The sequence below is a fragment of the Janthinobacterium sp. C22 genome (assembly GCF_057919405.1).
Window position 1 is genome coordinate 5,599,226 of sequence record NZ_CP193659.1, and the last position, 228,205, is coordinate 5,827,430.

General features: G+C 62.8%; 211 protein-coding genes, 1 tRNA gene, 2 other RNA genes and 15 pseudogenes (2 of these 229 cut by a window edge). 101 read left to right on the forward strand and 128 right to left on the reverse strand.

The genetic code is table 11. The features are described 5' to 3' along the window. The 6 genes in view from ACRHIG_RS26225 to cobA are tightly spaced (at most 33 nt apart) and all read left to right on the forward strand, a layout consistent with a single transcriptional unit that may run on beyond the window. A protein-coding gene (locus ACRHIG_RS26225; protein WP_475415210.1) for a nitrite/sulfite reductase crosses the window boundary here: on the forward strand, positions 1-831 show its 3' portion. The gene continues 858 nt to the left of window position 1, outside the view; 831 of the gene's 1,689 nt are visible here — the last part of the coding sequence; the start codon falls outside the window, past its left edge; the stop codon is at positions 829-831. Further along, complete coding sequence (locus tag ACRHIG_RS26230) at positions 824-1,384, forward strand: DUF934 domain-containing protein (RefSeq protein WP_475415209.1); 561 nt, start codon at positions 824-826, stop codon at positions 1,382-1,384. Before ACRHIG_RS26225 ends, ACRHIG_RS26230 begins: the two co-directional genes overlap by 8 nt. Positions 1,385-1,393: 9 nt before the next feature. Continuing rightward, positions 1,394-2,110 carry a phosphoadenylyl-sulfate reductase gene (locus tag ACRHIG_RS26235; protein ID WP_489628408.1) on the forward strand — a complete coding sequence of 239 codons (717 nt, stop codon included), beginning with the start codon at positions 1,394-1,396 and terminating at the stop codon, positions 2,108-2,110. A gap of 33 nt (positions 2,111-2,143) precedes the next feature. Then, complete coding sequence (gene cysD, locus ACRHIG_RS26240; RefSeq protein ID WP_475415217.1) at positions 2,144-3,061, forward strand: sulfate adenylyltransferase subunit CysD; 918 nt, start codon at positions 2,144-2,146, stop codon at positions 3,059-3,061. Beyond that, complete coding sequence (locus ACRHIG_RS26245) at positions 3,061-4,377, forward strand: sulfate adenylyltransferase subunit 1 (protein ID WP_489628409.1); 1,317 nt, start codon at positions 3,061-3,063, stop codon at positions 4,375-4,377. The genes cysD and ACRHIG_RS26245 overlap by 1 nt, the downstream gene beginning before the upstream one ends. Positions 4,378-4,404: 27 nt before the next feature. After that, the gene (cobA, locus tag ACRHIG_RS26250) at positions 4,405-5,169 is read left to right on the forward strand and encodes a uroporphyrinogen-III C-methyltransferase (RefSeq protein WP_489628410.1); all 765 of its coding nucleotides are present in this window, start codon (positions 4,405-4,407) and stop codon (positions 5,167-5,169) included. A 47-nt stretch (positions 5,170-5,216) separates the two neighbouring features. On the opposite strand, the gene ACRHIG_RS26255 is transcribed toward cobA, so the two are convergent. Beyond that, a complete protein-coding gene (locus ACRHIG_RS26255) occupies positions 5,217-5,432 on the reverse strand; it encodes a hypothetical protein (protein WP_489628411.1) in 216 nt (71 codons plus the stop codon). Here ACRHIG_RS26255 and ACRHIG_RS26260 point away from each other — a divergent pair. Continuing rightward, complete coding sequence (locus ACRHIG_RS26260; RefSeq protein ID WP_489628412.1) at positions 5,431-6,063, forward strand: hypothetical protein; 633 nt, start codon at positions 5,431-5,433, stop codon at positions 6,061-6,063. The two genes, ACRHIG_RS26255 and ACRHIG_RS26260, sit on opposite strands and share 2 nt — an antisense overlap. Here ACRHIG_RS26260 and ACRHIG_RS26265 read toward each other — a convergent pair. Genes ACRHIG_RS26265 through lptF form a run of 4 tightly spaced genes read right to left on the reverse strand, consistent with a single transcriptional unit; the run spans position 6,060 to position 9,743 of the window. After that, positions 6,060-7,028, reverse strand: coding sequence for a Stealth CR1 domain-containing protein (locus tag ACRHIG_RS26265; protein WP_489628413.1), 969 nt, complete (start codon positions 7,026-7,028; stop codon positions 6,060-6,062). The genes ACRHIG_RS26260 and ACRHIG_RS26265 overlap by 4 nt on opposite strands. Next, positions 7,025-7,432, reverse strand: a complete 408-nt coding sequence (locus ACRHIG_RS26270; RefSeq protein ID WP_489628414.1) for a sirohydrochlorin chelatase — start codon at positions 7,430-7,432, stop codon at positions 7,025-7,027. Before ACRHIG_RS26270 ends, ACRHIG_RS26265 begins: the two co-directional genes overlap by 4 nt. Then, positions 7,432-8,601: an LPS export ABC transporter permease LptG gene (gene lptG / locus ACRHIG_RS26275; RefSeq protein ID WP_475415202.1), complete on the reverse strand. Its 1,170-nt coding sequence runs from the start codon at positions 8,599-8,601 to the stop codon at positions 7,432-7,434. Before lptG ends, ACRHIG_RS26270 begins: the two co-directional genes overlap by 1 nt. Next, on the reverse strand, positions 8,598-9,743 hold the full coding sequence (gene lptF / locus ACRHIG_RS26280) for an LPS export ABC transporter permease LptF (protein WP_475415201.1): 1,146 nt from the start codon (positions 9,741-9,743) through the stop codon (positions 8,598-8,600). Before lptF ends, lptG begins: the two co-directional genes overlap by 4 nt. A gap of 67 nt (positions 9,744-9,810) precedes the next feature. On the opposite strand from lptF, the pseudogene ACRHIG_RS26285 reads away from it, so the two are divergent. Next, a pseudogene (locus ACRHIG_RS26285) lies at positions 9,811-11,301 on the forward strand (leucyl aminopeptidase). 189 nt (positions 11,302-11,490) lie between these two features. Here ACRHIG_RS26285 and ACRHIG_RS26290 read toward each other — a convergent pair. From ACRHIG_RS26290 to ACRHIG_RS26305, 4 genes are read right to left on the reverse strand one after another with little or no spacing between them, the layout of a single operon-like run. Further along, positions 11,491-12,018, reverse strand: a complete 528-nt coding sequence (locus ACRHIG_RS26290) for a hypothetical protein (RefSeq protein WP_489628415.1) — start codon at positions 12,016-12,018, stop codon at positions 11,491-11,493. Between the two features lie 11 nt (positions 12,019-12,029). Beyond that, positions 12,030-12,500 carry a CreA family protein gene (locus ACRHIG_RS26295; protein WP_230538379.1) on the reverse strand — a complete coding sequence of 157 codons (471 nt, stop codon included), beginning with the start codon at positions 12,498-12,500 and terminating at the stop codon, positions 12,030-12,032. Between the two features lie 32 nt (positions 12,501-12,532). After that, positions 12,533-12,721 (reverse strand): DUF1653 domain-containing protein, encoded by a 189-nt coding sequence (locus tag ACRHIG_RS26300; RefSeq protein WP_034782199.1) that lies wholly within the window; start codon positions 12,719-12,721, stop codon positions 12,533-12,535. Positions 12,722-12,731: 10 nt separating this feature from the next. Continuing rightward, on the reverse strand, positions 12,732-13,118 hold the full coding sequence (locus ACRHIG_RS26305; protein ID WP_489628416.1) for a phiTE_015 family protein: 387 nt from the start codon (positions 13,116-13,118) through the stop codon (positions 12,732-12,734). A 566-nt stretch (positions 13,119-13,684) separates the two neighbouring features. On the opposite strand from ACRHIG_RS26305, the gene xth reads away from it, so the two are divergent. Continuing rightward, complete coding sequence (gene xth / locus ACRHIG_RS26310) at positions 13,685-14,449, forward strand: exodeoxyribonuclease III (RefSeq protein ID WP_475415197.1); 765 nt, start codon at positions 13,685-13,687, stop codon at positions 14,447-14,449. On the opposite strand, the gene ACRHIG_RS26315 is transcribed toward xth, so the two are convergent. Then, positions 14,450-17,626: a sensor domain-containing protein gene (locus ACRHIG_RS26315; RefSeq protein WP_489628417.1), complete on the reverse strand. Its 3,177-nt coding sequence runs from the start codon at positions 17,624-17,626 to the stop codon at positions 14,450-14,452. 693 nt (positions 17,627-18,319) lie between these two features. Between ACRHIG_RS26315 and prpR the strand changes: the two genes are divergently transcribed. The 7 genes from prpR to ACRHIG_RS26350 all read left to right on the forward strand — a co-directional run bounded on the left by prpR (position 18,320) and on the right by ACRHIG_RS26350 (position 22,535). Continuing rightward, positions 18,320-19,936, forward strand: coding sequence for a propionate catabolism operon regulatory protein PrpR (gene prpR / locus ACRHIG_RS26320; RefSeq protein WP_489628418.1), 1,617 nt, complete (start codon positions 18,320-18,322; stop codon positions 19,934-19,936). 25 nt (positions 19,937-19,961) lie between these two features. Next, entirely contained in the window at positions 19,962-20,888 is a 927-nt protein-coding gene (locus ACRHIG_RS26325; protein ID WP_489628419.1) for a phytanoyl-CoA dioxygenase family protein, read from the forward strand. Between the two features lie 90 nt (positions 20,889-20,978). Beyond that, positions 20,979-21,332 carry a hypothetical protein gene (locus tag ACRHIG_RS26330; RefSeq protein ID WP_489628420.1) on the forward strand — a complete coding sequence of 118 codons (354 nt, stop codon included), beginning with the start codon at positions 20,979-20,981 and terminating at the stop codon, positions 21,330-21,332. After that, positions 21,296-21,847 (forward strand): alpha/beta fold hydrolase, encoded by a 552-nt coding sequence (locus ACRHIG_RS26335; protein ID WP_489630878.1) that lies wholly within the window; start codon positions 21,296-21,298, stop codon positions 21,845-21,847. Before ACRHIG_RS26330 ends, ACRHIG_RS26335 begins: the two co-directional genes overlap by 37 nt. A gap of 15 nt (positions 21,848-21,862) precedes the next feature. After that, a complete protein-coding gene (locus tag ACRHIG_RS26340) occupies positions 21,863-21,985 on the forward strand; it encodes a hypothetical protein (RefSeq protein ID WP_489628421.1) in 123 nt (40 codons plus the stop codon). Then, positions 21,982-22,311: a hypothetical protein gene (locus ACRHIG_RS26345; RefSeq protein WP_489628422.1), complete on the forward strand. Its 330-nt coding sequence runs from the start codon at positions 21,982-21,984 to the stop codon at positions 22,309-22,311. The genes ACRHIG_RS26340 and ACRHIG_RS26345 overlap by 4 nt, the downstream gene beginning before the upstream one ends. A 65-nt stretch (positions 22,312-22,376) precedes the next feature. Then, positions 22,377-22,535 (forward strand): LytTR family transcriptional regulator DNA-binding domain-containing protein, encoded by a 159-nt coding sequence (locus tag ACRHIG_RS26350; RefSeq protein ID WP_489628423.1) that lies wholly within the window; start codon positions 22,377-22,379, stop codon positions 22,533-22,535. Here the strand turns inward: ACRHIG_RS26350 and ACRHIG_RS26355 are convergent. The 3 genes and pseudogenes from ACRHIG_RS26355 to clpS all read right to left on the reverse strand — a co-directional run bounded on the left by ACRHIG_RS26355 (position 22,513) and on the right by clpS (position 28,661). Continuing rightward, on the reverse strand, positions 22,513-25,890 hold the full coding sequence (locus ACRHIG_RS26355) for a S41 family peptidase (RefSeq protein ID WP_489628424.1): 3,378 nt from the start codon (positions 25,888-25,890) through the stop codon (positions 22,513-22,515). The two genes, ACRHIG_RS26350 and ACRHIG_RS26355, sit on opposite strands and share 23 nt — an antisense overlap. A 172-nt stretch (positions 25,891-26,062) precedes the next feature. Then, entirely contained in the window at positions 26,063-28,363 is a 2,301-nt protein-coding gene (gene clpA, locus ACRHIG_RS26360) for an ATP-dependent Clp protease ATP-binding subunit ClpA (protein WP_475415190.1), read from the reverse strand. Then, positions 28,360-28,661, reverse strand: a pseudogene (gene clpS / locus ACRHIG_RS26365) (ATP-dependent Clp protease adapter ClpS). The gene clpA and the pseudogene clpS overlap by 4 nt, the downstream one beginning before the upstream one ends. A 321-nt stretch (positions 28,662-28,982) precedes the next feature. Between clpS and cspE the strand changes: the two are divergent. Beyond that, positions 28,983-29,186 (forward strand): transcription antiterminator/RNA stability regulator CspE, encoded by a 204-nt coding sequence (gene cspE / locus ACRHIG_RS26370; protein ID WP_010395943.1) that lies wholly within the window; start codon positions 28,983-28,985, stop codon positions 29,184-29,186. A gap of 92 nt (positions 29,187-29,278) precedes the next feature. Here cspE and icd read toward each other — a convergent pair whose 3' ends face one another. Continuing rightward, on the reverse strand, positions 29,279-30,532 hold the full coding sequence (icd, locus tag ACRHIG_RS26375) for an NADP-dependent isocitrate dehydrogenase (protein WP_070253571.1): 1,254 nt from the start codon (positions 30,530-30,532) through the stop codon (positions 29,279-29,281). Positions 30,533-30,822: 290 nt separating this feature from the next. Between icd and ACRHIG_RS26380 the strand changes: the two genes are divergently transcribed. From ACRHIG_RS26380 to ACRHIG_RS26390, 3 genes are all read left to right on the forward strand, one after another. Next, entirely contained in the window at positions 30,823-31,386 is a 564-nt protein-coding gene (locus ACRHIG_RS26380; RefSeq protein WP_096234386.1) for a pseudouridine synthase, read from the forward strand. A gap of 110 nt (positions 31,387-31,496) precedes the next feature. After that, positions 31,497-31,820: a hypothetical protein gene (locus ACRHIG_RS26385; protein WP_475415189.1), complete on the forward strand. Its 324-nt coding sequence runs from the start codon at positions 31,497-31,499 to the stop codon at positions 31,818-31,820. A gap of 132 nt (positions 31,821-31,952) precedes the next feature. Continuing rightward, positions 31,953-32,396, forward strand: a complete 444-nt coding sequence (locus ACRHIG_RS26390; protein WP_475415188.1) for a DUF192 domain-containing protein — start codon at positions 31,953-31,955, stop codon at positions 32,394-32,396. Positions 32,397-32,561: 165 nt separating this feature from the next. On the opposite strand, the gene rpsT is transcribed toward ACRHIG_RS26390, so the two are convergent. Continuing rightward, positions 32,562-32,828 carry a 30S ribosomal protein S20 gene (rpsT, locus tag ACRHIG_RS26395; RefSeq protein WP_010395935.1) on the reverse strand — a complete coding sequence of 89 codons (267 nt, stop codon included), beginning with the start codon at positions 32,826-32,828 and terminating at the stop codon, positions 32,562-32,564. Positions 32,829-33,125: 297 nt separating this feature from the next. Here rpsT and murJ point away from each other — a divergent pair, with 297 nt between their 5' ends. Continuing rightward, a complete protein-coding gene (murJ, locus tag ACRHIG_RS26400) occupies positions 33,126-34,673 on the forward strand; it encodes a murein biosynthesis integral membrane protein MurJ (protein WP_489628425.1) in 1,548 nt (515 codons plus the stop codon). Positions 34,674-35,107: 434 nt separating this feature from the next. On the opposite strand, the gene ACRHIG_RS26405 is transcribed toward murJ, so the two are convergent. The 9 genes from ACRHIG_RS26405 to ACRHIG_RS26445 all read right to left on the reverse strand — a co-directional run bounded on the left by ACRHIG_RS26405 (position 35,108) and on the right by ACRHIG_RS26445 (position 41,043). Beyond that, positions 35,108-35,605 (reverse strand): FxDxF family PEP-CTERM protein, encoded by a 498-nt coding sequence (locus ACRHIG_RS26405; protein ID WP_475415186.1) that lies wholly within the window; start codon positions 35,603-35,605, stop codon positions 35,108-35,110. A 225-nt stretch (positions 35,606-35,830) separates the two neighbouring features. Beyond that, positions 35,831-36,496, reverse strand: a complete 666-nt coding sequence (locus tag ACRHIG_RS26410) for a type II secretion system protein (RefSeq protein WP_489628426.1) — start codon at positions 36,494-36,496, stop codon at positions 35,831-35,833. 5 nt (positions 36,497-36,501) lie between these two features. Then, positions 36,502-36,894, reverse strand: a complete 393-nt coding sequence (locus ACRHIG_RS26415; protein WP_326457288.1) for a type II secretion system protein — start codon at positions 36,892-36,894, stop codon at positions 36,502-36,504. A gap of 3 nt (positions 36,895-36,897) precedes the next feature. Beyond that, a complete protein-coding gene (locus ACRHIG_RS26420) occupies positions 36,898-37,380 on the reverse strand; it encodes a type II secretion system protein (protein ID WP_489628427.1) in 483 nt (160 codons plus the stop codon). Further along, positions 37,377-38,822 (reverse strand): secretin N-terminal domain-containing protein, encoded by a 1,446-nt coding sequence (locus ACRHIG_RS26425; RefSeq protein WP_489628428.1) that lies wholly within the window; start codon positions 38,820-38,822, stop codon positions 37,377-37,379. The genes ACRHIG_RS26420 and ACRHIG_RS26425 overlap by 4 nt, the downstream gene beginning before the upstream one ends. A gap of 91 nt (positions 38,823-38,913) precedes the next feature. After that, positions 38,914-39,405, reverse strand: coding sequence for a hypothetical protein (locus ACRHIG_RS26430; protein ID WP_489628429.1), 492 nt, complete (start codon positions 39,403-39,405; stop codon positions 38,914-38,916). Next, positions 39,402-39,929: a hypothetical protein gene (locus tag ACRHIG_RS26435; protein ID WP_475415183.1), complete on the reverse strand. Its 528-nt coding sequence runs from the start codon at positions 39,927-39,929 to the stop codon at positions 39,402-39,404. Before ACRHIG_RS26435 ends, ACRHIG_RS26430 begins: the two co-directional genes overlap by 4 nt. Further along, positions 39,926-40,498 carry a hypothetical protein gene (locus tag ACRHIG_RS26440; RefSeq protein WP_475415182.1) on the reverse strand — a complete coding sequence of 191 codons (573 nt, stop codon included), beginning with the start codon at positions 40,496-40,498 and terminating at the stop codon, positions 39,926-39,928. Before ACRHIG_RS26440 ends, ACRHIG_RS26435 begins: the two co-directional genes overlap by 4 nt. Then, a complete protein-coding gene (locus tag ACRHIG_RS26445) occupies positions 40,495-41,043 on the reverse strand; it encodes a ubiquitin family protein (protein WP_475415181.1) in 549 nt (182 codons plus the stop codon). Before ACRHIG_RS26445 ends, ACRHIG_RS26440 begins: the two co-directional genes overlap by 4 nt. Between ACRHIG_RS26445 and ACRHIG_RS26450 the strand changes: the two genes are divergently transcribed. Further along, positions 41,042-41,878: a hypothetical protein gene (locus tag ACRHIG_RS26450; RefSeq protein ID WP_489628430.1), complete on the forward strand. Its 837-nt coding sequence runs from the start codon at positions 41,042-41,044 to the stop codon at positions 41,876-41,878. The two genes, ACRHIG_RS26445 and ACRHIG_RS26450, sit on opposite strands and share 2 nt — an antisense overlap. On the opposite strand, the gene ACRHIG_RS26455 is transcribed toward ACRHIG_RS26450, so the two are convergent. From ACRHIG_RS26455 to gspG, 3 genes and pseudogenes are all read right to left on the reverse strand, one after another. Next, on the reverse strand, positions 41,862-43,568 hold the full coding sequence (locus ACRHIG_RS26455) for a GspE/PulE family protein (RefSeq protein ID WP_489628431.1): 1,707 nt from the start codon (positions 43,566-43,568) through the stop codon (positions 41,862-41,864). The genes ACRHIG_RS26450 and ACRHIG_RS26455 overlap by 17 nt on opposite strands. Continuing rightward, positions 43,565-44,769 (reverse strand): annotated as a pseudogene (locus ACRHIG_RS26460) (type II secretion system F family protein). The gene ACRHIG_RS26455 and the pseudogene ACRHIG_RS26460 overlap by 4 nt, the downstream one beginning before the upstream one ends. A gap of 36 nt (positions 44,770-44,805) precedes the next feature. Beyond that, positions 44,806-45,249, reverse strand: coding sequence for a type II secretion system major pseudopilin GspG (gene gspG / locus ACRHIG_RS26465; protein WP_489628432.1), 444 nt, complete (start codon positions 45,247-45,249; stop codon positions 44,806-44,808). Positions 45,250-45,712: 463 nt separating this feature from the next. Here gspG and ACRHIG_RS26470 point away from each other — a divergent pair, with 463 nt between their 5' ends. The 3 genes from ACRHIG_RS26470 (at position 45,713) to ACRHIG_RS26480 (ending at position 50,182) form a co-directional block, all read left to right on the forward strand. Continuing rightward, positions 45,713-46,471, forward strand: a complete 759-nt coding sequence (locus ACRHIG_RS26470; RefSeq protein WP_489628433.1) for an NF038120 family PEP-CTERM protein — start codon at positions 45,713-45,715, stop codon at positions 46,469-46,471. A 42-nt stretch (positions 46,472-46,513) separates the two neighbouring features. Next, a complete protein-coding gene (locus ACRHIG_RS26475; RefSeq protein WP_489628434.1) occupies positions 46,514-49,666 on the forward strand; it encodes a S8 family peptidase in 3,153 nt (1,050 codons plus the stop codon). Positions 49,667-49,768: 102 nt separating this feature from the next. Continuing rightward, positions 49,769-50,182, forward strand: a complete 414-nt coding sequence (locus ACRHIG_RS26480; RefSeq protein ID WP_489628435.1) for a protease inhibitor I9 family protein — start codon at positions 49,769-49,771, stop codon at positions 50,180-50,182. On the opposite strand, the gene ACRHIG_RS26485 is transcribed toward ACRHIG_RS26480, so the two are convergent. From ACRHIG_RS26485 to ACRHIG_RS26505, 5 genes are all read right to left on the reverse strand, one after another. Continuing rightward, positions 50,179-50,397, reverse strand: coding sequence for a response regulator transcription factor (locus ACRHIG_RS26485; RefSeq protein WP_489628436.1), 219 nt, complete (start codon positions 50,395-50,397; stop codon positions 50,179-50,181). The two genes, ACRHIG_RS26480 and ACRHIG_RS26485, sit on opposite strands and share 4 nt — an antisense overlap. After that, a complete protein-coding gene (locus ACRHIG_RS26490; protein WP_489628437.1) occupies positions 50,394-50,849 on the reverse strand; it encodes a hypothetical protein in 456 nt (151 codons plus the stop codon). The genes ACRHIG_RS26485 and ACRHIG_RS26490 overlap by 4 nt, the downstream gene beginning before the upstream one ends. Beyond that, positions 50,846-51,568: a winged helix-turn-helix domain-containing protein gene (locus ACRHIG_RS26495; RefSeq protein ID WP_489628438.1), complete on the reverse strand. Its 723-nt coding sequence runs from the start codon at positions 51,566-51,568 to the stop codon at positions 50,846-50,848. The genes ACRHIG_RS26490 and ACRHIG_RS26495 overlap by 4 nt, the downstream gene beginning before the upstream one ends. A 192-nt stretch (positions 51,569-51,760) precedes the next feature. Beyond that, positions 51,761-52,399: an NF038129 family PEP-CTERM protein gene (locus tag ACRHIG_RS26500; RefSeq protein WP_489628439.1), complete on the reverse strand. Its 639-nt coding sequence runs from the start codon at positions 52,397-52,399 to the stop codon at positions 51,761-51,763. A 10-nt stretch (positions 52,400-52,409) separates the two neighbouring features. Then, entirely contained in the window at positions 52,410-55,382 is a 2,973-nt protein-coding gene (locus ACRHIG_RS26505; protein ID WP_489628440.1) for an ExeM/NucH family extracellular endonuclease, read from the reverse strand. Positions 55,383-55,857: 475 nt separating this feature from the next. Here ACRHIG_RS26505 and ACRHIG_RS26510 point away from each other — a divergent pair, with 475 nt between their 5' ends. After that, positions 55,858-56,577 carry a PEP-CTERM sorting domain-containing protein gene (locus ACRHIG_RS26510; protein ID WP_489628441.1) on the forward strand — a complete coding sequence of 240 codons (720 nt, stop codon included), beginning with the start codon at positions 55,858-55,860 and terminating at the stop codon, positions 56,575-56,577. A 53-nt stretch (positions 56,578-56,630) separates the two neighbouring features. Here ACRHIG_RS26510 and ACRHIG_RS26515 read toward each other — a convergent pair whose 3' ends face one another. The 11 genes and pseudogenes from ACRHIG_RS26515 to ACRHIG_RS26565 form a co-directional block, all read right to left on the reverse strand. Beyond that, positions 56,631-57,041: a TIGR03790 family protein gene (locus ACRHIG_RS26515; protein ID WP_489628442.1), complete on the reverse strand. Its 411-nt coding sequence runs from the start codon at positions 57,039-57,041 to the stop codon at positions 56,631-56,633. Then, a complete protein-coding gene (locus tag ACRHIG_RS26520) occupies positions 57,023-57,655 on the reverse strand; it encodes a TIGR03790 family protein (RefSeq protein WP_489628443.1) in 633 nt (210 codons plus the stop codon). The genes ACRHIG_RS26515 and ACRHIG_RS26520 overlap by 19 nt, the downstream gene beginning before the upstream one ends. 138 nt (positions 57,656-57,793) lie before the next feature. Next, positions 57,794-58,372, reverse strand: a complete 579-nt coding sequence (locus tag ACRHIG_RS26525) for an FxDxF family PEP-CTERM protein (RefSeq protein ID WP_475415853.1) — start codon at positions 58,370-58,372, stop codon at positions 57,794-57,796. Positions 58,373-58,456: 84 nt separating this feature from the next. Continuing rightward, positions 58,457-59,014: an FxDxF family PEP-CTERM protein gene (locus ACRHIG_RS26530; RefSeq protein WP_475415852.1), complete on the reverse strand. Its 558-nt coding sequence runs from the start codon at positions 59,012-59,014 to the stop codon at positions 58,457-58,459. A 181-nt stretch (positions 59,015-59,195) separates the two neighbouring features. Further along, positions 59,196-60,650, reverse strand: coding sequence for a mannose-1-phosphate guanylyltransferase/mannose-6-phosphate isomerase (locus ACRHIG_RS26535; protein ID WP_489628444.1), 1,455 nt, complete (start codon positions 60,648-60,650; stop codon positions 59,196-59,198). Between the two features lie 20 nt (positions 60,651-60,670). Continuing rightward, positions 60,671-61,825 carry a nucleotidyltransferase family protein gene (locus ACRHIG_RS26540; protein WP_489628445.1) on the reverse strand — a complete coding sequence of 385 codons (1,155 nt, stop codon included), beginning with the start codon at positions 61,823-61,825 and terminating at the stop codon, positions 60,671-60,673. 50 nt (positions 61,826-61,875) lie between these two features. After that, the gene (locus tag ACRHIG_RS26545) at positions 61,876-63,138 is read right to left on the reverse strand and encodes a glycosyltransferase family 4 protein (protein ID WP_475415849.1); all 1,263 of its coding nucleotides are present in this window, start codon (positions 63,136-63,138) and stop codon (positions 61,876-61,878) included. After that, positions 63,119-64,429, reverse strand: a complete 1,311-nt coding sequence (locus tag ACRHIG_RS26550; RefSeq protein ID WP_475415848.1) for a nucleotide sugar dehydrogenase — start codon at positions 64,427-64,429, stop codon at positions 63,119-63,121. The genes ACRHIG_RS26545 and ACRHIG_RS26550 overlap by 20 nt, the downstream gene beginning before the upstream one ends. An 11-nt stretch (positions 64,430-64,440) precedes the next feature. Further along, complete coding sequence (locus tag ACRHIG_RS26555) at positions 64,441-65,052, reverse strand: heparinase II/III family protein (RefSeq protein WP_489630879.1); 612 nt, start codon at positions 65,050-65,052, stop codon at positions 64,441-64,443. Between the two features lie 20 nt (positions 65,053-65,072). Continuing rightward, a pseudogene (locus ACRHIG_RS26560) lies at positions 65,073-66,326 on the reverse strand (heparinase II/III family protein); the annotation flags it as partial. Beyond that, complete coding sequence (locus ACRHIG_RS26565) at positions 66,277-66,447, reverse strand: hypothetical protein (protein WP_489628446.1); 171 nt, start codon at positions 66,445-66,447, stop codon at positions 66,277-66,279. The gene ACRHIG_RS26565 and the pseudogene ACRHIG_RS26560, both read right to left, overlap by 50 nt. A gap of 890 nt (positions 66,448-67,337) precedes the next feature. On the opposite strand from ACRHIG_RS26565, the gene ACRHIG_RS26570 reads away from it, so the two are divergent. Genes ACRHIG_RS26570 through ACRHIG_RS26580 form a run of 3 tightly spaced genes read left to right on the forward strand, consistent with a single transcriptional unit; the run spans position 67,338 to position 70,305 of the window. Beyond that, positions 67,338-68,135 (forward strand): phenylacetate--CoA ligase family protein, encoded by a 798-nt coding sequence (locus ACRHIG_RS26570; protein ID WP_489628447.1) that lies wholly within the window; start codon positions 67,338-67,340, stop codon positions 68,133-68,135. After that, positions 68,132-69,229: a glycosyltransferase family 4 protein gene (locus ACRHIG_RS26575; RefSeq protein ID WP_489628448.1), complete on the forward strand. Its 1,098-nt coding sequence runs from the start codon at positions 68,132-68,134 to the stop codon at positions 69,227-69,229. The genes ACRHIG_RS26570 and ACRHIG_RS26575 overlap by 4 nt, the downstream gene beginning before the upstream one ends. Beyond that, positions 69,226-70,305 carry a CapA family protein gene (locus ACRHIG_RS26580; RefSeq protein ID WP_489628449.1) on the forward strand — a complete coding sequence of 360 codons (1,080 nt, stop codon included), beginning with the start codon at positions 69,226-69,228 and terminating at the stop codon, positions 70,303-70,305. The genes ACRHIG_RS26575 and ACRHIG_RS26580 overlap by 4 nt, the downstream gene beginning before the upstream one ends. 14 nt (positions 70,306-70,319) lie before the next feature. Here the strand turns inward: ACRHIG_RS26580 and ACRHIG_RS26585 are convergent, their stop codons facing one another. The 34 genes and pseudogenes from ACRHIG_RS26585 to ACRHIG_RS26750 form a co-directional block, all read right to left on the reverse strand. After that, on the reverse strand, positions 70,320-71,609 hold the full coding sequence (locus tag ACRHIG_RS26585; protein ID WP_489628450.1) for a glycosyltransferase: 1,290 nt from the start codon (positions 71,607-71,609) through the stop codon (positions 70,320-70,322). 240 nt (positions 71,610-71,849) lie between these two features. Next, positions 71,850-74,153 carry a DUF4962 domain-containing protein gene (locus tag ACRHIG_RS26590; RefSeq protein WP_489628451.1) on the reverse strand — a complete coding sequence of 768 codons (2,304 nt, stop codon included), beginning with the start codon at positions 74,151-74,153 and terminating at the stop codon, positions 71,850-71,852. Between the two features lie 497 nt (positions 74,154-74,650). Further along, positions 74,651-75,394 carry a glycosyltransferase family 32 protein gene (locus tag ACRHIG_RS26595; RefSeq protein WP_489628452.1) on the reverse strand — a complete coding sequence of 248 codons (744 nt, stop codon included), beginning with the start codon at positions 75,392-75,394 and terminating at the stop codon, positions 74,651-74,653. Then, the gene (locus ACRHIG_RS26600; protein ID WP_489628453.1) at positions 75,391-76,611 is read right to left on the reverse strand and encodes a lipopolysaccharide biosynthesis protein; all 1,221 of its coding nucleotides are present in this window, start codon (positions 76,609-76,611) and stop codon (positions 75,391-75,393) included. Before ACRHIG_RS26600 ends, ACRHIG_RS26595 begins: the two co-directional genes overlap by 4 nt. Positions 76,612-76,661: 50 nt before the next feature. Beyond that, the gene (locus ACRHIG_RS26605; RefSeq protein ID WP_489628454.1) at positions 76,662-77,942 is read right to left on the reverse strand and encodes a hypothetical protein; all 1,281 of its coding nucleotides are present in this window, start codon (positions 77,940-77,942) and stop codon (positions 76,662-76,664) included. Further along, complete coding sequence (locus tag ACRHIG_RS26610; RefSeq protein ID WP_489628455.1) at positions 77,888-78,259, reverse strand: hypothetical protein; 372 nt, start codon at positions 78,257-78,259, stop codon at positions 77,888-77,890. Before ACRHIG_RS26610 ends, ACRHIG_RS26605 begins: the two co-directional genes overlap by 55 nt. A gap of 62 nt (positions 78,260-78,321) precedes the next feature. After that, entirely contained in the window at positions 78,322-79,023 is a 702-nt protein-coding gene (epsI, locus tag ACRHIG_RS26615; RefSeq protein ID WP_489628456.1) for an exosortase-associated protein EpsI, B-type, read from the reverse strand. Continuing rightward, positions 79,001-79,879, reverse strand: a complete 879-nt coding sequence (gene xrtB, locus ACRHIG_RS26620) for an exosortase B (RefSeq protein WP_489628457.1) — start codon at positions 79,877-79,879, stop codon at positions 79,001-79,003. The genes epsI and xrtB overlap by 23 nt, the downstream gene beginning before the upstream one ends. A 17-nt stretch (positions 79,880-79,896) precedes the next feature. Continuing rightward, a complete protein-coding gene (epsG, locus tag ACRHIG_RS26625) occupies positions 79,897-80,769 on the reverse strand; it encodes a chain length determinant protein tyrosine kinase EpsG (RefSeq protein ID WP_099389372.1) in 873 nt (290 codons plus the stop codon). 14 nt (positions 80,770-80,783) lie between these two features. Then, positions 80,784-82,193, reverse strand: coding sequence for a chain length determinant protein EpsF (gene epsF / locus ACRHIG_RS26630; RefSeq protein ID WP_099389373.1), 1,410 nt, complete (start codon positions 82,191-82,193; stop codon positions 80,784-80,786). Between the two features lie 64 nt (positions 82,194-82,257). Continuing rightward, positions 82,258-83,046 carry a polysaccharide export protein EpsE gene (gene epsE, locus ACRHIG_RS26635; RefSeq protein WP_475418429.1) on the reverse strand — a complete coding sequence of 263 codons (789 nt, stop codon included), beginning with the start codon at positions 83,044-83,046 and terminating at the stop codon, positions 82,258-82,260. Positions 83,047-83,103: 57 nt separating this feature from the next. Further along, a complete protein-coding gene (locus ACRHIG_RS26640) occupies positions 83,104-84,078 on the reverse strand; it encodes an EpsD family peptidyl-prolyl cis-trans isomerase (protein WP_489628458.1) in 975 nt (324 codons plus the stop codon). Between the two features lie 657 nt (positions 84,079-84,735). Further along, positions 84,736-86,117: pseudogene (locus ACRHIG_RS26645) on the reverse strand (undecaprenyl-phosphate glucose phosphotransferase). Positions 86,118-86,125: 8 nt separating this feature from the next. Further along, complete coding sequence (gene epsL, locus ACRHIG_RS26650) at positions 86,126-87,397, reverse strand: XrtB/PEP-CTERM-associated polysaccharide biosynthesis outer membrane protein EpsL (protein WP_489628459.1); 1,272 nt, start codon at positions 87,395-87,397, stop codon at positions 86,126-86,128. 40 nt (positions 87,398-87,437) lie between these two features. Continuing rightward, positions 87,438-88,100: a CAAX prenyl protease-related protein gene (locus ACRHIG_RS26655; protein WP_489628460.1), complete on the reverse strand. Its 663-nt coding sequence runs from the start codon at positions 88,098-88,100 to the stop codon at positions 87,438-87,440. A 177-nt stretch (positions 88,101-88,277) separates the two neighbouring features. Beyond that, positions 88,278-90,170, reverse strand: coding sequence for an ATP-binding cassette domain-containing protein (locus ACRHIG_RS26660; RefSeq protein WP_475417362.1), 1,893 nt, complete (start codon positions 90,168-90,170; stop codon positions 88,278-88,280). A gap of 160 nt (positions 90,171-90,330) precedes the next feature. Next, positions 90,331-90,405, reverse strand: a tRNA-Arg gene (locus tag ACRHIG_RS26665). Between the two features lie 89 nt (positions 90,406-90,494). Then, on the reverse strand, positions 90,495-91,499 hold the full coding sequence (locus tag ACRHIG_RS26670; RefSeq protein WP_489628461.1) for a hypothetical protein: 1,005 nt from the start codon (positions 91,497-91,499) through the stop codon (positions 90,495-90,497). A gap of 35 nt (positions 91,500-91,534) precedes the next feature. Beyond that, positions 91,535-92,050 carry a hypothetical protein gene (locus tag ACRHIG_RS26675; RefSeq protein ID WP_489628462.1) on the reverse strand — a complete coding sequence of 172 codons (516 nt, stop codon included), beginning with the start codon at positions 92,048-92,050 and terminating at the stop codon, positions 91,535-91,537. 2 nt (positions 92,051-92,052) lie between these two features. Beyond that, positions 92,053-93,006 carry an MBOAT family O-acyltransferase gene (locus ACRHIG_RS26680; protein ID WP_489628463.1) on the reverse strand — a complete coding sequence of 318 codons (954 nt, stop codon included), beginning with the start codon at positions 93,004-93,006 and terminating at the stop codon, positions 92,053-92,055. A 241-nt stretch (positions 93,007-93,247) separates the two neighbouring features. Next, a complete protein-coding gene (locus tag ACRHIG_RS26685; RefSeq protein WP_489628464.1) occupies positions 93,248-93,994 on the reverse strand; it encodes a PEP_CTERM-anchored TLD domain-containing protein in 747 nt (248 codons plus the stop codon). 122 nt (positions 93,995-94,116) lie between these two features. Further along, positions 94,117-94,509 (reverse strand): RidA family protein, encoded by a 393-nt coding sequence (locus ACRHIG_RS26690; protein ID WP_489628465.1) that lies wholly within the window; start codon positions 94,507-94,509, stop codon positions 94,117-94,119. A 26-nt stretch (positions 94,510-94,535) separates the two neighbouring features. Continuing rightward, a pseudogene (locus ACRHIG_RS26695) lies at positions 94,536-95,695 on the reverse strand (acyl-CoA dehydrogenase family protein). A gap of 1 nt (position 95,696) precedes the next feature. Then, positions 95,697-96,551 carry an enoyl-CoA hydratase family protein gene (locus ACRHIG_RS26700; RefSeq protein ID WP_489628466.1) on the reverse strand — a complete coding sequence of 285 codons (855 nt, stop codon included), beginning with the start codon at positions 96,549-96,551 and terminating at the stop codon, positions 95,697-95,699. Positions 96,552-96,553: 2 nt separating this feature from the next. Continuing rightward, positions 96,554-97,066 carry a MarR family winged helix-turn-helix transcriptional regulator gene (locus ACRHIG_RS26705; RefSeq protein WP_475415646.1) on the reverse strand — a complete coding sequence of 171 codons (513 nt, stop codon included), beginning with the start codon at positions 97,064-97,066 and terminating at the stop codon, positions 96,554-96,556. A gap of 12 nt (positions 97,067-97,078) precedes the next feature. Beyond that, positions 97,079-97,861, reverse strand: coding sequence for an SDR family NAD(P)-dependent oxidoreductase (locus tag ACRHIG_RS26710; protein ID WP_489628467.1), 783 nt, complete (start codon positions 97,859-97,861; stop codon positions 97,079-97,081). Between the two features lie 19 nt (positions 97,862-97,880). Further along, the gene (locus tag ACRHIG_RS26715; protein WP_489628468.1) at positions 97,881-100,283 is read right to left on the reverse strand and encodes a bifunctional salicylyl-CoA 5-hydroxylase/oxidoreductase; all 2,403 of its coding nucleotides are present in this window, start codon (positions 100,281-100,283) and stop codon (positions 97,881-97,883) included. Then, complete coding sequence (locus ACRHIG_RS26720; RefSeq protein WP_489628469.1) at positions 100,280-101,899, reverse strand: AMP-binding protein; 1,620 nt, start codon at positions 101,897-101,899, stop codon at positions 100,280-100,282. The genes ACRHIG_RS26715 and ACRHIG_RS26720 overlap by 4 nt, the downstream gene beginning before the upstream one ends. Before the next feature lie 93 nt (positions 101,900-101,992). Further along, entirely contained in the window at positions 101,993-102,700 is a 708-nt protein-coding gene (locus ACRHIG_RS26725) for a response regulator (protein WP_475415650.1), read from the reverse strand. 85 nt (positions 102,701-102,785) lie between these two features. Further along, positions 102,786-106,949 (reverse strand): hybrid sensor histidine kinase/response regulator, encoded by a 4,164-nt coding sequence (locus ACRHIG_RS26730; protein ID WP_489628470.1) that lies wholly within the window; start codon positions 106,947-106,949, stop codon positions 102,786-102,788. A gap of 119 nt (positions 106,950-107,068) precedes the next feature. Next, positions 107,069-108,238, reverse strand: a complete 1,170-nt coding sequence (locus ACRHIG_RS26735) for a patatin-like phospholipase family protein (RefSeq protein WP_034751717.1) — start codon at positions 108,236-108,238, stop codon at positions 107,069-107,071. A 40-nt stretch (positions 108,239-108,278) separates the two neighbouring features. Beyond that, positions 108,279-110,051: pseudogene (ggt, locus tag ACRHIG_RS26740) on the reverse strand (gamma-glutamyltransferase). Positions 110,052-110,134: 83 nt separating this feature from the next. Continuing rightward, on the reverse strand, positions 110,135-110,893 hold the full coding sequence (locus tag ACRHIG_RS26745; protein WP_489628471.1) for a 3-hydroxyacyl-CoA dehydrogenase: 759 nt from the start codon (positions 110,891-110,893) through the stop codon (positions 110,135-110,137). A gap of 160 nt (positions 110,894-111,053) precedes the next feature. Continuing rightward, entirely contained in the window at positions 111,054-111,476 is a 423-nt protein-coding gene (locus ACRHIG_RS26750; RefSeq protein ID WP_489628472.1) for a hypothetical protein, read from the reverse strand. Between the two features lie 275 nt (positions 111,477-111,751). Here ACRHIG_RS26750 and ACRHIG_RS26755 point away from each other — a divergent pair, with 275 nt between their 5' ends. Further along, positions 111,752-113,239, forward strand: a complete 1,488-nt coding sequence (locus ACRHIG_RS26755; protein WP_489628473.1) for a TonB-dependent receptor domain-containing protein — start codon at positions 111,752-111,754, stop codon at positions 113,237-113,239. After that, complete coding sequence (locus ACRHIG_RS26760; protein WP_489628474.1) at positions 113,173-113,808, forward strand: TonB-dependent receptor domain-containing protein; 636 nt, start codon at positions 113,173-113,175, stop codon at positions 113,806-113,808. The genes ACRHIG_RS26755 and ACRHIG_RS26760 overlap by 67 nt, the downstream gene beginning before the upstream one ends. On the opposite strand, the gene ACRHIG_RS26765 is transcribed toward ACRHIG_RS26760, so the two are convergent. The 8 genes and pseudogenes from ACRHIG_RS26765 to ACRHIG_RS26800 all read right to left on the reverse strand — a co-directional run bounded on the left by ACRHIG_RS26765 (position 113,805) and on the right by ACRHIG_RS26800 (position 120,609). Continuing rightward, complete coding sequence (locus ACRHIG_RS26765) at positions 113,805-113,966, reverse strand: hypothetical protein (protein ID WP_489628475.1); 162 nt, start codon at positions 113,964-113,966, stop codon at positions 113,805-113,807. The two genes, ACRHIG_RS26760 and ACRHIG_RS26765, sit on opposite strands and share 4 nt — an antisense overlap. A gap of 276 nt (positions 113,967-114,242) precedes the next feature. Beyond that, positions 114,243-116,366, reverse strand: a complete 2,124-nt coding sequence (locus ACRHIG_RS26770; protein ID WP_489628476.1) for a sodium-translocating pyrophosphatase — start codon at positions 116,364-116,366, stop codon at positions 114,243-114,245. Positions 116,367-116,544: 178 nt separating this feature from the next. Next, positions 116,545-117,201: an adenylate kinase gene (gene adk, locus ACRHIG_RS26775; protein ID WP_034782090.1), complete on the reverse strand. Its 657-nt coding sequence runs from the start codon at positions 117,199-117,201 to the stop codon at positions 116,545-116,547. Between the two features lie 275 nt (positions 117,202-117,476). Next, a complete protein-coding gene (gene kdsB, locus ACRHIG_RS26780; protein ID WP_489628477.1) occupies positions 117,477-118,235 on the reverse strand; it encodes a 3-deoxy-manno-octulosonate cytidylyltransferase in 759 nt (252 codons plus the stop codon). 2 nt (positions 118,236-118,237) lie between these two features. Next, complete coding sequence (locus ACRHIG_RS26785) at positions 118,238-118,414, reverse strand: Trm112 family protein (protein ID WP_010395789.1); 177 nt, start codon at positions 118,412-118,414, stop codon at positions 118,238-118,240. Continuing rightward, positions 118,395-119,450, reverse strand: a complete 1,056-nt coding sequence (lpxK, locus tag ACRHIG_RS26790; RefSeq protein WP_489628478.1) for a tetraacyldisaccharide 4'-kinase — start codon at positions 119,448-119,450, stop codon at positions 118,395-118,397. The genes ACRHIG_RS26785 and lpxK overlap by 20 nt, the downstream gene beginning before the upstream one ends. Positions 119,451-119,565: 115 nt before the next feature. After that, a pseudogene (locus ACRHIG_RS26795) lies at positions 119,566-120,007 on the reverse strand (ExbD/TolR family protein). Continuing rightward, complete coding sequence (locus ACRHIG_RS26800) at positions 120,004-120,609, reverse strand: MotA/TolQ/ExbB proton channel family protein (protein WP_070224614.1); 606 nt, start codon at positions 120,607-120,609, stop codon at positions 120,004-120,006. The pseudogene ACRHIG_RS26795 and the gene ACRHIG_RS26800 overlap by 4 nt, the downstream one beginning before the upstream one ends. Positions 120,610-121,477: 868 nt before the next feature. On the opposite strand from ACRHIG_RS26800, the gene ACRHIG_RS26805 reads away from it, so the two are divergent. After that, a complete protein-coding gene (locus ACRHIG_RS26805) occupies positions 121,478-121,609 on the forward strand; it encodes a hypothetical protein (RefSeq protein WP_489628479.1) in 132 nt (43 codons plus the stop codon). Positions 121,610-121,925: 316 nt separating this feature from the next. Then, positions 121,926-123,287, forward strand: coding sequence for an exodeoxyribonuclease VII large subunit (gene xseA, locus ACRHIG_RS26810; RefSeq protein WP_489628480.1), 1,362 nt, complete (start codon positions 121,926-121,928; stop codon positions 123,285-123,287). 95 nt (positions 123,288-123,382) lie between these two features. Here xseA and ACRHIG_RS26815 read toward each other — a convergent pair whose 3' ends face one another. The 6 genes from ACRHIG_RS26815 to ACRHIG_RS26840 all read right to left on the reverse strand — a co-directional run bounded on the left by ACRHIG_RS26815 (position 123,383) and on the right by ACRHIG_RS26840 (position 131,422). After that, positions 123,383-125,833 carry a TonB-dependent receptor gene (locus tag ACRHIG_RS26815; RefSeq protein WP_475415663.1) on the reverse strand — a complete coding sequence of 817 codons (2,451 nt, stop codon included), beginning with the start codon at positions 125,831-125,833 and terminating at the stop codon, positions 123,383-123,385. 86 nt (positions 125,834-125,919) lie between these two features. Beyond that, positions 125,920-127,203 carry an ABC transporter ATP-binding protein gene (locus tag ACRHIG_RS26820; protein ID WP_489628481.1) on the reverse strand — a complete coding sequence of 428 codons (1,284 nt, stop codon included), beginning with the start codon at positions 127,201-127,203 and terminating at the stop codon, positions 125,920-125,922. Beyond that, positions 127,191-128,348: a GH1 family beta-glucosidase gene (locus ACRHIG_RS26825; RefSeq protein WP_489628482.1), complete on the reverse strand. Its 1,158-nt coding sequence runs from the start codon at positions 128,346-128,348 to the stop codon at positions 127,191-127,193. Before ACRHIG_RS26825 ends, ACRHIG_RS26820 begins: the two co-directional genes overlap by 13 nt. Positions 128,349-128,380: 32 nt before the next feature. Further along, positions 128,381-129,199: a carbohydrate ABC transporter permease gene (locus ACRHIG_RS26830; protein WP_034751746.1), complete on the reverse strand. Its 819-nt coding sequence runs from the start codon at positions 129,197-129,199 to the stop codon at positions 128,381-128,383. Beyond that, a complete protein-coding gene (locus ACRHIG_RS26835) occupies positions 129,196-130,188 on the reverse strand; it encodes a carbohydrate ABC transporter permease (RefSeq protein ID WP_489628483.1) in 993 nt (330 codons plus the stop codon). Before ACRHIG_RS26835 ends, ACRHIG_RS26830 begins: the two co-directional genes overlap by 4 nt. Positions 130,189-130,195: 7 nt before the next feature. Then, positions 130,196-131,422, reverse strand: a complete 1,227-nt coding sequence (locus ACRHIG_RS26840) for an extracellular solute-binding protein (RefSeq protein ID WP_489628484.1) — start codon at positions 131,420-131,422, stop codon at positions 130,196-130,198. Positions 131,423-131,912: 490 nt separating this feature from the next. Here ACRHIG_RS26840 and ACRHIG_RS26845 point away from each other — a divergent pair, with 490 nt between their 5' ends. The 5 genes from ACRHIG_RS26845 (at position 131,913) to kdoO (ending at position 138,263) form a co-directional block, all read left to right on the forward strand. Continuing rightward, the gene (locus tag ACRHIG_RS26845; RefSeq protein ID WP_475415669.1) at positions 131,913-132,932 is read left to right on the forward strand and encodes a LacI family DNA-binding transcriptional regulator; all 1,020 of its coding nucleotides are present in this window, start codon (positions 131,913-131,915) and stop codon (positions 132,930-132,932) included. Positions 132,933-133,144: 212 nt separating this feature from the next. Then, the gene (locus ACRHIG_RS26850; protein WP_070224622.1) at positions 133,145-133,723 is read left to right on the forward strand and encodes a superoxide dismutase; all 579 of its coding nucleotides are present in this window, start codon (positions 133,145-133,147) and stop codon (positions 133,721-133,723) included. A 123-nt stretch (positions 133,724-133,846) separates the two neighbouring features. Beyond that, positions 133,847-136,813 carry a sensor histidine kinase gene (locus ACRHIG_RS26855; protein WP_489628485.1) on the forward strand — a complete coding sequence of 989 codons (2,967 nt, stop codon included), beginning with the start codon at positions 133,847-133,849 and terminating at the stop codon, positions 136,811-136,813. Between the two features lie 124 nt (positions 136,814-136,937). After that, positions 136,938-137,309 carry a lysozyme inhibitor LprI family protein gene (locus ACRHIG_RS26860; RefSeq protein WP_489628486.1) on the forward strand — a complete coding sequence of 124 codons (372 nt, stop codon included), beginning with the start codon at positions 136,938-136,940 and terminating at the stop codon, positions 137,307-137,309. A gap of 78 nt (positions 137,310-137,387) precedes the next feature. Then, a complete protein-coding gene (kdoO, locus tag ACRHIG_RS26865) occupies positions 137,388-138,263 on the forward strand; it encodes a Kdo hydroxylase KdoO (RefSeq protein WP_489628487.1) in 876 nt (291 codons plus the stop codon). Between the two features lie 43 nt (positions 138,264-138,306). On the opposite strand, the gene ACRHIG_RS26870 is transcribed toward kdoO, so the two are convergent. After that, the gene (locus tag ACRHIG_RS26870) at positions 138,307-139,905 is read right to left on the reverse strand and encodes a CYTH and CHAD domain-containing protein (RefSeq protein ID WP_489628488.1); all 1,599 of its coding nucleotides are present in this window, start codon (positions 139,903-139,905) and stop codon (positions 138,307-138,309) included. A 120-nt stretch (positions 139,906-140,025) separates the two neighbouring features. Here ACRHIG_RS26870 and mgrA point away from each other — a divergent pair, with 120 nt between their 5' ends. Next, positions 140,026-141,066 carry an L-glyceraldehyde 3-phosphate reductase gene (gene mgrA / locus ACRHIG_RS26875; RefSeq protein WP_489628489.1) on the forward strand — a complete coding sequence of 347 codons (1,041 nt, stop codon included), beginning with the start codon at positions 140,026-140,028 and terminating at the stop codon, positions 141,064-141,066. A gap of 5 nt (positions 141,067-141,071) precedes the next feature. Here the strand turns inward: mgrA and ACRHIG_RS26880 are convergent, their stop codons facing one another. The 3 genes from ACRHIG_RS26880 to ACRHIG_RS26890 all read right to left on the reverse strand — a co-directional run bounded on the left by ACRHIG_RS26880 (position 141,072) and on the right by ACRHIG_RS26890 (position 142,376). Further along, complete coding sequence (locus tag ACRHIG_RS26880) at positions 141,072-141,560, reverse strand: DUF2244 domain-containing protein (protein WP_475415675.1); 489 nt, start codon at positions 141,558-141,560, stop codon at positions 141,072-141,074. Between the two features lie 96 nt (positions 141,561-141,656). After that, positions 141,657-141,974: a hypothetical protein gene (locus ACRHIG_RS26885; RefSeq protein ID WP_475415676.1), complete on the reverse strand. Its 318-nt coding sequence runs from the start codon at positions 141,972-141,974 to the stop codon at positions 141,657-141,659. 66 nt (positions 141,975-142,040) lie between these two features. After that, entirely contained in the window at positions 142,041-142,376 is a 336-nt protein-coding gene (locus ACRHIG_RS26890) for a hypothetical protein (protein WP_475415677.1), read from the reverse strand. A gap of 286 nt (positions 142,377-142,662) precedes the next feature. On the opposite strand from ACRHIG_RS26890, the gene ACRHIG_RS26895 reads away from it, so the two are divergent. The 7 genes and pseudogenes from ACRHIG_RS26895 (at position 142,663) to ACRHIG_RS26925 (ending at position 149,306) form a co-directional block, all read left to right on the forward strand. After that, on the forward strand, positions 142,663-142,980 hold the full coding sequence (locus ACRHIG_RS26895; RefSeq protein ID WP_071650291.1) for a DUF4148 domain-containing protein: 318 nt from the start codon (positions 142,663-142,665) through the stop codon (positions 142,978-142,980). Between the two features lie 131 nt (positions 142,981-143,111). Then, positions 143,112-144,524, forward strand: a complete 1,413-nt coding sequence (locus ACRHIG_RS26900; RefSeq protein WP_489628490.1) for an efflux transporter outer membrane subunit — start codon at positions 143,112-143,114, stop codon at positions 144,522-144,524. Positions 144,525-144,597: 73 nt separating this feature from the next. Beyond that, a complete protein-coding gene (locus ACRHIG_RS26905) occupies positions 144,598-145,104 on the forward strand; it encodes a MarR family winged helix-turn-helix transcriptional regulator (RefSeq protein WP_070224646.1) in 507 nt (168 codons plus the stop codon). Between the two features lie 10 nt (positions 145,105-145,114). Beyond that, a pseudogene (locus ACRHIG_RS26910) lies at positions 145,115-147,258 on the forward strand (FUSC family protein). Beyond that, positions 147,248-147,448 (forward strand): DUF1656 domain-containing protein, encoded by a 201-nt coding sequence (locus ACRHIG_RS26915; RefSeq protein ID WP_070224633.1) that lies wholly within the window; start codon positions 147,248-147,250, stop codon positions 147,446-147,448. The pseudogene ACRHIG_RS26910 and the gene ACRHIG_RS26915 overlap by 11 nt, the downstream one beginning before the upstream one ends. 35 nt (positions 147,449-147,483) lie before the next feature. After that, positions 147,484-148,392 (forward strand): efflux RND transporter periplasmic adaptor subunit, encoded by a 909-nt coding sequence (locus ACRHIG_RS26920; protein WP_489628491.1) that lies wholly within the window; start codon positions 147,484-147,486, stop codon positions 148,390-148,392. Beyond that, on the forward strand, positions 148,389-149,306 hold the full coding sequence (locus ACRHIG_RS26925) for a LysR family transcriptional regulator (protein ID WP_489628492.1): 918 nt from the start codon (positions 148,389-148,391) through the stop codon (positions 149,304-149,306). The genes ACRHIG_RS26920 and ACRHIG_RS26925 overlap by 4 nt, the downstream gene beginning before the upstream one ends. Before the next feature lie 9 nt (positions 149,307-149,315). Here ACRHIG_RS26925 and ACRHIG_RS26930 read toward each other — a convergent pair whose 3' ends face one another. The 5 genes from ACRHIG_RS26930 to ACRHIG_RS26950 all read right to left on the reverse strand — a co-directional run bounded on the left by ACRHIG_RS26930 (position 149,316) and on the right by ACRHIG_RS26950 (position 153,407). Continuing rightward, a complete protein-coding gene (locus ACRHIG_RS26930) occupies positions 149,316-149,846 on the reverse strand; it encodes an ester cyclase (protein WP_489628493.1) in 531 nt (176 codons plus the stop codon). Positions 149,847-149,982: 136 nt separating this feature from the next. Next, a complete protein-coding gene (locus ACRHIG_RS26935) occupies positions 149,983-150,729 on the reverse strand; it encodes an SDR family oxidoreductase (RefSeq protein WP_489628494.1) in 747 nt (248 codons plus the stop codon). Between the two features lie 80 nt (positions 150,730-150,809). Further along, positions 150,810-151,034 carry a hypothetical protein gene (locus tag ACRHIG_RS26940; protein WP_489628495.1) on the reverse strand — a complete coding sequence of 75 codons (225 nt, stop codon included), beginning with the start codon at positions 151,032-151,034 and terminating at the stop codon, positions 150,810-150,812. 14 nt (positions 151,035-151,048) lie between these two features. Next, positions 151,049-151,720, reverse strand: coding sequence for a thiol:disulfide interchange protein DsbA/DsbL (locus ACRHIG_RS26945; protein WP_070219418.1), 672 nt, complete (start codon positions 151,718-151,720; stop codon positions 151,049-151,051). Between the two features lie 145 nt (positions 151,721-151,865). Next, positions 151,866-153,407, reverse strand: coding sequence for a TonB-dependent receptor domain-containing protein (locus ACRHIG_RS26950; RefSeq protein ID WP_489628496.1), 1,542 nt, complete (start codon positions 153,405-153,407; stop codon positions 151,866-151,868). A 224-nt stretch (positions 153,408-153,631) separates the two neighbouring features. Here ACRHIG_RS26950 and ACRHIG_RS26955 point away from each other — a divergent pair, with 224 nt between their 5' ends. The 3 genes from ACRHIG_RS26955 to ACRHIG_RS26965 all read left to right on the forward strand — a co-directional run bounded on the left by ACRHIG_RS26955 (position 153,632) and on the right by ACRHIG_RS26965 (position 156,763). Then, complete coding sequence (locus tag ACRHIG_RS26955) at positions 153,632-154,441, forward strand: hypothetical protein (RefSeq protein ID WP_489628497.1); 810 nt, start codon at positions 153,632-153,634, stop codon at positions 154,439-154,441. A 64-nt stretch (positions 154,442-154,505) separates the two neighbouring features. Beyond that, the gene (locus ACRHIG_RS26960) at positions 154,506-155,882 is read left to right on the forward strand and encodes a M1 family aminopeptidase (RefSeq protein ID WP_489628498.1); all 1,377 of its coding nucleotides are present in this window, start codon (positions 154,506-154,508) and stop codon (positions 155,880-155,882) included. Further along, on the forward strand, positions 155,879-156,763 hold the full coding sequence (locus tag ACRHIG_RS26965) for a hypothetical protein (RefSeq protein ID WP_489628499.1): 885 nt from the start codon (positions 155,879-155,881) through the stop codon (positions 156,761-156,763). The genes ACRHIG_RS26960 and ACRHIG_RS26965 overlap by 4 nt, the downstream gene beginning before the upstream one ends. On the opposite strand, the gene ACRHIG_RS26970 is transcribed toward ACRHIG_RS26965, so the two are convergent. Continuing rightward, entirely contained in the window at positions 156,764-157,654 is an 891-nt protein-coding gene (locus tag ACRHIG_RS26970; protein ID WP_489628500.1) for a LysR family transcriptional regulator, read from the reverse strand. Positions 157,655-157,766: 112 nt separating this feature from the next. Here ACRHIG_RS26970 and ACRHIG_RS26975 point away from each other — a divergent pair, with 112 nt between their 5' ends. Further along, entirely contained in the window at positions 157,767-158,570 is an 804-nt protein-coding gene (locus ACRHIG_RS26975; protein WP_489628501.1) for a DODA-type extradiol aromatic ring-opening family dioxygenase, read from the forward strand. Positions 158,571-158,726: 156 nt separating this feature from the next. On the opposite strand, the gene ylqF is transcribed toward ACRHIG_RS26975, so the two are convergent. Beyond that, on the reverse strand, positions 158,727-159,674 hold the full coding sequence (gene ylqF, locus ACRHIG_RS26980; RefSeq protein WP_489628502.1) for a ribosome biogenesis GTPase YlqF: 948 nt from the start codon (positions 159,672-159,674) through the stop codon (positions 158,727-158,729). Positions 159,675-159,931: 257 nt separating this feature from the next. On the opposite strand from ylqF, the gene ACRHIG_RS26985 reads away from it, so the two are divergent. Together ACRHIG_RS26985 and ACRHIG_RS26990 are read left to right on the forward strand one after the other, a co-directional pair. Continuing rightward, entirely contained in the window at positions 159,932-160,672 is a 741-nt protein-coding gene (locus tag ACRHIG_RS26985; RefSeq protein WP_489628503.1) for a hypothetical protein, read from the forward strand. 164 nt (positions 160,673-160,836) lie between these two features. Further along, the gene (locus ACRHIG_RS26990) at positions 160,837-161,160 is read left to right on the forward strand and encodes a hypothetical protein (protein WP_489628504.1); all 324 of its coding nucleotides are present in this window, start codon (positions 160,837-160,839) and stop codon (positions 161,158-161,160) included. Positions 161,161-161,172: 12 nt separating this feature from the next. Here ACRHIG_RS26990 and ACRHIG_RS26995 read toward each other — a convergent pair. After that, a pseudogene (locus ACRHIG_RS26995) lies at positions 161,173-162,098 on the reverse strand (histone deacetylase family protein). A 226-nt stretch (positions 162,099-162,324) separates the two neighbouring features. Here ACRHIG_RS26995 and ACRHIG_RS27000 point away from each other — a divergent pair. The 6 genes and pseudogenes from ACRHIG_RS27000 to ACRHIG_RS27025 all read left to right on the forward strand — a co-directional run bounded on the left by ACRHIG_RS27000 (position 162,325) and on the right by ACRHIG_RS27025 (position 168,164). Then, positions 162,325-163,233 (forward strand): AAA family ATPase, encoded by a 909-nt coding sequence (locus ACRHIG_RS27000; RefSeq protein ID WP_489628505.1) that lies wholly within the window; start codon positions 162,325-162,327, stop codon positions 163,231-163,233. Between the two features lie 25 nt (positions 163,234-163,258). After that, on the forward strand, positions 163,259-164,224 hold the full coding sequence (locus ACRHIG_RS27005; RefSeq protein WP_489628506.1) for a DUF58 domain-containing protein: 966 nt from the start codon (positions 163,259-163,261) through the stop codon (positions 164,222-164,224). Between the two features lie 17 nt (positions 164,225-164,241). Further along, the gene (locus tag ACRHIG_RS27010) at positions 164,242-165,741 is read left to right on the forward strand and encodes a transglutaminase TgpA family protein (RefSeq protein WP_489628507.1); all 1,500 of its coding nucleotides are present in this window, start codon (positions 164,242-164,244) and stop codon (positions 165,739-165,741) included. Between the two features lie 4 nt (positions 165,742-165,745). After that, positions 165,746-166,240, forward strand: coding sequence for a DUF4129 domain-containing protein (locus tag ACRHIG_RS27015; RefSeq protein WP_489628508.1), 495 nt, complete (start codon positions 165,746-165,748; stop codon positions 166,238-166,240). Then, positions 166,237-167,393, forward strand: a pseudogene (mltB, locus tag ACRHIG_RS27020) (lytic murein transglycosylase B). Before ACRHIG_RS27015 ends, mltB begins: the two are co-directional and overlap by 4 nt. A 438-nt stretch (positions 167,394-167,831) precedes the next feature. Beyond that, positions 167,832-168,164, forward strand: a complete 333-nt coding sequence (locus ACRHIG_RS27025; protein WP_034751784.1) for a hypothetical protein — start codon at positions 167,832-167,834, stop codon at positions 168,162-168,164. A 100-nt stretch (positions 168,165-168,264) separates the two neighbouring features. Here the strand turns inward: ACRHIG_RS27025 and cysM are convergent, their stop codons facing one another. Then, the gene (gene cysM, locus ACRHIG_RS27030; RefSeq protein WP_475415698.1) at positions 168,265-169,167 is read right to left on the reverse strand and encodes a cysteine synthase CysM; all 903 of its coding nucleotides are present in this window, start codon (positions 169,165-169,167) and stop codon (positions 168,265-168,267) included. Positions 169,168-169,419: 252 nt separating this feature from the next. On the opposite strand from cysM, the gene ACRHIG_RS27035 reads away from it, so the two are divergent. Continuing rightward, positions 169,420-171,186 carry an FAD-dependent oxidoreductase gene (locus ACRHIG_RS27035; RefSeq protein ID WP_489628509.1) on the forward strand — a complete coding sequence of 589 codons (1,767 nt, stop codon included), beginning with the start codon at positions 169,420-169,422 and terminating at the stop codon, positions 171,184-171,186. On the opposite strand, the gene ACRHIG_RS27040 is transcribed toward ACRHIG_RS27035, so the two are convergent. Beyond that, positions 171,187-172,509 carry a M20/M25/M40 family metallo-hydrolase gene (locus ACRHIG_RS27040; protein WP_489628510.1) on the reverse strand — a complete coding sequence of 441 codons (1,323 nt, stop codon included), beginning with the start codon at positions 172,507-172,509 and terminating at the stop codon, positions 171,187-171,189. It lies immediately after the preceding gene. 233 nt (positions 172,510-172,742) lie between these two features. Between ACRHIG_RS27040 and ACRHIG_RS27045 the strand changes: the two genes are divergently transcribed. The 3 genes from ACRHIG_RS27045 to ACRHIG_RS27055 all read left to right on the forward strand — a co-directional run bounded on the left by ACRHIG_RS27045 (position 172,743) and on the right by ACRHIG_RS27055 (position 176,172). Continuing rightward, positions 172,743-174,308, forward strand: coding sequence for a phospholipase D family protein (locus ACRHIG_RS27045; protein ID WP_489628511.1), 1,566 nt, complete (start codon positions 172,743-172,745; stop codon positions 174,306-174,308). A gap of 239 nt (positions 174,309-174,547) precedes the next feature. Next, positions 174,548-175,303: a PEP-CTERM sorting domain-containing protein gene (locus ACRHIG_RS27050; protein WP_475415702.1), complete on the forward strand. Its 756-nt coding sequence runs from the start codon at positions 174,548-174,550 to the stop codon at positions 175,301-175,303. Between the two features lie 35 nt (positions 175,304-175,338). Continuing rightward, positions 175,339-176,172, forward strand: a complete 834-nt coding sequence (locus ACRHIG_RS27055; RefSeq protein WP_475415703.1) for a sterol desaturase family protein — start codon at positions 175,339-175,341, stop codon at positions 176,170-176,172. An 84-nt stretch (positions 176,173-176,256) separates the two neighbouring features. Here the strand turns inward: ACRHIG_RS27055 and ACRHIG_RS27060 are convergent, their stop codons facing one another. The 16 genes and pseudogenes from ACRHIG_RS27060 to gyrA all read right to left on the reverse strand — a co-directional run bounded on the left by ACRHIG_RS27060 (position 176,257) and on the right by gyrA (position 193,375). Beyond that, on the reverse strand, positions 176,257-176,391 hold the full coding sequence (locus ACRHIG_RS27060; RefSeq protein WP_489628512.1) for a hypothetical protein: 135 nt from the start codon (positions 176,389-176,391) through the stop codon (positions 176,257-176,259). Beyond that, on the reverse strand, positions 176,388-176,954 hold the full coding sequence (locus ACRHIG_RS27065) for a ComEA family DNA-binding protein (RefSeq protein ID WP_489628513.1): 567 nt from the start codon (positions 176,952-176,954) through the stop codon (positions 176,388-176,390). Before ACRHIG_RS27065 ends, ACRHIG_RS27060 begins: the two co-directional genes overlap by 4 nt. A gap of 165 nt (positions 176,955-177,119) precedes the next feature. Next, a pseudogene (rfaE1, locus tag ACRHIG_RS27070) lies at positions 177,120-178,072 on the reverse strand (D-glycero-beta-D-manno-heptose-7-phosphate kinase). Continuing rightward, positions 178,069-179,436, reverse strand: a complete 1,368-nt coding sequence (locus ACRHIG_RS27075; RefSeq protein WP_475415706.1) for a UDP-glucose dehydrogenase family protein — start codon at positions 179,434-179,436, stop codon at positions 178,069-178,071. Before ACRHIG_RS27075 ends, rfaE1 begins: the two are co-directional and overlap by 4 nt. A 79-nt stretch (positions 179,437-179,515) precedes the next feature. After that, a pseudogene (lapB, locus tag ACRHIG_RS27080) lies at positions 179,516-180,690 on the reverse strand (lipopolysaccharide assembly protein LapB). 46 nt (positions 180,691-180,736) lie between these two features. Beyond that, positions 180,737-181,038: pseudogene (locus tag ACRHIG_RS27085) on the reverse strand (LapA family protein). Between the two features lie 238 nt (positions 181,039-181,276). Beyond that, positions 181,277-181,582, reverse strand: a complete 306-nt coding sequence (locus tag ACRHIG_RS27090; RefSeq protein WP_008446215.1) for an integration host factor subunit beta — start codon at positions 181,580-181,582, stop codon at positions 181,277-181,279. Between the two features lie 20 nt (positions 181,583-181,602). Next, positions 181,603-183,315 (reverse strand): 30S ribosomal protein S1, encoded by a 1,713-nt coding sequence (gene rpsA, locus ACRHIG_RS27095; RefSeq protein WP_071650172.1) that lies wholly within the window; start codon positions 183,313-183,315, stop codon positions 181,603-181,605. 118 nt (positions 183,316-183,433) lie between these two features. Further along, complete coding sequence (gene cmk / locus ACRHIG_RS27100; RefSeq protein ID WP_475415707.1) at positions 183,434-184,102, reverse strand: (d)CMP kinase; 669 nt, start codon at positions 184,100-184,102, stop codon at positions 183,434-183,436. Between the two features lie 15 nt (positions 184,103-184,117). Beyond that, positions 184,118-185,473, reverse strand: a complete 1,356-nt coding sequence (gene aroA / locus ACRHIG_RS27105) for a 3-phosphoshikimate 1-carboxyvinyltransferase (RefSeq protein ID WP_034751802.1) — start codon at positions 185,471-185,473, stop codon at positions 184,118-184,120. Between the two features lie 18 nt (positions 185,474-185,491). Continuing rightward, a complete protein-coding gene (locus tag ACRHIG_RS27110; RefSeq protein WP_489628514.1) occupies positions 185,492-186,400 on the reverse strand; it encodes a prephenate dehydrogenase in 909 nt (302 codons plus the stop codon). 4 nt (positions 186,401-186,404) lie between these two features. Beyond that, a complete protein-coding gene (gene hisC / locus ACRHIG_RS27115; protein WP_489628515.1) occupies positions 186,405-187,511 on the reverse strand; it encodes a histidinol-phosphate transaminase in 1,107 nt (368 codons plus the stop codon). Positions 187,512-187,683: 172 nt separating this feature from the next. Continuing rightward, positions 187,684-188,754 carry a prephenate dehydratase gene (gene pheA / locus ACRHIG_RS27120; RefSeq protein ID WP_475415711.1) on the reverse strand — a complete coding sequence of 357 codons (1,071 nt, stop codon included), beginning with the start codon at positions 188,752-188,754 and terminating at the stop codon, positions 187,684-187,686. An 82-nt stretch (positions 188,755-188,836) separates the two neighbouring features. Continuing rightward, complete coding sequence (gene serC / locus ACRHIG_RS27125) at positions 188,837-189,928, reverse strand: 3-phosphoserine/phosphohydroxythreonine transaminase (RefSeq protein WP_489628516.1); 1,092 nt, start codon at positions 189,926-189,928, stop codon at positions 188,837-188,839. A gap of 27 nt (positions 189,929-189,955) precedes the next feature. Then, complete coding sequence (locus tag ACRHIG_RS27130; protein WP_475415713.1) at positions 189,956-190,540, reverse strand: DUF2059 domain-containing protein; 585 nt, start codon at positions 190,538-190,540, stop codon at positions 189,956-189,958. Positions 190,541-190,696: 156 nt separating this feature from the next. Further along, positions 190,697-193,375: a DNA gyrase subunit A gene (gyrA, locus tag ACRHIG_RS27135; protein ID WP_475415714.1), complete on the reverse strand. Its 2,679-nt coding sequence runs from the start codon at positions 193,373-193,375 to the stop codon at positions 190,697-190,699. A gap of 195 nt (positions 193,376-193,570) precedes the next feature. Here gyrA and ACRHIG_RS27140 point away from each other — a divergent pair, with 195 nt between their 5' ends. From ACRHIG_RS27140 to ACRHIG_RS27175, 8 genes are all read left to right on the forward strand, one after another. Then, positions 193,571-193,843, forward strand: coding sequence for a hypothetical protein (locus ACRHIG_RS27140; RefSeq protein WP_489628517.1), 273 nt, complete (start codon positions 193,571-193,573; stop codon positions 193,841-193,843). Between the two features lie 185 nt (positions 193,844-194,028). Continuing rightward, positions 194,029-194,739, forward strand: coding sequence for an outer membrane protein OmpA (gene ompA / locus ACRHIG_RS27145; protein WP_436542644.1), 711 nt, complete (start codon positions 194,029-194,031; stop codon positions 194,737-194,739). 126 nt (positions 194,740-194,865) lie between these two features. Beyond that, a complete protein-coding gene (gene ubiG, locus ACRHIG_RS27150; protein WP_230538500.1) occupies positions 194,866-195,561 on the forward strand; it encodes a bifunctional 2-polyprenyl-6-hydroxyphenol methylase/3-demethylubiquinol 3-O-methyltransferase UbiG in 696 nt (231 codons plus the stop codon). Positions 195,562-195,629: 68 nt separating this feature from the next. Then, positions 195,630-196,334 carry an HAD family hydrolase gene (locus ACRHIG_RS27155; protein ID WP_489628518.1) on the forward strand — a complete coding sequence of 235 codons (705 nt, stop codon included), beginning with the start codon at positions 195,630-195,632 and terminating at the stop codon, positions 196,332-196,334. Between the two features lie 82 nt (positions 196,335-196,416). After that, positions 196,417-196,743, forward strand: a transfer-messenger RNA (tmRNA) gene (ssrA, locus tag ACRHIG_RS27160). Between the two features lie 169 nt (positions 196,744-196,912). Beyond that, positions 196,913-197,273, forward strand: a transfer-messenger RNA (tmRNA) gene (gene ssrA, locus ACRHIG_RS27165). Positions 197,274-197,613: 340 nt separating this feature from the next. Further along, a complete protein-coding gene (locus ACRHIG_RS27170) occupies positions 197,614-197,895 on the forward strand; it encodes a hypothetical protein (RefSeq protein WP_139143786.1) in 282 nt (93 codons plus the stop codon). A 226-nt stretch (positions 197,896-198,121) separates the two neighbouring features. After that, positions 198,122-198,691 carry a hypothetical protein gene (locus tag ACRHIG_RS27175; RefSeq protein WP_175444810.1) on the forward strand — a complete coding sequence of 190 codons (570 nt, stop codon included), beginning with the start codon at positions 198,122-198,124 and terminating at the stop codon, positions 198,689-198,691. 164 nt (positions 198,692-198,855) lie between these two features. Here the strand turns inward: ACRHIG_RS27175 and ACRHIG_RS27180 are convergent, their stop codons facing one another. From ACRHIG_RS27180 to ACRHIG_RS27195, 4 genes and pseudogenes are all read right to left on the reverse strand, one after another. Continuing rightward, positions 198,856-199,191, reverse strand: a complete 336-nt coding sequence (locus ACRHIG_RS27180; protein ID WP_489628519.1) for a hypothetical protein — start codon at positions 199,189-199,191, stop codon at positions 198,856-198,858. A gap of 554 nt (positions 199,192-199,745) precedes the next feature. Next, positions 199,746-199,961 (reverse strand): hypothetical protein, encoded by a 216-nt coding sequence (locus tag ACRHIG_RS27185; protein WP_489628520.1) that lies wholly within the window; start codon positions 199,959-199,961, stop codon positions 199,746-199,748. Beyond that, positions 199,958-201,020, reverse strand: a pseudogene (locus tag ACRHIG_RS27190) (phage portal protein). Before ACRHIG_RS27190 ends, ACRHIG_RS27185 begins: the two are co-directional and overlap by 4 nt. Then, positions 201,017-202,816, reverse strand: coding sequence for a terminase ATPase subunit family protein (locus tag ACRHIG_RS27195; protein ID WP_489628521.1), 1,800 nt, complete (start codon positions 202,814-202,816; stop codon positions 201,017-201,019). Before ACRHIG_RS27195 ends, ACRHIG_RS27190 begins: the two are co-directional and overlap by 4 nt. A 136-nt stretch (positions 202,817-202,952) precedes the next feature. On the opposite strand from ACRHIG_RS27195, the gene ACRHIG_RS27200 reads away from it, so the two are divergent. The 27 genes from ACRHIG_RS27200 (at position 202,953) to ACRHIG_RS27330 (ending at position 225,376) form a co-directional block, all read left to right on the forward strand. Further along, positions 202,953-203,621 (forward strand): GPO family capsid scaffolding protein, encoded by a 669-nt coding sequence (locus ACRHIG_RS27200; RefSeq protein WP_489628522.1) that lies wholly within the window; start codon positions 202,953-202,955, stop codon positions 203,619-203,621. A 163-nt stretch (positions 203,622-203,784) separates the two neighbouring features. Beyond that, entirely contained in the window at positions 203,785-204,804 is a 1,020-nt protein-coding gene (locus ACRHIG_RS27205; protein WP_489628523.1) for a phage major capsid protein, P2 family, read from the forward strand. Continuing rightward, the gene (gene gpM / locus ACRHIG_RS27210; RefSeq protein ID WP_489628524.1) at positions 204,804-205,520 is read left to right on the forward strand and encodes a phage terminase small subunit; all 717 of its coding nucleotides are present in this window, start codon (positions 204,804-204,806) and stop codon (positions 205,518-205,520) included. Before ACRHIG_RS27205 ends, gpM begins: the two co-directional genes overlap by 1 nt. Before the next feature lie 105 nt (positions 205,521-205,625). Then, entirely contained in the window at positions 205,626-206,129 is a 504-nt protein-coding gene (locus ACRHIG_RS27215; protein ID WP_489628525.1) for a head completion/stabilization protein, read from the forward strand. Further along, positions 206,129-206,344 carry a tail protein X gene (locus ACRHIG_RS27220; RefSeq protein WP_046682368.1) on the forward strand — a complete coding sequence of 72 codons (216 nt, stop codon included), beginning with the start codon at positions 206,129-206,131 and terminating at the stop codon, positions 206,342-206,344. Before ACRHIG_RS27215 ends, ACRHIG_RS27220 begins: the two co-directional genes overlap by 1 nt. A gap of 64 nt (positions 206,345-206,408) precedes the next feature. Further along, positions 206,409-206,780: a hypothetical protein gene (locus ACRHIG_RS27225; RefSeq protein ID WP_489628526.1), complete on the forward strand. Its 372-nt coding sequence runs from the start codon at positions 206,409-206,411 to the stop codon at positions 206,778-206,780. Then, a complete protein-coding gene (locus tag ACRHIG_RS27230) occupies positions 206,780-207,340 on the forward strand; it encodes a glycoside hydrolase family 108 protein (RefSeq protein ID WP_489628527.1) in 561 nt (186 codons plus the stop codon). Before ACRHIG_RS27225 ends, ACRHIG_RS27230 begins: the two co-directional genes overlap by 1 nt. After that, a complete protein-coding gene (locus ACRHIG_RS27235; protein WP_489628528.1) occupies positions 207,337-207,849 on the forward strand; it encodes a lysis system i-spanin subunit Rz in 513 nt (170 codons plus the stop codon). Before ACRHIG_RS27230 ends, ACRHIG_RS27235 begins: the two co-directional genes overlap by 4 nt. Next, positions 207,833-208,321: a phage tail protein gene (locus ACRHIG_RS27240; RefSeq protein ID WP_489628529.1), complete on the forward strand. Its 489-nt coding sequence runs from the start codon at positions 207,833-207,835 to the stop codon at positions 208,319-208,321. The genes ACRHIG_RS27235 and ACRHIG_RS27240 overlap by 17 nt, the downstream gene beginning before the upstream one ends. Beyond that, positions 208,318-208,785: a phage virion morphogenesis protein gene (locus ACRHIG_RS27245; RefSeq protein WP_489628530.1), complete on the forward strand. Its 468-nt coding sequence runs from the start codon at positions 208,318-208,320 to the stop codon at positions 208,783-208,785. Before ACRHIG_RS27240 ends, ACRHIG_RS27245 begins: the two co-directional genes overlap by 4 nt. Positions 208,786-209,207: 422 nt before the next feature. Further along, complete coding sequence (locus ACRHIG_RS27250) at positions 209,208-209,771, forward strand: hypothetical protein (protein WP_489628531.1); 564 nt, start codon at positions 209,208-209,210, stop codon at positions 209,769-209,771. An 84-nt stretch (positions 209,772-209,855) separates the two neighbouring features. Then, on the forward strand, positions 209,856-210,554 hold the full coding sequence (locus ACRHIG_RS27255) for a phage baseplate assembly protein V (protein WP_489628532.1): 699 nt from the start codon (positions 209,856-209,858) through the stop codon (positions 210,552-210,554). Next, positions 210,551-210,895 (forward strand): GPW/gp25 family protein, encoded by a 345-nt coding sequence (locus ACRHIG_RS27260; RefSeq protein ID WP_489628533.1) that lies wholly within the window; start codon positions 210,551-210,553, stop codon positions 210,893-210,895. The genes ACRHIG_RS27255 and ACRHIG_RS27260 overlap by 4 nt, the downstream gene beginning before the upstream one ends. Continuing rightward, positions 210,892-211,509 (forward strand): baseplate assembly protein, encoded by a 618-nt coding sequence (locus tag ACRHIG_RS27265; RefSeq protein ID WP_489628534.1) that lies wholly within the window; start codon positions 210,892-210,894, stop codon positions 211,507-211,509. Before ACRHIG_RS27260 ends, ACRHIG_RS27265 begins: the two co-directional genes overlap by 4 nt. Positions 211,510-211,511: 2 nt before the next feature. Continuing rightward, positions 211,512-211,802, forward strand: a complete 291-nt coding sequence (locus ACRHIG_RS27270; RefSeq protein ID WP_489630880.1) for a hypothetical protein — start codon at positions 211,512-211,514, stop codon at positions 211,800-211,802. After that, a complete protein-coding gene (locus ACRHIG_RS27275) occupies positions 211,795-212,415 on the forward strand; it encodes a phage tail protein I (protein WP_489628535.1) in 621 nt (206 codons plus the stop codon). The genes ACRHIG_RS27270 and ACRHIG_RS27275 overlap by 8 nt, the downstream gene beginning before the upstream one ends. Beyond that, positions 212,412-214,535 carry a phage tail protein gene (locus ACRHIG_RS27280; protein ID WP_489628536.1) on the forward strand — a complete coding sequence of 708 codons (2,124 nt, stop codon included), beginning with the start codon at positions 212,412-212,414 and terminating at the stop codon, positions 214,533-214,535. Before ACRHIG_RS27275 ends, ACRHIG_RS27280 begins: the two co-directional genes overlap by 4 nt. A 1-nt stretch (position 214,536) precedes the next feature. After that, a complete protein-coding gene (locus ACRHIG_RS27285; RefSeq protein ID WP_489628537.1) occupies positions 214,537-215,016 on the forward strand; it encodes a hypothetical protein in 480 nt (159 codons plus the stop codon). A gap of 34 nt (positions 215,017-215,050) precedes the next feature. Further along, complete coding sequence (locus ACRHIG_RS27290) at positions 215,051-216,226, forward strand: phage tail sheath protein (RefSeq protein ID WP_489628538.1); 1,176 nt, start codon at positions 215,051-215,053, stop codon at positions 216,224-216,226. A 56-nt stretch (positions 216,227-216,282) separates the two neighbouring features. After that, positions 216,283-216,792: a phage major tail tube protein gene (locus ACRHIG_RS27295; protein WP_489628539.1), complete on the forward strand. Its 510-nt coding sequence runs from the start codon at positions 216,283-216,285 to the stop codon at positions 216,790-216,792. A gap of 36 nt (positions 216,793-216,828) precedes the next feature. Next, the gene (locus ACRHIG_RS27300; protein WP_489628540.1) at positions 216,829-217,206 is read left to right on the forward strand and encodes a phage tail assembly protein; all 378 of its coding nucleotides are present in this window, start codon (positions 216,829-216,831) and stop codon (positions 217,204-217,206) included. Continuing rightward, the gene (locus tag ACRHIG_RS27305; protein ID WP_436505455.1) at positions 217,187-217,258 is read left to right on the forward strand and encodes a GpE family phage tail protein; all 72 of its coding nucleotides are present in this window, start codon (positions 217,187-217,189) and stop codon (positions 217,256-217,258) included. The genes ACRHIG_RS27300 and ACRHIG_RS27305 overlap by 20 nt, the downstream gene beginning before the upstream one ends. Positions 217,259-217,332: 74 nt before the next feature. Then, the gene (locus ACRHIG_RS27310) at positions 217,333-220,128 is read left to right on the forward strand and encodes a phage tail tape measure protein (RefSeq protein WP_489628541.1); all 2,796 of its coding nucleotides are present in this window, start codon (positions 217,333-217,335) and stop codon (positions 220,126-220,128) included. Positions 220,129-220,143: 15 nt separating this feature from the next. Continuing rightward, positions 220,144-220,752 carry a phage tail protein gene (locus tag ACRHIG_RS27315; protein ID WP_489628542.1) on the forward strand — a complete coding sequence of 203 codons (609 nt, stop codon included), beginning with the start codon at positions 220,144-220,146 and terminating at the stop codon, positions 220,750-220,752. After that, positions 220,749-221,975 carry a phage late control D family protein gene (locus ACRHIG_RS27320; protein WP_489628543.1) on the forward strand — a complete coding sequence of 409 codons (1,227 nt, stop codon included), beginning with the start codon at positions 220,749-220,751 and terminating at the stop codon, positions 221,973-221,975. The genes ACRHIG_RS27315 and ACRHIG_RS27320 overlap by 4 nt, the downstream gene beginning before the upstream one ends. Positions 221,976-222,077: 102 nt before the next feature. Beyond that, on the forward strand, positions 222,078-223,556 hold the full coding sequence (locus ACRHIG_RS27325) for a PIN-like domain-containing protein (protein ID WP_489628544.1): 1,479 nt from the start codon (positions 222,078-222,080) through the stop codon (positions 223,554-223,556). 347 nt (positions 223,557-223,903) lie between these two features. Next, positions 223,904-225,376, forward strand: coding sequence for a hypothetical protein (locus tag ACRHIG_RS27330; RefSeq protein ID WP_489628545.1), 1,473 nt, complete (start codon positions 223,904-223,906; stop codon positions 225,374-225,376). 74 nt (positions 225,377-225,450) lie between these two features. Here the strand turns inward: ACRHIG_RS27330 and ACRHIG_RS27335 are convergent, their stop codons facing one another. The 3 genes from ACRHIG_RS27335 to ACRHIG_RS27345 all read right to left on the reverse strand — a co-directional run bounded on the left by ACRHIG_RS27335 (position 225,451) and on the right by ACRHIG_RS27345 (position 226,778). Next, entirely contained in the window at positions 225,451-225,726 is a 276-nt protein-coding gene (locus ACRHIG_RS27335; protein ID WP_489628546.1) for a BRCT domain-containing protein, read from the reverse strand. A gap of 55 nt (positions 225,727-225,781) precedes the next feature. Further along, positions 225,782-225,916, reverse strand: coding sequence for a hypothetical protein (locus tag ACRHIG_RS27340; protein ID WP_489628547.1), 135 nt, complete (start codon positions 225,914-225,916; stop codon positions 225,782-225,784). Between the two features lie 418 nt (positions 225,917-226,334). Then, positions 226,335-226,778, reverse strand: coding sequence for a helix-turn-helix domain-containing protein (locus ACRHIG_RS27345; RefSeq protein WP_489628548.1), 444 nt, complete (start codon positions 226,776-226,778; stop codon positions 226,335-226,337). A gap of 293 nt (positions 226,779-227,071) precedes the next feature. Here ACRHIG_RS27345 and ACRHIG_RS27350 point away from each other — a divergent pair, with 293 nt between their 5' ends. The 4 genes from ACRHIG_RS27350 to ACRHIG_RS27365 form a co-directional block, all read left to right on the forward strand. Further along, a complete protein-coding gene (locus ACRHIG_RS27350; RefSeq protein ID WP_035820909.1) occupies positions 227,072-227,275 on the forward strand; it encodes a hypothetical protein in 204 nt (67 codons plus the stop codon). A gap of 37 nt (positions 227,276-227,312) precedes the next feature. After that, on the forward strand, positions 227,313-227,501 hold the full coding sequence (locus tag ACRHIG_RS27355) for a hypothetical protein (protein ID WP_489628549.1): 189 nt from the start codon (positions 227,313-227,315) through the stop codon (positions 227,499-227,501). Further along, positions 227,498-227,761, forward strand: coding sequence for an Ogr/Delta-like zinc finger protein (locus ACRHIG_RS27360; protein ID WP_100428409.1), 264 nt, complete (start codon positions 227,498-227,500; stop codon positions 227,759-227,761). Before ACRHIG_RS27355 ends, ACRHIG_RS27360 begins: the two co-directional genes overlap by 4 nt. 128 nt (positions 227,762-227,889) lie before the next feature. Further along, positions 227,890-228,205: the 5' portion of a hypothetical protein gene (locus tag ACRHIG_RS27365; protein WP_489628550.1), read on the forward strand. It continues 86 nt past the right edge of the window; only the first 316 of its 402 coding nucleotides appear in the window; the start codon lies at positions 227,890-227,892; its stop codon lies beyond the right edge, outside the window.

Here is a 228,205-nt window from a genome sequence, read left to right on the forward strand (position 1 = left end):
CAGCGCGTGGCGGACTTCTTCAATCCGCCCGCCTACCTTGCCCTGCCAGAACTCGATTACCAGGCCGAACACGCGGACAACAAGGCCTATGTAAATTGGCTGGCGCGCAACGTCAAGCCGCACCAGCGCCCCGGCTACGTGGCCGTGGTACTGTCCCTGAAGAAAACCGGCGTGCCGCCGGGCGACGCGACGGCCGAGCAGATCGACTTCGTGGCCGACCTGGCCGACCGCTACAGCTTTGGCGAACTGCGCGTGACGCACGAGCAAAACCTGGTGCTGGCCGACGTGGAACAGTCGAAACTGTTCGCACTGTGGCAGGAAGCCAAGGCGCACGGCCTGGCCACGCCGAACATCGGTTTGCTGACGGACATGATCTGCTGCCCGGGCGGCGATTTCTGCTCGCTGGCCAACGCCAAGTCGCTGCCGATCGCGGCCGCCATCGCGGAACGCTTCGACAGCATCGACTTCCAGCACGACATCGGCGAGATCGAACTGAATATTTCCGGCTGCATCAATGCCTGCGGCCACCATCACGTGGGCAGCATCGGCATCCTCGGCGTCGACAAGGATGGCAGCGAATGGTATCAAGTGTCGATTGGCGGCGCGCAAGGCAACAACGCGGCCATCGGCAAGATCATCGGACCATCGTTCTCTTCCCTGCAGATGCCTGAAGTCATCGGCCGCCTGCTGCACGTCTACGTGCGCGACCGCCACGAAGGCGAGCGCTTCGTCGATACGGCCCAGCGCCTGGGCCTGGCGCCGTTCAAGGAACACGTATATGCAACGCCGATCACGGTCGGCAACCTGGTGGGAGAAGACGAATATGTTTGAAGTACGCGAAGAAATCATCAAGAACGCCGCCGTGGTGCCGAATACCTGGGGCTTGCTGCGCCTCGATGAGACGGACACGCCGGAAACGGTGGTCGTGCCTGCAGGCAAGGTCATCGTGCCGCTGCCCGTGTGGCAAGCCCAGCGCGAAACCCTGGCGGCCCGCCTGCCCGACATCGGCGTCTGGCTGGCCAGCGACGAGCGGCCGGAAGAGCTGGCGGCCGATGTGGCGCAACTGCCCGTCATCGGCGTGGACTTCCCGAAATTCACGGACGGCCGCGGCTATTCCATCGCCTTCAACCTGCGCGCCCGCCTGGGTTTCCAGGGTGAATTGCGCGCCATCGGCGACGTGCTGCGCGACCAGCTGTTTTCCATGCACAGGGTCGGCTTCGATGCGTATGCGACACGTCCGGACCGCAGCATCCATGACGCGCTGAAAGGATTATCCGTGTTTTCGGAAACCTACCAGGCGTCGTGGGACCAGAAATCGCCGCTGTTCCGCCGCCACCACCGCGAAGGCCAGAATCCTGACCTCGACAACGCGGCCGGCATCTGAGGACCCATCATGAGCGATCTGACTTCTTTGATTGACGCCACCGAGCAAACGCTGACACGCATCGCCGCGGATTTTTCGCCGGCCGTGTTCGCGTCCAGCCTGGCAGCCGAAGACATGGTGCTGACCGACATGATTCTCAAGGCAAAGCTGCCCATCGGCATCTTTTCCCTGGAAACGGGCCGGCTGCACCAGGAAACCCTGGCCGTGCTCGACAAGGTGAAAACCCGCTACGACCACGACATCACCCTGTACCGCCCGAGGCCGGAAGCGGTGGCCGCCTACGTGGAACAGAATGGCCTGAATGCCTTTTACAACAGCGTCGAGATGCGCCGCGAATGCTGCCGCATCCGCAAGGTCGAGCCGCTGGGCCGCGCCCTGGCGGGCAACAAGGCCTGGGTCACGGGCCAGCGCCGCGCCCAGTCCACCACGCGCGCCGAATTGCACGTGCAGGAAGACGACGCGGCGCACGCGATGACGAAATTCAACCCGCTGGCCGACTGGTCCGAGCAGGATGTGTGGGACTATATCCGTGCCAACGACGTGCCCTACAACGCGCTGCACGACCAGGGCTACCCGTCCATCGGCTGCGAACCGTGCACGCGGGCCGTGCAGCCGGGCGAAGACGTGCGCGCCGGACGCTGGTGGTGGGAAAATCCGGATTCCAAGGAATGCGGCCTGCACATGGTGGACGGCAAGTTGATCCGCATCAAATCCGTGGCAGCCTGAACAGACACAACAGACTCAGCAGAACAAGAAAGCATCCATATGAGCAATATTTTGAACCAGCGTCACCTCGACAGTCTTGAATCGGAAGCCATCCACATCATGCGCGAAGTGGCGGCCGAATCGGCCAATCCCGCCCTGTTGTTTTCCGGCGGCAAGGATTCCGTCGTCCTGCTGCGCCTGGCCGAGAAGGCCTTCCGCCCGGGCAAGTTCCCGTTTCCCCTCGTGCATATCGACACGGGCCATAACTTCCCGGAAGTCATTACTTTCCGTGATAAAAAGGTGGCGCAGCTGGGCGAGCGCCTGATCGTCGGCTCCGTGGAAGACTCGATCAAGCGCGGCACCGTGCGCCTGCGCAATCCGGCCACGGATTCGCGCAACGCGGCGCAAGCCGTGACCTTGCTGGAAACCATCGCCGAACACGGTTTTGACGCCTGCATCGGCGGCGCGCGCCGCGATGAAGAGAAGGCCCGCGCCAAGGAACGCATCTTTTCCTTCCGCGACGAATTTGGCGCCTGGGACCCGAAAGCCCAGCGCCCCGAGCTGTGGGACCTGTATAACACGCGCGTGCATCCGGGTGAAAACATGCGCGTCTTCCCCATCTCGAACTGGACGGAACTGGACGTGTGGCAATACATCGCCCGCGAGCAACTGGAATTGCCGCCGATTTACTTCGCGCACGAGCGCCAGGTGATCCCGCGCAACGGTTTATTGGTGCCGCTGACGGATCTGACGCCGCCGCGCGACGGCGAAACGGTGGAAACGCAAGTCGTGCGCTTCCGCACCGTGGGCGATATCTCGTGCACCTGCCCCGTGTCGTCCGACGCGGCGACGGTGGACGCCATCATCGCCGAGACGGCAATCACGCAAATCACGGAACGGGGCGCCACCCGCATGGATGACCAGACTTCCGAAGCCTCGATGGAAAAACGCAAGAAAGCAGGGTATTTCTAATGAACGCAGCAATCCAGAACACCACTCTCACCGACAGCCTGGAGCGCGGCATGTTGCGCTTCATCACGGCCGGTTCCGTCGATGACGGCAAGAGCACCCTGATCGGCCGTTTGCTGTTCGACAGCAAGGGCATCTTCGCCGACCAGCTCGACGCCATGTCGCGCTCCAAGCACAAGCGCACGGTGGGCGACACGGTCGACCTGTCGCTGCTGACGGACGGCCTGGAAGCGGAACGCGAGCAAGGCATCACCATCGACGTGGCCTACCGTTACTTTGCCACGCCGAAACGCAAGTTCATCATCGCCGACACGCCGGGCCACGAGCAGTACACGCGCAACATGGTCACGGGCGCTTCCACGGCCGACGCCGTCATCATCCTGATCGACGTGTCGAAGGTGAAACTGGGTGACGACGGCAGCGTGGAACTGTTGATCCAGACCAAGCGCCATTCGACGATTGCCCATCTGCTGCAGATCGAGCACGTGGTCGTGGCCGTCAACAAGATGGACCTGGTCGACTACGATGAAACGGTCTATAACCGCATCGTCGCGGCCTACCGCACATTCGCCCAGTCGCTGGGTCTGAAGGACATCACGCCGATTCCGCTGTCCGCCTTGACGGGCGACAACGTCGTCGAACGCGGCGACAAGCTGGGCTGGTACACGGGTCCCACCCTGATCGAGCTGCTCGAATCGCTGTCCGTCTACGACGAGTCGCACGACACGCCGTTCCGCTTCCCGGTGCAGCTGGTGGCGCGCCACAACGGCCACGAAGCGAACGACTTCCGCGGCTACATGGGCCGCATCGAGGCGGGCAAGGTCAGCATCGGCGACACCCTGGTGGTGCAGCCGTCGGGCCAGACGGCGACAGTGAAAGATATCGTCACCCTGGACGGCTCGCTGCCGACGGCCGTGGTGGGCCAGTCCGTGACCCTGCTGCTGAATGAATACCTCGATATCTCGCGCGGCGACCTGCTGGCCAGCAGCGAGCGCCCTGCCACCCTGCTGAAACAGGTGGTGGCCGACGTATGCTGGCTGTCGGAAGACGCGCTGGACCTGCGCCGCAAGTACTGGATCAAGCACGGCACCAAGCAGACGGCGGCCAAGGTGACGGCGATCGAATCGATCCTCGACATCAACACGCAGCAGCGCCATCCGGCCGAAGGCTTGAAGCTCAACGACATCGCCCGCATCAGTCTGAACGTGCAGCAGGCGCTGGCGGCCGATGCGTATGCCGATATCCGCGCCACCGGGGCATTCATCCTGATCGATGAAGTCACCCACCAGACCGTCGCGGCCGGCATGGTCCGACTCTAACCCGCTTCGTCCAGGAAAGGCAGCCATATGCACAGCTCCCCATCACTCCCCGGCAAGGTCTACCTGATCGGTGCCGGCCCCGGCGCGCAAGATCTGATGACCTTGCGCGGCGCCCGCCTGCTGGCGCAGGCCGACGTCGTGCTGCACGACGCGCTGGTGACAAGCGAGATGCTGGAGCTGTGCCCGCAGGCGCACAAGATCCTGGTCGGCAAGCGCTGCGGCCAGTTATCGACGGCGCAGGCGTTTATCAACAAGCAGCTGGTCGACAATGCCCGCAAGCACGCCGTCGTGGTGCGCCTGAAAGGGGGCGACCCCATGCTGTTCGGCCGTGCCGACGAGGAATTGCGTACGCTGGAAGAGGCGGGCATCGCCGTCGAAGTGGTGCCCGGCATTACCACGGCGCTGGCGGCGGCGGCCGCCACACAGCAGCCGCTGACCAAGCGGGGCGTGTCGCGCAGCGTGGCCTTTTTCACGTCCAGCACGGCGCCGGGCGAACCGGAGCAGACGCGCATTCCCGACTGCGACACCCTGGTGCAATACATGGGCGGACGCGAAGCCATCGCCACGGCGCAGCGCCTGCTGGCTCTGGGCCGCCGGGCCGATACCCCCGTGGTGGTGATTGAAAACTGCAGCCGCCCGGACCAGCGCATCGTGCGCCTGACGCTGAGCGCCCTGGCGCATGGCCTGGGCGACACCCACGGCCCCGTGCTGGTGATGCTGGGCGACGCCATGGCCGCGCGCGCGCACCAGCCCATCGCAGAAACGGCGGCCATGCTGGCGCGCCATGCTTGAATAAACACAGCGTATTTTACCGACTTTAAAGTCAGTAACCGACGTCTTCAGAAGAAACATGATACGATGCTCACGCATCTTTTCTCGAGAAGTTGTTGCGTGATAGCAATAAAATCACGCTTCGCCCCGCCATAGCGCTTGCCGCGCGGTCTTCCGGCTGACGGAAACCGCCATGCAATCTCCCCGAAAAAGCTGCGCCCGCAGGCTGCAATACCGCGCCGCGCAACTTTAGCCTTACGACCACACATGAATTTCACTTCCATGCGCGAAGCCCTGACTTCGCTCAGCCGCAGCAATGCCGGCGTCGCCAGCGCTGTGCTGCTAAGCATGCTCACCTCCATCGCCCTGTGGACGGTGTTTCCGAATATCGACGATGAAAACCATTTGCTGGAATGGCTGCAGGCGCTGTTCCTGGCCCTGGCCTGCACGGTGCACGGCGTGCGGGCATGGCAAGAGCCTGACCGCCAGTCCTTGCGCTTCCTCATGCATGCCGGCTTGTCGGCCCTGCTGTTCGGCTTCCTGCTGCGCGAACTCGATATCGACCAGTTCGGCACGGCGCCCGCCTGGGCGCAGCTGGAAAAAGCCCTGCGCGTGGTGGAATTGCTGATCCTGATACGCGTGCTGATCTTTTTCGCGCCGCGCGCGCGCAAGGTGTTTGCCCATGCGGGCCTGATTTTCAGCATGCGCATCACCATCCTGACGGCCATCGGCGGCTTGCTGATGGTGGCCGGCTGGCCGTTCGACAAGAAGGTCTTCCATGGCATGCCGGACGCCTACGCGCTGCTGGGTGAGGAAGTCTTCGAACTGGGCGCCTATTTGCTGCTGTTCCTCGCTTCGCTGTCCGACAGCACGGCCGCCGCCCGCATCAGCCTGGCGCCCAAGGGCAAGCGCTAAGCCATTTCAAATGAAGACGGCAGCGGCAGCAGCCGCTGCAAGGTGGCGGCCACGCGCAGCAGGCGCGGGTCGTCGTCCCCGGCCTCGTCGCAGGTATCGTTGATGCAGAAAAACGGCAAGCTGCCGAAACGCGCCGCCAGCTCCTCAAGCTGCCGCGGCGCCTGGGCATCGCCGCTGGCGATATGCAGCGGGTCGAGCATGCGCGAGCGCGCAATCCCCTGATGCACCATCCAGCGCGGCACCAGGTCGGGCAGCAAGGCCGGCACCTGCCACGAGCGGAACACCGTCGCGCGCACGCTGGCAAACATGGCCGGCGCCAGCGCTTCCAATTCATGCAGGGCGCTTTTCAGCATGGGCCGCGGCGCATGCGCATACAGGCGCGGTTCATGCCGGTAAGCAGGATACTGCGCCGACAGCCATTGCCGCGACAACGTGGCGCAATTGACGGGCGCCGCCACGTCGGCGCGCAAGCCCGGCACCGCATCGTGCAGCGCACTTTCCGTGAAAACGCTCAAACGCCTGTCCCCGTCCCCGCCAAACCAGAATGCAGGCTCGAACGGCGCGCCGAAAAATACGTCGTCGTTCAAATACAGGAAGCGTTCGGACAGGCCCGGAATATGGTGCAGGTACGATTCGATATGGCCGGAATCGAACACGGGCAGGGACGCACCGGGCATCAGGCTCGCGTGATCGATCACCGTCAGGCGCGGCGAGGCGCGCAGCCAGGCGGGCACTTGCCGGTCCGTCAGCAGGTAGACGTGGCCGTGGCCGGGGAAGAAGCGCTCGAGCGCGCGCAGGTTGTAGCGCAGTTCGCCGTTGTCCCGGTAGCGCCCCGCCACGTTGCCGTGCAAGGCCAGCTGGCCGGGATGCGCCTGCGCCCAGGCGGCATATGCGTGCCGCCGGCGCGCGCGCCAGGCGGGATCGGCGCCGTCTACCCACAGGTAGACGATGTCGATGCCGCTCAAGGCAGAGGGCTGGAACCTGGCGCCGCCACGCAGTAATCGGCGATGGCGGCGAGCACGCTGGCGTTCTCGCCCACCGCCTCGACCACCTTCAGGCGCAGTGCCGGATGCTGCTGGCGCAGTTCTTCCAGCAGCAGCGGCAAGTCGCGCAGCACATGCCCGCCCTGCCCCAGGAACACGGGCACCACGGTGACGTCGAGGATGGCGCCGGCGGGCAGCTCGGCCAGCAGGCTCGCCACCAGCTCGGGCAGGCGCGGCGTCATCAGTTCCGGGAAGGCCAGGTGCACGCTGGTGCCGGGCATGCGCGCCTGGGTCAGGTCGCGCAGGCGCTCGAATGGGGCGGCCCACGATGCGGCGCGCGCGCCATGGGCAAACAAGATCAGCGCCTGTTTCACGTTCGTCTCCATCAGTGCCGCTCCACCCACCACAGGGCGCCCAGCGCCAGCAGCAGATACAGGGCGCTCGGCGCCACCGCCGTCAGGAAGGCCGGCCAGGTGCTGAGCAAGCCAAGATGCGAGAACAGCGTGTTGACCAGCATGAAGCTCACGCCGATCATGATGCCGATGAAAATCTTCAAGCTGATGCCGCCGCTGCGCGTATGCATGTAGGCGAACGGCAGCGCCAGCGCCATGAGCACGAAAATGGCCAGCGGATCGATCAGTTTTTTCCAGAAAGCGATGCGGAAACGCTCCGTTTCCTGCTTGTTCTCGGCCAGGTGACGCGTGTACACGGCCAGCTCGCTGGCCGACATGCGCTCGGGATCGGACGCCGACACCGTCAGGATCTTCGGCGTCACTTCCGACGTCATGTCCTTGCTGGCGCTTTGCACCGTACGCACCAGGCTCGTTTCCTGCGCATAGTAGTTTTCCAGCTTCGGCTCGAAGCCGGGCGAGGTCGCCGCGCTGTTCGAGAACGAGGTTTCCGTCACGTCGGTCAGGCGCCAGATATTATTGCCCTGATACGTCGCGCCCTTGGCGACGGTGAGGGTGCGCAAGCGCATATCGGTGTCGAATTCATACAGCTTGACGTTTTTCAGCTGGCCGTCGGGACGCGCTTCGCCCACGTTGAAGAAGCGCGAACCGGTGACGGTGCCCGTCAGGCCGTCGCTCTTGACCATGTCCTTGGTCCACAGGCCCGAGCGAAACTCGCTCGACACGGCCGCGCCGCGCGAAGTCAGCTTCAGGCGTTCGGCCAGCGGCTCCGTGCGCGGCGTGATCAACTCGCCGAAGATGAAGGTGATGACGACGAAGACGATACCGATGCGGAACAGGAAACCGGCAGCCATCGCCGTCGACATGCTCGATGCGCGCATGATGGTGAATTCGGAACTGGCGGCAAATTGCGCCATCGTGTAGATGGTGCCGATCAGCGCCGCGATCGGCATCACCTCGTACACGTGGCCCGGCACCAGCACCAGTACGTACAGGAAGGCGTACTGGATGGTATAGCCGTTGCGGCCCACCTTGGGCAGCTCGCCCGTCAGGTCGATGAAGGCTTGCAGTGCCAGGAAGGCCAGCAGCACGAACAGCACCGCCTGGAATATCGAGACCGCAAAATAGCGCTGTAAGATCTTCATTTCGATGCCGCTTTACTTGGTTTGCCGGCGCGGCGCGCGCGCTTGAAGGCCGCCAGCAGGACCAGCGGATGGTAGCGGTGGTTCACATTCAGGCGCCAGGCAAACAGCGCCACCACGGCCAGCGCCGCCAGCAGATGCAGCGGCCACCAGGCCAGGCCGAAGGTCAGGCGGCCCTGCTTGACGCTCGCTTCGATGACCTTGATCAGGTTACTGTAGGTGAAGAAAATCAGCAGGGCGATGATCAGGTTGGCCGAACTGCCGGCGCGCGGATTGACAAAGCCCAGCGGAATGGCCAGCAGGATCAGCATCAGGCCGATCAGCGGCGCGCTGACCCGCCACAGCAACTCGGCCATGGTGTAGGGATTCGGATCGGCGACCAGCGCCATGGTGCTCATGGCGCGCACGCCCAGTTCCGCGCCCAGTTCCTGCTGCTTGCTCTCGATGCGCATGATGTACTGCTCGAATTCCATGGTCTGGAAGTCCGCCTGTGTCGGCACGCCCTGGTAGCGGCGGCCGCTCTTGAGCACCAGGAAGCGTTCGCCCTTGGCGTCGGTATTGATCACGCCTTCTCTGGCGACGACGACGACGGCGCTGCCTTTTTCATCGACGGTATTGACGAAGACGTTCTGCACCACGTTCTTCTCGCCGCTGACGCCCTCGACGAAAAAGATGCGGTTGCTGCCGGCCGATTCGCGGAACTGGCCTGGCGTGACTTTCTGCAGGTCTTCGCGCTTTTCAAAGCGCGCCACATATTCATCGCTTTTCTTTTGCGCCCACGGCGTGGCGTACAAACTCAGGATACCGGTGGCCAGCACCAGCGGCAGGCCGAAACTGAGCACGGGCCAGATCCAGCGCGACAGGCTCAGGCCCGAGGCGAACCACACCACCATCTCCGACTCCTTGTAGCTGCGCGTGACGACCATCAGCACCGAAATGAAACCGGTGAGGATGATGATGGTGGGCAGCTGCATCAGGGCGGAAAAGACCATCAGGGACATGACGTCGGACGATGCAATCTTGCCGCCCGCCGCCTTGCCGAGAATACCGATCAGCATCCAGGTGAGCAGGATGCTGAACAAAACAGTGAAGGTGGCCCCGGCGGCACTAGCCAATTCACGTCGAAGGGCGCGTTGAAAGATCATTCGGAGTTTATAATTCGGATCAGTTAGTTGAGTAACACGTTACTAGTAAATGAAAACGGAGAACCAAATGGACTTTAGCATAAAAGCATTCGATACCAAGAGCACCCTCGGCACGGCCAAAAGCGGATGCATCGCGGTTGCGGTATTCGAAAACAAAAAACTGTCGCCAGCGGCAAAATCGCTGGACAGCAAGGGTGCGATTTCGGCTGCGCTGAAGTCCGGCGACATCAGCGGCAAGCCTGGCAGCACCTTGCTGCTGCGCGCAGTCGATGGCGTCGCCGCCGAACGTGTTCTGCTGGTAGGCATGGGCAGCGATGACACTGTCAGCGAAAAAGCTTCACGACCGGCGTACAAGCCGCACTGAAGGCCTTCGGCTCGCTGGGCGCTGCGGACGCCATTATCGCATTACCGCTGGCGGAAGTGAAAGAGCGCGACGTAAATTGGGCAATCCGTTGCGTGGTGCAAGCCGCCCACGACAGCGAATACCGCTGCGACTCGCAAAAAAGCAAAAGATCCGGCGCCGGCAGGCGTGCGCAAGATCGTCCTGGCCGCGCCAGCAACGGCGGCCACGCGCGGCGCGCTGGCGCAAGCCATCGCCATCGCCAATGGCTCCGACCTGACGCGCAACCTGGGCGACCTGCCGGCGAACATCGCCAATCCGACCTACCTGGCCAGCACGGCCAAGCAGCTGGCCAAGGATTACAAGTTCGAAGTCGAAGTACTGGACCGCAAACAGCTCGAAGCGCTGAAAATGGGCAGCTTCCTGTCCGTCACCAACGGCAGCGAACAGCCGCCGAAATTCATCGTCCTGAAGCACATGGGCGGCAAGGCCAAGGATGCGCCAGTGGTCCTGGTCGGCAAGGGCATCACCTTCGACACGGGCGGCATTTCGATCAAGGCCGGCCCCGGCATGGATGAAATGAAGTACGACATGTGCGGCGCCGCCTCGGTACTGGGCACCTTCCGCGCCATCGGCGAAATGAACCTGAAGCTGAACGTCATCGGCATCATCGCCGCGTGCGAAAACATGCCATCGGGCCGCGCCACCAAGCCGGGCGACATCGTCACCTCCATGAACGGCCTGACCATCGAAGTGCTGAATACGGACGCCGAAGGCCGCCTGGTGCTGTGCGACGCGCTGACCTACGCCGAACGCTTCAAGCCGGCAGCCGTGGTCGACATCGCCACGCTGACGGGCGCCTGCGTCGTCGCCCTGGGCCACCACAACAGCGGCCTGTTTACACGCAGCGATGCGGCGCATGACCAGCTGGCCAATGAATTGCTGGCAGCGGGCAAGCAGTCGAGCGACACGGCATGGCGCATGCCGATCGAAGAGGCGTACAACGAACAGCTGAAGTCGAACTTCGCCGACCTGGCCAACATCGGCACGCCAGGCGGCGGTTCGGTGACGGCAGCGGCATTCCTGGAAAACTTCACCAAGAAGTACACCTGGGCGCATCTGGACATCGCCGGCACGGCATGGAAATCGGGCGGATCGAAGGGCGCGACCGGCCGTCCAGTGCCACTGCTGACGACGTTCCTGATCAACCGCGTCTAAGAGAACGCCAGACCAAACCTGCTGCGCGGGGCTATTGGCGGCCGGCGATGCTCGCTGTACATAAAGTACAGCTGCGCTTCTCGGCCACCACTAGCTCCCGCTCGCTACGGTTTTGTCAGGCGTCGTTACGCAAGAAGACAGCCGCCACGGTCACTGACCCTGGCGGTTTTTTCATGCGTGGGATATTAATCAGTAGACGACGGGATTGGGCAAAGGCGACGGTGCCACCTTCGGCTGCACCACCGTTTCGGGCACGGCGGGTGCGGGCGGTGGCGCGGAAATCGGCGCGGGCGGCGGCGCCAGGCGGGCCGGGTCCTGCATGACGATGGTCAGGATCGACGGGTAGTCGAAGCCGGCGCCCGTGTTGCGGTCGACGAAATAGCCGACGCCCAGGGTCAGGATGACATTGCCCCAGACGCTGCCATTGAGCTTGGGGGCGATGTGGTCGTCCGTCGCGACGGCGGGCGAACCGTGCTTGCGGCAATCGACCTTCAACGGCTCCTGGCTCTTGCGGATGGTGATGCGTCCGGGCGTGGTGACGAACCACTTGCCCACGTCGTTGCTGAGGATGCAGCCGGCGCCCGTCAGCTCGCGGTTGTCCTGGATGGTTTGCACCAGCACCATCTGCTCCGTATTGCCCGTCAGGGTGGCGCAGCCGCCCAGGCCGAGCAGCAGCAGCGTCCTGACGGCAAGGGGAGCAGACAGCGGCAGGCGCATGGGAAGCTCGCTTAACGGACGGGGATAGGCTGGTCGCCGGGCACGGCGACGGCGGTGACGCTGTTTTTCGGGCTGCCCTCGATCAGGCGGTCGGAATACACGAGGTAGACGAGCGCATTGCGCTTGCTGTCGACCATGCGCACGACGCGCACGTGCTTGAAGAAGATCGAGGCACGCTCGGTAAACACTTCTTCCTGGCGCGGCAGCTTGCCCTTGAATTGCAGCGGCCCGACCTGGCGGCAAGCCACGGCCGCATCGGCCTTGTCCTCGGCCAGGCCGACGGCGCCCTTGATGCCGCCCGTCTTGGCGCGCGACAGATAGCAGCTGACGCCAGCGACGCGGGGATCGTCATACGCTTCGACGACGATCTTATGGTCAGGGCCGATCAGCTTGAACACCGTGTCGACCGAACCGATGGTTTCGGCATGCGCCGCGGCGCAGGCAAAGGCCAGCACCAAGGCGGCAGGCAGCAATTTACGCATGAAAGAATCCCGGGCACGCACGCAGGCGGCCATCAGTTGATGGGAGCGAAACGCTGGACCATGACGCCTTCGACTTCGATCAGTTGAAAGAACACGTCCTTCGGCCGGGTCCAGATGGAACCATCCGCGGCGCGATACACGATCATTGGCGTCAGATCCGCTTCCAGCGTGGCTTCGCACACCAGCTCATAAATGCCGCCCTTGTAGTGCCGATAACGCATCGCCGTCCCCTCAAGCCGTTGAATCTTCGCTCTTGTCGTCGGCCAGTGCCTTCTGCTTCATCTTCAGGCCCTGGATCACTTTCAGTATGCCTTCCATACCGGCCGCGCCATCGGCGCCGCTGAAGGCATCGAGCACCTCATTGAGCACCTTGTTGCGCACGGTCGCTTCATCGGAGGACATTTCCAGCGCGCGCTGGGCTTTCGCCGCCTTTTCGGCCGCGCTCACACGCGGCTTGGTCGCCGTCTTGCCATGCGTCAGAGCTGCCTGCCAGATAACCCAGCGGCGCTGGGTCTCGAAAATCAGGTACTCATCCGGTTTGTCTTCTCTTCGCCGCACAATGTGGCCGTCACGCTGCGCCCACGCTTCAAATGCAGTTCGCATTTTCTTCCTTTGCAAATGCTACGCGCAAGTCTCACTATTAAAACTGCAACATTTCAAAATAGTACCATCTATTGATGTCGCAAAACAGTCTCATAGATATAGTACTGCAATTTATATAACAAGTTTGGCGGCGCCAAGGGCGGAATTAACGTTCCGTCCCCGGCACAGTGGTCATGTAATCGGAATAGCAATTACAACGAATTACAACTGCTTCCTGTTCGGTTCTTAACTTGGCTGTAACAAAGCCGTATGACACAGTTGTTACATTGTGCCATTTTAGTAGTTTTTATCGCGTTTTAGCCAGAAACTTTACACCTTTGTCGCGTCAAGCGGCGAGACGCAGCCTGCCACGCCAGCCACTTATGCCAAATCAAGCAGAGTGGTTGATCAATGATACACAAAAACATAATATTCATGCGTCACGATTGGTTAAATGAAAATACTTTATTGCTACCGCTTTTGCGCTGTCAGGCGATACAGCCCGTGCCCGGCAGGCGGGGCAGGACGCCATCGGCACGCATGCGGTAAGATTCGCGCCTATCGCCACCCAATCGTCACCTACTCAAGCAAGGATTTTTCCCATGAAACTCGCCACCTGGAACGTCAACTCGCTCAAAGTGCGCCTGCCGCAAGTGCTGCAGTGGCTGACCGACAACCCGGTCGACATACTGTGCCTGCAAGAGACCAAGCTCACGGATGACAAGTTCCCTGTCGCCGACATCGAGGCGGCCGGCTACCAGGTGGTCTTCAGCGGCCAGAAGACCTACAACGGCGTGGCCATCCTGTCGAAGCTGCCGATCACCGACGTGGTGAAGAACAACCCGCGCTATGACGATGCGCAGCAGCGCATCCTGGCCGCCACCATCGCCGGCGTGCGCGTCGTCTGCGCCTATGTGCCGAACGGCCAGAGCGTCGACTCGGACAAATACGAATACAAGCTGGGCTGGCTGTCCGCCCTGCACGACTGGCTGGCCGAAGAAGCGCAGCAGCACCCGCAACTGGCCGTCGTCGGCGACTACAATATCGCCCCCGACGACCGCGACGTGCACGACCCCGTCGCCTGGGCAGGCCAGGTGCTGGTCTCGGACAAGGAACGCGCCGCCCTGCAACGCCTGTTCGACATCGGCCTGACGGATGCCTTCCGCCTGTTCGAGCAGGCGGAAAAATCGTTCAGCTGGTGGGATTACCGCCAGCTGGGCTTCCGCCTGAACAAGGGTCTGCGCATCGATCACATCCTCCTCTCGCCCGCCCTGGCAGGCCGCTGCACGGCCTGCGTGATCGACCGCGTGCCGCGCAAGTGGGAACAGCCGTCCGATCATGCGCCCGTCGTGGCGACGATTGATTAACTAGACGGCTATCCGCTCCAGCAGCGACTGCGCATTCGCTGCTGGCACGGGCGCGGAAAACAGATAGCCCTGCGCATAGCGGCAGCCGTGCGCCTGCAGCAGGGCGAACTGTTCCTCCGTTTCCACGCCCTCGGCCACGGCCGACAATTGCAGGCTGTCGGCCAGCGCGATGATGGCCGCCACGATGGCGCGGTCTTCCGCGCTGTGCTCGAGGTCCTTGATGAAGGCGCGGTCGATCTTGACCTTCTTCACGGGGAAGCGCTTCAGGTAGGCCAGGCTGGAATAGCCGGTGCCGAAATCGTCGATCGACAGGCGCAAGCCCATGCCATTGATCTGGCGCAAAATCTCCAGGGTATGCTCGCCGTGCTGCATCAGCGCCGTCTCGGTGATCTCGAATTCCAGCAGCGCCGGATCGATGCCCGTTTCCCGCACGACGGCGCCGATGGCCGCCACCAGGCCCTTGTGCATGAACTGCCGCGGCGACAGATTCACCGCCAGGGGCACCGGCTGCAAGCCCTGGCGCTGCCAGGCCATGCTTTGCTCGCACGCCTGGCGCATGACCCACTCGCCCACCGGCACGATCAGGCCGTTCTCCTCCATGATGGGAATGAAGCGGTCCGGCAGCACCAGGCCGTGGCCCGGGCGGCGCCAGCGCAGCAGCACTTCCATGCCGTGCAGGCGGCGCGTGGCGATATCGATGACGGGCTGGTAAAACAGTTCGAACTGCTGCAGCGCCAGCGCCGTGCGCAAGCTGCTTTCCAGGTCGAAGTGCAGGGCCGCCGCCTGGTTCATCGTCTGCGTGAAGAACTGGTAGTTGTTGCGGCCGTTGCCCTTGGCGTGGTACATGGCGGCATCGGCATGGCGCATCAGGGCGTCGACATCGCCGCCATCGTCCGGATACAGGCAGATGCCGATCGACGGCGTCACGTGCAGCACGTGGCCATCGAGCGGAAAGGCGGGCGTCAGCGCCTCGATGATCTTCTCGGCCACGCGCGCCGCTTCATCGGCGCCACGGATGCCCGGCACCAGCACGACGAATTCATCGCCGCCCAGGCGCGCCACCGTGTCGCTGGCGCGCACGGCGCCGCACAGCCGGGCGGCCACTTCCTTGAGCAGCAGGTCGCCCGTCATGTGGCCCAGCGAATCGTTGATGGTCTTGAAACGATCGAGGTCGATGAACATCACGGCCAGCTTGCGTTCCGAGCGCTGCGAAGCCAGCATGGCCCGCTCCAGCCGGTCCGACAGCAGCGCGCGGTTCGGCAAGCCCGTCAGGTTGTCGTGGTAGGCCATGTGGTGCACCCGCGCCTCGGCCTGGCGCCGCTCGACGATCTCGCCCTGCAGCAGCAGGTTGGCGCCGGCCAGTTCGGCCGTGCGTTCCTGCACCCGCAATTCCAGCTCGTCGCGCGCGCGGCGCACCGCCTCGGCCGCCTCGCGGCGCGCCGTCACGTCGTCGACCAGCCACACGGAACGGCCATGCGCATGCGCCAGGTCGAACGGCCGGCCGGACAGGCGCGCCCAGAAGCGGCTGCCATCCTTGCGCACCAGCTGGTACTCCGACATGTGCACCCTGCCCGCCTCGAAATCGCGCGCCGTCTCGCCGCGCGCCGCCTTCCACGCGGCCACGTCCGGGTACAGGGATTGCACCGACAGGCCGTTGATCTCGCCGGGTCCATAGCCGAACAGCTCTTCCATCTTGCTGTTGGCGCGCAAATTGTGGCCGCCCTCCACCACCGAGATGCCCAGCACGGCGCTGTCGAGGATGGCCTGGTTTTCCAGCAGCGCGTTGCGCAGGGATTCTTCGGCGCGCTTCGCTTCCGTGCGGTCCTCGATGATCCAGATGGTGCCGGCGGCGGGATCGTCCGGATTGACGACATAGGCGATCAGCTGCGCCCACAAGGTGCTGCCGTCGCGGCGCATCATCTCCACTTCCGTCTGGAAGGGCTTGGCCACCGACAGGAAGGGAAAGGCCGCCGCGCCCAGCAGGTCGTAGGACTGCTGCGACACGTACAGCGCGCGCCCGGGCAGGCCCAGCGCCTCGTCGCCGCTGTAGCCGAACATCGCCGCAAAGCCCAGGTTGTAGCGCGTGATCTGGCGGTTCTTGGTGTACAGGATGCTCACCGAGGCGTTCGTCATGATGGCCGCCACCTCCATCTGCGCCTGGCGGCTGGCCGTGATGTCTTCGAGGATCCAGATGGCGCCCTGCTCGCTGTGCGTCTGGTCGACGGCCTTGGCGCGGATGCGGCACCAGAACAGGCTGCCGTCGCGGCGGCGGAACAGCGACTCGTCCTGCTCGTACGGCAAGCCCTGCCCCAGCAGCGGCGTCGCTTGCACGCCAAACGCCTCGTAGGCGGCGGGCGAGGGAAACAGTTCGGCGGCGGGCAGTCCCTTCATCTCCTCCTGCGCGTAGCCGAACATTTCGGCGAAGCGGGGATTGCAGCGCAGGATCAGGCGCGAACGCGAAAACAGGATGCCGACGGAGGCGTTGTCGAGGATGGCCTGCTGCTCCAGCATCAGCTGGCGCGTGGCCTCCTCGGCCGCCTTCTGCGCGCTGCGGTCGTCGAACAGCCAGATCGTGTCGCGCAGCGCGCGGTCGGCCTGGCTCTCGGGATTCAGCACATAGCCATACGCCAGCGCCCAGAACGTCGAGCCGTCGCGGCGGCGCATCTCCATCTCGCCCTGGAACGGCAAGCCGCGCCGCAGCAGGGGCGCGGCCTGCCGCACCACGTTCTCGTAGGCCGCGCGCGACGGATACAGGTCGGCGACGGCCAGGCCCACGCCGCTGTCGCCATCGAAGCCGAAGCATTCCGCGAAGCGCCGGTTGTAGCGCAGCACGCCCTTGTCGCGCTGAAAACCGATGGCCAGCGGCGCGTTGTCCATTACGGCCTGCATTTCCAGCATGGCGCGGCGCAGCTGGTCTTCATCGCGCCGATGGTCGCTGATATCCTCGATGATCCACACCGTGCCGTCATGCGTATTGAGGGGATCGACGGCGCGCCCGTGCAGGCGGCTCCAGAACAAGGTGCCGTCCTGGCGCCGCAATTCCAGCTCCGTGCGGTATGGCTTGCCCTTCGAGAGCAGCGGCGCCGCTTCCAGCCCCAGCGCGCGGCAATGCTCGGCGGAGCGGTACAGCACCGCGCCCGGCATGCCCGTCAGCTGGTGGCGCGCATAGCCGAGCATCTCGGCGGCGCGGATATTGCACTCCTCGATGAAGCCCCCTTGGAAAACACGATGCCGACGGCGGCGCTTTCCAGATCGCCTGCTGTTCCAGCAAGGTCTTGCGCAAGGCTTGCTGGTCGCGCTGCTGCACGCGGATGTCGGCAAACACGAGGGTCGCGCCCGGCAAGCCATCGTCCACCAGCAGGGGCCTGGACCAGACCTGCACGGCGATGGCGCCCGCCTCCCCTTGCAGGCTGCTGTCCCAGTGCCGCTCGCGCCCGGCCGCGCCGAGCGCGCCGCGCAGCATGCTCGTGCTCGACGCGCGGTAGGCGTCCGTAAAACAGTCGGCCAGCAGGCGGCCCGTCACATCCCTGCCCAGCAAGGCGTTCAAGGCGCCATTCGCCGCCACCACCATGCCGCAGGCATCGCAGGCGCACGCGGGCAAGGCGATCAGCTGCAAGGCATCGGCGATGAAATCGGGACTGGTCGGTACGCGCTTCATGGACACCATGGATGGTTAAAGACAAAGTGAACATGTGCCTGGGGAAACACATTCTTCCAAGCATCATGGTGCTGCTAGATCATAAACCAGTTTCCCGCCGTTTTTTCATATTCCTTATTGGCAATATCTGAAACGCCACAGAGCATGTGCAACACGCCCGTTGCAACGGCGTTGCATGGCAAAAAATTGAAACAAATCGTTTAGAATAAAGCATGCGCCGCCCTCCCCAACCTCCGCTCGACCACCGCGACAAACCCGTCATCTGGACCGTTTCCGTCTCGCGGCTGTTCGACCTGTTCCGCGACATCACGCTCGAATACGACGACCTGGCGACGATCGAACCGATCAACCTGGGCTTCGACGACGCCGTGCGCCACATCCGCGAACGCATGGCCACGGAGCGCTGCGACGCCGTCATCGCGGCCGGTTCCAACGGCGCCTACCTGAAAGGCCGGCTGTCGGTGCCCGTCATCATCGCCAAGGCCAGCGGCTACGACGTGATGCAGGCGCTGGCGCGCGCGCGGCGCATTTCGCCGCACATCGGCGTCGTCACCTACCAGGACCCGATGCCGGAACTGGCCGAATTTGCCGCCACTTTCGGCTTCCGGATCGCGCAGCGCACCTACGCCACCGAGGAAGACGCGCGCGCGCAGATCAATGAACTGAAGGCCGAGGGCGTCAAGGCCATCGTCGGCGCGGGCCTCGTCACCGACCTGGCCGAGGAAGCGGGACTGGCCGCCGTCTTCGTGTATTCGGCCACGGCCATCCGGCGCGCCTTCGACGATGCGCTGGAACTGGCGCGCCTGACCCAGATCGAATCGAACCGGGGGCGGCGCGCGGTGGTGACCGACACCCTGCGCGCGCGCCATGGCCTGCACGATTTGCGCGGCGAATCGGAGGCGATGGAAGGGCTGCGCCAGTCGGTGGTGCTGTACGCCCGCTCGCCGGCGACGGTGCTGATCCAGGGCGAGACGGGCAGCGGCAAGGAACTGGTGGCGCAGGCGATCCACTGCGAAAGCCCGCGCAACCTGGGCGCGAACCGGCCCTTCATCGCCATCAATTGCGGTGCCATCGCCGAATCTTTGCTGGAATCGGAACTGTTCGGCCACGAGGACGGGGCCTTCACGGGCGCGCGCCGGGGCGGCCATGCGGGCCTGTTCGAGGCGGCCAACCACGGCACCCTGTTCCTCGACGAAATCGGCGAAATGCCGCTGGCCCTGCAAACGCGGCTGCTGCGCGTGCTGGAAGAGCGTGAAGTGGTGCGCGTGGGCGGCACGCGGCCCATCGCCATCAATGTGCGCATCATCAGCGCCACGCATTGCGACCTGGAGCAACGCATCCGCGAAGGACGCTTCCGCGCCGACCTGTTCTACCGCCTGGCCGTGCTGCGACTGCATTTGCCCGCCTTGCGCGAACGCGCCGGCGACATTCCCGGCCTGGCCGAATGGTCGCTGAAAAACGCGCTGGCCGCGCTGGGCGCCCGTCCGCACCCCAACCTGCACGCGGAAATCCAGGCTTGCGCGCCGCTGCTGCGCCGCTACGGCTGGCCCGGCAACGTGCGCGAACTGCGCAACCTGGCCGAGCGCCTGGCCCTGTTCCTGGCCGCCGAACCGCTGCAGGCGCTCACTCCCGCCTTCGTGCTCGGCGTGGCGCCGGAACTGGGCAACGCAGGCGGCACGGCGGCACCGGCGCCGGCGACCGCCGCGCCGCGCCTGGAGGACGAAAGCGCCAGCACCGTGCTGGCGCGCTTCGGCGGGCGCCGCGACGCCGCCGCCCATTACCTCGGCATCAGCCGCACCACCTTGTGGCGCCGCCTGCGCGCCGGCTGATTTTTTCACCCAGACGAACAACATCATGAAAGACTGGCCTCACCTGCACGATTTATGGCAGCGCTGCACGGGACACGCCGGCGCGACAGGCAAGCAGGGGCTGGCCCGCGACCAGCGGGACATCCAGGCCCTGTACGCGCGCGGCATTTCCATGGAAGACGCGCTGCACTTCCTGTATCAGCAACGCCCGACGCTGGAAGCCTTCCAGGCGTGGCTGGCTGGCCGCACGCGCGTCCGTCCGGCGCACGCCGCCAGTCCCCACCAGGACGTGCTGTCCGCCGCCGAGCTGCGCCATTTCGACGAGCACGGCTATCTGGTGCTGCGCGGCGCCGTGCCGCGCGCGCAGTGCCTCGCCGCACAAACGGCCATCTGGGACTACCTGGGCGCCTCCCCCGACGAGCCGGCATCGTGGTACCGGCCGCACCCGGGAAAACGGGGCCTGATGCTGCAGTTTTCCGACCATCCGGCCCTCGAGGAAAACCGCCACGGCGCGCACATACGCCACGCCTACCAACAATTGTACGGCGTCGGCACCGGTATCTACGCCAGCATCGACAAGGTGAGCTTCAATCCGCCGGAAACGCCGCAGCACCGCTTCCTTGGCAGCGCCCTGCACTGGGACGTCAGCCTGCAACAGCCGATTCCGTTCAAGCTGCAAGGCATGCTGTACCTGAGCGACTGTCCGGCGCAGCACGGCGCCCTTCACTGCGTGCCCGGCTTCCAGCGGCACGTGGCCGACTGGCTGCGGCAAGTGCCGCCCGGGCGCCAGCCGCGCGAATGGGCCGTCGAAGACCTGCGGCCCGTGCCCGTCGAAGGCATGGCCGGCGATTTCATCATCTGGCACCAGGCCCTGCCCCATTGCGCCACGCCCAACCGCGGCCCGGCGCCGCGCATGGTGCAATACCTGACCTACCATCCCGAACACTGCCAGGACCAGGATGCGTGGATCTGAGCCACGCATCCCGCCCTGCCGCCGCTCATCCCGCGGCGCTGGCGGCCGAACGCCCGCGCCGCTAGCATGGTCGTCAAGGAGGAGTACCCCATGAAACGTACACTGCAAACATTGATCTTGCTCAGTACCCTGCTGGCGGCTGGCGCCAGCCTGGCCGCCGCGCCCACGGTATTCACGGTCGACGTCACGGGCCAGGGGCGCCCGCTGATCCTGATTCCCGGCCTGGCCTCGTCGGGCGACGTCTGGCAAGGCACGGTGGCGCGCCTGTGCGGGCCGCACACCGCGCGTCAATGCCACGTGCTGACCCTGGCCGGCTTTGCCGGCGTGGCGCCCATCGAAGGCGACTTGCTGGCGCAGGCGGAGCAGCAGCTGGCCGCCTACATCGTGGCGGAAAAACTGGGCCAGCCATCCTCGGGCATAGCCTTGGCGGCTTCCTGGCCCTGAAAATGGCCATCGACCACCCGGCCCGGACGGGCAAGCTGCTGATCGTCGACTCGCTGCCGGCACTGGGCGCGGCGCAAATGCCAGACGCCACGCCGCCGCAGCTGCAAGCCTTGGCAACGCAGATGCAAGCAGCCATGCGCGCACAGGATGACGCCACCTACGCCGCCAGCCAGCGCCGCACCATCGCCGGCATGGCGACGGCGACGGCCGACGTGGAACGCATCATCGGCTGGGGCCAGCGCTCGGACCGCGAAAGCGTCATCAGCGCCATGGGCACGCTGATGGCCAGCGACCTGCGCCAGGACCTGGTGAAAGTGCAATCGCCCACGCTGGTGCTGGGCACCTGGATCGCCTACAAGGACTATGCGCCGCGCGCCGCCATCGAAGCGACCTTCCAGCAGCAGTACCGCCAGTTGCCGGGCGTGCAGATCGCGCTGGCCGACACGGCGCGCCACTTCATCATGTACGACCAGCCGGACTGGATGTATGCGCGCATCGAACAGTTCCTGGACTAAGCGGTGAGCGCGCCCGTGCAACGTCCGCCGCTGCTGGCCAGGATCAACTGGTACTGGACCTTCCAGCTGGCCGGCTGGGGCGCGCTCGCCCTGTTCAACAGCGTGTATGGCGGCTCCTCGCAGCTGCGCATCTCGTGACGATTGCCTGCTGGGGATCGCTGGACGGGCTGCTGCTGTCGCACCTGTGGCACGGCGTCCTGCGCCGGCGCGGCTGGGCGGCGAACGGTTTGCGCTGGAAACGCATCGTGCCGGCGCTGGCCCTGCTGGCCCTCATCCAGACGGCCAGCGTGACGGCCGCCTTCCACGTCATGTATCCGCCCGATGTCTTGCGCGGCCTGGCCTGGCTGCCCGGCGCGCTGCTGTTCTGGTTCGGGGTCTTCCTGACCTGGACGGTGTTTTACTTCACCGCGCTGTCGCAAGGTCTTCATCAAGGATGGGGAACGCTGCTGGTTTGTCGCGTTTGACGATATCCGCCTGCTGGAATCGGAAGGCACACACACGCGTGCATTTCGGCGCGCAGCAGCCGCTGATGCTGCGCACCAACCGGCGCCAGATCGTCAACCTGGCGCAGGTGGCGCAAGTGGCGCCGAACGCCGCCGACGGCCTCGACCTGCGCCTGCTGGACGGCAGCGTGATCGAGGTGCCGCGCCGCCGCGCGCAGCAGTTCAAGGCCGCCTGCGGCCTGTAGCCGGACTACTTGAGCGCGGGGATCGGCTGCGCCTGGAACGCGGGGCGCGGCTGCTCCTTGAGCTTTTTGCCAGCATGTCGAGCGCCACTTCCAACTGGCGGTCGGCGCCATTGAAGGTGGCGTGCGGCGGATTTTCCACCTCAACGTCCGGCACCACACCCACGCCTTCGATCAGCCACTGGCCGTCGATGCCGAACTGGCCGTTTTCCGCCACGCGCGCCATGCCATTGTCGGCCAGGCGCGTATTGTCGCTCAGCCAGACGCCGGCGCCGGCCGTGCGCTTGCCCACCAGCGGCGCCAGTTTCAATGCCTTGATGCCGGCGGCGAAGGTCTCGCCGTCGGAATACGTGAGTTCATCGACCAGCACCACCAGATGGCCGCGGAAGGTGTTCTGCATGTTCGACGACGGCTGCACACCCGGCGGCGCCCAGTAGGCCCAGGCCTTGCGCAGCAGTTTTTCGATGATCCAGCTGTCGATATTGCCGCCGTTATTGCGCCGCACGTCGATGATCAGGCCTTCGCGGTTGATGTTGGCGTAAAAATCACGCGCGAACGAGGCGATGTCATTGGCCCCCATGGCGCGCAGGTGCAGGTAGCCGATGCGTCCCTGCGAGACGGTGGCCACCTGCTCGGCGCGGCTCAATTCCCAGTCGCCATAGCGCAGCGCCGTCTGTTTAGCCATGTTGACGGGCGTGACGATGACGGCGCGCGGCGCGCCCTTGCCATTACCCCGCTTGACCTGCAACAAGACCTGCTTGTCGGCCTGGTTCAGCAGCAGGTCGCTGATGTCGCGCACGCCCAAGACGTCCTTGCCGTTGACGGCCGTGATCACGTCGCCTTCGCGCACGTCGACTTCGGGCCGCGACAGCGGTGCGCGCGCCGATGGCAGTTCCGCCTCGCTGCGGTAGACATGCTCGACCCGGTAGCCCTCGTTTGTCCGCGCCAGCACGGCGCCCAGGCCCGCCGGCGCGCCTTCCTGCTCCGTGCGGCGCAATTCGCCGGGACGGATCTGCGAATGCAGGGCGCCCACTTCGGCCACCATCATGCCCAGCACGTCATTGAGCTCGGCCCGGTCCGTGACCCGCTCGACCAGCGGCGCATACTTGTCGCGCGCCGCCTTCCAGTCCACGCCCCGCATCTTCGCGTCGTACAGGAAATCGCGGTGCAAGCGCCAGGCATCGTTGAACATCTGCTTCCATTCCAGGCGCGGGTTCGACACAAACGTCCAGTCGTCGACTTTTACCTTCGCCTTTGACAGGTCGGACGGCAGCTTGGCGCCCGCCTCGATCACCAGCATCTCGCCCGGGCCCGTAGCTGCCGCCGTGCGGTAATACAAATGCTTTTTATCCTGCGCCAGATCGAATTCACGCACGTTGGCCACCAGCAGTTCCGGCTTGGAGCCGGTATTGCCAATCGCCAAAGTCTTCAGGCTGGACTTGTTCTCGCCGCTTTCCCGTTCGAGGAAATACAGGCGCTTGTCATCCATGGCCAGCGCGCTGTAATTGCCCGCCGCCAGCGGTACTTCGTACAGGCGCCCGGCCAGCCCCTTGAAGACGACGTCCGGCAGGGCGGCCGGCGCTTTTTTCACGGCCGTCTTGCCGCCCGCCTTTTCCAATGCCTTTTCCGCCGCCGATTCGGCCGCCTTTTCATCATCCGTCTCGGCCGGTTTTACACCCGGACGGCTCAGCTCATCGTCGGGCTGGAAGGGGAAACGGTTGCCCGGCTGCAGCGCCAGCGCATACACGCCGATGCGCTTGTCGAACACGGGGCCCATGTTGCGGTCGCCCCACGGTGAACCGTTGGCCAGCTGGAAATTGCGCGCCGACATGAAATACAGCCAGCGCCCGTCCGGCGAAAACACGGGCGAAGCGGAGGTATAGCGGTCGCTGGTGACGAACTGCAACTGCTTCGATGCGAGGTTATACAGGCCGATCTGCTCGCGCTGCTCGTTGCTGGCCACGCGTACGATGGCCAGGTGACGGCTGTCGGGCGACCATTGCACTTCGTCGTGCTTGTCCACGCCCGCCTTGCCCGCATCATCGATCAACTGGTTGCCCCTGGTGGCCAGGTCCAGCAGCCAGAAACGGCCCTTCTTGTCCGTGTGCGCCAGCCAGCGCCCGTCCGGCGACGGGTACAGCTTCCAGCGGTGATTGTCTCCCTGCGTCGTCAGTTGCTCGCCCTTGCCCGAGCCATCGGCGGCGTACTTCCAGATTTCGTTCTCTCCGCTCGTGTCGACGATGGCGAACACGGATTTCTCGTCGCTGGAAAAGACGGCGTCGCGCGCCCGCGCCCCTTCGGGAATGGCGATGTCGACGCGGCGCTGACTGCCCGTGCCGGCGATGCTGACGCGCCCGCGAGCGGTGAGGATGATGCGCTCATCCTTGCCGGACAGCTGGACATTGCTCAGGGTATCGAGCGGCGAGCGGATCTGGCGCGCGCGCTGCTGGTCGAAATCGGACACGAGGCTGATCGGCAATGGCGATGAGTCCATCCCTGCGGCCAGGTCCAGTACCCGCAGGTCTGCGCCCAATTGATACACAATCTTGCCGTCGCCCAGCTGCGCGTTGCGCACGTCCCACTGCGTGTGGCCGGTCAAGGCGCGGCGGTCGGAGCCGTCGGGCAGCATGCTCCACAGATTGTCGCTGCCGCCCGCGTCGCTGATGTAATAGACGCGGCCCTGCCACCACATGGGGCGCTTGTTGTTGCCCGCCAACACGGCAGGCTCCGTATGCATGGGCACAGCCTCGCCCTTGCCGTCGAGCTCATAGCGCCACAGCGTGGCATGCGCGCCGCCCCGGTAGTTGCGTACATTGTCGTTGGTCATGGCCAGGCCGAAACGCGTGAAGAACAGCGTCTTGCCGGCATCGTCGAGCACGGCGTCGTTGGCGTCGGCCACGGGAAACACGCGCCGCGTCTGTTTCACGGGATCGATGGCGGCGACGATGCGGCGCGAGGCGGGACCGTCCGTATTTTGCGTGCTGACCAGCACTTCGCCCTGCGCCGTCCAGCCCAGCACCAGCACGCCGCCATTGTCAAAGGAAATACGGCGCGGCAAGCCGCCGGCCAGCGGCATCACATACGCTTCCTGCGCCCCTTCATAGGCGGCGGAAAACGCCAGCCACTGGCCGTCGCGCGAAATCGCCGCGTTCGTTTCATAGCCGGGATGCGTGGTCAAACGCTGCGCCGCGCCGCCGCGTAGATTGCTTTTCCACAAGTCGCCTTCGGCCGTGAAGACGACGGTATCGCCGCGCACGGCGGGAAAACGGAAATAACTGCCGGCGGACGCGGCAGCGGCGGCGTTGCCCAGCAAGCCGGCGGAAAACAACAGGAAGGCAAGAGTACGGGAAATTTTCATGTGAGCATCCAGATAGCGGTCAGGTGGCATGGACATCATGTCGATACCGGACAGCAATTCTGGCATAACTACGGCCAAAGAAAACCTTCTTAAAACCTTCTTTATTGCCCATAAAAACGTAAAAAAACCCGCATCACTTGCGTGCGCGGGTTTTTTGTTGACAGCAGGAAGTTTATTCCACTTCCACCGTTTCCGGTGCCGCCGTCGGCGCCGCGTCTGGCGGTTCCGGGAATTCCAGCAAGACCTGCTCCTTGTCGTCGAGGTCGACGGTGACCCGTCCGCCCGTGACCAGGCGGCCGAACAGCAGTTCGTCGGCCAGCGCCTTGCGGATCATGTCCTGGATCAAACGCGCCATCGGCCGCGCGCCCATCAGCGGATCGAAGCCCTTCTTGCCGAGGAAAGCACGCAGCTTCTCGGTAAACACGGCTTCGACCTTTTTCTCGTGCAACTGCTCTTCCAGCTGCATGAGGAACTTGTCGACCACGCGCAGGATGATTTCCTGGTCCAGCGCGCGGAAGCTGATGGTCGCGTCGATGCGGTTGCGGAATTCCGGCGTGAACATACGCTTGATGTCGGCCATCTCGTCGCCGGCCTGCTTCGAATTGGTGAAGCCGATCGACGTCTTTTGCAGGCTTTCCGCACCCGCATTGGTCGTCATGATGATGATCACGTTGCGGAAATCGGCTTTGCGGCCATTGTTGTCCGTCAAGGTGCCATGGTCCATGACTTGCAGCAGGATATTGAAAATGTCCGGATGGGCTTTTTCAATTTCATCGAGCAGCAAGACCGCATGCGGCTTCTTGGTGATCGCTTCCGTCAGCAAGCCGCCCTGGTCGAAACCGACGTAGCCCGGCGGCGCGCCGATCAGGCGGCTGACGGCGTGGCGCTCCATGTATTCGGACATGTCGAAACGGATCAGCTCGATACCGAGGATGAAGGCCAATTGCTTGGCCACTTCGGTCTTGCCGACGCCGGTCGGACCGGAGAACAGGAAGGAGCCGATCGGCTTGTCCGTCTTGCCCAGGCCGGCACGGGCCATCTTGATGGCCGAGGCCAGCGCGTCGATGGCTGGATCTTGCCCGAACACGACATTGCGCAAGTCGCGGTCGATCGTCTGCAGCTTGCTGCGGTCGTCCTGGTTGACCGTTTGCGGCGGAATGCGCGCGATCTTGGCGATGATGTCCTCGATCTCGGCCTTGCCGATGGTTTTCTTTTGCTTCGACTTCGGCAGGATGCGCTGCGCCGCGCCCGCTTCATCGATGACGTCGATCGCCTTGTCCGGCAGATGGCGGTCGTTGATGAAGCGCGCCGCCAGTTCGGCCGCCGTCGACAGGGCCGAGGCCGAGTATTTCACGCCATGGTGCTCTTCGAAGCGCGATTTGAGGCCGCGCAGGATTTGCACGGTTTGCTCGACGGTCGGCTCGTTGACGTCCACTTTCTGGAAGCGGCGGGAGAGCGCATGGTCTTTCTCGAACACGCCGCGGAATTCCGTGTACGTGGTCGCGCCGATGCACTTCAATTGACCGTTGGCCAGCGCCGGTTTCAGCAGGTTGGATGCGTCCAGCGTGCCGCCCGACGCCGAGCCCGCACCGATGATGGTGTGGATCTCGTCGATGAACAGGATGCCGTTCGGATTATCCTTCAACTGCTTGAGCACGGCTTTCAGGCGCTGCTCGAAGTCGCCGCGGTACTTGGTACCGGCCAGCAAGGCGCCCATGTCCAGCGAATACACGACGGCATTCTGCAGGATTTCCGGCACATCGCTTTGCGTGATGCGGTAGGCCAGGCCTTCGGCGATGGCCGTCTTGCCCACGCCCGCCTCGCCCACCAGCAGCGGATTGTTCTTGCGGCGGCGGCACAGGATCTGGATCACGCGGTCGACTTCTTCCTCGCGGCCGATCAGCGGGTCGATCTTGCCTTCGGCGGCGGCCTTGTTCAGGTTTTGCGTGAACTGGTCGAGCGGACTTTCCTTCGGCTGGCCGTCGACGGGCGCTTCTTCCACGCCTTCGGAGGCTTTCGCGCTTTCCGTCGACTGGTCCTTGCGCACGCCGTGCGAAATGAAATTGACCACGTCCAGGCGCGTCACGCCCTGCTGGTGCAGGTAGTAGACCGCATGCGAATCCTTTTCGCCGAAGATGGCCACCAGCACATTGGCGCCCGTGACTTCCTTCTTGCCGTTCGAGGCGGACTGGACGTGCATGATGGCGCGCTGTATCACGCGCTGGAAACCAAGCGTCGGCTGGGTGTCGACTTCGCCCGTGCCAGGCACGGTCGGCGTGTTATCGCCGATGAAATTGGTGAGGGTCTTGCGCAGGTCCTCTATATTGACCGCGCAGGCACGCAATACCTCGGCAGCGGAGGGATTGTCCAGCAGTGCCAGCAGTAAATGCTCAACCGTGATGAATTCGTGCCGTGCCTGCCGAGCTTCGACAAACGCCATGTGCAAACTTACTTCTAATTCCTGCGCAATCATACTTCCTCCATCACGCACTGCAGGGGTGCCCCGCCTTGCGCGCATGCGTTAAAACGAACTCCACTTTGGTACACGCTATATCTTTAGAGAACACGCCGCACACTCCTTTGCCGTAGCGATGAACACTGAGCATGATTTGCGTCGCCGTTTCACGGTCCTTGTTGAAATACTCCTGAATGATGGCCACCACAAATTCCATCGGGGTGTAGTCGTCATTGAGCAAGGCCACCTGGTAGAGCGGTGGCGGCTTCAGCACTTGCCGCTCCAGCAGGGTTTCTGTGTCGTGCTTGGTTGCCATACGCTTATTCTAATGCTTTCACAGTGGTTGTCATGCGCAATATCTACGCCTTTCCAATTGTTTTCAATCTTACGCGTTTTCTTAATATTGCGCAGATGGCGACCTTGCTGTCAAAATCAAGAGTTGCTTTTTTGGTTCTCGTGAAGAATTTGGCAATATCGATGGAAAAGCGCTTGACTTCATTATTTATTCCGCCAACAATGCTGTATCGACTGTTGCAGTAATGTACAGCTTGATAAGAAGTGAGACGTCGAGGAGGGGGCAAGAAGCTTCTTGCTTTTATGGCTCGTGTGATTTGTTTTAATTTTGAAAGTTCTTTTTATGGCAACAGGTACAGTTAAGTGGTTCAATGATTCCAAAGGTTTTGGCTTCATCACTCCAGATGATGGCGGCGAAGATTTGTTTGCTCATTTCTCCGCGATCAACATGAACGGTTTCAAGACCCTCAAAGAAGGTCAAAAAGTTCAATTCGAAGTCACGCAAGGCCCTAAAGGCAAGCAAGCTTCCAACATCCAGGCAGCCTAAGCATCGCCGGCCCTCAGATGTGAAAAACCCCGTTTCCTTGAAGCGGGGTTTTTTTCGTCCGCAGGGTGCGCTGCACCCTGCCCGCCCCTCTTTTACATGTGCTCGATCATCACCTCGCCGAAACCGGAGCACGACACTTGTGTCGCGCCTTCCATCAGGCGGGCGAAATCGTAGGTGACGCGCTTCGAGGCGATCGACTTTTGCATCGAAGAAATGACCAGGTCGGCCGCTTCCAGCCAGCCCATGTGGCGCAGCATCATTTCCGCCGACAGGATCAGGGAACCGGGATTCACGTAATCCTTGCCCGCGTACTTCGGCGCCGTGCCGTGCGTCGCCTCGAACATGGCGACGGAATCGGACAGGTTGGCGCCCGGCGCGATGCCGATGCCGCCCACTTGCGCCGCCAGCGCGTCGGAAATGTAATCGCCGTTCAGATTCAGGGTGGCGATGACGCTGTATTCGGCCGGACGCAGCAAGATCTGTTGCAGGAACGCGTCAGCAATCGAGTCCTTGACGATGATGTCGCGGCCCGTCTTCGGATTCTTGAACTTGCACCATGGACCGCCATCGATCAGCTCGGCGCCGAATTCCTTTTGCGCCAGCGCATACGCCCAGTCGCGGAAGCCGCCTTCCGTGTACTTCATGATGTTGCCTTTGTGCACGATCGTCACGGAGGGCTTGTCATTGTCGATCGCGTACTGGATGGCCTTGCGCACCAGGCGCTGCGTGCCTTCGATGGACACGGGCTTGATGCCCAGGCCCGACGTGGCCGGGAAGCGGATTTTCGTCACGCCCATTTCATTGACGAGGAAATCCATCAATTTCTTCGCTTCGGGCGAGCCTTGCTGGTATTCGATGCCGGCGTAGATATCTTCCGAGTTTTCGCGGAAAATCACCATGTCCGTCTTTTCCGGCTCTTTCACGGGCGACGGCACGCCCGTGAAGTAGCGCACGGGACGCAGGCAGACATACAGATCGAGCTGCTGGCGCAGGGCCACGTTCAGCGAGCGGATGCCGCCGCCGACGGGCGTGGTCAGCGGGCCCTTGATGGAAACCACGTAATCCTTCAGCACCTGCAAGGTTTCTTCCGGCAGCCACACATCGGGGCCGTACACATTCGTCGATTTCTCGCCCGCGTAGATTTCCATCCAGCTGATCTTGCGCGCGCCGCCGTAGGCCTTGGCCACGGCCGCGTCGATCACCTTGATCATGACCGGGCTGATATCGATGCCCGTGCCATCGCCTTCGATGAAGGGAACGATGGGATTATCTGGTACATTCAGCGAAAAATCGGCGTTGACGGTGATTTTTTGGCCGTCAGCAGGTACAGTGATATGTTGATACATCGTGATCTCCGAAGTGGGACACGCCGCAGGCGGATAACACTGGCCGGCGACGCGCTCTGCGGTTGCAGAGTTTACAAAAACAAGTCCGAACAGGGCGGCAACAACGCACTTTAGCAGGAAAGAACAGCCGGGCCATCCGCGGCGCCAAAGAACCTCGCTGCCATACGGCCCATGTCTTCTATAAGACATAAGACTTATATTTCACATTATGCACCACTATCTTACAGGGCGCCACGCTTTTGCGGCGCCAACCAGCAGCCACCCTCGCCTACATCAATTCCTCTACCAGCATGCCACTCATCCTCTTCAATAAACCATTCCAGGTCCTGTGCCAGTTTTCGCCGCAGGACGGCCGCGCCACCCTGGCCGACCACCTCACCATTCCCGGCATCTACCCGGCCGGCCGGCTCGACGCCGACAGCGAAGGCTTGTTACTGCTGACGGACGACGGCCGCCTGCAGCACGAGATCAGCCACCCGGACCGCAAGGAAGCGAAAACCTATCTGGTGCAGGTCGACGGCGTGCCCGATGCGGCCAGCCTGGCGCGCCTGCAGGCGCCGCTGGACCTGGGCGACTTCATCACCAAGCCATGCAAGGCCGTGCGCATCGCCGAGCCGGACTGGCTGTGGCCCCGCAATCCGCCCATCCGCGCGCGCGCCGACAAGCCCACTTCATGGCTGGCGATCACCTTAAAAGAAGGAAAGAACCGGCAAGTGCGGCGCATGACGGCCGCCGTCGGCCTGCCCACCCTGCGCCTGGTGCGCAGCGCCATCGGCCCGTTCTCGCTGGCCAGCCATCCGCTGTTGCCCGGCGAATGGTGCGAGGTGCCGGCCGAGAACATTGGCAAGGCGTGAACAGGACAAGAAAAACGGTTTCGGTACCGAAATTTTTCCAATAAGCATTATTTATTTTTAGATAATGCATTAAAATCATCCGACCTTAACATGACGGAAAAGGAAAGATGATGACAAAAGTAATATTCACCCTGGCCGCTTCCCTGCTTGCCGGCGCCGCACTGGCCCAGTCGGGCGCCCAGGTGCACGCTTCCGCCGCGACCGATGCCGTCAAGCCGCCACCCGCATCGGCAGCCAGCCACGCATCGGCAGCCACCGATGCCAGCAAGCCCGTGCCGCCGGCGTCGGCCTCCGTCAACGCATCGGCCGCGACGGACGCGGCCCGCTCCGGCGCATCCGCCAAGGCCTCGGCCGCAACCGACGCGCCGCGCCTGATTCCCCAGGCGCGCAAGACGAAGCAGCCGGCCGCTGAAGCGGGCAAACCAGTGAAATAAACGCCGTTCCCGGGGTGACGGCAGCGACCATGTTGCTGTAACCCCACGTTTTCGATGCGGCCAAGCAACACGCTTGACCAGGCGGCCGCCAGCATGGCTTAATCGCCGCTTCGCAGCCGCCCATCCCGCCCCATGAAAAATCCCCTTCGCCGCCTCAGCCTGTCCATCGCCCTGCTGTCTTGCGCCGGCATGGCCCAGGCGCAAACAAAGAGCTTGCAGCTGTCGGCCGGCATGCATCTGATCCAGGCGGAAGTGGCGGCGACAGAAGAGCAACGCGAACAGGGGTTGATGTACCGTGAAAAGATGCCGGCGAATGCGGGCATGCTGTTTGTCTTTGGCAACCCATCGACGCAATGCATGTGGATGAAGAACACGCCGCTGCCCCTGTCGGTGGCCTTTATCGATGCCGGCGGCAAGATCGTCAACATCGAAGACATGCAGCCGCACACGCTCGACAGCCATTGCTCCACGAAGACCGTGCCCGTGCGCTATGCGCTGGAAATGCACCTGGGCTGGTTCAAGCAAAAGAACATCAAGCCGGGCATGAGCATCGGCAACCTGCCGGCGGCACGCTAGGTCGCGCCCCGTCCGATAGCGGACGGGAGCACAAAAAACCCGCAAGAAAACGGTGAAAAACGCGAAAAAACCCGCCAGAACGAATCTGCGGGTTTTTGCTTTTCAACCAGTGCCAGCGTACCGGCACAGGCAAGGCCGCCGTGGCGGCTTGCCTGCTGGCGAATATTAAGCGGACAGTGCTTTCAAAGCGGCTGCCAGACGGCTCTTATGGCGAGCTGCCTTGTTTTTGTGGATGATCTTCTTGTCAGCGATACGGTCGATGGTCGACACGGATGCCTGGAAGATTGCAGCAGCAGCTGCCTTGTCGCCGCCCTGGATCGCTTTGCGAGCAGCTTTGATAGCCGTGCGCAAGGTCGAACGTTGGGACGAATTGTGTGCGTTTTGCTTAACTGCTTGACGAGCGCGTTTGCGCGCTTGTGCGGTATTTGCCATGGAATTTCCTAAAACAGGGTCAAAGTGCGTTTGCAAACATTAGTGTTTGCCAACCGGTGCGTTCTGTGCGTCTGCCGAACCATGTGTGCCAAACCAGTGCCTGTCAAACATTAGTGTCTGCGTAACAGAATTCTGTACAGCCTTCGATTATAGCGATATTTTCAAGCGGGGGCAAATCAAAAAACCGGGTATCGCGTCAAAAACACGTGAAAATGGGCCTGGCAAGGGCGAATCGGCGGCAATTGTTACCATATTTTAACCGTTTGCCAGTACCGCGCCCGGCTATAATCTGGCCCCATGAACTTGCTTAAAACCCTCGCCGCCATTTCCAGCATGACCATGCTGTCCCGTGTAACCGGATTATTGCGCGAAAGCCTGTTCGCGCGCGCCTTTGGCGCCGGCGCCTACACGGATGCCTTCATTGTTGCCTTCCGCATTCCCAACCTGTTGCGCCGCCTGTTTGCCGAGGGCGCGTTCTCGCAAGCCTTCGTGCCGATCTTGTCAGAATACAAGAACCAGCATGGACAGGAAGCGAGCAAGCAATTGGCCGACCATGTGGCCACCACGCTCGTCTGGGCCACCCTGCTCGTCTCCGCCATCGGCATCGCCGGCGCGCCGTGGTTCGTCTACGTGATCGCCACGGGCCTGTCCAAGGACCCGGGCGCCTTCGACGCGGCCGTGTGGATGACGCGGCTGATGTTCCCTTATATTACCTGCATGTCCTTCGTGGCCCTGGCCGGCGGCATCTTGAACACCTGGCGCGAATTCAAGATTCCCGCGTTTACGCCGGTGCTGCTGAATTTATCATTCATCGCCGCCTCGCTGTTCCTCGCGCCATATTTAAAACAGCCGATCTACGCCATGGCCATCGCCGTGTTCGCCGGCGGCTTGCTGCAGGTGGCCATCCAGATTCCCGCGCTGATCAAGATCGGCATGCTGCCGCGTCTGTCGATCAATCCCGCCATCGGCCTGTCCGACGGCGGCGTGCGCCGCGTGCTGAAAAAGATGGGACCGGCCGTGTTCGCCGTCTCGGCCGCCCAGATCAGCCTGATGATCAACACGAGCATCGCCTCGCGTCTGGCCGAAGGCAGCATTTCCTGGCTGTCGTATGCGGACCGCCTGATGGAGTTCCCCACCGCCATGCTGGGCGTGGCCCTGGGCACCATCTTGCTGCCCAGCCTGTCGAAAGCGAACGTGGATGGTGACAAGGCGGAATACTCGGCCCTGCTGGACTGGGGCTTGCGCCTGACCTTTTTGCTGGCCCTGCCCGCCGCCGTCGGCATGGCGACCCTGGCCACGCCGCTGATCGCCACCCTCTTCCATTATGGCAAATTTACGGCCGAATCCGTGACCATGTCGACGCAGCCGCTGGTGGCCTACAGCCTGGGTTTGATCGGCATCATCCTCGTGAAAACCCTGGCGCCCGCCTTCTATGCACGCCAGGACATCCGCACGCCCGTGAAAATCGCCATCGGCGTGCTGATCGCCACGCAGCTGATGAATCTGCTATTCGTGCCCTACATCGCCGTGGCCGGTCTGGCCCTGTCGATCGGACTGGGCGCCTGCCTGAACGCCAGCTTCCTGTACTGGGGCTTGCGCAAGCGCGGCATCTACCAGCCGAAACCGGGCTGGGCCAAGTTTTTCCTGCGCCTGCTCCCGGCGCTCTGCGTCATGGGCGGCGTGGCAGTCCTGGGCGCCACGCGCGTCGACTGGATCGCCATGCAAGCCCATCCGCTGCTGCGGGCAGGCACGCTGGCCCTGGTGGTGGCCCTGTGCGGCGTGGCGTACTTTGCCACCTTGTTCCTCGTTGGCTTCCGCTTCCGCGACTTCAAACGCCACGCGTGACAAGCTGCGCAGGACGTTGTTGCCGGCGTCTCGCCGTACTGGCGTACTGTCTTCGACTTGGCGCCTGGTCCTGCGCAGCCTGTCCAGATTGCGCAGGATGTTGTTGCCGGCGTCTCGCCATACTCGCGTACTGTCTTCGACTTGGCGCCTGGTCCTGCACAGCTTGTCCAGATTGCGCAGGACATTCTTGCCGGAGCTTTGCCGTACTGGCGTACTGTCTTCGACTTGGCGCCTGGTCCTGCACAGCTTGTCCAGATTGCGCAGGATGTTGTTGCCGGAGCTTTACCGTACTGGCGTACTGTCTTCGACTTGGCGCCTGGTCCTGCACAGCTTGTCCAGATTGCGGCAGGATGTTGATGCCGGCGTACTGCCTTGCACAAATGATCCAGACGAAAAAAACCCGCCGAAGCGGGTTTTTTCATTACAGCGTAAGCTTAAGCAGCTTTCTTGGCGCGGCGGCGTGCCACGGCGCCAACCAGCGCCAGGCCGCCGAGCAGCATGCCATAGGTTTCTGGTTCCGGTACTGGCAGGGCCGAAACCGTGCCTACGTACTGAACATTTTTCACCAGGGTCAGGCCCGTGACTTGCACCGTGTAAGTGCCTGCGGCCAATTGACCTGCCCAGCTCAGATTCTGGATACCGCTAGCTGTGCTCTTGGCCAGGTCGCCATAGCCGACCAGGGTAGCGGCGAAATCCTTGATCGCGCCGTTAGCAACAGAGAACGTTTGCAGTGCACCGAACGAGGTCGACGATGGGGCCAGCAACTGGAAGGTCCACGAATCATTGATCTCCGAATTGATAGCGAACTTCGTCGTGAAAGCCGACAGGGTGTCCGAACCGGTTGGGTCCAGGATGCCCAGGTCGTAGGTTGCCGCCGACGCGCTGAACGATGCTGCTGCCATGATGCCTGCAGCGATAAATTTCAATTTCATAGCTTATCCCTTAAAAAGTAATTTATGGCTGCAATGCGCAGGCCACCAATAGTTTTAGTACCGGAAGTACTGAACAGGATGGTAGCATAATTGCATCAAATTACTTATAAATATTTTATCGAAGTTTCGTTTGAGATAACTATTTTCATAATGAAATATTTGCCACTATCCATGAATTTCTGGAGAAAAATAGTTGCCAGTGCATACATCTATTTTTCCCATGTTTTACGGTGAAAGTGCCTGCTCGGCCGTGTTTTCATCGACATTTTGCGCGTCAGGCTGCTCAACTGGCTCTGGCGGTGGCTGTTCTTGCGGTGGGGTAACAGGGCGGGAAAACAACGGTGCTGCCGGCAAAGCGGGAGCGATGCCAGGCGCCTCGGCCGCCGGCATGCCCGACACCGCCGCAGCCGGGGTGGTTTGCCCTCGGGCCTCCAGCATAAAGTGCCACTCCGAAAAATGGGCCTTGCCTTCGAAGCCGGCAAACCTGGCCTCGAAATTGCCAACCTTTAATGGCGCTGCCTTCGACAGGCTGTGCACGCCAATGATGCCGTTGCTGCCGGGTTGGTACAGCAAGCCCCACTCGGCACGCCCCGTGATGGGGTCGACGAACAACTTGCGCAGATGCCGGCGCAATTGGGGCGTACGGGGATCGCGCAGCAAGGCGGCCAAGGTCGGCGGCTGTTGCGGCTGGCCCGGCGGCGTGGCGGCCGCATAGCTGTAGAGGGCATCCGCAAACTGCGCGCCGATGTCGAGCAATTCCTGCTCGGCCGCCTGGCGCTGCAGCAAGGAACCCATCTTCAGGCCAGCCGCCCCTGTCAGGCCCAGGACGGCCACCAGGATGATTAGCCCCAGGTAGGTAAAACCGCGCTGGCGGCGCGCAGAACGGTACATGGCCGCTACCAGTCGGCGAACGGCGTGCCGCTGCGATCCTTGCCGGGCGCGCCGCTTTTCACGTCATACACCTGGCCCGGCGTGTCGTCGGGCGGCGGCACGATCAGCCAGCTGCTGTCGCTGTCCGTGATGGGATCGATGGGCATGGCGCGCAGGTATTTCTTTTCCACCAGTTGCTCCAGCGAATCGGGGTAGCGCCCCGTATCGCCGTGGAACTGGTCGATGGTCGTGCGCAGGTTGCGCAAGTTGTCGGCCAATACGGTTTCCTTCGCCTTGTCGAGGCTGGGAAAGTAGCGCGGCACGGCCAGGGTCAGCAGCAGCGCCACGATACCGAGCACGACCAGCAGTTCGATCAGGGTAAAGCCGCGCGCGCGGCGCGGGGCGTTTTCAGCGGGCATGGTTCACCATAGACGGTAAGGCACGTCGTTCAAGCCGGTCTTGCCGGAGGTGGAATACACATCGTACACATCGTCGCCCTCGCGCGGCTCGGTCGCTTCGCTGGCGTAGCTGCGCTTGCCCCAGGTTTGCGCATCGCTCAAGCCCGCGTCCCCATTGAACGGGTCGCGCGGCACGCGGCGCAGGAAAAACAGCTTGCTGCGCTTCGGATTGCGCTGGTCCGGCACGCCCTCGACCAGCAGTTCCAGGCTTTTCGGATAGCCGCTGGCATCGGCCGCGCGCAGGATGCGGCCCTCGTCGCCGGCCCGCTTATAGGCGTCGAGCCCCTGGCGGATCTCGCGCAGCGCGCGCCGCAATTCCTGCTCCTGGCGCCGCTGCACCGTCACTTGCGTGACGGGGATCACCAGGGTGGCCAGCACGCCCAGGATGGCCAGGGTCACCAGCAGTTCGATCAGGGTGAAGCCGCCCTGCGCGCGCACCACGCTCATTTGGCGGGCGGCGGCACCACGGGCACCGGCTGGCTCGACGACAGGGGCAAGGGCGCCGCCTGCAGCGGCACGGGCTGGCCGGACGATATCGGCAAGGGCGATGCGGCCGGCTCGGGCGACGGCGCCACTTCCGGCGCGGGCACCGTCTGCGGCTGCGCCGGCAGCTGTCCGGGCGTCATCAGTGGCTGCGGCGGCGCCGGCTGCATGCCGACGGCGGACGGGCCGGAACGCACGATGACCGTACCCGGCATCTGCGTGGGCGCCTTGGCCGCCATGTCGGGACGGCGGCGGAAGCTGCCTTCCGTGCCGGCCGAGAATTCCGATTCCTTCGCTTCCGGACGCTGCACCGTGCGCACCAGGTGCGGCGTGATCGACAGCACGATTTCCGTCTTCTGGCTGTCGTCCTTGCTGCTGCCGAACAAACGCCCCAGCACGGGGATGTCGCCCAGGCCCGGCACCTTGTTGCCCGAGCTGCGCTCCTCATTGTTGATCAGGCCCGCCAGCACCTGGTTTTCGCCATCCTTCAATTGCAGCATGGTCGAGGCCTGGCGCGTGCCGATCTGGTACAGGGTCGAGCCGCTGCGGGTGGTGGTGGCCGCGCCCAGGTTGCTCACTTCGAGCGAAATGCGGATGCCCACTTCATTGTTCAAATAGATGGTCGGCTCGGCATTCACCGTCAAGCCCACGTCCAGGTAGCTGATCGACTCGGAAGCGAAGCCGCCCGTGCCCGGCGAAATGGTGGTGGTCACCACGGGCACCCTGTCGCCGATGACGAACTTCGCCTTTTCCCGGTTGCGCACGCGGATGCGCGGATTGGCCAGGATATTCGCGTCGCCATCCGTCTTCTTGGCATTCGCCGTCACGGACAGGTCGCTCACGCCGATGGTGCGCTGGTTCAGGTTATTCAAATCGTTGATGGTCAGCCCCGCGCCGCCCGAAGTGGAAAGTGGCGTCAGGGTCAGGCTCGTCGGCCAGGCCACGCCCAGTTCCAGCAGGCGGCTGCGCTTGACTTCGAGGATTTCCAGCTCCAGCACCACTTCCGCTTCGGGCACGTCCTGCAGCGCGATCAGGCGCTCGGCCAGGCGGATCGCCTCGGGCGTGTCGCGCACGATGACGAGGTTGAGCTTTTCATCGGCCACCACGTCGCGCGTCTTCAAGATGGTCTTGAGCGTGTTGGCCACCTGCTTGGCATCCGCATTCGCCAGGAAGAAGGTTTTCACCAGCACTTCCTGGTATTCCTTCAATTTCGCCGCCACGTTCGGGTAGATCAAGATCGTGTTCGCATCCATCACCTGCTGCTCCAGCTGGTTCGTCACCAGCAGGAAGTAGACGGCCGATTCCACCGTGCTGTTTTTCAGGAAGATCGAGGTCTTCGCATCCGCCTTGACGTCCTTGTCGAAGACAAAATTGAGGCCCGAGCGGCGCGCGATCAGCTCGAACACCTGTTTTAACGGCGCGTCGCGGAACTCGATCGTGATCGGCTGCTTGTACGATTTGGCCAGACCCGATTCGACGATGGGCGGCGCCGTTTTTTCATCGACCTCGCGCAGCAGCGCGCGCGCCGGCGTGGCTCGGCTGCTCGGTGAGGATGGCGTTCAGGCGCTGGCGCGCCGGATCGTATTGTTTTGCCTCAAACGCCGTGCGCGCCTCAGACAGCAATTTCCCCTGGCGCTGCTCGCGTTCGAGCGCGCGCAAGCCGCTGTTGGCGCGCTCGTTCTGCGCATCGATTTCCAGCACGCTCAGGAAAGAGGCGCGCGCCAGCTCGCCCTGGCCCGCCTGCGCCTGGCGCTCGGCCTGTTGCAAGCGGCTGCTGGTCGCCCGTTCGCGCGCCTGCAGCCAGGCGCTGCGGTACTGCGCGTTGCCGGGGTCCTGCTGCAGCGCTTCCTGCAGCTTTTGCAGGCCGGCCGGGATTTGATCTTGCGCAATCAGCTCACGCCCGTCGCGGTAGGCTTGCTGCCCTGCGCAGCCGGACAGCAGCACCAGCAGCGCCAGCAACGGCGCCGATGAAAAGGAACGAGGCATCACTCGAGTACTCCAATGTTGAGCTGCTGAACCTGGTTCAACGGCAAATAGGTGAGCGTCATGACGGGCGGCGCGATCGTCACGACCTTGTAGGCGCCATCGATGACGGTATTGGCGCGCACGATATATGTCTTGTCGGCGCGCGACAAAAACACTTCCCATGCGCCGTCGGCGGCCGCCTTGCCCAGGTAGACGAAGGGCAGCGGCGGCGCCATCGGCGGCGGTGGCGGCGGCGGGGCGACGGCCACCACCTTCGGCGGCGGCGGATTCCAGTTCTGGCTCTGGAAGACAGCGCCGGCGCCGCCGAAGGTGTCGCCATCCTCGCCCGCCACTTCGCTGCGCGGCAGCAGGGCCAGGATGGCCGGTTGCGCGGCTGGCGGCCTGGCGGCCGCATGGCGCGCGGGCGCAGGCGCGACGGCCCGCTCCACGGCTTCCGCCACGCTGGACACGGGCTGGCGCTCGCCGAACAGCAGCAAGGCGCCCGCGCCCAGCAAGCCGGCCAGCATGAGCCAATGGCGCGGGGTCATGGTGTTTCTCCCGCAACGCCAGGCGTATCGGTCAGATAAAAGGTCAGGCGCAGGCGCGCTTCGAGTTGCGTATCGGCGATCTGCTCGCGGCGAAAACTCAGTTCGTCGAGCGAGGCGAAGGGGACAGCGCGCAGCGCCTGCAGCGCGAACTGCGATACGGCCGCGTAACTGCCCTTCAGCGGCAAGGTCACCTGCCAGGTGGCGACCCTGCTGGCCTTGTCGTAGCCGCTCTTGTATTCGCCTTGCGCCAGCAACAAGCCGTTTTTCGCGGCCAGGTCGAACAGCTGCTTGACCTGCTGCTCCGCGTGGCGCTGCTGTCCCAGGGCGGCATAAAAGCGCGCCAGGTTCTCGCTGGCCGTCGCCGGCGGCGCCAAGACCGCCACGGCCAGCGATGGCTGCGGCAAGGGCCGCGCTTCCAGCCGCGCCGCCACGGCGCGCTGCTGCCACGCCCACGCCCAGGCGGCGATCCCCAGCGCGAGCAGAAGCACGGCCAGGCAGGCGGGCACGCCCAGGCGGCGCAGCAGCAATTGCGCGCGCAGGCGCAAGATGTTGATGTCGATGGCCGTCATGGCGTACCCCAGCGCGCTTCGAGCTGGAAGCGCAAGGGCTTGTTCGGATCGAGCGCGTTGATTTCATGGCGCAGCAGCTGCACGCGGGAGCCGAACAGCTCCTGCTGCTTCAATTGCGCGATGTAGGCCACCATGGCGTCGCTGCCGGTCGTTTCCGCCGTGATCTTCAGCACGCGCTTGCGCGCGTCCGGCTCCAGCGCCAGCAGCGCGATGGCGGGCGGCGTGGCGCTGGCCAGCGCATCCTGCAGGTCGCGCCACGGCAGGTTCAATTGCAGGATGGCCGCATTCACGGCCGCCGCCTGCGCGGGCGCGATCGGCACTTGCGGCGCAGGCGCCGGCCCCTGCATGGCGGCCGTCACGCGCTGCTGCGCCAGCAGCCAGCGTGCCTCGCTTGCCTGCTGGTGCTGCAGCGCGGCGCTGCCGGCCCACGCTGCCGTGGCGATCAAAGCCAGGCCCAGCGCCGCCGTGCCCCATGCCCAGGCGGGCACGCGGTGCAGGCTGCGGCGCCAGCCGGGCGGCGCGAAATCGATATCGAGGCGCGTCATGCCACGCCTCCGCTGCGCGCCAGCCGGGCGGCCGGCGACAAGGCGCCATCCCCGTCCGGCGTGGAAAAACCTGGCAGTGGGACGCTTTCGCCGGCGCCAGCCATGCGGGCGGGGGCGCGCCGCACAGCTGCAGCAGCGCCGGCGCGGGCACGCCTTGCAGCAGCGCTTCGCGCGCCAGCGTGTGTTCCAGCCAATCCTGGCCCGCGCCGGGCGGCACGGGCAGCGCGCGCACGGCGCGCAGGCGGCCATCGTGCCGCACGCCCAGGGTCAAGGCGTTTTCCTGCAACTGGCCAAACCAGGCGCCCGGTTTCAGCGCGCCGTGCCAGCGGTTCCAGTGGCGCGCAAATTGCGGTGTAATAAAGATCAGGGCCAGCTTGCGTTCGGCCGCCACGCGCGTCAGCTGCGCCAGCAGCGCACGCGGCACGGCGCAGAAAAACGGCGCGCGCGCATCCCAGGCAAGGCTGCTGTGCCACAAGCCGGGCGCATCGCCATACAGCGACTGGAAGCGCAGCGCGGCGGCGGCCTCGATGTCTGCCAGGCGCGCGGCGCCCTGCGGCAGGTCCACCCGCCACAGGCGCGCCAGCCCATCGTCGAGCACCACGGACAATGGCCAGCCCGCGTATTGACCCGCCGGCAGCAATCGCTCCAGCAACTGCGCCAGCGCCTGGCCCAGGGCGGCAAAGTCGCCATGCAGCGACTCGTCCGGCACATACGCGGCTTCGCCCAGCGGCGTCCAGGCGGGCGCGCGCCAGCGGCTGCTGCGCCACAGGCTCACCTTGCCCGCCGCCACGCCCAGACGCAGCGCTTGTCCAAGTCCTCTACGCATGCAGGGTGACCCTCTTGATTTCCGTGATGGTGGTGGCGCCCCGCTTGACCAGCTCCAGCGCCGCCAGGCGCAGGCTGCGCGTGCCGTTCGCATACGCGGCCGCCTTGATCTGGCGGATCGGCTTCTTGTCGACGATCAGTTCGCGGATTTCATCGGTCAGCACGAGGATTTCGGCGATCGAGCGGCGCCCCTTGTAGCCGGTGCCGCGGCAGTCGCCGCAGCCCTTGCCCTGCTTGAATTCATAGCCCGCCACGTCGGCGCGCGCCAGGCCCACGCTGGCCAGTTCCGCGTCGTCGGGCGTGTACTCCACCGCGCAATGGGGGCAGTTGGTGCGGATCAGCCGCTGCGCCCAGATGCCGTTCAGGGCCGAGACGAAGGCATACGGGTCGATGCCCATGTGCGTAAAACGGCCGAACACGTCGAACACATTATTCGCATGCACGGTCGTGAGCACCAAATGGCCCGTGAGGGCCGATTGCACGGCGATTTCCGCCGTCTCGCGGTCGCGGATCTCGCCCACCATGATTTTATCGGGGTCGTGGCGCAGGATCGAGCGCAGGCCCTTGGCAAAGGTCAGTCCCTTCTTTTCATTGACGGGTATCTGCAAGATGCCGGGCAGCTGGTACTCGACGGGGTCTTCGATGGTGATGATCTTTTCGCGCCCGTTGTGGATTTCCGTCAGCGCCGCATACAGGGTCGTCGTCTTGCCCGAGCCCGTGGGGCCGGTGACGAGCAGCATGCCGTAGGCTTCCTGCGCCAGCGCGCGCAGGGCTTCGAGCGACGGCGCGTCAAAGCCCAGCGCTTCCAGGGTCAGGGCGCCGTACGCCTCGATCATGGCGCGCTTGTCGAGGATGCGGATGACGGCGTCCTCGCCATGGATGCTGGGCATGATGGAGACGCGCAAATCGATTTCGCGCCCGCCCGACTCGACGCGGAAGCTGCCGTCCTGCGGCACGCGGCGCTCGGCGATATCGAGTTCGGCCAGCACTTTCAGGCGCGAGATGATGTGCTCGGCCACCTCGATGCCGTTGACGGCCGTGGCGTGATCGAGCACGCCGTCGACGCGGTACTTGACGGCCAGGCCACCGGCCGTGCTTTCCAGGTGGATGTCCGAGGCGCCCGCCTTCAGCGCGTCATATAAAGTCGAGTTGACCAGCTTGACGGCGGGGCTGGCCGCTTCCGAGACGCTGGCGAACGACAGCACGGCCGCCGTCTTGCCGTCGCGCCGCGCGTCGTTCGCCGCGCCGGGCAGCAGGTTGTCGACGGCGCGCGCCGATTCTTCCTGCTTCGACAGGTAGGCACCGATGTCGGCCTGCAGCGCCAGGCGCACGTCCAACACGCCCTGCCCCGCGCGCGCGCTCAGCCAGGTTTGCAGGTCGAGATCGAAGGGGTCGGCGATCACGCCCACCAGCTGGCCGTCGGCACCGCGCAGCAGCACACTGTGGCGCGCCAGCGCCTGCGACAGGGGCAGCACATCGAAGGCGGGAGACAAGGCCAGCATGTCGGCCGTTTCCAGCACGTCCAGGCCGAACGGGCGCGCCAGTGCGCGCACCACGGCGCGCGCCTCGATGCCGCTCAGCTCATGCAATTCCTCGACCAGGCTGCGCTTCGATTGCCGGCTCAGGATGCGCGCGCGCTGCAGCAGCGCAGGGTCGATGGCCGCGATGGCCACGGTGGATTCGGCTGCGGAGGGCATCATGAGATATCGCCGGCAAGGTCAAAGATGGGCATGTACAGCAGGATCACGATGGCGCCCACCACCAGGCCGATGGCGGCCATCAGCAAGGGTTCGAAGGTGCGCGTAAACCGGTCGATCCAGCGGCTGATTTCGCCGTCGTAAAAGGCCGCCGACTGCGTCAGCATGGGGCCCATGTCACCCGTGCGCTCACCCACGCGCAGCATGCGCAGCGAAATCGGCGTCGTCAGTTGATGCTGCTCGAAGGCGGACGACAGGGGCTGGCCCGCCTCGATGGCCGCGCGCGCGCCCTGCAAGGATGCCTGCATGCCCGGCGAGACCATCGCTTGCACGGTGGAAATGGCCTGCACGATGGTGATGCCCCCTTCGGACAGCATGCCCAGGGTCAGGTACAGGCGCGACAGTTCATAGATGCGCACGCGCTCGCCGATGCCGGGCAGCTTCGCCAGCAGGCGCGCCACGCCGCCATGGCGCAGCACGCGCCGCACGGCGGTCAATAGTACGCTGCCGGTGATAAGCAGCCCCAGCAACAGCAGCAGGCCATGTTCGGTGACGAACTGGCCCCAGCTGAGCATGACTTGCGACATCCACGGCAGATTGCGCCCGGCGCCCTGGTACACCTCGGCGAAACGGGGCACCACGTAGCTGATCAGGAAGGCGCTGACGCCGCCGCCCACGGCCAGCAAAATGGCGGGATAGATGGCGGCGCTGACGATCTTGGCGCGCACCGTATCGATGCGCTGCTGGTAGTCGATGTAGCGCGACAGCGCGCGCGGCAAGTCGCTCGTGCCTTCCGCCGCCTTGACGATGCCGATATACAAGGGGGAAACAGTTCCGCCTGCTCTGCCAGCACGGCGGAAAACCGCTTGCCTTCACGCAAGCCTTCCAGCAGACGCGTGAGCACGCTGCGCGTGGCCGGCGACGCTTCCTTTTCCAGCAAGGCTTCCAGCGCTTCGACGATGCCCAGGCCCGCCTGCAGCAGCGCCAGCAATTCCTGGCTGAACAGCAGCAGGGGCAAGGCCCGCGCGCGCTGGCGCCCGGCGGCGCTGAACGGCGTAGCGTGCAGGGGCCGGATGGCGCTGACGAACAGGCCGCGCGCCTCGGCCTGGCGGCGCGCGTCCGCCTCGTCGCGGCCATCGATCACGCACGTCGTCAAGGTAGCAACGGCCTGGTCCGTGGAAAGCGCGCGTACTTCAAACTGCATGATGGCTTGTCCGTAGGAAAAAGAATGGCGCTGGCGCTATTGCGAGCTGATGTCGGCGTTTTCGCCGCTGCCGCCGGGCTGGCCATCCTTGCCCATCGAGACGATGTCGTACTCGCCCTTGCTGCCGGGCGCGCGGTATTGATAGGCATGGCCCCACGGATCGAGCGGCACGGCCTTTTTCAGGTAGGGACCATTCCAGCGCGTGCCGGCGGTGGGCGGCGCGGCCAGCAGCGCGGCCAGGCCCTCTTCCGTGGTCGGATAGCGCCCCACGTCGAGGCGGTAGGTGTCGAGCGACTTTTCAAATGCCTCGATCTGCGCCTTGGCCACCGTCACTTCGGATTTGCCCAGTTGGGCGAAATACTTGGGGCCCACATAGGCCGCCAGCAAGCCGATGATCACGATGACCACCAGCAGTTCGAGCAAGGTAAAGCCACGCGCCTGGCGTGCCGCCGTCAAATTCTGCCTATGTGTTGCATGCATCCGGTCACTCCTTATTGCCAACCTTCAATACATTGCGCCGTTGTGCACCGCTGATGGCCACGCACACACGGCGCGCGCTTGCCCGATGCTTATCAGCCTACCATGCCGATTATGGTTGCGACAACCTTTTATTTGTATGCTGAACAACAAATTCCGTAGGAAACCATCCCGTGTGCGGGGCAGCGCCACGGCGCTGCACGCCTGGGCAGCTGGCGCATGACTCAACTATTTTCACTGCGGAAACTCACTACTATTGGTCACTACACCATAGTAATCGATGAATTTTATTCATTCATTATTTGTAACTTTCAAATTAAATTTGAAAGAATTTCAAACAATGCAATTGCCTATTTTGCTATAGTAAAAGTCAATTTTCTGCGCATTGGTCTTATCCGGCCGCGCAGAAGAGAGCATCCCAGACGCAAAACATATTGCATCCTACATAATCACCAAGGGAAAATTCATGACTCGTATTGTGCATTCGAAGGCAACTGCCGCAGCAAGTCCTTTCTCGGCCAAGCAGTGGACTGGCGCCGCCATCCTGGCCCTGTCCGCTGCCTGGGCTCCCGCCGCCATCGCGGACGTGATCAACTTTGACAACCTCGACAGCCAGTTCGTCGGCCACGGCGACTCGCTGGAATTCGGCAAATTCCTGCTGACGGGTGCCTCGAATGCCGCCGGTGCCAGTTATGGCGACCTGGTCGGCGCCGTGTTCGACGGCACGGACCCGGCCGCCTGCGGCATGGCGTGCCCGAGCAACAATACGAGCAATTACTATGCATCCCTCAACGACGGCATCGTCTACCTGGATCCGCTGAAGACGGGCGGCAGCATCAGCCTGCAGGGCTTCGACGCCAGCTTCATCGGCTACGCCCAGGGCGTCACCTATCCGGCCGTCGCCGGTCTGCTGCGCGTGCAAGGCTTCTATGCGGACGGCTCTTCCCTGTATGAAACGTACCAGCTGGGCGGCCCGCTGGGCGGCAACTTCCAGTTCCAGCGCTACAACACCAGCGCCAACTTCGGCAGCCAGCAATTCGCCTCGCTGGCCTTCTTCGGTTTCACTTGCAACACGGCCGGCAGTTGCAACGCCTTCAGCACCAACAAGGGTCAGTTTGCGCTCGACAATATCGTCGCCTCGGTACCGGAGCCATCGACCTACGCGATGATGCTGCTGGGCCTGGCAAGCATCGGTTTCGTGGCGCGCCGCCGCCGTCAAGCCTGATCCGCCCCTTCGATTCCCGCTACCGTTACCAGGAAAACCCACATGACATTCCGTCCCGCTTTACGCCCCATTTCGCTCGCCGTACTGAGCCTGTTTGCCAGCCTGAGCTTCCAGGCCCACGCCGACGACCTGCGCCGTCCCTACATCGTGCAGCTGACCGATAAACCGATCGCTTCCTACGCCGGCTCGGTGGAAGGACTGGGCGCCACCCAGCCGGCCGCCGGCGGCCGCCTCAACCTGGCCAGCGCGGAAGTGCAGCTGTACGGCGATTACCTCGAACAGAAACAGGCGCGGGTACAAGCTCTGGTCGCCGCCGCCCCCGTGCAATACCAGTACAAGATCGTCCTCAACGGCTTTTCCGCGCTGCTGACGGACGCCGAAGTGCGCCAGCTGCAGGCCAGCGGCGAGGTGGCCAGCATCGCCCCCGACGAGCCGCGCGCCCTGCAGACGAACTACACGCCCACCTTCCTGGGCCTGGACCAGCCGGGCGGCCTGTGGAGCCAGCTGGGCGGCAAGCAGCATGCGGGCGAAGACATCATCATCGGCATCGTCGATGGCGGCGTGTGGCCGGAAAACCTGTCGTATGCGGACAAGGTCGACGCCAACGGCACGCCCACCTTCGATCCGAACGCCACCCTGGCATATGGCGTGCCGCCGGCCGCCTGGAAAGGTAGCTGCCAGACGGGCGAAGGCTTTACGCAAGACCACTGCAACAACAAGCTGCTCGGCGCGCAGTATTTCAACGCCGTGCGCCTGACCGAGACGGACAAGATCCAGCACTGGAGCGAATACACCTCGCCGCGCGACTCCATCGGCGACCCGAATGGCGAAGGCGGCCACGGCACGCACACCTCGTCCACGGCGGGCGGCAATGCGGGCGTGCCCGTCACCGTCAGCGGTTCGCCGCTGGGCGCCATTTCCGGCGTGGCGCCGCGCGCCCGCCTGTCCGTCTACAAGGTCTGCTGGTCGTACAACCTGGCCACCCAGCCGACCGGCGCGAAAAACGGCTGCTACGGCGGCGACAGCGTGGCGGCGATCGAAAAAGCCGTGCAGGACGGCGTGCACGTGATCAATTACTCGATCAGCGGCGGCAGCAGCGTCAACGACCCCGTCGAACAAGCCTTCCTGCACGCGTCGAACGCGGGCGTCTTCGTTGCCGCCTCCGCCGGCAATGCGGGGCCGGCCAATACCGTGGCCCACGTCAGCCCCTGGATCACCACCGTGGCCGCCTCGACGCACAACCGCGCCAACCAGGCCACCGTAACCTTGGGCAATGGCGCCAAGTACACGGGCGCCTCGCTCAACTACAATCCGCTGCCGGCCACCACCCTGATCCGCGCACAGGATGCGGGCTTGCCCGGCGCCGATGCGCAAAAACTGGCGCTGTGCTACCGCGCCGGCGACAACGGCGGCGTGGCCCTGCTGGACCCGGCCAAGGTGGCCGGCAAGGTCGTCAGCTGCCTGCGCGGCACCACGGCGCGTACCGACAAGGGCGTCGCCGTGCTGGAAGCGGGCGGCGCCGGCATGGTGCTGGTCGACACGGGCGTAGGCCTGGTGTCCGACCCGCACGTGCTGCCGGCCGTGCACGTGAGCGCCGCCGATGGCGCGCTGATCAACGCCCAGGCGCAAACGGGCGCGGCCACGGCGGCCATCTCGCGCTTCGTCACCAATGGCAACGGCCCCGCCGCGCCTGTGGTGGCCGACTTCTCGTCGCGCGGCCCGAACCTGTACGACGCCAACCTGCTCAAGCCGGACGTCACGGCGCCCGGCGTGGACATCCTGGCCGGCGGCACGCCTGCCCTGTCGCGCGCCCAGCGCGACGCCGTGCAGGATGGCAGCCTGGTGCCGCCGCAAGCCTACATCTTCCTGCAAGGCACCTCGATGGCCAGCCCGCACGTGGCCGGCCTGGCTGCCCTGCTGCGCCAGCAGCATCCGGACTGGAGCCCTGCCGCCATCAAATCAGCCCTGATGACGACCGGCAGCACCACCCTGCCCGACATCCAGGCGGGCGACGCGCGCGGCATCCTGCCATGGGGCCAGGGCGCCGGCCACGTGACGCCGAACAAGGCGACCGATCCCGGCCTCGTGTATGACGCCAGCCTGGCCGACTACAAGAAATACATGTGCGGCGTCGGCATGTCGGCCGAATGCGCGGGCGGCACCATCGCCGGCTACAACCTGAACGTGCCGTCCATCACCATCGGCAACGTGCTGGGCACGCAAACGGTGACGCGCCGCGTCACCAACGTGGGCAGCGGCAGCGCCACCTACACGGCCAGCGCCTCGGTCAGCGGCTACAGCGTGGTGGTAGCACCGTCCAGCCTGGTGCTCGCGCCGGGCGAAACCAAGTCCTTCACCGTGACACTGACGCGCACCACGGCGCCGGACAACGCCTGGCAGTATGGCGCCCTCGTGTGGAGCGATGGCGTGCACACGGTGCGCAGCCCCGTGACGGCCCGCTCGGGCCGCGCGGTGCAGTCGCCGGCATTGCTGCAGGCCGACAAGGTCAGCGGCCTGCGTTCGCTGACCCTGTCCACCGGCTTTGCCGGCAAGGTGGGCGCGGCGACGGGCGGGCTGAAGGAAGTGGCGCGCAGCGCGCAAACCATCAGCCAGGCCGCGACGGGCAGTGTCGACACGCTGGAGCAGATGGCTGCCGCGTGCAAGGCGGGCGGCAGCGGCGTGCGCGTGGTCAATGTCAGCATTCCCGCCAGCACTGTGGTGGCGCGCTTCGAAATCTTCGACCGCGACACGACCGAAGGCACGGGCAACGACCTCGACCTGCTGCTGCTCAACGGCGCCGGCGCGACCGTCGCCACCTCGGCCACGGCCGGCTCGAACGAAGCGATCACCGTGACCACCCCGGCGGCAGGCAGCTACAAGGTGTGCGTGATCGGCTATGAACTGGCAAATGGCGTATCGACCGGCTTCGGTCTGTCGTCGGCCGTCGTCACGATAGCCGACAAGGGCGGCAACCTGAAAGCCACCCTGCCCAGCAAGGTGTACGTGGGCGGCAGCGCCACGGCCGGCGTCAGCTGGTCGGGCCTGGAAACGGGCAAGCGCTACCTGGGCGGCGTAGTCTTCCTTGATGGCAACAACGCGGCCGCGTCCACCACCGTGCTGTCGGTGGAGACCAACAACCCGCTGCCGCTGGCCGTCCCCAGCCAGCGCAACGTGAGAACGGACGCCAAGCTGTAACGGCAGCGTTACGAAGCAACACAACGCGCCCTGCGGGGCGCGTTTTTTATGCGCGACGCGCGTACAATCGGCGCATAGGCGCCATGCGCCAAGGGAGCTAGCATGTCCGCATTTCGCCTCAGTATTGCCATTCTGGCCGGCATGGCCAGCATCCATGCGCTGCCTGTCGCGGCGCAGGCCGCCACGGTGCGGCTGTCGTATCTGGTGCAGTTGCGCGCCCCGCCGCTGGCCTCGCAGGCGGACGGCGTGCATGGGCTCGATACGAACAGCGACGCCGCGCGGCGCTACACGGCCCAGCTCGAAGCGCAGCAGCGCGCCGTGCTGGCGCTGGTGCCCGATGCTCCAGTGCAATATCGCTACACCGTGGCCTTCAATGGCTTTGCCGCCATGCTGACGACGGACGAAGTGGCGCGCCTGCAAGCGAGCCCGGAGGTGGCACGGGTGTCGCCCGGCAGCATCGAACACACGCAGGATGGCGGCGGCAATGGCAAGAATAAAATACAGGACCAGCGCTAATGGCTGAGCAGGCGCAGCGCGATGCCGCGCGAGACGGCTTGCGTACGGTTGCTCACGCCCAATAATTTATAGATGCGCTGCAAATGGCTTTTCACGGTGGTGCCGCTGATGCCGAGGATTTGCCCCACCTCGTCATTGCTCTTCCCCTCGCGCACCCAGTGCAGCACTTCCAGTTCGCGCGCACTGGCTGCGCGCGTGGCGCACGGACCGGTCAAGGGCGCCCGCCGGCTGCCTGGCAGCGCCAGCCAGTGCAGGTGCAGGTAGGGCAGCAGCAATTCCAGCGCATACGCCTGGCGTGCCGCGTCCACGATTCCCATGGCGAACAGGGCAAAGAAGCTGCCGCCCCCTCGCCCACGCTGCCGTGCACCAGCACGCCATCGATGACGCCCGCCCTCTGGCCGCCCGCGCGCCAGGCCAGCGCCAGGCGCGCCAGCTGGCCCTGGCGCTCGCGCAACTGCGCGTGATCGGGCACGATGCTGTGCCAGGCTTCGCTGCGCAGCACGGCCCCGTCGGCGCCCAGCTGGGCGCAGATTAATATGTCGTGCGGCAACAGCGCTTGCAGCGGCCCCTGGCTCCAGAGAAAGAAATCGCCGGACTCGGCGATGCCATGCGCGCGGAGGATGGCGTGCAGCAGGTATTCCTGTTCCCGCCCCGTCAGCAGCATCATGCGCACACGGCCGCGCTGGCGACATCGGCGGCCAGGTAACGGTAGCCGCTGCCGCGCACGGTTTCGATGCGGTGGCCGCAGCCGCCCGGCTGCAGCGCCTGCCGCAGGCGTCCCACGTGGGCATCGACCGTGCGTTCGTCCAGATACACGGCATGGCCCCACACCTGGTCGAGCAGGTGCGCGCGGCTATGCACGCGTCCGGGATGATCCATGAGGAAATGCAGCAATTTGAATTCCACGCGGCCCAGGCTGACGTGCACGCTGCCGGCCGTCACGCGCAGGGTATGCGGATCGAGCCGCAAGACGCTGGCGCCGGCCGTGTTTGCACCTGCACGCAAGGCCGATGGCGTGCGCCGGCGCAGCAGCGCGTGCACGCGGGCCAACATTTCACGGGGACCGAAAGGCTTGCACAGATAGTCGTCGGCACCGCTTTCCAGCGCCAGCACCTTGTCCTGTTCGCTGTCGCGCGCGCTGACCATGATGATGGGCAAGTCGCACAGTGCGTCGTCCTGACGCAGCTGGCGCAGCAGCGTGATGCCGGACGCGTCAGGCAATTCCCATTCCAGCAGCAGCAAGTCGGGCGCATCCACGGCCATCAGCGCCTGCGCGCCGCGCCCATCCAGGGCGCAACTGACCCGGTAGCCGGCCCCTTCAAGGTTATGCAGCAGCAAGGCTTGCATGGCGGGCGCGGGATCGAGCAGCAGAATATGACGGCGCATGATGCATCCTTCCGAAAAAGTTGGCGGCCCTCCATGAAAAACTAGACGGCCCGACAAGTTTTTGACTATGCATCAAGCGTAAAACGCTGACTAATACAATTTAGTTTCCTGATTTATAGCTATTCCAAATAAATAGGCGAAAAAAACACAGCGCACCAGGGGCACGCTGTGTTCAGGCGGGACAACTGTACCTTATGCCGGCAAGACGGGCTGGCGGCGGCGCAGGGCAAAACCGATCAGCGCCAGGCCGCCCGTCAGCATCATCCATTCCGACGCTTCCGGCACGGCCGAGATCGAAGCGATGCTCGCATACGTGCTGCCGGCGATGCTGGCGGGCAAGCCGCCATTGAGCGGGGTCAGTTCGAATTGCACGAGATTGCCGTTCGCATTGCCCAGGTAAGCCATGCCCGTGTAGTCGAGCAAGCCCACGCCGAACGTCGTGCCTGCGTTGCCGGCCGTGTTCAGGAAGTCGCCGTCAAAGACGATGTTGAAACCGAACTTGCCGCCCAGGGTCACGTTGTGAAACCAGTCGTTGTAGGCGCCGCTGTTGCCGAAGGTCAAAGTGCCGGGCAAGCTGCCGCTGACATTGCCTTCCAGCGATTCCAGTGCGCCAAAGGCGCCCGAGAAGTTGCTGAGCACGGCGCTGGCGCCCGGTGCGGGACTGTTGCCGGCGATAAAGGCGAAGTCGAGGAAACCGGCGCCGGAAAAGGCGCTCGTATCGATTTCCACGCGGTAGGCGAGCGGGTCCGCCAGCGCCAGGCTGCTGCTGCCAGCGAGCAGGGCGGCCAGCACGGCACGGCGCAGGGTGAGATTGAATTTTGCTGTCAACATGGTCAAGTCCTTAGAAGTTGCCGGCGAAGATGCTGGCCGAGTAATTGATCGTCACTTTCGACGGATTGGTGAAGCTGACGGCGAACGAGGCCGTCGCGCCCGGCGCCAGGCTGGCCGCATTGACGGTGACATAGGCGGCGCCCGCATGGCTGCCCGTGGCGTTCGCCAGGGTCACGCCGGCCGGCAAGCCGCCGAACACCACCTGGAACGGGCCGCTGATGGCCGCCGTGCCCGTGTTGGTGAACGAGAACGTGCCCGTGTACTTTTGCGTCGCGCGGTTGAACGTCAGGCCTGAGCTAGACGTCGAGACGGCGGCCGTGATGTCGCGGTAGGCGGGCTGCAAGTCCAGGCTGATGACGACGGGGTCGTGGTCCGAGGCGCGGTAGGGCAAGGCGTTGTACAGGTCTTGCGGCTTGGCCGCATCGATGTTGTAGTCGATCACTTCCGGCTCGTCCGCATTCACATGCCATTCGGCCACGCCGGCCACTTGCGGGCTCAGCGAGGCGCTGGCCAGCGCATGGTCGAGGTAGCCGCTCTGGCCGCCGAACACGTACGAATACGGCATGCCGGACGGGCGCACGAAACGTTCGAGTTCATTGACGAAGCCGGCGCCCGTGATGACCTGTATCGGGTCTTCCGCGCCATACGAATTCAAGTCGCCGATGACGAGCACGTCCGCGTCGCCGGCAGCGGCCGCCACCTGCGGCACGAAGCTGCCCACCAGGCGCTGGGCCTGCTGCACGCGGGTGGCGTTCCAGCAGCTCTGGCTATCGTTCTGGTCCGCGTCCAGCCCGCTCGACGGGCAGCTGCCCTTCGATTTCAGGTGGTTGACGACCAGCGAGAATTTCTCGCCGTTGGCGGCGCGGAAGGTCTGTGCCATCGGCGGACGGTTGTTGATGGCGTTGGCGTCCGACAGGGCGCCGCCCACCAGGCCCAGCTTGGCAGGCTTGTAGATCATGGCCACGCGGATGGCGTCCGTGCCCGTGGCAGCCGGCTTCGGCACCACGGCGTAGGTGACGCCGCCGATGGCCGCGTTGAGCTGCTCGACTAGGTAGGTGACGGCCGTTTCGCCATTGTTCTGGATTTCCATCAAACCCACCACGTCCGCATCGATGGCTTTCAGTTCGGCCACGATCTTGTCGCGCTGGCGCACGAACTCGGCCAGGTTGTCGGCGCCGCGGCAGTTCGATTTGGTGGTCGACGAACCCACGGTGCAGCCCTGCCCCGTCTGGCCAAACACGTTATTGCCATTGGTAAAGGTCGTAAAGAAATTGAGCACATTGGCGCTGGCCACCTTGACGTTGCCTGACGGCAGTTCCGGACTGCCCGTGCGCGGGTTGTCGCGCGAAAATTGCGGCGTCTGCGTCGGCTGCAATTTATACGCGGCGCCGCCACCGCCGATGGCACCGAAATCCACCACGCCCGTCAGGTCGGCCACCGTGTCGCCGCTGCGCACGGTGTTGTCCTGGCCAATATACGGTATCGTCGGCGGCGCCACGAAAATGCCGTCATCGAGCACGATCAGGTTGTTCGCATTGGCGGCGATCAAGGCTTGCGCTTCGGCGGAGCCTGCCGGATAGCGGTTGGTCGGCACTTCGCGCCGTCCCGCCGACAGGCTCAGTTCGCCGCGCGCGCCCAGGTAGGCGTTTTGCGAGACGGTCAACGGCTGCGTGAAGCGCACCAGCATGCCTTCCACGGCCGCCAGGTTCTCGTTCGGCAAGGTCACATTCGCCGGCACGATGCCGTGGCCCGCGCTTTGCGTGAGGATGGCCGTCACGTCCTTGAATTCCGTATAGGAATTTTTCGCACCCGACGGCGTGTATTCGAACACCGTGCCCGTCACGCGCACCAGTTCGCCCGGCTGCACGGTGGTGACGGCCGCGCCCGTGTACACAAAGATGCCGTCCGAGGTCGACGGGTCGCCGTCGCCGGCCGCGTCCTGCATGAAGAAACCGGTACCCACTTTCAGCGTGACCACGCCCTCGGTCGTCTGCACGGAATTGGCGTAGGGGCTGCTTGCACCGCTGCCCTGGATTTGCGGAATCGTGTGGCTGATGGCGGCCAGGCCCTGCACGGCCACGTCGACCTTGCATGACGCCGTTTGCTGCTGGTCGTTGCCGAACTGGACGACGACGGGATAATTGCCCACCGGCACGCCAGCGGCCACCACCAAATTGACGCTGGCGCTCTCGCCCGCCACGCCGGCCGCGCTGAAATTGGCCAGACTGATGCCGGCCACGGCCGGCGACGCCAGGCTGGCCGCATTCACCACGCCATCCACGTCGGACGCGCGCAGTCTGGCGCTGCCGCCATTGCCCAGCGCCAGCGCCAGGCTGGCCGGGCAGCTGGTGATGATCTGGTGCACGACGGGGCCGCCGCAGACATTCAGCGGCGAAGCCGTATTGCGCGGCGTCACGCTGCCGGCGGCGAAGTCGGCGCTGTTATCGTCCGTGTCGCCGCAGCCGCCATTCGCCCGCGCGATCGACAGGGTATTCGATGGGGCAGGCGCGACGGCGCCCTCAAAACCGTTGGCCGTGCCGAAACCGACCAGGTCGACGACGGCGGCGCCCGTGGGGCTGGTGCCCGTCTGGGCCGTCTTGTTATTACTCAGCAGCACCTTGCCGGCCGTGCCGGACATGGCCAGGCTGCCCGACGCATCCGGCGCGGGCAAATCCTGCGTGCCGCCCGTGCCCTTGGCTTGCTGGACCAGCAAATACTGGCCCGGTTGCAAATCGATAGCCGGCAAGGCCGTCACGGCCCAGCTCGAACCGGCAGCCGACGCATATTGCACGCTCCAGTTGCTCAGGTTCACGGGGCTGGCGCCGCGGTTGAACAGTTCGATGAAATCGTTGCGGTACAGCGCCCCCGTATTGCCGCCACCGCCATACACCTGGCTGATGACGATATCGGAAGCCGCCAGGGCTGGCACGGACAGGCTGGCCAGCAGGGTAGCCATGACGGTCAGGCGCAGCGGCGTGCGCAAGGGGAAAACGAGGTGTGCATGAGGATCCCGGTCGGTAAATAGATGACGCAGGTCCCGCATGATGGGCCGGCGCGCCACAATTAACAAAAGTATTTGAGACTTGTTATTTGCATATTAAAGGCCCGGGATGACGACTTGATGACATTTGATTAAGCCGAACGGAGTAAAAGCCACATGTGTTTATTTTTTCAGCAAGTATCAAACCCGCAACAGACGGGACCTGGGCGCAAGCTGGAACTGCATGTTTAGCCAAAACATGATATATTTCTATTAAATAAGTTTTATTCCTTGCAAGTTTTAAAAGCTTGCCTATTAGAAAATATGCAGTTAGCACGATGGGGAAGGCCCAGTCCACGCCTGACTCCTCGGAATGCGGTCCATCCGAGTCGATGAACGGCCTTGAATCTGTTGCAGGACATAACGGATCAAGCGGCATGCAGGCATTGCCAGCATGAACACCTAGCGAGAACACACCATGAAAAAATTCAGCACCACCATCCAGCTATCCCTGATCACCGCCGCATTGGCATTGAGTGCGGGCTACGCGCGCGCGCAAGCGGCGGCACCGGCGGCAACCGACGACAAGCGCTGCGAAGCAAGCAGCACCGGAACCAATGGCAGTGCCAATGAAGCCGACATGAACAGCACTTACAGTGCCTGCCGCTTGGCCAATGGCGCCGTCGGCATGGGCTGGCGCACCAATGACGGCAAGGGCTCGCTACCCGAATTCGGCGACACGGAATCGTCGCAAGTGCTGCGCAAGCCGCATTTCGACAGTCGCGGCCATGATTTGAGCCAGTTCGATACGAACGGCCGTGCCAGCCGCAACGGCCTGGGGACAGGCATCAAGCAAGATGGCTTTGACTACAGTGCAGGCACGCGCGACTTTGTTGCGCAAGAAACCAGTGAAGCGATTACCGGCAGCGAAGGCTATCGCGGAGTGGGCCGCGCAGCCTCCGCCATGTATGAACCGCTGATGGTATCGTCGGACGGCGGCCGGCCTGCACCTGCAGGCAATGGCGGAGTCGGCTCCGGTGGCTCCGGTGGCGGCATTGACGGACGCAACGCTCCCAACCCCATCTTGCCGCCAGTAGTCGCCGTGCCTGAACCAGAAACCTACGCCATGCTGCTCGTTGGTCTGGGCATGGCCGCCTTGGCCGCGCGCCGCAAGCGCCGCAGCCGCATGCAGGCATAGACAAAGGGCTCGCAAGAGCCTTTTTTATGTCTGCGGCGGAACGCGTTGGGGGCCTAGCGGCGCCGGAACGCGGCATACGGCGCCGCCAGGGGATCTCCGATAAACAGGCCTTGCGCTGGCCACGCCACGCTGCCCCAGTACGCTTCCAGCGCCGTCATCCCTGTCAGGTAGCGCCGCAGCAAGACAGTCGAATTCGGGAATTTCTGCCAATAGTTACACGGCTCACTGACGGTCCCGTAGCTGGCCGTCGCGCCTGCCTCCAGCCAGCGCTGGCTGCTCATTTGCGCCGTCCCCTGCAGATCGCCGCCGAACGAAGTCAGGTGATCCGCCAGGGCGCCGGGCAGGAAACGCAGGGTATCGAGCTTGGCGACCTTGGCCATGCCCGTCTGGTACACCATGATGTCCTGCGCGCCATCGAGCACATCGGCCTTCAGGTTCTTGACCGTCAGCTTGCGCTGGCGCACGATCCCGGCAGGCGGAAAAAGGCGGCACGGCTGTTGCGCGCATTTTCGCTGGTGGTCAGATAATACGCGCTGGCGGCGGGCACGGAAAAACCGCTGACCGTCCCGCGGTCCACCACGGCCTTGGCCTCTTCCACATAGTCGACGGGCAGCAGCATGGAAAGGCGCATGCCCATCTGCGTAAACGGATGCGGCACATTGCTGTTGAAATACGTGCTGGGCTTGCCGGCGTCACACGTCTTCGCGCACTGCCCCGCATCGTAGCCCAGGGTATAGGCGGAAGTGATGGAATTGCATTCGACCGCGTAGGGCGCGCTCCACACCATCAGCACGGCCTGGATATGGGGCTTCAATTGGGCATCGATACGCTCCTTCAACTGCGCAAACTGCTCCGCACTGAGCTTGCGCGGGCGATTCGGGATATTCACGTGCACCACGTTTGCAGGAGGAATGCCATGCGCCTGGCGGTAATATTCGCCCACCGCGATGCTGTTCGGCTCGGCGTCATTGATTACGACAGCCAATTGCGCGGCATGCAATCCCAGGGGCATGGACGGCGCATCGGCACGTGCGATGCCGGCGGCCAGCGCCAGCGAAAGGAAGAGAGATTTATGCAAGGTCAATATCGTCGTTGAGGAAGATCGAAGCAGCCATGCCGCAGCCACCCACTGTGCGTGACGATTATAGCTCCACATCAGCCTGCGGAAAAAAACGGAGGCCTCAGCCTCCGTTTTTTACATGCAAAATTAAATCTTTCAGACTTGCAACTTGCGGCGGCGCGCCATGAAGCCGACCAAAGCCAAGCCCGCCAGCAACATGCCGTAGGTTTCCGGTTCCGGTACCGGCGTGACGGCCAGGATGCCGCTATAGCTGCCGCCAGTTGGCGAAGCGACATAACCGTCAATTTGCAGGAAGTAATTGCCAGCAGCCAAAGGCGTGGAGCCGGACTGCAGCGACCACGCCTGGTCCTGCGCCGTGAAATTGATCAGGTCTAGCGCGCCATGAAACAGAATGCCGCTGGCGTTGCCCAGGCTGAAACCGGTCAGCGTCAGGCCGGAGTTGGCGCTCGGCTTGAGCGACGTCGCCAGCGCGCTCAGGTCATTCAAACCGGTCACGCTGAACGTGAATTTGTCGCTGAAAAAGTTATTGCCCGCGCCGGCCAACTGACCGGATGCCAGCGAAAACGAGCCCAGCAGGTCACTGCTGGAATAATCGAGCAAGTCTTGCGTCAGATCCACCGTGGCGTGGCTGATGTCAACCGGCGCCGCATGGGCGGCCAGGCTGCTGCCGGCAAACATGGCGGCCACAAACAGGGATTTCAGGAATTTTTTCATACTTTTCACCAAGATGACTGCAACCGGCTCATGCCAGTTGCGGGATGGAAACGCAAACGAGGATGCCAATCAGCCAGGCAGGGCTCAAGCCGCCTTCTGGCGACGGCGTGCCATGAAGCCCAGCAGACCCAGGCCCGCCAGCAACATCGCATACGTGCCAGGTTCCGGTACGGCCGATATCAGGCTGCCATTCGCGCTGAAAGCCGCGCCCGTGTTCGAGACCACGTTGCCGCTGACTTTCAGATAGTAGGAACCGGCAGCCAGATTGGCATACGACAGGGTCCACTTGTCATTAATGCCGGTCAACAACTGATCGCCGCCCAGCAGCAAGGTATTGCCAACACTGCTGTACAAGCCGAAACCCGTCAGGTTCAGGCCATTCGCAGCGCTGCTGCTGCGCGAGTTCAGTACCACGCTCAGGTCGCTGGCCTGTGCCACGTTGAACGTGAACAGGTCATTGAAAAAATTGCTCTTTTGATTGTTTTTGAACTTGTCGCCAAAGGTCAGCGAACCGCCCGCTGCCAGATTGACGGCGCCAGGCGTGGAGCTGATGTCGACGGGCGCGGCACAGGCTGCCTGCGCGAATAAAGCTGAACCGGCAAAGGCCAGCGCGGCCAGCACCGAATACGTATTTTTCTTCATGCGATTCCACTCAACGTGAATGCGGAAGCGCCAGCGCTTCCGCATGAGTTATCTGATCAAACCAGGCAGAATCATAGCATAAAGCAATTTTTTATGTTAACTATTGTTTAATGAAAAGTTACTTTATAGCATCATTCCTTAAGCCAATAGTTTCGCTGCGCGGATATCGTCAACAAGGTAATCAGACGCGCCGGTAGACATCCTCCAGCCGCACGATGTCGTCCTCGCCCAGATAACTGCCCGACTGCACTTCGATCAGGTGCAAGGGCAGCTTGCCCGGGTTTTCCAGCCGGTGCGTCATGCCGATGGGGATGTACGTTGATTCGTTTTCCGTCAGCAAGGTCACCTTGTCGCCGCACGTGACTTGCGCCGTGCCGCTGACGACGACCCAATGCTCGGCACGGTGGTGGTGCATCTGCAGCGACAGCTTGCCGCCCGGATTGACGGTGATGCGCTTGACCTGGAAGCGTTCGCCGATATCGATGCCTTCATAACTGCCCCATGGGCGGTACACCTTACGGTGCTGCACGTGTTCGCTGCGTCCCGCCTGCTTCAAGTGGTCGACCACCTGTTTCACGCGCTGCACCTGGTCCTTGTGCGCCACCAGTATGGCGTCGTCCGTTTCCACCACGACCAGGTCCTGCACGCCCAGCACGGCCACCATGCGGCGCTCGGCGCGCACCAGACAATTGCTCACGCCATCGAGATACACGTCGCCGCGCACGACGTTGCCGTCGGCATCGCCCTGCTGCACTTCCCACAAGGCCGACCAGGAGCCGACATCACTCCAGCCAATGGCGGCAGGCAGCACCACCGCATGCGCCGTATGTTCCATGACGGCATAGTCAATCGAATCGGATGGGCAGGCGGCGAAGGCCTTCTCTTCCAGGCGGCAGAAATCGAGGTCGCGGTAGCCGTCGCGCACGGCCGTCTCGCAGGCGGCCAGCATGGCGGGCTGGAATTGCCCCAGCTCGCCCAGGTAGCGTTCGGCGCGGAACAGGAACATGCCGCTGTTCCAAAAATAATTACCAGCGGCAAGGAACGACTGCGCCGTGGCCAAGTCCGGCTTTTCCACGAAACGCTCGACCTTGCAACCCGCGGCCCCCGGGCTCACGGGTGCGCCGCTACGGATGTAGCCATAACCCGTTTCCGGCGCCGTCGGCACGATGCCGAAGGTAGCCAGGGCGCCGTCGGCCGCCAGCAGGGCCGCTTCGGCGATGGCCTGGTGAAACGCGGCCACGTCCGTGATGACATGGTCGGCCGGCAAGACCAGCATCAGCGCCTGCGGGTCGATGGCCAGCAGGTATTGCGCCGCCACGGCCACGGCCGGCGCCGTGTTGCGCCCCACCGGTTCGAGCAAAATACCCAGCGGCGGCAAGCCGATTTCGCGCAATTGCTCGGCCACCATGAAGCGGTGCTCATTGCCGCACACTACCAGTGGCGGCATGACGTCAAAACCGGCCACCCCGCTATCGCCGGCGCGGCGGTTGGGCAGGCCCTGCACGCGCAGCGCCGTTTCCTGCAACATGGTCTTGTCCGTTACCAGCGGCAACAGTTGTTTGGGCAATACGGCGCGCGACAGCGGCCATAAACGGGTGCCCGAACCGCCGGACAGGATAACTGGATAAATTTTCATAGCTTCACTTCACAAACATTTTATTGGGCAGCATACAGGGCCGGCGACGTTTCCGCGCGGCGCAAGCTGCGCCGGTCACGCGCATTGCCCCAGGCATGGGCTTGCGCATCGGAAACATGGCGCATCCGGCCGACGCGGTCGACACTATAATCTTTGAAGACGATCATTTCATCGAGCACCACATCAGACAGCACGCGCGTGTATTCGAACAGCACGCTGCGCACCACTTCGGCGCCGGCGCAGACATGGCTGCCATGGCCGATCCACGTGGGCCCGACGATGACGGCACCCGCATCGATGCGGCAACCCGAGCCGATGTAGACGGGGCCCTCGATGCGCGTCCCGCCACTCCAGTCGATGCGGGTATTCAAGCCCGCCCATACCCCATCGGCAATCTGCGTGCCAGGCACATGCAATTGGGCAACCTCCCCCATCAGCACGCTTTGCAGCACTTCCCAGTAATCCTTGACGCTGCCGATGTCGATCCAGTTGTACTGGCGCTTTTGCGCATAGAACGGCAAGCCCTTTTCCACCAGCAAGGGAAACAGTTCCGAACCAATATCGAAGGGGCGGTCGCAGGGAATCAGGTCCAGCACTTCCGGCTCGAAAATATAGATGCCGGTACTGACGCAATTGGACAGCGCATCGGCCTGGGCCGGCTTTTCCTGGAAGGCGCGGATGCGTCCGGCGGCGTCGCTGACCACCACGCCGTAGCTCGATACCTTGTCCCACGGCACTTCCAGGGTGACGACGGAGGCCAGCGCCCCCGTGCGGCGGTGCTCAAGCAGGGCCGATTCCAGGTCGAGGTCGATCAAGGCGTCGCCGCACAGCACGATCGTCGTGTCGTCAAAAAAGCCGCCAAACTCCTGGATCTTCTTCATGCCGCCGGCCGAACCCAGCGGTTGCGGCACGACCTCGCCCGCATCGTTCGTATAGCCTTCGAAGGAATAGCCGATCTGCACGCCGAACTGGTGGCCTTCGCCGAAATACTCCTCGATCTTTTCATGCAGGTAGCTGACGTTGACCATGATGTCGGTCACGCCATGCTGCGCCAGATGTTCCACCAGGTACGCCATCACGGGTTTACCCAAGATAGGGATCATCGGCTTGGGCAAATCGTAGGTCAGGGGCTGCACGCGCGTACCTTTGCCTGCTGCCAGTATCATTGCTTTCATTGTCGCGCTTGCTCCATCAGGATTGGGGATGGCTGATTGGGCGGCCCATGTCAGCGGCCATCCTTGCTCAGCGTTACCGACGCCGCAGTCACGGCAGCGGGAAACAGGCGCGCATACGCGGCCAGCAGCTTGGGCGCCTCATATTCCCATTCCAGCTCATTGATCACGCGATGACGGCCGAACGCGCCCATCTGCTCGCGGCGGGCAGGGTCGTCCAGCAACTCGACGATCTTGCGTGCCATGTCGATGGGATCGTTCTTCAAGGCATACAGCGATGCCTGCTGTGCGGAAACCTTGCCCTCGACCAGGTCGAACTGCACGATCGGCTTGCCAAGGGCCATGTATTCCATGATCTTGTTCATGGTCGACTTGTCGTTCATGTCGTTGGCCACGTCGGGATTCACGCACACATCCGAGGTATTGAGCATTTCCAGCAATTGCTGGTCCGGCACGCGCCCCGTGAAAGTCACGTAGTCGCCGATGCCCATGTCCTGCGCCATCTGCTTCATCTGTTCCAGCGAGGTGCCGCCGCCCACCAGGCCGAACTGCACGTCTTCGCGCTTCAAGGTCTGCACGATGTATTGCGCCGCCTGCAGCAGGAGATCGATGCCTTCCTGCGCGCCCATCACGCCCACGTAGCCGACCAGGTAAGTGCGGCCCTTCTTGAGTTCCGGCACGGGCGGCAGCACGCGCAGGCGGTCCAGCTTGGGTCCGCTGCGCACCACGTAGACATCCTCGGGCTTCATGCCGCCCCGCTCGATGGCGATCTTCTTGTACGACTCGTTGGTGGCAATCGACACGTCGGCGCTCTGGAACGACCAGCGCTCGAACAGCACCATCAGCTTGTAGAAGAAATCGCGGCGGCCGAACTTCGCTTCGTACAGTTCCGGATTGATGTCATGGTGGTCGAACAGGAAACGCTTGCCCATCGTCAGCTTGAAGAAGCCGCCGATGAGGAACAGCAAATCGGGCGGATTGCAGGCGTGAATCACATCGAATCCGCGCGCGAAATGCACTTTCCACGCCAGGCGGAAAGTATGGAACAGCGCCAGCGAATATTCCACCAGGTAGCCCTTCGCCCCTTCCGCTTCCAGCGGCAGATGGTAGCGGTAGATATGGATGCCGTCGATGGCTTCGTAGCGCGACTCGTAGCCCTTGCCCGTCGGGCAGATGATCGACACGTCATAGCCATTCGCATGCAGGGTGGTCGCTTCCTGCCACACGCGCCGGTCGAAGGGCGACGGCAGGTTTTCCACCAGGATCAGCACCCGCCTTGCTTGGGCAGCCACGGGCTTACCAGCAGATGCCGTCATATTGCTCTCCACTTTGATCCTTGCTGATGCGCACCAGATCGACGATGTGCTGGTGCGGCCGCAGGCTGGCGGGCACGGTCTTGAATTCGGCCGCGCCATTGCCGATGACGATGGTGTCGGCGAAATCGAGCACGTCCTGCATGCTCGTCACCATCAGCTTGGAGATGTGCGGGATGTGATTGAGGATGTAATCCTGGTTGGCGCCCGTCAGGGCGGCCAGGTTGACGTTCTTGTCGTACAGCTTCAGTTCGTAGCCCTTGCCCAGCAGATACTCGATCACGTCGACCAGCGGCGACTCGCGCAAGTCATCCGTGCCGGCCTTGAACGAGAAGCCCAGGATGCCCACCTTGCGCGCCCCCTTGTCGACGATCATCTTGATGCCCTTTTCCACTTGCCGCTGGTTCGACGGCAGAATGGAGTTAAGCAAGGGCAAATCGAGGTCCAGGCTGCGCGCCTTGTAGGTCAGCGCGCGCACGTCTTTCGGCAGGCAGGATCCGCCGAAGGCAAAGCCCGGCTTCATGTAGTACGGCGACAGGTTCAGCTTGGTGTCCTGGCAGAAGATTTCCATCACCTTGTGGCCATCGATGCCGACGGCCTTGCAGATATTGCCGATCTCGTTGGCGAACGCCACTTTGACGGCGTGCCAGGTGTTGTCCGTGTATTTCACCATTTCGGCCGTCTCGACGTCCGTGCGCACGAGCGGCGCATCCATCTTTTCATACAGCTGCACCAGCAGCGCGCCCGCCTTTTCATCGGATTCGCCGATGACCGTCTTCGGCGGATTGTAGTAATCGTAGACGGCCGTGCCTTCGCGCAGGAATTCCGGGTTGTTGCACACGCCGAAATCGACGCCGGCCACCTTGCCCGATGCCGCTTCCAGGGTCGGAATGACGAGCGCGCGCATGGAGCCGGGCAGCATGGTCGAGCGCGCCACGACGACGTGGAAGCTGTCCTTCTCGGCGATGGCGGCGCCGATTTCCTGGCACACCTTGCGCACGTGGCTCAGGTCCAGGTTGCCATTGAGCTGCGAGGGCGTACCCACGCAGATCAGCGACATGTCCGAGCCGAAGACGGCGTCGCGCACGTCCGCCGTGGCGCGCAAATGGCCGCTCTTCACGGTGGCGGCGATCATCTCGCCGATATCCTTCTCGATGATGGGCGTGGTGCCCTGGTTGATCAGGTCGACCTTGGTCTTGTTCGGATCGACGCCGATCACTTCATGCCCATCCGTTGCCAGGCAACCGGCAGAGACCGCACCCACGTAGCCGAGGCCAAAAATACTGATTTTCAAAATATGCTCCCTTAATGATTAGCCGGCGAATTAGCCGGCGACGTCTGCGGCATCAGCTCGATGTACGTCACGATTTCAGTTGTCCCCTGCACCCGCATGCGCCAGGCGGCGCTGGCAATCGGTGATTTCTCGTCGAAGCGGCGCGATATCCAGCCGCCAGGCGGCGTCTCGCTGCCGCGCAATACCTCCAGCGTTCCATGCGAACAGCGCATGCGCAAGCCGGACCGCTGGCCCTGTGCCTGCAATTGCCCGTCGTTGACGGTGACCAGGCAATGTTCGCCGAACTGCCAATGCACGGAAATATCATGTACATTTGTACATTGTAATATGTCTTTTACAACAATGCATTTATTATTAAAGTTGAATTCGATACGACGCCGGTGCAGCACGGGATCGGTCAGGCGGCTGTAGCCATCGTGTTCGCCCTCAAAAACTTGCACCTCAGAATTCGTTTCATGAGCAATCATGCGCGCATTGGCTTTTTTCAGCCACATGAAATTGCCGCCGATTTCAGACTGGTCCTGCCCGTCGACAGATACGGTGTTATGCGCGGGCGTGCTGCGGAAGTAGTCGCGCCATTTTTTTGCGTGTGATAGGCGTAGGTACCTGGATCGGTGAGCAATTCCTCACCGGCGACGGAGAGGGTAAAGGCCAATGCATCGGCATGGCCATGCGCGGCAATGGACAGGTAGCCGAGCGGTGCGCAGTCTGCCACCAGGCGCACTTCATCGGCCGTGCCAAACTGGCTTCCGAGCAAAAAGTAGCCGCCGTCCGGAAACGCCATCACGGGCGCCTCCGGCAAGCGGCCATCAAGCGCCTGCCACTGTTGCAAGCCCGCCACACCAAACAGCCAGCGGTTCTTGTCGTCAAAATGCATGGCCTTGCGCTTGAAGTCGGCGCGGCCAAACAACACGGCGCAGCTGGCCAGCAACGAGCGGTAGCGATGCCAGCCATCCTCGTGCGCCAGGCGCACCATCTGCGCATCGTCGGCATCGCCCGTCATCGGCACGTTGCCCTCCACGTCCATGAGAGAAGCGATAAAGTCGGCCAGGCGCTCCAGGCGCTGCAGGTACGCCACGGAAAAGCCCGCGCCGTTGGCCTGCCCTATCCTCTGGCACAGCAGCATCATGTCCATCACTTCATGCTGGTAATAGACGGCTTGTTCGCGGTTCACGCCATCTGGCGTATTTTGCTTGAGCGCCTCCTCTTCCAGCCCCTGGCGCGCCAGCGCCTGCCATTTCGCGCTTTCAGGCCAGCAAGGCCACACGCTACTGGCCACAAACAAGCCCATATATTCACCGAACAGATGGTTGTTCGCCGACGAATGGCGCGAAAAATAACCGGCGATGAAGTGGGCATGCTGGTAGATGGCGGCAAGCCACTGCTGCAGGAAACGCTGCCCCGCTTCGCCCTGGAACAGCGGCGAAGCCGCACCACCCAGCAATTCCCAGGCACAAGCCCAGTTCAACAGGCGCAGCGCCAGTTCAAGCGAACTGGTCCAGTTCACGCCCATGGGATACGGGCATTGCTCGAACCACGACTGCAGAAAGGTGCGCGCGCCATCGGCGTAGCGCTGCTCGCCCGTCACTGCCCATGCCTGTGCCAGCGCCACCAGCTCCAGGTGCCGGTTCGGTTCCCACAGATACTTGATATCGCCCACCACTTTTTCGCTGCGGTAATCGATCTGCTTGCCCAAGGTCAGCGGCGCCACGGTACCTGTCTTCGGATCGCGGTTCCATTCCGGCGGAAAACCCAGCTCCGCGCCACGCAGGGCGAAGACATTCCAGCGGCCCGCCAGCACGGCATCGGCCGCGATGCGCAAGGAGGCGATATCCGTGTCGCGGCCGTCACCGGCCAGGAAGGGCAGGCCCAGACGCGTCAATTGCGGCGCTGGCACGCGGCGCAGCAAGCCGATGCCCAGTTTGCTGGCTTTTTTGCAGCAATTGCTGCACCCGCCAGGCAATTTCGGGCGCGCCCATCAGCTTCATGCGGTTGATTTTCCATGCGATCGACGTCATACCCTTACCGTTCCATTCTTTTCATGTTGTCGCCTGCCATCTTCAAGCGCATCCAATGCACACCAGCAGGAATTTCCTTGTGGAATTATTATTAATTCAATGACATGATAATACCGTATTGCAGCAAAACTGCGAAGTCTATGGCGCCGAGCAACATCCCCCACCCCACGCATGATGCCTGTGAGAAAGCCTATTTTACTTACCCATTTGACGGAGATGGCCCGATAACGCTATAGTCCGGGCAAGTGGAAAAATTTCATATACGTCAACATAATCGACCCGTATCACCCACCACCTGTGTGCGCCGGAACCCTCCTATCTAAGAAGCTCACGTATGCCTTTTCCAGTTACGAAAAATTTATCGTTCCTGACACGCCATCTGGTACGCCGCAATCCCTTTGCCCTGGCCCGTGCACGCGCGCTGGTCGCACGCGAGCGCTGGTCTGCGGAACAGTTGATGGCACGTCAGGAAAGCCTGCTGCGCACCACTCTCGCGAGCGCGCGTCGACTGCCTCGCTATGCCCGCATGGCCGAGGTACCTGCCGATGTGCCCGTCCGCGACTGGCTGAGCGCGACGTACCCCGTGATCAGCAAACCCGACCTTGTCTCCGGACGCGACAGTTTTTATCCGAACGGGGGAAACGCCGTCCATGGTGGGCACAGGGAAAAACCAGCGGCTCATCCGGCACGCCGCTGGAAGTGTTCCGCAGCATCGATTCGATTATCTGGGAAGAAGCGTTTCAGCTGCAGTTCTGGCACTGGGCCGGCCATGAAAATGGCCAGGCACAAGCCATCTTGCGGGGGACCAGGTCATCGGTATCAGCCAGCAGGATGCGCAGCCCTGGCTATGGGACCGTTTCGGCAAGCAGTTGCTGGTATCGACGCGCCACATGAACCGGGACACGGCCGAGGATATGCTCAACAGCATAGCCCGCGTCGGGGCCAAACAGTTGCGGGCCTATCCATCGGCAGCATTTGAGCTGGCGCGCGCGGCAGAACGACTGGCACACCCCTTACGCCTGCGCGGCGTCGTCACCGGTTCCGAACCCGTCTACCCGGCCCAGCGCGAACAAATCGAACGCGCCTTTGGCTGCAAGGTATTCGACTTCTACGGCATGGCCGAACGCATCGCCTTTGCCGGCCAGTGCGAACATGGGTACTACCACCTGCATCCAGAATATTCCTACGTGGAAATCCTGGATCAGCACGATCGGCCCACGGACGATTTCGGCTACGTGGTCGGGACCACCCTGCATAACCATGCGATGCCGCTGGTGCGCTACCGCATTGCCGACCGCGCACGCTGGGTATCGGGTGCCTGCCCCTGCGGCAGGCATTATCGCCGTATCGAACTATCCTCCGGCAAGGTTGAGGATCAGCTGTATGACAGCGAAGGCACGCCCATCAGTGCGGGCATCATTACCTTTGCCGTCAAATTTCTCGCCAACATCAAAAAAACGCAGGTGGCGCAGGTTGGCCCGGGGCAATGGCAATTGCGCGTGGTGCCAGACCATGGCTATACGAACACCGACGGACTGGCTTTGCGCGAACATTTCGACAAGTATGTAAGCCTGAAAGTAGCAGTTGACATCGTGCTGGTGGAGGATTTGGCGCTGCAATCGAGCGGCAAGTTCAAGTGGATCGTACAGGAATGGCCTGGCGCCAAGGCTCTGGCGGAGAGACGATGAAAGCCACAATACTCTTTTGCGGCCCCATCCCGTTGTCCGGCGCAACGCCCGTAGGTGGCTACGAAGCATGCAACCGGCGCACCATCGATGCCCTGCGCGCTGGCGGCACCATCGTGCATGAATTGTATTACCCTCAACCGCGCGGTAACGCGCTGGCCAAACTGCGTGGCTACCTGAGCGGCTTTGCGGCCCTGCGGCGGCAGATCCGCGCCATGAGCAAACCAGGGCCTGAATCGAAGATCCTGCACTTGACGGGCCTGTACAAACACTTTGCAATCGGCGAAATCCTGTTGCTGCGCCAGGCGCGCAGGCATGGCGTCAAGACGATCTATGATATTCGCGCCGGCTCCATGCACAAGCACTATGCCCGCCTCGGCCCCCTGTACCGCTGGCTGTTCCGACGCCTGCTGTGCAGCGCAGACCAGATCATGATCGAAGGCATGGACTATGCGCCCTTCGTTGCCGAGACAACAGGCGGCAAGGCATTTTATCTGCCCAACCATATCGCGACAGGCAGCCTACCGCAACGCTCTTGCGAGCGCACATCGCCGCTGCGGCTTGTGTATGTGGGGCGGGTTAACCTGGAAAAGGGCGTCGCCACCGCCTTGCAGACGGCACAACTGCTGCAGGCACAGGGAGTGGACTGCGAGATCGCCATCATCGGCCCGGGCGACGCGCAGCTGATCGCCAATCTGCGCAGCGAGTATGCGCCGGTGGGCGCACAGTGGCTCGGGTCGCTGCCGTCGGCAGAAGTGCTCGAAGCGCTGGGCCGCTCGCACATCTTTATTTTCCCCACACGCCACCATGGCGAGGGCCACTCGAACGCGCTGACCGAAGCGATGGCCATGGGTTGCGTTCCCGTCGCCACGGATAACGGTTTCAACCGCTCGGTGATCGGCGCCGCCGGCATGGTCGTCCCTTTCGACGCGGAGGCCGGCGCCTATGCGGCCGCCATTGCCGCCCTGTGGCAGCAAGGGCGCTGGCCGGAGCTATCCCGTGCGGCCATGCAGCGCACCCGTCAGCTATTTTCTACGGAACAAGCGATTGCCCGCCTGGCCGATGCCTACCAAGATCTTTTGAAAGTATCCCGATGAGTCTTTTTGTTGCCGGCGACCTGGCCTGGCCTGAAGCCGATGTGCTCGCCTTTGATGCGTTGCAGCGCCTGTGCGCGCACGGCCAGATGGTCGTCAACCTCGAAGGCGGCGTCCTCGCTGCAAGTGCCGAAGCGAGCAGCGTGCACAACGAATACAAGTTCAACCTGTATTCGCACGCCAGCGTCATCGATACGCTCAAGGCGCTCAAGGTGCGCGCCTGTGGCCTCGCCAACAACCACATTTCGGACTATGTGGGCGGCATCGGGTCCAGCAAGGCCATGTTGGCGGCAAATTCCATTGCCGCGTTCGGCACGCGCGAACACCCTTGGTGCGAATTCCAGGTCGGGGAGCAGCAGTATGTGCTCTTTGCCGCCTGCTCTCCCTTGCCTGAACCTCGGCGCGACCGCCAGGATGACGAGGCGCTGCTCTTCCAGCCTGCGGCGGCGCTGACCCTGCTGCATCAATTGCGGCGCGATTTCCCGCATGCCACGTTGATCGCCTTCATGCACTGGGGCTACGAGCTGGCCACGTTCCCGCAGCCGGCCGACCGGGAATGGGCACGCCAGGCGATCGATGCGGGCGTGAACCATGTCATCGGCCACCATCCTCACGTGGCGCAGGGTTACGAAGTTTACAAGCATGGCAGCATCGCCTACTCGCTCGGTAATTTGCTGTTGCCACAAGTCGACTTCCGCGGCCGCAAGCTGCACTACAAGACGCCTGCCGTATGCGAACAACTGATGCTGGAACTGACGCCAGCCGGCTTGCGCTCGCACTGGCTGCGTTACGCGCCGCAGGAACAGCGCCTGTCCTATCTGGGTGCCGCGATGGCGGCAGAGGATGAAAAACTCCAACAACGCACACCATTTGCGGGCATGGACGATGCGCAGTACCGGCGCTGGTTCGCGGCCAAGGGCCGCTTTGGCAGCGAAGGCAAGCGCGCCGGCACCGTCTTCTGGAGTTACCGCGGCTGGGGCCGTATCGACTCGGCCATCAAACAGGCGCTGCTCGATGCCAAGGTCAGGGTGCGCAAACTGGCGATCAGGAGCGGCCTGCACACACCGTACAACTGGTGATGCCGGTCCGCTAGCTAGCGGACCCGGGACGCGAGCGGCAGCAAGGCCTGGTAGCGGCACGCCAGCATCGCGGCAAGTTCGCGGTAACTGCGGTGCGCCTCGATGTAAGCCGGGCCGCCGGCTGCGCGCTGGCGGGCCGCGACGGGGTCGGCCAGGATTTCGTTCAATGCCTGCGCCATGGCAAGCGGATCGCTGGTGGTCAGCCAGCCGGCCCCGCTCGCTTCCAGCACGTGCGCCTGGTCGGGAATGTCGTTGCCCACCGCAGGCATGCCCAGTGCCAGATATTCAAGCAGCTTGGTCGGTGAACTGACATCGTACAGGGGCCCGCGCGGAACATAAGAGACCGCCGCATCAGCGGCGACCAGCAACTGCCACGCCTGCGCCGAAGGCAGCCAACCCGTGATGCGGACCGCCTGCTCCAAGCCCGCCTGGCGCACATACGCGAGTAGCTGGACTTCATCGTGTGGCGTGGGCGAGTTGCCAATCAACAATAAACAGGTGGACGGCGAGGTCATGCGCACGATCGCCAGCGCGTCAATCACCCGCTCCAGCTGGCGCGCCTTGTCCAGGGTGCCCAGATAAGCGATCAACGGTACCGCCTCCCAGCCTTCCGGCCGGCGCGGCTGAGGCTGCGACCTGCCCAGCAGCGCCATGTCGACCCCCATCGGCACGGCCGTCATGCGCTGCGCCGCGATGCCTTTCGCCTGCAGCAAGGCCAGCATGGCGTCGCTTTGCACGAAAACATGTTGCGCGCGTGGCAAAACCACCTTGTAGAGAAGAGCCTGCTCCAGCTGGCCCTTCCACAATACCAGCCGGCTGCGCAGGCCGGCGCCTTGCCGCAATTGCTCCTGCGCCCGCTCGATGCGTCCTTCGCTCATCAGGTACGAGACCCAGTAATAAAACGGAATGCCCTTGCAACGTGCGATCAGCATGGCCAGCAGACCCAGCGGCACCATGTCGCGTACCTGGATGGCATCGCACCTGCCGCGCCGTACTTGCAGCAATGCACGCAAACTCAGAAAAAATAGGCCAGTTCGCGGCGGGCGCGGCTGCGGTGGTAGGCCGGCCGGCGCACAGATCGAAAGCCCTGCAGCTCGGGCGACGCGGCAGAAGCCTTGCCGACGACATCGCACAGCACCTGATGCTGCGGCAAGTACTTGCCAAACAAAACGCTGACATCGGCGCGGAACGTGGGCAGGGCCTCGGGCACGAACTGCAAGATATGTAAGGACATGGTCGACGAGGAGGGGGAAAAGTGAAGAGAGACGCGGCGGGAACACAAAGTCAGCCACAAAAAATTGCATTATATATCACAATTCATGGATGGCAAAAGCCAATTGGCGTCGCCGCGCGGGCTGCGCCCGCGTCAGACAATGCCATGAGCGCTTCCCGTTCGCGAGAGCGGTCCCGTACATGGCAGGCAACCCTGAAGCCGCGGCAAAGACGGGGCAGTTTTGCTGTCCGCATAAAAAAGCCTGCGGGTAGCCGCAGGCTGATCCGGGCGGGCATCGCATGGCAATGCCCGCCGCGTTCCCCTCCCTCGCTCAGTTGGGGATGGTGATCGTCTGCGCACCCACCGTCAACGACTTGCCCGTCGCATTCGTGGTGAGCGTGACCTTGGGACGCTTGCATCCGACATCGAGCAGTACGATGAATTCCGCGTTTTTGGCCGCCACCGTGCTGACGAACGCACCATGGTCTTCCGTCGTGCCCGGTTTGGGCGGCGGGCCCGAGCGCAGCTGATAAGTATTGCCTTCCTTCCCGAGCGAACTGACGCACAAGGTACGATCCACCTTGGTGATCTTCACCGCCGTGGCGCTTTCCCGGAGAATCGGCCCACCCGCATGCAGGTTCCATTCGAACGACAGCGGGCCCGGCGCCGCCAGCCTGTCGACAACGACGACCGCATCCTGCCCGCGCAGATACCAGACCTTGCGCACGGCCGAGCTGAGCGCTCCGCCATACGACAACGTGGCATCGCCAGCCGCATAATCGAGTGTCGGCGTGGTCGAAAACGCCGTGATCTTGCCATTCATGGCGAGGTTTTGCGTATTCTTGTCGATGACCTGACCGATACCGCCATTGAAGGTAATCGCATTGTGCGACTTGGTCTGGCGATACCATGACAGCACCAGCGGCGAATAGTAATAGTCCTCATAACCGGACTCGATCAGCAGGCGGCGTCCGCCGCTGTCGATGACGAGCGAGTTCTGATCGCCATGGCTATGGTTATAGGAACCGTAGGGGCTGGACTTGAAATACACGGAAGTACGTGCCCTGTCCGCCAGATTGCTATGCATGGCAACCCAGCCGATGCTCGGGTACAAAGCCGCGTTCGGTGGCGGAACCGGCGCTTCCTTGACGGTATCGACAGGGAGAGGAAATGGCGCCTGCAGCAAGGTCAGGTCCGCTTCCTCGCCGACGATATTCTTGACATACCACGCGGCATTCGGCGACTTGATGCGCGCGGAAAAACCCTTCAACACAAAGTTGTAAATATCGCCCTCACTCTGGTCGCCAAAAACCTGACCAGGGGCGCCCGGCGGCAGGAAATGCATCAGGTAACGCGAGAACCCTTTGGCCCAGGGCTTGTCGAAGATATTCACCCCCGTCGACTCGATCAGTGGCTGCCACAACTGCAATGCATAATCGGTGCTGAACATCGCATAGGAGGTGCCATTCGAATAACCGCCTTCCGGGCCGCTCCAGACATAGATCGAATTGACGTAGGAGCGGAACGCAAAATCGAACCAGGTCGTGGCCGCAGGGATATCGCCCATCGTCAGGGCAGAGATAACGGCCAGGTAGCCCATCGCCACCGTGCCGTGGGAATCGTACGGTTCATCGTCGAGACGGTAGTTGTCGCGGGTAAGGTCGGCATACATCGGGGCAACCCTGGCGCTGATTGCCGCCATCCAGCGCGCCTTGCGCGCCGCATCCTTGTTCAGCTGTGGCGCAATCAAATCCGACACCTTGGCCAGTGCCAGCATGATGCTGCGCGTGGCAATGTCGTGATTGACATAACTGGTCATGCCGTCAGGGTCGAGCGCCGCCAGCTGATCGCCGCGCGTCAACGCTTCCTGCAGATACTTGGACTCTCCCGTGATCCGGTACAACAGGGCTGCGCCCAAGGCCTGGTTGGTCGTATTGCCGATCGAACGCGTAATTTGCGCGATATAGGCGGTACGCGCCGCCGTTGGCGTGGTCGACGTCAGCGGCCACTGTGCATCGGTCGGCGCGGTCAGGCTGGCCACCTGCCCTTCTATCTGATTGCTCACCTGCAGACTCAGCCGGGCAACCGCCGGCCCCCGTGCAGCCTGCATGGCGCTCGACCAGGATGCCTGCGGCAGGAAGTCGGGCGCTTGCTGGCGTGGTCGCGCATGGGCGAGCAGGCGGGCCTTGATGGCATCGTTTTCTGGCACTTCGAATAGTTGCGCAGAACTGTCGATGGTAAAGCTGCGTGGCGTCGACCAGTCAACCTTGGTATTCGGACGCACGCGCCAGGAATACTGGCCGATCGCTAAGGCCTTCGATGGCAGGTAGAAATTACGTGTGGATGTGTAGTTGGCGACGACGGTGCCACTCTTGCTTACTTCCAGCATATAGTAGGCGGGCTTGATTGCACCAGGGTAACGCGCCCAGGCAAAGGCCGGTGGATTCTGCGCCTGTGACTGGCGATCCACTGGCGCTGGCCGCACCACGTACAGATCCGCTGCCTCAGCCCAGTCCGCGCGGCTGGGTGCCGCAAACACACTTGTCGCCAGCGCCAGGCTGACGGAAAGAAGCGGCTTATTGAACATCATTGTTGGCTCCCTCAAAAGACGATTCGACACAGGCGGAAATTTCAACGGAGAAGTGGACGCTGCGCCAGGCCACCAATTATTCGGCCTTGCATCAATTTCATTAACACCTGAATATGATTTCTCGCCTGCGCCATTAATTCGACCACTATACACTTTCAACCCACAAACCACGTTGTTTCAGGCCAACAAATAACTCAAGAAATAAAAAAACCACGCAAAAAAATTATTTTCCAGATGACTCAATTGCAACAAAGAAAACAAAATAAAATAAAATTATACTTTTTAAAATATTGGACAATGAATATTAGAAAATAACAAATAGTAACTTGAGATAAATACTATTAATTATTTTCTCATATATTCCAGTATCCGCAATTCCGCCATCGGCAAACCAGTCAGCTATCCTTGCCAAGCGCGCCAGGCCTGGCTCCCCCGCGATACCGAGGCGGCACCATCCTGGCCGCGCAGGAAAACAGCGGCGATGGCCGACCAGGCGATGTATTCCCGCGAAACGGACAGGACTGAGAATGAAAAAAGAATTATTATTTTGTCGGCATTCTATTCAAATCACCAAATGGTGCAAACGAAATATCCCAGCGCCGTTGCAACGCCAGGCGTTTGATGATTTTAAAGATAATCCGTTTTAATCTGCTGCTCATCCACGATGCCTTCAATCCATAATGATGAATACCCAGTGTTTCCGGTGTAATGTCGCTATACATCAATTGCATGGCATTATTCGGATAACTGCGGTCATGTGGATTAAAGGGATAAAAAGTCACCGGATCGAGCAGCGTAGCATGCTGACCGCCATGCATGTCCACCGCTCTTTTCAAGATAACGGGAGAGGTGGCAAACACGCGGCGCGGCACCAGCTCACGCAGCACGAGATCGCGCGCCAGTATCATCACGGGGTTGTTGGCTTCACAGGCCAGGAAGCCGGTACCAAAGCCGATACCTTCCTCGCACTTGGTTTCGCGCGCCATCAGGCAGCCGGGCACGTCCAACAGCCCATCGAGTGAACTGATCAGTTCGAGGTCAGTATCGATATAGATGCCGCCTTCCCTGGCCAGCACATCGAAGCGCACCCAATCGGCAACAAAGGCCCACTTTTTCTGAATGATCGCCTCGCGACAATATGCATTGTCGATATCGGAATTATCTTCATTCCATAACTTCAACTCATATTCAGGGCAGTATTTTCTCCATGATTCGATGCAGCGGCGATGCAGCACGCTCATTTCACCCCGGCCAAACCAGCAATAATGAATAACTTTAGGAATCATGGGCTTCTCACAGCAATTTTTTGGAGCAAAACAATCTTCACCAGAGCGACAAAGACGACGTGAATCAGGAAGGAAAAAACAGCACCAAACAGGCCGAATTGCACAGTGAGCAACCATAATAGTAGCAGATATAGCAAGTTTGTCCCCACTGAAATGATGGTGGACTGGCGCAGCTTTCCCAGTCCCCAATAGAACGCGTGCGTCGTCACAAACGTACCAGCAATCACGGCCGTCAACAGGACGACAGTGAACTCGGGCAAGTATCCCTGCAGCACGGGAAACAGTCTCGGCATCCAGAGAAATTTGCTGACATAGCACGCCACACCTGCCGCAGCCGTCACGCAAAACAGCATCTTCATCGTCTTGTGCCACAGGCTGAAGGCACCAGCCAGGTCGCCGGCGTTGGCGCGCGCGGCAAACTCGGGAATCGAGGTGGTATAGAACGGTGCCGTGGCGAGATTGACGAGCGAATAGATGCGCTTCAGGATGCTGAAGACGCCCAAATTTTCACCGGGCAAGGAAAAACCGATAATGACGCGGTCCAGCTGCACCACCGGCAAGTCGCAGATCGCTTGCAGCGTGCTCCACTTCCCCGCTTCCATCAGACGCTCCTGGCGCAAGGCGGCGTACGGCAGCGTACCGGCAATGCCGCTGCGGCTGCCAAAGATGAGCAGGAAAAGCAGCAAGCAGCGAATGACTTCCGGAATCGTGTAGGCCAGGATCATGCTCGACAAGTCCGGCTGGTAGCGTGAGACGCCGAACAGGAGGGCCAGTTTGATCAAATTGGTCAGGAAGCCTGCAAACATCAGCACGTTGTAGCGGTTGACCAGTCGGAAGTACGCGCTGTGGGTGCCGATGACGGGAAAGACGGCCGCCAGCGATAGCAGCAGCAGGTCGCCCCAGGAAAACTGGGCCACCTGCGACAGCGTCGACATCGCCAGGCCGCCGGAGACCAGCAGCACGGCCAGCAGCGCCAGCAATTCGAAGCGCAGGCTTTTGAGCACCGCGGCACGCAAGGCACTGCTGTCTATTTGATGGCCTGGCATTGCCACCAGCATGCCCTGCCAGTACTGGAATCCGCATACGGTAAACACAGTCAGGGCGATGGACTGCACCAGCACCAGATGGCCATACGCCTGCACGCCGGCGATCGCCAGCATGACGGGAATGGTGATGACGCTTACTCCTGCCCCCGCCACATTCAGCAGGAACATCATGGAACTATTTTTTACCAGGTTGCCAAAGGACTTGCTTACCTTGCTCATGACTACGCTGGCATCCCGCGCAAGGTCTTGTCATGCTCCGCCACCGCAGCCCCGGCTGTCGGCAGACTGGCCGCCGGTTGACCATAACGCACGAACTGCACGATGCAACCAAGGCAGAAAAAACACAGCAATTGCATGGGCGGCTCGTCGATCAGCGTGCGGTTGTATACCAGCGTACTCAGGAAGAGCATCAGCATAATGGTGCTGGTATCGGCAATCGCCAGGCGCTCGGCGCTGGCGCCGCTGCGTGCGACATAGCGGATACCCAGTAATGTGCCAAGAATAAAGATGGATAGATAGGCAAGCGTCCCCAATATGCCCACGTCCCACAGCAACGTCGCCAGGCCCGTGGAGCCTATCTGCAGCAAGCGGTAGCGGGCAGCCACGACGCCGCGTCCTACCGATTGGCTGGTCAGGCTCGCACTCGGGCCATAGCCGATCAGCCGCTCCTGAATGGTGGGCATGGGATCGTAATACCACAGTGCAAGCGTGGCGCCGCGGCTGATTTCACCGGTGACATAGTTAATATTGTTCGGGTTGACCACATAACCGCCAAGCGTATTGAGTTTATCCTCGGTGGTTTCAGTCTTGGTCACCGCGCCCCAATATAAAGCGTGATAGGTCATGAAGATGCCCGAGCTGATCACGGACATCAATGCCACGAAAACAATAAACGCCATCAGGTTCTTCATCACCCGGCGGCGCAATACCCAGAAGACGCCGAATGGCAGCCACAGGAATACTGCCTTGACTTCCCCCAGCAGGATAATCGCCAGACCGATCACAAATACGCACACCACTTGCCAGACAGGGGTAATCCCGCGCACCCAGCGGGCCAGCATGTACAACATGCCGGCGACAGTAAACAGCACCAACACCGGACTCATGCTCGTGCCAAAGGAACCCACGACGCCGTCCCAGCCCAAACTGGACATCATGAAGAAGTGCTGGTAGATGACCAGCGGAAGTTGCGCCAAGACGATCCAGACGATCATCCACCACAACGTCAGCAGGCGCTTGTCCGACCACTCGAACCAGTACATGGCGAACAGCACGCCAAAAATGGGCAGGCAGAAACGCAATACGGAAATCAGCTGGGCCGTCTTGGCATGGCCAAGAAAGATACTGAAAGCATAGAATGCCAGATAGATCCAGGCTGCGGCGAGGACATAGGTGGCGCCGCGCGCGTTCTCGGCGATGCTCTCCTTGCGCAACCGGTTCGACAGGCTCACCTCAAGAATGACCCTGGCAAAAAAAGCGCGCACAGGCCGCTGGCCATCCATGTCGCCATGCGGATATTGAAGAAAAATTGAATCGACCCCGCAATCAAAAACACGACGACGAACATAATCGGCATTAACTTCTTGGTGTCGATAAAAAGCAGGATCGGTATGAAGATCAGCAAACCGGCCAGCATGGCTGTCAACTGGATAGCTCCTAGCGCAATCACCATGCCAAGCAGTAGTGCCGTCGCAAGGCCGCCAAGCACCAGCATGGCGGCGGTCAATCCAGTGATACCCGTCCTTGCATTGCCGGGCTTGCTGCGTGCGGCGCGCGAAGATCCGCCATTCCATCGCAGTTTCTGGGACAAAAAACTCATATGTATTCCATGCGCGGCGCGGACGCCGGGCTCAATAAGGTGAAACGCCGACAGCGTAGCGCTTAGTGCGAAGTGCCGGCAAAGTGGCCGCGCAGATCGGCCGGCATCGCCTGCAATAGCTGATCGACAAAGGCCTGCTGCAATCGATAGCCTTGTTCCGTATCGCTATTGATATTCGAGACACGCATCAAGGTGGCATCGGGGATCAAGCCGCGCACCGCGTAGGCCAGCTTGACCTTCTTGACTTCCCAGGAATTCGGCACCGCCTTGTCGCCCACGACAACCCAATAGGTAATCGGTTCGATGCGATTATTCAAGGTTGCAACCGTGCGGGAGACCGGGATAGCGCCGGCCATCGTCGGCAAGGAAACCTGATTGGTCTGCCCCACAGCGAAGCCCTGCCCGCCGTAACAGCCTTCCGGGAAATGCACGGACAGATTGTCGCGCTGATCGGTACCGTAGGCGATCGACAGCATGATGCGTTCGCCCTGCCCGTTCACATAGGTGCGCGACAGGGTTTCGGCATATATCTTGTTGAGTTCCGCCACCGTGGTGGGATTGACGACGGCAGCGACCTGGCTCGCATCTTCCTGCCAATCGCCAAACTTGGTAGGAATCACCGTACTGAGGACGATTTGCGGACGCGTGTCGGCCAGACGCACCGTTGGCGTAACCGCCTTGGTGCACAGGGCGCCGGCCAGCATCAGGGTGCCGATGGTCAGGCTGGTGATGGTGCTTTTTTCATGATGCCGCCTTTCGGGCATGCCACACGCGTGCCAGCCATTGCAGAAGGGAATCCAGGCTGAGGATCAGTATCAGGGCGCTGACAAACAGCACCATCCCGGCGAAGCCATGCAGGAAGCCCTGCCCGGCCGCATCACCGAAGTAATACGTAATCAAGGTCAGTGCCACGACACGCATCACATTGGCGGTGAATGAAATGGGAATGATCAGGATCGCCAAACCGATGTTACGGATGGCGGAAGTATGGCGCACCAGGTTCAGATAAAACAGGCCCAGCGCCTCCAGGGTCAGCAAGGTTTGCAAACCGGCGCAGGCATCGGCCACCAGCAGCTGGTATTGGCCAATTTGAAGAATGACGCCGGTGCGCGCGATCGGGTAGCCAAGCCAGTACAAGATATGCTCGCAGACATACGATACGGCCATTTTCATGGGCAGGGTCAGCGCACTGACCACCGCACTGGGCAGCGGTATCATGAAGAGCATAAAAAAGAACGGAAACCAGGCGACGAGCAGTGAGCGCATGCCCAATTTCAGCACCAGAATCGCTGCCACGATCAGCACGAAAGAACCGATCTCGAAAGCGAGTATCTGCTGCGAACGACCAGCGATATACAGCAGCAAGCCGACGGTCAACATCAGCCAACCCGACAGCGGTGCCCGATTGTATTGCGCAACGGCCAGGATCTGTTCGCGCTGACGCCACAGCAGCCAGATGGAGAGCGCGAGGATAATGGGGCCGTGCGCCTGCTCTTCAGTGGCCCAGACACCAGTAAACAGGGTATAAAACGAGGGGAGATACAGCACTGCGAAGCCGATGACGATGGGCAGCCATTCCAGCAGCTGATCGCGCCGTTGCAGGGCTGGTGCCAAGCTCATTCGAGTGCTCGTATTCATCAGAAATCTACCAGGACCGAGCCGACCACTTGCGCGCCGCTGTGCAGCATCTGTTCCGTCATGGCATTGATGTCGGCGACCGGCGTGTGGTTCTTGCGCGCCACCAGCAGGACTCCGCCCGTGCGTGCCGCCAGCGCCAGGGCATCGGATCCCAGCGAAAATGCCGCCGAATCGTACAGCACGACGTCATAGGAAGACTCGAGTTCCGTGCGCAAGGCGGAAAACGCGGGACGACTCAGCAGTTCCTGCGGATTTGGCGGCAGGGTACCGGCCCCCAGCACGGACAAGTCGACGAACGATTCGATGCGCGTGATCACATCGCGCTCGGCACGGCCAGCCAGGATATCCGACAAGCCCTGGCGCGCATCAAGACCGAACACTTCATGCTGGCTGGGATTGCGCAGATTGGCGTCAACCAGCAGAGTCTGTTCGCCCAGCTGGGAAAACACCACGGCCAGGTTGGCGGCAAACAGGCTCGCCCCGTCCCCATCGTTGACACCGACCACGACCAGCGATTTACGGCCCAGAGCCATCCAGCGCAACATTAACTGGCTACGGATGGCACGCAGGGTTTCCACTTGCGGACTGAACGGTTGATAAGCGGCGATCAGCTTGTCCGAATACTTGCCCTCGCCCTGCTGCAGATAGGGATAGTCGAACTGCCGTGCCAGAACTTGCTGGATATCGGCCTCAGTCACCAGTCCCAGGCGCTGCGCCGCCTCGCCAAAACGGATGCCCAGTTCTTTCTGCATGCGCAGGACGCGCTCGGCACTCTCCGGCGTAATCTTGCCAGAAGCAAGCAAAAGGCTACCGATGCTGGAATCGGCCGTCCGTGGCACGGCGGAGACGAGCGGTTGCAATGCTGGATTCATATTATTTCCAATACTTAATTAAGACGCAAGCTGCGAGGCAACAACGATTTGAAGCGGTTCAGGCGGGGACGGGTCGGCGCGCTCCAGTCGATCGAGCCGAGCACCGGCAACTGCAACAAATCGCTCAAATCGGCTTCGGAACGTACGCGACGGTCCAGCATTTCGGCCAGCAAGGAAAAGCCCACGCCCAGCAAACTCCCCAAAAACAGTGCCAGCAAGGTATTCAACAGTACTTTCGGACCGGCCGGCTTGATCGGCGCCACGGCAGGATTGAGCAGGGAGATATCCGATTGCTCCGATTGCCCCTCGATACGGGTTTGCGAGAAACGCTGCGAGGCGATATCGAAGGCGCGCTGTGCGCTCTCGACATCCTTTTGCATGACGCCCATTTCGTCGCGGGTGCGGTTCAATTCCAGGACTTTATCCTTTTGCGCCGCCAGCGCCGCACGCACGGCGCCTTCGCGCTGCTGCAGGATGCCGGCGTTTTTGCTGACCGAACTGGACGTCACGCGCGTGCCGTCCGCCAGTTCGCGGCGCATGCGCTCGACTTCCGCGTTCAGGCTTTCATATTGCGGATGATTGCGTCCCAGGCGCTGCGCCATCTCGGCCAGCTTGGACTCAGCCGTTGCCAGGCTCAGCTTCAGATTCTGCACCAACGGGTTCGACGCCACGTCCGGCGACTCGAAGCCGGCATTGCCTTCGGCCATGCGCTGGCGCGACGAGGCTTCCATCGCCTGGCCTTGCGCGGCCACGAGCTGCGCCGACAGGTCATTCAAGCGATTCGATTCGACGTCAAGACGGTTATCGACGCTGACGATGCCATGCTCCTGCTGATACTTCGACAGGCGGCTTTGCGCCACTTCGAGATTGTCACGCAACAGCTTCGTTTGCTCATTGAAATACACGGCCACCTTTTTCAGGGGATCGACTTTCAACTGGATACTGGTTTTCTGGTATTCATCGGCAAAGGCATTCGCAATGGCGGCAACAAACTGCGGATCGTTGCCCTGGAAACTGATATCGACGACACTGCTTTCGCGCGACGGAACGATCTCCAGCTTGGCCAGCAACAGATCGGCCAGCCAGTCGCGCACGGTTCCTTTGCCTTCCGTAGCTTCATTGAACTGCGCGATGACAGCCGGGCTTTCAGCCAACCGCAAGTGATCTACTACTTTCAGCGCCACATTCTTGCTGCTGATAATGTCGATTTGCGTCGCCATATACCCCGGCAACAGTTGCATCGGCAATGCCAGGCCGGTGACGGGATCAACCCCTTTGTAGTTTATTAACAGCGACGCCGTTCCCTTGTAGGTCTTGGGCAGCACCAGGCTGACCACCACCGTCGCCCCGACCGTGATGAGCAAAGTGAATAGCAAGATTCGTTTGCGCGCAAACAAGACGAGTAAAAACTGGTGAAAATTCATGGTCAACTCTCATATTAATAAAACAGCGCGCGCCAGATTGGACCGCGGGTCGGAACGATGTCGCTTAAAACAGGCTTTCTTTGACATACACGATGTCATCGACTTGAATGGTGTCGTCATGCTTGGCGTCGAGTATTTGCATCACGCCGGCAGCATCGCGACGTTTGATACGCACGCCACGCTCGGTACCGCGCTGCGTCAACCCGCCACCGACGGACAAAGCCTGCAAGACCGTCATCGAGCGCTCCAGGCGGAACGCACCAGGACGCTGCACTTCACCATAGATGTAAAAACGCGGCGCCCGCTCGACGTACAGGACATCGTTCCCCGTCAGCTCGAAGTCACGCGCCAGATCGGCGCTGCGCATCATGTCGACGATGTCGATGGTTTCCTTGGTGGTGCTGCCATTGCGCTTGCGAATCAGGCTCACCACGTCGCCGCCATCAGGACTCTGGCCACCGGCCATGGCCAGGATGTCGAGCAGGCTGCGCTTGCCCTCGATCGGATAGCGGCCGGGACGATTCACCTGCCCCAGCACGGATACCTGCTGGCTCTGCAAGGCCGTCACGATGATATTGACTTGCGCCTTGCGCAGGAAGCCGCCGCTCTCCAGCGCCTGGCCCAGCTTTTTCTCTGCGCCGGCAACGGACAAACCACCCACTTGCACAGTCCCAACCAACGGGAAAGTAATGCTGCCAGCTTCGCTGACGCGCGTTTCCAGGCCCAGGTCGGGACTGCCATACACGGAAATTTTCAGCACATCGCCAGCGCCCAGCAATACCTCCGCCGCGCCCGCCACACCCATACTGCAGGCCATCAGCACGGCGGCCATCCACATTGCGAGTCGTTTCATGATTTGCTCTATCCTTTTAATAACATCCGTTGAACCGCCAAAATACCTGCCGACGTCTTATTTCAAGCCTGCCACGCCACGCGCATTGACCTCGCTGGCATCGGCAGCGGGCGCCGCCGGCGCTGCAACGGGCACCGCCGGCGCCGCCACTGGCGCAGGCACCGGAGCAGAGACGGCAGGAGCTGATGCCGCAGCCGGGGCCTCCGTCTTGTTCAGATACTCGATCTTCGCACTTGCGCGCAGACGCTTGATCTCGGCGTCTGCCGCGTCCTTGTTCTTCTTATTGAACAGGAACTGCTCGATCTGCGGTGTCACTTGCGCCAGGGTGATCGGGCTGTCCTTGATATCAACCAGCGAAATCAGCAAGGTACGATCGCCTTCACGGATGATGAACAACTGGCCTTTCGGCATACCCAACAGCTTGGTGCTCAGTTCCGGGGCCAGGTCGGTGCTGCTACGCGACAGCTGTGTGCGGCCATATTTGACCTTGTTCGCGTCCAGCCATGCCGCCACCTCCTCCAGCGACTTCGCGCTATCCATGGCCTTCTTCAGCTCATCATTCATGTCGGATGTAGCAATGATCAGTTCGCGCATGTCGAATTGCTTGCGCTGGCTAAAATACAGCGGATTCTTTTTAAAGTAATCTTCCACCTCGGCTGCCGTGGGCTTGGCGATATTACCGATGCGTTTTTGCATGTAAGCCTGGGCCACAATCAAGGCCTTGGCCCGCTCGACGGCCTGCACGACCTTGGGATCGCGGTCAACCTTATCCTTGACGGCTTCGTTCTGCAGCAACTGGCGGTCGATCAGCGATTCGAGCAACTGCTTGGTGGCGGTTTCCTGCTGCGCCGCAGGCACGTTCGCACGTTGCAGCTCCTCATTCAGCTGCAATACCGTGATTTCCTCGCCGTTGACGCTGGCCAGAGCCTGGCCTGCCTTCTTTTCCTTGCCGCCGCAGGCGGACAACCCGGCCGCCGCCAACACGACCAGCGCGGCGCACAACAAGCGGGCATTGACGGCTGGTGTACGCATGGTCAAACGAGAGTTGTGAAAATGCTTCAAGATGGCTCCTTCGATTTCATTATTGAAAATTCAGTCATTGTAGTGCATAACGCAATATTTATTTGCAAAAACGTTGCACGAAAGACATGTAATGGCAACAATTAGCACGCCATGGCAAATAATTATCAATATTGTAAATATGATACACAAGATGCAAGCCGCAAGGGAAATATTTTTGCTTAAAAATCTATTAAGAAGGCTTTAATACAACTGTTTCTAGTGTCGCATGATCAAAAAATTATGCTTAACTGAAAAAATTTCCTAGAAGAATATTTTGAAGCGATAATTTCCGTAGGCTGTCCTGTGCTGGGTCGCAGGCAACGAATCTGAACGCCGCAGCGGCGTATGTCGGCAAAGATGGGGCCGACGCAAAATGCAAACTGATGTCACGCCGCACGACACTGAGTGAAGGCAAGCCAAGACCGAAGTGCCACATGACAATGGTGACTGTCGCATATCTTCGCTATCGCGATTCTCCGCAAGCCATGGCGTGGGCCAGCGGCATCCCGTACAAGAAGCGCACCTGGCCACAGCGCGGGGCAATTGGCATCATTCTTCTGCGTCCATTTTATCGTGTATTGATAGAGCGCAAAACAAATTCAACATTGCCGTGTACTTTGCCACACATCAATGTGCGTTATCTCGCTTCAATACAACCTTGACAGTCCGCATGATGATCCACAAATCGAGCCACAGGGACCAGTTGCGCAGATAGTCGAGGTCGAAATGGATGCGCGCTTCCATCTTGTCGAGCGTCTCCGTCTCGCCGCGCAAGCCGTTGACCTGGGCCCAGCCGGTAATGCCAGGCTTGACCTTGTGGCGCAGCATGTAGCCTTTGATCAGCTTGCGGTACTGCTCATTGTGCGCCACCGCATGGGGACGGGGACCGACAATGCTCATGCGGCCCTGTAACACATTGATAAATTGCGGCAACTCATCGAGCGAGCTACGGCGCAGAAAGGCCCCAATGCGCGTCACGCGCTGATCGTTCTTGGTGGCCTGCACCACCTTGTCGCCATCCTCGCTGACCGTCATCGAGCGGAATTTATAGACGATGATTTCCTCGCCATACAGGCCGTAGCGGCGCTGGCGGAAGATCACAGGACCTTTCGAGGTCATCTTCACAGCGATGGCAATGATCAGCATCACCGGCAACAACATGATCTGGATCAACAAGCCCAGCACGATGTCGCTACCGCGCTTGACCATGCTGTTAAAGCCCGTGAACGGCGACTCGCGGATGGCGATTACCGGCATGCCGCCCACGTTGTCGAAGCGCGCCTGCATCAGATCGAAGATATATATATCTGGCAAGAAGTACACGGAGGCCGTCGTGTCCTGCAGTTCGTCGAGCATCTTGCGGATGCGCGGCTGGGCCGAAATGGGCTGGCTGATGAATATCATCTTGATATTGTGTTCGCGCACATAGGCGGCGATATCGGCCATTTTGCCCAGCATGGGCTCACGCATCTTCTCGGGCCAGCGGTCATCGGTGCGGTCGTCAAAAAAACCGCGCACACTCATGAACAGGTTCGGATTGCGCTCGACGGTCGCGGCGAACTTCAGGCTGGCGTCATTGGCGCCGATGATGACGACCGAGCGCACTTCGCTGTCGCGGCCGGGATCGGCCACCATGCGCCGTGCGGCAAGATGGCTGAGCAACAAGATGAATGGGGTGAGCAGAAACCAGGCCAGCACCAGATCGTGATCGTAATGAAACGCCAGTCCTGTCGCCGAGCCCAGGAAGACCAGGATCAGCGCCGTGATGCCCCAGCTGACGAAGACATCGCGGGCATACGCCAGCATGCGGCCGCTGCGCCAGGTACGATAGGGATCGACATACTGGAATACGGATGATGAAATAAAGAACGCCAGGATCATCAATACCAGCGAATAACCGGTGAAAGGCGAGCCCGACAGGACTGACAGCAGGTACAGCGTACCCATGATGATCAATGGATCGAGGATGCGCTGGAAAAAGAAATCAGGGGTATATCATTAACCGTCATGATGCTCTTCAAAACTGGGCACTGGCATTGAAGGAAATGCCATTAGCGTGATAGGTGCTGGTATTAACGATCGGTGCGCCTTTGCGCTCATCACGGAAAGCACTGATGCCCAACTGGATATTCGGCCGGGGCGCATATGTGAGGCCGATGCTGGCCGTTTTCGTGGTATCTTTGACATCAACAGGCAACACCAGGCCGCTCGCAGCGGCAAAATCTCGCTTCTCGCGCCGCAATTGTGCATCCATGCGGACCTTGGCCGAAATATCCCAGGCAGCGGCCAGGCTGGCACCATTGTTCAGGCTGCTGCTAATCAGAGAATTTTCCACGGCGGCAAACTCATGCCACACGCTGCCCGTAAAACGCACCTTGCCCAGCGGGGCCCAATATACGGTGACGCGCCCGTTGGCGCCGCTGGCGTCGCGTCCAGAGAATATCTTGTTCTTGCGCTTCACCCAGCCACCGAGCAATTGCACTTGTGTAATACCGCTCAGGCGCCAATAAATGTTGGCCTTGACCTCGTCCTGCTCGTAGCCCTGATCAACGCCAAATCCGACCAGGCTGGCGCGATTCGGATACTCCCCTTTCAGGTGGCGCAACTGTATCCCGATCCGGCTTTCGCTGGCCGGCAAATAGTCCAGACCCAGTTCCACGGCGTCTTCCTGCCGATTGGAAAATTTTTGCGCCATGGAATCATAAGTATATTTATCGCGCGAAACACCGCCACGCACTCGCCAGCTTGGATGAAAACGCCAACCGCCATTCGCATACTCACGACGAATCGTGCGCAGGTTGCGATCCGTGCTCTGCAAATCGCTGAACGGGGTCAGTGTCTGCGAGTAGCTACCGCCCACGTGACCCTCAAGATGATTGGCAATATGCCATTCCAGATCGGCCAGATAGTCTTTGCCCGTATAGTCGAGCTGATCAAAGTGATCGAAATAGACGCGCGACCACTTTACCTGGCCCGTCAGGCGTTGCCGTCCGATCGGGCGATTAATCAGGAACCCCGCTTGCACCTGGCGCGAAGTGTCCGAGCGCTGGCCATCGAAGCCGGACACGTTATCATCAAGCCGGAATAAATTGTTATCGTAAGAATACGTCGTCGCGATAAAAGGCGAGATCGTATCGCTGATGGCGGCGCCAGCCGGCAAACTGCATGCCGCGCCACCGGCCGCCATCAGCGTAGCGGGCAATATGCGAGCCAGAAGCGAGGCCAAACGGCTGCGATGCAATCCCGATTGCCCGATACGGGCCTGGCAATGATACGATGAATTCAACATGGGCATTGTCTTTAAGAGAGCAAACAGTTGATTGGTAATATTACCAGTAAGTCCAGTGTCCACCGGAAACAATCCAGAGGCCCAGCACGCCATTCGTCACGCCATGGGCGAGGATGGGCGACCACAGGTTCTGGCTGCGCATGTACAGCAAGCTGTAAGCGGCACCGGCAACGATACCGGCCAGCCACAAATTGTGTTCGAAACCAAACAGTACCACGCTGATAATAAACGCCTTGGCACTGGCCAGGCGTGGCTGGAATGTCAAGAAATCAGGGGCATCGATCCAGCGCAGCAGGAAGGAGCGCCAGAACAGCTCTTCCATCACGGGCACCACCAGGGCCGCGCCAGCGATGCGCAGCACCACCAGGCTCCACTCGATCTGGCCGTCATTGCGCGGATCGAAGCCATCGGCGCTGCCGACCGCCATCCAGCTGGCACTCAGATTAATCCACAACAAAAAAACAACAATCCCCGTGGCCAACGCCACGGCCAGGGCGCGCGCGCCCAGCGGCGTCCACCGCAGTTCCGTGTAGCTGCGGCGCCAGTACAACAACATGCCCAGCACGACGCCGATCTTGACGGCATACAGCCAGCGCAGCTCCTGCGCGGCAAAGCCAAGCCGGCCGAGCATGTCGGCGATGAAGATGAAGGAGAGATAGGCCAGGAATGGCGCTACCCGGGGCAAGGCGGCGCGGTCAAACATGCTGATGCGCACCGGAGGTGGAACCGCGCGCCGGACGCGGTGGTCCGGCGCGCGTGTTTTTAATAACAAACATGCATCCTCCGATGTAATAAATATAATTATATAATTATATCAAGCTGAACCGTTGCCGTGGCAAATAATCCTGACTTAATTACAACGGGGGCATGCAAAAAAGCATCAACCGTTGGCGCGCGCCTCGATCTGCTCCCACTTTTCCAGCGCTTCCAGCAATTCGCCTTCGATCTCGGCCACGCGTGCGTTCAGGCGCTTGCCTTCGGCCGGCGTCTTCTTGTAGAAGTCCGGATGCGACAGCTCGGCGGCCAGCACCGACTGCTCGTCCTCCAGCTTGGCAATCAATTTCGGCAGCTCTTCCAGCTCGCGCTGCTCCTTGTAGCTGAGCTTTTTCTGTTTGGCAACAGGTGCGGCAGTCTCGACCTTCACGGCCGGCTTGCTGGCGGGCGCCGTGGCGATCGGCAAGGTGCGCACGCGCTCCCAGTCCGTGTAGCCGCCGACGAATTCGCGCCACTTGCCCTCGCCTTCGGCGACGATCACCTGCGTGACGACGTTGTCGAGGAAGGTACGGTCATGGCTGACGAGGAAGACGGTGCCGGTGTATTCTTCCAGCAACTCTTCCAGCAATTCCAGGGTATCGATATCCAAGTCATTGGTCGGCTCATCGAGCACCAGCACGTTGGCCGGCTTGGCGAACAGGCGCGCCAGCAGCAAACGGTTGCGCTCGCCACCGGACAGCGACTTGACGGGCGAACGGGCACGTTCCGGCGCGAACAGGAAGTCGTTCAGATACGTCATCACGTGGCGGCGCTGGCCATTGATCTCGACCCAGTCGCTGCCCGGCGCGATGGTTTCCATCAGGTTCGCCTCTTCGTTCAGCTGCGTGCGCATCTGGTCGAAATACGCCACTTGCAGCTTGGTCCCCAGGCGGATGGTGCCCGTGTCCGACTGCTCTTCGCCGAGGATCATCTTCAGCAGGGTGGTCTTGCCGGCGCCGTTGGCGCCGATCAGGCCGACCTTGTCGCCACGCAAGATGGTGGCGCTGAAATCCTTGACGATGACCTTGTCGCCGTAGATCTTCGAGACGTTTTCCAGGTCCGCCACGATCTTGCCCGAGCGTTCGCCGGCCGACACGTCCAATTTTACTTGTCCCTGCTGTTCGCGGCGCGCATTACGCGTCAGGCGCAGCGCTTCCAGGCGGCGCACGCGGCCTTCGTCGCGCACGCGGCGGGCCTTGACGCCCTTGCGTATCCACACTTCTTCCTGCGCCAGGAACTTGTCGAACTTGGCGTTTTCCACCTCTTCGATTTCCAGCTGCTCCGCCTTGCGCACTTGATACGCCGTGAAGTTGCCCGGGTACGACAGCAAACGGCCGCGGTCCAGCTCGATGATGCGCGTGGCGACGTTGTCGAGGAAGGAGCGGTCATGGGTAATGAACAGCACGCTGCCCTTGAAGTCGCGCAACAAGCCTTCCAGCCACAGGATGGAACTGAAGTCCAGATGGTTGGTGGGCTCATCGAGCAGCAGCACGTCGGGTGCCGACACCAGCGCGCGCGCCAGCGCCACGCGCTTCTGCATCCCGCCGGACAGGGTTTTCATGGCCATGTCGCCCGTCAGATTCAAACGGTCGAGCACGGTTTCCACCTTGTTCGGCAAGCTCCACGCATCGGCCGCATCGAGCTTGACCTGGATGTCGTGCATGCGTTCCATCAGTTCGTCGTCATTGCCCTGGCCAAACTGGCCCGTCAACGCATCGTATTCCTTCAGCCACGCCTGCGATTCGCCCATGCCGGACGCGACGGCGTCGAACACGGACATTTCCGGGTCGAATTGCGGTTCCTGCTCCACATAGGCGATCTTGATGCCTTGTTGCATCACCAACAAGCCGTCATCGAGCTTGAACTTGCCCGAAATAACCTTCAACAGCGACGATTTACCCGTGCCGTTACGGCCGATCAAGCCGACCCGCTCCGAGGTTTCCAGTGAAAATTCCGCGTGATCGAGCAGCGCGACGTGACCGAACGCAAGTTGCGCCGATGAAAGAGAAATGACAGCCATAATGAGTAAAGGTGTTCGGGCGCCGTTCCCTGCACACCGCGTGGTGCGCCAAACAGCTGCCGATTGGATGAATGAAGCACGCATTGTACCGACAACTCGGCACCACCAGTACATTGCGGCCAGCATGAACTCAGGCCACCGGCGCGCGTTGCGTGGAATGTGGTGTCGCCAGCAGGAATCGAACCTGCATTTAAGTCTTAGGAGGACCTTGTACTATCCATTGTACGATGGCGACACGCGCAGCGGCATTATACAGGCAAGCGCCCGCCATTGACAGCGTGGCAAGCGGACGGCTCGAGCAACGCGCCTGCCATTGCGCGCACGCTATGGCGCTGCGGCCACCTGCTTCAGTCGGGACAAGATTTGCTGGGCCGCCAGCGCATGGGACACCTTATTCCAATGCGCATCCATGGGAGCGAAGTCCATCCGCTCGCGTTGTGCCTCCCAATGCCGCGCGAACACAGGTTGCATGTCGATTGCTGCATAGCCATGGTGTTTCAAACGGCCAAGGAAAAATGCCCGATCGTCGTCCTGCCAGGACGGCTTGCCCTTGCGCCCGTCGTACAGCAGGCCCCGCTCACCATCGACGAGAAATAAAAACTGTACCGTGGAACTACCTTCGATGGCACGCAGCTGTGTCAGATAGTAGTCGAGCACCAATGCCCGCGACGCCGTATCCCGGACCGGCAATGGAGCCGCCGATGGCGGATTCTTGCGGCGCAGCGTCGATGACAGCCAATCCGGCAACTTGAGATTGTAATAACAATACCGCGCCAATGCCGAATAGGACACCACCCGCTTGATCTTGGGTTCCTTATACGGTGTTTGCACCATGTGCAAGCCATCTGGGCCAGGTTCGATCTGATTGTGGCCACGTTTTGCCGCCTCAAGCAAGGAGGCAAGATTGCTGCCATCGACAAATAGCACCACCGTGCGCGGATGCACGCGCGGCACATAATAGCGCGCCATGGCCAGCGTATCGGCGAGGCCATTGCCGGAACTACCGGCCGCATACACCCCGCCGCCAAGCGCATGCTCCAGCTGTCCCTGCATGGTATCGGGATAGTCGAGCATCAGGCTCTCGACAAAACTGTCACCAAGCACCAGTACGGCAGCGCCATCCTTGAAGTCGCGCGAATTCGATGCCCCTTGGGCATTGATCACGCCGCTGCGTGCATTATTCAACGCCCAACCATACGAGTACACATAGGGCTGGTGCGCCAGATAGCGGCGAAATGGAATTTGCGGGTCGCTATTTTCCAGCCGCAAGCCGGACGAGACAGGCAAGCATTGCAGGACGGCCTCGAGCACCAGCACCGTTGCCAGCATGCCCAAGCCTATGGCGAATAAAGGACGCATATGGTTTAGAAATTAAAATAAAGAAATTCAGAAATGCCACGCGTTTCGCTAATTGCCAGCAAAAGCAGACAGAGGATCAACAGCGCACCCAAGGCAATATTGCCGTTTCGCCCGGACAGGCGCTCTTCCTGCCTGCGCAAAATGCCGCGGCCCAGCAGGTCGTAGGCATTGGGCATGAAGAAGGCAATGGCCGCGCAAGCCAGCAACCACCATAGGCAGCTCTGCAGTGCCATAATCCTGTCGATTCCCAGCATCGCCCCCTGCATCGCTGGCGTCAGGGTGCTGCCGCTCATGGCTTGCAGCACATCCAGTGCCACCTCCACCGAACTGGCACGGAAAAAGACCCAGGCCAAGACGACGGCCAGGAAAGTGGCGATGCTGCCGGCAACGCGTATTGGCAGATTGCTGCGTCCACCAAGAGCATGGCGTAGCGCATGATTAATAATCAGGTAAATACCGTGCAGCATGCCCCATACGAGAAAAGTCCAGTTGGCGCCATGCCACAAGCCACCCAACAGCATGGTCAGGAACAGATTGCGGTAGCGCTGGAAGGCGCCTTGACGATTTCCCCCAAGGGAATGTACAGATAATCGCGCAGGAAAGTGGATAGCGTGATGTGCCAGCGACGCCAGAAATCGATGATGGAAACCGCCTTGTACGGCGAGTTGAAATTGATGGGCAGTACGATGCCAAACATATAGGACAGGCCGTATGCCATATCGGAATAGGCGGAAAAGTCGAAGTATAGCTGGAAGGTATACGCCAGGGCTCCGGCCCAGGCTTCCAGCATGCTCAGATTCTGGTGGTGCGCATCGAACACCGGGGCGACATAACGTGCCACGCCGTCAGCCAGTATCACTTTCTTGAACAGGCCGATGGTGAAAAACGCCAGTCCGACGACGATGCGCCCATGCCGCAGCACGTGCGACTCCGGCTGTGAAAATTGCGGCATCATATCTTTATGATGCAAAATGGGGCCGGCAATCAGGTGCGGAAAATACGTGACAAACAGGCCATAACTTTCCGGTTGATACTCTTTCACTTTACCGGTATGGCAATCCACCAGATACGCAATCTGCGTAAACGTGAAGAACGATATACCGATTGGCAACACGATACCGATCGGCGTCAACGGCGCCCCGGTCAGGGCCGCGATATTTTCTATCAGAAAATCAAAATATTTAAAAAAGATCAGCAAGGAAAGATTGAAAACAAGGCCGCAGACAAGCCACGCCTTCGCAGGCCGACGGAGTCCCTGCTCATAACGCTGTGAAATACGACGTCCGACCGCAAAGTTGACACAGATGGACAGGGCTAGCAACGGCAGGAAACGAATATCCCAATAGCAATAAAATGCTAGGGAGGCCAACAGCAAAAAAATGATCGATACGCGTAAAGAATACTTTGACAGAGCAAAATATCCCAACAGGGCCAATGGCAAAAAGATCAAAAAGAAAGCAAATGAGTTAAATAGCACCGCGTCTTCCTACAGGTAATAAATTGGTGTACAGAGGAATATGGGGGCGTCCGGCATCCTTGTGACGGGGCTCACGCTCGCCAATCCGGCAGATGCGGACCAAGCGCCAGGCCGATCTCGCAACAGGTTTCGAACCTGTTCGCTTTACCGTCCCCATGAGTAGCGGGCTAGCACCCAACCCGCCGTCCTGCGACGGCTTGCCTGGCACAGGACGGCATACTGCACAATGTTTTTTTCAGCGTCATTTACCACTGTGCACATTGCCAACCGCACGTTTGCCAAGGCGGCGCGCCAGGATCAGCAGCAATCCTGCCATGAGCATTCCATACGTTCCCGGCTCCGGCACGGCACTGATGGCAAATACCTGGATGGCGCCGAAGGTCACATCGTTGCCATGCCAGGTAGAACCGTCTAGCAAGCTGACACCGGTCGATGGCTGGCCCAGATAATTATAGGTATAGAGAAAGGAACTGCCGCCATGCGTAAGGTCCTGCGGCACATACAAATCGTGGCCATAGCCAAACGTGGGTCCATAATTGGCCTGATTGTAGGTCTGGTCCTTGCCGATTCCATCACCATTGAAATACTGCTTCAGTTGCGGCAGCATGAAGCCGGCCGTCAGATTGAACAGGAAGGCCGTGCGCTGGCTGTCATCCATGGTGACATGCATGCCATCGCTGGAACTCCAGCTTTGCGGATTATAGCCGCCCACCAGCCACGTCTTGCCCGATGAATTCGTGGCTTCCATGACGGAAAAGGTGCGCCCCTTGCCATCGGAAGCCTTGTGAAAATCGAGCGAAGTATCACCCGTTGCCTTGCTATAGATGCTCGTCAGTGCCAGATGGCCTTCGCCGAGCCAGGTTTCCAGCTGCGCCTGATAGCCGGGAGAGAGTAGCGAAGTACCGGGTCCCGCCTGCGCGCCCAGGGAAAAACCCATACCGGCCAAGGCCAGCACCACACTTCTCACCACTCTAAAATTATTGCGCATCTTCTACCTCGACTGTCAGTATTTAAAACCGGCGCATGCTCCGGTTGCCAAATATAACACGATAGATAATATTTTTATATTTATTATTTAGATGCCAATACGCAATATTTCATAGCAGAAATTCAGCCAGGCAACACCGCCGTCACCTCGATCTCCACCCTCGCCCTATCCTCGATCAATCCCGCTACCTGCACGGCCGTCATGGCTGGAAAATGCTTGCCGATGATTTCCCTGTAGGCAACGCCAATGTGTGGATATGCCGCCACATATTCCTTCTTGTCCAGTACATACCAGTTCATGCGCACGATGTGCTCGGGCAAGGCGCCCGCCTCGGCCAGCACGGCGACGATGTTCTGCAGCGCCTGGCGCACCTGTCCCGCGAAGTCGTCCGTATGAAATTGCCCCTGTGCATCCCAGCCGATCATGCCGCTGACATACACCGTGCGTCCGCTGGCGGCAACGCCGTTCGCATAGCCGCGCGGCCTGGCCCATCCTGGTGGTTGCAGCACTTGCATTGTGTTTTCCTCGTTGTCCATGGGGTTCATGCGCTGGCCGCCTCGCGCAGCAGTTCGCGCGCGATGATCAGTTGCTGTACTTCGCTGGCGCCCTCGTAGATGCGCAGCGCGCGGATTTCGCGGTACAGGCGCTCGACCGGATGTCCGCTGACGACGCCCATGCCGCCGAACAGCTGCACGGCCGCGTCGATCACCTGCTGCGCCGTCTCGGTGGCCGTCAGCTTGGCCATGGCCGCTTCCTTCGTCACCTTGCGGCCCTGGTCGCGCTGCCAGGCGGCGCGGTAGGTCAGCAGCGCGGCCGCGTCGATGCCGGTGGCCATCTGCGCCAATTTTGCCTGCGTCAGCTGGAAGTCCGCCAGGGTCTGGCCGAACATCTGGCGCTTTGTCGCGTGGCGCAGCGCCTCGTCAAACGCGCGCCGCGCAAAGCCCAGCGCGGCGGCGGCCACCGAGGTGCGAAAGACATCGAGCGTGGCCATCGCCACCTTGAAGCCCTGCCCCGCCTCGCCCAGGCGCTGCGACACGAGCACACGGCAATGATTGAAACGCAGGCGCGCCAGCGGATGCGGGGCGATGACGGCGATGCGCTCGGCGATTTCCAGCCCGGGATTGTCGGCATCGACGATGAAGGCGCTGATGCCGCGCGCGCCCGGCGCCTCGCCCGTACGGGCAAAGACGACGTAGAAGTCGGCGATGCCGCCGTTCGAGATCCACGTCTTTTCGCCGTCGAGCACATAGTCGTCGCCGTCGCGGCGCGCCGCGCACGCCATGGCCGCCACGTCGGAGCCCGCCTGCGGCTCGGACAGGGCGAAGGCGGCGATGCGCTTGCCGCTGGCCACGTCCGGCAAATAGCGCGCCTTGTTCCCGGCGCTGCCGAACAGGCCGATGGCGCCCGAGCCGAGTCCCTGCATGGCAAAAGCGAAATCGGCCAGGCCGTCGTGGCGCGCCAGGGTTTCGCGCATCAGGCAAATGGCGCGCGTATCGATCTTGCCATCGGTACCGGTGGCGTATGCCAGCCAGCCACCCTGCCCCAGTTGCGCCACCCGCGCGCGGCAAGCGGCATCGACGTCGGCGCCATGCTCGTCGCCAAGGTGCTGCGCCGCCCAGGCATCGAGGTGCCGCTCAAGTTCGGCATGGCGCGCTTCGAAAAAGGCCATTCCAGGTAAGTGGTGTCGCGTGTATTTTGCATCTCAATCGCCCTCGAACTGCGGTTTTTCCTTCGCCACGAAGGCGTGATAGGCGCGGTGAAAATCGTTGGTGGCCATGCAGATGGCCTGCGCCTGCGCTTCCGCCTCGATGGCTTCGTCGACGCCCATGCTCCATTCCTGCTGCAGCATTTTTTTCGTCATGCCGTGCGCGAAGGTGGGGCCGCTGGCCAGGCCGGCGGCGAACAGCTGCGCCGCCTCGGCCAGCTCCTCCGGCTCGACCAGGCGGTTGAGCCAGCCCCAACGCTCGCCCTCGGCCCCAGCCAGGGAGCGCCCCGTGTACAGCAGTTCGGCGGCGCGGCCCTGGCCGATCACGCGCGGCAGCAAGGCGCATGCTCCCATATCGCAACCGGCCAGGCCCACCCGCGTAAACAAAAAGGCCGTCTTGCTGCGCGCCGTGCCGATGCGGATATCGGAAGCCAGCGCCAGCATGGCGCCGGCGCCCGCGCAAATGCCGTCGATGGCGGCGACGATGGGTTGCGGGCAGGCGCGCATGGCTTTCACCACGTCGCCCGTCATGCGGGTAAACGCCAGCAGGCCGGGCATGTCGAGCTGCGTCAGCGGGCCGATGATGTCGTGCACGTCGCCGCCGGAGCAGAAATTGCCGCCGCTGCCCGTGATGACCACGGCCTTGACGTCGTCCGCATGCGCCAGCGCGCGGAACAGCTCGCGCAATTCCGCATACGAATCGAAGGTGAGCGGATTCTTGCGCTCGGGCCGGTGCAGGGTCAAGGTGGCGACGCCTGCGTCGACGGCAAACAGGAAATGCCGCGCGGCGTAGCCGGCCAGGCTGGCGCGGTTGCCTGGCAGGTCTTGCGGCTGGCCGGGTAGATGGCGCATGCTCAGTCCTTTATTGAGGTGTTATTCAGCTGCTGCTTCATGTGCGACAGCAGGTCGATCAATTGGTTTTTGTCGTCCGGCGTCACGCCGTGCAGCAGTTCGGCGATCCAGCCCTCATGCACGCGCGCCATCTCGTCGAAGGCGCGCCGGCCGGCCGGCGTCAGCTTGACGCTGTACGAGCGGCGGTCTTTCGGGTCGACCACGCGCGCCACCAGCTTTTCCTGCTCCAGCTGGTCGGTGATGCCCGTGATATTGCCGCCCGTGACCATCATGCGCCTGGACAGCTCGCCCATGCGCAAACCATCGGGAAAGCGTTCGAGCTGCGCCATCAAGTCGAAGCGGGGCAAGGTGATGCCGAAGGTGGCGCGCAAGCGCGTGCGCACCTCGTTCTCGATTTTCACCGTGCACGAGAGCATGCGCAGCCACAGCTTGAGCGACTGGTGGTGGTCCTGCGTCAGCCGGCTGGCCAGGTCCAGCACGGGTTCTGCCTGCTGGAGGTCGCGTTGATTATCCATTTTATCCATTGTCTACATGACTTCGCCGCCGGCGACGGCGATCGATTGTCCATTCATGGCGGCCGACGCGGGCAGGCATAGCCACGCCACCGCATCGGCCACTTCATGCGGCTGCACCAGCCGCTGCTGCGGATTGGCAGCGGCCAGTTCCGCGCGCGCCGCGTCTTCGCCGCGCCCCGTCTTGCGCACGATGTTCTGCACGGCCTGCGCCACCATGTCCGTTTCCGTGTAGCCGGGGCAGACGGCGTTGACGGTGACGCCGCGCGGCGCCGCTTCCAGCGCCAGTGCGCGCGTCAGGCCGATCACGCCATGCTTGGCGGCGACATAGGCGCTGACGTAACGATAGCCTTTCAAGCCCGCCGTCGACGCCACGTTGACGATGCGCCCCCAGCCCGCGTCCAGCATGGCCGGCATGGCCGCCTGGCAGCAGTGGAACACGCCCGTCAGGTTCACGGCCAGCATCTGCTGCCAGATGGCGGCATCCGTCTTGCCGAAAGGCGCCGCATGCGCCTGGCCCGCGTTATTGATCAATATATCGATGCGGCCGAAATGCGCGGCGGCCTGCGCGAAGCCCGCCTGCACGGATGCTTCCACGGCCACGTCGAGCACACAGATGGCCACCCGACCCGCATGGCCCGCCTCTTCCAGCTGCATGCGCGCGCGCGCCAGCCGCGCGCCATCGCGCCCGGCCAGGGTGACCCTGGCGCCCGCGTCCAGCAAGGCGCCCGCGCAGGCCAGGCCGATGCCGCTGCCGGCGCCCGTAACCAGCGCATGCTTTCCTGATAATGCGTCCATCAATGCTTCCTTGCTCATGTCATCCTTCCAGCAGCCGCGCGGCCACCTGTTGCGGGGTGAGGCCCGTGTTGGCGGCGGCCAGCTGGCGCTCGCGCTGCAGATTGCGTTCCAGCTGCTGCTGGCCCGGCCGGTACTGTTTCGGCCAGGCTGCGCCTTTCCCAGCGCCTGCGCCGCTGTAGCCGATGCGCGCCATTTCCGTCAGGGTCCAGGCCGGGTTGGCCAGGTGCGGGCGGCCCACGGCGCACAGGTCGGCGCGCCCGGCGGCGATGATGCTGTTGGCGTGATCCGCTTCAAAGATCGAGCCGACGGCCATGCTGGCGATGCCTGCCTCGTTGCGCACGCGGTCGGCGAACGGCGCCTGGAACATGCGCCCGTAGACCGGCTGTTCGAGCTTGCTGACCTGGCCCGAGGAACAGTCGATCAGGTCGGCGCCCGCCTGCTTGAACAGGCGCGCGATGACGACCGCATCGTCTGGCGTGATGCCGCCTTCGACCCAGTCGTGGGCCGAGATGCGCACGCTCATCGGTTTATCCTGCGGCCAGGCCGCGCGCATGGCGCGGAACACGCGCAGCGGATAGCGGCAGCGGTTTTCCAGGCTGCCGCCATACTCGTCCGTGCGGCGGTTGGTCAGCGGCGAAATAAAACTCGACAGCAGATAGCCGTGCGCGCAATGCAGTTCCAGCCAGTCGAAACCGGCGACGGCGGCCGCCAGGGTGGCGCGCACGAAGTCGTGCTCGATGCGCGCCAGGTCGTTTTTCGTGGCCGCCCGCGCCGTTTGCGACACGCCGGCCAGATACTGCTGCTCCGAGGCCGAGGTCAAAGGCCAGTTGCCTTCCCTGAGCGGCAGGTCGATGCCGTCCCACATGGGCCGCGTCGAGCCTTTCGCCCCCGCGTGGCCCAGCTGCAGGGCGATCTTCGCATCGCTGTTCGCGTGCACGAAATCGACGATGCGCCGCCACGCCTGCGTGTGCGCTTCGCTGTACATGCCGGGGCAGGCGGGCGTGATGCGCGCGTCGGCCGAGACGCACGTCATCTCGGCAAACACCAGGCCGGCGCCGCCCATGGCGCGCGCGCCCAGGTGCATCAGATGGTAGTCGCCCGCCACGCCGTCGACGGCGCTGTACTGCGCCATCGGCGAGACGGCGATGCGGTTTTTCAGCAGCACGCCGCGCAGCCGGAAGGGCGTGAGCATGGGCGGCAAGGCCTGATCCGGCAAAGGTTCTTGCGGAAATACAACGCCGGCCTGCTCGCCGGCGCGCCGCGCCAGCCACGATTCATAATCGGCCACGTAGGCGGGATCGCGCAGGCGCAGGTTTTCATGCGAGATGCGCTGGCTACGCGTGAGCATCGAATAGGCGAACTGCGGCGCTTCCATGGCGCTGTAGCGCTCGACATTTTCAAACCACTCCATGGAATTGCGCGCCGCGCTCTGGATCTTCAGCACCTCGATGGCGCGCAGCTGCTGGTAGGCGGCAAGCGCAGCGGCGCTATCCCCATGCTGGGCGAAGCAGCGCGCCAGCTCGATGGCGTCTTCCAGCGCCAGCTTGGTGCCCGAGCCTATCGAGTAATGCGCCGTGTGGGCCGCGTCGCCCATCAGCACGACGGGCACACCGTCCTGGCGGTGCACCCATTGCCGGCAGACGATGCGCGGGAAGGTGATCCACTGCGCCGAGCCGCGCAAATGCGGCGAATTGCTCAGCAACTCATGGCCGTCGAGTTCCTCGGCGAACAGGGCTGCGCAAAAGGCGATGCCCTCTTCCTGGCTCATGCTATCGAGCCCCGCGGCGCGCCACACGTGTTCGGGCGTTTCAACGATGAAGGTCGACGTCTCGCCGTCATATTGATAGATATGCGCCTGGAACCAGCCGAATTCCGTCTGGCGGAAGGCAAACGTGAACGCCTCGAATTTCTTGCGCGTGCCCAGCCAGACGAAGCGGCAATGGCGCTGGTCGATCTCGGGCTGGTAGCTGGCCGCATAGCGCGTGCGGATGCGGCTGTTCAAGCCGTCGCTGGCGATCACCAGGTCGGCGCCGTACTGGCGCGCGATCGCCTGGTCGTCCCGCACTTCCGTCTCGAACACCAGCTGCACGCCGAGTTCCTCGCAGCGCGCCTGCAGGATATTGAGCAGGCGCTTGCGGCCGATGCCGCAAAAGCCATGGCCGCCCGAGCGCACGGTCTCGCCCTTGAAGTGGATCTCGATATCGTCCCAATGGTTGAACGCCTGCAGGATGGCGCGCGCCGTCGGCTCGTCCGCATTGGCCAGGTTGCCCAGGGTCTGGTCGGAAAACACCACGCCCCAGCCAAACGTGTCGTACGGGCGGTTGCGCTCGATGACGGTGATGCGGTGATGCGGGTTCTGCTTTTTCATGAGCAGGCTGAAATACAGGCCGGCGGGGCCGCCGCCGATACAGACGATATTCATGGGGTGTCCGTGCGAAGTTTGAAGCGCTGCAGCTTGCCCGTTTCCGTGCGCGGCAGCGCAGGCAGGAAATGGATGGCGCGCGGGTATTTATACGGGGCGATCTGCTGGCGCACGAAGTCCTGCAGTTCGGCCGCCAGCACGTCGCTGGCCTGGCAGCCCTCCTTGAGCACGATGTGCGCCTCGACGATCTGGCCGCGCTCGGCATCGGCGCGCCCGACCACGCCGCATTCGGCCACGGCAGGGTGGCGCAGCAGCGCCTCTTCCACTTCCGGGCCGGCGATGTTGTAGCCGGCCGAGACGATCATGTCGTCGCTGCGCGAGCGGTAATAGAAATAGCCGTCGGCATCCATCTCGAAGGTGTCGCCCGTCAGGTTCCAGCCGTTCTGCACGTACTCGCGCTGGCGCGGGTCGGACAGGTAGCGGCAACCGGTGGGGCCTTTTACGGCCAGGCGGCCCGTCACGCCGGGCGGCTGCGGCACGCCCGCATCGTCGACAATGCACGCCTGATAGCCGGGGATGGCCTTGCCGATGGCGCCGCGGCGGATGCCCTCGCCCGTGGCGGAAATGAAGATGTGCAGCATTTCGGTGGCGCCAATGCCGTCCGTCATGGCCAGTCCCGTCGCCGCCTGCCAGGCGTCGCGCGTGGCCAGCGGCAGCGCTTCGCCGGCCGACACGCACAAGCGCAGGCTGCGCAAGTCGTAACTGGCAGCCAGGGGCGCCATCTGGCGGTAAAAGGTGGGCGCCGTGAAGCAGATGGTGGCTTGATAGGCGCCGATGGCCCGCAGCAGGGTCTCGGGCGTGAGTTTTTCCAGCAGCACGGTGGCCGCGCCAAAACGCAGGGGAAACAGCAGCAGGCCGCCCAGGCCAAAAGTAAAAGCCAGCGGCGGCGTGCCGATGAAGATGTCGTCGGCGCGCACCTGCAGCATGGAACGGGGAAAGCAGTCGCAGATGGCCAGCAGGTCGCGGTGCATATGCATGGTGCCTTTGGGGACGCCCGTCGTGCCCGAGGTAAAGCTGATCAGGCAGACGTCGTCGGCCGCCGTGTCGTGCGCGGGAAATGGCGCATCGTGGGCCGCCATGCGCCGTTCCAGTTCCGCATCGGCGGCGCCAAAGCACAGCATGGCCGGCAGGCCGGGCAAGCCGTCGAGCTCCCCGCGCAGGCCCTGCGCGCACAGCACGGCGTTCACTTCCGCCTTGGTCAGGATGGTGGACAGTTCGCGCGCGCGCAGCAGCGGCATGGTGGGCACGGCGATGCAGCCGGCCTTCAGCACGGCCAGCAGACAGGCGGCCATCATCGGGGTATTCGCGCCGCGCAGCAGCACGCGGTTGCCGGGGATCAGGCCCAGGTCGGCGCGCAGCACGTGGCCGATGCGGTCGACCTGGCGCGCCAGCTCGGCGTAGCTCCAGCGCTGGCCGTCGGCAAGGATGGCGGTGCGCTCGCCGCCGCCGTTGGCCACGGCCGCATCGAGCAGCGCGGCGACGCAATTGAGACGCGCCGGATACTGCAGCCCGGGCAAGTCGAGGCACAGCTGCGGCCAGAGTGCGCGCGGCGGCAGGTGCGCGCGCGCAAAGTCATCCTGGGGAGATGCGGTGGTAGGCGAAGGGTCGCTGCTCATGCTCATCCTGGCTGGTGGCGGGCGCGTGCACAAGGCCCGGAAGCAGATACTTTAAACCTAAAGTATTTTTCCAGCAAGCAGAAAACAGCAGATTCAGTCGGCGCCGTCCTGGCGCAGCAAACGCGCCTGCTGCGCCGCGCTGCGCGCCAGCGCGGCCAGGGCAGCCTGCATCTGCTCGCCATCGAGCACCGCCGACTGCAGCAGCGCGCTCATGCCGGCTTCCGCGCCGTGCAAGCCCAGGGTGCGGCAACCGAGGTGCAGCCGTTCGAGCTGCTGGCGCGCCTGCGCCGGTTCACCGCGCGCCAGCAAGGCGTCGACCTGTTCGCTGGCGGCGACTATCTGTCCCTGAAAGCCCGTCAGATAGGCCAGCAGGCGTTCGCCGTCGATACCCAGGCGCTGCAAGGTGTCGCGCGGCGCCTCGGCCGGCAAGGCCGAGACGTCGAAGCAGGCGTCGATATGCTGGCGCACCTGCTCCGGCTGGAAAGGCTTGACGATGTAGCCGGCGGCGCCGGCCTGCACGGCGTCGCGCACCGTGTCGTGGTCATTCGCCGACGATACCAGCACCAGCGGCATGGCATCGAGCGCGCTGTCGGAGCGGATCTTCTGCAGCAGCTCCATGCCGGACAGGCGCGGCATGCGCAGGTCGCAGAAGCACAGCGCGGGGCGCAAGCCGCCTTCGAGCTGCTCCCACGCCGCCGCGCCATCTTCGGCTTCCACGATATCGTGCACGCCGCAGCTGTCGATCAGATGCATCAATACCATGCGCGACACGACATCGTCGTCAACCACCAGTACTTTCATTGCTTTCTCCATTGCCGGCGGCGTCAGGGGCCTGGCCGTATTCTACCCAGTTTCGCCGCGCGCCCGATGGCCGGCATTGCCTATTTTACATTTTCTTGCCCGAAACGGCTATTTGCGCCAACAGTGTGCGCAATTGCGGCAAATGCAGGGCCACCTGGGTCCAGCGCCCGCCGTCCGCCGCCTCCTCCATTTCCGTGCACAGCATGTGCAACTGCGTTTCATCGAGATAGGCGGCGCTGCCCTTCAATCCGTGCAGCAGGCGCCCGGCGTTGTCGCTGTCCTGCGCGGCCAGGGCGTCGTCGAGTTCGCGCAAGCGCCCCTCCAGGTCGGCGACGAAGGCGACGCGGATGCGCCGCTGCAGTTCGCCGCCGCGGCCGGATTGCGCAGGCGCGACGGCGGGGATGGCCGGCGCGATGCCGAACAGGGCGTCGAGTTCGGCCTGCCCCCGCGCGCTAGCGCGCGGCGCGTTCGACGGCATGCGCGGCAACATGAACCCGCGCTGCAGCTGGCGCTCGATGGCGCGCGCCAGCAAGCCATGCAGCGCCGCTTCGTCCACGGGTTTACTGAGGAAATCGTCCATGCCGACGCCCAGGTAGCGGCCGCGGTCTTCTTCGCTGGCGTTCGCCGTCAGGGCCACGATCATCAGTTCCTGGTCGCGCACGGGCTGGTCCGGCCAGCCGCCCACGCGGATCAGACGCGTCGCCGTGGCGCCGTCCATTTCCGGCATGCGCCCGTCCATCAGGATCAGGTCATAGCGCGTGTGCACGCAAGCCGCCACCGCCAGCATGCCGTTGGCGACCACGTCGACCCGGTGTCCCAGTTCCTCGAGCATGACGCGGATGATGATCTGGTTGGTGGGGAAGTCTTCCGCGCACAGCACGCGCAACTGGTGGCTGTGCGGCGCCAGCGCCACCTGCGGCACCAGCGGCGGCGCCACGCCGTCGGCCAGCGGCAAGGTGAAGGCAAACGTGCTGCCCTGCCCCGGCGTGCTGGCCACCTCGATCTCGCCTTCCATCAGTTCGACCAGCTGGCGGCAGATCGCCAGGCCCAGCCCCGTGCCCCCGTAGCGCCGCGTGGTGCTGGCGTCGGCCTGCTCGAACTTCTGGAACAGGCGCGCCATCGCGTCCGCATCGATGCCGATGCCGCTGTCGCTGACGCTAAAGCGGATCAGGTTGACACGGCGTCCACCGCTGCCGCTGGCCACGCCGGCCCGCTCGACGCACACGCTGACGCCGCCGCGCTGGGTGAACTTGAAAGCATTGCCGACCAGGTTGACCAGCACCTGGCGCAAGCGGGTCGGGTCGCCCACCACGAAGGGCGGCAGGTCGGGCGCGAAATCGATGGAGAAACCGATGCTGCGCGCGGCCGCCTGCTCCTCGAACAGGCTGACGACCGTCTCGATGGCCGCGCCGAGCGCGAAGTCGATGTTTTCGATACTCAGCTTGCCCGCCTCGATCTTGGAAAAATCGAGCAGGTCATTGATGATCACCAGCAGCGACTGGGCATTGGCCTGGCCGCGCAGGATCTGCTCGCGCGTGGCGTCGTGCAGCTGCTCGTCGCGCAGGGCAAAGCCCAGCATGCCGATGACGCCGGCCAGCGGGGTGCGCATCTCGTGGCTCATGTTGGCCAGGAATTCCGACTTCTGGCGCGTCGCATCCTCGGCCTTGCGCTTGGCCTGGCGCAGGCTTTCCTCGTTTTTCGTCAGGCTGCTGTTCACTTGCGCCAGCTTTTCCGACTGGGCCAGCACTTCGATTTCCTTGCTCTGCAACTCGGCCGTGCGTTCGCCGACCAGTTTTTCCAGCTCGTTCTGCTGGCGCCGCAGCGCGCGCACGCGCTGGCGGTAGGCGACGTACACGGCGCCCAGCAGCAGCGCCGCCATCAGGGTGCGGAACCACCAGGTCTTCCAGAACGGCGGCAGGATCGTGATGGCCAGGGTGGCGCCGCTCTCGTTCCACACGCCGTCCTTGTTGGCCGCCTTGACGCGAAACACGTAGTCGCCCGCATCGAGGTTGGTGTAGGTGGCAAAGCGCCGGCCCGCATCCGTCATGACCCAGTCCTGGTCGAAGCCTTCGAGCCGGTAGGCGAACATATTGCGCTGGGGCGCGGCGAAATGCAGGGCCGCGAATTCCAGCGAAAAGACGCTTTCGCGGCTGGTCAGCACGAGCTTGCGCGTATGGTCGATCGCCGTGCCGAGCACGTGCGCGAACTCGCCGCGGCCGATGGCCACCGGCTTGTTGAAGATCTGCAGTTCCGTGATGGCCACCAGCGGCGGCACGCGGTTGTCGTGGATATCCTGCGGCACGAACGCCGTCATGCCGTTGAAGCCGCCGAAATACATGGTCCCGTCCGCCGCGCGCAGGGCCGCGCCATCGAAGTACGAGCCTTCCACCGTGCCGTCGGCGCTGTCGTAGTTGCGGAACAGGCCGCTGCGCATGTCGAGCCGCGTGATGCCGCTGTTGGTGCTCAGCCACAGCTGTTCATTGTCGTCGCCGAGGATGCTGGCGACGGCATCGTCGGCCATGCCATCCTTGCGCAGGAAGCGCCGGAAGCGGATCCCGCCCTTGGCGTCGACGTCCATGCGGTTCAAGCCGTTGGCCGTGCCCACCCACAGCACGCCGCGCTTGTCTTCGTGCAGGAAATGCACTTCGTCGTGGCTCAGGCTATGCGGGTCTTGCGGATCGTGGCGGAAATGGCGGAAGCGGCCGCTGGCGCGGTCCAGCAAGTCCAGACCGTGGAAGGAGCCTATCCACAGCCGCCCCTTGCCGTCTTCCAGCACGGGCCGCACCATGTTGTCGGACAGGCTGTTCGGGTCGGCCGGATCGTGGCGGTAGGTGGTGAAGCGTTTGCTCACGGGGTCGAAACGGTGCACGCCGCCCCGCGTCGAGACCCACAGCATGCCGCTGCGGTCGCTCACGACATTGCGGATGGTGTCGCTGTTCGGGTCGCCGGCGGCAAAGCGCATGGTGAAGAAGCGTTCCAGCGCCGGATCGAAGCGGTGCAAGCCGGTCGAGCCGCCCACCCACAGGGTGCCGTCCGGCCCCTTGTACAGGGTGGTGACCTGCTCGTCGCGCGACATGCCGGGCGAGCTGCGCAGGTCGAACAGGCGCGAGCTGCCGTCGCGCGTGTCGTACAGTTTCAGGCCGCCCTTGGTGGCCAGCCACAGCTTGCCATTGCCCGCGTCGGCCACGGCCCGCACTTTCTTGTCCGCCAGCGCGCCCACGTCGCCGGGCGCGCGCGCCATGCGCGCAAAGCCGCCGCTGCCCAGGTCGACCCGGCTCACGCCGTTGTACCAGGAGCCGACCCAGAAAGTGCCGGCGCGGTCGCGGTACAAGGACGACAGCTGGTTGTCGGCGACGCTGAACTTGTCGCCCGTCTGGTGCCGGTACTGCAGGAAGGTGTCGCTGTCGGGCAGCCAGCGGAACAGGCCATCGGCATTGCTGCCCAGCCAGACGGTGGCGTCGACGTCCTGGTACAGGCTGGCCACGCGGATGGCGGAAAAACCCTGTTTTTCGCTCAGGCGCACGCGCGCCTGCGGCGGCTGGCCGGCGCCGCCCAGGCGCCAGCGCTCGGCACCGGCCATGGTGCCGATCCACAGATTCTGCTGGCGGTCGACCAGCAGCGACTGGATCACGTTGTATTTCGAGCCGGGCGTCGCATCGACGGCGAAATGCTCGAAGCGCTCGCTGCCCGGCGCCAGCATGTCCAGCCCCGTGACCGTGCCGATCCACAGGCGCCGTTGCGCGTCCAGCGCCAGCGCCTTGATTTCATTGTCGCCCAGGCTGTGCGGGTTGCCTTCTTCATGGTGCCAGGTGCGGAAGACGCCTGTGGCGGGGTCGAAATGCTGCAAGCCGTCCGAGGTGGCGATCCAGAAGCCGCGCGCGCCATCGTCGAGGATGGCGTGGATATGCCGGTTGCCGTTGCCGCGCTTGCTCTTTTCGGCCGGCACGTAGTGGATGAAGGTCTGGCTGGCGGCGTCGAAGCGGTCCAGGCCATTGTCGGTGCCCACCCACAGCTGGCCCTGGCTATCGACATGCAGCTCGCCCACCCAGTTATCGGCCAGGCTGGTCTTGTCGCCCTCGATATTCTTGTAGACGACCATGCGGTAGCCGTCGTAGCGGCTCAGGCCAGACTGGCTGCCGAACCACATATAGCCTTGCCGGTCCTGGGCGATGGCCAGCACCGATTCCTGCGCCAGGCCCTGGTCGACACTGAGCTGGTCGAAGCGCAGGGTGGGCGCAGGCGCGGCCATGGCCGGAGCGCCCAGCAGCAGAATTAACAGTAAGGCAACATCGAAAACACGTCGAAATACCTGCACAATCGTCCTGTCAAAAAAACGCGAAAACTCCCGCAACTGTTCCGGGGGCCGTCTCAAGAACCAAAAAACGCCAGTACATCGTCCTTGCGGGCCTGCGTATCGCGCTGTCCAAGACGGATCAGCTCGTTAGTATACGTCGATTCGAACAATAAATACGATGCCAGCGCCGCGCCGCGCGCTTCGGCCGCGCCGATACCCGACAACATGGTGCGGATGGGACGGGGCAAACTGCCGATATGCCGGCTGGCGATGGCGTCGAGCCGCTCGGACGGCGCGATGACCAGCAATTCCACCGGCCGCAAGGCCGTCTTGCCCAGCAACTCGGGCGGCAGCATCGACAGGGTCAGGTTGATGCGGTTCAGGCGCTCGATGTCGACGGCCAGGCCATCGAGGAAGATCGACGACAGCGCGTGGCCGGCGATCTGCGCCAGGCTCGGGTAGCGCGCCGCTTCGGACGCGGCCGGCGCCGGTTCCGTCATGCGCCCCGCGCCCACCACCAGCACCTTGTTCGCGCCCAGGTGGATGGCCGGCGAGATGGGCGCCAGCTGGCGCATGGAACCGTCGCCGCAGTATTCGCGCTGGCCGCCCACGTACAGGGGCACGGCGGGAAAAATGAAAGGGATGGCGGCCGAGGCGAGCAAGTGCTCCACGCCGATCTGGTCCGGCAAGGCCAGGCGCTGCGTGCGCACCCAGGGCGCGATATCCTCGGCCGTCTGGTAAAACGTCATGTGGCGGCTGCCCGAGTACGACGACGCCGTCACGGCCAGCGCATGCAGCAGGCCGTCGGCCAGGGCCGCGTCCAGGCGCGGCAGGTCGAGCATGCGGTGCAGCAGGCTGACCAGCGGGGTATTGTCGAGCAGGGAACTGGGCGGCGACGCATGCCACTGGCGCAGCAGCCAGCCGAACGACAGCAGGGACAGCCAGCGCGCGCCCGAGCGGATCACGCCCAGCGAGTCGGCCCGGTACACTTGCTCGACCTCGATGTGCTGCCACACGTCGAGCAGCTTTTGCACGCCTTCGCCGAAGTTGTCGGCACGGCAAGCCAGCGCCGTGGCGTTGATGGCGCCGGCCGAGGTGCCGCAGATGATATCGAACGGGTTGCGCGCCGGCGCCCAGCCCGCTTCCCACAGAATCGCCGAAATCGCCTGCAGCACGCCCACCTGGTAGGCGGCACGGGCGCCCCCTCCCGTGAGTATCAAGCCTGTTTTATTTTGCATTCCCATGCCGGCAGATTAGCAGGGTCTTGATGCTTTGTGGAAAAGTTTAGTCGCCTCGGACCATCCCTTCTCTTCTCGGATCGGCCCCGCCAAACCAGAAATCCTTGCCATGCGCATGCAGGCGCATGATGCCCTGCAAGCCGGAATTCTGTTCGATGACGCGCACCTCGTGACCCATCGCCTGCAGCGCCTCGACTTGCGCGGCCGGCGCACGGCCCTTTTCCAGTTCCGTCGGACCGTTGCGGCTGCCGAAGTTCGGCAGGCTGATCGCCTGCTGCACGTTCAAGCCCCAGTCCATGGTGCCGACCAGGACCTTGGCGACATAGTTGATGATGGACGAGCCGCCCGGCGAACCCGTCGCCAGCACCAGCTTGTGCGTGCCCTTCTCGAACACGAGGGTGGGCGACATGGCGCTGCGCGGACGCTTGCCCGCCTCGACCCGGTTGGCGATGGGGCCATCGGCATCGCGCGAATCGAACGAGAAATCCGTCAGCTGGTTATTCAGCAGGAAGCCGTCGACCATCTGGCGCGAGCCGAACGCGTCTTCCACGCTGGTGGTCATCGACAGGCCGCCCCCAAAAGCATCCACGGCCACCAGGTGCGACGTCGACGGACGCTGCAAGGCGTTGTCCATGCCCCACGCCACCTGCATGCCGGGCGGCGTGCCGGGCAAGGCTTTACCCATGGATTTGTCGCCGATCAGGGCGGCGCGCTGCGCCAGGTAGGTTTTGTCGAGCATCGAGGCGATGCCCTTGCCCGGCAGCGGCACGAAGTCCGTGTCGGCCACGTAGCGGTTGCGGTCCGCGTAGGCCAGGCGCCCCGCTTCCGAAAACAGGTGGATCGCCTGCGCATCGGGCACGCCGTCGACGGGCGCATACGGGCGGATGTCCTTCACTTCCAGCATGCCCAGCATCTGCGCGATGGCGATGCCGCCCGACGATGGCGGCGGCATGCCGCATACGGTCCAGGCCTTGTAGTCGCTGCAGACGGGCTCGCGCACCTTGGCGCGGTAGCCGGCGATATCAAGCGCCGTCAGCTTGCCCGGGTTGCTCGGGTGCGACGCCACCTTGGCGGTGATGTCGCGCGCGATGCGGCCGTTGTAAAGGCGTCGGCGCCGCCGCGGGCGATTTCGCGCAGGGTGCGCGCCAGCTGCGGGTTCTTCAGCACGTGGCCGACGGGCCAGGCCTTGCCGTCCGGGTCATAGAAATAGGCGGCGGCGACGGGGTCGCGCTTCAGGGCCTGGTCCCAGTTCAGCAAGCCGTTGAGGCGCTGGCTGACGGGAAAGCCGCCGTGCGCCAGCTTGATGGCGGGGCCGAACAGGGTCGCCCACGGCAGCTTGCCATGCTCCTTGTGGGCCAGCTCCAGCATGCGCAGCACGCCCGGCGCGCCCACGGAACGCCCACCCACCACGCCCGTGGCGCGCGAGACGGGGCTGCCGTCCGCATTCTGGAACAGGTGCTCATCGGCGGCGGCAGGCGCCGTTTCGCGCCCGTCGAACGCCTGCACGCCCTTGGCCGTGGAGTACAGCAAAAGGCGCCGCCGCCGATGCCCGACGATTGCGGCTCGACCAGGGTGAGCACCAGCTGCGTGGCGATGGCCGCGTCGATGGCGCTGCCGCCCTTCTTCAGCATCTGGTAGCCGGCATCGGCGGCCAGCGGATTGGCGGCGGCGACCATGAATTTCTGCGCCGCCCAGCCACTTTTTCCGCATACGCGGTGGCGATTTCCGGCGCCTTCTGCGGCACTTCGGCAAATACGGGACTGGCAGCGAGGGCTCCCAGCAAGGTCAGGCTCAGGGCCAGCGGCTTCAATGCGATCATGGTTTCTCCGATAAAAAAGGGCGCACAGCCGAGCAAGGCTGTACGCCCCATACGGGGGTATCCTACATCAAATCACGCCACGCTTATTTGGGCTGCATGCGGATGGCGCCGTCCAGGCGGATCGTTTCGCCATTGAGCATGACGTTTTCCACGATGGCTTTCACCAGCTGCGCGTATTCGCCGGGCTTGCCCAGGCGCGAAGGGAACGGCACCATCTTGCCCAGCGCATCCTGCACTTCGGCCGGCATGCCCAGCAGCATGGGCGTCTCGAAGATGCCGGGCGCCACCGTCATCACGCGGATGCCGTTGCGCGACAGGTCGCGCGCCATCGGCAGGGTCAGTCCCACCACGGCCGCCTTCGACGAGGCGTAGGCCGCCTGGCCGATCTGGCCATCATAGGCCGCCACGGAAGCCGTGTTGATGATGATGCCGCGCTCGCCTTCCGCCGTCGCGTCCTGTTTCGCCATGGCGTCGGCCGCCAGGCGGCACATATTGAAGGTGCCCACCAGGTTGATGTTGACGACCTTCTGGAACAGGGCCAGCGGATGCGGGCCATCCTTGCCCACGGTCTTCACGGCCGGCGCCACGCCGGCGCAGTTGACCAGGCCGCGCAAGGTACCGAGCTTGGTAGCCGCGGCCACCACGGCCAGGCCGTCCTCTTCCGACGTCACGTCGCACTGCACGAACACGCCGTCCAGCTCAGCGGCCAGCGCCTGGCCCGCCTCCGTCTGCAAGTCGGCCAGCACGACCTTGCCGCCAGCGGCCGTCAGCATGCGCGCCGTGGCCGCGCCCAAACCCGATGCGCCGCCCGTGATGATGAATACATTGTCCTGAATCTGCATGAAATCTCCTGAGTGATAAGGGCCGTGTTCCCGGCGCCTGATGGTTGATGCACGATGCCATTATTACGCTATTACGTTTACGTAAACGTAATGTCGGCGACAATTGTAGCCATTTTTGCCGTCACCGAGCGAAAACTTGCAACGCCAGCGACTGGCAAGCTTAAAAACACTGCATGAAAGCGCCGTTGCGGTGGCAGATGCGCCCGTTCGCATCGAGCGTGGCGTTGCCCGCGCCGTTGTAGCGCGCGCCGGCGGCATCGCGGCAGCCGCCCGTGTCGCAGGCACCGATGGGCTGCGGCGCGCGCGGCATCGGCACGGCCGGGCCGGGCGGCAGGGGCGCGATGGGCACAATGGGAGGCGCCGGCTGCGCCGGCATGCGGCCGATCACCTGCGCCACGGCGCGGCGCGGCTGCACGGGCGGCGCCGGGAGGCACGGTTCCACGGCCAGCTTGCTGCTGTCGCGCGGGTCGAGCCGGCACACGGGCAGTTCATCGGACGCCGCCGGTTCCTGTGCCCAGGCATGGCCGCCAGCGAGCAGCAGGGCGCCGGCCAGCGCCAGCATGGTTTTTGTCATCTTCTTCATACCCCCTCCCCAAGCATCGATCCTACCGCTTTCATTATTGGCACACGCCGCGCCAAATGCCAGCGAGGGCAACACTCTCACGTCTGCGGCTGCCACGCACATGCTGCAACGGTGTTTTATTTCCTTTCAGCACTTTCCTTCTTGCCAGGATGGCATTACAATAAGAACGATTCTTATTCTCATTAGCGGAATTCGAGCGCAATTTACTATCTTTTCATTCATACCCGAGCCACCCGGAAGGCAGCCAGGAAATAACAACATCCGGAAAGTTCACCATGATCCAGCGTAGTCCCGCATTCATTCATCCTGTTACGCCCGCCCGCCCCATCCATTGCGCCACCCTGCTCCTGCCCTGCCTGCTGTCCTTGGCCGTCGGCAGCGCCTGGGCCGAAGGCAATGCGGCCGCCGATCCGACCATGAACACGGTGGTGGTCACCGCGTCGGGCACGGCCATCGACATCAAGGATGCGCCGGCCAGCATCAGCGTCATCACGCGCGAGGAAATCGAGCGCCAGCCCGTGTATGACTTGAATACCTTGCTGCGCCGCATCCCCGGCGTGACGGGCGGCACCAGCCCGGTGGGCGAGGAATCGAAGATCAAGCTGCGCGGCTTGCCCGACAAATACACCTTGATCCTCGTCGACGGCAAGCGCGTCGGCAGCTCGGCCGACACGGCCTACCGTCCCGATCTGGGCCGCCAGGACTTGAACTGGATCTCGCCCGACATGATCGAGCGCATCGAAGTGGTGCGCGGACCCATGTCCTCGCTGTACGGCTCGGACGCCATGGGCGGCGTGATCAACATCATCACGCGCAAGGTGCCGGGCAAGTGGAACGGCTCGGCCACGGCCAATTACACGCAGCCGCAGGACAGCGGCCGCGGCACGGCGCACCAGCTGGGCGTGAACCTGGCCGGTCCCTTGTCGGACACGGTCGGCATGCGCCTGGGCGTGGGCCAGACGCGCCAGAATCCCGACGAAAAGGCCATCGGCAAATCGGGCGGCATCGGCGGCGAACGCAACCAGACTGTCTCGGGCCAGCTGAACTGGGCGCTGGACAAGAAGCAGAACCTGTCGCTGGACGCCAGCTACGGCAAGCAGCAATCGACGGATTCGACCACGCTCGACGCGGACGGCTACCCGCTGTTCGGCGCCTGGGGCGCGAGCAAGCTGATACGCAAGAGCGCCAGCATCGGCTATGAGGGCCGCTGGGACTTCGGCAAGGCCGTGGTGAACCTGTATCACAACGATTTCGACAACGAAGTCGTCGGCACGATCGCGAAATCCAAGGACAGCACGCTCGACGCCAGCCTGGAAAAGCGCGTCGGCTGGGGCGGCATCGAGCAGATGCTGGTGATGGGCGGCCAGTGGAAGCACCAGGAATTGACGAATACGGACACCATCGGCACCGTGCCGACCGATTACCTGGGCAAGCCCGTCAGCGGCGCCACCCTGTCCGGCACCACCTCTGCCCTGTTTGCGGAAGACCAGCTGTTCCTGCGCGACAACTTGACGGCCACGGCCGGCCTGCGCCTCGACCACCACAGCAAGTTCGGCAACCATTACAGCCCGCGCCTGTACCTCGTGTACCACCCTGCTCCCGCCTGGACCATCAAGGGCGGCGTATCGCAAGGCTTCCGCGCCCCGAGCCTGAAGGAAAACTCGCCAGCGGCGGCCACCCAGTCGGGCGGACGCGGTTGCGGCAGCCTCAAGCCCTGGGCTATGTCACGGGCGGCTGCTACATGGCCGGCAATGCGGACTTGAAGCCGGAAACGAGCACGGCCGGCGAGATCGGCGTGGCGTGGGAACAGAATGGCTGGGACGTCGGCTTGACGTACTTCCACACGGATTTCAAGAACAAGATCGACTATGCGCCGCTGGGTTTCTACCAGAAGCGCTGGTGGACCAAGATGACGAATATCCAGAAGGCGCGCACGAGCGGCCTGGAAGCGACGGCCACCATCCCGCTGACGAAAAACCTGGACTGGCGTAACAACGTCACCTACATGGCGGAAGCGAAAAACCTGACCACGGGCGCCAACCTGCTGTCGACGCCGAAGCTGTCGTGGTATTCGGCGCTGGGCTGGCAAGTCAACGACCAGCTGTTCGGCGAAGTGTCGGCCCAGTACACGGGCAAGGAACTCGACGCGGGCAAGCTGGCCGACAAAGCCTACACCATCGTCGACACCGTCGTGTCGTACAAGGTCACGCCCCAGTGGACGGTGCGCGGCGGCGTGCAAAATCTGTTCAAGAAAGGGCCGATGGCCGACGGCCTGGTCGACTACTACGTGCCGGGACGGCGCATGTTCGTCGGCCTGACCTCGCGGTTCTAATCACGGGGCGGCGGCGTGGCGGCATTCGCCGGCACGCTGCTGCGCATCCGCCCGGCGACGGACACCTTGTGGCCGCTCGCATACAGGCATTGCTGGTAGGCGTAGTCATCGCGGCGCTGCATGCCGTACGCGGAACTGTCGGCCGCGCCCGCTCCCACGCCGGCGCCACGGCAGCGTGCAACTTGTCACGTAGGGAGAATAGCCTTGCGGATGGCGGCAGTATTAGCACATCGGCGCCGTCGGCACCCCGCCCTGTTCGACATATATGGGAGGCGTGACGGACAGCGGCTGCACCACGACCGTGCGTCCGTAAGGATGGCGGTACCACGGGTCGCCGTACCAGCCCCGCCCGAACGATATGAAAACCAGGAAATTTTGATGTGCAAGACGTGAAACAGCCCCGTGACACGGGGCTGTTTGAGATGGCACGGGTTTTATTGCGCCGGCAAGACCTGCGCCGGCGTGGCCGGCGCCAGAATGGGCGGCGCGGGCGCGTGGATGGGTGCCGGCGCCTTGACGGCCAGCCAGCCCGTGGCCGGCAGCAGCGGCACCAGCAGCAGGGCCACGATATTGATGATCTTGATCAAGGGGTTCACCGCAGGACCCGCCGTGTCCTTGTACGGGTCGCCCACCGTGTCGCCCGTGACGGCCGCCTTGTGCGCGTCGGAACCCTTGCCGCCGAAATGGCCATCCTCGATGTATTTCTTGGCATTGTCCCAGGCGCCGCCGCCCGTGGTCATGGAAATGGCCACGAACAGACCCGTCACAATCGTTCCCATCAAGAGGCCGCCCAGCGCCGCCGGCCCCAGCAGCATGCCCACGACGATGGGCACCACCACGGGCAGCAGCGAGGGCACGATCATTTCGCGGATGGCCGATGCCGTCAGCATGTCGACGGCCTTGTCGTATTCGGGTCGCGCCGTGCCTTCCATGATGCCCTTGATGTCGCGGAACTGCCGGCGCACCTCGACCACCACGGCGCCCGCCGCGCGGCCCACGGCTTCCATCGCCATGGCGCCGAACAGATACGGAATCAGGCCGCCGATGAACAGGCCGACGATGACCATCGGGTTCGACAAATCGAACGTGATGTGCTGGCCCACGGATTCGAGCGCGTGCGTGTAGTCGGCGAACAGCACCAGCGCGGCCAGGCCGGCCGAGCCGATGGCGTAGCCCTTGGTGACGGCCTTGGTGGTGTTGCCGACGGCATCCAGAGGATCGGTGATGGCGCGCACGGAGTCGGGCAAGCCCGACATTTCCGCGATGCCGCCCGCGTTATCGGTGATGGGGCCGTACGCGTCGAGCGCGACGATGATGCCCGCCATCGACAGCATCGAGGTGGCCGCAATGGCGATGCCGTACAGGCCCGCCAGCTGGTACGACACGAGGATGGCGATGCAGACGGCCAGCACCGGATACGCGGTGGACTTCATCGACACGCCCAGGCCGGCGATGATATTCGTGCCGTGGCCCGTCGTCGACGCTTCGGCGATATGGCGCACGGGCTTGAAGTCCGTGCCCGTGTAGTACTCGGTGATGTACACCATCAGCCCCGTAAGCACGATGCCGACGACGGTGGCGCCCAGCATCTTGTAGCGCATGGCGTCGTCGGGCCACAGCAGCCACGTGACCACGGCAAAGCCCACCAGCGACAGGCCGGCCGCCCACCACAGGCCCGTGTACAGGGCCGACATGATCTTCTTGCCGGGCGCCGTTTTGACCATCGAGCAGCCGACGATGGAGGCGAGGATGGAAACGGCGCCCAGCAGCAGCGGATAGAGGATGGCCGTGCTGCTGGCTTCGGCCATCAGCAGCGCGCCCAGCAGCATGGTGGCGATCAGGGTCACGACATAGGTTTCGAACAGGTCGGCCGCCATGCCGGCGCAGTCGCCCACGTTGTCGCCCACGTTGTCGGCGATGACGGCCGGGTTGCGCGGATCGTCCTCGGGAATGCCCGCCTCGACCTTGCCCACCAGGTCCGCGCCCACGTCGGCGCCCTTGGTGAAGATGCCGCCGCCCAGCCGCGCGAAGATGGAAATGAGCGAGGCGCCGAAGGCCAGGCCGATCAGAGGCTTGATCAGGTCATGCTGGGTCAGGCCGGGCGCGCCCGTCTTCACCAGCAGCCAGTAGAACAGGGTCACGCCCAGCAAGCCCAGACCGACGACCAGCATGCCCGTGATCGCGCCGCCCTTGAAGGCCACGCTCAAAGCCTGGTTGATGCCCAGGGTGGCCGCCTGCGCCGTGCGCACATTGGCCCGCACCGAGACATTCATGCCGATGAAGCCGCAGGCGCCCGACAGCACGGCGCCGATCAGGAAGCCCAGCGCCGTGTGCAGGCCAAGCAGCACATAGATGGCGATCAGCAGCACCACGCCGACGATGGCGATGGTGCGGTACTGGCGCGCCAGATAGGCGGCCGCGCCCTGCTGGATGGCCAGCGCGATTTCCTGCATGCGCGCGTTGCCGGGATCCTGGCGCAGGATCCAGCTACGCGACACCAAACCATAGATGACTGCGACCACGCCGCAGGCTACCGCAAACCACAAACTGGCTGCCATATCGTCCCCTTCTGTTTTTATCCGACGTCATTGCCGACAGCTGCAGACCGCACCGGGTAGGCACGCGCAGCCAGGAAAACACGACCTGCAAAAAAACTGAACCACGAAAACGATACGGCGCCCGCCTGAAGCGCGGGCACAAAAAAGCGGACACTCAGGTCCGCTTTTCAAACACTGCTTATTCCGCCAGGGCGGCAAATGCGCTGTCGCGGATTTGCTCGACCGGACCGACGCCGGCGATGCGGCGGTATTTCGGCGCGCCCGGCAGGCCGGACTTGGCCCAGTCGTTGTAGTAGCCGAGCAAGACCTTGGTCTGGTTGTGGTACACGTCCAGGCGCTTCTTGACCGTTTCCGCCTTGTCGTCGTCGCGCTGGATCAGCGGCTCGCCCGTGATGTCGTCGATGCCGTCGACCTTGGGCGGATTGAATTTGACGTGGTAGACGCGGCCCGAACCCGGGTGGCTGCGGCGGCCGTCCATGCGCTCGATGATGGACGCGTCAGGCACGTCGATTTCCAGCACGTAGTCGACATTGATGCCGGCATCCTTCATGGCGTCCGCTTGCGCGATGGTGCGCGGGAAGCCGTCGAACAGGTAGCCATTGGCGCAATCGGCTTCCTGCAGGCGGTTCTTGACCAGGCCGATCATGATGTCGTCCGACACGAGGCCGCCCGCATCCATGACCTTTTTCGCTGCCAGGCCCAGTTCGGTGCCTTCCTTGATCGCCGCGCGCAGCATGTCGCCCGTGGAGATTTGTGGAATATTGTATTTTTCTTTGATGAAGTTAGCTTGGGTGCCCTTGCCGGCACCGGGTGCTCCTAAAAGTATCAGACGCATTGAAAAGTTCCTAAAAAACAGATTTTGGATGGTGGTATGTGTAATTATTTTTAGATGATGTTGCTATGGCTATCTTTCCCTACGAAACTTACCACAAAAAATCCCCGAAGCGCCAGTTTGCTGTCGAATTGCTATGCCCTGATTGATCAAAGCCAACAATTAGCGAAGCAGGTGTTTCAAAATGTGGTTTTTTGTGGCAGGCCCCGCATAAAATTTTTCTCGCGCACGCACGGCACCTGAAACACGTCCAGGGCAAGGCAGCCATGGGTGTTTTCTCAGGTGGCGTGCTGGTAGTGCGCCTGTACTCTGGCAAGATCTTCCGGCGTGTCCACGCCGGCGGCCGGGGCCGAGTCCGTGACATGCACGGCGATGGCATAGCCATGCCACAGCACGCGCAGCTGCTCCAGCGCCTCGATCGCTTCCAGCGGCGAAGCGGAGAGCGTGGGGTACGTTTGCAAAAATGCATTGCTGTACGCATACAGGCCGATATGGCGCAGCGGCACGTAGCCTTGCGGCAGGTTCTCGCGGGACTGGGCGAAGCCGTCGCGGTGCCAGGGGATGGTGGCGCGCGAAAAATACAAGGCGCGGTTTGCCTTGTCCAGCACCACCTTGACGACGTTCGGATTGAAGGCCTCAAGCACCTCGTGCAGCGGATGGGCGCACGTGGCCATGGGGACGGCGGCGCTGATCTGCGCCGCGCAGGCGGCCAGCAGGGCCGGGTCGATCAGCGGTTCGTCGCCCTGCAGGTTGACGACGACGGCGTCCGGCGGCAGATCGAGCGTGCGCGCCACTTCGGCGATGCGGTCCGTGCCCGACGGATGGTCGCTGCGCGTCATGCACACTTCCACGCCATGCGCGGCGCAGGCGTCGCGGATGGATGCATGGTCGGTGGCGACGATGACGCGCGCGGCGCCGGACAGGGCTGCCTGCTCGGCCACGCGCACCACCATGGGCTTGCCGCCCAGGTCCGCCAGCGGCTTGTTCGGCAGGCGCGTCGAAGCCAGGCGGGCCGGGATGATGACGATGAACGCCATCGTTATTCCACTGCGTCTTGCAGGGTGCGCGCTTCGTCCGCCCACATGATGGGGATGCCATCGCGGATAGGATAGGCGAGGCGGTCGGCGCGGCAAATCAGTTCCTGCGCCTTCTTATCGTGTTCAAGCGGACCCTTGCAAACAGGGCAGACCAGGATATCAAGCAGTCGAGCGTCCACGACATTTCTCCACAATTTGTTGGGCCAGCGCGCTATCGATGCGCGCACTGACGGGGACGACCCACAGTCTCGGGTCATCTTTGAGATATTCAATTTGCGCACATTTTACTGCATCCTTCTCGGTGATCAAGATCACATCCGTGTCGAGGGCGGCGAATGGCTGGTCGAGAAAGTCGTGATGGTCGGGCAAGGGCAGTTCCGCAAAGTCCAATCCGGCTCCGCGCAGCATGGCAAAGAAACGCCGGGGGTTGCCGATACCGGCCGCCGCCACGATGCGCTGGCCGCCGGCCGCCAGGTTTGTTAGCGGCACGCGCTCGTTGCGGTCTGTCAAGCGTTCGGCCACATCGCCATCGAGCCGCATCTGCACCACCAGGCCGCCCTTGGGCGCGACCTGGTCCACCAGCGCCGGCGCCAGCGCGGGCGCGTTGATCACCGTCACGTCGCGCCGGCGGCGCGGCGGTTCGCGCAGCGGGCCGGCCGGCAGCAGCCAGCCGTTGCCCGCGCCGCGGCCGTCGAACAGCACGATTTCCACGTCGCGCCGCAAGGCGTAATGCTGCAAGCCGTCGTCCGTCACCAGCACGTCGACGTCCGGATGCGCGGCCAGCAGCGCCCTGCCCGCCTGCGCGCGGTCGCGCCCCACCATCACGGGGCAGCCGCCGCGCTGGAAGATCAGCAGCGGCTCATCGCCCACCTGCTGCGGCGTGGACGCGGCGGTGACGGCGCGCGGCAGCCGGTCGGCGCTGCCATGGCCGCGCGAAATGACGCCCGGGCGCATGCCCGCCTCGCGCAAGGCTTGCACCAGCCAGATCGTCAGCGGCGTCTTGCCCGTGCCGCCGATAAAGATATTGCCGACGACGACGACGGGCACGGGCAGGCGCGCGGATTTGATGATGTTGGCGCGATACAGGCCGCGCCGGATGGCGCTCAGGGCGCCGAACAGCAGGGAAACGGGCCACAGCGCGCACGCCAGCGGGCCGCGCGACAACCAGGCGCGGGTGAATGTGGTTTCAAGCTTGGCGGGGGAGGATGTGGGCATGAAGGAAGACGTAAAAATGGTGTAGGTCGGATTAGCCGCGCCGCCAGGCGCAGCGTAATCCGACATGCTCGGCTGCGGCTTGTGTCGGCTTACGCCGTTCCGGCTAAGCGCCGACCTACTTGCTGCCGCCCGCCTGCGCCGCGAACGTCAGCTTTTCATAGCCGGCCAGGCGCGCCGCTTCCATCACGTGGATGACCATCTGGTGCATGGCGAACTGGTCGGCGTTGACCACCACCACGGGCGTCTGCGCGGGCGCCTTGCCGCCGTTGGCCGCTTTCGCCGCGTCCTGCAGGGCGTCGGCCAGGCCGGCCACGTCGCGGAACGATATGGGTTCGCGGTTGACCGTGTAATTGCCCTTGGCATCGACGGTGACGTCGATCTGTTGCGGCTTGTCCTTGGCTTGCTCGGCATCGGCCGTCGGCAAGGTGATCTGCAGCTCCAGACTTGCTGTAGGTGGTGCTGACCATGAGGAAGATCAGGATCACCAGCAGCACGTCGATGAACGGGATCAGGTTGATTTCGGGGTCTTCACGCCCCTTGCCTTTGCGGAAGTTCATTTGCGGCCACTGTGGACGATGTCGACGAACTTGACTGCTTGCTGCTCCATGTCAATGACGAAGCTGTCGACGAGGGCGCGGAAATGGCGGTAGAAGACCAGGGTCGGCATGGCGATGGCCAGGCCGAAGCCCGTGTTGTACAGGGCCACCGAGATACCGTGCGCCAGCTGGGCGGGATTCGAGCCGCTGGCGTTTTGCGAGCCGAAGATTTCGATCATGCCCACCACCGTGCCGAACAGGCCCATCAGCGGGGCCAGGGTGGCGATGGTGCCCAGGGTCGTCAGGAAACGTTCCAGCGTGTGGGCCACGCCGCTGCCCGCCTCTTCGATCGATTCCTTCATCACCTCGCGCGGCGCGTCGACGTTGCGCAGGGCGGCGGCCAGCACCACGCCCAGCGGCGAATTGTCTTCCAGCTTGGCCACCGTGTCCGGCGTGATCTTGCCGCTGCGATATACCTGCACCACTTCATCGAACAGCTTGCGTGGCAGTATCTTGGCGCGTCGCAAATACAGCAGGCGCTCGATGATCAGGGCCAGGGCGACGATGGAAGCGATCAACAACAGCCAGATGGGCCAGCCAGCGGCTTGAAATATAGCGAGCAAAAGAAACTCCTGATAAAGGGAAGGCGATGGACCGCCTGGACAGCCTGTATTGTACCGAGCGCCGAAGACCGATTGTACGTCCGCGCGGGAATGGCGCAATGTAGCGCGTTGCCGCGCCGGCGGCAAGTGGCGCCTGCATGGCACTTGTCCCCAGCACGCTGCCGGCGCACAGTTTTGCACATTTTGTGTGGATAAGATTGTGAGCAAGCATGAAGTCCAGCATGCAAGCCCTTGATTTGCATGGGAATTATCGCGCTGCGCAAAATACAGGCATAGCAGCTTATCGACAGTAGTCAATGTCAATAAATTAATACTTGCAGAGTTCTGCACATTTACTGTGGACAAGATTGTGCGCAAAGCCGTGAAATTCAATTAAGTCATTGATTTTAAAGAAAATTAAGTCGATGCGCAAAAAAGTGGCAGGCAGCGCGTAATCGGCGGCAGATGGAGCGTCAAAGTTCTGCACACAATCTGTGGACAAGATTGTGCGCAAGCTCAAAGATAGGCGCTAAGTACATTGATTTATATCGTTTTTATTGCCTTGCATAAAAATGTAGCAAGGGCGGAAAAGCACGCTTTTCAGCATCACATTTCACGGCAAAAAGACAGTTTTCCACCGAGAAGGCAGTTCCACACATAAAGTGTGGATAAGATTGTGAGCAAGCCGATTGACTCCACGCAAGAGCATTGATTTTAAAGGAGTTTTTTTCGATGCTGAAAAATAAGGCAGCGCAAGCGCCTGCTCGCGCCGTGGAAAACACCAGGAAAAGACGAAACGGTTTATGCGGTTTTGCACATATTCTGTGGATAAGATTGTGAGCAAGGCGCACGGTCGAACGCTAGACCCTTGATCTATATGGCTATTTTCATGCTGCGCAAAATTCAGGCAAGCCATGCCGTGGGCATTCCGGTGGATAAATCCGGCACCGCGCGGGAGTTCTGCACATTTTTTGTGGATAAGATTGTGCGCAAGGCCATGCATGGCATACTAAGCGCTTGATTCCTATGCACTTTATTTCCTTGCGCAAAAATGTAGCAAGGCACTTTTATGGGAAGAAAGGAGCCGGTCCGCTAACGTTTGTCCAAGGCAAAAAGTTCCGCACACTTTCTGTGGATAACTTTGTGCGTAAGTGGAAGGGGCGGCACTGATGTGCTTGATATTAAAGGATTTTTTCCCTGTGCACGCAAATCAGGCATACGGGAATTCATCATGAAATCAATTACTTAGAAATAGATCTTGTTGTTTTGCACGATATATGACATAAGCATGACCTCGCCGATAATATGTGGACAGTTCCCTTCCCGCCCCCAGCTTTATGATGACCGACACCCCGACTGACAGCGGCTTTGCCGCCCCGCCCGTGCTGACCGTCAGCGCCCTGAACCAGGCCGTCGCGCGCCTGCTCGAGCGCTCGTTTCCCCTGACCTGGATCGCCGGCGAGATTTCCAACTTCACGCGCGCCGCCTCCGGCCACTGGTATTTCACCTTGAAGGATGACGGCGCCCAGGTGCGCGCCGTGATGTTCCGCGGCCGCGCCCAGTACGCGGGCTTCACGCCGCGCGAAGGCGACAAGGTCGAAGTGCGCGCCCTCATCACCCTGTACGGCGCGCGCGGCGATTACCAGATCAACGTGGAAGCCATCCGCCGCGCCGGCGTGGGCGCCCTGTACGAAGCGTTCCAGCGCCTGAAGGAAAAGCTGGCCGCGCAGGGCCTGTTCGACCAGGAGCGCAAGCGCGCCATCCCCATGTTCGCGCGCAGCATCGGCATCGTCACCAGCCCGCAGGCGGCGGCCCTGCGCGACGTGCTGATCGCCTTGCAGCGCCGCGCGCCGCACGTGTCCATCATCCTGTATCCCACGCCCGTGCAGGGCCAGCAGGCGCCGGAAAAGATCGCGCAAGCGATCCGCACGGCATCGACAAGGGCCGAGTGCGACGTGCTGCTGGTGTGCCGTGGCGGCGGCAGCATTGAGGATTTATGGTCGTTCAACGACGAAGCCGTGGCATACGCGATCGCCGATTGCTCCATGCCCGTGATCAGCGGCGTGGGCCACGAGACGGATTTCACCATCGCCGACTTCGCGGCCGACCTGCGCGCGGCCACGCCGACGGCGGCGGCCGAACTGGCGGCCACGCCGCGCGCCGACTGGATGGCATCCTTGCGCGCCGATGCGGCCGACCTGCGCCGCGCCATGCGCCGCAGCCTCGACGACGCGGCGCAGACCCTGGACCGCCACAGCCGCCGCCTGCTCAACCCGAAGGCGCAGCTGCGGCAGCAGCGCCTGCAGCTGCTGGCCCTGTCCACGGCCATGACGCACGCGGCGCGCGCGCCCGTGAACCAGTCGCAGTACGCACTGGAACGCCTGCGCAGCCGCTGGGCCGCCTTGCGGCCCGACGTCGCGGCGCCGCGCGCGCGCCTGGTGGAGATGCAGCGGCGCGGCGGCGCTTCCATGGCGCAGCTGCTCAGCCAGCGGCGCCACCGCCTCGACGGCCTGGCGGCGCAGCTGGAGCTGTTGAATCCGCAGCGCACCCTGGAGCGCGGCTACGCCATCCTGCGCGACGAAAAGGGAAACATCGTGCGCTCGCCGGCGCAGCTGCAGGCGCGCCAGAACGTCAACGTGCGCCTGGCCGACGGCAGCGCGCAGATCGGCATCGCCAGCGTGCAGGCAACTCTGGAATAGGCGCCGGCATAAAAAAGGCCGGGGAAGCTCCCCGGCCCAACACCTTCCCCTACTGAGTGGACTGCTGCTGCAACTGCCCTTTCACACTACCGCATTTAAAACTTCATCGACACGCGCGCGCCAAACGTGCGCGGCGCGTTGTAGAAGGCGCCGTAGATCTGCTGCGTCGGCTGGCATGGCATGCCCACGTCCGTGCAGATTTCATTGACGTCCAGCTTGACCGCCTTGTCGGTGGCGTTCTGCACGAACGCTTCCACCGTGTACGCCTTGTTCGCGGGCTGGAAGCGCAGGCTCAGGTCCAGGGTCGTGTAGGCTTCCTGACGCTTGACGCCCGCATGGCCCGGCACGTCGCCGTTGAACGCGCCCGCCCCCACGTAGGACATGGTTTCATAATGCACCGAGGCGCGCGGCGTGAGCTGGCCGCCGGCGACGGCGAAATCGTGCTCGTACTGGACGGTGGTGGAAAACTTCGGCGCATGCTTCATGGTGCTGCCGCCCACGTTCACCAAGGGCGCCGTCGAGCCGCAGGACTGGCCATTCGCGCGCGCCGCATCGACGTCGCACGAAAGAAAATCGTCATACACGGCTTTGAGCCAGGTGGCGTTGCCCGTCAGGCGGTCGACCTTCGTCGGCCGCCACACCCATTCCGCTTCCAGGCCCTTGACGGTGGCGCCGGCCGCGTTGAAGTTGGCCAGCACGCTGTTGACCACCTGCGATTCGAGCTTGTCCTTGTACTTCATCAGGAAGGCATCGAGGTTCAGGGTCAGTTCGCGGTTCAGCAAGTCCGACTTGAAGCCGATTTCATAGCTGGTCAGCTTTTCCGGCTTGGTGGTGGCGCCGCCGTCACCGATGGCCGGCGAATGGAAGCCCGTCGTCACGGAACCGAACAGCAAAATGTCCGGACGCAGCTTGTACTCGATGCGGCCCAGCCACGTGGCCTGGCCGTATTTCAGGTCGGCCGTATTGTCGCCCGGCGTATTGCCGCAGGCGGCCGCCGTGATGGCGCCGCCGGGGCCGATATTGTGCGTGTTGGCCAGGCCCGTGCCCGGCGTGACCAGCTGGCGCAGCTGGTCGGCAGTCAGCACGGTGGTGCCCAGCGGCGTGTTCGCGGGCCAGTTCGGGCACGCCCAGTTCTGGCCGCCGATGTCGAATTTATGGTCCTTCGTGTAGCGTGCGCCGGCCGTCAGCTTGATCTGGTCCGTCAGCTGCTGGCTGACCTGGCCGAAGACGGCCTTCGATTTGAGCTGGCGGTCGCCCTGGATGAAGGACATGGACGACGCATACTGGCCCACGGTGGGCTGCACGAAGATCACGGCGCCGTTGGCGATATCCTGCTGCACGGCGGCCTGCGAAATCTGGCTGCGGTCGATGTCGAAGCGCACCTTGTTCTTTTCATTGAACAGGAACAGGCCGGCCACCCACTGGAATGGCGCATCGTCGTCGGAGCGCGCCTGCAGCTCGTGCGAATAGCTGTCGAACTGCGCCCAGTCGGTGCGGTTTTCCGACTTGAAGCCGGGGAACAGGCCCGCATCGGCGTCGTTGCTGTTCTGGCGCTTGTAGCGGCTCCAGCTGCCCAGGTACGTGAAGTCCAGCGCATCCGTCGGCTTGTAATTGAGCTTGCCCTTGTAGGTCAAAATCGACTGGTCCAGCGTGCCCGGCGTGTCGATCAGGGCCGAGCGCAGCTTCTCGCCCCCTTTCGGTTCGGCCGCCAGATAGACGTTGCCGGCGCCCTGGTCGAGGAAGTAGTCGGCGATAAAAGTGCCGCGCAGCTGCGGCGTGAACTTCCACAGCAGCGAGGCGCGCACGCCCATCTGGTCGCCGGCGCCATACTTGGCCGTGCCCGGCATGACGTTCGAGCCGCGGCGGAAGTCCACCGTGCCGTCGTGGCTATCCTTGATGGCGGCGATGCGCAGCGCCACGTCGTCGGAGAACGGGATATTGAGCATGCCCTGCGTCTGCAGGTGGCGGTAGTCGCCCACGGTGATGCCGGCCGAGCCCATGAACTTCGATGTGTTTGGCGCGGCCGAGACGAGGTTGACGGCGCCGGCCGTCGAATTGCGGCCGTTCAGGGTGCCCTGCGGTCCGCGCGCCACCTCGACGTGGCTCAAGTCATACATCAGCGCCGTGGCGCCCTGGGGACGCGGCGAATACACGCCGTCGACATAGAAGGCGACGGCCGGGTCGCCCAGCTCCGTGTGGTTGGCCGAACCGACGCCGCGCATGTAGACGTGCACGCCGCCCGAGTCGCCATGCTGCTCGACGACGAGGCTGGGCACCATGGTGGCCAGCGACGCCAGGTCTTTCACTTGATTGTTTTGCAGGGTGTCCTGGTTGAAGGCGGTGACGGCCAGCGGCGTCTCCTGCACGAAGGTATTGCGGCGCGTGGCCGTGACGACGATGCGGTCCATCTGTTCGGCTGCCGGTTTTGCCGCATCCGTGGCTGCAGCCTCCTGGGCCATGGCGGCGCCGCTGCCCAGCAAGATGAACTGGGCGAAGGTCGCATGCGCCAGGCTGAGGGCGATGGTATTGCGTTTGAGCTGTTGCATTGTTGTTGTCTCCTGTACCGCTGGTTGAATGATGATCACATAGCTCTTTGGCTACTGCTGCACATTTTTTGGGTATCAATCTGAAGTCATGTCGCCTCCGTGCGGGGTCTATGGGTGGCCACGGCGCGCCCGGCCGTGTCGAACAGAAAGGCATGGCCTTCTTCCGGCGCGAAGCCGATGGCGCTGCCCTGCGCCAGCGCGTGGCGCGCCTCGCCGTGCAGCTTGATGGCCACCGCATGCGAACTTCCCTCGAGCGTCGCGTGGATGATCTGTGCATCGCCCAGCTGCTCGATCAGGGTCACCGTGGCGGCATAGCCCTCGTTGCGCGGCACCAGGCGCAGGTGTTCCGGGCGTATGCCGACCAGCATGCCCGCCGCGCCGCCAAGCTGGCTGGCCAGGGCCGGGACGGCGGCGCACGGCAAGAAGTTCATGCGCAGCGCGCCGATGAAGCCGGCGACGAACTGGCTGGCCGGGTGGCGGTACAGCTCCAAAGGCGCGCCCACCTGCTCCAGGTGCCCGCCGTGGAAGACGGCGACCCTGTCACCTAGGGTCATGGCCTCGACCTGGTCGTGCGTCACGTAGATCATCGTCGTGCCCAGTTCCTGGTGCAGCTTGGCCAGCTCGATGCGCGTCTGCACGCGCAGCGAGGCGTCGAGGTTGGACAGCGGCTCGTCGAACAGGAACACCTTGGGCTGGCGCACGATGGAGCGGCCGATGGCCACGCGCTGGCGCTCGCCGCCGGACAAGGCCTTGGGTTTGCGGTCAAGCAGGTGCGTGATCTGCAAGATCTCGGCCACCTTGCCGACGGCCGCGCGCACTTCGGCCTGCCCCTTGCCCGCCAATTTGAGGGCAAAGCCCATGTTGTCGCGCGCCGTCATGTGCGGGTACAGGGCGTAGCTCTGAAAGACCATGGCGATGCCCCGCTCGGCCGGCGCCACGTCGTTGGCCAGCAGGTCGCCGATGCGCAGCTGGCCCGCACTGATGTCTTCCAGTCCCGCGATCACGCGCAGCAGGGTCGACTTGCCGCAGCCGGACGGCCCGACGAAGACCATGAATTCGCCGTCGTGGATATCGAGATCGAGGCCCTTGACGATTTCCGGGCCGTCGCCGTAGGTCTTGCGGATGCCGCGCAGGGAAATGGCGGCCATGTCAGTGCTCCCCGCCAGGGCCGGCGCATGGGCGGCGCGCTGGGCGATAATAAAATCGCGGTACCACAGGGCGCTGTCCTTGAAGCTGCGCTGCTGCGTGGCGTAATCGACGTACAGCATGCCGAAGCGCTTGGCGTAGCCCGAGTTCCACTCGAAGTTGTCCATCAGGCTCCAGTAGAAATAGCCGCGCACGTCGATGCCCTGCGCGATCACGGCGCGCAAGGCGTCCGGTGCAGCCGCACGTACTCGATGCGCGGTGCGTCATGGATCTTGCCGCCGACGGGCTTGTCGGCCACGGCCATGCCGTTTTCCGTGATGTAGACGGGCGGCAGCTGGTATTCGCGGTGCAGGCCCACGAGCAGCTCCGTCAAGCCTTGCGGATAGGTTTCCCAGCCCATGTCGTTGACACCGAGCTTGCATTCGGGCTTGCGCGGCGGCGTCTCGGTGCTCATGTAAGCGCGCGTGTAGTAGTTCACGCCGAGGAAATCGATGGGCTGCTTGATATCGATGAAATCGTTTTCAAAGATAGCCAAAGCAGAAGCATCGACGTGTTTCAGGGCCAGGGCCGGGTAGCGGCCCTTGAAGATGGCATCCATATACCACTGCACCGAGCGCGCATATTCGAGTTCGGCCAGCTCGCGGTCCTGGGCGCTGTCGGTGGCCGGCGTGGCCGTCCATTGATTGAGCACGATGCCCAGCTTCGCGGGCGGATTCACGGCGCGCATCGCCTGCATCGCCAGGCCGTGCGACAGCAGCAGGTGGTGCGACACTTGCACGGCGGCGGCCGGGTCGGCCATGCCGGGCGCGAACTGGCCCGTGCCGTGGCCCAGCACGGCCGTGCACCACGGTTCATTGTGCGTGGCGATGCTGGCGACCTTGTGGCCGAAGCGGCGCGCCACCTCGGCCGCGTAGGCCGCGAAGTGGTAGCAGGTGGCGCGGTTGAGCCAGCCGCCCTCGTCCTGCAAGGCTTGCGGCAAGTCCCAGTGGTACAGGGTCAGATGGGCATCGAGGCCCTTCGCGGCCAGGGCGTCGAGCAGGCGCGCATAGAAATCGAAGCCCGCCTCGTTCCACGCGCCGGAACCCGTCGGCTGGACGCGCGACCAGGACATGGAAAAGCGGTAGGCGTTTACGCCCAGGCTGGCGATCAGCTCCACGTCCTCGGCATAGCGGTGGTAATGGTCGCAAGCCACGTCGCCATTGCTGCCGTCGATGATCTTGCCGTTCGTGTGGCTGAAGGTATCCCAGATGGACGGGCCGCGGCCGTCGATGGCGGCGGCGCCCTCGATCTGGTAGGCGCTGGTGGCCACGCCCCAGGTGAAGGTGGCGGGGAAGTTGGTGTCGATGTCGTCGTTGTGCATGGTCGTCATGTCAGTGTGAGGGGTTGAGATAAATGTGTGGATCAGCCTTTGACGGCGCCCTGCGTCAAGCCTTCGATCAGGCGCTTCGAGGCGACAAAAAACATCAGCAGCAGCGGCAGCACGGCGATGGCGGCGCCCGTCATCAGCGCGCCCCACTCCGTGTTGTTCGGCGCCTGCATGCTGCGCAGGGCCAGCGGGATCGTGTAGTTCTCGACGGAGCGCATGACGACCAGCGGCGTGATGAAATTGTTCCACGAGTTGATGAAGGTGATCAGGCCCAGGGTGCCCATGGCGGGGCCGATCAGCGGCAGCACGACGCGCCAGTAGATGGCGAATTCGCCGCAGCCGTCGATGCGCGCCGCCTCGATCAGGTCCTTCGGAATCGCCGTGCCGATGTACTGGCGCATCAGGAAAATGCCCAGCGCGCCGGCCGCGCCCGGCACGTACAGGGCGCGCGGCTGGTCCAGCCATCCGAGGAAATCCATCAGCATGAAGGTCGGGATCATGTTCATGAACGACGGAATGATCATCGACGCCATCACCAGGGTAAACAAGGGCCGCTTGAAGCGGAATTCGTACATGGCAAACGCATAACCGCCCAGCGAGCAAAAGAACAGGGTCAGCGCGGTCGTCATCAGGGCCACGTACAGGCTGATGCCGATATTGCGCCAGAACGGCAGGCGCTCCTGCAGCAGTTCCAGATTGTTCAGCAGGGCCGTGCCGAACCAGCGCGGCGGCGGCAGGCTGTAGATCTCGGCGCTCGTGTGCGTGGCGAAGACGAACATGAAGTAGAACGGCGCGACCATGATCAGGGCGCCGATGGCCACCATGGCATAGGCCGTCCAGCGCGTGGTTTTCATCGTGCCTCCTTGCGTTCTTGACGTTCATTGCGGCTGAAGATGCGGTTATTCACCCAGGTGGTGCTGGCGATGATCAAAAACAGCAGCCAGGAAATGGCCGACGCCGTGCCGAAGTCGCCCGAGGAAAACGCCGTCTTGTAGACGAAGATGGCCGTCGTCATCACCGACTGGCTCACGCCGCTCGATTCGGCCACCAGCACGAACGGTTCCTCGAACAGCTGCAGATTGCCCATGATGGTGAGCGTGACGGCCAGGTAGATCATGGGGCGCAGCTGCGGCAGGGTGATGTACCAGAACTGCTGGCGTGTCGAGGCGCCGTCGATGGTGGCCGCTTCATATAAATCCTTCGGTATCACCTGCAGCGCGGACAGGTACAGCACCAGGTTCCAGCCCAGGTAGCGCCAGAAAATCACGAAGGCGACGGCCGGCTTGATGAACAGCGAGCTGCCCAGCCAGTCGATGGATTCCGCCGGAAACAGCCCGCCCACCAGCGGCAGGCTGGCGCACCACTGGAGCAGCACATTGATCTGGCCATAGTCGCGCGAAAACAGGGTGTTGAAGACCATGGCGATGGCCACGCTGGAGGTGATGAACGGTAAAAAGTAAATGCCGATCACCAGGTTGCGCGAGCGCTTGAAGCTGTTGTGGATGAACGCCGCCAGCGGGATGGCCACCAGATGCTGCGGCACGCCCGAGGCCAGCGCCAGCCACAACGTATTGCCCAGCGAGCGCAAGAACCACGGGTCGCTCAGCGCGTATTTGTAGTTGTCCAGTCCCACCCACTGCATGGCTTCCACTCCGCTGGCCGCCTCCCACTGGTTGAACGACAGGTAGATGGAAAACAGCAGCGGGAACAGGCTGAAGACGGCGAACAGGATGAAGAAGGGGCTGATGAAAATGTACGGCGCCCATTTTTTCATGTTGAAGCGTTTTTTGGCGGGCCGCGCCGGGACGGCGGCGCCATCGGCACAAGGCATGGTCGTGTTCATGCTGTTCCTAGCGCCGCGCGCGGTGGGTGATCAGGGCCTTGGCGTCGGCCAGCGCCGTCTTGATATCCTTGTTTTGCGCCAGCACGCTTTCCAGTTCCATGTTGACGATGTCGCGCGCCACGGCGTCGAACTTGTCGACGCGGATGACGGGAATCTTCGCCGCCGTGTCGCGCGCTAGCAGGCGCGTCTTCTGGCCGCCGAAATACGGCTGCGGCTCGTCCATCATCGGGTCGGCATATGCCGCCTTGAGGGACGGGAAGGCGCCGATCTCTTTCAGGGAGTGCAGCTGGATATCCTTGTTGACGGTCATGAACTTGATGAATTCCCACGCTTGCGCCTTGTAGGCCGCCTTTTTCGGGATGCCGTAGAAGGAGCCGCCGTAGGACGCCAACGCGCCGGCCGGCAGGTTGGCCGCGCGCCACTGGCCCTTGGAATCGGGCGCCAGCCATTTGGCCAGGTGGCCGCTGAGCCAGGAACCCATCATCTGGCTGGCCACCTTGTCGCGTTTGAAGCCTTCGGCCCACTCGCCCGTCCAGGCCACGGTGCGCGCATCGATGCCGGCTACCCGCGCCGCCTTGGCCAGTTCGAAGGCCTTGATGAAACGGGGCGAGTCGACCAGCACCTGGCCCTTGTCGCCAAAGTAGATGCCTTCGCCATCCTTCAGATTGGCGCGTATATAAATGTCGGCCAGGTCGCTGGCACCGGCCAGCAGATAGGTGCCGGTGGCGGCCTTGAGCTTCTTGCCGGCGGCGATGTACGATTCCCACGATTGCGTCAGGTCGGCCTCCTTGATGCCCGCCTTGTCCATCAGGTCCTTGCGGTAGAACAGGGTGCCCGGTCCCAGGTCGGCCGGCATGGCGCCCAGGGTGCCGCGCGAACTGGTGGCCTGCACGAAGGTGAACGGCACGAACTGAGCGCGGTACTGCCCTGCGCCGTAGGGCGGCAGCAAGAGGTCTTCCATGCCCTTCGATTCGGCGAAGCTGCCCACATAGCGGAAGTCGATGGCCATCACGTCGGGCAGGCGCGCGCCGGCCGCCAGCGCCGTCGTCATCGAGTTATGGTGATCGTCGATCTGCAGGCTGACCAGCTTGACCTTCACTTGCGGGTACAGCTTTTCCCACAGGGGCAAGGCCGTCTTGACGGCGCGGTCCAGGTCGGGAAACGAGGCGACGGTGATCGTGGCGGGGGCCAGCGCCGGCGGCTGTGCGGCAGGCGGGGCGGCTGCGGCGGCCACGCCACAGGCGAGGGTCAGCGCGGCCAGGGGGCAGCGCCAAGGATGCTTGACTTCATTATTTCATCTCCGATTATTGAGCGTCTTCTATCTTGAAAACGTTTTCACAACATGTGTCCATTTAACACCGCAAAGAAAACCAAGTCAACCGAAAAAGTTGTCATTTTTATCGACGGTGGTGTGGCAAGCTGCACGCCGTGGCGCGTGTTCTCCTATGAAAAAGCGCAAAAATTCGTCATTTGAACCGCCGTTGTTTTTTGTGAAAACGTTTTCAAGCGTGGGTCGGATTAGCGGGTGAGCGCGTAATCCGACAATATTGTTGGCGGCAGAGGCATGTTCCGGCGCATTGCTGGCCGTGATGTGTCGGGTTACGCCCTGCGGGCTAACCCGACCTACCCCGACCTGCGGTCGTTATCGGCCATTTATGGTAATCTTTCGATGAAAAGGTTTTCAGAGCACTGACGACCAGCCATCTTGATACCCAGGAACCGCCTTGAACGATAGCGACCACGCCGCCTCTCCCTCCACCCTGCTCGACGTGGCCCGCCAGGCCGGCGTGTCGCCCAGCACCGTGTCGCGCATCCTGAACGGCACGGCCAGGGTCTCCGACGACAAGCGCGACGCCGTGCTGGCGGCCATCGCGCACATGAAATTCGCGCCGAACCAGATGGCGCAGGGCTTGAAAAAGGGCCGCTCGATGACCATCGGCATCGTGGTGCAGGATATTTCCAGCCCCTTCTTCGACGAAAGCCTGCGCGGCGTGGACGATGGCTTGAAGGACACGGGCTATGCGTCCGTCATCGTCAGCGGGCACTGGAATGCGCAGGAAGAGGCGGACCGCATCCGTTTGCTGCTGGCGCGAAAGGTCGACGGCATCATCCTGCTGTCGGGGCGCATCTCGGACGAGAGCGTGCTCGATTTCTCGCAGCAGCGGCCCATCGTCTCGACGGGCCGCCTGCTGGCGACCAGGAGCGCCATCGGCTTCAAGCTCGACAACGAATACGGCGCCTACCTGGCCGTGCGCCACTTGATCGAACTGGGCCACCGCCGCATCGCCTTCGTGGCCGGGCCAGCCAACAACACGGATGCAGCCGAGCGCCTGACGGGCTACCAGCGCGCGCTGCGCGAAGCGGATATCGCCATCGACCCGAAACTGATGGCGGAAGGCGATTTCCACGAGGCCAGCGGGATGCTGGCCATGAACCACTTGTTTGATACGCAGCAGCAGTTCAGCGCCGTCTTCGCCGCCAACGACCTGTCCGCCTATGGCGTACGCCTGTGTTTGTACCGCAAGGGCATCCGCGTGCCCGACGATATCTCGCTCGTCGGTTTCGATGACTTGCCCGGCTCGTCCTACACGACGCCGCCGCTGACGACCATCCACCAGCCCCTGTACGACATCGGCCGCATCGCCACGGAAGCGCTGCTGGGACTGATCAATGGCGAAGCCGTGCAGGCGGCCATTCCGCCGCTGGAACTGATCGTACGCGAGACCACGCGGCGGATCCGCTAAGGCTTACGGCGGGGAACTTTTCCGCCCAATTCAGGCTGAACGAGAATCACTACGCCACCCGCATCCGCAACGCATGCCGGAATCTGCAGCAATGGCGCATCCGCTTTACAATAGTGGCTCGTTCAGCAAGAATGCCTGCTTCAAGCAAGCTTGGCTCAACCCTCCGGCCGCAGGCCGGTAGACTCCGAATACTCACCATAAAGGGACATCACATGGAACATACTCTGCCACCACTGCCGTATGAAATGGACGCTCTGGCGCCGCATATTTCGAAAGAAACCCTGGAATACCACTATGCCAAGCATCACCAGGCGTATGTCACCAACTTGAACAACCTGATCAAGGGTACCGAGTTCGAGAACCTGTCGCTGGAAGAGATCATCAAGAAATCGTCGGGCGGCATCTTCAACAATGCAGCGCAAGTATGGAACCACACCTTCTACTGGAACGGCATGAAGCCGGCCGGCGGCGGCGCGCCTACGGGTGCCGTGGCTGACGCGATCAACGCCAAATGGTCGTCGTTCGACAAGTTCAAGGAAGAATTCACCAAGTCGTGCGTGGGCAACTTCGGTTCGGGCTGGACCTGGCTGGTGCAAAAAGCCGACGGCTCCGTCGACATCGTCAACACCTCGAACGCCGGCTGCCCGCTGACCACCGGCGACAAGCCGCTGCTGACATGCGACGTGTGGGAACACGCCTACTACATCGACTACCGCAACCTGCGCGCCAAGTACGTGGAAACGTTCTGGGGCCTGGTCAACTGGGACTTCGTTGCCAAGAACTTCGCGTAAGCGGTCCTTGTCAACGTAGGGCGAAAAAGCCTGCGCCATCCCGCGCAGGCTTTTTTTGCCTGCTGAAACGCACGGCGCTGCGCTACAATCACTGCCCTGCCACCGCCATCTTCCTCTGCACCGATGTCCGCTCGCCTGCTGCGCCGCCTGTTGCTGTTGCCCCTGCTGGCGTGCCATCTGCACGCATGCGCGGCCGCTCCCCTGCTGTCCGACTACACCCACAATGCCTGGGGCGCCTTGCAAGGCGCGCCCGTCGACGTCCTCAAATTCGCCCAGGGCCAGGATGGCTGGCTGTGGATCGCCACGGCCACCGGCTTGTACCGCTACGATGGCGTGCGCTTCGACCGCGTCGACAGCGTGTACGGCCACCGCCTGCCGTCGAGCAATGTGCTGGGCCTGGCCACGCCGCCGGACGGCGCCGTGTGGGTCGGCTACCGTCTCGGCGGCGTCAGCGTCTTTCGCCGGGGTGGCGCGCGCACCTACCGCGAAGCGGACGGCTTGCCGCCGGGCGCCGTGTTCCATATCGAGGCGGCGCCCGACGGCGCCATCTGGGTCGGCACGCGCGATGGCGCGGCGCGCCTGGCGCCGGGCGCCGACCGCTTCGTCGCGCAAGCCGCCAATGTGGGCCTGCCCGACAAGCGCGTGTACCAGATCCTGTTCGGACGCGATGGCACGCAGTGGATGGGCACCATGCATGGCGTCTTTTTCCGCAAGCCGGGCCAGGCGCGTTTTTCCCATGCCTGGCCGCGCACCATGCTCACCAGCATGGACGAAGCGCCCGATGGTGCCATCTGGGCCGTCGACACGCACAGCAATTACTACCGCGTGCGCACCAGCGCGCCGCGCGGCGATGCGCCCATCCGGCCCGACGCCAGGGGCAACGGCATGCGCTTCGACCGCGCCGGCACCATGTGGCTGATGCAGCCCGATGGCATCGAACGCAAGTTCGACCCTTCCGGTCCCAGTCTGCCGGCCCAGCGCCTGACGCGCCAGAACGGCATCAGCGGCCCGCTGCCGCAAACGTCGTTCCAGGACCGCGAGGGCAATCTGTGGTTCGGCACCTCGACGGGCCTGGACCGGCTGCGGCCGAACCGCCTGCAGACCTTGCCCGTCGCCGTGCCCTTCGACCATCCCGGCATGCTGGCGGGACCCGATAGCGACGTGTGGATCGGCGACTACGTGGGCGACGTGCGCAGCTTTACGGCCGACGGGGTGAAAAAAGTGATCTTGAAAGGGGCGTTGGCGGCCAGTCACTGGGCGCCCGACGGCACGCTGTGGCTGGGCAACGAGCAGGAGCTGCACCATCGCGCGCGCGACGGCAGCATGACGCGCGTGGTGCCGCCCGTGCTGGGACTCGATCCGCAGGCGCTGCAGCAGGACCGCTCGGGCGCCCTGTGGGCCTCGTTTTCCGGCGGCGGCCTGTTTCGCCTGAACGCAGGAAAATGGAGCGCCAACGGCGGCCTGTCCGGCCTGCCGGCGGTGCTGACCACGGCCATGGCGATCGATGGCGCCGGCACCGTCTGGCTGGGCCATGCCGACAATACCGTCAGTCTGGTGGCCGACGGCCAGCGGGCGGGCGCCGTCAGGCGGCTCGGCGCTGACGAGGGCCTGCAGGTGGGCACGGTGCTGCAGCTGTACCGCGATGGCGACGCGATGTGGGCCGGCGGCGAAAACGGCGTGGCCCTGTACCGCGCCGGCCGTTTCCATATGTTGCGCGGCGCGCGCGGCGCGGCGTTTCGCGGCGTGTCGGGCATCGTGCGCCTGCCGGACGGCGACCTGTGGCTGCATGGCGCGGACGGCATCGATCATATCGGCGCCGCCAGCCTGTCCGCGTGGATGCGCGACGGCAGCGCCGTCGTCTCGGAACGCTTCGACGCGCTCGACGGCTTGCAGGGCCATGCCTCGCAGCTGCGCCCCGTGCCGTCGCTGATCCATGCGCCCGACGGCAAGCTGTGGTTCTCCACCTCGGCCACCATCGCCATGCTCGACCCGCTGCATATCCGCCGCAATCGCCTGCCGCCGCCCGTGCAGATCCATACCCTGCAAGCCAATGGCGCGCGTTACGCGCTCGACGATGGCAAGCCGCTGCAGCTGCCGCAAGGCAGCAAGACCCTGGAGATCGGCTTCACGGCGCTGAGCCTGTCGATGCCGGAACGCGTGCGCCTGCGCTACCGGCTGGCGGGCGTGGACGCGGGCTGGCAGGAAGCCGTGGGACGGCGCGAAGCGTACTACACCAACCTGGCACCGGGCAGCTACCGCTTCGAGGTCACGGCCGCCAACGAAGACGGCGTGTGGAACACGCAGGGAGCCAAACTTGACATCGTCATCGCGCCCGCCTTCGTGCAGACGCCGTGGTTCGTGCTGCTGCTGGCGCTGGGCGCCGCGCTGCTGCTGTACGGCGGCTATGTGCTGCGCATCCGCCACCTGACGCGCAACATGCAGGAGCGGCTGCAGGAACGCTTGCAGGAGCGCCTGGCCGAACGCTCGCGCATCGCCCGCTCGCTGCACGACACCCTGCTGCAAAGCGTGCAGGGCCTGATCCTGTCGTTCCATGCGCATGCGGACATGCTGCCCAAGGGTACGCGCGAACGGGCGCGCCTCGACGGCACCCTCAACCTGGCCGACCAGCTGCTGATCGAAGGCCGCGACCAGATCATGGACTTGCGCGCCTCGGCCGAACCGGACGAACTGCGGCTGGCGCTGCAGCAATTCGGCAAGGGCCTGGCCGAGCACCGCGCGCACGCCTTCACGGTGCACGTCAGCGGCAGCTGCCGGCGCCTGCAGCCGCGCGTGCATGACGAGGTCTATGCCATCGCGCGCGAAGCGCTGTTCAACGCCTCGCGCTATGCGGAGGCGGCAAACATCGTGCTGGAACTCGACTATGCGGAGCAGGCATTCACCCTGCGCGTGCGCGACGACGGCTGCGGCCTCGATGACGCCGTGGCGCAAACGGGCCAGCGGCCCGGCCACTGGGGCCTGGTCGGCATGCGCGAGCGCGCCGCCGGCATCGGGGCCAGCCTGCGCATCGACAGCCGGCCCGGCGCCGGTACGCAGGTCGAAGTGAGCGTGCCGGGCCGCCTGGCCTACTGACGGCGCTGGCGGGGCTGGCGGACACGCCCGCAAGCGTCCGCGGCCTCGACAGAAAATGTTATACGATGCGCAAGAGCGCTGTACTGCTCACCGATCCTGCCCCACCACTTCCTGAAAGCCCGCCATGAAAAAATGCATCCTTGCCCTGCTCGTGTTTGCCTCCGGTTCCGCCTTCGCCAACTCGGCCTGCGACACGCCGCGCAACGACTTCGACGGCCTGTATTGCCTCAACAAGGTGTACCAGGAAGCGGACAAGGAACTCAACGCCAACTACAAGACACTCGCCGCCAAGCTCGATGCCGGCGGCAAGCAGAAGCTGAAATCGGGCCAGCTGGCATGGATCGCCAACCGCAACGACAGCTGCTCCAAACGCGAATCGTCGGGCTTCTATGTGAATCTCGATTGCGCCACCAAGACCACCATCGAACGCGCGCAATTCCTGCAGGACCGCGTGCGCGAATGCGCGAGCGCCGGCTGCCAGAACAGCAAACTGTGATGTAAGTCTGCGCCAGCGCAAACGGGAGCGGGCGGCAAGCGCCCATACTGGCCGCTCCCATGTCTTCCCGTTTGCGCCATGAGCAAGCTCATCGACATTTCCCTGTCCCGGTGGGACGCCAGCGGCAGCGCCGCGCAGCAAGCGGCGGCGCTGCAGGCGCTCGAAGATGGCCAAGTGCTGCTCTTGCCGGCTCTGGGCTTTCCCCTGCAACCGGAAGAGCATGCCCTGCTCGACGGCGCTGTGGGTAGCGCCAGCGGCGCCAAGAACATCAGCTGGGAAGCGGCGCGCGGCGTGCGCGGCCAGGGCGAGGCCTGCGATGCGGCCCTGCTGGCCGCGCTGATGCGGCGCTATGCGCGGCACACGCGGCACTTGCTGGCCGGCTTGCTGCCCGGCTATGTTCCTCATCTGCAGCAAGGCAAGGGCAGCTTTCGCCCCGTGGAAATCGCCGGGCGCATCACCTCGTGGCGCAAGGACGATACGCGCCTGCACGTCGACAGCTTTCCTTCCTCACCCACGCAGGGCCGGCGCATCCTGCGCGTCTTCACCAACATCGATCCGCGCGGCGCGCCCCGCGTGTGGAAACTGGGCGCGCCGTTCGAGCAGGTGGCGCAGCGTTTTCTACCCCTTGCTAAGCGTCCGCAGCCCATGCTGGCGGCCCTGCTGCAATGGCTCGGCGTCACCAAGTCGCGGCGCACGGCCTACGATCACTACATGCTGCAGCTGCACGACGCCATGAAGGCCGATCTCGATTACCAGGCGCAGGTGGAGCAGCAAACGCACGCGTTCGCGCCGGGCCAGACGTGGATCGTCTTCAGCGACGCCGTATCGCACGCGGCCCTGCGGGGACAGCATGCGCTGGAACAAACCTGGCTGCTGCCCGTGCGCGCCATGGCAGCGCCCCACAAGTCGCCGCTGGCCATCCTCGAGCGCCGGTTGCAGCGCCCGCTGGCCTAGCCTGGTTTGATCTGGCCGGGCCTCACGCCCGATAAAAGCGGATTCAGGCCGGCAAGCGGGCCGCCTTGAAGCGCCGCCAGGCCTTGTGCATGCGGCCATCGCTGCCGTCCGCCTGCGCGCGCGCCGCCAGATAGCCGCGCACGAAGGCCGCGTGCAGCCGCAATCCGTCCTGGGCTGGCTGGTCAGCCTGGTCGGCCTGGCCCGCCTGAACTTCGGGCAATTGCTGCAGCAACCGGTCGGCCACCTGCACGTCGTTGAGCCAGCCCAGTTCATCCTGCAAGGCCGACAAGCGCCCCACATACGGTTTCACGGCCCGGCCCGCAAACAGCGAGGCAAAGAATTCCGTCGCATAGCGCGTCTTCTTGGCCGCGATGCGCACTTGATGGCGCTGCTGCGGCGTGGCATGCAGCAGGCGCTTGCCGCGCTTCATCAGGCGGCGCTGGTCCTTGCGCAAGGTGGCGCGGGCAAACGGCGAGACATGCGCATCGAGGCGCCGCAATTGGCGCGCGGAACAGCCATCGCGCCAGGCGCGCGCCTGCAGCCAGCGCTGCAAGCCCAGCATGCAGGCCGTGCAGCGCGCCGAGGTGACGGCCTGGGCGGCTAGTTGGTGCTTGAGCCGCGCCTGCGCGTGCGCGGCCTGTGCCAGCGCCGCCGCATCGGCCTGCGCCTCGCCGTCGAGCTGCGCCAGGGTATTGCCAGCCAACACATCCCAATCGCGCGCCTCGCCCAGCGCGCCGCCCAGCCAGTCGAGTTCGGCCTTCAAGGCGTCCGGCAGCACCAGCAGGGACTTGAACATGCCCAGCGCCGAACGCAAACGGCGCAGTCCCACGCGCATCTGGTGCACGCTTTCCACGTCCTCGCCCGCCGCCACCCCATCCTGGTTGCCGCTGACCTGTTCCAGGCAATTGCCGGCGATGGCCACAAACACCTGTTCCACCGACATGGCCGCGTCCAGCGCCAGCGGCTGCGCCTTGACCGCCTGCAGAGGCTGCGGCACCGCCAGGCGGTAACCGCGTTCCGCCTTGCTCATGTGGCCCAGCTGCAGCGGCACGTCCCGCAGCAGCGCCAGCGCCACGTCGAACAGGCTGGAAGCTTGCCCCTGCTTCAATTCCAGTTCGACCTCGCTGACGGGCACGCTGTATACGGTACCATCGGCACCATCGGCCCCGTCCACGCCGCTTTCAATGACACCTTGGTCCAGCACGCATTCGATCTGGTCGCCCTGCGGCGTGCGCAGCTGCCAGACGGTGCGCTCGATGCGCGTGGTAAACACGGGCCGCAAGGCGTCGCGGACGGCGTCCTGGCGCAACAGCGCGCGGACGGGCTGCTTGCGGCCGATGGCAGAGTCGAGCGCGGCCAGATCCGGCTGCGGCCCCGGCACGTCGCCTTCCCATTCGTGGCGGCTGTGCAAGCCGCCGTTGACCGTGCCGCCCGCCTTCAGGGTTTGCACCCAGTGCCCATCCACTTGGCGCACGCGCAAGCCCGCGTGGTGGCGGCACAGCTGCAAATCGGGCGTATCGACATAGATATCGTGCATCTGCAGCACCTGCACCTCTGCTTGCGCAGCCTGCGCCAGCAGCGGGTGGGCGCGCAGGCGGGGCGCGTCTTCCGGCGCCAGCAGCAATTTCAATTCGATTTCCATGACCGCTCCTTGCGAGATTCCTGAACGCCCATTGTAAGGCGCGTCCCGCCGCGCGCAAGGCGCACGCACGCACACCTTGATTTTGCGCCAAAATAAGCGATTCATTTACAAGGAGATGCCATGACCTACCACGCCGCCGAGAACCGCTACGACAGCATGCAATACCGTACATGCGGGCGCAGCGGGCTGAAACTGCCGCTGCTGTCCCTGGGGCTGTGGCACAACTTTGGCGACAGCAACAATCTGGCTTCGCAGCGCGACATGCTGCGCACGGCCTTCGACCTGGGCATCACGCATTTCGACCTGGCCAACAACTACGGCCCGCCGTATGGCAGCGCGGAAAGCAATTTCGGCAAGCTGCTGCGCGACGATTTTTTACCGTACCGCGATGAGCTGATCATTTCCACCAAGGCGGGCTGGGACATGTGGCCGGGCCCGTACGGCCAGGGCGGCGGTTCGCGCAAATACGTGCTGGCCAGCCTGGACCAGAGCTTGCGGCGCCTGGGTCTCGACTATGTCGACATCTTTTACTCGCACCGCTACGACGCCGACACGCCGCTGGAAGAAACCATGGGCGCGCTGGCGACCGCCGTGCAGCAGGGCAAGGCACTGTACGTGGGCCTGTCGTCCTATTCGCCGCAAAAGACGGCCGAGGCGGCCGCCCTGCTGAAGGAGTGGAAGGTGCCGTGTTTGATCCACCAGCCTGCCTACAATATGCTCAACCGCTGGATCGAGGAAGACGGCTTGCTCGATACCTTGCAGCAAGAAGGCATGGGCTGCATCACGTTCACGGCGCTGGCGCAGGGTTTGCTCAGCGACAAATACCTGGACGGCGTGCCGCAGGATGCGCGCGTCAACCGCCCCGGCGGCGGCTCGCTGCTGCAACAGCACCTGAGTGCGGAAAACCTGGCCCGCGTGCGCGCCCTGAATCAGATCGCCGCGCAGCGGGGCCAGACCCTGGCGCAGATGGCGCTGGCCTGGGTGCTGCGCGATGCGCGCGTCACCTCGACCCTGATCGGCGCGAGCAGCAGCGCGCAAATCCGCGAAAACGTGGCCGCGCTGCAGCAATTGTCGTTCACGGCCGACGAGCTGGCCGCCATCGACGTGCAGGCACGCGAAGGCCATATCAATCTGTGGGAAGGCCCGTCGCGGGCCGTGTAAGGCGTTCAGGGCAGCGCTGGCGGCGACAGGGGCGTTGGCAGCAGCGCGCATAGTTCCTGCGCCACCTGCCGGCGCCGTTCGGGCGTGGCGAAGACGCCCACGTCCACCTGCGCGCCGCCATGACCGCTATCCTTGATGCGTATCAACTGGCGCGGCCAGCACGGCACTTCGACGCGCGTGCGCCATGGCGAAAAGTGGTGGCGCCGACAGTGGCCGGCGCTGACCTGTTCGATGATCAGTTCGCCATCGCGCAGGGCGATGTGCTCATAGTCGCGCGCATGGCGCAGGTAATGCAGCAAGGCGACGGCCACCAGGCCCAGCTCGGCGAACGAAAAGACGGGAATGTACCAGAGGCCGCGCAGCGCAAAGGCGGCGGCAATCGTCAGGGAAAACAGGCATAACAAACCATAGGCGCGCAGCAACTGTCGCGCCGTCAAGGCACTGTGGCGCGCCAGCAGCCATTGCGGCTGCTCGCGCGAGTGATCGCGTGGCATGGCGCCTCCCGCACTGTCGCACTATTGCCCCATTTACCTGTCGCCCCGTTCCCCTGTCACTGCGGCGGCTCCCACCACCGCCGGCTCACACCCGGGTCAGGCGCCCATCCGCAGCAGCGCGTGGCCCACGTGCTGCCACCAGTGATCGCGCGACCTGACCTGTTTCAGGCAAGACGTGTCGATTTCCGTGGGGAACACGCGATCCTGGCACACCTTCGTTTCCAGGGCATAGCGCTGGTTTTCCGCCGCCGCCAGGGCCACGACGAGCCAGAACGCCAGCGCCAGCAAGATCACCAGCGCACTCCAGGCCAGGTGATTGGTGTTACTTTTTTCGCCAAAAAACTCGCGTGGCCGCGTCTCGCGGTACATCGACATCAAGTCTTTTTCTTTCTCTTCCGACATCTGCGTTTGCATCCTCTGACATCCTATCCTGTGCAGGCCGGCTGGCCATGGCGGCGCGCATGCCGCCTTGCCCGCATTTTACGCCGATGGCGCGGGAGGGACAGTAATTCGTGGCGGCAATTCCCCCTCGCCCTCCTCCGCCGGCGTTACGGGCGCCAGGCTTTCCACATGATCGACGTCGATGTCGCCGCCATCGGGCGCCGTATTGCGCGGCTCCACGCCGGCCCGTTCGCCCGTGCCGGCCGCATCGCTGTCGTTCTCCAACGCTTCAACATCCTGGCCGGGCACGCCCTGCATGTCGCTGCCGCTGTCGGAACTGTCGCTGGGACCGAGCGCGCCCTTGCCATGGCCGCTGCCCAGGACGCGGTCGGGCGTGACGGGCAAATTGTCCGGATCGAGTGTGCTGCTGCTCATGGCTGACTCCCGTTAACAAAAAAACCAGCTTACTCTCCTGGCCAGTCCAGCGGCGCACGCCTGCCCGGCCTTTTACGAGGGGAAAATGCGGCGGCGCACAACTATTTTCAGAAATTACTTCACAAATGTACTATTCATTGCTATAGTTAATTCAAGTAAGCATCTTCTCATCCAGAAATTGCTTCATCGGCGGCACGGCGCCCACCAGCGCAGCGCCGCCGAACCGACCGGTACGTGGCGATCCGGCCCATCCACCCAGCCATCATGCACATTTTGGAGTCTTATCATGCAAGCCAAATCACTCATCGCAGCATTGTTTGCCATCACCACCGCCACTTCGGCTTTCGCCCAAAGCGCCGCGCCTGCCGCTGCCAGCCAGCAACTCACGCGCGCTGACGTCACGGCCGAATACATCCGTGCCCGCAACGCCGGCGAAATCGCCACCAGCGAAGTCGACTATCCGAAAACGCCGGCCACCGCCGCCAGCAAGGTGACGCGCGAACAAGTCATGGCCGAGTTCTACGCCGCCCGCAAGGCTGGCCTGATCCCGCAAACGGAAGCGGACTTTGATGTCGCGCAAACGGCCAAGCACGTCGTGCAATAAGAAACCAGTCAGCCGGTTTCAGTCAGTAACAACTCAGTTGCGGCGCAGCACTCGGGCCACTCCCGAAGCTCCCCGCGGCGAGCTGTGATTCCCCAGCAGCACCCCCAACATATCTCTCCCGGAGTTCCTGCATGTCCCTGCACCGCCGTCTGCTTGCCGCCAGCCTGATCCTTGCCTTGAGCGCTTGCGCCGACATGGGCCATATCGCGCCGCAATCGGCCATGCTCGACGCCAATAAACTGCAGGGCAGCCAGGCCATGGATGCCGCCGCCAGCGCCGCCATACAATGGCCGCGCACGCAATGGTGGCAAGACTTGCACGACCCCCAATTGAACCGTTTGATGGAGCAGGCGCTGGCCGACAGCCCCACCCTGCGCGGCGCCCAGGCGCGCGTGCGCCAGGCCGAGGCGCTGGCCGGTGCGGCGGAAGACAAGACCCGCCCGCAGGCGGACGCGAACGTCTCCATCAACCGCGAACTGTATTCGCAGCACGGCAGCACGCCGGCGCCGCTGGCCGGCAACTACGCGTGGCGCAACCAGGCCACCGTCACGGCCTCGTACGACCTGGACCTGTGGGGCCGCAACCGCGCCGCCCTGTCCGCCGCCCTGGGCGACGTGCAGATGGCGTCGGCCGAATCGCAGATGGCCCGCCTGGCCCTGGAAACGGCGCTGGTGCGCACCTACATCCAGCTGTCGTATGAATTCCAGCTGCAGGACGTGATCGAACGCAGCCTGGCGCAGCGCGCCCGCATCCTCGACATCACGCGCCAGCGCAAGGCGGCCGGCATCGGCACGGACATTGACGTGGCGCAGATCGAAACCACCTTGCCCGCGGGACGCCGCCAGCTGGAGCAGTCGGCTGAGTCGCTGGCCCTGCTGCGCAACCAGCTGGCCGCGCTGGCGGGCAAGGGCCCGGGCGCCGGCGCCGCGCTCACGCGCCCCGTGCTGCGCCTGGACCAGCCGCTGGCCATTCCCGCAGCCCTGCCCGCCGACCTGATCGGCCGCCGGCCCGACATCGCCGCCCAGCGCTGGCGAGTGGAAGCGGCGGCGCAGCGCATTGATGCGGCCAAGGCCGAGTTCTACCCGAACGTCAACCTGGTGGCCTTTGCCGGCTTCCAGGCCTTCGGTTTCAGCCATTTTCTCGACGCCAACTCGGACATCCGCGGCGCCTCTCCCGCGCTGAGCCTGCCCATCTTTGCCGGCGCCCGTTTGCGCGCCCAGCTGGGCAGCCAGACGGCCGTGTACGACGGCGCCGTGGAGCAATACAACGCCACCGTCATCAACGCCATGTCGGACGTGGCCAACGCCGTCACCAAAGCACAATCGCTGGCCAAGCAGCACCAGCTGACCGTGCAGGCGCTGGCCACGGCGCAGCGCGCGCGCGACCTGGCGGAAAAAGCCTACAAGGCGGGCATGAGCGACGCCATCGCCATGCTCAACACGCAAGTGGCGCTGCTGGCGGAAGAACAGCAGCAGGCGCAAAATGGGGCGCGCGAGCTCGATCTGTACGTTTCCTTGATGAATGCATTGGGAGGCGGGATCTAAGCTTGCAATCCTGGCATTGCCCTAGCCCAACAAGATACAATCGGAGCTTTATTCACACATGAAGGAATATGACATGACCGCTTTTGACGCCACCTCCAAGCGGCTGCAAAACATCCGCACGCGCATGCCAGGCTTCCCCATGGAACTGATGCGCCTGTTGCGCATGACGTACCACATTCAAAAAGGCATGAAGGACTTGACCAATGCCGCGCTGAAAAAGCACGACCTGGTCGATGCCAGCTACATGGTGCTGGCCGTGCTGTACGGCACGGACGACGAAACCTCGAACGCCTGCACCCTGGGCATGGCCTGCCATGAAAAGCCGGCCAACCTGACGCGCGTGTGCAACGACCTGGAAACGCGCGGCCTGATTCACCGCGGCACGCGCCCCGGCGACCGCCGCTCCGTGATGATTTCGCTGACCGACAAGGGCCGCGCGCTGATCGAAACGGCGCTGCCCGACGTGTACCAGGAAACCTCGGCCCTGTACGACGGGTTCACGGAAGAAGAGCTGCAAGTGCTCGACAAGCTGTACATGCGCCAGCTGCGCAACCTGAACAATCTCAACAACCAGAACTGATAGCCTATCGATGACGCCAGCCACAGCAACAACACCCACATATGGCCCCCTGAGCCGGGCGGCCCACTGGCTGGCGCTGGCGCTGCAGGACTGGCGCGCGACGGAAGGCGAACGCTGGATCTACGTCGGCAAGACCCTCATCGCCGCGTTCTGCGCCCTGTGGCTGGCCTACCGCCTGGGCCTCGATTCGCCGAGCACGGCGATGACCACCACCATCATCCTGGCCCTGCCCAGCAGCGGCATGGTGCTGGAAAAAGCTTTTACCGCCTGTGCGGCACCCTGCTGGGATGCACGGCCGCGCTGACCCTGATCGGCCTGTTCCCGCAGCAGCCCGTGCTGCTGTTCGCCGGCCTGGCCCTGTGGGTGGGCCTGTGCACGAGCGGCTCGGCCCTGCACCGCAACGCCCAGTCCTACGTGTACGTGCTGGCCGGCTACACGGCCTGCATGATCGTGCTGCCCGCCATCGAGCAACCGATGCAGGTATTCTCGCTGGCCGTCACGCGCGTGGCTGAAGTGGGCCTGGGCATCATCTGCTCGGCCGCCGTCTCCAGCGTACTGCTGCCGCGCCACCAGGGCACGCAGGTGATGCGCACGGTGCAGGCCCGCTACGGCAAATTCCTCGCCTTTTGCCATGACGTGCTGCAGCAAAAGCTCACGCCGGCGCAGGTGGAACTGACGCATCTGCAGTTCGCCGCCGACGTGGCGGCGCTGGAACTGGGGCGCTCGGCCGCGCTGTTCGAAGTCACCAGCAAAGTGAGCCACGTGCGCGCGCAGAACCGCAAGCTGCACGCCTTCAACGCCACCTTCATGACGGCGCTGACCACCTTCTATACCTTCCACCGCCTGTTCGACCGCCTGCAGCGCGATGGAGAGACACAAGTCATGCAGGCCTGTGCGCCCCTGTACGCCATCGTCGCCGAGGCGCTGCAAACGACGCCTTCGCAAGACTCGCTCGACACCATGCAGCGGCATCTGCAGACGGCGCTGGCGCAGGCGCGCGCGGACATCGACTGCGCGGCCATCGCGCATGCGCAGCGCATCGATTTCGACACCGTCTGCGAGCTGCTCGAGCGCTTCGCGCGCGACATGAGCCGCTTTCACGAAGTGTATTTCAGCCTCGTGCACGACACGCCGCTCGACGTGAGCACGCCGCAGGCATATGCGCCGAAGACGCCGCCCGCGCTGGTGCTCGCCAGCGGCGCGCGCGCCGGCATCAGCCTGGCCCTGCTGGCGCTGGGCGCCTACTTCCTCGCCTGGCCCTACGCCAGCACGGCGATGCTGATGGCGGCCGTGTTCTGCGCACTGGCCTCGTCCTCGCCGCGCCCCATCCTGATGATCCGCCAGGTGCTGGCGGGCTTCCTCATCGCCATGCCCCTGTCGCTCGTCTGCGTGTACTTCGTGCTGGTGCACGGCGACGGCTTCCCCATGCTGGTGCTGAGCTTTGCGCCCTTCCTCGCCGTCGGCCTGTACCTGATGACGAATCCCGCCAAGCTGGGCGTGGGCCTGGGCGTGTCCACCTTCATCACGCAGATGGCGCCGACGAATCTGATGCACGTCGATGGCGCGGCCTTTTTGAACACGGGCATGGCGCTGATCGTCGGCCTGATGCTGGCCGCCCTCGTGTTTGCCGTGCTGCTGCCCGAGCACACGATGGGCCACAAGGACCACATCGGCCCGGCCCTGTGGCGCGAAGCGCTGCAGGCGTGCACGGCGCCGGCGCGACGCGTCAAGCATCGCTTCGACAACCGCGTGCGCGACCTGCTCAGCCAGCTCAATGCGGCGGCCGGACCGGCGCCGGGCGAGGCCACGCGCGCCGTCGTGCGCCAGGCCCTGACCCTGCTGGAAATCGGCCATTCCGTGATCGAATTGCGCGAACTGATCGCGACCGCCCGCCCGGGCGCCACGCGCCATGCGCTGCAGCAGTGCGTGGACGGCATCGCCGCCTGGCTGCGCACGCGCGGCGATGCGCAACTGCAAGCGGCGCTGGACGCCACCCTGCAGGCGGGCGCCGTGGTGCGCGCGGCGCAAGCGGAAGCGGAAGCGACAGCCGAACGCAGCGCACGGTTGCAAACGGCCTTGGCCGACCTGCATTCGATCTACACCTCATTACTCGACCACATGGCGCCTGGCGCCGGAGACCACCATGCCGCGTGAATTCGCCCTGTTCGGAATTCTGATTCCTACCCTGCTGCCCTTGTTCATCCTCAGCATCGGCCTGCAAACCCTGCTCGACCGCGTGCTGGGCTGGCTGGGCGTGTACCGCATGGTGTGGCACCCGTCGCTGGCGCGGCTGTGCATCTTCATCGCCATCTTCGGCGCGCTGGCTCTATCGCTTTACAAATAAAAAACTGTTCAACCCATCAAGGAAAGGCTGCCGACATGGTAAGCAAACTGACCCGCTATGCAATCACCCTGCTGCTCTTGGCAGCAGCCCTGTGGATAGGCAAGACCGTCTGGGACCGCTACATGGAATCGCCGTGGACGCGCGACGGCCGCATCAAGGCCGACATCGTCAACATCAGCGCCGACGTGGCCGGCACCGTCACGGAGGTGCTGGTGCGCGACAACCAGGTGGTGCAAAAGGGCGATATCCTGTTCGTCGTCGACAAGGAACGCTATGCCAGCGCGCTGGCCCAGGCCGACGCCGTGCTGGCCGCGCAAAAAACGGAAATGGGCCGCCGCGGCAAGGAAGCGCAGCGCCGCGCCAATCTGGACGCCAGCATCATCTCGACGGAAAGCCGCGAAAGCGCGGCCTACGCCGCCAGCTCGGCCTCGTCGCAAGTGCAGGCCGCCGTGGCCGCGCGCACGCTGGCCCAACTGAACCTGGAACGCACCACCGTGCGCGCCCCCGTCAGCGGCTACGTGACGAACCTGAACGTGCACAAGGGCGATTTCGCCGCCGTCGGCGCGGCCAAGCTGGCCGTCATCGACAGCGCCTCGTACTACGTCGTCGGCTACTTCGAAGAGACCAAGCTGGGCATGCTGGCGCAGGACGACAAGGCGGAAATGAACCTGATGAGCGGCGGCACCCTGCACGGCCACATCGAGAGCATCGCGCGCGGCATCACCGACCGCGACGCCGCCACGGGCCGCGAACTGCTGGCCGACGTCAACCCCACCTTCAACTGGGTGCGCCTGGCGCAGCGCGTGCCCGTGCGCATCCACATAGATGAACAAGACAGGAATCAGGTCCTGGTGGCCGGCACCACCTGCACCGTCGTGATCACGCCCCACTCGGCGCCCCATTCTGCGCCTGCGCCCAAGCCTGCGGCCGCGCACCCGGCATGATCATGATGCGCGGCGGCGCCGGACGCCTGGCGGAAATCGCCCTGTTCCTCGACGCCGCGGTGCTGGGCAGCTTTTCCGCGGCCGGCCGCAAGCACGGCCTGTCGCCGGCCGCCGCCAGCGCCGCCATCGCGCGCCTGGAAACGGCGCTGGGCGCCACCCTGTTCGAGCGCACCACGCGCCAGCTGCGCCTGACGGAAGAGGGTTTGCACTACCGCCAGTACAGCGAGCAGGCGCTGGACTTGCTGGCGCAGGCGGAAGACGGCTTGCACGGAGGCGACGGCGCCGTGCGCGGCGTGGTGCGCATCTCCGCGCCGTCCGACATCGGCCGCCAGCTGCTGCTGCCCATGCTCGATCGCTTCGCCGCGCTGCACCCGCAGCTGCGCCATGCGCTGACCCTGACGGACATCACGGCCAACCTGGTGCAGGACGATATCGACCTGGCCATCCGCTACGGCGAGCTGCCCGACAGCGACATGGTGGCGCGCCTGCTGCACCCGGGACGGCGCGTCGTGTGCGTGGCGCCCGCGCTGGCCGCCAGGGTGGGCGTGCCGGCCATGCCGCGCGACCTGGCCTCGCTGCCCACGCTCGTGCTCACGGCGGGCGACGGCGCGCCGCAGGAATGGCGCTACCGCGCAGACGGCAAGCGCCACAGCCTGCGTCTGCCGGGGGACTGGCACAGCAACGACGGCGAAATCATCCGCCGCTGGGCCGTGGCCGGCCATGGCTACGCCTACAAATCCCTGCTCGACATCGGCGACGACCTGCGCGCGGGGCGCTTGCAGACGGTGCTCGACGATTATTTTGCCGACAGCGTCCCCCTGAACCTGCTGTACCGGCGCAGCCGCTTCCAGCCGCCGCGCGTCGCCCTGCTGGCCGACTTCCTCGTGCGGCAGTTCGCCGCGCTGCAAGCCTGACGGCCATCCTTACCGCGGCAGCACGCCCAGCTGGCGCAGCAGGGTCAGGTTGTCTTCCAGGTGCCAGTTATCGCTGATGCGCCCCTGCGCATTGACACGGTACAGATCAAAGGCATGGAAATCGATGGCTTGGCCCTGCCCCTGCAAGGGTCCCTGCGGCGTGGGGAAGACGCCCGTGAAGCGGCCCGTGAAATGCAAGCGCAAAGTCACCCGGTCGCCCGCCACCAGCATCTCCTCGATGGCCACCTTCAAGTCCGGCACGGCCGCGTGGAACACCTGCGACGCCTGCAGCGGGCCGGCCAGTCCCTGCGGCCGGCCGACAGGCAAGGTGCGATCCATAAAATCGTCGGCCAGTGCCAGCCGCGCCAGGGCCGGATCGCCGCTTTCCCAGAACGCGGCATAGCGGCGCGCGGCCAGCGCCACCGTGGCGTCGGCTTGCGCGCCGGACAGGTGGGCGGGCATGGGCAGATTGGCGGCGCAATGGGCTGGCGCGGCGGCCAGCAGGGACAGGGCCAGGATGGCGGGAGCAAAAGCGGACATGGTGGTTCCAAATGAGTTGATCGGCGTGCATATGGCACACCGTCATTCTGGACTCGCTTGCCCTGCTTGATAATTGGTCCCGCGCTTGAAGCAATTGCTTGCAAGGGTTGAAAATAAGTTGAAAATGCGTTGAAAATCAGCGCCCGCCGGCCACGTCGAGGATGCTGCCAGTCACGTAACTTGCCCCCGGCCCCAGCAGGTACAGGATGGCGTCGGCGATTTCTTCCGGCTGGCCGCCCCGCTGCATGGGCACGCCCGATGCCAGGCGCGCCACCCGCCCCGGTTCGCCGCCAGAGGCGTGGATGTCCGTGTAGATGATGCCGGGCCGCACGCCGTTGACGCGGATGCCCTCGGCCGCCACTTCCTTCGCCAGCCCGAGGGTCAGGGTATCGACGGCGCCTTTCGAGGCCGCGTAGTCGATGTATTCGTCCGGGGAGCCGATGCGCGCGGCCACCGACGAGACATTCACGATGCGCCCGCCCTGCCCGCCGTTCGCCGTCGACATGCGCCGCACGGCCTGCTGGCAACACAGGAAATAACTGATCACGTTGGTGCGCAGCACGCGCTCGAGGCGCTGCACGGACATGTCGACGAGCCGGCATTTCTGCTCCAGCACGCCCACGTTGTTGACCAGCGCCGTGAGCGTGCCCAGGCGCGCATCGACTTCATCGAACAAGCGCGCCACGTCCGCTTCATCGCTGACGTCGGCCTGCACGGCGATGGCTTCGCCGCCCTCGGCCGCGATGCGCGCGCTCAGTTCCCCGGCCGCCTGCGCATCGCGCACATAGTTGACGCAGACGGCATAGCCCTGGCGCGCCGCCAGCAGCGCCGTCGCCGCGCCGATGCCGCGGCTGCTGCCCGTAATCAGGATCACTTCCTTCATTGTCCCTCCTCGATGGTTGTGGCGTCATCATACGCGGACGAAAAAAACCCGCGCAAGGCGGGTTTTTCTGGCAGGCGCACTCAATTTCTAAAGTGCGTCATGGCGTAAGTCAGGTGCTGCCACCAGTGTTCGCGCGTCTGCACGGACGCCAGGCATTTCACATCGACCTCGTTCTTGAACGCGGGGTCCACGCAAGCCTTGCTGGCCAGCGCATTGCGCTGGTTTTCCACGTTGACGATGGCAATCGACAACCACGCCACGAGGGCGAGGGCCAGCACGCACAGGGTCCAGGGCAGCTGTTTCATGGTGTTCTCCAGTGTTACTTCTTCGCTGGCGCGGGAGCGCGCTCTTTCAGGACGCGCGCCACCAGTTCATCCATCACGCGCAGGGTCGCCGCCTGGGTCTGCGGCTCGGACTGGCCCGGACGCGACAACTGCGCCGGCGACGTCACGAAGCGGCCGTCGATGACGATGGTCGGCGCGCTGTCGATCTTGCTGGCGGCGATCAATTGCTCGTTGCGTTTCAGCTTGGTCTGCACGCCGAACGAGTTGAACATGTCCAGGTACTTCGCCTTGTCGATGCCGTTCTTCACCAGCAGGTCGAGGATGGCGTCATCGCGGTTCAGGCGGTTGCGCTCGACGTGGATGGCGCGGAAGATCTTGTCGTGGAACTGGTCCAGTTGGCCCATCGCTTCCAGGGTGGCATAGGCATGCGCCTGCGGATCCTTCGGGCCGGAGAAGGCGAGGTGGATGCGGCGGAAGGCGATCTTGTCGCCCTGCTTCTTGACCCAGTCGTGCATCAGCGGATCAAGCGCATAGCAATGCGGGCAGGAGTACATGAAGTACTCGACCACTTCCACCTTCTTGCCCGTGTCCGTGCGCACTGGCGTCGGGAGCGTGGTAAAGCCGGTATCGGCCGCCATGGCGCCGCCGGTGGCCGCCACCAGGGTGACGGCGGCAAGCAGGGGACGCAAGAAACGCAGAAAACGCATAATAATCCTTCATCATAAGTGGTCGTGAACGGGGCGAGATTACCACTTTTTGCGCCGGGCGATGAGGCCCGGCCGGAAAAAATCGCTTTTACGCACCCCGTTTGCGCCCGATTAAGCCGCTTTTAAGCGCCGCCGCGCCGCTGCCTCAGAAATGGTAGCGCGCCGACACGCGCAGCTGGCGCGCATCGTTGAGGTAAATGCTGGAGCGGCAGCCCGGCGCATCGCCGTAATGGCGGCGGTTGGCCAGGTTGCTGCCGGCCAGTTCCAGCTCCCAGGCGCCCAGCTTGCGCACATAGCGACCGTCCACGGTGGCGAAGGCGGGCACTTGCGCCAGGCAGCTGCCGGCGAAATCGGGGCCGTAGCGCAAGGCGCGCAGCCATTGCACGCCCACGTCGGCACTGGCGCCGCCCTGCCCCGTCCAGTACAGGCGCAGGCTGACCAGGGTCTTCGGCACGAGGGCGATGTCCGGGCCGTCGTAAGCGTAATCGTCATAGCGCGCATGCACCTGGCGCACCTGGGCGTCGAGGCGCCAGTCGCGCGCCAGCGCCATGCTGGCCTCGATGGCGATGCCGGCACGGCGCGAGGGATCGAGGTTGCCAGCAAAGCCCAGCTGGCCCAGGCTCTGGTCGAAGACGATCTGGTTGCTCAGGCGCTCGCCGAACACGCGCACGGAAGCGCTGCGCGCCGCGTCGCCGTAGGTGGCGCCCACTTCCGTTTCGCGCCGCAGCTGTCCCGCCAGGGGGCGGTAGCCGGCGCGGGTATAGCCATCGTCGTCGATGCGGTAGCTGCGCGCGGCCTTGGCATACACGCTCAGCTGCGGGCGCAGCTGCAGGCTGCCCTGCAAGTCCCAGGCATTCTGGTTTTCCCAGTCGCTGCCGCCGGCCGGCATGTCGGCCGGATCGAGCTGGAACTGTTCATGCCGCAGTCCCAGCAGCAGGCGCGGCGCATACGCGCCGCCGAAGGCCAGCTCTTCGCGCATCAGCAGCGCGCGCGAGTACTGGCGGCGCTGCGCATCGCCCGCGCGACCCGAGCGCCGCTGCCACTGCATCAGGTCCAGGCCCACTTCCGTATCCGTGCCCACGCGGCCCACCTTGCCGTAATGGCGCACGCGGGGCGCCAGTTGCCGACGGCGGCTGCTGTAGCTCGACTCGCTGCTGCCATCCTCGCCCGCATAGTGGGCCGTGGCGCGCTTTTCCCGCTGCGACAATTCCACGCCCAGCTCGAAACTGCCCACATAGCGCTGCACGAAGGCGCTGGCGCGCCGCACCTCATAGCGGTACAGGTCTTCCGGGCGGGCCGCCAGCAAGGACAGGAACGGCGCCTCGGGCGCGGGATAGCGGGTGTCCTGCTTCAACTGGTCGGCGCTGAAGCCGAAGCGGCCCTGGCGCAGCTTCCATTCCGCGCCGCCGTTGAAGCCGCGCTGGTGAAACACGCTGCCATCGCGGTAATTGCCGTTACGCAGACCGTCGATGGCCGCGTCGAGCGACATGCCGTCCTGGTCGCGCGACAGGGCGGCGCGCACGCTGTGCTGGCCGCCCTGCGCCAGTTCGGCGGACAAGTCGCCGTGCGTGACGCCGGCCTGCGGCACGGGCGGCGGCACCAGCTCCTGCGCGCACGCCGGCATGACCAGGGCGCACAACAGCAAGGTGCGCGTGGCGATGGTCAGGACGGAAGGGGCAGGCATCATGGCGGAAAGCTGGGTGCGCTACCGGGGCACGCACGGTAGTGAAACGGGAGGATGGCAAAAGCGAATCATTATACGCACGGCGCGCGGCGCCGCAACAGCGAGCGGGGCTGCCAGCATAATTTATTGCTTATTTGTAATTTTTACAGGTATATTAACGAGCGCCCGGCGATCCTGGGCGCAGCCGACCGCATTTGAAAATCAACAAGCCACTGTGGGAGTCACGCATGGAAAGTCGTAGCACGCCGCGCCGCCGCCTTGTCCCCCTCCCAGGCAAGCTCAAAGCCCTTGCCATCGCCGCCCTGCTGCTGGCAGGCCTGGCCCTGCAGGCCGAGCTGCTCGCCCAGCCGGACCACGGCAAGCCGGCCAGCGCGGCCGTGCCGCTGGCGCCGTCCGCCGACGGCATCGCCCTCGCTTCGCCGCATGCGGCCGCCGTCAGCACGCCCAGCGCCAGCAATGCCTGGGGCGGCGCGCGCACGGGCGCGCAAGCGACCCTGTCGGACCGCGTGGTCGACTACCAGATCGAAGCGACGCTCGATCCCGTCAAGCACACGATAGACGGCCGGCAGAAACTGCGCTGGCGCAACCGCAGCGCGCAAGCCGTCAGCAGCGTGTACCTGCACCTGTACCTGAATGCGTTCGAAGGCGAGCATTCGACCTTCTTTACCGAGAAGCGCAAGTTCGACACGGGCTTTCGCTCGGGCGTCGGCACGCGCGACGGCGAGTGGGGCTACATGGAACTGCGCAGCATGACGCAGAACGGCGCCAGGGCGCCCTGGCATTTCGTCCAGCCCGACAACGGCCCGGCCACCGACCGCACCGTCGTGCGCGTCGACTTGCCGCAGGCCGTCGCGCCGGGCGCCGAGACGACGCTCGACATCCGCTTCTTCGACCAGCTGCCGCGCGTCATCGCGCGCACCGGCTATTTCGGCAGCTTCCACCTGGTGGGCCAGTGGTTCCCGAAGATCGCCGTGCTGGAACTGCCCGGCGAACGGGGGCCACCGCGCCGCGCTGGAACGCGCATGAATTCCACCTAAATTCGGAGTTCTACGCCGACTTCGGCCACTATGACGTGAAGCTGACCGTGCCCGGGAATACACGGTGGGCGCCACGGGCGAGCTGCAAGGCGCGCCGCAGGAAAAGGACGGCATGCTCACGCATCACTATGTGCAGGGCGACGTGCACGATTTCGCCTGGACAGCCGACAAGCGCAGCGCGCCGCCATTGACGGGCAGCTGGAGCGGTCCTGGCAGCCCTCCCGTGGCCATCCGGGTACTGTACCCGCCCGAGTACGCATCGAACACGGCGCCGGCGCTGCAGGCCGCCAAGGATGCGCTCACCTATTTCTCGCGCACCCTGGGCCCGTATCCGTACAAGACCCTGACGGTGGTGATCCCGCCGTTCAATGCGGCCGAAGCGGGCGGCATGGAATACCCGACCTTCATCACCGCCTCGAGCTACGCCAGCCTGCAGCCGAAGACCCTCGCCGGATTCGGCCTCGATTTCGTCACCATCCACGAATTCGGCCACGGCTATTTCTACGGCATCCTGGCCTCGAACGAGTTCGAGGAACCCATCCTCGACGAAGGCTTGAACGAGTACTGGGACCAGCGCATGCTGCGCGCGCGCGGCCAGGACATCCACGCCACCACGCCCCTGCTCAAGCGCCTGGGCTTCGCTCCCGCCTTCAAGGTCTTCGAGGCCGAGCGCATGGCCGCGCCACGCCAGGATGCGGCCGACCCGCTGGGCCAGAATGCCTGGAACCGCCTGCAGGGCGTGGGGCCCGTGTACAGCCGCACGGCCGTCACCCTGCGCGACCTGGAAGCGCGCATCGGCAGCGAGGCCATGGAACGGGGCTTCAAGGCCTATTACGAACAGTGGAAATTCCGCCACCCCAGCGTGGCCGATCTGCGCGAAGCGCTGGCCGAAGCGACGGGCCAGCGCCGCATCGTGGAACAAGTCTTCGCGCAGCAAGTCCATGCCAGCGCGAATATCGACGACCGCATCGGCAGCTTCACCAGCGAAGAGCAGACGCCGCTGGCCGGCCTGGCGCTGGTGAACGGCAAGCGCGTGGAACGCACGCCCGAGGCGCTGGAAAAGGAAGAGGACAAGGTGCGCGCAGCGTGGGACGAGGCGCATCCGGACGCCAAGCCGGGCACGGGACCGTATCCCTATCTGACCAGCGTGGTGCTGCGCCGCCGCGGCGCGCCCGTGCCGCAGGTGCTGCAGGTGAAATTCGCCGACGGCAGCTCCGAACGCGTGGTGTGGGACAACGAGCAGCTGTGGCAGCGCTACACCTGGAGCAAGCCCGTGAAGGCCGTCTCTGCCGAACTCGATCCCGACCGCGTGCACTACCTCGACGTCAACAAGCTCGATGACGGCCGCACCCTGAAAGCCGACACGTCCGCCGCGCGGCGCTGGGGCCTCGATATCGCCGCCGCCTTCCAATACCTGCTTTCCCTGATCGCCATCGTATGAGCGCCACTTCCACGACACGGGCCAGCGGCCTGACCCTGACCATGCGCGCCAGCCGCGCCGCCCTGCAATGGCGCTTGCTGCTGCTATGGGCGGGCCTGCTGCTGATTCCCGCCATCGTTGCCGTCATTCCCATCTGGCGCACCCTGGGCGCCAGCCTCGATAACGCCGTGCATGCGGCGGCCCTGGCGCACAAGCTCGACCTGATGACCGTGGCCGACCTGGTGGCCAATGCGGGACGCAACGGGGCCGCCATCAGCCAGGCCGCCATCACGGGCATCGTGCTGGCCTTGCTGCTGTCGCCGCTGCTGAGCGGCCTGGTGGCGACGGCCGCGCGCGCCCCCGCGCCACTGAGCTTCGGCCCCCTGCTGACGGGCGCCTTCAGCGAATACGGCCGCATGCTGCGCATGCTGCTGTGGAGCATCGTGCCGCTGGGCGTGGCGCTGGCGATCGGTGCCGGCGCGCTGAAACTGGCCGGCAGGCACGCGGCGACAGCCATCCTCGAAGCGGACGCCGACCTAGCCCGCCACCTGGCCTTGCTGTTCACGGGCGTGCTGTTCCTGCTGGCCTGCGCCACGCTCGACGCGGGCCGCGCGGCGCTGGCCGTCGACCGGCGCCGCACGTCGGCCGTCAAGGCCTGGTGGCGGGGTCTCGGCATGCTGCGCCGGCGTCCGCTGGCCTGCCTGCCCATCTACTTCGTCATCACCGTGCTGGGACTGGGCCTGTATGCGCTGCTGGGCGTGGCCCGGCTGAACCTGGCCGGCCCCGGTCCGCTGGCCATCGCGGCCGGCTTGCTGGCGACGCAGCTGGCGGCGCTGGTGCTGGCGTGGATGCGCAGCGCGCGCCTGTTCGCGCTGATCGACGTGAAGCGCTCGCTCGCGTGATCAAGCCCCCAGGCGCCCTTCATCGGCGAGGAAGTCGATGAAGGTGCGCACCTTCGAGGACAGGTAGCGGCGGCTCGTGTAGACGGCGTACACCTTGCCGCCCGCCAGCTTGCAATCGTCGAAGAGGCGCACCAGCCGCCCCGCCGCCAGGTCCGCATCCGTTTGCCACGACGGCAGCAGGGCGATGCCCATGCCGTCGAGCGCGGCCGCGTGCAGCAAGCTTTCGTTATTACATTGCAGCACGGGCGTAAACTTTACCGTCTCGCGTCCCTGCGGCCCGTCGAAGGCCAGCTCATTGCCGTTCGCTAACAAGGAATAGCTGATCATGGCGTGCTGCGTGAGGTCTTGCGGCAGCTGCGGCCGGCCCGCGCGCGCCAGGTAGGCGGGCGCGGCCACCAGGTGGAAGGCGATGCTGCCGATGGGCCGCGCGATCAGGGCCGGCGACGGCGCCTGGCTCACGCGCAGGGCCAGGTCAAATCCCTCTTCCACCAGGTTGACCACGCGCCCGCTCAAATCGATGTCGAACGTCACTTCCGGGAAGCGCTCGCGGTAAGCCGCCAGGGTGCGCGTAAAGATGGCATTGGCGAACCAGACGGGGGCGCTCAGGCGCAGCATGCCGCGCGGCACCACCGTCGTGCGGCCCACGGTCGCTTCCACTTCGTCGAGGTTGTCGAGCATGTCGCGGCACTGTTCAAAATACACCTTGCCGATTTCCGTCAGGCTCAGGTGGCGGCTGCTGCGGTTCAGCAAGCGCGCGCCCAGGTGGCGTTCCAGGTGCATCACGTGCTTGCTGACCATGGCCGGCGACAGGTCCAGGCGCTCGCTGGCCCGCACGAAACTGTCCAGCTCCACCACGGCGCGAAACACGCGCATGCTGCGCAAGGTATCCATGGCTGCCCCATCATCAACAAAATGGAAATGATATATCAATAATTGCGATCTTGATCAACTGACCGCGCATGACTATCATCGACAGCATCAGCCATTCCCACCAGGAGCCGCCATGCAAGAGCACACCTTCCCCACGTATTTCCTGTCGCACGGCGGCGGCCCGTGGCCGTTCATGAAAGACCAGTTCGGCGGGCGCTACGACGTGCTCGAAGCATCGTTGCAGGATATCCCGCGCCAGATCGGCGCGCGCCCGAAAGCCGTGCTGGTCGTGACGGCGCACTGGGAAGGGCCGCAGTTTCTCGTCTCGGCCAGCCCCAAGCCGGGCATGATCTACGATTACTCGGGCTTTCCGCCGCACACCTATCAAATCCAGTACCCGGCGCCGGGCGCGCCGGAGCTGGCGGCGCAGGTAAAACAGTTGCTCGATGCGGCCGGCCACCCGGCGCGCCTCGACCACGAGCGCGGTTTCGACCATGGCACCTTCAGCGCCCTGTTCCCCATCTATCCGCAGGCGGACGTGCCGCTGGTGCAGCTGTCGCTCAAGCACGGCTACGACCCGCTGACGCACGTCGAGGTGGGCCGCGCGCTGGCCGGCCTGCGCCGGCAAGGCGTGCTGATCGTCGGCAGCGGCCTCAGCTACCACAACCTGCGCCAGTTCGGCCAGGCGGGCGCCGTCGCCTCGCACCAGTTCGACGCCTGGCTGCGCCAGACGATGGCCTTGCCGCCTGAACAAAGGCTGGAACAGCTGCTGGCCTGGGACCGGGCGCCGGCCGCGCGCCAGGCCCACCCGCAGGAAGACCATCTGCTGCCGCTGATGGTGGCGCTCGGCGCGGCCGAGCAGGAAGCGGCCCACGTGGCGTACCACGAGGAGGATTTCTTTGGCGCGCTGGCGGTGACCAGTTTCAGATTCGGATAATCGGATAGCGCATGAAAAAAGCGCCGCGACAGTGATGTCGCGGCGCTTTTTGCAAGCCGGGGTCAGACCCTCAACACCGCTAACGGCTGGTTCAGCGCCAACGTCACCGGGGGTCTGACCCCAGAATTTGCTTTGGGGTGAGTCAGCGGCCGTGAATTACGTGCCGCGCTTGCCCCGCGCCGCATTCTTTGCCTTTTCGGCCGCGATTTCCGCTGCCTTGGCCGCTTTTTCCGCCATCTCGGCCGCGTGCTGGGCCATCAGGGCCGCGCGCGTGTCCGGCGTTTCCAGCGAGATGCGTCCCAGGATGCCGCTGCGGTAGTCGAGCAGCAGGGTGTGCGACGCTTTCTCGAAATCGTAGTCGCCGCCCTTGATGCGGAAGCCGCGCTTGGCGGCGATGCCCTCGACCACGCCGATGGCGTCGACTTCACCGACCTTGGTGCCGTAGCGGGCCGCCAGCAAGTCCGGATAGCGCTTGAGCAATTCCTCGGCCAGGAACACGGCCACCTCTTCTTCGATCAGCGCGTTCGAGCCGATCGCGTGGCTGGCCGCCAGCATCAGGCCGTCGCTGGGGATGGCGATCTTCGGCCACAGCATGCCGGGCGTGTCGACGAGGATGGTGTTCTTGTCCAGGTACAGCTTTTGCTGCATTTTTGTGACGGCCGGCTCGTCGCCCACCTTGGCCACGCGTTTTTTCAGCAGCGCGTTCATCAGGGTCGACTTGCCCACGTTGGGGATGCCCATGATCATGATGCGCAGCGGTTTCGTCGGCACGCCGCGGTGCGGCGCCAGCGATTTCGCCAGTTCCGGGATGCGCGCCACGTCGCCCGGCTTCTTGGTCGTCATCGCATACGCGGTCACGCCTTCCTGGGCATTGAAGTACGCCACCCAGGCGGCGGTAGCCGCAGGGTCGGCCAGGTCGGTCTTGTTGAGGATTTTCAGGCAAGGGCGCTGGCGGAAAAGGCGCAGCTCGTCCACCATGGGATTGCAGCTGGCTGCCGGCAGGCGCGCGTCCACCACTTCAATCACCAGATCGGTGTTTTCCATGGTTTCGGCCGCTTTCTTGCGGGCCGCGTTCATGTGTCCTGGGTACCATTGTATCGCCATGCTCTTGCTTTCAAAATCGTTCGGTCAATCCGCTATTTTACGTGGTTGCCGCCGCGACGTCGCATTTTCCGCCGCCGGCGCCAGCCGTGCGACGCGAACGAGACAATTGGTGATAATTTAGCAGTTACACGAATGATAATATCCGCAGTCCGTCCAGCCTGGCCGGTTTCCCCATTGCAAGCACAACCTGGCACGCCTTCCATGCATCTTCCCCGTTTCCTCCTCCTCGCCCCCTTTGCGCCTGCCTGCTGCCCGCCATGGCCCAGGAACAGCCGGCGGGGCCAGGCGACGCAGCGAAGCAGGAAATGCAGCAGATTGTCGATGTGCAAGGCACGCGCGATCCCGACCTGCGCCCCTACCGCACCATGCTCAAGGGACTCGATGCGTATGCCGACCACCAGCGCCTGGCGCCGGGCGCGCCGCTGCGTTTCATGCTGATCCCCGCCACGCCGAAGGCCAGGCTCGATGGCGTGACCCTGCATTTGTCGGCCGACAACCTGTCCATCCCCGTGCCGCTGGCGGCGGACGGCGGCTTCACCTTGACGCGCGACAAGACCGCCTACGATGCGAATGCCGACCTGGTCAGCAACAAGAAGCGCGACACCCTGCGCTGGCGCGCCGACATCCACACGCCGGGCCTGCCCCAGAACGTGCGCCGCCTGGGCGACCTGCGTCTGGAATGCGAAATCCGCTGGGCCGTCGAGCAGGATGATCTGCCGTTTGTCCGGCGCAACCTGTTCCGCCTGGCCGGCGGGCCGTGCCACTCGTCGCTGATCCACGTGCCGTTTCCCGTGGCCCGCAAGCTGCTTGCCGTGCAGGCGCGCTCGGGCGAGCGCACGCTGGACATCCGCGTCACGGAAGACCGCCAGCGCTACGTGCCGCCGCTGCATGACGTGGGCTGGGACGACAATACCCTGCTGACCCTGACCTACGCCGACGACGAAAAAATGGCCGGCGCCGCCCCTGCGGCGCCGTTGAAGGCGGTGCAGCGCCAGTGATGCGCACCGGGCGAGCCAGGTCAAATATTTCCACAAGGATTTTTATATTTACTGAGAGTAATAAAAAAGTGTGCTCTAATATCGCCTCTTAAATGAAAAGCAATTATTTCCAGGCTGGCTAGCGCCAGGTGCAGGGAGATAGACGATGGGGATAGTGCGATATGATGAAGGAACACACTGGCAAGGCGCCCGAGCGCGTGCCGCGCAATGACTGGAAGAGGGAATGCCGGCAATTGCAGGGGCAAGTGGCGCAGCTGGAAGAGCGATTGAAACGCCAGAGCGCCGACAGCTATGGCTTGCAAATGCTGTATGACCAATTGGTCAATGAAATCAAGCACCACCGCGACATGCTGCAGCTCGACAGTTTTGATGCGGATAAATCATCGCTCGTCTACACGCAAGCCTGGCGCCGCTTCATGGCCGGCGACGCGCTCGACTACCAGACCCACCGCCACACGAACTCCGGCAGCCGTCCCACCTTGCTGTAGTGCGCTGCACCGTTACAGTTCCGCCAGCGCCTTCACGTGCGCCGCCACGCTGCGGCCCAAGGACGACAGGTTGTAGCCCCCTTCCAGGCAACTGACGATGCGGCCCTTGCCATACTGATGGGCCACGGCCATCATCTGCTGCGTCATCCACGTATAGTCGGCCTCCACCAGGCCCATGCCGCCCACGTCGTCTTCGCGGTGGGCGTCGAAACCGGCGGAAATGAAAATCATCTGCGGCTGCTGCCGGTGCAGCGCCGGCAGCCAGTGGTCGAGCACCAGCTGGCGCACGGCGTCGCCCTTCGAGCGGGCCGGCACGGGCACGTTGACGCGCGTGTCGGTATACGATTCCACGTCACTGTACGGATAGAACGGATGCTGAAAAAGCTCACCATCAGGATGCGCGGATCGTGCGCCACGGACTCGGCCGTGCCATTGCCATGGTGCACGTCGAAATCGACGATGGCGACGCGCTCGAGACCGCGCACGTCGAGCGCATGCTTGGCGGCGATAGCGATATTATTGAACAGGCAAAAACCCATGGGCTCGCTGGGCCGCGCATGGTGGCCGGGCGGGCGGATCGCGCAAAAGGCGTTGCTGATCTCGCCATCGATGACGGCATCCGTGGCGGCCACGGCCGAACCAGCGGCGGCCAGCGCCGCCTCGTAGCTGTGCGCGTTGAGCAGGGTGTCGCCGTCGAGCGGATAGTAGTCGCCCTCGGGCGGCACATTGTCGCGCACGAGGCCGATGGCCGTGGCGCTGTGGTTGCGCTCGATATCGGACAATTGCGCACGCGCGCCGTCGCGATGCTCGATCAGGTCGCTGATGTGCGCGAGGATCAATTGATCGTTGATGGCCTGCAAGCGGGCCGGCGATTCAGGGTGCCAGTCGCCCATTTCATGGCGCTGGCAATCGGGATGGGTATAAATGGCTGTGCTCATGCGCTGTACTGGTTACCTCTGTCTCTATCCATTCTCCGGGAACACCGCATGGCATTCCTGTCCGCCTTGCGCGTTCTCGCATAAAATCACTGGCTGGTCTGTGCCGCCCTTGCCGTCCTTGCTGCCTCTCTAATCTACCACGAGCGCGCAGGTGGCGGGCGGCGCCGTTTGACCTGGCCAAAGCGATTGTAAATTAAATAATCCGTCTTACTGTGATAGAAATAGCATGTTTTCGAAAATACACCAGGCCGCACAGCAGATCGGCGAAGTTCTCGTCGGCAAACACTTGCAGATCCGCCAGACCCTCGCCTGCGTGCTGGCCGGCGGCCACCTGCTGATCGAAGACGTGCCCGGCGTGGGCAAGACGACGCTGGCGCATGCGCTGGCCATCACGCTGGGCCTGCAATGGAAGCGCCAGCAATTCACCAGCGACCTGCTGCCCGCCGACGTGGCCGGCATGAGCGTGTATGACCGGGGCAGCGGCAGCTTCCTCTTTCATCCCGGCCCCCTGTTCACCCAGGTGCTGCTGGCCGACGAGATCAATCGCGCCACGCCGAAGACGCAATCGGGCTTGCTCGAAGCGATGGAAGAGCGGCAAGTGACGCTCGATGGCGTCACGCATGCGCTGCCGCAGCCGTTTTTCGTCATCGCCACGCAAAACTGCGCGCACCAGCTGGGCACCTTCCCCCTGCCCGAATCGCAGCTCGACCGTTTCCTCATGTGCGTCACCCTGGGCTACCCCGATGCGGCCGCCGAACGGGCGCTGCTGCTGGGCGCCGACCGCCGCGCCATGCTGCACACCTTGCCGGCCGTCATGAACGCGGAAGAATTGCTGCAGGCGCAAGCGGGCCTGCGCGCCATCCACGCCTCGGCCGCCGTCGTCGACTACGTGCTGGCCCTCGTGCACGCCACCCGCGCGCCGGGCGTGTTTGCCGATGGCCTGAGCCCGCGCGCCGCGCTGGCCCTGCTGCAGGCGGCGCGCGCCTGGGCCGCCCTGGCCGGACGCGACCACGTCACGCCCGACGACGTGCAAGCCGTGCTGCTGCCCGTCTGCGCCCACCGCCTGCATGCGGCGCAAGGATCCACGGATAGCCGCGCGCTGCTGCAGCACATGCTGTTGAGCATACCCGTCTGACCGGCATGCGCTGGCGCAATGTCTCTTGGCTGCCGCCGCGCCCTGGCTGGGCGCGCAGCGCGTGCACGTCCGCCCTTCGCGCGCGGGCCTGGCGTTTGCCGCCCTGCTGCTGGCGCTGTGGATCGCCGCCGTCAATTACCGCCTGGGCCTCGGTTATGCGCTCACATATTTCGCCGCCGCCTGCGCCATCGCCGACATGCTGTTTACCAGCCGCAACCTGGCGGGCCTGGCCTTGGCCGCCACGCCGGGCAGCCCCGTGTTCGCGGGCAGCCACGCCTCGTTCACCTTGCGCCTGATCAACCGCAGTACGCGCCCGCGCCATGCGATCCACCTGGCCATCAGCGATGCACCGGCAGCGCCCAGCCTGGCCGACATCGCCGCCCACGGGGAAACGGCCGTCGGCATCGTCGTGGAGGCGCCGCAACGCGGCTGGCTCACTGCTCCTCCCGTGCGCCTGTCCGGCAGTTTTCCGCTGGGCCTGTTTATTGCCTGGTGCCATTGGCAGCCGGATGCCCGCGTACTCGTGTATCCGCAGCCCGAGCACAACGCGCCGCCGCTGCCCTTGCCTGCCGGCACGGTGCGGCAGGCAAAGCAGACACGGCCGCCAGACTCGCCCGGCGGCGTCCTGGAGCTGGCCGGCGTGCGCGCCTACCAGCCCGGCGATCCCTTGCACCGCCTGGCCTGGCGCCAGATCGCCCGCCATGACGGTGAGCATGTCTTCAGCAAGCAATTCGAGCCTGCCGTCGACGCGCCCGCCGGCATGGCTCACGGCAGCATCCTGCTTGAGCACGCCGCCCTGCACGCGCTGGCGCCGGAAGCGCGTTTGTCGCGCCTGGCCGCCTGGGTGCTGCAGGCCGAACGCACGGGCTTGCCGTACGGCTTGCGCCTGGGCGCACTGACCGTGGCGCCGGGCCTGGGCGCCAGCCAGCGCGACGCCTGCCTGCGCGCGCTGGCCCTGCACGGCTTGCCACAGCATGAGGTCATGGCATGAGGCAATGGCTAGCAAACTTGCCGCGTGACAAGGCCGACATCGTGCTGCTGTTGCTGGCCGCCGCCATGGTGCTGGCGCCGCACGCGCTGCACCTGCCCCCGTGGCTGTCGGCGGCGGCCGCCGCCCTGCTGCTGTGGCGCGCCGCGATCACCGTGCGGGGTCGGCGCCAGCCGCCGCTGGCGATGCTCGCACCGCTGGCCCTGCTGGGCATCGCCGGCGTGTACGCCAGCTATGGCACCGTACTGGGACGCGATCCCGGCGTGGCTCTGCTGGCCTTGCTGCTGGCCTTGAAATCGCTGGAAATGCATGGCCGGCGCGACATCTTCGTCTTCGTCTTCCTCAGTTTCTTTTTGCTGCTGGCGAACTTCTTTCATGCGCAAGGCATCCTCAGCGCCGTCTGGATGCTGGCCACCGTCATCGTCCTGTTGGCCGCCCTGCTGTCGGCCCAGTACGGCGCCGTGCAGCCGCGCCTGGCGCAAAGGCTGGCCTTGCTGGGACGCATGCTGGCGCTGGCCATCCCCCTGTCGGCCCTGATGTTTCTTGCCCTGCCGCGCGTGGACGGCCCCTTGTGGGGCGCCGCATCGGACGGTGCGCAGGCGCGCACGGGCTTGTCCGACAGCATGCAGCCGGGTGCCATCGCCTCGCTGGCCCTGTCAAGCGCACCCGTTTTCACGGCGCGATTTTCCACACCGCTCCCGCCGCAAGACCAGCTGTATTGGCGCGGCGTGGTGCTGGGCGACTTCGACGGCGCCACCTGGACGCGCCGGGGTGCGAAAGGGCACGCGCCTGCCGGCGACAGCCGCATCGACATCGCGCTGGAAGGCCAGCCCAGCCAATATGAAGTGACCTTGCAGGCGAGCGGCCAGCGGCGCATCTTCGCGCTCGACGTGCCGCGCAGCATCGAACGCTTGCCCGGCAACCCGTATGTCGTCTCGTCCGCGCTGGAAGTGCTGACCATCCAGCCCATTACTTCGACCGTGCGTTATCGCGTCAGTTCCCAGCCGCGTTACCGGCTGCAGGCCGGCTTGCCGGCCGCGCAGCAACAGCCATGGCTGGCCTTGCCCGCTGGCAGCAATCCGCGCAGCGTGGCCTGGGCCCGCGCCCTGCGCGGCCATGGCGCGCAGGCGCTGGCGCCCGCCGATGCCGTCGCCGCCGTGCTCGAGCACTTCCGCCGCGCGCCCTTCCGCTACACCCTGCAGCCGCCGCTGCTGGGCAAGCATGGCGTCGACGACTTCCTGTTTGGCACGCAGGCGGGCTTTTGCGAACATTATGCGGGCAGCTTTGTCGTGCTGATGCGCGCCATGGGCATTCCCGCGCGCGTCGTCACCGGTTACCAGGGCGGCCTGCGCAACGGTACCGGCAACAGCCTGAGCGTGCGCCAGTCCGACGCCCATGCCTGGAGCGAAGTGTGGCTGGCGGGCCGGGGCTGGGTGCGCATCGATCCCACCGGCGCCGTCGCCCCCTGCGCACGGAGCGCAACCTCGACGCCGCCCTGCCGCCGCCCCCGTCGCCGCTGACGGCGTGGCGCGCCCTGGCCGGCCTCGACGGCGGCGCGCCAGGGCGCTCGCCGCGTGGCGCCAGCAATGGCAGCAAGCCGAGCACGCCTGGAGCAGCTGGGTGCTCGACACCACGCCGCAGCGCCAGCGCGCCATGCTCGATGGCTTGAGAAACTTGCCAGCGAACAAGCTGGCACTCGCTTGCGCCGTGCTGGCCCTGCTGTCCGCCGTGGCCGGCGCACTGGTCTGGTGGCGGCAGGCGCGGCAAGGCGATCCGCTCGACCGCCTGTACGCGCGGTTTTGCCGTCAGCAGGCGGGGCGCGGCTACAGCCGTGCGCCGCATGAAGGCCCGCACGGTTATGCTGCGCGCCTGGCCGCAGGCAAGGCCACACAAGAGGCGCACGCCGCCATCGCACAGTTTCTGGCAATCTATGCCGCGATGAAGTATGGTAATGCCAGCCCAGACGAACAACTCCGCGCGCGGCGCAGCTTGCGCCGCCTGTTAACCCAATGCCGATGAGACGCTCCTTGTTACCGATCAAAACCTCCGCCCTGTCCCTGCTCCTCTCCCTTCCACTGTGCCTGGCCACCGCGCACGCCGGCGAAAACAGCAACATTTCCGCCGCCGACCGCGCCCGTGCCGTGCGCGCGGCCAAGGCCCCGCCCGCCAAGGCGGCAGCCAAAAAGCACCGGCAAAATTCGACTTCGAAGGCGAATTCGTCGACTATGCCAACTGGAAAGAAGTCCGCGCCTTCCTCGATGAAATGTCCGCCAAGCATGGCTTTGACCGCGCCGGGCTCGATACCCTGATCGGCAAGGTGCGCTATGTCGAGTCGACCGTGCAGCTGATGAAACCGGCCCCGCCGGGCAAGCCGAAGAACTGGCAAGCGTACAGCGCCCGCTTCATCGAGCCGGTGCGCATCAATGCGGGCGTGAAATTCTGGGAAGAGAATGCGCAAGCGCTGGCGCGGGCCGAGCGCGAGTATGGCGTGCCGGCCGAGATCATCGTCGGCATCATCGGCGTGGAAACCGTGTACGGACGCAACACGGGCCGTTTCCGCGTGCTCGACGCGCTGACCACCCTGGCGTTTTCCTATCCGGAAAGCCCGAACCGCGCCGCGCGCATGGAATTTTTCAAGGGCGAACTGGAAAACGCGCTGCTGTATGCGCGCAAGGATGGCATCGATCCATTGACCCTGCTCGGCTCGTATGCGGGCGCCATCGGCTTGCCGCAATTCATGCCCAGCAGCATCATGAAATATGCGGTGGACTTCGATGGCGATAGTCACATCGACTTGCGCAATTCCACGGCCGACGCCATCGGCAGCGTCGCGCATTTCCTCGTCGAACACGGCTGGCGGCGCGATGATCCCGCCATCAGCACGTATCCCGTCACCGTCTCGGCCAGCCGCACTTGGGAAAAGTTCATCGGCCAGGGCTTGCAGGCCAAGTACCGGTTGGCGGAATTACAGGAGGCCGGCGTGAGTGCCGCCCCGTCCACGCCCCAGAACATGTTGTTCGGCCTGATCGATTTACAAAATGGTTCAGAAGCAACTGAGTATCACTTGGCAACCAATAACTTCTTTGCTATAACTCAGTACAACAGAAGTTATTTTTATGCCATGTCAGTGATCGACTTGGGCAGGGCCATCAGCCAAGTGCGCGCACGCTAACCGAAAGTCAGTGTAAAGTTATAATATTACTTGTAAGAAAGCGTAAGGGATGTTGAAGCGGCCAGCAAACAAGACTATGGTAGGGCCGATAACATGTGCCAGCCTCGCTCGCCAGCCTTTGTGCGGCACGGGATGCAGTAATGGTTTTATACTTAACTTTTGTCAAAGTACAATTTTTGTTCTATCATAGAGCATAATAAAGAATAAATAGGTGTTGCAACTAGACAACACCAATTCTGTACAAGGCAAGATTATCGGGCTTTCCAGCTTGAAATTGAATCCTGTTGTACAATTGTGTATATATCATGAAAAACTGTCTCCCGGATCGTACCGTGTGTGAATTCGTTCCTTTTAGTAAAGAATGAACATGAACGCAGCAAGAGCGAGCTCCGAGTGTTTTTTACTTTGCAGTGCAACTACAGAAGGAACAATAACATCATGACAAACCAAGTCGGCATTGATATGAACAGCGATTCGGACTCCGACGATCTGCTCCAGTACAACCCAAACAGACTGCTCGATACCCTGATCGAAAACCTGCGCCTGAAAAACGACGCAGCCTTGTCCCGCGCGCTGGAAGTGGCGCCACCGGTCATCAGCAAAATCCGCCATCACCGCCTGCCGGTCGGCGCATCGCTGCTGATCCGCATGCACGAAGTCAGCGATCTGAGCATCCGCGACCTGCGTTACCTGATGGGTGACCGTCGTAACAAATTCCGCATCAGCGACAAGCAATTCAAACCAAAAGAAGGCGAAACGCCACAAGGCTGATCCTGCCGGTTTCGCAGGTTTTCCCTCCCCGCCATGGGGAGGGGGTATTTCCAGCAGTTCTCAGGCCGTTCTGGCCGACCTCACTTCACATCCTTCGCCGTTACGCAGGAAAAACACCTGTGGACAGATATCTGTCGCCGCGGTCGCAGACGACGAACACGATGGTCGCGTTTTCCACCGTTTGCGAGATGCGCAGCGCGATTTCGCACGCGCCGGCCGCCGAGATGCCGCAGAACAAGCCCTCTTCCGCCGCCAGGCTGCGCGCCATGCGCTCGGCCACGCCCTGGCTCACGTATTCCACCTGGTCCACGCGCGACTTGTCGTAGATTTTCGGCAAGTACGCTTCCGGCCACTTGCGGATGCCGGGAATCTGCGAACCTTCCTCGGGCTGGGCGCCGATGATCTGGATGGCGGGATTCTGTTCTTTCAGGTAACGCGACACGCCCATGATGGTGCCCGTCGTGCCCATGGCGCTGACGAAATGCGTCACGCGGCCATGCGTATCGCGCCAGATTTCCGGTCCCGTGCTTTCATAGTGGGCGCGCGAATTGTCTTCGTTGGCGAACTGGTCAAGGATGACGCCGCGGCCATCCTTCTGCATCTGCTCGGCCAGGTCGCGCGCATATTCCATGCCGCCCGTCCTCGGCGTCAATAAAATGTCGGCGCCGTAGGCGGCCATGCTCTGGCGGCGCTCCACGCTCAGGTTGTCTGGCATCAAGAGCAGCATCTTGTAGCCGCGCAAGGCGGCGGCCATGGCCAGCGCGATGCCCGTATTGCCGCTGGTCGCCTCGATCAGCGTATCGCCCGGCTTGATGACGCCGCGCTCTTCCGCGCGCTTGAGCATGGACATGGCCGCGCGGTCCTTCACGGAGCCAGCCGGATTGTTGCCTTCCAGCTTGCCGAGGATGACGTTGTTGCGCGCAAGCGCATCGGCGCCCGGCAAGCGCGTCAGCTGCACCAGCGGGGTATTGCCTATCGTATCTTCAAGTGTCTTGTAAGCCATCGTGTCTGTTTGAGTGGATTCAACAAGGACCCATTCTAATATGAGATGCTGGACGGCGTATCGCTCATCGGCGGGGGCATCCGGGCCCGCGCGCGTGCGCGGCTGCGCCGCCACTGGCCGCATGGCGCTTGCCGCCCCGCCATTTCCGGGCGTGCGCAAGGGATATTGCGGCGGGCGGGCGCCGCATGCGCTAGACTCGTCACTGTTAGTTATTTTTGTTATTTGCTTATTCAGCCTCCGAACGGACCCGCCATGGCCAGCAGCACACCCGAATTCATTCCCGAAACGACGCAGGATGATCCCGTCCAGTTCGCCACGCTCGACTTGCAGGGCCGCAGCCACCAGATCTCGCCCGTCTTCAATGCGCTCGAACTGCAGCGCTTGCAGCGCTATGGCACGCTGCGGCGCTTCGCCGATGGCGAGACGCTGTTCGAGGCGGGCAGCAGCAGCTTCGGCATGCTGGTGATACTGTCCGGCCGGGTCAGCATCAAGCGCCACGAGGTGCTGGGGCAGGCGTCGCAGTTGCGCGAAGTGGGCGTCGGCCATTTCATTGCCGAGGTGGCGCAATTGTCCGGCCGCCCCACCCTCGTCAACGGCAGCGCCGTGGGGCCGGTGGAATTGCTCGACATCAGTTCGGAATCCTTGCGCGCGCTGATCGTCGCCGAAGCGGAGATGGGCGAACGCATCGTGCGCGCCCTGATCCTGCGCCGCGTGGCGCTGATCGAATCGAATTCGGGCGGCCCCGTGCTGGTGGGCCCGCGCGGCAATGGCAATCTGTTCCACCTGCAAAGTTTTCTGTCGAGCAATGGCCATCCGCACACGGTGCTCGATCCGGCCAGCGATGCGGCCGCCGCCGCGCTGGCCGGGCGCTACCAGCCCACGCCGCAGGAGTGGCCGCTGGTGGTCTGTCCGGACGGCAAGATCATGAAAAATCCCGGCAATGCGGAACTGGGACGCTGCCTGGGCATGCTGCCCGATTTATCCGGCGACAAACTCTTCGACGTGCTGGTGGTGGGCGCCGGTCCCGCCGGCCTGGCCACGGCCGTGTATGCGGCCTCGGAAGGCCTATCGGTTCTGGCGCTGGAACAGCGCGCGTACGGCGGCCAGGCGGGCGCCAGCGCGCGCATCGAAAATTACCTGGGTTTCCCCACCGGCATTTCCGGCCGGGCCTTGGCGGGGCGCGCCTATGTGCAGGCGCAAAAGTTCGGCGTCGAGATCGCCACCCCGGCCAGCGCCGCCAACCTGCTGTGCGACACCTGGCCCCTGCGCGTCAATCTGTGCGACGGCACGCAGGTGCGCGCCCGCACGGTGGTGCTGTCGTGCGGCGCGCGCTACCGCCGCCCCTCGCTGGCCAACCTGAAAACGTATGAGGGACGTGGCGTGTATTACTGGGCCTCGCCCATCGAAGCCAAGCTGTGCCGGCAGGAAGAGATCATCCTCGTCGGCGGCGGCAACTCGGCCGGCCAGGCCGCCGTGTTCCTCTCGGGCCACGCCGCCAAAGTCCACATGGTGATCCGCGGCGAGGGCCTGGCGGCCAGCATGTCGAGCTACCTGATCGAGCGCATCGCCGCCACGCCCAACATCACCCTGCATACGCATACGGAAATCATCGCCCTCGAAGGCGACGACGATGGCTTGACGGAGGTGCGCTGGCGCAACAACCAGACGGGGGAAGAATGCGATTGCGCCGTGCGCCGCGTGTTCCTGTTTGTCGGCGCCGATCCGAACACGGACTGGCTGCACGACTGCGCCGTCGCCGTCGACGAGCAGGGTTTCATCCGCACGGGCTTCGACGTCACGCGCGCCGAATGCCGCGCCCACGGCCACACCGCGCATTTACCCTACCCGCCACCGGGCTTGCCGGAGCGGGCCGCGCTGGAAACGAGCGTGCCGGGCGTGTTCGCCATCGGCGACGTGCGTGCCGGTTCCACCAAGCGCGTGGCCGCCGCCGTGGGCGAAGGCGCGGCGGTCGTTTCCCAGATCCACGGCTTTCTTGCGCGCCTGCCCGTCGGTTCCTGATCAGCGCAGCGGCATGGGATACGTGGCCACGCTGACGTTGCCGTCGCGATCGATGGCCTGGACGCCAAAGAAATAGTTGTCTTTCGACAGCTTGACCTTGGCCTCGGTGACCTTGCCCACGTCCTGCGCGCCCTGCCACTGGTCTGCCGTCGTGGCGCGCCAGACGATGCGGTAGCCGGCCAGGTCCGGTTCCGTGTTCGGCTGCCATACCAGTGCGGTGGCGTTTTCCAGCTGGGCCGTGCGCACCTGCACGCCGGCGGGCGCGGCCGGCGCCAGGGCCAGCGAAGCGAGCGCCGCCGCATTCACGCGCGCCACTTTCGCCACGTAGTCGTAGTCGACGAATTGCGGCAGGTCGCCATACTGCACGCCATTTTCCACGCGCACGTCCTGGTGCTGATGCGCAAAATCCTCGTGCGGTTCCGTGAAGCGCAGCGCCGCGTAGCCTTGCGCCAGGAACGGCATATGGTCGCCGCCGCGCAGGTAGCGGTCGGCGCGCTGGATGACGTTGACCTTGAAGCCGGGCACGTAGCGCTCGCCCACCTGTTTCACATGGCGCGCCAGCTGGCGCGAGATGGAATCGTTTTCGCCGCCCGTCGCCACCAGGGCGCGCACGCCGTCGCTCATCTCCTTCACGGCCGGGATGCCCTCGGCAAACAGGCGCACCTGGCCGCCATCGACGCTGCCGTCTTCCGCGCGCGAACTGCCGATGATGTCGTTGTTGAGCATGCCGGCGATGTTGAGCTTGTTCAACTTCGCCTGCTGCGCCCAGTGACCGGAACCGAGCAGCCCCTGTTCCTCGGCCGCCACGGCCATGAAGACGAGCGTGGCGTCGAACTGGTAGCGCGCCATCGCGCAAGCCATCTCGATCACGGCCGCCGTGCCGGACGCGTCGTCGTTGGCGCCGGGCGCGTCGCCCTGCGCATCCATCACGTCGGTGGCGCGCGAATCGTAATGGCCGCTGACGACATAGATGCGACCGGCCGACTGCGGCTGGCTGCCGGGCAGGGTCGCCACCACGTTGACGATTTCCGTCGGCCGCGCGATGCGTTTCGACACGGGCGCGACATGGCTGTCGAACGCTACCTGCAGCCGTCCGCCCGCCTGCGCGCCACAGCGCTCCAGCTCGGCCTTGATCCAGCGCCGGGCCGCGCCGATGCCGCGCGTGTCGGACATGGTATCGGACATGGTGTGGCGCGTCTGGAAACCGACCAGCTTGCGCACATGCGCCTCGATGCGCTGCGGCGAGATGTCGGCCACCACCTGCCGTATCTGCTGCTGTGCCGGTTCGGCGCCCGGCGCCGCCGCCACACTCGCCGACAGCATGGCTGCCGTCATTGCCGTCAAAATCCGTACCATGCCGCCGTCTCCCGATCATTAACAAGTGATCATTCTCGCATTTTTGACGGCAAGCAAGGATGTCCCAGGTCGCAAATCGTGCATTGTAGAAACTGCTACAATCGGCCACTCCCCGTCGCTCACGAAAGACACAGCATGCGCCAGACCGCCCTCCATCCCGCACGCCGCAGCCTGCGCGCGCTCCGCTGACGGTGCGCCGCATGCTCGTCAAATTGCTGTTGCTGGCCACCTTGTTTGCCGTGCTCAGCATCGCTGCCCTGTACAGCTACGGGCGCTTCGCCGAACGCTCGCTGGGCGCGCCGGGCACGGCCTTGCCCGTGGCGACGGATGCCACCCTGCTCGACCGCGTGCTGGCGCCGCAGCTGGCGCAACGCCCGGACCAGAGCGGCACGGCCCTGATCGACGACAATCTGGAAGCGTTCGCCCTGCGCGCACTGAGCGCGCGCGAAGCGGGCCGCAGCATCGACCTGCAGTACTACATCTGGCATAACGACGTCACGGGACGCCTGCTGGTGCGCGAACTGCTGCGCGCGGCCGACCGCGGCGTGCGCGTGCGCGTGTTGCTCGACGATATCAATGCGCGCGGCCAGGACGCCGCCATCCTCGCGCTCGACAGCCATCCGCTGATCGACGTGCGCATCTTCAATCCAAGTCGCAACCGCGACGGCATCTGGCTGCGCGCCGTGGAAATGGCACTGCGCGCCGTCAGCCTGAACCGGCGCATGCACAACAAGGCCTGGATCGTCGACGGCAGGGTCGCCCTCGTCGGCGGGCGCAATATCGGCGATGAATATTTTGACGCCGCCGAGCAAGTCAATTTCCAGGATGCCGACCTGTTGCTGGTGGGCCCCGCCGTCCAGCAGACGAGCGACATCTTCGACCGCTTCTGGAACAGCCGCGCCGTCCTCCCCATCGGCGCCTTGCACGCCGGCAAGGATGCAGGCGCGCCGGAACTGCAGGCTGTGCGCGCCCGCCTCGATGCCCTCACGGGCGAGCTGGGCGCCTCGCCGTATCTGCGCCAGCTGACCGATGCGGGCCAGTTGCAGGCGCACCTGGACGGACGCCTGCGCCTGCACTGGAGCGCGCAGGTGAAGGTATTGTCGGACCCGCCGGAAAAAGCCGCGCCCATGGCCAGTTTGCAGCGCAGCGAGCACTGGCTCATGCACAGCTTGCTGCCCCTGCTGACGGACGCGCGCGAAGAAGCGCTGCTGACCTCGCCCTATTTCGTGCCCGGCGCGGCGCTGACGCAGAGCCTGCGCGAAAAAGTCGCGGCCGGCGTCCAGGTCCAGGTGCTGACCAACTCGCTGGCCGCCACCGACGTGGCCCTCGTGCATGCGGGCTATGCGCGCTACCGCCAGGCGCTGCTCGATGGCGGCGTCGCCCTGTTTGAATTGAAGACCCAGCACCGCAAGCGCATCAGCCTGATGGGGTCGAGCCGCGCCAGCCTGCATACCAAGGCCGTGGTGGTCGATGGCCAGCGGGGCTTCGTCGGCTCCTTCAACCTCGATCCCCGCTCGGCCCAGCTGAACACGGAAATGGGCGTGCTGTTCGACGATGCCGCGCTGGCGGCCGACATGCGCGCGCTATTCCTGCACTCGACGGCGAGCGACACCAGCTATCGATTGTTCCTCGACAACGGCGCCCTGCGCTGGGCCGACGCCACCGAGCAGCCCGCCAAAGTGTGGACACAGGACCCTGAAACGGGCTTCTGGCGCCGCCTGCTGATATCCGTGATGCGCTGGCTGCCGATCGAGTCGCAGCTGTAGAGGCGCATGGCATATAAAAACGTTAATCCTGACAAGGTTGCCACTTAAAAATATTTGTTGTTTTCGAGACATGTTAGATGCCGTTTTGCCAAACGCTGCTATAATCGCATCAATGGCGTCAACGAGACGCCGCCGCTGTCCCTGAAGTACCCTTCTCGCCCCTTCCGCGATTGAATCCAACGTTGGCCAAAAGCTCGCCGACAGACTGCAACACGACCCTGTCCCTTTTGGAGCTGTATATGCGTAAAACATCTACCCTGCTGGCGCTGGCCGCCGCCCTGTGCGTCACTGCCGCCCAGGCCGCCACGACCAACCTGGTCAAGAATGGCGATTTTGAACTGACCAGTAACGGCACCTCGAAACAATTGAACGAAGGCACATACGCCCGCGACGACCGCACCTACCTGAGCGACTGGTCCAGCAAGGGCTATAACTTCGTCTTGAACGGCAACAACATCGACGACACCAACGCCGCGACGGCGCTGGCCCTGTGGGGACCGAACTCCTACAGCGGCCGCGGCCCGCAAAACGGCCTGGGCGTCAGCCCCACGGGCGGCAATGTGCTGGCCGCCGACTGGGATTATTTTCCTGGCCCCGTCACGCAGCAGGTGAGCGGCCTGGTGGCCGGCCAGGCCTACGTCCTGAGCTTTTCGTACGGCGCTGGCCAGCAAGTGGGTTTCCGCGGCGATAATCCCATCAATTACTGGGACGTTGCGCTCGGCAGCAGCAAACAGCAAACGGCATCCCTGGCCAATGTCAGCCAGGGGTTCACGGGCTGGCACCAGGCCAGCATGACCTTCACGGCCACGAACAGCAGCGAATTGCTGTCGTTCATGGCCAAGGGCAGCCCGACGGGCGCGCCGCCGTTCATGCTGCTCGATGGCGTGTCGCTGGTCTCGGCCGTGCCGGAACCGTCGACCTGGGGCATGCTGATCGGCGGCCTGGGCTTGCTGGCTTTCATGACGCGCCGCCGCAAGACGGCCCGTGCGGCCTGAGACAGCGACACTTTGCCATTGTTTGACGGAATCAAATGAGCCTGCTGACCACCTTGCCTGGCATCGTCGTCGATGTACTGCGCCTGAGCCTGTGGCTGGTGCTGCTGGCCGCGCTCTTCGTGCCGCTCGAGCGCTTCTTTGGCCAACCCCGTGCGGGGCGTTCCCGCACGGAACTGTTCAGCGACCTGGGTTTTTATTTCATCAGCAGCCTGCTGCCGGCCGCCTTGCTGGCCGTGCCGCTGGCCCTGGCCGCCGTCGCTGGCCAGCGCTGGCTGCCAGACGCCATTCCCGCCACCTTGTCTATCCTGCCCCTGTGGGGCAAGCTCGTGCTGGGCTTGCTGATTGGCGAAGTCGGCACTTACTGGGGGCATAGGCTCAGCCATGAAATTCCATGGCTGTGGCGCTACCACGCCGTACACCACAGCACGGAACAGCTGTATTTCCTCGCCAATACCCGCACCCATCCCGTCGACATGGTCGTCACGCGCCTGTTCGGCCTGACACCCCTGTATCTGCTGGGCCTGGCCAGCCCCGGTGCGGCAGGCAGCGCCGCACCCGTGCTGCTGTTGCTGATCGGTACCGTCTGGGGCTTCTTCATCCACGCCAACCTGCGCTGGCGCTTCGGCCCGCTGGAATGGCTGGTAGCCACGCCCGCCTTCCACCACTGGCATCACAGCAAATTCGAGCACATCAACCGCAACTACGCCTCGACCCTGCCCCTGCTGGACCGGCTGTTCGGCACATATCACCTGCCGCGCGCCTGGCCGGCCGCCTGCGGCATCGAGGCTCCCATGCCAAAGACGCTGGCGGGGCAACTGGCTGCGCCATTCCGGCACACCGGCAAGCAAGAAGTCCAGGCTGCAGAATAAAAAAACCCCGCGCGGCCGGTACCACGCGGGGGTTTCTTTCGTGCTGCGCGGCACCACCACGCAACACGCCTTACAGCAACACGCTTACTTTTTCTCTGCTTCTGCCTTCTTCGCCTCGGCGGCAGCCAGTTTCGCTTCTTTCTTCGCGGCAGCGGCAGCAGCCTTCGCTTCTTTCTTGGCAGCGGCAGCTTCCTTCTTCGCTTCGGCGGCCGTCTTCACTGGCGCGGCGCCATCGGCGGCGGCAGGCGCGGCGGCGGGCACCACCTTGCCCGCGGCGGCTTCTTTCTTGGCGGCAGCGGCGGCAGCGGCGGCAGCGGCGGCAGCCTTGGCTTCTTTCTTCGCGGCAGCAGCTTCTTTTTCGCTTCAGCGGCTGTCTTGGCTGGCGCCGCAGCGGTGTCGGTCGCAGCAGCTGGCTTCGGTGCGGCTTCTTTCGCTGCAACTTCCTTCACAGCAGCCTCCTTTTTTGCCGGGGCAGCTTTCGCCGCCGGAGCGGGCGCCGCCGGCGCGCCGGACTTGGCCTGGCCATTCACTTGCAAGCCCGCTTCCGACAACTTCACGGAACTTTTCGGGCCGATGCCCTTCACGCGGCTTTCGAAATCGGCCCAATCCTTGAAGGCGCCGCCCTTGGCGCGCTCGTCGATGATGGCTTTCGACGTCACGGGGCCGATGCCCTTGACGCTGTCGAGTGCCGCCTGGTCCGCCTTGTTGACATCGACCTGGGCAAAGGCAAAGCCCATCGTCGCAATCAAGGTGGCGATGGCCAGCAGTATTTTTTTGAACATGGGTATCTCTCCGTGGTGTGGTTTCAAGATGACTCGAACGCAAGGGAAGAGCAGCGCCTTAACGGCTTTAACGGCTGTGGCGTGATACGGTTGACAAGACGGGACGGCGGAAGGAGGGAAAACCTGCGCCAGATCAAACGGCCTGGCGCAGGTGATACAACATAGTTACTGCGGGAACAGCTCGTCGCGGGTGACGGTGGCCGTGCCCAGCTTGCCGACGACGATGCCGCCGGCCCGGTTGGCCGTGCGCACGGCCTCGCCCAGGCCCATGCCGGCGCCCAGCATGGCCGCCATGGTGGCGATCACCGTGTCGCCGGCGCCCGAGACGTCGAACACTTCGCGCGCATCGGTGGGCATGTGCAGCACCTCGTCGGCCGTGTACAAGCTCATGCCTTCTTCGGAACGGGTCAGCAGCAAGGCGTCCAGGCCCAGCTGCGCGCGCATCTGCTGCGCGCGTTCCGTGAGCTGCTCTTCCGTGCTCCAGTTGCCGATCACGCGGCGCAGTTCCGATTTATTCGGAGTAAGCACTGACGCTCCCGTATAGCGGCTGAAATCATCGCCTTTCGGGTCGACCATGACGATCTTGCCGGCCGCCCGGGCCGCCTTGATCATCTCGGCCACGTTCACCAGGCTGCCCTTGGCGTAGTCCGACAGGATCACCACGTCGTAGTGCGGCAAGAGGGCATTGAATTGCTTGAGCTTGTCGCGCAGCACCGTATCGCTGGGCGCATCCTCGAAGTCGATGCGCAGCATCTGCTGCTGGCGGCCGATCACGCGCAGCTTGATGATGGTGGAAATGGCCGCATCGCGCTGCAGATAGCTGTGGATGCCGCCCCCTCGAGCAGGCGCTCGACCTGGCTGCCGGCCTCGTCGTCGCCCACCACGCCCAGCAAGCTCGTCTTCGCTCCCAGCGCGGCCGCGTTGCGCGCCACGTTGGCCGCGCCGCCCAGGCGCTCTTCGCGCTTCTCGATGCGCACGATGGGCACGGGCGCTTCCGGCGAAATACGACTGACGTCGCCGAACCAATAGCGGTCCAGCATCACATCGCCCACCACCAGCAGGCGTACCTGGGCCAGCGCGGCCGGCGCCGTCAAGGCGACCACCTCCTGGGCGCTCATGCGCGCGTCAGGATCGAGCGACCGATCCCGTGGTATTCGATGCCATTCTCGGCCATGACGGCCGGCTCGAACAGGTTGCGCCCGTCAAAGATCACGGCCTGCTTCAGGCGCGCCTTGACCTGCTCGAAGTCGGGGCTGCGGAAGGCTTTCCACTCGGTCACGATGACCAGCGCATCGGCGTCCTGCAGCGCATCCTTCGGGCTGTCGGCAAAGCGCACCCTGGCCAATTGCGCCGGCGTCAAATCGAGCTGCAGCACGCGGCGCGCCTCGGCCATGGCGACGGGGTCGTACACGGCCACGCTGGCGCCGCGTCCCAGCAGGTCGGCCAGCAGCACGCGGGCCGACGCTTCGCGCATGTCGTCCGTATTCGGCTTGAAGGCCAGGCCCCACACGGCGAAATGCCGGCCCGTCAAGTCTTCGCCGAAGCGAGTGACCACTTTGCGTCCCAGCACCTGCTTCTGCTGGTCGTTGACGGCTTCGACGGCGCGCAGGATCAGCAATTCCTGGCCGTGGCCGCGCGCCGTGCGCTCGAGCGCCTGCACGTCTTTCGGGAAGCAGGAACCGCCATAGCCGCAACCGGCGTACAGGAAGCTGTAGCCGATGCGCGGGTCGGAACCGATGCCGTGGCGCACGGCCTCGATATCGACGCCCACCTTGTCGGCCAGGTTCGCCAGCTCATTCATGAAGGAGATGCGCGTGGCCAGCATGGCATTCGCCGCATATTTCGTGAATTCGGCCGAGCGCACATCCATCCAGTAGGTGCGCTCGTGGTTGCGGTTGAACGGCGCGTACAGGCTTTTCAGCAATTCGCGCGCGCGCTCGCCGTCCGGCGTGGCGTCGACGCCGATGACGATGCGGTCCGGACGCATGAAGTCTTCGACGGCCGCGCCTTCCTTGAGGAATTCCGGGTTCGACGCCACCGAGAACGTGGCGGCCACGCCGCGCGCGTCGAGTTCGCCCTGGATGGCGGCGCGCACTTTTTCGGCCGTGCCGACGGGCACGGTCGACTTGTCGACGATGACCTTGAAGTCCGTCATGTACTTGCCGATGCCGCGCGCGGCCGCCAGCACGTATTGCAGGTCGGCCGAGCCGTCTTCATCGGGCGGCGTGCCGACGGCGATGAATTGCATCGCGCCGTGCGCGGCGGCGGCCTCGACGTCGGTGGAAAAGGTCATGCGCCCGGCGGCGCGGTTGCGCGCCACGACTTCTTCCAGGCCAGGTTCATGGATGGGGATGCCGCCACTGTTGAGCAAGGCGACCTTCTGTGCGTCCAGGTCGAGGCAAAAGACGTCGTTGCCCAGTTCCGCCAGGCAGGCGCCGGTCACGAGGCCAACATAGCCGGTGCCGATAATAGTGATTTTCATGGATGTACCGTATGGATAAAAAGCAGGTCTTACATAGAAGTACACGCCACATTGCTCAGGGCAAGGTGACGTGTACGAATCAGTTCATGACGTTAAGTTCTTCTGTGCGGCGCGGCGGGTAGGTTTCCCACTTGTTGCAGCCAGGGCAGTGCCAGTAGAACTGGCGCGCCTTGAAGCCGCAATGGCTGCACTGGTAGCGGGCCAGCTTCTGCGTGTAGCCGTGCACGAGGTTTTTCACCATCGACAGTTCCGACCAGATGGCGGCAGGCGCATCCATCATGCGCGCTTCCAGCAGCTTATCCAGGCCCAGCAGGGTCGGCGTGCGGCGCAGCTCGGCGCTGACCAGCTGCTTCGCCGCTTCCACACCGTCGAGTTCGATGACGGCCTTGAAGACGACTTCGATCAGGTCGATCGACGACGCCTCTTCCAGGTAGGAACGCAGCAGGTTGACGCCTTCCTGTGCACGGCCCACCTTGGTGTAGCCATCCATCAGGCGCTGCGCCACCAGGGCCACGTGCGGCACGCTTTGCTGCTCCACGCGGCGCCAGGTGGTCAGCGCGCCTTCCACGTCGCCGCGCGCCAGCAGCACGTCGCCCGTCAGAATGGTGGCGCGCACGCTCTTGCGGTCCGTCTGCAGGGCTTTTTCCAGCAGCGGCATGGCGTCGTCCGGCTTCATGTGCACCAGCGCGTCATGCGCCAGTTCGCAATAGAACTGGGCGATTTCCTTCTGGCGCGCGCCGGCGCCGATTCCTGCAAGCCCACGGCCGCTTCGATGGCGCGTGGCCATTCCTTTTCGCGCTGGTAGATTTCCAGCAGCGCGCGGCGCGCCTGGGCCGCATATTGCGTGTCGACCAGGCTGTTGAAGGTTTCTTCGGCGCGGTCCAGCAAGCCCGCCTTCAGGTAATCCATGCCCAGCTCGTAGGCGGCGTGGCCCTGCTGTTCCAGCGGCAAGTCCGGGCGCGCCAGCAAGTTCTGGTGCACGCGGATGGCGCGCTCCGTTTCGCCGCGGCGGCGGAACAGGTTGCCCAGCGCAAAGTGCATATCGGCCGATTCCGGGTCCAGCTTGACGACTTCGATGAAGGCGTCGATGGCCTTGTCGTGCTGCTCATTGAGCAGGAAATTCAAGCCCTTGAAGTAATTGCGCGGCAGGCTGCGCGATTCGGACACCAGTTGATGAATGTCCACGCGCGCGGCAATCCAGCCCAGCGCGAAAAACACGGGGATACCCAAGAGCCACCAGAGTTCAAAATCCATGCGATTGTTTTTATTCGAGTAAGAGAGATAGGAGCGACGGCGGCGCTTACTGCGCGCTCACGCTGTCCGGTTGCGGCTGGACATTGCTGGCCACGCCAACGGTCTGCAGCGCGGCAATGGTGGTTTTTGCTTGCTCGCTTCGCGGCGGTGACGGAACACGGTCGGCGTCAGGGCCAATACGCCCAGGCTGGCGCCGGCGACAAAAAAGCCCAGCAGCATCAGGACCAGGGGGCCGCGAATTTCATAATTGAGGAAAACATGCAGGTCGACAACCTGCGCATTCTTCAGCGCAAAACTGAAGAACAGGACGAAAAGAACACAGCCAACGATGGTGGAGATGATTTTCATCGATAGGTCCAGAGTGAACAAAAAAATGCCCGTGCCACATGGCACAAACGTAGAGTGCTGATCAAACCGTAGCGAGCGGCAGTGATTTGTGGCCAAGAAGCGCAACCGTACTGAAGTACGGTGAGCATCGCCGGCCGCAAAGCGCGACGCGCAGTAGGTTTGAGCAGTGCTCTACAGCATATTAACAAAAAAGCGGCATCCAAGGACGCCGCTCTTTATGTCGCCTTCCAGCAGACGATTAATCCTCGATGATCGGTTGCCCGACCATCGCGTCCACCCGCTCGCGCAACTGTTTGCCCGGTTTGAAGTGGGGTACCCGTTTTTCAGGAACCATCACCTTGTCGCCGGACTTCGGGTTGCGGCCGATGCGCGGGGGCCTGCTGTTCAGGGCAAAACTGCCAAAACCGCGGATCTCGATACGCTGACCAGTCGCCAGGGCGTTGGTCATCGCATCGAGAATGGTCTTGACGGCATACTCCGCATCTTTCGCCACCAGCTGAGAATAACGCTCAGCGAGGCGGTTGATCAGCTCGGACTTTGTCATCTGCCAGTATCCGCGAAGTCTTAGTTCTTGTTATCGAACTTAGCTTTCAACAAGGCGCCCAGGCTGGTGGTGCCCGAAGCTGCGTTGTTGTCGGTAGCTGCCATCTTCTGCATGGCTTCCTGGGTTTCCACGTTGTCTTTCGCTTTGATCGACAGTTGGATACCACGGGCTTTGCGGTCGATGTTCAACACCATTGCTTCGACGGTGTCGCCGACTTTCAGGTGCGTACCAGCATCTTCAACGCGGTCGCGCGAGATTTCGGAAGCGCGCAGGTAGCCTTCGACTTCTTCGGACAGTTGGATCACGGCGCCTTTAGGCTCAACCGATTTAACGGTGCCGGTTACCAGCGAGCCTTTGTCGTTCATGGCTGCGAAGTTGTTGAATGGGTCACCTTCCAGTTGCTTGACGCCCAGGGAAACGCGCTCGCGCTCAACGTCGATGGCCAGAACGATGGCTTCCAGTTCGTCACCTTTCTTGAAGCGACGCACGGCTTCTTCGCCGGTTTCGGTCCAGGACAGGTCGGACAGGTGCACCAGACCGTCGATGTTGCCGGCCAGGCCGATGAACACGCCGAAGTCGGTGATCGATTTGATCGCGCCGCGGACTTTGTCACCTTTCTTATGGGTAACACCGAAGTCGTCCCATGGATTGGCTTTGCACTGTTTCATGCCCAGCGAGATACGACGACGCTCTTCGTCGATTTCCAGAACCATCACTTCTACTTCGTCGCCCAGTTGGACAACTTTGTTAGGAGCAACGTTTTTGTTTGTCCAGTCCATTTCGGAAACGTGTACCAGACCTTCGATACCCTGTTCCACTTCAACGAACGCGCCGTAGTCGGTCAGGTTCGTTACTTTACCGAACAGACGGGTGCTTTGTGGGTAACGACGGGACAGACCGGTCCAAGGATCGTCGCCCAGTTGTTTCACGCCCAGCGAAACACGGTTTTTCTCTTGATCGTACTTCAGGACCTTGGCGGTGATTTCCTGGCCAACCGTCAGTACTTCCGACGGGTGACGTACACGGCGCCATGCCAGGTCGGTGATGTGCAGCAGGCCATCGATACCGCCCAGATCCACGAACGCGCCGTAGTCGGTGATATTTTTGACGACGCCGGTCACGACCGTGCCTTCTTTCAGCGTTTCCATCAGTTTCTGACGCTCTTCGCCCATCGAAGCTTCGATGACGGCGCGGCGGGACAGAACCACGTTGTTACGCTTGCGATCCAGCTTGATCACTTTGAATTCGAGGGTCTTGCCTTCGAATGGGGTGGTGTCTTTGACAGGACGGGTATCAACCAGCGAGCCCGGCAGGAATGCGCGGATGCCGTTGGTCAACACGGTCAGACCGCCTTTGACTTTACCATTGACGGTACCGACGACGATTTCGCCCGATTCCATCGCTTTTTCCAGAGCCAGCCACGAAGCCAGACGCTTGGCTTTATCGCGCGACAGGATGGTATCGCCGAAACCGTTTTCCAGCGATTCGATCGCCACGGAAACGAAGTCACCAACTTTGACTTCCAGTTCGCCGTGGTCGTTCTTGAATTCTTCGACAGGGATGAATGCTTCGGATTTGAGGCCAGCGTTCACGATCACGAAATTGTGGTCGAGGCGCACGACTTCAGCGGAAATAACTTCGCCGGAGCGCATATCTTGACGCGACAACGATTCCTCGAAGAGCGCAGCAAAACTTTCCATACCGGTAGATTCGTTAGTTGTAACAGTAGACATAGGGTTCACACAGGTTATCCAGCAGAGATCGCACGATGCGACTTAAACTGGGTTAGGTTTTTGACACACCCGGACAGGCCAGGAGCCGTCAACGGGCACCACATAGCACAACAACACGCTATTTTGCTGCAGCTGCATACCATTTCAACACGGCTTCAACGGCATCATCTGCCGTCATTTCCGACGTATCGAGGACATGCGCCCCTTCCGCGGGGACCAGCGGCGCAATCGCACGGTGAGTATCACGTTCGTCCCGCGCCTGCAAATCCATCAGAAGGTCTTCCATATTAGCAGAAAAACCCTTGTCTATCAATTGCTTGTAGCGCCGTTGCGCGCGCGCCTCGACACTGGCCGTGAGGAACACCTTCAATTGGGCATGCGGGAAGATCACCGTGCCCATGTCGCGCCCGTCGGCCACCAGGCCCGGCGTCTTGCGAAAACCCAGCTGCAAGCTGACCAGGGCCTGGCGTACCGTTGGCAACACGGCAATTTTCGACGCCGTGTTGCCGACTTCCTCGGCACGGATGTGCTCGGTGACGTTTTCCTGTGCCAGCAGGATCTCGCCATTGGCAAAGTGGCAAGGCAAGTGTTCAGCCAGCTTGGCCAGCGCGTGCTCGTCGCGCAAGTCCGTGCCGCGGCGCAGCGCGCTCAAGGCCGTCAGCCGGTACAGCGCGCCCGAGTCCAGGTAATGAAAACCCAGCTTGTCGGCCACGCGGTGCGCCACCGTGCCCTTGCCGGAAGCGGTGGGGCCGTCGATGGCGATGACTGGGATGGTGGAGTTCGGCATTGTATTATTTATCAATTAAATTAATGTATCTTTGGCAATCCCCGCGAAGGCGGCGAAATACTCGGGGAAGGTCTTGGCCACGCATTTCGGGTCGTTGATGCGCATCTCGTTGCCGCGGCGGGCGGCGCCGTCCAGCGAGGCGAGCGAAAAGCACATGGCCATGCGGTGGTCGTCATACGTGTCGATGGTCGCCGCCTGGATCTCGGCCGGCGGCGTCACGCGCAGGTAGTCGGCGCCCTCTTCCACTTCGGCGCCCAGCTTGCGCAATTCCGTCGCCATGGCAGCCAGGCGGTCCGTTTCCTTCACCCGCCAGCTGGCGATGTTGCGCAAGGTGCTGGTGCCGTCCGCGTACAGGGCGGCCACGGCGATCGTCATGGCCGCGTCGGGGATATGGTTGAAGTCCATGTCGACGGCCTTCAGCACGCCGTTCGAGCGGGCCTCGATCCAGTTCTCGCCCATGGTGATGGTCGCGCCCATCTGCTGCAAGGCTTCGACGAAACGCACGTCGCCCTGGATGCTGTCGCGCCCCACGCCTTCCACCCGCACGGGACCGCCGCCGATGGCGCCGGCCGCCAGGAAATACGAGGCCGACGAGGCGTCGCCCTCGACGTGGATCGTGCCCGGGCTTTGGTACTGCTGGCCCGGCTGCACGGTGAACGACTGCCAGCCGTCATGCTCGACGGTCACGCCGAAGCGGCGCATCAGGTTCAGGGTGATCTCGATATACGGCTTCGAAATCAGCTCGCCCGTGACATCGATGGTGACCGCATGGTCGCGCGCCATCAGCGGCGCCACCATCAGCAGGGCCGTCAGGAACTGGCTCGACACGTTGCCGCGCACGGCGATGCGCTGCGCGTGGATGTGGCCGCGGCGGATGCGCAGCGGCGGGAAGCCCTGCTCGCCCGTGTACTCGATCTGCGTGCCGACGGCGTTCAGCGCGTCGACCAGGTCGCCGATGGGGCGCTCGTGCATGCGCGACACGCCGTGCAGGGTGTAGTCGCCGCCGATCACGGCCAGCGCAGCCGTCAGCGGGCGGATCGCCGTGCCGGCATTGCCCATGAACAGGTCCGCCTCGTGGTGCGGGAACACGCCGCCGCAGCCTTCCACGTGGTGCACCTGGTGCGCCGTGGCCGGGTCGCCCGTCAATTCATCCTGCGTCCATTTGACGCCCAGCGACGTCAATGCCGTCAGCATGACGAAGGTGTCGTCGGAGGCGAGCAGGTCGATGATCTTCGTCGTGCCCTTGGCCAGCGCGGCCAGCAGCAGCACGCGGTTGGAAATGCTTTTCGAACCGGGCAAGCGCACCGTGCCTTCGGCGTGCATCACCGGCTTCAGATCGATATGGTGGGGGTAGTGCTTGGTCTGGGTCATGCTGGAATCCTTGAGTATTTATCGTGTGGGCGCGGCCGGCATTTCCGCCGTTTCGATCGCCTCGATCCATTGCTGCCGCGCGTGCTGGGCGTTCGCGTACACGCCCTCGATGGCGGCGCCGTCGTTCGCGGCCAGGTGGGCGCGCAAGGTCGTCAACTGCGCCAGGTAGGCGTCCAGTTCATGCAGCAGCGCCGGCTGGTTGGCCAGGCTGATGTCGCGCCACATTTCCGGCGATGAGCCGGCGATGCGCGTAAAGTCGCGAAAGCCGCTGGCCGCGTATTGGAACAGCAGGCCCGCGTGCGGTTTGTTGGCGATGTCGTCGACCAGCGCAAAAGCCAGCAAATGCGGCAGATGGCTGACGGCGGCAAACACCTTGTCGTGTTCTTCGGGGCTCAAGGTGTGCAGGATGGCGCCGCAGGCGCGCCACGCGGCCGCCACCCGTTCCACATCGGCGGCGCTATTTTCCGCCAGCGGCGTGAGCACCACTTTCTTGCCTCGATACAGATCGACGATGGCCGCATCGGGGCCATTCGTCTCGCGTCCCGCGATCGGGTGCCCGGGCACGAATTGCGCCACCTTGCCACCGAGCGCTGCGCGCGCGGCCGCCACCACGTCGCTTTTCGTGCTGCCCGCGTCGGTGACGATGGTACCGGGCTGCAAATGCGGCGCGATGGACGCCAGGATGGCGCCCGTCTGCGCCACGGGCGCGGCGACCAGCACCAGGTCGGCGCCCGCCATGGCTTGCGCCATGTCGCCGCCGATTTCATCGATGATGCGCAGTTCCAGCGCGCGCGCCATCGAGGCCGGCGAGCGGCCCATGCCGACCACCGTGCCGACAGCGCCCGCGTGCTTCAGGGCGCGCGCGAACGAGCCGCCGATCAGGCCCACGCCAAAGATAACGACCTTGTTCAGTGCAGGCGTCGTCATACGGTCAGGCCAGCGCTTTCGTCAGCGCGGCGATGAAGATGGCGTTTTCCTGCGGCAGGCCGATGGAAATGCGCAGCCATTGCGGCAAGCCGTAGCTGCCGACGGGGCGCACGATCACGCCCTGCTTGAGCAGCGCCAGGTTGACGCGCGCGCCTGCCGCATCATCGTCTCCCACTTTGACCAGCACGAAATTGCCGTGCGACGGCACGTATTCCAGGCCCAGTTGCGCAAACGCTTCCGTAAACTGCTGGTAGCCGGCCGCGTTGTTGCGCGCGCTTTGTTCGAGGAAGGCCTTGTCGTTCAGGGCGGCAATCGCGGCCGCCTGCGCCAGCGAGTTGACGTTGAACGGCTGGCGGATGCGGTTCATCAGGTCCGTCAGCACCGGTTGGGCGATGGCAAAGCCGATGCGCAGGCCGGCCAGGCCATACGCCTTCGACAAGGTGCGCGAGACCACCAGATTCGGATACTGGCGCACCCACGCCGTCGACTCGTACTGCTCGTCGGCCGAGAGGAATTCGTTGTACGCCTCGTCGAGCACGACGACGACGTGCGCCGGCACTTTCTTGAGGAAGGCTTCCAGCTGCGCGGCCGTCAGGAAGGTGCCGGTCGGGTTGTTCGGATTGGCGATGAAGACCAGACGCGTGTCGTCGGCGATCGCCGCCGCCATGGCGTCGAGGTCATGGCCGTAGGCTTGCGCCGGCACGACGATGTGGCGCGCGCCCAGGCCTTGCGTGGCCAGCGCGTACACGGCGAACGAGTATTGCGAGTACACGACGGACTGGCCGTGCTCGACAAACGCGTGCGCGGCGATTTCCAGGATGTCGTTGCTGCCATTGCCCAGGGTGATCCAGTCGGCCGGCACGTCGTAGCGCTTCGACAGCACGGCTTTCAAGTCGAAGCCGTTGGCGTCCGGGTAGCGGCCCAGGTCATCGATGGCGGCGATCATCGCCTGCTTTGCCGATTCCGGCATGCCGTACGGATTTTCATTCGACGCCAGCTTGACGATGGCTGCCTCGTCGAGGCCGAATTCGCGCGCGACTTCCGCGATCGGTTTGCCGCTCTGGTAAGGGGCGATGACGCGGACGTATTCTGGACCGATATTTTTAGACATGGTGCTCTTTAAAAGTTGGTGAATGATTAGGCTGGTGGCTGTTGTTGGGTTACGCTGCGCTAACCCAAGCTACGGCTTACCGTGGTTGTTTGTTGGGTTACGCTGCGCTAACCCAACCTACAGCTTACCGTAGGTCGGATTAGCGCAGCGTAATCCGACACCACCATCGGCGTCACAAACTGACCGGATACGACCCCAGCACCTTGAAAAACGCCGCATTGCTCTGCAGCTCGGCCAGCGCCTGGGCGACGGCCGCGTCCTGCACGTGGCCTTCCACATCGACATAGAAATAATACTCCCAGCTGCCCATGCGCGCCGGGCGCGACTCGAAGCGCGTCATCGATACGCCGTGCTTCGCCAGGGGCGCCAGCAGCTGGTACACGGCGCCCGCCTTGTTCGGCACGGCCAATACCAGCGAGGTCTGGTCCTTGCCCGACGGCGCCGTCTGCAAGGTGCCCACGACGGCAAAGCGCGTGCGGTTGTGCGGATCGTCCTGGATATGTCCCTTGACCACGCCCAGCTTGTACTGCGCTCCGGCCAGTTCGCTGGCAATCGCCGCGACGCTACCGTCTTCGCCGGCCATGCGGGCCGCTTCCGCGTTCGAAGCCACGGCGTAGCGCGCGACGTGCGGATAATTCTGGTTCAGCCACACCTGACACTGCGCCAGCGCTTGCGAATGGGCGCAAATCGAGGTGACGCCGTCCATGTTGCCGCTCTTCGTCATCAGGCTGTGGTGCACGGCGATCGCCACCTCGCCGCTGATGATGAGGCTCGTCTGCAGCATCATGTCCAGCGTGCGGTTGACGGCGCCTTCCGAGGAATTTTCGATCGGGACCACGCCGAAGTCCGCCGTACCCGCCTCGGCGGAACGGAACACTTCATCGATGGACGCGCACGGCAAGCCTTCAACGGCGCTGCCGAACTGCTGGTACACGGCCTGTTCGCTGAAGGTGCCGGCCGGGCCAAGGTAGGCCACGGTGACGCGCTTTTCCAGCGAGCGGCAGGACGACATGATTTCGCGGAAGATGGTCTGCACTTCGCGATCGCCCATGGGACCGGGATTGCGCTCGGCCACGCCGCGCAGCACCTGCGCCTCGCGCTCGGGGCGGAACACGGGCGCCTGCGTCTCGGCCTTCACGTGGCCCACCTGCTGGGCGATTTGCGCGCGGCGGTTCAGCAGTTCGAGGATTTGCGCGTCGATCGCATCGATCTGTTCGCGCAGCGGTTTCAATTTATCGGTCATGGTTGTTTGTTTCGTCAGCTGTACTTCAATCATTGCCGCGCGGCCTGCGCCGGCGGCGGGCCGGCGCGGTCGCTTAAGCGACTCAGCGTCCGGCAAACTCGTTCAAATAGGTGACCAGGGCTTGCACGCCCTCAATCGGCATCGCGTTATAGATCGATGCACGCATGCCGCCGACGGACTTGTGGCCCTTCAGTTGCAGCAGGCCGCGCTGCTTGGCGCCGGCCAGGAATGCGTCGTTCAGACTTTCGTCGCGCAGATAGAACGGGATGGTCATGCGCGAGCGGTATGCGGGGTCGACCCGGTTCTGGTAGAAGTCGTCCGCATCGAGCGCCGCGTACAGCAGCGCCGCTTTCTCAATATTACGCTGTTCCATGGCTGCAACGCCACCCTGGCGTTTGAGCCACTGGAAAACCAGGCCGGCGATGTAGATGCCGTAGGTGGGCGGCGTGTTGTACATCGACTCATGCTCGGCCACGATGGTCCAGTCGAAAGCCGACGGGCAGATCGGCAATGCCTTGCCCAGCAAGTCTTCGCGCACGATGACCAGGGTCAGGCCGGCCGGGCCGATATTTTTCTGCGCGCCGCCGAAGATCACGCCGTATTGCGACACGTCGATCACGCGCGACAGGATGTGCGAGGACATGTCGGCCACGATGGTGGTGCCTGCCGGCACGTTCGGCGCCTGCTGGAATTCCACGCCGTCGATGGTTTCATTGGTGCAGATGTGCAGGTAGGCCGCGCCCGGCGTCAGCTTCCATTCGGCGACGGGCGGCACGCCCGTGAAACGGGCAGCCTTGGACGACGCGGCCACGTTCACGCTGGCATACTTGGCCGCTTCCTGGATCGACTTGCCCGACCACGAACCCGTGTGCACGAAGTCCACGGTGGCCGGCTGCTGCGCGGCCAGGCCCACCAGATTCATCGGGATGATGGCGTTCTCGCCCAGTCCGCCGCCCTGCAGGAACAGGATTTTATAGTTCTCGGGCACGGCCAGCAGCTCGCGCAGGTCGGCCACCGCCTGCTGGTAGATCGAAATGAATTCGGGACCACGGTGACTCATTTCCATCACCGACATGCCGCTGCCATGCCAGTCCTGCATTTCAAAGGCCGCTTGCGCCAGCACTTCCTTGGGCAGGACGGCGGGGCCGGCTGAAAAATTGTAGATATGGGTCACGATACGGTCCTTGGCAAAATGGGAATCTTATTGGGGCGACTGCGTGGCCGCCCGCATGACCTGGTCAAGCACGGCGTTCACGCGCGGGATCAGCACGCGCTGGCTGATGGCCATCGACTCGGCCGACAGTTGCGGCATGGTGGCCAGCATCTTGCGTCCCAGCGGCGTCTTGTAGAAGGCCGTCAGCTGCTCGACTTCCGGCACCGTGTAAAAACGCGCGTACAGGGGCACCATCTCGTCGCCCAGCTCGTCGATCAGGGTCGGGTCGGCCAGTACCTGCGTCAGGGTGGCGATGGCGAGGGGGATTTCTTCCTCGGCGCTGGCCAGCGCGCGCGCCTTGCGCTGATCATCCAGTTTCGGGTTGCTGTTGATTTGCTGCTGCGCCGACTGGCGTATCATGGCCGGCACCGATTGCAGCATCTGGTCGAAGATGCTGCGCGTGAGCTGCGGGAACTGCATCGCGTCGAGCATGCGCCGCACGGCCACTTTCATGGCGGGGCTGGGCGCCGCCTGGCGGGCGGGCGTGGCTTGCGTGCTCTGGGCCAGGGCCGGCAGGGTCGCAAGAAAGGCCAGCGAAAACGCGGCGAAGAAGGTGGCGACGATTTTTCTCATGGCATGCGGGATGTTGAATGACTGGTAAAAGGGCACTGCCGGCGATGCATGTCGGCTTACGCCCGACGGGCTAAGCCGACCTACGAAATTGTGCTGGCGGCGCCAGGAAAAGGCACGCCAATAGCAATTGGGGCTCCCGAAAGAGCCCCAATCATCTTACTCCGGCTGGGCCGGGTCGACAGGATCGGCTGGTTCGGCCGCTGCCGGTGCGGCATCCGTGCCCGCCTCCGTCGTCAGCTCGACTTCGTCGATATCCGTTTCCACCACGCGCTGCAGGCCGGACAGCTTGGTGCCGTCTTCCACGGCGATCAGGGTCACGCCCTGCGTCGCGCGGCCCATCTCGCGGATTTCCGACACGCGGGTGCGGATCAAGACGCCGCCGGTGGTGATCAGCATGATTTCATCGCTGGCATCGACCAGTGTCGCGGCAACCACTTTACCGTTGCGCTCGCTGGTCTGGATGGCGATCATGCCTTTCGTGCCACGGCCATGGCGCGTGTACTCGGTGATCGGCGTACGCTTGCCGTAGCCGTTTTCCGTGGCCGTCAGCACCGACTGCTGCTCGTTCTCGGCCACCAGCAGCGCGATCACGTGCTGGCCTTCTTCCAGGTTCATGCCGCGCACGCCGCGCGCCGTGCGGCCCATCGGACGCACATCGTTTTCGTCGAAGCGCACTGCCTTGCCCGAATCGGAGAACAGCATCACGTCGTGCTGACCGTCCGTCAGCGCCGCGCCGATCAGGAAGTCGCCGTCGTCCAGGTCGACCGCGATGATGCCGGCCTTGCGTGGATTGCTGAAGTCCTTCAGCGGCGTCTTTTTCACGGTGCCGAGGCTGGTCGACATGAACACGTAATGGTCTTCCGGGAACGTGCGGTTCTCGCCCGACAGCGGCAGGATCACGGTGATCTTTTCGTTGTCCTGCAGCGGGAACATGTTGACGATCGGCTTGCCGCGCGAATTGCGCGAGCCTTGCGGCACTTCCCACACCTTCAGCCAGTACATGCGGCCACGATCCGAGAAGCACAGGATGTAGTCGTGCGTGTTGGCGATGAACAGCTGGTCGATCCAGTCTTCCTCTTTCGTCGCCATGGCCTGCTTGCCGCGGCCGCCGCGCTTCTGTGCGCGGTATTCGGTGATCGGCTGCGCCTTCATGTAGCCGGTGTGCGACAGGGTCACGACCATGTCCTGCGGCGTGATCAGGTCTTCCGTCTCCAGGTCGGTCGCGTTCAACTCGATCTGCGAGCGGCGCACGTCCTTGTTGCCGGCGCCGTATTCGTTCTTCGCCGCCGTCATTTCATCGGTGATGATGACGGTGACGCGTTCCGGCTTGGCCAGGATGTCGAGCAAGTCGGCGATATGTTCCATCACGTCCTTGTACTCGTTGACGATCTTGTCCTGCTCCAGGCCCGTCAGGCGCTGCAGGCGCATCTGCAAGATTTCCTGCGCCTGGTCGTCCGACAGCTTGTACAGGCCATCGGCCTGCATGCCGTAGTGCTTCGGCAGGTTTTCCGGACGGTAGGCATCCACGCCGCCCGGCGTCGTGCCGTCGCCCGTGCGGGCCAGCATTTCGCGCACGACGGACGAATCCCAGGCCTTGGCCATCAGCTCGACCTTGGCGATCGGCGGCGTCGGCGCGGCCTTGATGATGGCGATGAAGTCATCGATGTTGGCCAGCGCGACAGCCAGGCCTTCGAGCACGTGGCCGCGTTCGCGCGCCTTGCGCAGTTCGAACACGGTACGGCGCGTGACCACTTCGCGGCGGTGCGACAGGAAGCATTGCAGCATCTGCTTGAGGTTCAGCAGCTTCGGCTGACCATCGACCAGGGCCACCATGTTCATGCCGAAGGTGTCCTGCAACTGGGTCTGCTTGTACAGGTTGTTAAGCACCACTTCCGGCACTTCGCCCCGTTTCAGCTCGATCACCACGCGCATGCCCGACTTGTCGGATTCGTCGCGGATGTCGGAAATGCCGTCGAGCTTCTTGTCGCGCACGTTTTCAGCGATGCGTTCCAGCAAGGATTTCTTGTTGACCTGGAATGGCAGTTCGTCGACGATGATGGCGATGCGGCCGCCATCCTTGCCGTATTCCTCGAAGTGGGTCTTGGCGCGCATGACGACGCGGCCGCGGCCCGTGCGGTAACCGTCGCGCACGCCGGACACGCCATAGATGATGCCGGCCGTCGGGAAGTCCGGCGCCGGGATCAGCTCGATCAATTCATCGATCGTGCATTCGGGGTTGCGCAGCACGTGCAGCGCGCCGTCGATGACTTCGGTGATGTTGTGTGGCGGAATGTTCGTCGCCATGCCGACGGCGATACCGGACGAGCCGTTGATCAGCAGGTTCGGAATACGCGTCGGCAAGACCGTCGGCTCCTTTTCCTTGCCATCGTAGTTGGGCTGGAAGTCGACGGTATCCTTGTCGATATCGGCCAGCAGCTCGCTGGCGATCTTGTCCAGGCGGCACTCGGTGTAACGCATCGCCGCGGCGCCGTCGCCGTCGACGGAACCGAAGTTGCCCTGGCCATCGACGAGCATGTAGCGCAGCGAAAAATCTTGCGCCATGCGCACCAGCGTGTCGTAGATCGAGGCATCGCCGTGGGGATGGTATTTACCCATGGTTTCGCCGACCACGCGGGCGCACTTGACGTAAGGGCGGTTCCACACGTTATTCATTTCATGCATCGCGAACAAGACGCGGCGGTGCACTGGCTTCAAGCCATCGCGCGCATCGGGCAAGGCACGGCCGACGATCACGCTCATGGCGTAATCGAGGTAGCTCTTGCGCATCTCTTCTTCGAGGGAAATAGGAATTGTTTCTTTTGCGAATTGATCCATTGGCGGTTCGACTGATCTCAGGCTGTGGTTAACTTATCTGTTACGCAATGTATGACGCAATACTGCATATCCTGGGTGGCTGTCGTCGTGGACGCCGCGCCGCGCGCTGCTGGCGCGGCCCGGCTTCCATGTCGCAGAGTGCCAGAACAAATCGGCGGGCTGACGGCAAGGCCAGTACGGGTACCGCAAGGGTAGGTGCTGGCCATGCAGTGCCGCCGTGGGCATTGCCCGGCACTCTTAACAGTCAAGCGCACGATTTTAGCATGCGCGCCCAGCTACCTGTACAAATTGGCCATACCGGCAAGATTGGCAGTTTGCGCCGGGGCCGCGCATATTGACCTGTCGATAATGCACAATGGCAATATCAGTTCAAGACATCTGCCCTTAAAAGTGGCAAAAAAACGATCAATTGTTACAGATGCGTTACAAATGGGCATTTTCGTTGCGCAAAAACAACGCACGGTCTAAAATCGGGCAAGCTTTGATTTAACCACGGTCGTGTGCCCCTGATGCGTGTGGCAAAATGACTGGGAAGTTAATTGCTAGTTTCGCAATCTGAAACGAGCGCATATGGTCTACATGATAAAATCTTGGCACGTAGCACCAGTAGCGCAGTGTTGTTCTGCGGATATCACCCCCGAAAGGAAAAAAGAATGAATAAATTTGTAACGCTGTTTTTCGCTGCATCCGCAGTGATTGCTGGCTCGGCTTCGGCCCAAACCCCAACCTCCCCACCATTCGCGCCAGTTACCACTGACATCAAAGCACCAAGCCCAAAAAGCGCTTACGTGCAAGATGCCCGCGGCGTGATCGTGCGTGACCCATTCGGCCTGTGCTGGCGCACCGGCTACTGGACACCTGCTGACGCAGTGCCAGGTTGCGACGTGCCACTGTGCGTAGAGCCAGAAACCCTGCAAGACGGCAAATGCGTAGCACCTCCAGCGCCAGTCGTACCAGCTCCAGCACCAGCACCAGTCGTGCCAGTGCCAGTCGTCGTTGCTCCTACCTCGGAAAAAGTCAGCTTCGCCGCTGATGCATTCTTCGATTTCGACAAAGCTACGCTGAAGCCAGAAGGCAAAGCCAAGCTGGACGAGCTGACCGCACAACTGGGCGGCATCAACCTGGAAGTCATCATCGCTGTGGGTCACACCGACTCCGTCGGCACCGATGCTTACAACCAAAAACTGTCGGTACGTCGTGCTGATGCTGTCAAAGCCTACCTGGTCACAAAAGGCGTTGAAAGCAACCGCGTGTACACCGAAGGCAAAGGCGAGAAACAACCTGTTGCTGACAACAAAACTGCCGAAGGCCGTGCGAAAAACCGTCGCGTGGAAATCGAAGTTGTTGGTACCCGCAACAAGTAATAGCTGAACCCCTGGACTTGCCGCGAGTCATCGCGCAAGTCAAGAACAGCATGAAAAACCCCGCCACGGCGGGGTTTTTTTCGTCCGTGGCTGCCCAATTGTAAAATTGCCGCTATTATTCGACCTATGAACGCCGACCCTCTCGAAATCCAAAAATTCAGTGAGCTGGCCCACCGCTGGTGGGACCCCACTTCCGAGTTTCGTCCCCTGCACGAAATTAACCCCCTGCGCCTGGAATGGATCAACGCGAAAGTGCCGCTGGCCGGCAAGCGCGTGATCGACATCGGCTGCGGCGGCGGCATCCTGGCCGAATCGATGGCCCGCAAGGGCGCCGACGTGACGGGCATCGACCTGTCCGACAAGGCCCTGAAGGTGGCCGACCTGCACAGCCTGGAATCAGGCGCCAAGGTACGCTACAAGCTGATCGCCGCCGAAGCCATGGCCGAGGAAGAGCCGGGCCAGTACGACGTCGTGACGTGCATGGAAATGCTCGAGCACGTGCCGGACCCCGCCGCCATCGTCAAGGCTTGCGCCACGCTGGTGAAACCGGGCGGCCACGTCTTCCTGTCGACCCTGAACCGCAACCCGAAAGCGTACCTGTTTGCCATCCTGGGCGCCGAATACCTGCTGCGCCTGCTGCCGAAAGGCACGCACGACTATGACAAATTCATCACCCCGGCCGAACTGTCGCAATACGTGCGCAGCGCCGGCCTGGACGTCAACAGCATGCGTGGCATGGGCTACAATCCACTGACCAAGATTTACTCACTTAATAGCGATACCAGCGTCAATTATTTGGTCGCCTGCACCCGGCCGCTGTAACCATCACGCACAATACAAGGCGGCTGCGGCCGCCATTTTTCATTCCCACTTGACACAATTTGCCCGCCATGATCACTGACCATCTGCCAGCCCCGCGCGCCATCCTGTTCGACCTCGACGGCACCCTGGCCGACACCGCGCCCGACCTGGCAGCGGCCATCAACCTGCTGCGCGCGCGCGCCGGCCTGGCGCCGACCCCGTATGACATCCTGCGCCCCACGGCCTCGGCCGGCGCGCGCGGCATGATAGGCGCGTCGTATGGCATAGCCCCTGGCGAAAGCGGCTACGAAGCCCTGAAAGACGGCTTCCTGAACAATTACGAAGCGGCCCTGGCGGTGGAAAGCCGTTTATTCGACGGCATCCCCGCCATGCTCGACGGCCTGCAGGCGCTGGGCCTGGCCTGGGGCGTGGTCACCAACAAGGCCGCCCGCTTCACCGACCCGCTGGTGGGCCAGATCGGCCTGGGCGGCGCCGGCTGCGTGATCTCGGGCGACACCATGGCGCACCCGAAACCCCATCCCGCGCCCCTGCTGGAAGCGGCGCGCCGCCTGGACCTGGCGCCGGAAGAGTGCTGGTACGTGGGCGACGACCTGCGCGACATCCAGGCCGGCCGCGCCGCCGGCATGCGCACGGTGGCCTGCGCCTGGGGCTACTGCGGCCCCGTCGAGCCGCAGCACTGGAACGCCGACCACCTGCTCGATACGCCGCAAGCGTTGCTGGAACTGGTGACTGGCGTGGTGAAGGCGGCGCAGGAGCGGCAGCTGGCGGCTTGAGGCGCATGCCTTACGTCGAGAGCACGAATGCATCATGCAAGAGTGGGCAGATTGCGCTGTAATGCAGGTTCTGTGGGGACGACCTGGTTTCGACGTGGGTTGCAAAGCAGCACACGGCATGCGGAGGGCTGACTACCTCGTAAATACAACCAGAAAAAACTTAACTGCCATCGATAACTCGTACGCACTGGCAGCTTGATCGCTGTTCGCGCTGGAACACCTCGTCTCTGGGGTGTGCCGTCAAAAGTTCCAGAGTCACCACAGGGCTCGTCTGATGCTGCGTTACTTGGCGTCCGACTAAATAATAGGTAACTCGCTTGCCCATAACGTGCACATCCGTGCTGGCTGAGTTAAATTAAATGATGGTGCTAAGTATGTAGAACTGTCTGTCGAGTGCTTGTGGACGCGGGGGTTGTGCGGGACTTCGGCGGGCACAGCCCGGCGCCGCACAACCGGCTTGCGCCTGCCAGCGCAAGCCTCTCCGATTCGTCTGGTTCAAGCGGTTCGAGAGCGCCTCGCTCCTTACCGCGAATGCATCATGCAAGAGTGGGCAGATTGCGCTACAATGAAGGTTCTGTGGGGACGACCTGGTTTCGACGTGGGTTGCAAAGCAGCGCAGGGCATACCGAGGGCTGGTTACCTCGTAAATACACCCAGAAAAAACTTAACTGCAAACGATAACTCGTACGCACTGGCAGCTTAATCGCTGTTAGCTCTAGAACACCTCGTCCCTGGGGTGGGCCGTCAAAAGCTCTAGAGTCATTTACAGGGACTCGTCGTATGCTGGGTTACTTAGCGTCCGACTAAATAATAGGTAACTCGCTTGCCCATAACGTGCACATCCGTGCTGGCTGAGTTAAATTAAATGATAGTGCTAAGTATGTAGAACTGTCTGTGGAGTGCTTGCGGACGCGGGTTCGATTCCCGCCGTCTCCACCACTGAATTCTTTAGAATCAAGTAGTTAGCAAGAAGAAGGCTGTCATTATTTGGGTTGTTTTTGGGCTATTCTAGCCTAGGAATGACAACAAAATGACAGCCTTTTTTCTTTGCGTAGCCGTCACGCCATAGTCTGGCGCACAGCACTTCCATCATGGCTCCGTGCCGATACGCTGATGATGCAACAGTACTTTTACCTATGATAAATAGGATAGCTTGTTAAAAACTACGCTAAAAGTGACGCCTATTCGAGGGCTTGGTTATGCAACCCATGTCATTAAATATTGCATCCAGTTAGCAAAAATGTAAAAATTGATACTCACGCACCAAGGGGACGATGATATGGCATATTTTACAACTCGGGTGGAGTTACACGGCGCTAGTGCTGCTGACTACACGTTGCTGCACGAAAAAATGGAAGCAATGGGATTCACCGACACTATCGTCGGTGATAACGGCGTACGCTTTAAAATGTCTCCTGGCGAATACAATTTCGAAGGCACCGCCACAATTGAGCAAGTGGGACTAGCTGCAAAAGCTGCTGCGACTCAAACTAACAGAAATTGGGCCGTCTTTGTATCCGAGGCAGTCAAACGTAGCTGGGAAGGTCTGCAGATTATCTAAACGGCTTCGAGGCCCCCACCATGCACGGCTCAACCGCGAAGCCATCACTAGACTTGCCACGAAACTGAATATTTTCGAATTGGCCAGTATGGTTGGCCATAAAGTCATACGTCAGTTTCAGGTACCACAATGAAACTGCGGCAAAGATACCAAAAAACACCTAGAACGGCGCCAGCACAGATATCATATGTTTTTCGTATGTATCAGACTAAAAAACGGATTCGGAATGACCTACAAAAGCAGCACAGAAGATGGTTTTGATCAATTCACGCGGGCACTTTATGATGAATCCGACCGTGGTTTAGCTCTAATAGCAGCATCAGCACTTGATTTTGATCTCGGGCAGCTGTTGAGAAAAACGGTAGTGGACAATAAGAAGATTGCAAAAGAGATATTTGAAACATCCCGTCCCTTGTCGTCTTTTAGCTCACGGATTGATGTAGCATATTTACTGGGCATTCTTTCCATCGAAGAGCATCACGAACTACATTTAATAAGAAAAATTAGAAATGAGTTTGGCCATTCGTTCGACGATACAAGTTTTTCCACCAAAAAAATAAAAAGCATGTGTGAGCACCTCAAGCTGTCAATTTATCCAGATGCCCCGGAAAGAAATAAATTTCAGATGTCGACCGCTTTTTTACTTGGGAGTTTAAAGAAAAGCATTGAACAAGCTCAGCACGTAGCCGAGGCTCAGGCGACGGACTTTTCTGCTGCAAATGAGTCTTGGGACACATATATTGCAAGGCTGAAAAAAGCATCTCAACGTACAACAACAGCGCCAGTGACTAAGTGAGATAGCTGTTAAGAGTGCAAGATTGTGATTCCTGTTGTCGTGGGTTCGAGCCCCATCAGCCACCCCACAGAATGAGTAGGAAAATCAAAGGGTTACATGCTTCGGCTTGTAACCTTTTTTTGCATCTTCCAACGGTTTTTAAAATTTTCCAACGCGATTTAATTTCAGCGCTTCCACTGCCCAGGGCCAGTTCCGGCCGCGACCACTTTTTCCAGATCCGCTTGAGTGGTAATCACTGAAATTTCTGTTTCTCCTTCAAGAGGCACCAATACTCGTCCAGGCCGTTGATCTGCCACAATCTCCGCGCTCCAGGCCATTGCCACATGAGCCTTGGTCATAGGGTTGATTTCAAATCCACGGACCCGCAACTGCCCATCCCCCACCCACACTATGGCAGCGTCATACAATGGCGGAAGGATGAAGTCTCTCCCGCCGCCGATTGGGCTCAAGTGCGCCACACGCACTGTGCGCCCAAAATCCTTTTCGAATCGCTCGATCATAGTAAACACCCCTATACCCGTACAGCGTAACGTAACCTCCCTGTGACGAGGCAAGGGCACGCCTTGATCGGAATATAATTTTGCTGCTATTACAAGCACGGCACCACCTCAATACACTGTATTTACATACAGTATATCCAAACATTGAGAGCTGTAAAGTAAACATCGGCCGAGCGTGCAGAACCGCACCAGGGCGCGGTGCTGCGCGAAAACAACACCGTTCCCACGTCGCAACACCAACCGCACGAAAAAGCGTTCAAAGTGCGTCAAAATGCGTCAAATCGCATACCCCCTATTCGCCCCGCCGCGCCAGTCCTCATGCGCCTTCGGCCATGGCGCACATTTGAGTCAAAAGACCCCTATATAGCGGGCAGGTGTGGAGGGGGGACAACTGCGCGCGCCGGGCCGAAACGGCGCTTTTTCTTGCACCTACAGCAACATCAATCGTCGGGACGTGAAAAAGCCGCCTCATGGGCGGCTTGTGCGGTGGCTGGGGCGCTCTGGCGCGGCGGGACTGTCGCGGCCCCGCCCCGCCGGCTATCGCGGCCTGGCGGTCATCCTGGGCGGCCAGCGCGGATCATCGCCGCCTGCTCCTTGTCGTAGTCGTCGCGGCAGTCCACATCGCAGAACAGCAGCGCGGGCGCCAGCGGCCCGTCGCAGTAGTGACAACAGCCATGCGCCATCAGGCCCGGCCGGCGCCGCACGGCAGCCAGGCCGCGCGCCACTTCGGCAAAGATGATCTTGTCGGTGTTGTCGATGTGGTCGCTCATTGCGCACCCTCCCCGCCCGTGGCCAGGTCATACGGGGCAAACCTCACCACTTCCACCCCGGCCCACTCGTTGATCGCTTCGAACTGCGCCTGCAGCGGCACCAGCTCGTTGCGCGCGAAGACGCGCGCGGCCGGCTCGACGGCGCCGAAGCCGCCGGCATTGTTCGGCAGGATGCCCATGAGCTGGGGCGGCACGCGGTGCGCGGCCAGCTGGTCGTCGCGCGTGACGCTTTTGATGTTGAAAAACTCGTCCTTGGCGGCCACGTCCGACACGGGCAGAATCTGAATGCCGTCCTTCTTGCCGTTCGGCGCGTACATGAACAGGTTGCGAAAGTTGCCCGGCCCCTTGCTGTCGCGCATGGCCTGGCGCAGATTGTCCACGTCCTGGGTATTCGCCGCGGCATCGGTCATGTAGAACACGAAGCCGGCGTGCGAGCCGTTCTTGTAGTACTTGCGGCGGAACAAGGTGGCCGCCTCATTGAGCCAGGCCGATTGCAGGGCGCTCAGGTACTGCGGCACGCCGTACAGCTCCTGATTCACGTCCGGTTCCATCAGGTGGAACACGCGGCCCTTGTCGAATTCGTGCACGGCCTGGTAGCCGTTCACAAAAATACGTGTCCAGATCGACACCGCGCCGCATGTACTTGGCCAGCGCATGCTGATACGCCAGCGCCTTGCCGCTGCGGCTGGGCCGGTCTTCCAGGTAGGCGTTGCCAAACGTCAGGAAGTCGAGCGCCATGCGTTTAAAAGCGTCGCGCGACAAATACTTGCTGGGAATCAGCGTGGACGCCAGCACGTTGGCCTTGAAGTGGATCGCGCTGCTGTGGTGCACGCCGGCATTGAAGGACTTGGCCAGGCCGGCCAGGTTGACGGGCGGCTCGTACCAGTGGCCGTTCTTCCAGCACTCGAAGCAGTCGAGAATGTCGGCGTGCTCGAGCACGGGCGTCGGGTCGCCGAAGGAAAACGCCTTGATGCCGGCGGCGGCCGGCGCCGTGGCCGCTGTTGATGGCGCGCCCTGGGCCTGCTGGCCGCGCGCGCGCAAGTGTCGTGCTTTGCTCAAGAATAAATCTCCATGAAAGAGTGGTGGTTGTCGGTGGTGCCTTCGAATGGCTCGTGATCGAGGGCGTGCATGCAGGCCCACGCCAGATCGGCGTGGCCGGTTTCGTCGCTGCGGCCGGCGACATAGGTCACGTGCCGCCCGCTGGGGGTGAGGGTCTTGTGGATGGCCATGAAGGACTGTGCGATGTCGGTCCAGCCGGCGTCGAATTCCAGCCGCCCCTTGCTGATGATGTTTTTCGCTTTCAGCACCATGCGGGTTTTGACTTCGGGCGAGTAGTTGAGGGGCGTGACGGCCGGGAAGAAGCCGCGCACGATGGGCAGCACGCCGATGCCCATGCCCGTGGTATCGATGCCGATGTATTCGACGTTGTAGCGCTGCGTCATCTGGCGGATGGCGTCGGCGTGGTCTTCGAAGCTCTGCCCGCGCCATTGGTGGCGCTCCAGGATGCGGAACTTGCCGCCGGCCGTCATGGGCGGCGCCAGCACGACGCAGCCGGCGCTGTCGCCGTTCAAGGCCGGGTCGTAGCCGATCCACACGGGCCGGTTGCCGAACGGGCGCAGGCCCAACAACGGCTTGTAGTCGTCCCATTCCACCCAGGAATCGACCATGCAGCGCTGCAGCTCGGCCAGCGGGAAGACCGAGGCCGAATCGTCGATAAAATTGCACATCAGCAGGTTATCGAACTGGTCGGGGCTGTATTCGAAGTTGCGCAGCTCGTCGATGTCGAACAGGTTGCAGCCGCCGCGCTCGGCGTCCAGGATGGTGACGATCTGACGCCAGATCTTGTCCTCGCCCGTAAAGCCCGACGACAGGCGGCCATGGCTCACATCGATATTCACCTGGTCCGCCTTGGCGCGGCGCTTGTTGAACAGCTCGCCCGTCCAGAACGGATAGGCCTGGTGCGTGGTCGAGGATGGCGTCGAGAAATAGGTCTTGCGCCATTTCTTGTGAATGGCCATGCCCGAGGCCACCTTGTTCAACTCCTGGAAATTCTGCGTCCAAAAGAATTCATCGAAGTAGAAATTGCCGTGGTAGCCCTGCGCCGTGCGCGCATTGGTGCCCAGGAAATACAGGTGCGCGCCGTTCGGCAGCACGATGGGATCGCCCGTCAGCTCGATGCCGGCCGCCTCGCGCGCGAATTGCACGATGTATTGCTTGAAGACGTGCGCCTGGCTCTTGGAGGCGGACAGGAAGATCTGGTTGCGGCCCGTCGCCATGGCGTCGGCCAGCGCTTCGCGGGCGAAGTACCAGGTGGCGCCGATCTGGCGGCTCTTGAGGATGGCACGCGTGCGCTGGTCGCCATTGCGATACCAAACTTTCTGGTAATCGAACAGCGAGTCCTGGAAGACGTCGAGCAGCTGGATACGCTGTTCGTCGCTGAAATCGTTGCGCGTCGGTTTCTTCTTCGGCCCGGCGTTGCGGTTCGCCAGCTTCGGATTGAGATCGACCTCGTTGCCGCCCGGCTGCTCGTAGCGGCGCACGCGCGCCGCCTGCACGATGGCGCGCATCAGCAGATCGATTTCCTTGTAGTCGCTACCGCTCTTGACCTCTTTTTCGATCAATTTGACCAGGCGCAGCTCGGCCGCTGCCTCGACGTGCTCGATGGCCTGCGCCTTGTCCCACTCGTCGCGCGCCTTCCAGCTATTGATCGTGCTGCGCTTGATTCCCAGGTGGCGGGCGATGGACGAAATGCGCCAGCCCTTCCAGTACAGGGCGCGCGCGGCGCGGCGTGGCTCGGATTCGGGCACGGCCAGTTCGGCGATTATTTCTTCGGGTTTTTGTTCAATTGCTAGCATGCCGCCAGCGTAGGCCGCGCGCGCGCGGAGCGGGGAAAGGCAAAAGTCGCTATGCCCCATAGCAACCCGCACCGCATTGAATCGCGGCGCCAAGACGTTGACCATGGCGTTATCCGATCAACCGAGACACGCCACCATGCCTAAATCCCAATTCTTCCGCGTCGCCACCGAAGGCGCCACCACGGACGGCCGCAACATCGACCGCGCCACCATCGAGCAGATCGCCGCCACCTACAACCCGAAAACCTACGGCGCGCGCATCTGGCTCGAACACATTCGCGGCATCCTGCCCGACAGCCAATTCAAGGCCTACGGCGACGTGATCGCCGTGAAAGCCGAGGAAGTGGACACGGACAGCGGCAAGAAACTGGCCCTGTTCGCGCAGATCGAACCCACGCCGGAACTGGTGGCCATCAACAAGGCGAAACAGAAGCTGTACACCAGCCTGGAAATTCAGCCCGACTTTGCCGACTCGTCGCAGCCCTATCTGGTCGGCCTGGGCGTCACCGACAGCCCGGCCAGCCTGGGCACCGAGGCGCTGAAATTCTCGGCCAGCCGCAAGCAGCAAAGCGCCAACCTGTTCACCTCGGCCGTCGAGGTGACGCTGGAATTCGAAGAGCAGGGCACCAGGCTGGCCGATGCCGTGAAAAACCTGCTGTCGCGCTTCTCCAATAAATCCGGCGCCGACGCCGCGCAGTTCGCCGACATCAGCGAAGCCGTGGAGGCGCTGGCCGGCCACGTCGTTACCGCCAACGACAACTACGCGGACGCCATGACGCGCCTGGAAAAACCGAAACGGCATTGAAGGCCACGCAGGATGAGCTGGCCGCCTTCAAGGCGCAGATGGACGAAGCACCCGGCAACGGCCCGCGCCGCCCGGCCGCCACCGGCAACGACGGCGCCGTGCAGACCGAGTTTTAAGCGCGCGCCATCCACCAACACCCCATTCAACAACGGAGCAATGATTCATGAAAAAGCAAACGCGCCAGGTCTTTGGCCAATACGAAACCCGCCTGGGCCAACTGAACGACACGGACAACGTGGCCAAGACCTTCAGCGTCACCCCCAGCGTGCAGCAGAAGCTGGAAACGAAGATGCAGGAATCGAGCGAGTTCCTGACGAAAGTGAACATCATCGGCGTAACCGAGCAGGAAGGCGAAAAGCTGGGCCTGGGCGTCTCCGGCCCGATTGCCGGCCGCACCAACACCAAGGACAAGGAACGCAAGACGCGCGACCTGTCCACCCTGGACGGCACCAAATACCGCTGCGAGCAAACCAACTTCGACACGCACCTGAACTATGCCAAGCTGGACGCCTGGGCCAAGTTCCCCGACTTCCAGTCGCGCGTCGCCAATGCCATCCTGACGCGCCAGGCGCTGGACCGCATCGTCATCGGCTTCAATGGCGTGAAAGCCATGGCCGACACCGATCTGGACGCCAATCCGCTGCTGCAGGACGTCAATAAAGGCTGGCTGCAGCACCTGCGCGAGCTGGCGCCCGAGCGCGTGCTGGGCCTGGTCGCCGCCGGCATGCCGGGCAAGGTCATCATCGGCGAGGTGGACGGCGCCGACTATGCCAATCTCGACGCGGCCGTCACCGATGCCGTCAACCTGCTGGACCCGTGGTATCAGGAAGACACCAATCTGGTGGCTATCGTCGGGCGCAAGCTGTTGAACGACAAGTATTTTCCATTGGTCAACACCAAGCAGGCGCCCACGGAAACCCTGGCGGCGGACATCATCATCAGCCAGAAACGCATCGGCGGCTTGCCGGCCGCGCGCGTGCCCTACTTCCCGGACAACGCGATCCTGATTACGCGCTTCGACAATCTGTCGATCTACTTCCAGGAAGGTGCGCGCCGCCGCCGCGTCGAGGACGTACCCAAGCGCGACCGCATCGAAAACTACGAGTCGTCGAACGACGCCTACGTGATCGAAGACCTGGGCCTGGCCGCGCTGGTGGAAAACATCGAGCTGAAAGACAAGTGATGAGCAACCAGTCCCCCGCCTTGCGCCACCGCGCGCGCATGCTGGCCGAGCGCACGGCCGGCGCCGCCGCGCCGCAAGGCGTGACCAGCGGCACGGCCTACGAAATGATGCTCTACAAGCTGTCCGATGACCGCCGGCGCCTGAAATCCATTCAGTCCGTCGAACGCAAGATCGAGGTCAAGGCCACCTTGCTGCCGGATTACGCGCAATGGATCGACGGCGTGCTGGCCGGCGGCAAGGGTGCGCAGGATGACGTCTTCGCCACCCTGCTGGTGTGGCACATCGACACGGGCGAGTACGAGCGCGCCCTGGTCATGGCCGAATACGCGCTGGCGCACAAGTTCACCCTGCCCGACACCTACAGCCGCGACATCGCCACCCTGATGCTGGACGAGTTTGCCGAAGGCTATTTGCACGGCAAGCTGGCCGCCGATCCGCAGCACGCAGCGCAGGTACTGGGCACCGTCGAACAGTTGACGGCCGGCAGCGACGCGCCCGACCAGGCACGCGCCAAGCTGCACAAGGCCATCGGTCTGGCCCTGATCGCCGTGCTCGATCAGGCCGACGATACGGACATCGCGCCGGAACTGGTGGCGCAGGCGGAAATGGCCATGGCCCAGCTGAAACGCGCCCGCGCGCTGTCAGAGTCCTGCGGCGTCAAGAAAGATATGGAACGGCTGGAACGGCGCCTCAAGCGCGCGGCCGGGTCCACGTAAAGAGCATCCCCGCAGCACGGCGGCACGGGGGATTCTGGCCACGCATCGGCAACGATGTTGACCTGATGAACCCCGTCCACCGCCCTATTCTTTGAAAGCGCCCCTATGTCCTTCATGGCCCTGCCCCCGTCAACCCCGCCCGGCGCCACGCCCGCGCCGCCTGCGGCTGCGCCCGGCATCATCGAGAACGACGGCTGGTTTCCCGACGTCAATCTGGCAGACATGCGCGACGCCATGCGCCTGGACGGCACCGTCACCGACGCGCGCCTGGTGCAAGCCGTGGTCGATGCCATCCTGCAGGTCAACCGCGAGTTGGCCGACTGGCAGGGCCAGCAGGCCGCTGCCGGTATTGCCGCCCTGGTGGACGTGCCGGCCACGCGTATCAACCGCGAGTCCCGCCTGCTGGCGCAGTACCGGCGCGCCGTCTACAGCGCGGCGAAGGCCGACCTGATCGAGCGCTACCGCGACTACGACAGCACGGCCACGTCCGTCAGCGACAAGAAAAGCATGGAATGGCTCGACGAGGCGCCCGGCGCGCAGCGGCGCAATGCGCAATGGGCCATCGCCGATATCGTCGGCCGCACGCACCTGACGGTAGAGCTGATCTGATGCAGGTGCGCACGCAGCAGCACGACACGGTGGACGCCCTGGTGTGGCGCTACCTGGGCGACGGCGCGGGATACGTCGAGCAAACCCTGGAAATGAATCCCGCGCTGGCGCGCCACGGCGCCGTGCTGCCGGCCGGTCTGGTCGTCACCCTGCCCGAGCCAGCACCCAGCACGGGCCAGGTGGCCGCAGCCGATCTTGTGCAGCTATGGGACTGATCCTGGCATTTACCCTTTATTCATCATGAAAAATCTCTCACCCCTCACCCCGGAGACTCAAGCAATGTCCGCAGAATCGTTTGGTGGTTTCGCCACCCTGGTCAAACTGTACGGCTTCAAGGCGGCGCTGGGCATGGTCGGCGCCGCCATGCTGTACATCGTGCTGCCGCCCTTGAATGCCGACGGTACCTTCAACAAGGGCGAGTTCGTCGCCCGCCTGGCGTGTGCCGGCGTGTTCTCGTGCCTGTTGGGCGGCACCGCGTATCAGCTGCTGTGCGCCCAGCTCCCGGCCATCGGCGCCATGGTCAACGCCTCCGCCATCGACCTGATCGTCGGCGCGCCCGGCTGGTGGGTATCGCGCGCCGTGGCCCTGTGGTTCCAGCGCCGCAGCGACAAGGACATCGCCGAGCTGGTCAAAGACGCGAAGGAACACTGATGGTCACCATGGAAAACCCGCTGATCGCACGCGTCATCGACGCCATCCTGCGCGCCGAAGGTGGCTACGTGAACGACCCGCAAGACAAGGGCGGCGAAACCAATTACGGCATCACTGTCGCCGTGGCACGCGCCAACGGCTATCAAGGCCCGATGCGCGAGCTGCCCGTGTCGCTGGCGCGCGCCATCTACACGGCCCGCTACATCACGGAACCGAAGTTCGACCAGGTGCTGGCCATCCATGCCGGCATCGGCGCCGAAGTGATCGACACGGGCGTGAACATGGGGCCGCGCGTGGCGGCCGAATTCCTGCAGCGCTGGCTGAACGGTTTTAATGATACGGGCGCGCGCTATCCCGTGCTCACCGTCGATGGCAGCCTGGGCAAACAGTCGCTGAGCGCGCTGGCCGCCTTTCTCGCCTGGCGCGGCCAGGAAGGCGCCACCGTCATGCTGCGCGCCCTGAACGGCCTGCAGGCGGCACGCTACCTGGAAATCACCGAAGCGAACAAGACCCAGCGCCGTTTTCTGTTCGGCTGGATCAAGGAACGGGTGGCCATGTGACGGCGACCTCCTGGCGCCCGCTGGCCGCTGTTCTCCTGTGCGGCGCCATCGCGGGCTGGACGGCGCAGGGCTGGCGCAAGGATGCCAGTATCGCCGCACTGCAGCGGGCCGCGGCCATCGACAAGACCACCGCCGCCACCGCACTGGCCCAGGCCACCGCCCGCGTGCTCACGCTGGAGCGCGCGGCCGGCGCCGCCTTGGTGCAGCGCGCCGACCACCTCACCCAGGATCAAACCCATGCGAAAACTGATCGTGACCGTTTTAACGATGACGTGCGCAGCGGCGCTGTGCGCCTGTCAATCCCCGTCGCCAGCGGCCAGTGCGCCGCAACTGCAGATTCCGCCGCTGCCGCAAGCGATCAGCACCAAGCGCGCGCCGAACTTGACGCAGCGACTGCGGCAGCTCTTGACGCCATTGCCGGCGACGGCGACGACGCCACCCGCCAGCTAAACGCCTGCATCGACGCCTACAACCTAGTACGAGACACCTACCATGTACAAACCGAATAGCCTGCGCCAGCACCTGGCCGCCGCGATTCCCCAGCTGCAGCGCGACCCCGACCGCCTGCTGGTCTTCGCCGACGAGGGCAACGTGGTAGCGTCGGCCACTGCCTCGCTCTCCTTCGAATACCGTTTCAAGCTCAACCTGATCGTCACCGACTACGCGGGCGACGCCGACGCCATCATGGTGGCCCTGATCGCCTGGCTGAAAGTCCACCAGCTCGACCTGATGGCCAATGAGGAAACGCGCAAGCACGGCATCGCCTTCGAGGTGGATTTCAACAATCATGAAACGGTCGACATTTCCATCAAGCTGGACTTAACGGAGCGCGTGGCCGTCAAGACCGGCGAGGCGGGCCGCCTCGACATCAAGCACCTGGCCGAAATACAGCACATGCCGGCCTACGCGGACGATTTCTGGAAGCTATATGACGGCGAGACCCTCCTGGCCGAATGGCGCACGCCCGAGGCTACGCCATGAGCGGCGACCTGCACGCACTGGAAGCATGGGCCGGCGCACTGCTGGCCAAGCTGCAGCCAGCCCAGCGCCGCGCCATCAATCACAAGGTGGCCATCGACCTGCGCCGCAGCCAGGCGCAACGCATCAAGGCGCAGCAGGGACCGGACGGCGCGGCCTATCCGGCGCGCAAGCGGCGCAAGGAATTCAAGGGAAAGAATGGACGCATCAAACGGCAGAAGGCGGCGATGTTCGCCAAGATTCGCACCGCCAAGCACCTGAAAGTAAAGGCCACCGGCGATCAGATCGAGGTCGGGTTCTTTGGCTGGGTGGCGCGCGTGGCGCGGGTGCATCAGTTTGGCCAGCAAGACCGCGTGACCAAGAAAGGGCAGGCTTACAAGTACGCCAAACGACCACTTCTCGGAATAAGCCCTGCAGATCAGACTTTAATTCGAAAGTCCATACTCAACCATCTGATGCCCTCTTGAAATAAATTCCACCAATAGATTGTGATAGAGTTATCTGAAAAAATACATTTTAGAATCATCTAGCCCAAAAAATAGAAAGAGAATTAAATAGTGACTACTCTCCCCACCCTTCCTCGCTGGGCACCGCAAAATTTCGTTTGGGGCTTTCCCATTTCCGCAAATTATTCTTGGGTTGAAAGCTATGCTACTACCTCTCTTAGGTCAGTAGACATTAGCATAGGAGTCGATGTTGAAGACTCTAAACCACCATTTTTCTTCTTCACATCTCCCCATCTAAATCACCTCCCCCTGACCAGGCTCAAGGACGCGCTGCCGCACTTATACTTTTACTAAATGGCTTACTCTGTCTACAAAGCGGCCCAAGCTTTCATCCATTCTCTCTCGGCTCTTGCATAGATCTTGAAAACCAAGCTGACAAATCTGTGCCAGACTATAAAGTCCCAAAAATGTCGCCTTTTCCAGAGGATCATCAAAACCTGCGCTACACAGAACATCATATAAGGAGACTATCAGGGGATGGCCAAATTCTTCTTACTGCTCGTTATGACAGACACGTTCGCCACATGCTTGAGTTTTTTGGAATAGAAGGGCTCACCTTTGCCAGTTTGTACAAAGCATTGGACACAATGAAGGATGCTGGCTACAAAGAAAAGAGACTTGCAACACTCGTGAACGAGAAAATTACCGACCCCATAGAGAAGGAAAAAGCAATAAAGAAAGTTGAAAGTAATATAAATGATTTTCGTTTCACCGCAAATACTTTTCAAGCAGCCGGCCATGAAGCACGACACGGTTTAAGTCCAGAGGTAACAACGAAGGCCCGGGCGCTTACAATCGAAGAAGCATCTAAGATAATGTCACCAATAATTCTAAATTTTATCCATGATCGAGTTAGAAACCAATTTTCAGCTCTAGTGTCACCTCTTATCGTTACAACTGCTAGCAACAAACCAGGTCAAGCCTTACCAAGGTACGATGAAAAATAAGTAGTACCAAGGAGAGGTATCGAAAGATAAATCTCTATCAATATATTGGTTCGGTCACTAACCGATATATCAACCCGCCCCCGCGTGCATCCGCACGCGGACTTCGGCAACATGCACTGCATGAACGCCGACCTGTCCGACCTCCTCCGCTTGCTGCAAAACCTGATCCGCCTGGGCACCATTGCCGAGGTCAAAGGGGCCAAGGCGCGCGTGCGGCTCGGGCCGACACTCACCACCGAATGGCTGAAATGGGCCACACGGCGCGCCGGCAGCACGCGCACCTGGTCGGTGCCCACCGTGGGCGAACAGGTCATCGTCTTTTCCCCGGGCGGCGACCTCACGCGCGGCATCATCTTGCCGGCGCTGTACTCGCAGGAATTTGACGCGCCCGACACCAGTCCCACCATCCACACCACGCATTACCCCGACGGCGCCGTGGTGCAGTACGACCATGCGGCCCACGCCCTGACGGCGACGCTCCCCGGCGGCACCGCCACCATCACCGCCGACAAGGTGACGTCGAACGCACCCAGCACCATCTGCACGGGCGACCTGACCGTCATGAAAAACCTGATCGTCAAGCAGTCCACCACCGTGGAAGGCGCCACTACCCTGAACGGCGGCGTGAACGCCAAGGCCGGTGCCGCTGGCGGCGTGGCCATGGCCGTGCAAGGCACCATCAAGGCCAGCGAGGACGTGCTGGCCGGCGCCATCAGCCTGGCCAAGCATCCGCACGGCGGCGTCAAGGCCGGCGGCGACAAGTCGGGCGGGCCGCAAGCATGATGGGCATGCACGCCGCCACCGGGCGCAGCCTGACGGGCCTGGGCCACCTGCGCCAGTCCGTGACCGACATTCTCACCACGCCCATCGGTTCGCGCATCCGGCGCCGGCGCTATGGCTCCGAAGTGCCCGAACTGATCGACCAGCCCTTGCACAGCGCCACGCAGTTGCGCATCTATGCGGCCACCGCCTTTGCCCTGCGCCGCTGGGAGCCGCGCCTGCAGCTCGCCAGCGTACAGCTCACGCGCGACACGGACGGCGCCATCGCGCTGCTGCTCGATGGTACGGCCAATGGCCAGGGCATCACCCTGGCCGTGCCCGTCAAGCAAGGCGGCGCCGTATGAGCACGCCCATCGACCTGACCCAGTTGCCGGCACCCAGCGTGGTAGAAGTGCTGGACTTCGAAGCCATCCTCGCCACACGCAAAGCGCACCTGGTGAGCCTGCTGCCGGAAGCCGAGCGCGCCACCGTCACGGCATTGCTTGAACTGGAGTCGGAACCGGCCACCAAGCTGCTGGAGGAAAACGCGTATCAGGAAACCATCCTGCGCAACCGCGTCAACGAGGCAGGCAAGGCGGTCATGCTGGCGTTCGCCCTCGACGGCGACCTCGATCAACTGGGCGCCAACGTCAACGTGGCGCGCCTGGTCATCACGCCGGCCAATCCCAACGCCATGCCGCCCGTGGCGGCCATCATGGAAGACAACGACGCCTATCGCCTGCGCATCCAGGAAGCGCCGGACGGCCTGTCCGTGGCCGGCCCGAAAGCCTCCTACGAATTTCACGCCCGCAGTGCCGACGGCCGCGTCAAGGATGCAAGCGCCACCAGTCCGGCGCCCGCGCACGTCATCGTCACGGTGCTGGCCAACAACGACACCGGCATCGCCGACGCCGCGCTGCTGGCCATCGTGGCACGCGCGCTCAATGCCGAGGAAGTGCGCCCCTGGGTGACCGCTTGAGCGTGCAGGCCGCCCAGGTCATCGACTACCAGATCGAGGCCACCTTGTTTATCGGCGTCGGCCCGGAAGTGCCGATTCTGCTGGACGCCGCGCGCGCCAACGCCGTGCGCGTGTCGCAGCCGCGCCGCCCGCTGGGCCACAGTATCTACCGTTCCGCCTGCAGCGCCGCCGTGCACGTCGAAGGCGTGCGCAAGGTCGTCTTGACCAGCCCGGCGGCGGACATCGAACTGAACGCCACCCAGGCCGCGCGCTGCACGGCCATCAAGCTCAATGTGGTGGTGCGCGATGAATAACTTTGTGCCGACCCTGCCGCCCAACACCACGGCGCTGGAACGCGCCATTGCCGTGGCCTGCGCCGAGCTGGTCAACGTGCCCGTGCCGCTGCGCGACCTGTGGAGCGCCGACCGCTGCCCGGTCAACTTGTTGCCGTTTCTGGCCTGGGCCTGTTCCGTTGACCGCTGGGACGACGCCTGGCCCGAATCGACCAAGCGCGGCACGATCAAGGCGTCCTATTTCATCCACAAGCACAAGGGCACGATTGCCGCCGTGCGCCGCGTTGTGGAGTCCCTGGGCTATTTGATCCGCATTACCGAATGGTGGCAGACCATGCCGCCGGGCGTGCCGGGTACCTTCCGCCTCGATGTGGGCGTGCTGGACACCGGCATCACCGACGCCATGTTCCAGGAAATGGAACGCCTGATTGCGGACGCCAAGCCCGTCAGCCGCCACATGACGGGCCTGGCCATTTATCTGGAAAGCCGCGGCAACGTCTACACAGGCGCTTGCGCCTACCACGGCGACAGCATGACCGTGTATCCCTGGATCGCGGAAACCATCGAAGTGCGCGGCACGCTGTTGCAGGCCGGCGCATCCCATACCATCGACACTCTCACCATCTATCCATGAGCACATACTTTGCCATCCTGACGCAGGTGGGCGAGGCCAAGCTGGCCAACGCCATCGCCCTGGGCCAAACCCTGAAACTGAAGAACCTGGCCGTGGGCGACGGCAACGGCACTCTGCCCATGCCCGTGCGCACGCAAAAGGCGCTGGTACGCGAGGTGCGCCGCGCCGGCTTGAACCAGCTGACCGTCGACCCGGCCAACCCAAGCCAGATCATCGTCGAGCAAGTCTTGCCCGAGGACGTGGGCGGCTGGTGGATACGCGAAATCGGCATCTACGACGAGGCCGGCGACCTGTGCGCGGTGGCCAACTGCCCGCCCAGCTACAAGCCCCTGATGCTTGAAGGCAGCGGGCGCACGCAAGTGGTGCGCATCGTCCTGATCGTCGCCAGCACGGCCGCCATCGAATTGAAAATCGACCCGTCCGTCATCCTGGCCACCCGTAAATATGTCGATGACCAGGACATTACCGTGCGCGCCTACAGCGACGCGCAACTGGCCAAGCACCTGGCCGCCGCCGATCCGCACCCGCAATACAGCATGAAAGAGGTGGCGACGCTCAAGAAATTTGACGCCTCGAAGAAGCTGGTCAATGCGGAGTTTGTCCAGCAGGCACAGGGCAGCATGGTCAAATTCGTTGGCGTGGGCGCGAGTCGCACCTTGACGGCGGACGATATGGGCGCCGCCCTGTACTTTACCACCCCTGGCCTGACGCTCACCATTCCCAGCCCGGACGCGCTGGGTATTCCCGCCAATTCGGGAAAATACTTCAAGCTCTTCGGACGGAACCAGGCCGCCGGCACGATTGCGTCCGCTGCTGGCGTGGTCATTGCCTATGACGTCAGCGACGTGAAGAATATTGTCGTCAAACAGGGCCAGTTCCTCACCTTGATGGCGACGGCCGGCCAAGTCTGGCAAGTCATCGACGCGACGGCCGAAATGTGGCGCAACGTCGATTTTGCCGACTACTTCAACAACACGGCCCCGACGCAGCCCCAATTCGACAGCAGCACAAAGATCGCCACCACCGAGTACGCCAATCGGATAGGCATGCAGGCGTCCAAAATGGTCGTGGTCGGTACCGGCAAGTATCCCTTGTCGAAAGACGATGCCGGCGCGAGCTTCATCAACAATGGCGTATCGGGCCTAGGCCTGGCGGAATTCACACTACCCGGCTCCAGGCAATGCAAACGCGGCACGCGCATCGAATTCTTCTGCGTTGTCAGCGTCAGCCCTGGCATGAAGGTCAATGTCGTCCCGGGCGACCTGCTGTATGCCAGCGCTGTAGCCATCCAAAGCATCGACGTCAATGCTGGCGAATCGCTGACCGTGGAAAGCGATGGTCTGGGCAACTGGGTCTGTGTCAATGGTTCGGCACAACTGCGCCATGTGGAAGCGTTCAAGAATTACTTTGGCAACGTCGCGCCAACGCCCGAGCAATTCAACAGCGGGCCGCGCATTGCAACCACCGAGTTTGTCCGCCGCGCACAAGGCAGCATGACGGGTTACACCCGCGTGGAAGCGGACCGTTCGCTGACCGCCGACGACGCCGGTTCGGTGCTCTTGCTGGGCGGCGCGGCAATGGTGCTCACCCTGCCCCCTCCCGTATCGCTGGGCATTCCCAACAATGCCGGTATCTGCGTGCGCGTCCATTGCACCGGCCCGCAAAGCGCACGGCTCGTACCGGCCAAGGGTGCCTTTCTCATGGCGCCCGATGAAACGAACAGCATCACGGTCAAAAAAGGCCAGTCGCTCACGCTGATGGCGACCACCGATCAGGTGTGGCGCGTGATCGATTCCACCGCGGAACTGAGCCGCAATGCCGCATTTTCAGGCGTGCTGGCCGGTAGCGGCCACAAGTTCCTGCCGGACGACTTCATCATGCAATGGCAAACCGTCGACGTGCCCGTCGCATCAAACGGCATTGCAACGAAGAATTTCTCCTTTCCGGTTGCGTTCAAGGAAGCGGCGTTCGGCTGCACGGCCAGCGTCCTGGGGGTCGGTGCGAGTCCCAATTCCAATGCGTTTGTCGCCGCCATGCCCACCTCCGTGAATGGCGGCGTGGCGCAGAACAATTACACCAACAGCAACGTTTCTGTTTTCATTATTTCCATAGGCAAGTGAAATGACCATTCGCTACTCTTACTCGACAGGCAATTTTTATCCCCAACACATTGAGTATCCGCACCTGCCTGACGACTTGATCGAGGTGGATGACGAAGACTATGCGGCCGCGATGGGCAGGCCCGCAGGCCATGCCTTTCAATTTGAGAACGGCCGGCTGGTCATTACCGCGCCGACGCCCACGCCGCTGCTGGTGCAGTGCGACACCTTCCTGGTCGGCGTCAGAAAAACGCGCGACGGCATCCTCAACCGCCTGGCCGGCATCGGCTTTGCGGCCGTGGCCAGCGGCGACACGGACACCGTGCAAACGATCATCACGGCGCGCACCTGCCTGCTCGACATCACGATCTGCCCAAGCGTGACCGCCGCGCGCGATCTGGACGAGCTGCAGGCAGCCGTCAGCGCCGAGTTCCAGCGCATCGCGGACACGCTGCCGCAAGAGGCGCGGCGCGCCTTCGATGAAGCAGCCATCACACAGTAACACCCCGACATTTACCACCTACCAGGAGAACAACATGGCTACCGACTATCACCATGGCGTGCGCGTCATCGAAATCAACGAAGGTTCGCGCCCCATCCGCACCGTCTCCACGGCCGTGCTGGGCCTGATCGCCACGGCCGACGATGCGGACCCGGCCGCGTTCCCGCTCGACACGCCCGTGCTCGTCACCAACGTGCTGGCCGCCATGGGCAAGGCCGGCAAGACGGGCACCTTGTATCGCAGCCTGGCGGCCATCGCCGCGCAGACCAAACCGCTGACCATCGTGGTGCGCGTGGCCGAAGGCGAAACGGAAGCGGAAACCACGACCAATGCCGTGGGCGGCGTGTCGCCGGACGGCAAGTACCTGGGCGCCCAGGCGCTGCTGGCCGCGCAAAGCAAGCTCGGCGTCAAACCGCGCATCCTGGGCGCGCCGGGGCTGGATACCCAGGCCGTCACCAATGCTCTGGCCAGCGTGGCGCAACGCCTGCGCGGCTTCGTGTATGCATCCGCCTATGGCTGCGCCACCGTCATGGCGGCCACCACCTATCGCGGCCAGTTCGGCCAGCGCGAAATCATGATGATCTGGCCCGACTTCGTGAACTGGAATACCGCCACCGATGAAGAGGCCAGTATTTCCGCCGTGGCCTACGCCATGGGTCTGCGCGCCAAGATCGACGAGGAGACGGGATGGCACAAGACGCTGTCGAATGTCGTCGTCAACGGCCCGACCGGCATCACCAAGGACGTGTTTTTCGACCTGCAAGACCCGGCCACCGACGCCGGCGTGCTCAATGCCAAGGAAGTGACCACCCTGATCAACATGGGCGGCTACCGCTTCTGGGGTTCGCGTACCTGCGAGACGCCGGGCGGCTTCTTCTATTTCGAAAGCTACACGCGCACGGCCCAGGTGCTGGCCGACACCATCGCCGAGGCGCATTTCGCCTTTGTCGACCTGCCCTTGCATCCGTCCTTGGTGCGCGATCTGCTGGAAAGCATCAATGCCAAGTTCCGCGACTTGAAACTGCAGGGCTACATCATCGACGGCCATGCCTGGTATGACGAGCAGTTCAACGACAAGGACACGCTCAAGGCGGGCAAGCTGGCCATCGACTATGACTACACGCCCGTGCCGCCGCTGGAAAACCTGAAATTCCAGCAGCGTATTACCGACCGCTACCTGGCCGACTTCGCCTCGCGTATCGCCGCGTAATCAGCATCCCCACCCTGCCCGCACCAACGCGGGCGCATTGAATCACTGGAGAAATTATGGGCCTGCCCCGCAAACTGAAAAATTTTAACTTGTTCCAGAACGGCGTGTCCTTCATGGGCATGGTGCCTGAAGTCACCTTGCCCAAGCTGAGCCGCAAGATGGAAGAGTACCGCGCCGGCGGCATGAGCGGCCCCGTGTCCGTGGACTTCGGCAATGAGGCGCTGTCGCTGGAATGGAGCGGCGGCGGCCTGATCGCCGAAGCCCTGAAACAGTACGGCGCCCACGCACACGGCGCCGTGCAGCTGCGCTTTGCCGGCGCCTACCAGGAAGACGATGACGGCACGGTCGCCGCCGTCGAGGTCGTCGTGCGCGGCCGCTACAAGGAAATCGATATGGGCGCGGCGAAGATGGGCGACGACACCACGCACAAATACACGATGGCCTGCAGCTATTACAAGCTGATGATCGACGGCGCCACCGTCATCGAGCTGGACTTCATGAGCGGCACCGAGAACTTCGGCGGCGGCGACACGAATGCCGCCATCCGCAAGGCCATCGGCCTGTAATCCCCTTTTTAAACACACCACAACAAGGAAACCACTATGCACAACGATACCCAAAACCAAGCCGTCATCGAACTGGACGAACCGATCAAGCGCGGCGACGGCTTCATCACCGCGCTCACCGTGCGCAAGCCCAAGGCGGGCGCCCTGCGTGGCATTTCCCTGATCGAGCTGGCCAACCTGAACGTGTCGGCCCTGCAAATCGTGCTGCCGCGCATCACCGAGCCGACCTTGACCGCGCACGACATCGCCAACATGGACCCGGCCGACCTGCTGGCCGTGGGCGCCGAGGTTGCCGGTTTTTGGCGAGCAAAGCCGATCGCCTTTCGGTATCCCCGGCGAAGTAGAAGACGCCATGGCCGACATTGCCGGCGTCTTCCACTGGACGCCGGCAGCGATGGACGGCTTTACGATTGATGAACTGATGGCCTGGCGCGAGCGCGCCCGGCAACGAAGCGGAGCGGAATAGATGGCTGGTCGGGATTTGAAGTTACAGGTAGTGTTTGCAGCGCTGGACAAGATCACCGGCCCGCTGAAAAAATCATGGGCGGCTCCAGCGATACGGCCAAGGCGTTGAAAGCGACCAGCGACCGTTTGCGTGACTTGAATGCCCAGCAGAAAAACATCAGCAAGTTCCGCGAACTGCATGGCGGCCTGGACGCCACGCGCACCAAGCTGGAAGCAGCCCAGCAAAAGGTGGCCAGCCTGGCCACCAAGATGAAACAGACGGAGGCGCCCACGCGCGCCATGACGCGCGAGTTTAACGCCGCCGTCAAAGCGGCCGGCGCCTTGAAGACGGCAGGCCAGCAGCAGGCCCAGCAACTGCAGGTCATGCGCGAGCGCCTGGCGGGCGCCGGCATCGGCACCAAAGACCTGGCCAACCACGAGCGCACCTTGCGCCGCGAGATCGAGGCCACCAACAAAACCATGACCTTGCAGCAGCAGAAGCTGGCCAATGCAAACGCCAGGCAGCAGCGCGTCACCAACGCCACCCAGCATGCCGACAAGCTGCGCAACAAGGCGGGCAATCTGGCCATGGCCGGCGCTGGCGCGACCGCCACGGGCGCCGTCATCGGCGCGCCCGTCGTCAAGGGGCTGAACGAGGCCAAGCACTATCAAACGGAAGTGGGCAGAGTCAACGCGCTGGGCCTGGGCGACAAGGTGTCAGCCGAGGCCGTCGCCTTCGCGCGCAACATGAAGACCTATGGCACCAGCCAGCTCGACAACCTGCAGTTGATGCGCGACGGCATGAGCGCCTTTGCCGACGTGCACCACGCGGAAATGGTCGCGCCTACCCTGGCCAAGATGAAGTTTGCCAATCACGCCTTCTTTGGCGAGGCCGAAGGCGCCGACAACGAACGCAAGTTCATGGACATGCTCAAGGTCATCGAGCTGCGCGGCGGCCTGGAGAGCAAGGAAAAGTTCGAAGCCCAGGCCAATATCGTGCAGCAGGTCATCACCGCCACGGGCGGGCGCGTGGGGCCGAATGAATGGCTGAACATGATCAAGACGGGCGGTATCGCTGCCAAAGGCTTGAAAGATGATGCGTTTTACTACCAGATGGAACCGCTGGTGCAGGAAATGAGCGGCAACCGCGTCGGCACGTCCCTGATGAGCGCCTACCAGAACTTGTACCAGGGCCGCACCACCAAGCGCTCAGCCAGGAAGCTGGAAGAGTTCGGCCTGATTGGAGACAAAAGCAAGGTCAAGCACGACAAGGCGGGGCAAGTCTCGTTCCTCGATCCCGGCGCGCTGCTGGGCGCGGAACTGTTCCGCGAAAACCAGTTCGAGTGGCTGGAAAAGGTGCTGTTGCCGCAACTGGCCAAGAAAGGCATCACGGAAAAGAAACAGGTGCTCGACGCCATCGGCAGCATCTTTTCCAACCGCACGGCGTCGAACCTGTATTCGCAGATGTACTTGCAGCGCGTGCAGATCCACAAGAACGAAAAGCTCAACCGTGGCGCCGCGAACATCGGCCGGCTGGAAAAGCTGGGCCGCGACTCGGCCGCCGGCAAGGAACTGGAGGCGCAGTCGAAGCTGGCCAACTTGAAACTGACCATGGGCGAAAAAATCCTGCCGCTGTATGCGCAGGGGCTGGAACTGGCGATTTCCGCCGTCACGCGCCTGAACGGTTTCATGGAGCGCAACCCGACCGTGGCCAAGGTCATGATTACCGCTTTTGCCGTGCTGGCCGGCCTGCTGCTGGTGCTCGGCCCGCTGATGCTGGGCATCGCCGCCATGATCGGCCCGTATGCCATGCTGCACGTCATGTTTGCCAAAATGGGCGTGACGGGCGGGGTGCTCACGCCCATCCTGCGCGGCCTGGGCGGCGCCTTCATGTGGGCGGGCCGCGCCGTGCTGTGGCTGGGTCGCGCCCTGATGCTGAACCCGATTGGCATTGCTGTCACAGTCATCGCCAGCGCCGCCTTCCTGATCTACAAATACTGGGAGCCGATCAAGGGTTTCTTTCGCGGTCTGTGGTCGGACGTCAAGACGGCGTTTGCCGGCGGCTTTACCGGCATCAATAGCCTGATCGCCAACTGGTCGCCCCTGGGCCTGTTCTACCGCGCGTTTGCGGGCGTGCTGGGCTGGTTCGGCATTGCGCTGCCGGCCAAGCTCACCGACTTTGGCGCCAGCATCCTGCAGCGCATTACCGCATCCTGGCAACCTATCGCCGCCTTCTTTGCCGATATCTGGTCGCGCCTGCGCACCGTCTGCGCTGGCGGCATGGGCAACATCACGGCCCTGATTATCAACTGGTCGCCGGTCGGCGTGTTCTATCAGGCGTGCGCGGGCGTGTTGAGCTGGTTCGGCATCAAGCTGCCGGCCCAGTTCACCGAGTTTGGCGCCAACATCCTGCGCGGCCTGGTCAACGGCATCACCGGGTCCATGGGCGCCGTCAAGGACGCCATCAGCAATGCCGGTTCCAGCACCATTGCCTGGTTCAAGGAAAAGCTGGGCATCCACAGCCCAAGCCGCGTGTTTGCCCAGCTCGGTGACTACACCATGCAGGGTTTGGCCGTGGGCCTGGACCGCAGCGAGGGCGCGCCGATTGCCAAGGTGTCTACCCTGGCGCAGCGCCTGACGCAATTGGGCGCCGGCATCGCCATCGGTACGGCCACCGCCCTGCCCGCCAGCGCCTTCGACACGCGCGCGCCGCTGTCACAAGGCGGGTTCGGCGCCGGCATGACGATCCAGGGCGACAAGATCGAAATCACCTTCCACGTGCAGGCCGGCACCGATCCCCAGGCCATCGCGCGCGCCGTGAGCGTGGCGCTCGATCAACGCGACCGCGAGAAGGCGGCGCGCATCCGCTCGTCCCTGCGCGACCACGATTAAGAAAGAAGCACCACCATGATGATGATTTTAGGAATGTTCGTTTTCAGCCTGCCCACCCTGGCCTATCACGAGTTGCAGCGGCAAACGGAATGGAAGCACGCCAGCACGGCGCGCGTGGGCCTGCGCGACGCGCACCAGTACGTGGGGCCAGGTGACGACACGATTACCCTGTCGGGCTGGGTGGCGCCGGAACTGACCGGTTCCCTGTATTCGCTCGATGCGCTACGCATGATGGCCGATACCGGTAAATCGTGGATACTGATCCAGGGCACGGGCCGCATTCTCGGCTCGTACCGTATCACCAGCATGACCGAGGGGCGCACCATCCTCGATGGCAGCGGCGGCGCGCGCCGCGTCGAGTTCTCGATTGCGCTCAAGCGCGACGACGACGGCGTGCTGGCCATGGTCGGCCTGGGCGACATCGGCGACCTGAAAAACATGCTCAGCATCGACGGCATGACCAGCAGCATTGCGGGCGCGGCCAAGAATGCCGTGGGCACCGTCGTCGGCAACGTGGTCGGCGGCATCACCTCGAAATACGGCGGCGTGGTCAGCGAGATGAAAGACAAGATCGGCGGCAGCATCAGCGGCGCCATCGGCAGCGCGGCGGACAAGTTCAAATGAGCGAGCATATCCCCGCCTTCAAGGTCAGCATCGAGGACAAGGACATCACCGCCATCGTCTCGCCCCGCCTCATCAATCTGACCTTGACCCTGTGCCGTGGCGACGAGAGCGACCAGCTCGACATTTCCCTGGACGACAGCGACGGCAAGCTGGCCCTGCCGCCGCGCGGCGCGCAGATCGCCCTGGCGCTGGGCTGGCAAGCGTCCGGCCTGGTGGATATGGGCAAGTTCACCGTCGACGAGGTGGAGCACAGCGGCGCGCCCGACACCATCACCCTGCGCGCCAGGTCGGCCAACCTGATCGACACGTTCAAACAGCAGCAGGAACACAGCTTCCACAAGACCACCCTGGGCGCCATCATCGAGGCCATCGCCTTTCGCAACGAGCTGGCGTCGGGCGTGTCCGCGCGCCTGCGCGATACCGCCGTCGAGCACATCGACCAGACCCATGAAAGCGATGCGGCCTTCCTGCGCCGGCTGGGCAGGAAATACGACGCGGTGGCCACCGTCAAAAATGACACCCTGCTTTTCATCCCCATCAACCAGAGCCGCACGGCCAGCGGCAAGGCGCTGCCCGTCATCCCCATCACGCGCGCCCTGGGCGACGGCCACCGCTACCACAGCGCCGAAAGCGACGCCTACACGGGCGTGCGCGCCTTCTGGCACGACGAGCGCTACGCGCGCCGCCGCAGCGTGGTGGCCGGCGTGCCCGGCAACAGCAAGCGGCTGCGCACCACCTTCGCCAACGAAACGGATGCGCGCGCGGCGGCCGTGGCCGAATGGCAGCGCATCCTGCGCGGCCTGGCTACCTTCGAAATGAACCTGGCCCTGGGCAACCCGGCCGTGTTCCCGCAATCGCCCGTCACCGTGCAAGGCTTCAAGCCCGAGATCGACGCCACCGAGTGGCTATCGGTCAAGGTCACGCACAGCCTGGGCGGTAACGGCTTTACCACGCGGGTGGAGTTTGAAACGAAGACGGAAGCGGTCGAGGCAGAACGCGAGGACGAGAAAGACCCTGACGAAGGCATCACGGGCGTCGTGGCCAAGTGGAAGGACGTGGCGGCGAAGAAGAAAAAGGCGGGGCAGGAGCAGGCCGGTTCCACGGGCACGCTCAAGACGCTGGAACATCTTTACAAGAGCAAGCAGGCTGCGAAGCGGGCGGCGCTACATGCGTGGATGCATATCGAGGAGATTCGAGACATCATATCTGAAAATTCACAATGAATAGAATTTTTGATGTTAGGAATTTTTCATGAAAGAGGATATTGCAAAAAATAATCATTCAAGGTATTGTTGTTAAATTCACAGCCTTCAATAAAATTAATCATGCATGATTTATTTCCTGGTCACTATCGTCCCTCTGAAGAATCGTTAAAAAAACTATGGGGAAATGCAACTGTAGTTTTCGATACAAATGTCTTGTTGAGTTTGTACTCTTATCCAGAACAAGCTAGAAATGATTTTTTTTCAGTTCTAGAAAAAATAGAAATGAGGATTTGGATTCCATATCAAGTAGCATTTGAATTTCACAAAAATAGATTTTCTAGAATAAGAGGCTCCAATGAGTCCGTAGAGAAACTTCAACAAAAGTTAAAACGTATCATTACAGATTTAAAAAATGACTTCGATAAAATTGAATTCGAGAAGAGAAATACAGGAATTTTCAACTTAAATGACCGTATCACTACAGCAGCGCAAGCATTTAAATCATTGGAAAATGCTATCGATTTGGCATGTGAAAAATTACCAAGAGTAAGTCTTGATGATCCAATCGGTGCAAAAATTGCTCAACTTTTCCTAGGGAAAGTAGGGCCACGACCAACGAATCAGACCGAACTAGATGCTTTAATAGTGGATGGAGATAAACGATATACGTCCGACACACCACCTGGATATAAAGACAAAAATAAAGGAGATAAATATATCGATGGAGACGTCACTTACGAAGCGAAGTTTGGCGATTTAATTCTATGGAATCAAACAATAGAACACATAAAATCCATCTCCAAGAAAGATGTTATCTTTGTTACCGGCGATAGAAAAGAAGATTGGTGGTGGATAGAAAAAGGAGAAATATTAGGGCCGGAGCCAAAACTTATTTCAGAATTTTTAAACAAGAGTGAAGCATCCAATTTTTGGATGTATACAATTGACAAGTTCTTAGAGTTCGCCAGTAGCTTCCTTGATGGAGTCAATATTTCCAACGATACAATTGATCAGGTAAAGCATACTTCAGATCAACAACAATTGGCAGAACAAGATTCCGTACGAATAGATTCATCACGTGTAGATAATTCACATGAGGACATAATTCGAGCATTAAGAGCCGCAAAATATGCCAAATCGGGCTTCCGCGAAGACTATTTGACACCGCAAAATCTAAGCGGTTCCACTTATGTGGCTCTCAGAGACTGGGTGGAGAAAAACAATCCAGACTGCAAGGTGCAGCTTGGCGCAGACGCTGACTTCGTAGTATTGGATAATGAAGAGCCAATTGCAATGTATGAGGTGATACTTCCTCGAAAAATATCAGCAAAATCCATCATCAACAAAATTATTTCAATAAAGAGAAGAACAATACAAAGTTATATTCTTTTGATTGTTATCGATGAAGAAATGATTCATGAATTTGAACATTTAATGCATGGCGGATTTGGTGACATTCAGGGCATGTTAGATTTTTCCGGCGTAACAGGAATAACTTTCGGCTTCATAATAAATGAGCGTTTTAGTGCACTATGCGAACTTACTGCCGATAGACAATACAATCATGCCAATTTCACTCCAAAATATATTAAATATTAAAATTGGAAAAAATAAATTATATTTTTACAGCCCCCCTGAACTTGGAAAATTATTACTCAGGCCAGTGCTTGGACAGATTGAGGACCTCGCGTAATGATATGCCATCCTTTCTTTGGATAGTGAAGTCTTTATCAACTGTCTCATGAGGAAGCTTCTTTAAATCCTCTGGCAACTGGTAGTTTTCCCAAGCGTTTGAGGATCAGGTCTGCCATTCCGACACAGACCCAGCTATGCGAATCCCCAAGCTGAAGTCGCTGCGTAAGCTCGGCGTCAATACGCATACACAGCATAGTTAATCGTGCCGTATTGACTGTGAGTCTAGATGCCAAGGTTGAGATCATGTCCGAATGGCAGACCTCGCCACCTTCTTTGCCCCTATGCAAAAATTCAACATTGAGGAAACGATTATGCAACCAGCTAGTCTATCAATCCACCCCGAAGGCAACGGCGGAGGCCACAAAATAAAGGTATCAATTAATCTTCCAGCAGGAATGAATTATGTTGCAATTCATATATTTCATTTTGTTGAAGCACGTCAAGACCGCGTCTGGTCCACTTCAATATCAGCAGAAGAAATTGGAAAAATATTTGATGGAACAATAAAAAATCTCGTTGATGGCGAAATATACGGAGCTTACATCGGATTCACCGAAGACCGTGTGATTAATTTAATCCACCGACCTAACATGTTGCCATTTGTGGTTTATTTTAAAGTAGAGAATGACGCCGTTCACTACTTGCCAGAAACAACAATTCATCAAATTTTTTCAAATCAATTGGTAGTCCAAGAGACGCCTTGGATAGTGGGCGATGTAGACCCCTCGCTCGGCACGACGTTCAACGTAGTAATATTTTTCACAGGCGTTGATATACATATGCCAAGCGAGATGAAAGGAGTTCGCTTTCACCCAATTCCATCTGGCGTCAGTAACAAGGCGACGTTCGAAGCAGTGAGGGAATTCATTTTCTTACACCTCGACACCCAGCTTCCTGAGGAAATCGGTATCATTGAAGGGTTACTAATTCAACCGTTGTATGCCGTTGAACTTTGCAAAGTTTTGGCAAATTCAGAAGAAGAAGCATTAAAATATTCGAGCCAATTGGGTTACGACATATCAACCCTTATCGCAGTTGATCGAGGTGATCGTCCATTACCGTTACTTACCTTTATTCGCAATGAAACTACCGGATCATGGCGAACCATTCCAAAAGGTCATGATTTTAGGGGCGCATTTTCACCGCCGATGAGTGAAATGTCAATCATCGTAGAGGAACATCTGCATATAGTGAGAACTCAACCGCGTTCGCGTTTAGTCTTGGAATTATATGTTCAATCTGTAGCCGAAAGAGATAGGTCGTTTCAGTTATTTCGACAATGGTCGTTACTCGAGACCATTGCAGACAATAATGTTTCAGCAAATTCAGATCCACTATTTAATAGTGATGGCACACAGATTAAACTTAATAGCGGAACGGCTTTAAATACCAATCGAAAAGAGGGAAGAGTTTATGCATACCTCCGCAACTCTGGACTTTCTTCGATCACACAATGGATGTTGGATGGAACAGCCTGTCAGATCGAAGGCGCAAAAATTTCACTCATGCCTGCGGATGAAAGAATTACACTTTGGGAGGCCGTCGCTGCATCCTATAAAATCAGGAACGCAGTTGCGCACGAGGGCGTCTTTAATATACGGCATGACAGCACAGATAAAATTCAGAAACTTGCAAATAGATTTTTTATGGGGGAATTTGGTTTTCTGCACCATGCCGTTAAGTGCGCACTTTGGCAAGAATTCCACCGCGCACCAGCATTATAGAGTTGATGCTTTGAAAAAGACCGTATCTTCTCCCAAGTGTATGGCTGCTTATGGCTGGGATCTTAGTTGGCAAACTATGGCCTCTTACGCCCACCGTATTGTTGGTTTTCCCCTATCACTTTCTTGAAATTCAATTCCAAAATAACGCCAATCCCCATTGAGTCAGCTTTGCTAAGTTGTGTAGTGCCAGCCAGCGGTCCAGTAATCAGGAAATTTAGCGAAGTGCTAAACCCCGTGTGTACCTGCCAACCTGCCGCCCTAGCCATTGACTCCAATTCGCAGTGTTTGGCATCGCGAAAACCTACAAAATATGCCGCTGTCTGCCATTGCTTTCGATTGGATTTATCCATTGGATAGCCTTTGATACCAACCGGGCTATGGGAGGCACCATCAGTAACGGTTCTGTTATTGGGGGCGCATTGCACTCGCCCACCTTCCGATACGTTGAATTTCTCCTGTCCTTAGCGAAGTCACCTTGCCACGAATACGCCGCAAAGAAAAAGTTCGTTTTCCCTGCCTTGTATGGCAATAACCTTCCAAATAATCCGCATCAACTGCCCATACTCAGACTTTCCGAGTTAAATAGCCCAAACCGTCTCGCCTCGGATACAAAAACTGAATTTCGTCGACATCTCCTGCTTCGCCTCGTGGTCCTCTCTTCGACTTTTTCTTTGCGCGTGATGAAACTTGAGCAGGTTGCACCTCAACTGCGACTTGCTTGAGTTGCAGAATATTCTCACTAGCCGAAGGATTTTTTTGCGGAGCCGCAATCCGGTCGACTAGGCATGCAGGCTTTCTCAACTTTGCGCTTGATATGCATAGTTGAATATGTCGCCAAAGGGAGGCGCCCGGTTCTCCAGCGTCAATCGCTCGCTTCCGAGGATTCCAGCTGCTGAAAATTATGCAGAGCAAACAAGCAGCAATTACAATAAGCATAAGAAGGTGAATCATTTTCAGACTATTTTTCCTTTTTTCGTCCGCTGCCGGCCACATTAAAAGTCTGCGGCCCAATGATATTCCCCACGAAATTTTGCCCAATCTTCCCGTGAGTTTCAACGTGTGGGGCATTCCCTGCTTGGGATGCCGACGGCGTTGGCGAGCGCATGCCGCTAATCATTCCAAGGACGCCTGCTTTCCCGCGAACATCCATACTTCGATAGCCAGTCAACAGTTCATGCTCGTCCGCAGGCAATGCTGAGAGCGCATGTTCCCCGGTCAACAAATACAACACATCTACCCCGGCCGCAGCAACGGCCGCCAAATAGTCCGAATCTGGTGTACGAGAGCCATTTTCATAGTTGAACTGGGCACCCTTTTTTACTCCACCAAGAGCCGCAAACTCATCCTGATTGAGGCCAAGACGTTTTCGCTCTTCCTTGAGACGATCAAAAAAATACTTCATTTGAGTACAAATACCTTTCCAAATCACTCAAATGAGTGATATATTTACGCCATTCCGTAGCGATTACAGATCATAACATTATGAATAATTTGTCAAAAGTCGGACGTATTGCCAAGGGCGTCACGTCACGCCCCCTTGGCGTCCGCCTGACCCCTGCTGAGGTGGATGAGGTCGAAGGCTAGCAGAGAAACTTGAACGCTCCCGTGCCTGGTTCCTCCGCTTCCTGATCCTGCGGGGCCTCGCCGACTACAAGCGTGAACTCGCTTCCAAATCCATTCACTAAGGACAACGTCATGTACCCCGATGCAAAACGTATCCGCAGCCACCGCGTCATGCTGCGCCTCGACGATTACGAGCACCAGCTCGTTTCCTCGATCGCCAACTACCAAGGCGAAGAGCTTGCGGTGCTGGTGCGCCAGATCGTGATGCGTGAAGCCTTGGCCGTGATCGCCTTGGATGACGCCACCATCGACAGCGTACAGCGTCGCAGCGTGTAAACCGAGTCACTTTTGAGCAACTCTAAAGTTACAGAAAATGCCAGACCATCAAATTCACCTCAATGACGAAGAGCGCGCGGTGCTGGAACTCGTGCGCCAGCGCCAGGGGCTGGCAAGTATCGATCAGGCGGCTGAATGGCTCGTCAAGTCGCGCTTACGCATACAGTCGAAAAACATGACGGGTCGCGGTCGCGCCCTGTATGAAGTGGAAAGAAAACTGAAATGAGAGTCATCGGCCTGCCCTGCCCGCATTGCGAATACACCGTCCGCGCCGTCAAAAGCCGCACGATGTCCGCCATGTTCAAGGAAATCACCTACATGTGCCAGAACCCCGACTGCGGACACTCCTTCGTGGCAGGCCTGGAAGTGCTGCGCACCCTCTCGCTGTCTGCCATGCCCAAGGCCGATATCCGCATCCCGATGTCCCAGCATGCGCGCGCGGCAGCCACCAGCCAGCTGGCCCTGGACCTGACAGCGGGCTGCTGATGACTATCCCGATCCTCGCGCCGCCGTAACCCGGCCGCTGTAACTCCCCCTCTTTTGCTGTGCCCTGCAGCGCTCCCTTTTGAGCGTGCGGGATTCGTTCAACCTGAAATAAGGAAAAAGGAAAACCGATGGAAAACACGCTGCACGCCACCAAGCAAACCGGCTTTCACCCCTTACCGGACACGGCCCGCCCTGCCCCGCAACAATGCGTTGTTCCCGTGGCTCCAGCTTGCTTCCTGCTGCAAGCCAGCGCTGGTGCCAGCATCGACGCGCTGTCGTACTCCGTACACCAGATTGCAAAAACTTATCATGCCTTCGGCGCCGCCAACGTCACCTTCATCATCAGCGATGCAAAAGCACTGAACGTCGCGGGCTTCTTTACACCTGCTCACCAGCGTGTGCTGGTCAACGGCCTGCCCATCGAGCTGCACTACATGTTTGCCA

Coding starts and splice junctions, on each gene's coding strand:
- ACRHIG_RS26230 (WP_475415209.1), top strand. CDS start 824: ATGTTTGAAGTACGCGAAGAAATCATCAAGAACGCCGCCGTGGTGCCG.
- ACRHIG_RS26235 (WP_489628408.1), top strand. CDS start 1,394: ATGAGCGATCTGACTTCTTTGATTGACGCCACCGAGCAAACGCTGACA.
- ACRHIG_RS26245 (WP_489628409.1), top strand. CDS start 3,061: ATGAACGCAGCAATCCAGAACACCACTCTCACCGACAGCCTGGAGCGC.
- cobA (WP_489628410.1), top strand. CDS start 4,405: ATGCACAGCTCCCCATCACTCCCCGGCAAGGTCTACCTGATCGGTGCC.
- ACRHIG_RS26260 (WP_489628412.1), top strand. CDS start 5,431: ATGCGCGAAGCCCTGACTTCGCTCAGCCGCAGCAATGCCGGCGTCGCC.
- ACRHIG_RS26255 (WP_489628411.1), bottom strand. CDS start 5,432: ATGGAAGTGAAATTCATGTGTGGTCGTAAGGCTAAAGTTGCGCGGCGC.
- ACRHIG_RS26270 (WP_489628414.1), bottom strand. CDS start 7,432: ATGGAGACGAACGTGAAACAGGCGCTGATCTTGTTTGCCCATGGCGCG.
- lptG (WP_475415202.1), bottom strand. CDS start 8,601: ATGAAGATCTTACAGCGCTATTTTGCGGTCTCGATATTCCAGGCGGTG.
- lptF (WP_475415201.1), bottom strand. CDS start 9,743: ATGATCTTTCAACGCGCCCTTCGACGTGAATTGGCTAGTGCCGCCGGG.
- ACRHIG_RS26290 (WP_489628415.1), bottom strand. CDS start 12,018: ATGCGCCTGCCGCTGTCTGCTCCCCTTGCCGTCAGGACGCTGCTGCTG.
- ACRHIG_RS26295 (WP_230538379.1), bottom strand. CDS start 12,500: ATGCGTAAATTGCTGCCTGCCGCCTTGGTGCTGGCCTTTGCCTGCGCC.
- ACRHIG_RS26300 (WP_034782199.1), bottom strand. CDS start 12,721: ATGCGTTATCGGCACTACAAGGGCGGCATTTATGAGCTGGTGTGCGAA.
- xth (WP_475415197.1), top strand. CDS start 13,685: ATGAAACTCGCCACCTGGAACGTCAACTCGCTCAAAGTGCGCCTGCCG.
- ACRHIG_RS26315 (WP_489628417.1), bottom strand. CDS start 17,626: ATGCTCGGCTATGCGCGCCACCAGCTGACGGGCATGCCGGGCGCGGTG.
- prpR (WP_489628418.1), top strand. CDS start 18,320: ATGCGCCGCCCTCCCCAACCTCCGCTCGACCACCGCGACAAACCCGTC.
- ACRHIG_RS26325 (WP_489628419.1), top strand. CDS start 19,962: ATGAAAGACTGGCCTCACCTGCACGATTTATGGCAGCGCTGCACGGGA.
- ACRHIG_RS26330 (WP_489628420.1), top strand. CDS start 20,979: ATGAAACGTACACTGCAAACATTGATCTTGCTCAGTACCCTGCTGGCG.
- ACRHIG_RS26350 (WP_489628423.1), top strand. CDS start 22,377: ATGCTGCGCACCAACCGGCGCCAGATCGTCAACCTGGCGCAGGTGGCG.
- ACRHIG_RS26355 (WP_489628424.1), bottom strand. CDS start 25,890: ATGAAAATTTCCCGTACTCTTGCCTTCCTGTTGTTTTCCGCCGGCTTG.
- clpA (WP_475415190.1), bottom strand. CDS start 28,363: ATGATTGCGCAGGAATTAGAAGTAAGTTTGCACATGGCGTTTGTCGAA.
- cspE (WP_010395943.1), top strand. CDS start 28,983: ATGGCAACAGGTACAGTTAAGTGGTTCAATGATTCCAAAGGTTTTGGC.
- icd (WP_070253571.1), bottom strand. CDS start 30,532: ATGTATCAACATATCACTGTACCTGCTGACGGCCAAAAAATCACCGTC.
- ACRHIG_RS26380 (WP_096234386.1), top strand. CDS start 30,823: ATGCCACTCATCCTCTTCAATAAACCATTCCAGGTCCTGTGCCAGTTT.
- ACRHIG_RS26385 (WP_475415189.1), top strand. CDS start 31,497: ATGACAAAAGTAATATTCACCCTGGCCGCTTCCCTGCTTGCCGGCGCC.
- ACRHIG_RS26390 (WP_475415188.1), top strand. CDS start 31,953: ATGAAAAATCCCCTTCGCCGCCTCAGCCTGTCCATCGCCCTGCTGTCT.
- rpsT (WP_010395935.1), bottom strand. CDS start 32,828: ATGGCAAATACCGCACAAGCGCGCAAACGCGCTCGTCAAGCAGTTAAG.
- murJ (WP_489628425.1), top strand. CDS start 33,126: ATGAACTTGCTTAAAACCCTCGCCGCCATTTCCAGCATGACCATGCTG.
- ACRHIG_RS26405 (WP_475415186.1), bottom strand. CDS start 35,605: ATGAAATTGAAATTTATCGCTGCAGGCATCATGGCAGCAGCATCGTTC.
- ACRHIG_RS26410 (WP_489628426.1), bottom strand. CDS start 36,496: ATGTACCGTTCTGCGCGCCGCCAGCGCGGTTTTACCTACCTGGGGCTA.
- ACRHIG_RS26415 (WP_326457288.1), bottom strand. CDS start 36,894: ATGCCCGCTGAAAACGCCCCGCGCCGCGCGCGCGGCTTTACCCTGATC.
- ACRHIG_RS26420 (WP_489628427.1), bottom strand. CDS start 37,380: ATGAGCGTGGTGCGCGCGCAGGGCGGCTTCACCCTGATCGAACTGCTG.
- ACRHIG_RS26435 (WP_475415183.1), bottom strand. CDS start 39,929: ATGACCCCGCGCCATTGGCTCATGCTGGCCGGCTTGCTGGGCGCGGGC.
- ACRHIG_RS26440 (WP_475415182.1), bottom strand. CDS start 40,498: ATGACGGCCATCGACATCAACATCTTGCGCCTGCGCGCGCAATTGCTG.
- ACRHIG_RS26450 (WP_489628430.1), top strand. CDS start 41,042: ATGCCACGCCTCCGCTGCGCGCCAGCCGGGCGGCCGGCGACAAGGCGC.
- ACRHIG_RS26445 (WP_475415181.1), bottom strand. CDS start 41,043: ATGACGCGCCTCGATATCGATTTCGCGCCGCCCGGCTGGCGCCGCAGC.
- ACRHIG_RS26455 (WP_489628431.1), bottom strand. CDS start 43,568: ATGATGCCCTCCGCAGCCGAATCCACCGTGGCCATCGCGGCCATCGAC.
- gspG (WP_489628432.1), bottom strand. CDS start 45,249: ATGCATGCAACACATAGGCAGAATTTGACGGCGGCACGCCAGGCGCGT.
- ACRHIG_RS26470 (WP_489628433.1), top strand. CDS start 45,713: ATGACTCGTATTGTGCATTCGAAGGCAACTGCCGCAGCAAGTCCTTTC.
- ACRHIG_RS26475 (WP_489628434.1), top strand. CDS start 46,514: ATGACATTCCGTCCCGCTTTACGCCCCATTTCGCTCGCCGTACTGAGC.
- ACRHIG_RS26480 (WP_489628435.1), top strand. CDS start 49,769: ATGTCCGCATTTCGCCTCAGTATTGCCATTCTGGCCGGCATGGCCAGC.
- ACRHIG_RS26490 (WP_489628437.1), bottom strand. CDS start 50,849: ATGATGCTGCTGACGGGGCGGGAACAGGAATACCTGCTGCACGCCATC.
- ACRHIG_RS26495 (WP_489628438.1), bottom strand. CDS start 51,568: ATGCGCCGTCATATTCTGCTGCTCGATCCCGCGCCCGCCATGCAAGCC.
- ACRHIG_RS26500 (WP_489628439.1), bottom strand. CDS start 52,399: ATGTTGACAGCAAAATTCAATCTCACCCTGCGCCGTGCCGTGCTGGCC.
- ACRHIG_RS26510 (WP_489628441.1), top strand. CDS start 55,858: ATGAAAAAATTCAGCACCACCATCCAGCTATCCCTGATCACCGCCGCA.
- ACRHIG_RS26525 (WP_475415853.1), bottom strand. CDS start 58,372: ATGAAAAAATTCCTGAAATCCCTGTTTGTGGCCGCCATGTTTGCCGGC.
- ACRHIG_RS26530 (WP_475415852.1), bottom strand. CDS start 59,014: ATGAAGAAAAATACGTATTCGGTGCTGGCCGCGCTGGCCTTTGCCGGT.
- ACRHIG_RS26535 (WP_489628444.1), bottom strand. CDS start 60,650: ATGAAAATTTATCCAGTTATCCTGTCCGGCGGTTCGGGCACCCGTTTA.
- ACRHIG_RS26540 (WP_489628445.1), bottom strand. CDS start 61,825: ATGAAAGCAATGATACTGGCAGCAGGCAAAGGTACGCGCGTGCAGCCC.
- ACRHIG_RS26545 (WP_475415849.1), bottom strand. CDS start 63,138: ATGACGGCATCTGCTGGTAAGCCCGTGGCTGCCCAAGCAAGGCGGGTG.
- ACRHIG_RS26565 (WP_489628446.1), bottom strand. CDS start 66,447: ATGACGTCGATCGCATGGAAAATCAACCGCATGAAGCTGATGGGCGCG.
- ACRHIG_RS26570 (WP_489628447.1), top strand. CDS start 67,338: ATGAACCGGGACACGGCCGAGGATATGCTCAACAGCATAGCCCGCGTC.
- ACRHIG_RS26575 (WP_489628448.1), top strand. CDS start 68,132: ATGAAAGCCACAATACTCTTTTGCGGCCCCATCCCGTTGTCCGGCGCA.
- ACRHIG_RS26580 (WP_489628449.1), top strand. CDS start 69,226: ATGAGTCTTTTTGTTGCCGGCGACCTGGCCTGGCCTGAAGCCGATGTG.
- ACRHIG_RS26585 (WP_489628450.1), bottom strand. CDS start 71,609: ATGCAATTTTTTGTGGCTGACTTTGTGTTCCCGCCGCGTCTCTCTTCA.
- ACRHIG_RS26595 (WP_489628452.1), bottom strand. CDS start 75,394: ATGATTCCTAAAGTTATTCATTATTGCTGGTTTGGCCGGGGTGAAATG.
- ACRHIG_RS26600 (WP_489628453.1), bottom strand. CDS start 76,611: ATGATGTTCCTGCTGAATGTGGCGGGGGCAGGAGTAAGCGTCATCACC.
- ACRHIG_RS26605 (WP_489628454.1), bottom strand. CDS start 77,942: ATGGATGGCCAGCGGCCTGTGCGCGCTTTTTTTGCCAGGGTCATTCTT.
- ACRHIG_RS26610 (WP_489628455.1), bottom strand. CDS start 78,259: ATGAGTTTTTTGTCCCAGAAACTGCGATGGAATGGCGGATCTTCGCGC.
- epsI (WP_489628456.1), bottom strand. CDS start 79,023: ATGCCCGAAAGGCGGCATCATGAAAAAAGCACCATCACCAGCCTGACC.
- xrtB (WP_489628457.1), bottom strand. CDS start 79,879: ATGAGCTTGGCACCAGCCCTGCAACGGCGCGATCAGCTGCTGGAATGG.
- epsG (WP_099389372.1), bottom strand. CDS start 80,769: ATGAATCCAGCATTGCAACCGCTCGTCTCCGCCGTGCCACGGACGGCC.
- epsF (WP_099389373.1), bottom strand. CDS start 82,193: ATGAATTTTCACCAGTTTTTACTCGTCTTGTTTGCGCGCAAACGAATC.
- epsE (WP_475418429.1), bottom strand. CDS start 83,046: ATGAAACGACTCGCAATGTGGATGGCCGCCGTGCTGATGGCCTGCAGT.
- ACRHIG_RS26640 (WP_489628458.1), bottom strand. CDS start 84,078: ATGCGTACACCAGCCGTCAATGCCCGCTTGTTGTGCGCCGCGCTGGTC.
- epsL (WP_489628459.1), bottom strand. CDS start 87,397: ATGTTGAATTCATCGTATCATTGCCAGGCCCGTATCGGGCAATCGGGA.
- ACRHIG_RS26655 (WP_489628460.1), bottom strand. CDS start 88,100: ATGTTTGACCGCGCCGCCTTGCCCCGGGTAGCGCCATTCCTGGCCTAT.
- ACRHIG_RS26660 (WP_475417362.1), bottom strand. CDS start 90,170: ATGGCTGTCATTTCTCTTTCATCGGCGCAACTTGCGTTCGGTCACGTC.
- ACRHIG_RS26670 (WP_489628461.1), bottom strand. CDS start 91,499: ATGCTGGCAACGGTGCTGGTGCTCGAGGCCGTCCTGCAATGCTTGCCT.
- ACRHIG_RS26675 (WP_489628462.1), bottom strand. CDS start 92,050: ATGCTGTTGGGTGGCTTGTGGCATGGCGCCAACTGGACTTTTCTCGTA.
- ACRHIG_RS26685 (WP_489628464.1), bottom strand. CDS start 93,994: ATGCGCAATAATTTTAGAGTGGTGAGAAGTGTGGTGCTGGCCTTGGCC.
- ACRHIG_RS26690 (WP_489628465.1), bottom strand. CDS start 94,509: ATGCAAGTGCTGCAACCACCAGGATGGGCCAGGCCGCGCGGCTATGCG.
- ACRHIG_RS26700 (WP_489628466.1), bottom strand. CDS start 96,551: ATGCGCCATCTACCCGGCCAGCCGCAAGACCTGCCAGGCAACCGCGCC.
- ACRHIG_RS26705 (WP_475415646.1), bottom strand. CDS start 97,066: ATGGATAATCAACGCGACCTCCAGCAGGCAGAACCCGTGCTGGACCTG.
- ACRHIG_RS26710 (WP_489628467.1), bottom strand. CDS start 97,861: ATGGACGCATTATCAGGAAAGCATGCGCTGGTTACGGGCGCCGGCAGC.
- ACRHIG_RS26715 (WP_489628468.1), bottom strand. CDS start 100,283: ATGAATATCGTCTGTATCGGCGGCGGCCCCGCCGGCCTGTATTTCAGC.
- ACRHIG_RS26720 (WP_489628469.1), bottom strand. CDS start 101,899: ATGAGCAGCGACCCTTCGCCTACCACCGCATCTCCCCAGGATGACTTT.
- ACRHIG_RS26725 (WP_475415650.1), bottom strand. CDS start 102,700: ATGAAAGTACTGGTGGTTGACGACGATGTCGTGTCGCGCATGGTATTG.
- ACRHIG_RS26730 (WP_489628470.1), bottom strand. CDS start 106,949: ATGGCCGCGCCTGCGCCCACCCTGCGCTTCGACCAGCTCAGTGTCGAC.
- ACRHIG_RS26735 (WP_034751717.1), bottom strand. CDS start 108,238: ATGGGAATGCAAAATAAAACAGGCTTGATACTCACGGGAGGGGGCGCC.
- ACRHIG_RS26745 (WP_489628471.1), bottom strand. CDS start 110,893: ATGCAGATTCAGGACAATGTATTCATCATCACGGGCGGCGCATCGGGT.
- ACRHIG_RS26750 (WP_489628472.1), bottom strand. CDS start 111,476: ATGAAGAAGATGACAAAAACCATGCTGGCGCTGGCCGGCGCCCTGCTG.
- ACRHIG_RS26755 (WP_489628473.1), top strand. CDS start 111,752: ATGATCCAGCGTAGTCCCGCATTCATTCATCCTGTTACGCCCGCCCGC.
- ACRHIG_RS26770 (WP_489628476.1), bottom strand. CDS start 116,366: ATGGCAGCCAGTTTGTGGTTTGCGGTAGCCTGCGGCGTGGTCGCAGTC.
- adk (WP_034782090.1), bottom strand. CDS start 117,201: ATGCGTCTGATACTTTTAGGAGCACCCGGTGCCGGCAAGGGCACCCAA.
- kdsB (WP_489628477.1), bottom strand. CDS start 118,235: ATGGCGTTCATCGTCATCATCCCGGCCCGCCTGGCTTCGACGCGCCTG.
- lpxK (WP_489628478.1), bottom strand. CDS start 119,450: ATGCCCACATCCTCCCCCGCCAAGCTTGAAACCACATTCACCCGCGCC.
- ACRHIG_RS26805 (WP_489628479.1), top strand. CDS start 121,478: ATGCTGCGCAAAATTCAGGCAAGCCATGCCGTGGGCATTCCGGTGGAT.
- xseA (WP_489628480.1), top strand. CDS start 121,926: ATGATGACCGACACCCCGACTGACAGCGGCTTTGCCGCCCCGCCCGTG.
- ACRHIG_RS26815 (WP_475415663.1), bottom strand. CDS start 125,833: ATGCAACAGCTCAAACGCAATACCATCGCCCTCAGCCTGGCGCATGCG.
- ACRHIG_RS26825 (WP_489628482.1), bottom strand. CDS start 128,348: ATGACGACCATGCACAACGACGACATCGACACCAACTTCCCCGCCACC.
- ACRHIG_RS26830 (WP_034751746.1), bottom strand. CDS start 129,199: ATGAAAACCACGCGCTGGACGGCCTATGCCATGGTGGCCATCGGCGCC.
- ACRHIG_RS26835 (WP_489628483.1), bottom strand. CDS start 130,188: ATGAACACGACCATGCCTTGTGCCGATGGCGCCGCCGTCCCGGCGCGG.
- ACRHIG_RS26850 (WP_070224622.1), top strand. CDS start 133,145: ATGGAACATACTCTGCCACCACTGCCGTATGAAATGGACGCTCTGGCG.
- ACRHIG_RS26855 (WP_489628485.1), top strand. CDS start 133,847: ATGTCCGCTCGCCTGCTGCGCCGCCTGTTGCTGTTGCCCCTGCTGGCG.
- ACRHIG_RS26860 (WP_489628486.1), top strand. CDS start 136,938: ATGAAAAAATGCATCCTTGCCCTGCTCGTGTTTGCCTCCGGTTCCGCC.
- kdoO (WP_489628487.1), top strand. CDS start 137,388: ATGAGCAAGCTCATCGACATTTCCCTGTCCCGGTGGGACGCCAGCGGC.
- ACRHIG_RS26870 (WP_489628488.1), bottom strand. CDS start 139,905: ATGGAAATCGAATTGAAATTGCTGCTGGCGCCGGAAGACGCGCCCCGC.
- mgrA (WP_489628489.1), top strand. CDS start 140,026: ATGACCTACCACGCCGCCGAGAACCGCTACGACAGCATGCAATACCGT.
- ACRHIG_RS26880 (WP_475415675.1), bottom strand. CDS start 141,560: ATGCCACGCGATCACTCGCGCGAGCAGCCGCAATGGCTGCTGGCGCGC.
- ACRHIG_RS26885 (WP_475415676.1), bottom strand. CDS start 141,974: ATGCAAACGCAGATGTCGGAAGAGAAAGAAAAAGACTTGATGTCGATG.
- ACRHIG_RS26890 (WP_475415677.1), bottom strand. CDS start 142,376: ATGAGCAGCAGCACACTCGATCCGGACAATTTGCCCGTCACGCCCGAC.
- ACRHIG_RS26895 (WP_071650291.1), top strand. CDS start 142,663: ATGCAAGCCAAATCACTCATCGCAGCATTGTTTGCCATCACCACCGCC.
- ACRHIG_RS26900 (WP_489628490.1), top strand. CDS start 143,112: ATGTCCCTGCACCGCCGTCTGCTTGCCGCCAGCCTGATCCTTGCCTTG.
- ACRHIG_RS26905 (WP_070224646.1), top strand. CDS start 144,598: ATGACCGCTTTTGACGCCACCTCCAAGCGGCTGCAAAACATCCGCACG.
- ACRHIG_RS26915 (WP_070224633.1), top strand. CDS start 147,248: ATGCCGCGTGAATTCGCCCTGTTCGGAATTCTGATTCCTACCCTGCTG.
- ACRHIG_RS26920 (WP_489628491.1), top strand. CDS start 147,484: ATGGTAAGCAAACTGACCCGCTATGCAATCACCCTGCTGCTCTTGGCA.
- ACRHIG_RS26925 (WP_489628492.1), top strand. CDS start 148,389: ATGATCATGATGCGCGGCGGCGCCGGACGCCTGGCGGAAATCGCCCTG.
- ACRHIG_RS26930 (WP_489628493.1), bottom strand. CDS start 149,846: ATGTCCGCTTTTGCTCCCGCCATCCTGGCCCTGTCCCTGCTGGCCGCC.
- ACRHIG_RS26935 (WP_489628494.1), bottom strand. CDS start 150,729: ATGAAGGAAGTGATCCTGATTACGGGCAGCAGCCGCGGCATCGGCGCG.
- ACRHIG_RS26940 (WP_489628495.1), bottom strand. CDS start 151,034: ATGAAACAGCTGCCCTGGACCCTGTGCGTGCTGGCCCTCGCCCTCGTG.
- ACRHIG_RS26945 (WP_070219418.1), bottom strand. CDS start 151,720: ATGCGTTTTCTGCGTTTCTTGCGTCCCCTGCTTGCCGCCGTCACCCTG.
- ACRHIG_RS26950 (WP_489628496.1), bottom strand. CDS start 153,407: ATGATGCCTGCCCCTTCCGTCCTGACCATCGCCACGCGCACCTTGCTG.
- ACRHIG_RS26955 (WP_489628497.1), top strand. CDS start 153,632: ATGGAAAGTCGTAGCACGCCGCGCCGCCGCCTTGTCCCCCTCCCAGGC.
- ACRHIG_RS26965 (WP_489628499.1), top strand. CDS start 155,879: ATGAGCGCCACTTCCACGACACGGGCCAGCGGCCTGACCCTGACCATG.
- ACRHIG_RS26970 (WP_489628500.1), bottom strand. CDS start 157,654: ATGGATACCTTGCGCAGCATGCGCGTGTTTCGCGCCGTGGTGGAGCTG.
- ACRHIG_RS26975 (WP_489628501.1), top strand. CDS start 157,767: ATGCAAGAGCACACCTTCCCCACGTATTTCCTGTCGCACGGCGGCGGC.
- ylqF (WP_489628502.1), bottom strand. CDS start 159,674: ATGGCGATACAATGGTACCCAGGACACATGAACGCGGCCCGCAAGAAA.
- ACRHIG_RS26985 (WP_489628503.1), top strand. CDS start 159,932: ATGGCCCAGGAACAGCCGGCGGGGCCAGGCGACGCAGCGAAGCAGGAA.
- ACRHIG_RS26990 (WP_489628504.1), top strand. CDS start 160,837: ATGAAGGAACACACTGGCAAGGCGCCCGAGCGCGTGCCGCGCAATGAC.
- ACRHIG_RS27000 (WP_489628505.1), top strand. CDS start 162,325: ATGTTTTCGAAAATACACCAGGCCGCACAGCAGATCGGCGAAGTTCTC.
- ACRHIG_RS27025 (WP_034751784.1), top strand. CDS start 167,832: ATGACAAACCAAGTCGGCATTGATATGAACAGCGATTCGGACTCCGAC.
- cysM (WP_475415698.1), bottom strand. CDS start 169,167: ATGGCTTACAAGACACTTGAAGATACGATAGGCAATACCCCGCTGGTG.
- ACRHIG_RS27035 (WP_489628509.1), top strand. CDS start 169,420: ATGGCCAGCAGCACACCCGAATTCATTCCCGAAACGACGCAGGATGAT.
- ACRHIG_RS27040 (WP_489628510.1), bottom strand. CDS start 172,509: ATGCTGTCGGCGAGTGTGGCGGCGGCGCCGGGCGCCGAACCGGCACAG.
- ACRHIG_RS27045 (WP_489628511.1), top strand. CDS start 172,743: ATGCTCGTCAAATTGCTGTTGCTGGCCACCTTGTTTGCCGTGCTCAGC.
- ACRHIG_RS27050 (WP_475415702.1), top strand. CDS start 174,548: ATGCGTAAAACATCTACCCTGCTGGCGCTGGCCGCCGCCCTGTGCGTC.
- ACRHIG_RS27055 (WP_475415703.1), top strand. CDS start 175,339: ATGAGCCTGCTGACCACCTTGCCTGGCATCGTCGTCGATGTACTGCGC.
- ACRHIG_RS27065 (WP_489628513.1), bottom strand. CDS start 176,954: ATGTTCAAAAAAATACTGCTGGCCATCGCCACCTTGATTGCGACGATG.
- ACRHIG_RS27075 (WP_475415706.1), bottom strand. CDS start 179,436: ATGAAAATCACTATTATCGGCACCGGCTATGTTGGCCTCGTGACCGGC.
- ACRHIG_RS27090 (WP_008446215.1), bottom strand. CDS start 181,582: ATGACAAAGTCCGAGCTGATCAACCGCCTCGCTGAGCGTTATTCTCAG.
- rpsA (WP_071650172.1), bottom strand. CDS start 183,315: ATGTCTACTGTTACAACTAACGAATCTACCGGTATGGAAAGTTTTGCT.
- cmk (WP_475415707.1), bottom strand. CDS start 184,102: ATGCCGAACTCCACCATCCCAGTCATCGCCATCGACGGCCCCACCGCT.
- aroA (WP_034751802.1), bottom strand. CDS start 185,473: ATGACCCAGACCAAGCACTACCCCCACCATATCGATCTGAAGCCGGTG.
- ACRHIG_RS27110 (WP_489628514.1), bottom strand. CDS start 186,400: ATGACGACGCCTGCACTGAACAAGGTCGTTATCTTTGGCGTGGGCCTG.
- hisC (WP_489628515.1), bottom strand. CDS start 187,511: ATGTCTAAAAATATCGGTCCAGAATACGTCCGCGTCATCGCCCCTTAC.
- pheA (WP_475415711.1), bottom strand. CDS start 188,754: ATGACCGATAAATTGAAACCGCTGCGCGAACAGATCGATGCGATCGAC.
- ACRHIG_RS27130 (WP_475415713.1), bottom strand. CDS start 190,540: ATGAGAAAAATCGTCGCCACCTTCTTCGCCGCGTTTTCGCTGGCCTTT.
- gyrA (WP_475415714.1), bottom strand. CDS start 193,375: ATGGATCAATTCGCAAAAGAAACAATTCCTATTTCCCTCGAAGAAGAG.
- ompA (WP_436542644.1), top strand. CDS start 194,029: ATGAATAAATTTGTAACGCTGTTTTTCGCTGCATCCGCAGTGATTGCT.
- ubiG (WP_230538500.1), top strand. CDS start 194,866: ATGAACGCCGACCCTCTCGAAATCCAAAAATTCAGTGAGCTGGCCCAC.
- ACRHIG_RS27155 (WP_489628518.1), top strand. CDS start 195,630: ATGATCACTGACCATCTGCCAGCCCCGCGCGCCATCCTGTTCGACCTC.
- ACRHIG_RS27170 (WP_139143786.1), top strand. CDS start 197,614: ATGGCATATTTTACAACTCGGGTGGAGTTACACGGCGCTAGTGCTGCT.
- ACRHIG_RS27175 (WP_175444810.1), top strand. CDS start 198,122: ATGACCTACAAAAGCAGCACAGAAGATGGTTTTGATCAATTCACGCGG.
- ACRHIG_RS27180 (WP_489628519.1), bottom strand. CDS start 199,191: ATGATCGAGCGATTCGAAAAGGATTTTGGGCGCACAGTGCGTGTGGCG.
- ACRHIG_RS27185 (WP_489628520.1), bottom strand. CDS start 199,961: ATGAGCGACCACATCGACAACACCGACAAGATCATCTTTGCCGAAGTG.
- ACRHIG_RS27195 (WP_489628521.1), bottom strand. CDS start 202,816: ATGCTAGCAATTGAACAAAAACCCGAAGAAATAATCGCCGAACTGGCC.
- ACRHIG_RS27200 (WP_489628522.1), top strand. CDS start 202,953: ATGCCTAAATCCCAATTCTTCCGCGTCGCCACCGAAGGCGCCACCACG.
- ACRHIG_RS27205 (WP_489628523.1), top strand. CDS start 203,785: ATGAAAAAGCAAACGCGCCAGGTCTTTGGCCAATACGAAACCCGCCTG.
- gpM (WP_489628524.1), top strand. CDS start 204,804: ATGAGCAACCAGTCCCCCGCCTTGCGCCACCGCGCGCGCATGCTGGCC.
- ACRHIG_RS27215 (WP_489628525.1), top strand. CDS start 205,626: ATGTCCTTCATGGCCCTGCCCCCGTCAACCCCGCCCGGCGCCACGCCC.
- ACRHIG_RS27220 (WP_046682368.1), top strand. CDS start 206,129: ATGCAGGTGCGCACGCAGCAGCACGACACGGTGGACGCCCTGGTGTGG.
- ACRHIG_RS27225 (WP_489628526.1), top strand. CDS start 206,409: ATGTCCGCAGAATCGTTTGGTGGTTTCGCCACCCTGGTCAAACTGTAC.
- ACRHIG_RS27230 (WP_489628527.1), top strand. CDS start 206,780: ATGGTCACCATGGAAAACCCGCTGATCGCACGCGTCATCGACGCCATC.
- ACRHIG_RS27240 (WP_489628529.1), top strand. CDS start 207,833: ATGTACAAACCGAATAGCCTGCGCCAGCACCTGGCCGCCGCGATTCCC.
- ACRHIG_RS27245 (WP_489628530.1), top strand. CDS start 208,318: ATGAGCGGCGACCTGCACGCACTGGAAGCATGGGCCGGCGCACTGCTG.
- ACRHIG_RS27260 (WP_489628533.1), top strand. CDS start 210,551: ATGATGGGCATGCACGCCGCCACCGGGCGCAGCCTGACGGGCCTGGGC.
- ACRHIG_RS27265 (WP_489628534.1), top strand. CDS start 210,892: ATGAGCACGCCCATCGACCTGACCCAGTTGCCGGCACCCAGCGTGGTA.
- ACRHIG_RS27275 (WP_489628535.1), top strand. CDS start 211,795: ATGAATAACTTTGTGCCGACCCTGCCGCCCAACACCACGGCGCTGGAA.
- ACRHIG_RS27280 (WP_489628536.1), top strand. CDS start 212,412: ATGAGCACATACTTTGCCATCCTGACGCAGGTGGGCGAGGCCAAGCTG.
- ACRHIG_RS27285 (WP_489628537.1), top strand. CDS start 214,537: ATGACCATTCGCTACTCTTACTCGACAGGCAATTTTTATCCCCAACAC.
- ACRHIG_RS27290 (WP_489628538.1), top strand. CDS start 215,051: ATGGCTACCGACTATCACCATGGCGTGCGCGTCATCGAAATCAACGAA.
- ACRHIG_RS27295 (WP_489628539.1), top strand. CDS start 216,283: ATGGGCCTGCCCCGCAAACTGAAAAATTTTAACTTGTTCCAGAACGGC.
- ACRHIG_RS27300 (WP_489628540.1), top strand. CDS start 216,829: ATGCACAACGATACCCAAAACCAAGCCGTCATCGAACTGGACGAACCG.
- ACRHIG_RS27310 (WP_489628541.1), top strand. CDS start 217,333: ATGGGCGGCTCCAGCGATACGGCCAAGGCGTTGAAAGCGACCAGCGAC.
- ACRHIG_RS27315 (WP_489628542.1), top strand. CDS start 220,144: ATGATGATGATTTTAGGAATGTTCGTTTTCAGCCTGCCCACCCTGGCC.
- ACRHIG_RS27320 (WP_489628543.1), top strand. CDS start 220,749: ATGAGCGAGCATATCCCCGCCTTCAAGGTCAGCATCGAGGACAAGGAC.
- ACRHIG_RS27325 (WP_489628544.1), top strand. CDS start 222,078: ATGCATGATTTATTTCCTGGTCACTATCGTCCCTCTGAAGAATCGTTA.
- ACRHIG_RS27330 (WP_489628545.1), top strand. CDS start 223,904: ATGGCAGACCTCGCCACCTTCTTTGCCCCTATGCAAAAATTCAACATT.
- ACRHIG_RS27335 (WP_489628546.1), bottom strand. CDS start 225,726: ATGGATAAATCCAATCGAAAGCAATGGCAGACAGCGGCATATTTTGTA.
- ACRHIG_RS27345 (WP_489628548.1), bottom strand. CDS start 226,778: ATGAAGTATTTTTTTGATCGTCTCAAGGAAGAGCGAAAACGTCTTGGC.
- ACRHIG_RS27350 (WP_035820909.1), top strand. CDS start 227,072: ATGTACCCCGATGCAAAACGTATCCGCAGCCACCGCGTCATGCTGCGC.
- ACRHIG_RS27355 (WP_489628549.1), top strand. CDS start 227,313: ATGCCAGACCATCAAATTCACCTCAATGACGAAGAGCGCGCGGTGCTG.
- ACRHIG_RS27360 (WP_100428409.1), top strand. CDS start 227,498: ATGAGAGTCATCGGCCTGCCCTGCCCGCATTGCGAATACACCGTCCGC.